This is a genomic window from Cellulomonas fimi ATCC 484 (assembly GCF_000212695.1).
In the GTDB taxonomy this organism is placed as follows: domain Bacteria; phylum Actinomycetota; class Actinomycetes; order Actinomycetales; family Cellulomonadaceae; genus Cellulomonas; species Cellulomonas fimi.
In genome coordinates this window covers 1-230686 of the sequence record NC_015514.1, presented here as the reverse complement: position 1 = coordinate 230686, position 230686 = coordinate 1, and the positions used below count along the sequence as shown (strand labels likewise).

At 74.4% G+C, this 230686-nt stretch carries 203 protein-coding genes, 3 tRNA genes and 3 pseudogenes (1 of these 209 cut by a window edge); 96 read left to right on the top strand and 113 right to left on the bottom strand.

Going from position 1 to position 230686, the window contains the following annotated elements:
- Both CELF_RS01025 and CELF_RS01020 read left to right on the top strand, forming a co-directional pair.
- Window positions 1-431 carry the end of a DUF475 domain-containing protein gene (locus CELF_RS01025; RefSeq protein ID WP_013769382.1) on the top strand. 703 nt of this gene lie to the left of the window's left edge, so 431 of the gene's 1134 nt are visible here — the last part of the coding sequence; its start codon lies off the left edge, out of view; its stop codon occupies window positions 429-431.
- A gap of 69 nt (window positions 432-500) precedes the next feature.
- Window positions 501-1079 (top strand): TerD family protein, encoded by a 579-nt coding sequence (locus tag CELF_RS01020; RefSeq protein ID WP_013769381.1) that lies wholly within the window; start codon window positions 501-503, stop codon window positions 1077-1079.
- Here the strand turns inward: CELF_RS01020 and CELF_RS01015 are convergent.
- Both CELF_RS01015 and CELF_RS01010 read right to left on the bottom strand, forming a co-directional pair.
- Window positions 1063-2454, bottom strand: coding sequence for an NAD(P)/FAD-dependent oxidoreductase (locus tag CELF_RS01015; protein ID WP_013769380.1), 1392 nt, complete (start codon window positions 2452-2454; stop codon window positions 1063-1065). The genes CELF_RS01020 and CELF_RS01015 overlap by 17 nt on opposite strands.
- Entirely contained in the window at window positions 2451-3635 is a 1185-nt protein-coding gene (locus CELF_RS01010) for a Semialdehyde dehydrogenase NAD - binding protein (protein WP_013769379.1), read from the bottom strand. The genes CELF_RS01015 and CELF_RS01010 overlap by 4 nt, the downstream gene beginning before the upstream one ends.
- Window positions 3636-3868: 233 nt before the next feature.
- Between CELF_RS01010 and CELF_RS01005 the strand changes: the two genes are divergently transcribed.
- Entirely contained in the window at window positions 3869-5134 is a 1266-nt protein-coding gene (locus CELF_RS01005) for a DUF418 domain-containing protein (protein ID WP_013769378.1), read from the top strand.
- A 39-nt stretch (window positions 5135-5173) separates the two neighbouring features.
- On the opposite strand, the gene CELF_RS01000 is transcribed toward CELF_RS01005, so the two are convergent.
- The 6 genes from CELF_RS01000 to CELF_RS20280 form a co-directional block, all read right to left on the bottom strand.
- Entirely contained in the window at window positions 5174-7552 is a 2379-nt protein-coding gene (locus CELF_RS01000; protein WP_013769377.1) for an MMPL family transporter, read from the bottom strand.
- A complete protein-coding gene (locus CELF_RS00995) occupies window positions 7543-8286 on the bottom strand; it encodes a hypothetical protein (protein ID WP_013769376.1) in 744 nt (247 codons plus the stop codon). Before CELF_RS00995 ends, CELF_RS01000 begins: the two co-directional genes overlap by 10 nt.
- 141 nt (window positions 8287-8427) lie before the next feature.
- Window positions 8428-9969 carry a sensor histidine kinase gene (locus CELF_RS00990; RefSeq protein WP_013769375.1) on the bottom strand — a complete coding sequence of 514 codons (1542 nt, stop codon included), beginning with the start codon at window positions 9967-9969 and terminating at the stop codon, window positions 8428-8430.
- Window positions 9966-10724, bottom strand: a complete 759-nt coding sequence (locus tag CELF_RS00985) for a response regulator transcription factor (RefSeq protein WP_013769374.1) — start codon at window positions 10722-10724, stop codon at window positions 9966-9968. Before CELF_RS00985 ends, CELF_RS00990 begins: the two co-directional genes overlap by 4 nt.
- 55 nt (window positions 10725-10779) lie before the next feature.
- A complete protein-coding gene (locus CELF_RS00980) occupies window positions 10780-11646 on the bottom strand; it encodes an NAD-dependent epimerase/dehydratase family protein (RefSeq protein ID WP_013769373.1) in 867 nt (288 codons plus the stop codon).
- A gap of 57 nt (window positions 11647-11703) precedes the next feature.
- Window positions 11704-11922, bottom strand: coding sequence for a hypothetical protein (locus CELF_RS20280; protein WP_126297633.1), 219 nt, complete (start codon window positions 11920-11922; stop codon window positions 11704-11706).
- Window positions 11923-12761: 839 nt separating this feature from the next.
- On the opposite strand from CELF_RS20280, the gene CELF_RS00970 reads away from it, so the two are divergent.
- Window positions 12762-13256, top strand: coding sequence for a 2'-5' RNA ligase family protein (locus CELF_RS00970; RefSeq protein ID WP_232014283.1), 495 nt, complete (start codon window positions 12762-12764; stop codon window positions 13254-13256).
- A gap of 236 nt (window positions 13257-13492) precedes the next feature.
- On the opposite strand, the gene CELF_RS00965 is transcribed toward CELF_RS00970, so the two are convergent.
- The 4 genes from CELF_RS00965 to CELF_RS00950 form a co-directional block, all read right to left on the bottom strand.
- On the bottom strand, window positions 13493-14149 hold the full coding sequence (locus tag CELF_RS00965) for a hypothetical protein (protein WP_013769370.1): 657 nt from the start codon (window positions 14147-14149) through the stop codon (window positions 13493-13495).
- Window positions 14146-15114, bottom strand: coding sequence for an aldo/keto reductase (locus CELF_RS00960; RefSeq protein ID WP_013769369.1), 969 nt, complete (start codon window positions 15112-15114; stop codon window positions 14146-14148). Before CELF_RS00960 ends, CELF_RS00965 begins: the two co-directional genes overlap by 4 nt.
- 154 nt (window positions 15115-15268) lie before the next feature.
- On the bottom strand, window positions 15269-16471 hold the full coding sequence (locus tag CELF_RS00955; protein ID WP_157457155.1) for an MFS transporter: 1203 nt from the start codon (window positions 16469-16471) through the stop codon (window positions 15269-15271).
- A 28-nt stretch (window positions 16472-16499) separates the two neighbouring features.
- Window positions 16500-17450 carry an LLM class flavin-dependent oxidoreductase gene (locus tag CELF_RS00950; RefSeq protein WP_013769367.1) on the bottom strand — a complete coding sequence of 317 codons (951 nt, stop codon included), beginning with the start codon at window positions 17448-17450 and terminating at the stop codon, window positions 16500-16502.
- Between the two features lie 180 nt (window positions 17451-17630).
- Between CELF_RS00950 and CELF_RS00945 the strand changes: the two genes are divergently transcribed.
- On the top strand, window positions 17631-19031 hold the full coding sequence (locus tag CELF_RS00945) for a WD40 repeat domain-containing protein (protein ID WP_013769366.1): 1401 nt from the start codon (window positions 17631-17633) through the stop codon (window positions 19029-19031).
- A gap of 61 nt (window positions 19032-19092) precedes the next feature.
- On the opposite strand, the gene CELF_RS00940 is transcribed toward CELF_RS00945, so the two are convergent.
- From CELF_RS00940 to CELF_RS00925, 4 genes are all read right to left on the bottom strand, one after another.
- Complete coding sequence (locus tag CELF_RS00940; protein ID WP_013769365.1) at window positions 19093-21123, bottom strand: penicillin-binding transpeptidase domain-containing protein; 2031 nt, start codon at window positions 21121-21123, stop codon at window positions 19093-19095.
- A 170-nt stretch (window positions 21124-21293) separates the two neighbouring features.
- Window positions 21294-22640, bottom strand: coding sequence for an FAD-binding oxidoreductase (locus tag CELF_RS00935; protein WP_013769364.1), 1347 nt, complete (start codon window positions 22638-22640; stop codon window positions 21294-21296).
- A gap of 137 nt (window positions 22641-22777) precedes the next feature.
- Window positions 22778-23095 (bottom strand): PAAR domain-containing protein, encoded by a 318-nt coding sequence (locus CELF_RS00930; protein ID WP_013769363.1) that lies wholly within the window; start codon window positions 23093-23095, stop codon window positions 22778-22780.
- Window positions 23095-24429, bottom strand: coding sequence for a COG1470 family protein (locus CELF_RS00925; RefSeq protein WP_013769362.1), 1335 nt, complete (start codon window positions 24427-24429; stop codon window positions 23095-23097). The genes CELF_RS00930 and CELF_RS00925 overlap by 1 nt, the downstream gene beginning before the upstream one ends.
- Window positions 24430-24595: 166 nt before the next feature.
- Between CELF_RS00925 and CELF_RS00920 the strand changes: the two genes are divergently transcribed.
- The 5 genes from CELF_RS00920 to CELF_RS19285 all read left to right on the top strand — a co-directional run bounded on the left by CELF_RS00920 (window position 24596) and on the right by CELF_RS19285 (window position 32609).
- Window positions 24596-25219 (top strand): response regulator transcription factor, encoded by a 624-nt coding sequence (locus CELF_RS00920; protein WP_013769361.1) that lies wholly within the window; start codon window positions 24596-24598, stop codon window positions 25217-25219.
- A gap of 118 nt (window positions 25220-25337) precedes the next feature.
- Window positions 25338-28733 carry a DUF11 domain-containing protein gene (locus tag CELF_RS00915; protein ID WP_013769360.1) on the top strand — a complete coding sequence of 1132 codons (3396 nt, stop codon included), beginning with the start codon at window positions 25338-25340 and terminating at the stop codon, window positions 28731-28733.
- A 113-nt stretch (window positions 28734-28846) separates the two neighbouring features.
- Entirely contained in the window at window positions 28847-29527 is a 681-nt protein-coding gene (locus tag CELF_RS00910; RefSeq protein WP_013769359.1) for a Pvc16 family protein, read from the top strand.
- Between the two features lie 5 nt (window positions 29528-29532).
- The gene (locus tag CELF_RS21330; protein WP_126297632.1) at window positions 29533-31584 is read left to right on the top strand and encodes an ATP-binding protein; all 2052 of its coding nucleotides are present in this window, start codon (window positions 29533-29535) and stop codon (window positions 31582-31584) included.
- Window positions 31585-31691: 107 nt separating this feature from the next.
- Window positions 31692-32609, top strand: a complete 918-nt coding sequence (locus CELF_RS19285; RefSeq protein ID WP_013769357.1) for an alpha/beta hydrolase — start codon at window positions 31692-31694, stop codon at window positions 32607-32609.
- Here the strand turns inward: CELF_RS19285 and CELF_RS00895 are convergent.
- Window positions 32581-33204: a MerR family transcriptional regulator gene (locus CELF_RS00895; protein ID WP_041553661.1), complete on the bottom strand. Its 624-nt coding sequence runs from the start codon at window positions 33202-33204 to the stop codon at window positions 32581-32583. The two genes, CELF_RS19285 and CELF_RS00895, sit on opposite strands and share 29 nt — an antisense overlap.
- A gap of 148 nt (window positions 33205-33352) precedes the next feature.
- Between CELF_RS00895 and CELF_RS00890 the strand changes: the two genes are divergently transcribed.
- A complete protein-coding gene (locus tag CELF_RS00890; RefSeq protein WP_013769355.1) occupies window positions 33353-34072 on the top strand; it encodes an eCIS core domain-containing protein in 720 nt (239 codons plus the stop codon).
- A gap of 13 nt (window positions 34073-34085) precedes the next feature.
- Here the strand turns inward: CELF_RS00890 and CELF_RS00885 are convergent, their stop codons facing one another.
- The gene (locus CELF_RS00885; RefSeq protein ID WP_083835766.1) at window positions 34086-35048 is read right to left on the bottom strand and encodes an IS481 family transposase; all 963 of its coding nucleotides are present in this window, start codon (window positions 35046-35048) and stop codon (window positions 34086-34088) included.
- A gap of 467 nt (window positions 35049-35515) precedes the next feature.
- On the opposite strand from CELF_RS00885, the gene CELF_RS00880 reads away from it, so the two are divergent.
- The 6 genes from CELF_RS00880 to CELF_RS00855 all read left to right on the top strand — a co-directional run bounded on the left by CELF_RS00880 (window position 35516) and on the right by CELF_RS00855 (window position 40426).
- Window positions 35516-35761, top strand: coding sequence for a hypothetical protein (locus CELF_RS00880; RefSeq protein WP_126297631.1), 246 nt, complete (start codon window positions 35516-35518; stop codon window positions 35759-35761).
- Between the two features lie 782 nt (window positions 35762-36543).
- A complete protein-coding gene (locus CELF_RS00875) occupies window positions 36544-36924 on the top strand; it encodes a CPCC family cysteine-rich protein (protein ID WP_013769352.1) in 381 nt (126 codons plus the stop codon).
- A 104-nt stretch (window positions 36925-37028) separates the two neighbouring features.
- The gene (locus CELF_RS00870; RefSeq protein ID WP_013769351.1) at window positions 37029-37691 is read left to right on the top strand and encodes a hypothetical protein; all 663 of its coding nucleotides are present in this window, start codon (window positions 37029-37031) and stop codon (window positions 37689-37691) included.
- A gap of 77 nt (window positions 37692-37768) precedes the next feature.
- Complete coding sequence (locus tag CELF_RS00865; RefSeq protein ID WP_013769350.1) at window positions 37769-38227, top strand: hypothetical protein; 459 nt, start codon at window positions 37769-37771, stop codon at window positions 38225-38227.
- 497 nt (window positions 38228-38724) lie between these two features.
- Window positions 38725-39120 (top strand): hypothetical protein, encoded by a 396-nt coding sequence (locus CELF_RS00860; RefSeq protein ID WP_126297630.1) that lies wholly within the window; start codon window positions 38725-38727, stop codon window positions 39118-39120.
- Between the two features lie 535 nt (window positions 39121-39655).
- Complete coding sequence (locus CELF_RS00855; protein WP_041553294.1) at window positions 39656-40426, top strand: RHS repeat-associated core domain-containing protein; 771 nt, start codon at window positions 39656-39658, stop codon at window positions 40424-40426.
- A 7-nt stretch (window positions 40427-40433) separates the two neighbouring features.
- On the opposite strand, the gene CELF_RS00850 is transcribed toward CELF_RS00855, so the two are convergent.
- The 3 genes and pseudogenes from CELF_RS00850 to CELF_RS21325 all read right to left on the bottom strand — a co-directional run bounded on the left by CELF_RS00850 (window position 40434) and on the right by CELF_RS21325 (window position 43101).
- Window positions 40434-41596, bottom strand: a protein-coding gene (locus CELF_RS00850; protein WP_232014282.1) for an IS3 family transposase whose coding sequence is annotated in 2 segments (ribosomal slippage) — window positions 40434-41335 and window positions 41335-41596 — 1164 coding nt in all. Because the reading frame shifts where the segments join, the coding sequence is not laid out codon by codon here.
- A 48-nt stretch (window positions 41597-41644) separates the two neighbouring features.
- Window positions 41645-42523 (bottom strand): annotated as a pseudogene (locus CELF_RS00840) (IS481 family transposase); the annotation flags it as partial.
- Between the two features lie 125 nt (window positions 42524-42648).
- On the bottom strand, window positions 42649-43101 hold the full coding sequence (locus CELF_RS21325) for a DUF4913 domain-containing protein (protein ID WP_083835662.1): 453 nt from the start codon (window positions 43099-43101) through the stop codon (window positions 42649-42651).
- Between CELF_RS21325 and CELF_RS00835 the strand changes: the two genes are divergently transcribed.
- The 12 genes from CELF_RS00835 to CELF_RS00785 are packed head-to-tail and all read left to right on the top strand — an operon-like array spanning window position 43100 to window position 56596.
- Entirely contained in the window at window positions 43100-44671 is a 1572-nt protein-coding gene (locus tag CELF_RS00835; RefSeq protein ID WP_013769345.1) for a phage tail sheath family protein, read from the top strand. The genes CELF_RS21325 and CELF_RS00835 overlap by 2 nt on opposite strands.
- A gap of 29 nt (window positions 44672-44700) precedes the next feature.
- On the top strand, window positions 44701-45150 hold the full coding sequence (locus CELF_RS00830; RefSeq protein WP_013769344.1) for a phage tail protein: 450 nt from the start codon (window positions 44701-44703) through the stop codon (window positions 45148-45150).
- Window positions 45150-45611: a hypothetical protein gene (locus tag CELF_RS00825; protein WP_013769343.1), complete on the top strand. Its 462-nt coding sequence runs from the start codon at window positions 45150-45152 to the stop codon at window positions 45609-45611. The genes CELF_RS00830 and CELF_RS00825 overlap by 1 nt, the downstream gene beginning before the upstream one ends.
- Window positions 45608-45766, top strand: coding sequence for a DUF6760 family protein (locus CELF_RS20580; RefSeq protein WP_013769342.1), 159 nt, complete (start codon window positions 45608-45610; stop codon window positions 45764-45766). The genes CELF_RS00825 and CELF_RS20580 overlap by 4 nt, the downstream gene beginning before the upstream one ends.
- 1 nt (window position 45767) lies before the next feature.
- Complete coding sequence (locus tag CELF_RS00820) at window positions 45768-48914, top strand: hypothetical protein (protein WP_013769341.1); 3147 nt, start codon at window positions 45768-45770, stop codon at window positions 48912-48914.
- 43 nt (window positions 48915-48957) lie between these two features.
- Window positions 48958-49413 carry a phage tail protein gene (locus CELF_RS00815; protein WP_049791410.1) on the top strand — a complete coding sequence of 152 codons (456 nt, stop codon included), beginning with the start codon at window positions 48958-48960 and terminating at the stop codon, window positions 49411-49413.
- A gap of 1 nt (window position 49414) precedes the next feature.
- Window positions 49415-50242, top strand: a complete 828-nt coding sequence (locus CELF_RS00810) for a CIS tube protein (protein ID WP_013769339.1) — start codon at window positions 49415-49417, stop codon at window positions 50240-50242.
- Window positions 50229-52097 carry a VgrG-related protein gene (locus CELF_RS00805; protein ID WP_013769338.1) on the top strand — a complete coding sequence of 623 codons (1869 nt, stop codon included), beginning with the start codon at window positions 50229-50231 and terminating at the stop codon, window positions 52095-52097. The genes CELF_RS00810 and CELF_RS00805 overlap by 14 nt, the downstream gene beginning before the upstream one ends.
- A gap of 13 nt (window positions 52098-52110) precedes the next feature.
- A complete protein-coding gene (locus CELF_RS00800) occupies window positions 52111-52560 on the top strand; it encodes a GPW/gp25 family protein (RefSeq protein ID WP_013769337.1) in 450 nt (149 codons plus the stop codon).
- A gap of 1 nt (window position 52561) precedes the next feature.
- Window positions 52562-54505 carry a putative baseplate assembly protein gene (locus tag CELF_RS00795; RefSeq protein WP_013769336.1) on the top strand — a complete coding sequence of 648 codons (1944 nt, stop codon included), beginning with the start codon at window positions 52562-52564 and terminating at the stop codon, window positions 54503-54505.
- Window positions 54506-54515: 10 nt separating this feature from the next.
- Window positions 54516-55046, top strand: coding sequence for a phage tail protein (locus CELF_RS00790; protein WP_041553658.1), 531 nt, complete (start codon window positions 54516-54518; stop codon window positions 55044-55046).
- Complete coding sequence (locus tag CELF_RS00785) at window positions 55043-56596, top strand: zinc ribbon domain-containing protein (protein WP_013769334.1); 1554 nt, start codon at window positions 55043-55045, stop codon at window positions 56594-56596. The genes CELF_RS00790 and CELF_RS00785 overlap by 4 nt, the downstream gene beginning before the upstream one ends.
- Here CELF_RS00785 and CELF_RS00780 read toward each other — a convergent pair.
- Window positions 56526-59354, bottom strand: coding sequence for an AfsR/SARP family transcriptional regulator (locus tag CELF_RS00780; RefSeq protein ID WP_013769333.1), 2829 nt, complete (start codon window positions 59352-59354; stop codon window positions 56526-56528). The two genes, CELF_RS00785 and CELF_RS00780, sit on opposite strands and share 71 nt — an antisense overlap.
- Before the next feature lie 165 nt (window positions 59355-59519).
- On the opposite strand from CELF_RS00780, the gene CELF_RS00775 reads away from it, so the two are divergent.
- On the top strand, window positions 59520-59900 hold the full coding sequence (locus CELF_RS00775; RefSeq protein ID WP_013769332.1) for a DUF5655 domain-containing protein: 381 nt from the start codon (window positions 59520-59522) through the stop codon (window positions 59898-59900).
- Window positions 59901-60014: 114 nt separating this feature from the next.
- On the opposite strand, the gene CELF_RS00770 is transcribed toward CELF_RS00775, so the two are convergent.
- From CELF_RS00770 to CELF_RS00755, 4 genes are all read right to left on the bottom strand, one after another.
- Window positions 60015-61277, bottom strand: coding sequence for an RNA polymerase sigma factor (locus CELF_RS00770; RefSeq protein ID WP_013769331.1), 1263 nt, complete (start codon window positions 61275-61277; stop codon window positions 60015-60017).
- Between the two features lie 35 nt (window positions 61278-61312).
- Window positions 61313-61744, bottom strand: a complete 432-nt coding sequence (locus CELF_RS00765) for a YciI family protein (protein ID WP_013769330.1) — start codon at window positions 61742-61744, stop codon at window positions 61313-61315.
- A 51-nt stretch (window positions 61745-61795) separates the two neighbouring features.
- A complete protein-coding gene (locus CELF_RS19280) occupies window positions 61796-62536 on the bottom strand; it encodes a rhomboid family intramembrane serine protease (RefSeq protein ID WP_169317628.1) in 741 nt (246 codons plus the stop codon).
- A 76-nt stretch (window positions 62537-62612) separates the two neighbouring features.
- Complete coding sequence (locus tag CELF_RS00755) at window positions 62613-63452, bottom strand: LLM class flavin-dependent oxidoreductase (protein WP_013769329.1); 840 nt, start codon at window positions 63450-63452, stop codon at window positions 62613-62615.
- Window positions 63453-63576: 124 nt separating this feature from the next.
- Here CELF_RS00755 and CELF_RS00750 point away from each other — a divergent pair, with 124 nt between their 5' ends.
- Window positions 63577-64947, top strand: a complete 1371-nt coding sequence (locus CELF_RS00750; RefSeq protein WP_013769328.1) for an MFS transporter — start codon at window positions 63577-63579, stop codon at window positions 64945-64947.
- A 36-nt stretch (window positions 64948-64983) separates the two neighbouring features.
- Here the strand turns inward: CELF_RS00750 and CELF_RS00745 are convergent, their stop codons facing one another.
- Window positions 64984-65601, bottom strand: coding sequence for a GyrI-like domain-containing protein (locus tag CELF_RS00745; RefSeq protein WP_013769327.1), 618 nt, complete (start codon window positions 65599-65601; stop codon window positions 64984-64986).
- Window positions 65602-65676: 75 nt separating this feature from the next.
- On the opposite strand from CELF_RS00745, the gene CELF_RS00740 reads away from it, so the two are divergent.
- From CELF_RS00740 to CELF_RS00720, 5 genes are all read left to right on the top strand, one after another.
- Window positions 65677-66033, top strand: a complete 357-nt coding sequence (locus CELF_RS00740; protein ID WP_041553656.1) for an ArsR/SmtB family transcription factor — start codon at window positions 65677-65679, stop codon at window positions 66031-66033.
- Entirely contained in the window at window positions 66030-66488 is a 459-nt protein-coding gene (locus tag CELF_RS00735; RefSeq protein ID WP_013769325.1) for an SRPBCC family protein, read from the top strand. Before CELF_RS00740 ends, CELF_RS00735 begins: the two co-directional genes overlap by 4 nt.
- A gap of 80 nt (window positions 66489-66568) precedes the next feature.
- Window positions 66569-68191 carry a RecQ family ATP-dependent DNA helicase gene (locus tag CELF_RS00730; protein ID WP_013769324.1) on the top strand — a complete coding sequence of 541 codons (1623 nt, stop codon included), beginning with the start codon at window positions 66569-66571 and terminating at the stop codon, window positions 68189-68191.
- A gap of 154 nt (window positions 68192-68345) precedes the next feature.
- Window positions 68346-69164, top strand: a complete 819-nt coding sequence (locus tag CELF_RS00725) for an alpha/beta hydrolase (protein WP_013769323.1) — start codon at window positions 68346-68348, stop codon at window positions 69162-69164.
- 79 nt (window positions 69165-69243) lie between these two features.
- Window positions 69244-70764, top strand: coding sequence for an outer membrane protein assembly factor BamB family protein (locus CELF_RS00720; protein WP_013769322.1), 1521 nt, complete (start codon window positions 69244-69246; stop codon window positions 70762-70764).
- A 28-nt stretch (window positions 70765-70792) separates the two neighbouring features.
- Here CELF_RS00720 and CELF_RS00715 read toward each other — a convergent pair whose 3' ends face one another.
- Window positions 70793-71965, bottom strand: coding sequence for a winged helix DNA-binding domain-containing protein (locus tag CELF_RS00715; RefSeq protein ID WP_013769321.1), 1173 nt, complete (start codon window positions 71963-71965; stop codon window positions 70793-70795).
- Window positions 71966-72075: 110 nt separating this feature from the next.
- On the bottom strand, window positions 72076-72489 hold the full coding sequence (locus CELF_RS00710; protein ID WP_013769320.1) for a VOC family protein: 414 nt from the start codon (window positions 72487-72489) through the stop codon (window positions 72076-72078).
- A gap of 237 nt (window positions 72490-72726) precedes the next feature.
- Between CELF_RS00710 and CELF_RS00705 the strand changes: the two genes are divergently transcribed.
- Both CELF_RS00705 and CELF_RS00700 read left to right on the top strand, forming a co-directional pair.
- Window positions 72727-75003: an exo-beta-d-1,3/1,6-glucosidase gene (locus CELF_RS00705; RefSeq protein WP_013769319.1), complete on the top strand. Its 2277-nt coding sequence runs from the start codon at window positions 72727-72729 to the stop codon at window positions 75001-75003.
- 166 nt (window positions 75004-75169) lie between these two features.
- Window positions 75170-75418 carry a PspC domain-containing protein gene (locus CELF_RS00700; protein ID WP_013769318.1) on the top strand — a complete coding sequence of 83 codons (249 nt, stop codon included), beginning with the start codon at window positions 75170-75172 and terminating at the stop codon, window positions 75416-75418.
- Between the two features lie 126 nt (window positions 75419-75544).
- Here the strand turns inward: CELF_RS00700 and CELF_RS00695 are convergent, their stop codons facing one another.
- The 5 genes from CELF_RS00695 to CELF_RS00675 form a co-directional block, all read right to left on the bottom strand.
- Window positions 75545-76834 (bottom strand): cytochrome P450, encoded by a 1290-nt coding sequence (locus tag CELF_RS00695; RefSeq protein WP_013769317.1) that lies wholly within the window; start codon window positions 76832-76834, stop codon window positions 75545-75547.
- Between the two features lie 144 nt (window positions 76835-76978).
- Window positions 76979-77161 carry an antitoxin gene (locus CELF_RS00690; RefSeq protein WP_013769316.1) on the bottom strand — a complete coding sequence of 61 codons (183 nt, stop codon included), beginning with the start codon at window positions 77159-77161 and terminating at the stop codon, window positions 76979-76981.
- Window positions 77162-77344: 183 nt separating this feature from the next.
- On the bottom strand, window positions 77345-78559 hold the full coding sequence (locus tag CELF_RS00685) for an RNA polymerase sigma factor (RefSeq protein WP_013769315.1): 1215 nt from the start codon (window positions 78557-78559) through the stop codon (window positions 77345-77347).
- 17 nt (window positions 78560-78576) lie between these two features.
- Entirely contained in the window at window positions 78577-79023 is a 447-nt protein-coding gene (locus CELF_RS00680; protein ID WP_013769314.1) for a YciI family protein, read from the bottom strand.
- A 36-nt stretch (window positions 79024-79059) separates the two neighbouring features.
- Window positions 79060-80316, bottom strand: coding sequence for an MFS transporter (locus CELF_RS00675; RefSeq protein ID WP_232014281.1), 1257 nt, complete (start codon window positions 80314-80316; stop codon window positions 79060-79062).
- A 59-nt stretch (window positions 80317-80375) separates the two neighbouring features.
- Here CELF_RS00675 and CELF_RS00670 point away from each other — a divergent pair, with 59 nt between their 5' ends.
- Both CELF_RS00670 and CELF_RS00665 read left to right on the top strand, forming a co-directional pair.
- The gene (locus CELF_RS00670) at window positions 80376-80768 is read left to right on the top strand and encodes a MerR family transcriptional regulator (RefSeq protein WP_013769312.1); all 393 of its coding nucleotides are present in this window, start codon (window positions 80376-80378) and stop codon (window positions 80766-80768) included.
- Between the two features lie 171 nt (window positions 80769-80939).
- Window positions 80940-82493 carry a M20/M25/M40 family metallo-hydrolase gene (locus CELF_RS00665; protein WP_013769311.1) on the top strand — a complete coding sequence of 518 codons (1554 nt, stop codon included), beginning with the start codon at window positions 80940-80942 and terminating at the stop codon, window positions 82491-82493.
- Window positions 82494-82631: 138 nt separating this feature from the next.
- On the opposite strand, the gene CELF_RS00660 is transcribed toward CELF_RS00665, so the two are convergent.
- Window positions 82632-82922 (bottom strand): DUF4287 domain-containing protein, encoded by a 291-nt coding sequence (locus CELF_RS00660; RefSeq protein ID WP_013769310.1) that lies wholly within the window; start codon window positions 82920-82922, stop codon window positions 82632-82634.
- 210 nt (window positions 82923-83132) lie between these two features.
- On the opposite strand from CELF_RS00660, the gene CELF_RS00655 reads away from it, so the two are divergent.
- The 3 genes from CELF_RS00655 (at window position 83133) to CELF_RS00650 (ending at window position 85445) form a co-directional block, all read left to right on the top strand.
- Entirely contained in the window at window positions 83133-84050 is a 918-nt protein-coding gene (locus CELF_RS00655; RefSeq protein WP_013769309.1) for a cation diffusion facilitator family transporter, read from the top strand.
- A gap of 112 nt (window positions 84051-84162) precedes the next feature.
- Window positions 84163-84600, top strand: coding sequence for a hypothetical protein (locus CELF_RS21010; protein ID WP_232014280.1), 438 nt, complete (start codon window positions 84163-84165; stop codon window positions 84598-84600).
- The gene (locus tag CELF_RS00650) at window positions 84549-85445 is read left to right on the top strand and encodes an LCP family protein (RefSeq protein WP_232014279.1); all 897 of its coding nucleotides are present in this window, start codon (window positions 84549-84551) and stop codon (window positions 85443-85445) included. The genes CELF_RS21010 and CELF_RS00650 overlap by 52 nt, the downstream gene beginning before the upstream one ends.
- Window positions 85446-85452: 7 nt before the next feature.
- On the opposite strand, the gene CELF_RS00645 is transcribed toward CELF_RS00650, so the two are convergent.
- The 4 genes from CELF_RS00645 to CELF_RS00630 all read right to left on the bottom strand — a co-directional run bounded on the left by CELF_RS00645 (window position 85453) and on the right by CELF_RS00630 (window position 90610).
- Window positions 85453-86820, bottom strand: coding sequence for an ABC transporter substrate-binding protein (locus CELF_RS00645; protein ID WP_013769308.1), 1368 nt, complete (start codon window positions 86818-86820; stop codon window positions 85453-85455).
- Window positions 86821-86872: 52 nt separating this feature from the next.
- Window positions 86873-87823 (bottom strand): carbohydrate ABC transporter permease, encoded by a 951-nt coding sequence (locus CELF_RS00640; RefSeq protein ID WP_013769307.1) that lies wholly within the window; start codon window positions 87821-87823, stop codon window positions 86873-86875.
- Complete coding sequence (locus tag CELF_RS00635) at window positions 87820-88776, bottom strand: carbohydrate ABC transporter permease (RefSeq protein ID WP_013769306.1); 957 nt, start codon at window positions 88774-88776, stop codon at window positions 87820-87822. The genes CELF_RS00640 and CELF_RS00635 overlap by 4 nt, the downstream gene beginning before the upstream one ends.
- A 355-nt stretch (window positions 88777-89131) precedes the next feature.
- Window positions 89132-90610 (bottom strand): helix-turn-helix transcriptional regulator, encoded by a 1479-nt coding sequence (locus CELF_RS00630; RefSeq protein WP_041553652.1) that lies wholly within the window; start codon window positions 90608-90610, stop codon window positions 89132-89134.
- 164 nt (window positions 90611-90774) lie between these two features.
- On the opposite strand from CELF_RS00630, the gene CELF_RS00625 reads away from it, so the two are divergent.
- A complete protein-coding gene (locus tag CELF_RS00625; protein ID WP_013769304.1) occupies window positions 90775-92652 on the top strand; it encodes a phosphoenolpyruvate carboxykinase (GTP) in 1878 nt (625 codons plus the stop codon).
- 151 nt (window positions 92653-92803) lie between these two features.
- Here CELF_RS00625 and CELF_RS00620 read toward each other — a convergent pair whose 3' ends face one another.
- On the bottom strand, window positions 92804-93361 hold the full coding sequence (locus CELF_RS00620) for a mycothiol transferase (RefSeq protein ID WP_013769303.1): 558 nt from the start codon (window positions 93359-93361) through the stop codon (window positions 92804-92806).
- A gap of 149 nt (window positions 93362-93510) precedes the next feature.
- Here CELF_RS00620 and CELF_RS00615 point away from each other — a divergent pair, with 149 nt between their 5' ends.
- From CELF_RS00615 to CELF_RS00595, 5 genes are all read left to right on the top strand, one after another.
- Window positions 93511-94458, top strand: a complete 948-nt coding sequence (locus tag CELF_RS00615; protein ID WP_013769302.1) for a helix-turn-helix transcriptional regulator — start codon at window positions 93511-93513, stop codon at window positions 94456-94458.
- 163 nt (window positions 94459-94621) lie between these two features.
- Window positions 94622-95665 carry a hypothetical protein gene (locus CELF_RS00610; RefSeq protein WP_013769301.1) on the top strand — a complete coding sequence of 348 codons (1044 nt, stop codon included), beginning with the start codon at window positions 94622-94624 and terminating at the stop codon, window positions 95663-95665.
- A gap of 14 nt (window positions 95666-95679) precedes the next feature.
- On the top strand, window positions 95680-96114 hold the full coding sequence (locus CELF_RS00605; protein WP_013769300.1) for a hypothetical protein: 435 nt from the start codon (window positions 95680-95682) through the stop codon (window positions 96112-96114).
- An 80-nt stretch (window positions 96115-96194) separates the two neighbouring features.
- Window positions 96195-97049 (top strand): tryptophan-rich sensory protein, encoded by an 855-nt coding sequence (locus tag CELF_RS00600; protein WP_013769299.1) that lies wholly within the window; start codon window positions 96195-96197, stop codon window positions 97047-97049.
- A 65-nt stretch (window positions 97050-97114) separates the two neighbouring features.
- A complete protein-coding gene (locus CELF_RS00595) occupies window positions 97115-97735 on the top strand; it encodes a TetR/AcrR family transcriptional regulator (RefSeq protein ID WP_013769298.1) in 621 nt (206 codons plus the stop codon).
- Window positions 97736-97847: 112 nt separating this feature from the next.
- Here the strand turns inward: CELF_RS00595 and CELF_RS00590 are convergent, their stop codons facing one another.
- Window positions 97848-98408 (bottom strand): DUF805 domain-containing protein, encoded by a 561-nt coding sequence (locus CELF_RS00590; protein WP_013769297.1) that lies wholly within the window; start codon window positions 98406-98408, stop codon window positions 97848-97850.
- Window positions 98409-98548: 140 nt separating this feature from the next.
- Window positions 98549-99139, bottom strand: coding sequence for a dienelactone hydrolase family protein (locus tag CELF_RS00585; protein ID WP_013769296.1), 591 nt, complete (start codon window positions 99137-99139; stop codon window positions 98549-98551).
- A gap of 223 nt (window positions 99140-99362) precedes the next feature.
- Here CELF_RS00585 and CELF_RS00580 point away from each other — a divergent pair, with 223 nt between their 5' ends.
- Entirely contained in the window at window positions 99363-100202 is an 840-nt protein-coding gene (locus tag CELF_RS00580; protein ID WP_013769295.1) for an aldo/keto reductase, read from the top strand.
- Between the two features lie 16 nt (window positions 100203-100218).
- On the opposite strand, the gene CELF_RS00575 is transcribed toward CELF_RS00580, so the two are convergent.
- Together CELF_RS00575 and CELF_RS00570 are read right to left on the bottom strand one after the other, a co-directional pair.
- Window positions 100219-100725, bottom strand: a complete 507-nt coding sequence (locus CELF_RS00575) for a GyrI-like domain-containing protein (protein ID WP_249363407.1) — start codon at window positions 100723-100725, stop codon at window positions 100219-100221.
- A 40-nt stretch (window positions 100726-100765) separates the two neighbouring features.
- Entirely contained in the window at window positions 100766-101260 is a 495-nt protein-coding gene (locus tag CELF_RS00570; protein WP_013769293.1) for an FBP domain-containing protein, read from the bottom strand.
- A 452-nt stretch (window positions 101261-101712) separates the two neighbouring features.
- Between CELF_RS00570 and CELF_RS00565 the strand changes: the two genes are divergently transcribed.
- Complete coding sequence (locus CELF_RS00565; RefSeq protein ID WP_013769292.1) at window positions 101713-102063, top strand: hypothetical protein; 351 nt, start codon at window positions 101713-101715, stop codon at window positions 102061-102063.
- Window positions 102064-102091: 28 nt separating this feature from the next.
- Here CELF_RS00565 and CELF_RS00560 read toward each other — a convergent pair whose 3' ends face one another.
- The 5 genes from CELF_RS00560 to CELF_RS00540 form a co-directional block, all read right to left on the bottom strand.
- The gene (locus CELF_RS00560; protein WP_013769291.1) at window positions 102092-102733 is read right to left on the bottom strand and encodes an NADPH-dependent F420 reductase; all 642 of its coding nucleotides are present in this window, start codon (window positions 102731-102733) and stop codon (window positions 102092-102094) included.
- A 96-nt stretch (window positions 102734-102829) separates the two neighbouring features.
- A complete protein-coding gene (locus tag CELF_RS19270) occupies window positions 102830-106570 on the bottom strand; it encodes a tetratricopeptide repeat protein (protein WP_013769290.1) in 3741 nt (1246 codons plus the stop codon).
- A gap of 291 nt (window positions 106571-106861) precedes the next feature.
- On the bottom strand, window positions 106862-108829 hold the full coding sequence (locus CELF_RS00550) for a hypothetical protein (protein ID WP_013769289.1): 1968 nt from the start codon (window positions 108827-108829) through the stop codon (window positions 106862-106864).
- Complete coding sequence (locus CELF_RS00545) at window positions 108826-110673, bottom strand: HSP90 family protein (RefSeq protein WP_013769288.1); 1848 nt, start codon at window positions 110671-110673, stop codon at window positions 108826-108828. The genes CELF_RS00550 and CELF_RS00545 overlap by 4 nt, the downstream gene beginning before the upstream one ends.
- Before the next feature lies 1 nt (window position 110674).
- A complete protein-coding gene (locus CELF_RS00540) occupies window positions 110675-111160 on the bottom strand; it encodes a type III secretion system chaperone family protein (RefSeq protein WP_013769287.1) in 486 nt (161 codons plus the stop codon).
- A gap of 149 nt (window positions 111161-111309) precedes the next feature.
- On the opposite strand from CELF_RS00540, the gene CELF_RS00535 reads away from it, so the two are divergent.
- The gene (locus CELF_RS00535) at window positions 111310-111768 is read left to right on the top strand and encodes a ScoMcrA-related endonuclease (RefSeq protein ID WP_041553293.1); all 459 of its coding nucleotides are present in this window, start codon (window positions 111310-111312) and stop codon (window positions 111766-111768) included.
- Window positions 111769-111796: 28 nt separating this feature from the next.
- Here CELF_RS00535 and CELF_RS00530 read toward each other — a convergent pair whose 3' ends face one another.
- From CELF_RS00530 to CELF_RS00460, 15 genes are all read right to left on the bottom strand, one after another.
- Complete coding sequence (locus CELF_RS00530; protein ID WP_013769285.1) at window positions 111797-112960, bottom strand: FtsX-like permease family protein; 1164 nt, start codon at window positions 112958-112960, stop codon at window positions 111797-111799.
- Window positions 112957-113595 carry an ABC transporter ATP-binding protein gene (locus tag CELF_RS00525; protein WP_013769284.1) on the bottom strand — a complete coding sequence of 213 codons (639 nt, stop codon included), beginning with the start codon at window positions 113593-113595 and terminating at the stop codon, window positions 112957-112959. Before CELF_RS00525 ends, CELF_RS00530 begins: the two co-directional genes overlap by 4 nt.
- 31 nt (window positions 113596-113626) lie before the next feature.
- Window positions 113627-114733 (bottom strand): peptidoglycan-binding domain-containing protein, encoded by a 1107-nt coding sequence (locus CELF_RS19265; RefSeq protein WP_013769283.1) that lies wholly within the window; start codon window positions 114731-114733, stop codon window positions 113627-113629.
- Complete coding sequence (locus tag CELF_RS00515; RefSeq protein WP_013769282.1) at window positions 114733-115299, bottom strand: hypothetical protein; 567 nt, start codon at window positions 115297-115299, stop codon at window positions 114733-114735. Before CELF_RS00515 ends, CELF_RS19265 begins: the two co-directional genes overlap by 1 nt.
- Before the next feature lie 228 nt (window positions 115300-115527).
- A complete protein-coding gene (locus CELF_RS00510) occupies window positions 115528-115809 on the bottom strand; it encodes an isoamylase early set domain-containing protein (protein ID WP_013769281.1) in 282 nt (93 codons plus the stop codon).
- A gap of 125 nt (window positions 115810-115934) precedes the next feature.
- Complete coding sequence (locus tag CELF_RS00505) at window positions 115935-116336, bottom strand: SRPBCC family protein (RefSeq protein ID WP_013769280.1); 402 nt, start codon at window positions 116334-116336, stop codon at window positions 115935-115937.
- A gap of 35 nt (window positions 116337-116371) precedes the next feature.
- A complete protein-coding gene (locus tag CELF_RS00500) occupies window positions 116372-116611 on the bottom strand; it encodes a type II toxin-antitoxin system antitoxin (RefSeq protein WP_041553291.1) in 240 nt (79 codons plus the stop codon).
- Window positions 116608-117570: an SPFH domain-containing protein gene (locus tag CELF_RS00495; RefSeq protein WP_013769278.1), complete on the bottom strand. Its 963-nt coding sequence runs from the start codon at window positions 117568-117570 to the stop codon at window positions 116608-116610. Before CELF_RS00495 ends, CELF_RS00500 begins: the two co-directional genes overlap by 4 nt.
- Window positions 117571-117674: 104 nt before the next feature.
- Window positions 117675-118616, bottom strand: coding sequence for a hypothetical protein (locus CELF_RS00490; RefSeq protein ID WP_126297629.1), 942 nt, complete (start codon window positions 118614-118616; stop codon window positions 117675-117677).
- Between the two features lie 38 nt (window positions 118617-118654).
- Window positions 118655-119689, bottom strand: a complete 1035-nt coding sequence (locus CELF_RS20115; RefSeq protein ID WP_013769276.1) for a hypothetical protein — start codon at window positions 119687-119689, stop codon at window positions 118655-118657.
- On the bottom strand, window positions 119686-120891 hold the full coding sequence (locus CELF_RS00480) for an FtsX-like permease family protein (protein WP_013769275.1): 1206 nt from the start codon (window positions 120889-120891) through the stop codon (window positions 119686-119688). Before CELF_RS00480 ends, CELF_RS20115 begins: the two co-directional genes overlap by 4 nt.
- Complete coding sequence (locus CELF_RS00475; protein WP_013769274.1) at window positions 120888-121547, bottom strand: ABC transporter ATP-binding protein; 660 nt, start codon at window positions 121545-121547, stop codon at window positions 120888-120890. The genes CELF_RS00480 and CELF_RS00475 overlap by 4 nt, the downstream gene beginning before the upstream one ends.
- Entirely contained in the window at window positions 121544-123163 is a 1620-nt protein-coding gene (locus tag CELF_RS00470; RefSeq protein ID WP_126297628.1) for a hypothetical protein, read from the bottom strand. The genes CELF_RS00475 and CELF_RS00470 overlap by 4 nt, the downstream gene beginning before the upstream one ends.
- Window positions 123154-123639, bottom strand: coding sequence for a hypothetical protein (locus tag CELF_RS00465; RefSeq protein WP_013769272.1), 486 nt, complete (start codon window positions 123637-123639; stop codon window positions 123154-123156). Before CELF_RS00465 ends, CELF_RS00470 begins: the two co-directional genes overlap by 10 nt.
- 240 nt (window positions 123640-123879) lie before the next feature.
- A complete protein-coding gene (locus tag CELF_RS00460; protein WP_013769271.1) occupies window positions 123880-124191 on the bottom strand; it encodes a DUF5808 domain-containing protein in 312 nt (103 codons plus the stop codon).
- 143 nt (window positions 124192-124334) lie between these two features.
- On the opposite strand from CELF_RS00460, the gene CELF_RS00455 reads away from it, so the two are divergent.
- Complete coding sequence (locus CELF_RS00455) at window positions 124335-124865, top strand: YqeB family protein (RefSeq protein WP_126297626.1); 531 nt, start codon at window positions 124335-124337, stop codon at window positions 124863-124865.
- Between the two features lie 35 nt (window positions 124866-124900).
- On the opposite strand, the gene CELF_RS00450 is transcribed toward CELF_RS00455, so the two are convergent.
- The 9 genes from CELF_RS00450 to CELF_RS00410 form a co-directional block, all read right to left on the bottom strand.
- Window positions 124901-125635, bottom strand: coding sequence for a glycoside hydrolase family 16 protein (locus CELF_RS00450; RefSeq protein ID WP_157457154.1), 735 nt, complete (start codon window positions 125633-125635; stop codon window positions 124901-124903).
- Between the two features lie 132 nt (window positions 125636-125767).
- Entirely contained in the window at window positions 125768-127162 is a 1395-nt protein-coding gene (locus CELF_RS00445) for a glycoside hydrolase family 10 protein (protein WP_013769268.1), read from the bottom strand.
- 289 nt (window positions 127163-127451) lie between these two features.
- The gene (locus CELF_RS00440) at window positions 127452-127889 is read right to left on the bottom strand and encodes a DUF3237 family protein (RefSeq protein ID WP_013769267.1); all 438 of its coding nucleotides are present in this window, start codon (window positions 127887-127889) and stop codon (window positions 127452-127454) included.
- Between the two features lie 31 nt (window positions 127890-127920).
- Window positions 127921-128814 carry a carbohydrate ABC transporter permease gene (locus CELF_RS00435; protein ID WP_013769266.1) on the bottom strand — a complete coding sequence of 298 codons (894 nt, stop codon included), beginning with the start codon at window positions 128812-128814 and terminating at the stop codon, window positions 127921-127923.
- Window positions 128814-129827, bottom strand: coding sequence for a carbohydrate ABC transporter permease (locus CELF_RS00430; RefSeq protein WP_041553287.1), 1014 nt, complete (start codon window positions 129825-129827; stop codon window positions 128814-128816). Before CELF_RS00430 ends, CELF_RS00435 begins: the two co-directional genes overlap by 1 nt.
- Before the next feature lie 14 nt (window positions 129828-129841).
- Window positions 129842-131137, bottom strand: coding sequence for an ABC transporter substrate-binding protein (locus tag CELF_RS00425; RefSeq protein ID WP_013769264.1), 1296 nt, complete (start codon window positions 131135-131137; stop codon window positions 129842-129844).
- 213 nt (window positions 131138-131350) lie between these two features.
- Window positions 131351-132370: a LacI family DNA-binding transcriptional regulator gene (locus tag CELF_RS00420; RefSeq protein WP_013769263.1), complete on the bottom strand. Its 1020-nt coding sequence runs from the start codon at window positions 132368-132370 to the stop codon at window positions 131351-131353.
- A gap of 144 nt (window positions 132371-132514) precedes the next feature.
- Window positions 132515-132874, bottom strand: coding sequence for a RidA family protein (locus CELF_RS00415; RefSeq protein WP_013769262.1), 360 nt, complete (start codon window positions 132872-132874; stop codon window positions 132515-132517).
- 123 nt (window positions 132875-132997) lie between these two features.
- On the bottom strand, window positions 132998-134323 hold the full coding sequence (locus CELF_RS00410; protein WP_157457153.1) for a glycoside hydrolase family 3 N-terminal domain-containing protein: 1326 nt from the start codon (window positions 134321-134323) through the stop codon (window positions 132998-133000).
- 151 nt (window positions 134324-134474) lie between these two features.
- Here CELF_RS00410 and CELF_RS00405 point away from each other — a divergent pair, with 151 nt between their 5' ends.
- The gene (locus CELF_RS00405; protein ID WP_013769259.1) at window positions 134475-136193 is read left to right on the top strand and encodes an FAD-dependent oxidoreductase; all 1719 of its coding nucleotides are present in this window, start codon (window positions 134475-134477) and stop codon (window positions 136191-136193) included.
- A 7-nt stretch (window positions 136194-136200) separates the two neighbouring features.
- On the opposite strand, the gene CELF_RS00400 is transcribed toward CELF_RS00405, so the two are convergent.
- A complete protein-coding gene (locus tag CELF_RS00400; RefSeq protein WP_013769258.1) occupies window positions 136201-137349 on the bottom strand; it encodes an ROK family transcriptional regulator in 1149 nt (382 codons plus the stop codon).
- A 38-nt stretch (window positions 137350-137387) separates the two neighbouring features.
- Here CELF_RS00400 and CELF_RS00395 point away from each other — a divergent pair.
- A pseudogene (locus tag CELF_RS00395) lies at window positions 137388-138533 on the top strand (MFS transporter); the annotation flags it as partial.
- Between the two features lie 41 nt (window positions 138534-138574).
- Here the strand turns inward: CELF_RS00395 and CELF_RS21005 are convergent.
- Window positions 138575-139639: a serine hydrolase domain-containing protein gene (locus CELF_RS21005; RefSeq protein WP_041553286.1), complete on the bottom strand. Its 1065-nt coding sequence runs from the start codon at window positions 139637-139639 to the stop codon at window positions 138575-138577.
- A 65-nt stretch (window positions 139640-139704) separates the two neighbouring features.
- Window positions 139705-140487 (bottom strand): IclR family transcriptional regulator, encoded by a 783-nt coding sequence (locus CELF_RS00385; protein WP_013769256.1) that lies wholly within the window; start codon window positions 140485-140487, stop codon window positions 139705-139707.
- Window positions 140488-140558: 71 nt separating this feature from the next.
- Here CELF_RS00385 and hutH point away from each other — a divergent pair, with 71 nt between their 5' ends.
- The 12 genes from hutH to CELF_RS00325 all read left to right on the top strand — a co-directional run bounded on the left by hutH (window position 140559) and on the right by CELF_RS00325 (window position 155233).
- Window positions 140559-142190, top strand: coding sequence for a histidine ammonia-lyase (hutH, locus tag CELF_RS00380; protein ID WP_013769255.1), 1632 nt, complete (start codon window positions 140559-140561; stop codon window positions 142188-142190).
- Complete coding sequence (hutU, locus tag CELF_RS00375; RefSeq protein WP_013769254.1) at window positions 142187-143851, top strand: urocanate hydratase; 1665 nt, start codon at window positions 142187-142189, stop codon at window positions 143849-143851. The genes hutH and hutU overlap by 4 nt, the downstream gene beginning before the upstream one ends.
- A complete protein-coding gene (locus CELF_RS00370) occupies window positions 143848-145077 on the top strand; it encodes an allantoate amidohydrolase (protein WP_013769253.1) in 1230 nt (409 codons plus the stop codon). The genes hutU and CELF_RS00370 overlap by 4 nt, the downstream gene beginning before the upstream one ends.
- On the top strand, window positions 145074-146411 hold the full coding sequence (locus tag CELF_RS00365) for a formimidoylglutamate deiminase (RefSeq protein ID WP_013769252.1): 1338 nt from the start codon (window positions 145074-145076) through the stop codon (window positions 146409-146411). The genes CELF_RS00370 and CELF_RS00365 overlap by 4 nt, the downstream gene beginning before the upstream one ends.
- Entirely contained in the window at window positions 146408-147574 is a 1167-nt protein-coding gene (gene hutI / locus CELF_RS00360) for an imidazolonepropionase (RefSeq protein ID WP_013769251.1), read from the top strand. The genes CELF_RS00365 and hutI overlap by 4 nt, the downstream gene beginning before the upstream one ends.
- A 321-nt stretch (window positions 147575-147895) precedes the next feature.
- Complete coding sequence (locus CELF_RS00355; RefSeq protein WP_013769250.1) at window positions 147896-148777, top strand: glycosyltransferase; 882 nt, start codon at window positions 147896-147898, stop codon at window positions 148775-148777.
- Window positions 148774-150189, top strand: coding sequence for an NAD(P)/FAD-dependent oxidoreductase (locus CELF_RS00350; protein WP_013769249.1), 1416 nt, complete (start codon window positions 148774-148776; stop codon window positions 150187-150189). Before CELF_RS00355 ends, CELF_RS00350 begins: the two co-directional genes overlap by 4 nt.
- 11 nt (window positions 150190-150200) lie before the next feature.
- Window positions 150201-151022, top strand: a complete 822-nt coding sequence (locus CELF_RS00345) for a glycosyltransferase family 2 protein (protein WP_013769248.1) — start codon at window positions 150201-150203, stop codon at window positions 151020-151022.
- Window positions 151019-152680, top strand: coding sequence for an FAD/NAD(P)-binding protein (locus CELF_RS00340; protein WP_013769247.1), 1662 nt, complete (start codon window positions 151019-151021; stop codon window positions 152678-152680). The genes CELF_RS00345 and CELF_RS00340 overlap by 4 nt, the downstream gene beginning before the upstream one ends.
- Complete coding sequence (locus CELF_RS00335; RefSeq protein ID WP_013769246.1) at window positions 152677-153543, top strand: polysaccharide deacetylase family protein; 867 nt, start codon at window positions 152677-152679, stop codon at window positions 153541-153543. Before CELF_RS00340 ends, CELF_RS00335 begins: the two co-directional genes overlap by 4 nt.
- Before the next feature lie 5 nt (window positions 153544-153548).
- Window positions 153549-154751 (top strand): MFS transporter, encoded by a 1203-nt coding sequence (locus CELF_RS00330; protein WP_049791403.1) that lies wholly within the window; start codon window positions 153549-153551, stop codon window positions 154749-154751.
- A complete protein-coding gene (locus CELF_RS00325) occupies window positions 154748-155233 on the top strand; it encodes a RidA family protein (protein WP_013769244.1) in 486 nt (161 codons plus the stop codon). Before CELF_RS00330 ends, CELF_RS00325 begins: the two co-directional genes overlap by 4 nt.
- A gap of 121 nt (window positions 155234-155354) precedes the next feature.
- On the opposite strand, the gene CELF_RS00320 is transcribed toward CELF_RS00325, so the two are convergent.
- Complete coding sequence (locus CELF_RS00320) at window positions 155355-156080, bottom strand: dienelactone hydrolase family protein (RefSeq protein WP_013769243.1); 726 nt, start codon at window positions 156078-156080, stop codon at window positions 155355-155357.
- A gap of 311 nt (window positions 156081-156391) precedes the next feature.
- Between CELF_RS00320 and CELF_RS00315 the strand changes: the two genes are divergently transcribed.
- A complete protein-coding gene (locus tag CELF_RS00315) occupies window positions 156392-156871 on the top strand; it encodes a pyridoxamine 5'-phosphate oxidase family protein (RefSeq protein WP_013769242.1) in 480 nt (159 codons plus the stop codon).
- 189 nt (window positions 156872-157060) lie between these two features.
- On the opposite strand, the gene CELF_RS00310 is transcribed toward CELF_RS00315, so the two are convergent.
- The 3 genes from CELF_RS00310 to CELF_RS00300 form a co-directional block, all read right to left on the bottom strand.
- A complete protein-coding gene (locus tag CELF_RS00310; protein WP_126297624.1) occupies window positions 157061-158077 on the bottom strand; it encodes an ALF repeat-containing protein in 1017 nt (338 codons plus the stop codon).
- Window positions 158078-158288: 211 nt separating this feature from the next.
- Window positions 158289-159185, bottom strand: coding sequence for an SDR family oxidoreductase (locus CELF_RS00305; RefSeq protein WP_013769240.1), 897 nt, complete (start codon window positions 159183-159185; stop codon window positions 158289-158291).
- A gap of 339 nt (window positions 159186-159524) precedes the next feature.
- The gene (locus CELF_RS00300; RefSeq protein ID WP_013769239.1) at window positions 159525-160817 is read right to left on the bottom strand and encodes a cation:proton antiporter; all 1293 of its coding nucleotides are present in this window, start codon (window positions 160815-160817) and stop codon (window positions 159525-159527) included.
- Between the two features lie 200 nt (window positions 160818-161017).
- Here CELF_RS00300 and CELF_RS00295 point away from each other — a divergent pair, with 200 nt between their 5' ends.
- Both CELF_RS00295 and CELF_RS21320 read left to right on the top strand, forming a co-directional pair.
- Complete coding sequence (locus CELF_RS00295) at window positions 161018-161398, top strand: VOC family protein (protein ID WP_013769238.1); 381 nt, start codon at window positions 161018-161020, stop codon at window positions 161396-161398.
- Window positions 161289-161531 (top strand): annotated as a pseudogene (locus tag CELF_RS21320) (DUF2332 family protein); the annotation flags it as partial. The gene CELF_RS00295 and the pseudogene CELF_RS21320, both read left to right, overlap by 110 nt.
- 11 nt (window positions 161532-161542) lie before the next feature.
- Here CELF_RS21320 and CELF_RS00290 read toward each other — a convergent pair.
- Both CELF_RS00290 and CELF_RS00285 read right to left on the bottom strand, forming a co-directional pair.
- Complete coding sequence (locus tag CELF_RS00290) at window positions 161543-162538, bottom strand: zinc-binding dehydrogenase (RefSeq protein WP_013769237.1); 996 nt, start codon at window positions 162536-162538, stop codon at window positions 161543-161545.
- 46 nt (window positions 162539-162584) lie between these two features.
- The gene (locus tag CELF_RS00285; protein WP_013769236.1) at window positions 162585-163328 is read right to left on the bottom strand and encodes an NADPH-dependent F420 reductase; all 744 of its coding nucleotides are present in this window, start codon (window positions 163326-163328) and stop codon (window positions 162585-162587) included.
- 111 nt (window positions 163329-163439) lie between these two features.
- Between CELF_RS00285 and CELF_RS00280 the strand changes: the two genes are divergently transcribed.
- A complete protein-coding gene (locus CELF_RS00280) occupies window positions 163440-164021 on the top strand; it encodes a TetR/AcrR family transcriptional regulator (RefSeq protein ID WP_013769235.1) in 582 nt (193 codons plus the stop codon).
- Window positions 164022-164117: 96 nt separating this feature from the next.
- On the opposite strand, the gene dnaB is transcribed toward CELF_RS00280, so the two are convergent.
- Window positions 164118-165497 carry a replicative DNA helicase gene (gene dnaB, locus CELF_RS00275; protein WP_013769234.1) on the bottom strand — a complete coding sequence of 460 codons (1380 nt, stop codon included), beginning with the start codon at window positions 165495-165497 and terminating at the stop codon, window positions 164118-164120.
- A 275-nt stretch (window positions 165498-165772) separates the two neighbouring features.
- On the opposite strand from dnaB, the gene CELF_RS00270 reads away from it, so the two are divergent.
- Both CELF_RS00270 and CELF_RS21480 read left to right on the top strand, forming a co-directional pair.
- Complete coding sequence (locus tag CELF_RS00270; RefSeq protein ID WP_013769233.1) at window positions 165773-167134, top strand: MATE family efflux transporter; 1362 nt, start codon at window positions 165773-165775, stop codon at window positions 167132-167134.
- Between the two features lie 218 nt (window positions 167135-167352).
- Entirely contained in the window at window positions 167353-167883 is a 531-nt protein-coding gene (locus tag CELF_RS21480) for a helix-turn-helix domain-containing protein (RefSeq protein ID WP_013769232.1), read from the top strand.
- Between the two features lie 114 nt (window positions 167884-167997).
- On the opposite strand, the gene CELF_RS00260 is transcribed toward CELF_RS21480, so the two are convergent.
- Entirely contained in the window at window positions 167998-168789 is a 792-nt protein-coding gene (locus CELF_RS00260) for a glycosyl hydrolase family 28-related protein (protein WP_013769231.1), read from the bottom strand.
- A gap of 334 nt (window positions 168790-169123) precedes the next feature.
- On the opposite strand from CELF_RS00260, the gene CELF_RS00255 reads away from it, so the two are divergent.
- Both CELF_RS00255 and CELF_RS20995 read left to right on the top strand, forming a co-directional pair.
- Window positions 169124-169771: a hypothetical protein gene (locus tag CELF_RS00255; protein ID WP_013769230.1), complete on the top strand. Its 648-nt coding sequence runs from the start codon at window positions 169124-169126 to the stop codon at window positions 169769-169771.
- Window position 169772: 1 nt separating this feature from the next.
- Complete coding sequence (locus CELF_RS20995; protein ID WP_013769229.1) at window positions 169773-172091, top strand: hypothetical protein; 2319 nt, start codon at window positions 169773-169775, stop codon at window positions 172089-172091.
- Between the two features lie 101 nt (window positions 172092-172192).
- Here the strand turns inward: CELF_RS20995 and CELF_RS20990 are convergent, their stop codons facing one another.
- Together CELF_RS20990 and CELF_RS00240 are read right to left on the bottom strand one after the other, a co-directional pair.
- Entirely contained in the window at window positions 172193-173866 is a 1674-nt protein-coding gene (locus CELF_RS20990; protein ID WP_013769228.1) for a leucine-rich repeat domain-containing protein, read from the bottom strand.
- A 195-nt stretch (window positions 173867-174061) separates the two neighbouring features.
- Window positions 174062-175681, bottom strand: a complete 1620-nt coding sequence (locus CELF_RS00240) for an SMI1/KNR4 family protein (protein WP_013769227.1) — start codon at window positions 175679-175681, stop codon at window positions 174062-174064.
- Between the two features lie 244 nt (window positions 175682-175925).
- Here CELF_RS00240 and CELF_RS20850 point away from each other — a divergent pair, with 244 nt between their 5' ends.
- Window positions 175926-178664: a glycoside hydrolase family 9 protein gene (locus CELF_RS20850; protein ID WP_013769226.1), complete on the top strand. Its 2739-nt coding sequence runs from the start codon at window positions 175926-175928 to the stop codon at window positions 178662-178664.
- Between the two features lie 100 nt (window positions 178665-178764).
- Here CELF_RS20850 and CELF_RS00230 read toward each other — a convergent pair whose 3' ends face one another.
- Window positions 178765-179541 (bottom strand): SRPBCC family protein, encoded by a 777-nt coding sequence (locus CELF_RS00230; protein ID WP_013769225.1) that lies wholly within the window; start codon window positions 179539-179541, stop codon window positions 178765-178767.
- 455 nt (window positions 179542-179996) lie between these two features.
- Between CELF_RS00230 and CELF_RS00225 the strand changes: the two genes are divergently transcribed.
- Window positions 179997-180431, top strand: a complete 435-nt coding sequence (locus tag CELF_RS00225; protein ID WP_126297623.1) for a hypothetical protein — start codon at window positions 179997-179999, stop codon at window positions 180429-180431.
- A gap of 204 nt (window positions 180432-180635) precedes the next feature.
- On the opposite strand, the gene CELF_RS00220 is transcribed toward CELF_RS00225, so the two are convergent.
- The 4 genes from CELF_RS00220 to CELF_RS00205 all read right to left on the bottom strand — a co-directional run bounded on the left by CELF_RS00220 (window position 180636) and on the right by CELF_RS00205 (window position 187108).
- A complete protein-coding gene (locus CELF_RS00220; RefSeq protein WP_232014278.1) occupies window positions 180636-181673 on the bottom strand; it encodes an endonuclease NucS domain-containing protein in 1038 nt (345 codons plus the stop codon).
- A gap of 335 nt (window positions 181674-182008) precedes the next feature.
- On the bottom strand, window positions 182009-183061 hold the full coding sequence (locus CELF_RS00215) for an Eco57I restriction-modification methylase domain-containing protein (protein ID WP_013769222.1): 1053 nt from the start codon (window positions 183059-183061) through the stop codon (window positions 182009-182011).
- Between the two features lies 1 nt (window position 183062).
- On the bottom strand, window positions 183063-186419 hold the full coding sequence (locus CELF_RS00210; RefSeq protein ID WP_013769221.1) for a DEAD/DEAH box helicase: 3357 nt from the start codon (window positions 186417-186419) through the stop codon (window positions 183063-183065).
- Window positions 186416-187108, bottom strand: a complete 693-nt coding sequence (locus CELF_RS00205; protein WP_049791402.1) for a DNA methyltransferase family protein — start codon at window positions 187106-187108, stop codon at window positions 186416-186418. The genes CELF_RS00210 and CELF_RS00205 overlap by 4 nt, the downstream gene beginning before the upstream one ends.
- Window positions 187109-187555: 447 nt before the next feature.
- On the opposite strand from CELF_RS00205, the gene CELF_RS00200 reads away from it, so the two are divergent.
- The 3 genes from CELF_RS00200 (at window position 187556) to CELF_RS00190 (ending at window position 190514) form a co-directional block, all read left to right on the top strand.
- Complete coding sequence (locus CELF_RS00200) at window positions 187556-187789, top strand: hypothetical protein (protein WP_013769220.1); 234 nt, start codon at window positions 187556-187558, stop codon at window positions 187787-187789.
- Between the two features lie 248 nt (window positions 187790-188037).
- Entirely contained in the window at window positions 188038-188880 is an 843-nt protein-coding gene (locus tag CELF_RS00195) for a site-specific integrase (RefSeq protein WP_232014277.1), read from the top strand.
- Window positions 188881-188909: 29 nt separating this feature from the next.
- Window positions 188910-190514, top strand: a complete 1605-nt coding sequence (locus CELF_RS00190; RefSeq protein WP_013769218.1) for a hypothetical protein — start codon at window positions 188910-188912, stop codon at window positions 190512-190514.
- A 271-nt stretch (window positions 190515-190785) separates the two neighbouring features.
- Here the strand turns inward: CELF_RS00190 and CELF_RS00185 are convergent.
- Window positions 190786-190868 (bottom strand) — tRNA-Leu (locus CELF_RS00185).
- A gap of 258 nt (window positions 190869-191126) precedes the next feature.
- On the opposite strand from CELF_RS00185, the gene CELF_RS20575 reads away from it, so the two are divergent.
- Genes CELF_RS20575 through pknB form a run of 7 tightly spaced genes read left to right on the top strand, consistent with a single transcriptional unit; the run spans window position 191127 to window position 200010 of the window.
- A complete protein-coding gene (locus CELF_RS20575) occupies window positions 191127-191837 on the top strand; it encodes an FHA domain-containing protein (protein ID WP_013769217.1) in 711 nt (236 codons plus the stop codon).
- Window positions 191838-191846: 9 nt separating this feature from the next.
- The gene (locus CELF_RS00175) at window positions 191847-192392 is read left to right on the top strand and encodes an FHA domain-containing protein FhaB/FipA (protein ID WP_013769216.1); all 546 of its coding nucleotides are present in this window, start codon (window positions 191847-191849) and stop codon (window positions 192390-192392) included.
- 3 nt (window positions 192393-192395) lie between these two features.
- Window positions 192396-193784: a PP2C family protein-serine/threonine phosphatase gene (locus tag CELF_RS00170; RefSeq protein ID WP_013769215.1), complete on the top strand. Its 1389-nt coding sequence runs from the start codon at window positions 192396-192398 to the stop codon at window positions 193782-193784.
- 10 nt (window positions 193785-193794) lie between these two features.
- The gene (locus CELF_RS00165) at window positions 193795-195267 is read left to right on the top strand and encodes an FtsW/RodA/SpoVE family cell cycle protein (RefSeq protein ID WP_013769214.1); all 1473 of its coding nucleotides are present in this window, start codon (window positions 193795-193797) and stop codon (window positions 195265-195267) included.
- The gene (locus tag CELF_RS00160; protein ID WP_013769213.1) at window positions 195264-196715 is read left to right on the top strand and encodes a peptidoglycan D,D-transpeptidase FtsI family protein; all 1452 of its coding nucleotides are present in this window, start codon (window positions 195264-195266) and stop codon (window positions 196713-196715) included. The genes CELF_RS00165 and CELF_RS00160 overlap by 4 nt, the downstream gene beginning before the upstream one ends.
- Window positions 196712-198001 (top strand): serine/threonine-protein kinase, encoded by a 1290-nt coding sequence (locus tag CELF_RS19260; RefSeq protein ID WP_013769212.1) that lies wholly within the window; start codon window positions 196712-196714, stop codon window positions 197999-198001. Before CELF_RS00160 ends, CELF_RS19260 begins: the two co-directional genes overlap by 4 nt.
- A complete protein-coding gene (gene pknB, locus CELF_RS00150; RefSeq protein ID WP_013769211.1) occupies window positions 198001-200010 on the top strand; it encodes a Stk1 family PASTA domain-containing Ser/Thr kinase in 2010 nt (669 codons plus the stop codon). Before CELF_RS19260 ends, pknB begins: the two co-directional genes overlap by 1 nt.
- A 178-nt stretch (window positions 200011-200188) precedes the next feature.
- Here pknB and CELF_RS00145 read toward each other — a convergent pair whose 3' ends face one another.
- Genes CELF_RS00145 through CELF_RS00130 form a run of 4 tightly spaced genes read right to left on the bottom strand, consistent with a single transcriptional unit; the run spans window position 200189 to window position 202702 of the window.
- A complete protein-coding gene (locus CELF_RS00145; RefSeq protein ID WP_013769210.1) occupies window positions 200189-200812 on the bottom strand; it encodes an aminodeoxychorismate/anthranilate synthase component II in 624 nt (207 codons plus the stop codon).
- Window position 200813: 1 nt separating this feature from the next.
- Complete coding sequence (locus CELF_RS20570; protein WP_013769209.1) at window positions 200814-200972, bottom strand: hypothetical protein; 159 nt, start codon at window positions 200970-200972, stop codon at window positions 200814-200816.
- Window positions 200973-201021: 49 nt separating this feature from the next.
- The gene (locus CELF_RS00135) at window positions 201022-201843 is read right to left on the bottom strand and encodes a class E sortase (RefSeq protein WP_013769208.1); all 822 of its coding nucleotides are present in this window, start codon (window positions 201841-201843) and stop codon (window positions 201022-201024) included.
- Entirely contained in the window at window positions 201836-202702 is an 867-nt protein-coding gene (locus CELF_RS00130; RefSeq protein WP_013769207.1) for a DUF881 domain-containing protein, read from the bottom strand. The genes CELF_RS00135 and CELF_RS00130 overlap by 8 nt, the downstream gene beginning before the upstream one ends.
- Before the next feature lie 177 nt (window positions 202703-202879).
- On the opposite strand from CELF_RS00130, the gene CELF_RS00125 reads away from it, so the two are divergent.
- The gene (locus CELF_RS00125; protein WP_013769206.1) at window positions 202880-203128 is read left to right on the top strand and encodes a cell division protein CrgA; all 249 of its coding nucleotides are present in this window, start codon (window positions 202880-202882) and stop codon (window positions 203126-203128) included.
- 289 nt (window positions 203129-203417) lie between these two features.
- Here CELF_RS00125 and CELF_RS00120 read toward each other — a convergent pair whose 3' ends face one another.
- A complete protein-coding gene (locus tag CELF_RS00120) occupies window positions 203418-204278 on the bottom strand; it encodes a rhomboid family intramembrane serine protease (RefSeq protein ID WP_013769205.1) in 861 nt (286 codons plus the stop codon).
- Window positions 204279-204287: 9 nt separating this feature from the next.
- The gene (locus CELF_RS00115) at window positions 204288-204827 is read right to left on the bottom strand and encodes a peptidylprolyl isomerase (RefSeq protein WP_013769204.1); all 540 of its coding nucleotides are present in this window, start codon (window positions 204825-204827) and stop codon (window positions 204288-204290) included.
- A gap of 166 nt (window positions 204828-204993) precedes the next feature.
- Between CELF_RS00115 and CELF_RS00110 the strand changes: the two genes are divergently transcribed.
- From CELF_RS00110 to CELF_RS00100, 3 genes are all read left to right on the top strand, one after another.
- Complete coding sequence (locus CELF_RS00110) at window positions 204994-206022, top strand: hypothetical protein (protein ID WP_013769203.1); 1029 nt, start codon at window positions 204994-204996, stop codon at window positions 206020-206022.
- Window positions 206023-206281: 259 nt separating this feature from the next.
- Window positions 206282-207604 carry an acyltransferase family protein gene (locus CELF_RS00105; RefSeq protein WP_013769202.1) on the top strand — a complete coding sequence of 441 codons (1323 nt, stop codon included), beginning with the start codon at window positions 206282-206284 and terminating at the stop codon, window positions 207602-207604.
- Between the two features lie 123 nt (window positions 207605-207727).
- Window positions 207728-210865 (top strand): glycoside hydrolase family 9 protein, encoded by a 3138-nt coding sequence (locus tag CELF_RS00100; RefSeq protein WP_013769201.1) that lies wholly within the window; start codon window positions 207728-207730, stop codon window positions 210863-210865.
- An 83-nt stretch (window positions 210866-210948) separates the two neighbouring features.
- Here CELF_RS00100 and CELF_RS00095 read toward each other — a convergent pair whose 3' ends face one another.
- The 4 genes from CELF_RS00095 to CELF_RS00080 form a co-directional block, all read right to left on the bottom strand.
- A complete protein-coding gene (locus CELF_RS00095) occupies window positions 210949-211779 on the bottom strand; it encodes an ABC transporter permease (RefSeq protein WP_013769200.1) in 831 nt (276 codons plus the stop codon).
- On the bottom strand, window positions 211776-212624 hold the full coding sequence (locus CELF_RS00090) for an ABC transporter permease (protein WP_013769199.1): 849 nt from the start codon (window positions 212622-212624) through the stop codon (window positions 211776-211778). The genes CELF_RS00095 and CELF_RS00090 overlap by 4 nt, the downstream gene beginning before the upstream one ends.
- Entirely contained in the window at window positions 212621-213544 is a 924-nt protein-coding gene (locus tag CELF_RS00085; protein WP_013769198.1) for an ABC transporter ATP-binding protein, read from the bottom strand. Before CELF_RS00085 ends, CELF_RS00090 begins: the two co-directional genes overlap by 4 nt.
- A 120-nt stretch (window positions 213545-213664) precedes the next feature.
- A complete protein-coding gene (locus CELF_RS00080) occupies window positions 213665-214390 on the bottom strand; it encodes an AfsR/SARP family transcriptional regulator (RefSeq protein WP_013769197.1) in 726 nt (241 codons plus the stop codon).
- Between the two features lie 246 nt (window positions 214391-214636).
- On the opposite strand from CELF_RS00080, the gene CELF_RS00075 reads away from it, so the two are divergent.
- The 5 genes from CELF_RS00075 (at window position 214637) to CELF_RS00055 (ending at window position 217788) form a co-directional block, all read left to right on the top strand.
- Window positions 214637-215425, top strand: coding sequence for a hypothetical protein (locus CELF_RS00075; protein ID WP_013769196.1), 789 nt, complete (start codon window positions 214637-214639; stop codon window positions 215423-215425).
- The gene (locus CELF_RS00070; RefSeq protein WP_013769195.1) at window positions 215422-216027 is read left to right on the top strand and encodes a hypothetical protein; all 606 of its coding nucleotides are present in this window, start codon (window positions 215422-215424) and stop codon (window positions 216025-216027) included. Before CELF_RS00075 ends, CELF_RS00070 begins: the two co-directional genes overlap by 4 nt.
- A 9-nt stretch (window positions 216028-216036) precedes the next feature.
- On the top strand, window positions 216037-216327 hold the full coding sequence (locus CELF_RS00065) for a hypothetical protein (protein ID WP_013769194.1): 291 nt from the start codon (window positions 216037-216039) through the stop codon (window positions 216325-216327).
- Between the two features lie 166 nt (window positions 216328-216493).
- On the top strand, window positions 216494-217057 hold the full coding sequence (locus CELF_RS00060; protein ID WP_013769193.1) for a hypothetical protein: 564 nt from the start codon (window positions 216494-216496) through the stop codon (window positions 217055-217057).
- A 50-nt stretch (window positions 217058-217107) separates the two neighbouring features.
- A complete protein-coding gene (locus CELF_RS00055; protein WP_013769192.1) occupies window positions 217108-217788 on the top strand; it encodes a GNAT family N-acetyltransferase in 681 nt (226 codons plus the stop codon).
- A gap of 157 nt (window positions 217789-217945) precedes the next feature.
- On the opposite strand, the gene CELF_RS00050 is transcribed toward CELF_RS00055, so the two are convergent.
- The 11 genes from CELF_RS00050 to dnaA all read right to left on the bottom strand — a co-directional run bounded on the left by CELF_RS00050 (window position 217946) and on the right by dnaA (window position 230618).
- A tRNA-Ala gene (locus CELF_RS00050) sits at window positions 217946-218021 on the bottom strand.
- 39 nt (window positions 218022-218060) lie between these two features.
- Window positions 218061-218180 (bottom strand): DLW-39 family protein, encoded by a 120-nt coding sequence (locus CELF_RS20845; RefSeq protein ID WP_013769191.1) that lies wholly within the window; start codon window positions 218178-218180, stop codon window positions 218061-218063.
- A 23-nt stretch (window positions 218181-218203) separates the two neighbouring features.
- A tRNA-Ile gene (locus tag CELF_RS00045) sits at window positions 218204-218277 on the bottom strand.
- Between the two features lie 97 nt (window positions 218278-218374).
- Window positions 218375-219211: a DUF3566 domain-containing protein gene (locus CELF_RS00040; RefSeq protein WP_013769190.1), complete on the bottom strand. Its 837-nt coding sequence runs from the start codon at window positions 219209-219211 to the stop codon at window positions 218375-218377.
- A complete protein-coding gene (gyrA, locus tag CELF_RS00035) occupies window positions 219208-221820 on the bottom strand; it encodes a DNA gyrase subunit A (protein ID WP_013769189.1) in 2613 nt (870 codons plus the stop codon). The genes CELF_RS00040 and gyrA overlap by 4 nt, the downstream gene beginning before the upstream one ends.
- 66 nt (window positions 221821-221886) lie before the next feature.
- A complete protein-coding gene (gene gyrB, locus CELF_RS00030; protein WP_013769188.1) occupies window positions 221887-223935 on the bottom strand; it encodes a DNA topoisomerase (ATP-hydrolyzing) subunit B in 2049 nt (682 codons plus the stop codon).
- A gap of 215 nt (window positions 223936-224150) precedes the next feature.
- Complete coding sequence (locus tag CELF_RS00025) at window positions 224151-224738, bottom strand: DciA family protein (RefSeq protein ID WP_013769187.1); 588 nt, start codon at window positions 224736-224738, stop codon at window positions 224151-224153.
- Complete coding sequence (recF, locus tag CELF_RS00020) at window positions 224728-225999, bottom strand: DNA replication/repair protein RecF (RefSeq protein WP_013769186.1); 1272 nt, start codon at window positions 225997-225999, stop codon at window positions 224728-224730. The genes CELF_RS00025 and recF overlap by 11 nt, the downstream gene beginning before the upstream one ends.
- Window positions 226000-226108: 109 nt before the next feature.
- Window positions 226109-227056: a phosphogluconate dehydrogenase (NAD(+)-dependent, decarboxylating) gene (gnd, locus tag CELF_RS00015; protein WP_013769185.1), complete on the bottom strand. Its 948-nt coding sequence runs from the start codon at window positions 227054-227056 to the stop codon at window positions 226109-226111.
- Window positions 227057-227155: 99 nt separating this feature from the next.
- Complete coding sequence (gene dnaN / locus CELF_RS00010) at window positions 227156-228286, bottom strand: DNA polymerase III subunit beta (RefSeq protein ID WP_013769184.1); 1131 nt, start codon at window positions 228284-228286, stop codon at window positions 227156-227158.
- A gap of 829 nt (window positions 228287-229115) precedes the next feature.
- Window positions 229116-230618, bottom strand: coding sequence for a chromosomal replication initiator protein DnaA (gene dnaA / locus CELF_RS00005; RefSeq protein WP_013769183.1), 1503 nt, complete (start codon window positions 230616-230618; stop codon window positions 229116-229118).
- Between the last annotated feature and the right edge of the window lie 68 nt (window positions 230619-230686).

Below are 230686 nucleotides of genomic sequence, written 5' to 3'. Positions count from 1 at the left end.
CGACCGAGCTCGCGAAGGCCACCGGCAAGGCCGGCTTCTTCCTGTTCCTCTACCTCGAGGTGCTCGACGCGTCGTTCTCGTTCGACGGCGTCATCGGCGCGTTCGCGATCACGCCGGACCCGATCATCATCGCCCTGGGCCTCGGCTTCATCGGCGCGATGTTCGTCCGGTCGATCACCGTGTTCCTCGTCCGCAAGGGCACCCTGAGCGAGTACGTCTACCTCGAGCACGGCGCGCACTGGGCGATCGGCGCCCTGGCCGCGATCCTGCTCGTCAGCATCGGCTTCCACGTCGACGAGATCATCACGGGCCTCGTGGGCGTCGCGTTCATCGGTGCGGCCTTCGCCGCGTCGGTGGTCCGCAACCGCCGCGAGCGCGCCGAGGGCAGCGCGGACGGCGACCGCAAGCCGGAGCTCACGACCGCCTCCTGACCACCGGGCCGCCCGGTCCCACCCGGGGCCGGGCGGCCCGCCCCGTTCCACCCGACGAAAGGGCCGCACGTGTCCGTCAACCTCACCAAGGGCCAGACCGTCTCGCTGACCAAGTCCGACGGTGGAAGCCTCACGCAGGTCCGCATGGGCCTCGGCTGGGACGCCATCAAGGTCAAGGGGCTGTTCGGCCGGGCGAAGGAGAAGGCCGTCGACCTCGACGCGTCCGCCCTGCTCTACGACGCGTCCGGCGTGCTGGTGGACCAGGTCTGGTTCAGCCAGCTCACGAGCAAGGACGGCGCCGTGCAGCACACCGGCGACAACCGCACCGGCGCGGGCGACGGCGACGACGAGTCGATCCGCGTCGCCCTGACCGCCGTGAACCCGGCCGTGCACACCCTGGTGTTCGTCGTGAACAGCTACACCGGTGAGACGTTCTCCTCGATCGAGAACGCGTTCTGCCGCCTCATCGACGAGACCACGGGCCAGGAGGTCGCGCGCTACGACCTGTCCGGCTCGGGCCCGCACACCGCGCAGATCATGGCGAAGGTGTCCCGCGTCGGCTCGGGGTGGGCGATGACGGCCCTCGGGGTGCGCGCGAACGGCCGCACCATCAAGGACATGTCGGCGGCGGTCACGCAGGTGCTGTGACGACCTCGTCCGTCGACGGCTGCCCGGTACGCCCCTCGGCGTGCCGGGCAGCGTCGTCTGCGGGGGCGGTCGGCCCCGCGACGACCGGTACCGGCGCCTCGGGGCGCGCGACACCGGTGAGGTGCGCTGCGCCGACGCGCGTGGCGTGGCGGCGTGCGGTGTGGCGGCGTGCGGCGTGGCGGCGGGCGGCGTGGCGGCGGGCGATCTCGCGTGGGACGGCGAGCGCGCGTCGGCGGGACGGCAGGAAGCGGAGGAAGAAGACCAGGCGCAGCGCCCACGCGAGCGGGCCGACGACGCCGACACCCCACACCTCGGCGATGCCGTGGCCGACGCCGAACGCCGCGCCCTGACCCAGCCCGAGGTAGCGGAAGGCGGCGCCCGGACGCCCCTGGAGCGCGCGGGCGACGTTGCGGCCCACCTGGTCGCCGGCCTTGATCGCCCACAGCGCGTTCGCCGGGACCGGCCGGTGCGTGCGCGGGTGCACGACGCGCGCGGCGTCGCCCGCGGCCCACACGCCGTCGCGGACGGAGAGGTCGGGCAGGGTGCGCAGCCGACCGCGCTCGTCGCGGGACAGCGGCTCGGTGCCGGGCAGACGGACGGGCCGCTGGCCGGTCGTGGCGAGCACCGTGCGCGCGGTGACGCGCGTCCCGTCGGACAGGTCCGCGCCCGTGCCGTCGACGGCGAGCACCTCGACACCCGTGCGGACGTCGACGCCGAGCCGCGCGAGCTCGTCCTCGCACCGGCGCGCGAGCCGCGGGCGGTGCGCGTGCAGGTCGGGCACGACGCGCTCGGCGCGCTGGACGAGCACGACGCGTCCGGGGCGGCCGCCCACGCGGTCGGCGAGCGCGGCCGCGAGCTCGACGCCGGCGAGTCCACCGCCCACCACGAGGACAGGCTCCGGGTCGCCCGGCGCCGCCTCAGCCGCCGCGGCGAGATCCTCCAGGCCGCCGGGGCGGCGCAGCGTCAGGCCGTGACCGTCGAGGCCGTCGACCTCGTCCACCGGCTCGCCCGCGCCCGTGCCGATGACGAGCGCGTCGTAGGCCGTGGTGCCGGGCTCGCCACCGTCGACCGGTCGGAACGTGACCGTGCGGGCCGCGAGGTCCACGCGCTCGACGCGCGCGTGCAGCACCGTCGCGCGGGGCATGGCCTCGACGAGCGGCGTCTGCGTGAGGTGCGCCGGGAGCAGCCCGGCGGCGACCTCGCCGGTGAACCCGTGGAAGTGGTGCACCGGGCTGTCCGCGACCACGACGATCTCGAGCGTCCCGTCGCGCAGCATCCCGCGCACCCGCCGCACGAGCGCGGTGTAGGCGTGCAGCGTCACGTAGCCACCGCCGAGCAGCACGACGCGGCGCGGGCGCCCGACCGGCGCGGTCATCGGACGGCCCCGACGGCCGCCAGGGCCGCGTCGGCGTCGGGCCGGTCGGTCTGCGCGTGCGAGCCCGGAACAGCCGCCGCGCGCGTCGAGGCGGCCGAGCCGGCGCCGCCGGTGTCGCGCGTGCGGAGGTCCGCCGGTGTGCTCGTCGCGATCGGGACCGGGCGGCCGAAGGTCGTCGGCGGCGCGGGTCGGAAGCCGACGTCGGCGAACCTGCGCGCGAGCCCGCGCACGTGGTCGACCTGCTCGAGCGTCGGCACCCCGAGCGCGAAGTGCCCCTCGTGGCCCGCGAGCCCCAGCAGCACCGTCTCGGCGAAGCACGCGTAGGACCGCCCCGGCGGCAGGCCGATGTCGCCGCCGCGCAGGCGCAGGCCCGGCACGTCGACGACCCCGCCGTCGAGGACCGTCACGTCGGGCCGGTCGACGAGCAGGTCGGGCGAGGTGTTCCGCGGCTGCGTCGCGTCGAGGACGACCACGCCCGGCGCGAGGTGCTCGGCGCGCAGCAGCGCGTCGGCGGACGCCGTGAGCAGGACGACGACGTCGCAGGTCCGGATGTCGCGCAGGTCGGTCGAGACCGTCGTCGGGACGCGGCGGCACACCTCGCCCGCGAGCGTCCCGAGGCGACCGCCCGCGCGGGCGACGAGAGTCAGGTGCTCGACGGCACGGTCGCGCGCGAGGAGCCGGACGAGGGTCGTGCCGACGCTTCCCGTGGCACCGACGACGGCGACGCGGCGCGGGCGGTCGGGCGCGGCGGCCAGGACGGACCGGAGCTGGTCGTCGACGACCGCGGCCGTGAAGGCGTTCCCGTTGGTCACGCCCACGTCCGTGCGGGTCGCCAGGGTCGTTCCGCCAGCCGTCACGGTCGCCGTCAGCGCCCCGAGGCCGACGACGGACGCACCGCGGCGCACCGCGAGGTCCACCGCGGCGCCCACGCGGTCGCGGGCGGCGTGCGGGGACTCGAGCATGTGCCGCGCGCCGAGCGGCACGAGCACGACGCGGCCGACCGGGTCCGGTGCCCCGGTCAGGTGGACGCGGGCCATGGTCACGGGCGGCAGCGGGAGCCGGCGCACGGCGCGGTCCGCCAGGCGCTCGGGGACGCGGCCGAGCGGCGGCCAGACCCGGGCCAGGTCGTCGGAGAGGCGCGCCCGCGGGTGGACGAGGAACGCGAACGGGACGGCTGTCATGTCGGTGCTCCTGAGGACGGTGGCGGACTGCCGGGCGGGCACGGCGCGGCGCTGCCGCACGTGAGAGGAGGGGCTGTGCGCAGGGTGGCTGATACCTGCGGCGCGGGACGTCCCCCGGACGACGGACCGTCGCGTCCACCGTCCGGGGGGCCGGACCCGGGGGCGACCCTGAGGGGACATCCGGGGGGATACCGGATGTCCCGGCAGGTCGGGGGCTCCCTAGGTTCGGGGGCATGACGTCCGACCAGCCGATCGGCACCCTGACCGCACCGCCGCCACCCGCCGCCGCACCGGCGCCCGACCGACGCTCGCTCGCGCCCGACCTGGCGCGCGGGATGCTCCTGCTGTTCATCGCCCTCGCGAACGTCTGGGGCTACCTGTGGTCGACGGGCGACAGCGACGCCGTCGGTGCGCGGCCCGCGGGTGGGTCGGACGTGGACCACCTCGTCGACGGACTGACGGCGTTCTTCGTCGACGACCGCTCCCGGCCCATGTTCGCGATCCTCTACGGGTTCGGCCTGGCGACGATGGCCTCGCGGCTCGCCGCCCGCGGTGCGGAACGGAAGGGCGTGCGGCGGGTGCTCGCGCGGCGCAGCTGGTGGCTGCTCGCGTTCGGGCTCGTGCACTCCGCGCTGCTGTTCGGCGGCGACATCCTCGCCCCCTACGGCGTGACCGGCCTGATCGCCCTGGCGTTCCTGCACCGCTCGCGCGTGACGCTGTGGATCTGGTTCGCGGCCGGCACCGTGCTGTCGACGGCCGCCGGGCTCGCGGTCCTGCTGCTGTTCGAGGACGGCCTCGCGCTCGGGGGTGAGCCCGCGCAGGGCTACGTCGCGTCGATGGGCGAGCGGCTCATGTCGTCCGGGTTCACCGTCGTGCTCGCCGTCGCGCTGCTGTTCTTCGTGCCGCAGGTCGTGCTCGGCATCCTGCTGGCCCGCGCGGGCTGGCTGACCCGGCCGTGGGACCACCGTCGGCGGCTCGGGCAGGTCGCCGTCGTCGCGGTCGTCGTCAACGTCTTCGCGAACCTGCCGTGGGCGCTGGCCGTCGGGCACCTGTGGGAGCCGACCGACCGGCTCGGCGGCGTGCTCGAGATCGTGCACATCGCCTCCGGTGTCGTCATGGGGCTCGGGTACGTGTGCCTGTTCGGCTGGCTCGCCGCGGTGTGGCACGACCGGCGTGACCACCCGGCGGTGCGCGCGGTCACGGCCGTCGGCGAGCGCTCGCTCACCAGCTACCTGCTGCAGTCCGTGATGTTCGCGCCGCTGCTCAGCGCGTGGGGCCTCGGCCTCGGCGGCCGCATCGGCACCGCGCAGGCGGCGCTGCTGGCGATCGGGGTGTGGCTGACGACGGTCGCCGTCGCCGTCGCGCTCGACCGCGCCGGGCGACGCGGGCCGTTCGAGGTGCTGCTGCGGCGCCTCACCTACGGGCGCCGCATGGCGTACACCGCGACCCCGACCTCCCCCGCGCCCGCGGCGTCGCCCGCACCCGCCCCGGTGGGCTGACGTCGGCGTCCGCGGCGGCTCCTCCACGACCGTCGGCCCTCAGAGGCTGACGTGCGGCAGGACCCGGTCGAGCCGCCGCGGCAGCCACCAGCTCCACCGGCCCGTCAGCGCCATGACGGCAGGCCCGAGCACGCACCGCACGAGCGTCGCGTCGACGGCCACCGCCACCGCGAGGCCGACCCCGAAGACCTTGATCGTCGGGTCGTCGACGCGTACGAACGAGCCGAACACCGCGAGCATGATCGCCGCCGCCGCCGTGATGACGCGGCCCGTCGAGGCAAGCCCGCGGTGGATCGCGAGGTCCGCGTCGCCCGTCGCGTGCCAGTGCTCCCGGACCGACGACAGCAGGAACACCTCGTAGTCCATCGACAGCCCGAACAGCACCGCGAACAGCATCATCGGCACGTACGCGTCGATCGCGACCGGCCCGTCGAGGCCCAGCAGCGTCGCGCCCCACCCCCACGAGAACACCGCCGTCACCACCCCGTAGGCCGCGACGACCGACAGCAGGTCCATGAGCGCCGCCTTGAGCGGCAGGACGAGCGAGCGGAACGCCACGACGAGCAGCAGCGCGGCGAGACCCACGGCCGCCGCGATGAGCCAGGGCAGGCGTTCGGAGATCCGGTCCGAGAGGTCGAGGCGCACCGCCGTCTGCCCGCCGACGTGCACGTCCGCCCCCTCGGCCCCGGGCAGCGCGCGCAGCTCCTCGACGACCTGCGCCGTCGCACCGTCCGCCGGGCCCGCCTCGGGCGTGAGACGCAGCGTCGCCGCGGTGCCGTCGGCGGCGAGCTGCGGCGGGGCGACCGCGACGACGCCGTCGACGTCGCGCGCCTGGGTGGCGACCGCCGTGAGACGCGGGTCGTCCGGGGCGGTCGCGGCCGGGTCCAGCGCGACCGCGACCAGCAGCGTCGCGTTGGCACCCTCGCCGAGGTGCGCCGAGGTCAGGTCGTACGTCGTGCGGCGCTCGGAGCCGACCGGGCGGTCGCCGTCGCTGCTCTGACCGAGCTCCATGGTCGCGGCCGGCGCGGCGAGCACGCCAAGAACGAGCAGGCCCGCGACGACCGACCACCACGGGCGGCGCGTGACGAGGCGGGCGAATGCCGACCAGCGCGACGCGTCGAGCGCGGTGCCGTCGTCCGGCGGCGCCTGGTGGGTCCGGCCGTCGCCGGGCGGGACCGGGCCGCTGCCGCTGCCGTCGGACGGCGTCCCGCCCCCCAGAGACGGCGCGGAACCGGCGCGTCCCTCGACGGCCACGGCCGCAGCCCTCGCGCGGGACCGGTGGGCACGGAGCGCCGCGCGGTCACGGCGACGCACCACGCCCGGACCGGCCGCCGCCAGGAGCGCGGGCGTGAACGTCAGCGCGCACAGCAGCACCACCGCCACGACGACAGCCGTGCCGAACCCCAGCCACGACATGAAGTCGACGCCCGTGACCGCGAGCGCAGAGATCGCGACCGCGACCGTGACCCCCGCGAACGCGACCGCCGAGCCCGACGTCGCCGCCGTGACGGCCGCCGCCTCGACCCGGTCGGGCGTGCCGCGCAGCGCGTCGCGGTGCCGCACCACCTGGAACAGCGCGTAGTCGATACCCACGCCGAGCCCGATCATCGTCGCGAGCGTCGGCACCACCGTCGGGACGGAGACCGCCTGCCCGAGCAGCTGCAGCGTGCCGAGGCCCGCCGCGACCCCGACCAGCGCGCTCACGACCGGCACGCCCATCGCGAGCGCCGAGCCCAGCGCGACGAGCAGGATCACCACGGCGGCGACGATCCCGACGACCTCGCTGGTCCGCGACTCCATCCCCGGCTCCAGGTCGCGCAGCAGCGGGTAGCCGACCCCGACGTCGAGCCCGTCGGCGCGCGCCTCGTCGACCGCGTCCGCCAGCGCGTCCCGGTCGACGTCCTCGGTGCTGCGGACCCGCAGCGTCACGGCCCGCGTGTCCGCGCCGACCGCCGTCGCACCCGCGGGTCGCCCTGCGCCCGCCTCGGGCGGAGTCGCCGGGGTCGGGCCGGTGACCTCCTCGACGCCGTCGACGGCACGCAGCGCCGCTGCCAGGTCGTCGACAGCCTGCTGGTGGCCCGCGACCGGGTCGGTGCTCGCGACGAGGACGCTCGACGCGACGACGTCGGAGTCGCCCGCCGCGGGTCGGTCGGAGGCGGCCTCGTCCGCGGCGGGCTCGTCCGCGGCGGGCTGGTCCGCGGCGGGCTGGTCCTCAGCGGGCTGGTCCGAACCGGCGGCGACCGTCTCGGCGACGGCTGTCGCCTGCGCGCTGTCGCTGCCGGGCACCGACACGTCGTCGGCGAGCGACGGGCCGAGCACGCGGCTCGCGGCCAGCAGCGCGACGGCGACCAGCGTCCAGGCGGCGAGGACGAGCCAGCGGTGACGGGCGCTGAAGCGGGCGAGGGCGATCACGGGCACGACGAGGCCTTCCGGTCGGGAGCGGTAGAGGCGGACGCGGCCGGGGCGGCGACGTCCTGGGTGACGAGCGAGAACGCGAGGCCGTCGTCCTGCACCGCCACGGAGGTCAGGCGTGCCGTCGCGAGCGCACCGGCCCACCCCGACCCGTCGCCGTCGTGGTCGGGGTCGGGCAGGAGCTGCTGTACGTCGACACGCCGCGGCACGAGCAGGTCCCCCGACGAGGCGGGCAGGAGCTGCGCCGCACGGTCGGCGGGGAGCCGCAGGCCCGCGACCTCGACGGTCTGCGGCGTCACGAGCAGGTCGCCGTCGTCGGCGTCGACCTGGAGCGCGACCGCGAGCGGGACGGTGCGTACCCGCCGCCGGAGCTCGGTGGTCGCGACGAGCAGCCCGTCCTGCGCGGACCACGACACGTCGCCCAGGGCCGCCCCGGACCCGTCCCCCGGGGACCACGCCCGGTCGCCGAGCACGGAGAACGGCAGCACCGCGGCGACCTCGACCCGCTCCGCGCGGCGGGTCAGGAGCGTCACGAGCGCGGGTCCCCCGCCGACGGTGACCCGCACGTCGCGCACGCCCCGGCCGTCGAGCGCGCACGCGGCACGTGCCGTGAGGCGGTGGTCGACCTGTGCGCGCACCACCGTGTCGGCCACGACGAGCAGCAGCACGACGACGGCGGCGACGGCTCCGCCGAGGAGCACACGCCGGTGCCGTCGGAGTCGTGGGACGTGGGGACTCATGCGCTCGCCTGCCGGCCGGGAACGGGACGAGCACCACGTCACCAGCCGTTCCTGCGGGCCTCCTCCCACGCACCTGACGGCAGGCTGACATCCCGCCACCGACGCCCGTGCAGCGGGTGCGGCCGCGACGACCGCGGTGCGTCAGCGGGTCGGCAGCTCGACCGTGACCGTCGTCCCCGCACCCGGGGCCGAGTCGAGCCGGACGGTGCCGTCGTGCGCGCGGACGACGGCCGCGACGATCGCGAGGCCGAGCCCGGAGCCCTCGCGCAACGCTCCCCCGTCGGAGGTGTCGGCACCCGCCGACGAGGCGCCCGACGTGTCCCGTGCCTCCCGCACGAACCGCTCGAACACGCGCGGCGCGAGGTCGGGCGGGACGCCCGGTCCGTCGTCGGCGACGACGAGCACCGCAGTCCGTGCCGTCGGTCGGTTGCGCACCGTGCGCCCGCCGCCCGGGTCGCTGTCCGACGTGTCGCCGGCGCCGCTGGCCGACCCGCCGGCCGTGCCGGCGCCCGGGCCGCCGTCCCGGACGTCGAGCCGCACGGTCAGGCCGGCGCTCGACGGGGTGTGCCGCAGGACGTTGCCGACGAGGTTCTGCACCACCTGGACGAGTCGTTCGCGGTCCCCCACGACGACGACGGGTGCGGACGGCCGGCCCCAGCGGACCTCGCGGTCGGGGGCGAGCACGTCGAGGTCGGTCACGACGTCGTCGACGAGCGCGCGCAGGTCGACGTCGTCGCGCGCGAGCGGCACGTCGGCGTCGAGCCGGGCGAGCAGCGCGAGCTGGTCGACGAGGTGCCGCATGCGGGTCGTCTCGCGCACCACGCGCTCCATGGCGCGGTCGAGCGCGTCGCCCGCGAGCCCGCCCTGCAGGTAGAGGTCCGCCCAGCCGTGCACGCTGGTCAGCGGCGTGCGCAGCTCGTGCGCGGCGTCGGCGGTGAACTCCCGCATGCGGCGTTCGGCGCGCTCCCGCTCCGCGAGTGCGTCGTCGAGCGCGGCCGCGAGCGCGCGGGTCTCCGCGAGCGGCTCGCGCGGCAGCCGCTCCGACCGGTCCCCCGCAGCGATCCGCTCCGCGGAGCGGGCCATGCGGCGCAGGGGCGCGAGGCCGACCCCGACGGTCCACCACGCGAGCATCAGCGTCCCGCCGGCCGCAAGCGCCCCGGCCGCGGCCTCGATGCCGACCAGGCGCGCGACCGTCCGCTGGTCGTCCGCGGTGTCCGCGACGAGCACCACGGTGTCGACCGCGACCCGGTCACCGTCGACGGACTCGACCGTGAGGCCCGGGGTGTCCGTCGCGTACGCGCGCCGGGTGCCGCCCGGGAGCCAGCCCGGGGCTTCGTGCAGCGCGTCGACCGCCGCCGCCTCGAGCCGGGGCACGGCGACCCCGCCGGTGGCGATCGTCTCGACCACGCGGCCCTCCGAGACGAGGTGCACCGCCACGTCGGTCGCGGCGCCCTCGACGACGAGCCGCAGCCGCGGCTCGCGCACGACCGTCGGCCCGCGGACGGCCAGCGCCGACGAGACGGTCTGCGCCGCCTCGCGCAGGCGGTCGTCCGTGCGGTCGAGCAGGTAGTCGCGCAGCGCGACGACGCTGGCCAGCCCCGCGCCGAGCAGACCTACGAGGACCACCGCGGTGACGGCCGCGACGACGCGCCCCCGGATCGACCGCGGCCGGCGCGTCGTCACGCGCCCGGCAGCCCGTCGCGCTCGGCGGCCGTGCGTGCACCCGCGTCCGGGGCGTCGGCGCGCAGCGTGTACCCGAACCCGCGGACGGTCCGCACGAGCGGCACCTCGCCGTCGGGGTCGACCTTGCGGCGCAGGCGGGACACGAGCTTCTCGACCACCGACGCGTCGCCGCCGAAGTCGTAGGCCCACACCCGGTCGAGGAGCTGCGCCTTGGACAGCACGCGCTCGGCGGCCCCGGCGAGCGCCGCGAGCAGCCGGAACTCGGTCGGGGTCAGGTCGAGGTCCCGGTCGCCGCGACGGGCGGTCATGCGGGCGGTGTCGACGCGCAGGTCGCGGTAGCGCAGCACGTCGTCGTCGCCCGCGTCGGCGGTCACGCGGTCGGTGCGCGCGCGGCGCAGCACCGCCTCGACGCGGGCGACCACCTCGCTGATGTCGAACGGCTTGGTGAGGTAGTCGTCGCCCCCGACGGTCAGCCCGGCGACGCGGTCGGCCACCGTGTCGCGCGCGCTGAGGAACAGCACCGGGGTCCGGTCGCCGGCCCGCCGGACGACGCGCACCATGTCGATCCCGTCGGCGTCGGGCAGCATCACGTCGAGCACGACGACATCGGGCCGCCACGCGCGCAGCGCCGTCAGCCCGGCACCGACCGTCGCCGCGGTCTGCACGTCGAACCCGGAGAACCCGAGCACGGACGTGAGCAGCTCCCGGATGCCGAGGTCGTCGTCCACGACGAGGACGCGCGCGCCGGGGGTCACGGGCCCGATCCTGCCAGCCGTCCCGCGTCCCGGGGACGCCCTGCGGCGCCGCGCGTCAGGCCTGCGCGCCGGGGAGCCGCGACCGCCACGTGTGCGTCGGCTCGTACCCCAGCAGGCGGCGGGCCTTGTCGATGGACAGCAGCGTCTCGCGGCCCTCGACGGGGCGCGCCAGCGGCACGTCCGGGAAGTGCTCCGCGAGCAGGTCCGCCGACGGGGCGTCGAGAACCGTGTCCGGCGCCGCGATGATGAACGCCTCGAAGCCCGTCAGGTCGCTCTCCAGCGCGAGCCGGACCGCCTGCGCGCCGTCGCGCGCGTCGATGTAGCCCCACAGGTTCCAGCGCCGACCCTCGGCAGTGAAGCGCGGGAACTCGCGGTAGTCCTCGTCGACCATGACGTTGGAGAACCGCAGGCCGATCAGCTTCGCCTGCGGGTCCCAGCGCGTGAAGTGCCGCGCCATCTCCTCCTCGACGGCCTTGCCGAGCGAGTACGTGCTCTCCGGGCGGACCGGGTACTCCTCGTCGACGGGCGCGTACGGCGGCGGGGTGTCGAACGGGAGCCCGAGGACGGTCTCGCTCGACGCCCACACGACGTTCCGGATGCCCGCGCGGCGCGCGGCGGAGAAGACGTGGTGCGTCGCCACGACGTTGTTCGCGAACGTCGCGCCGCTGGGGATCAGGCCGGGGGCGGGGATCGCCGCGAGGTGCACGACGGCGTCGACGCCCTGGTAGCGGTCGTCGATGCCCGTCAGCGCCTCGGTCACCTGCCCGAGGTCGGTGAGGTCGACGCGCGTGAAGAGCGCCGGCTGACCCGGGGGCGGCGGCGCGACGTCGACGTTCACGACCTCGTACCCGTGAGCGGCGAGGTCCGCGACGACCGCCCGCCCGAGCTTCCCGCTGCCACCTGTCACCACGACGCGCGTCATGCCACGACCGTAACCCGACGCCCGCACGGCCGGAGCGCTACCGCCCGTCGTCCCGCGTCAGGCGTACGGCTCGGCCCACGACGTCCACTCGACCGGACGGACGGCGCCGCGGGACCGCCACGCGGCGTAGAGGTCGGGGTCTTCGACGAGCCGACCGTCCTCGAGCGAGGCCCGGCAGTACCGCCCGCACGCGTGGGTCAACCTGCCACCGTGGTCCTCCTCGCGCGCGCCGACCTGGACCCGGCCGGCCACAGCGGCCTCGACCACCTGCCGCACGGACGCGACAGCCTGGTCGTCGCGCGGGAGCAACCATCGGAGACGGTGGGCCCCCACGCTGACGTTCACCTGCACGTTCCGGCGGCCCTGGCTCCACGAGACGTACGCAGCGCCGGGTGTCCGCGGGACGACGGAGACGTCGTCCGGGTCCCAGTCCGCGCCGGCGCGACCGCTCGCCGGAGGTCCAGGTGACCGGACCGTCGCCCGCTCGGAGAGCTCAGTCCCGAGGTCGTCCCTCAGCTGCCGGAGCGCCGCCCTGATCTCGTCCTCAGGCGCGCGCCAGTCGACATCGGCGCCCGATGCCCCACCGTCGGTCACGGTGGCAGGGACGCGGCCGGCGGACGTGGGGCGGCGGCGGGGCCCGGAGGGCGGGCCGACCCACGAGACGTGGCGGCTGACCGTCGGGGGGCGTCCCGCTCGACCAGCGTTCCGCCTGCGCGCGACCAGCAGGCCGAGGACGACGACGAGCAGCAGCACGCCTGCCCCGACCGGGCTCAGCATGTCCCCGAAGAGGGTGGACAGGAGATGCACACCACTCCATCGGCTGCGTGGTCGCTCGGCACGAGGGATACCCGAACGTCTACCTTCGGGGCCCCAGGCTCCGACGATCCGCTCGTACCTCGTGGTCGACCACCTCGCCGACACGCTCTGCGCGACCCAGGCGCTGGACGGGACGGACGGCGACCGACCGCCGAGTCGGGTGCGCGACCTCGTGATCTCGTCGCGCTCGCCCGCTCCCAGGACGTCGAGGGCGGCGAGCTCATCAGCGCCATCCGCGGCGGACAAGCACCGTTCGGGTCAGACTGCTCGGTGTGGGGCACACAGTGATACAAGTTCCCGTGCAAGCGCTCGACGCGATCACTCATCGCCTCAGCGCCCCAACCGTGTGTCCGCACATCACGCTGCTTGGCCCGTTCGTCGACCGGGGCGACGTCGACGACGAGCTCGTCGGCACCATCCGTGAGGTGCTCGAGCCGGTGCGAGCCTTCGACTTCGAGCTGTCCGCGCTGGGTCAGTTCATGGGCGGGCTCACCTATCTGACGCCCGACCCCGCTGAGCCCTTCATCCAGCTCACCGAGATGTTCGCCGCTGCCTTTCCGCAGTGGCCACCCTACGGCGGGGCGTTCGACGAAGTGGTTCCTCACCTGTCGATCGGAGAGGCGCTTCTCCAGTCTGACGTCGCCGTGCTGCGGGAGCTCCTTCCGGTCGGTGCGACAGCGGAGGAGGTGACGCTCACGTGGTGGTCGGAGCACGTCGCCGAGGTGCTTGTTCGCTTTCCCCTCCGCCCTCAGCGCAGCCACGTGACGATGGCGGCGACGACGGCGCCGCGATAGGTGACGGCGCAGGGGCGACTCTGGCATCTGCCCATCCCTGCCGCGCTGCGGTCGGGCCAACACCTAGAGGAGCCGTCATGCCCAGGCTCACGCCCGGACGCAAGGCGGCCCTCGTCACGTGTTCCTCTCTCGCGCTGGTCGACGGCGCGTCGGTCGCGGTGCTCAAGGACCAGCCGCTGCCCGCTCCCGTGCAGGAGGCGGTTCCACGTCGGCCGCCCCTGCTGTCGTGTCGGCGCCTACGCGTACCGGCGGTGCGCAAGAGGCAGGAAGCGGTCGACGGAGTGGCGCAGGCTGAACGGCGGCTTCCGCAGCCGCACGTCGACGGAGTAGTAGTCGGCCCACTTCCGGAACGCCTCGTAGCCGCGCCAGTCGAGGTCCAGGCCCTCGGCGACCTCGACCGCGCGCGCCGCCAGGTCCGGCCAGGTGAACCGCCGCGCCGCCTCGTACGGGTCGGTCACGCGCGCCAGCAGCGGGTCGCGACCGTCCGACGGCGGGACCTCGCCGGCGAGCACGAGCTCGCAGATCGCCCGGACGCTCGTCGCCCGGTCGACGAACGGCAGCGTGAGGCGCTCGAAGTCGTCGACGACCACCTGCGGGAAGCCGGGCGTCTGCGCGGTGTACTCGCCGCGCCACCCGAACGCCGTCGCGGCCTGGTTGAACTGGTGCACGAACCGCTCCGCGGCGGTCTGCGGTCCCTCGGCGGGCGTGCACTCGACGACGATCGTGCGGACCCGGTCGATCCGGGCCTGCGGCTCGCACCGCACGACCATCGCGACGTCGCCCGAACGCCCCCGGAACACCGGTCCGCCGCGCGTGAAGCCGCGCTCCGCGAGGAGCGGCTCGAGCGCGCCCGGCAGGTCGAACGCCGCGCCGGCGGTCGCGTCGGCGCTCACTCGGCGTCGAGCCAGGTGCGGGCGGGCGGCAAGAGCGCCTCGAGCTCGGGCCACAGCGCGTCCGGCAGCTCGGCCTGCGCCGCCGCGACGGTCTGCGCCACGCGTCCGGGCCGGCTCATCCCGACGATCGTCGCCGCGACCCGCGGGTCGCGCAGCGAGAACTGCAACGCAGCCGTCGCGATGTCCGTGCCGTGCTCGGCGCAGACGCGCCGCATGGCCTCGGCGGCCTCCAGCACCTCCGGCGGCGCCTCGCGGTAGCCGTACGTCGTCGGGCCGCCCTCCTGCTTCGCGAGGATCCCGCCGCCGTGCACGGCGGCGTTGAGGATGCCCATGCCCTGCCGTTCCGCCTCGTCGAGCAGCGGTCCGGCGGACCGGTCGAGCAGCGTCCAGCGGTTGTGCACGAGCAGCACGTCGAACACCCCGAGCGCGAGGTAGCGCGCGATCTCCTGCACGCGGCCACCCGCGAGCCCGATCGCGCCGACCTCCCCGGACTCGCGCAGCGCCACGAGCGCGTCGACCGCACCGCCGGGCGCCGTGAGCTCGTCGAAGGACCAGAACTCCGGGTCGTGCAGGTGCACGAGCGGCAGGTGGTCGAGACCGAGCCGCTCCCGGCTCTCCGCGACCGACGCACGCACGCGATCGCCCGAGTAGTCGCCGTCGCGCGGGTCGACCTTCGTCGCGACCGTCACGCCCTGCGGGAGCCCGCCGACGCGGCGCAGCGCCTCGCCGATCCGCCGCTCGCTCTCGCCGTCGCTGTACCCGTTGGACGTGTCGACGAACCGGATCGGGCTGTCGAGCGCGGCGAGCACCGTCTCGACGCCCTGGTCCGCGGGGACGTCACGCCCGAACAGGTCCGGCATGCTGCCGAGCGGTCCCCCGCCCAGGCACACGGCGGACACCTCCAGGCCCGTCCGGCCGAGGGGGCGGATCCAGCCGGGGCGTCCGGGGGCGGTGGTCGGCGTCATCGCCGGTCTCCTCACGTGGTCGTCGGCGCGGACGACGCGCCGGAGTGGCGGCCCATTGCACCACGGCTCCGCGGCGCGCGTCCGGACGGCGGGGACGCCCGGCGGGCGCCGGCACGCCGACGAGGGCTGTGGACGACGGGGGGCGCACGGGTGGTCAGTGCGGAGGGCCGTCGGCGCCGATCCGCGTCCGCAGACGCAGGACGACGACGGTCGCGGCGAGGGACAGGACGGCCGACGCGACCAGCCCCCCGCGGGCGCCCACCGCTCCCGCCGCACCGCCGAGCGCGTTCCCGACGGGGCTGCCCGCGAACGCGACGGACCGGTAGGTCGACATGACCTGGCCCCGGCCGGGCGCGGGGACCTCGGCCATGAGCACGGTCGACGAGACGACGTTCCACGCACCGCTCGCGAGCCCGACCACGGCGGCCCCGACCAGCAGAGGCACGGGTCCGCCGCTCGAGGCGAGGACGACGAGGCCCGCCGTCTGCACGGCGCGCGCGACACCGAGCGCGGCCGCGCGCGGCACCCGGGTCAGGCGCGACGCCACGAGGCTGCCGAGCACGCCGGTCACGGCCATGACGCTCGCCGCCGTGCCGTAGGTGGCGGCCGGGATGCCGAGATCCCGCACCGCGAACAGCGGCAGGACCGACGCCATCGCGCCGAGCGCGACGTTGGCGAGCGTGACGCCCACCAGGAGCGCCAGGACCTGCGGCGACGTCGCGATCCACCGCAGTCCGTCGAGCACCCCGGGCCGCGTGCCCGTCCGGTCGACCGCGACCGCAGGCGTCACCCCGCGCAGGGCCACGAGCGCGACGACGGTCAGAGCCGTCCAGCAGGCGAACGTCAGCACCGGTGACCACACGACGAGCACGCCGAACGCGGCCGGACCGGCGACGCGCGCGGCGGTCTGACCGGTCGTCATCGACCCGTTCACCGCCGTGAGCCGGTCGGGCCCGACCAGCTCGGGGACGAGCGCGTTGAGCGCGTTGTCGGTCACGGCCTGGCAGACCCCGAGAGCGAGCGCGCACCCCACGAGCAGCGGCACGCCCGCCCCGCCGACGAGGACGACGAGGGTCGTCACACCGAGGATCCCGGCCTGCACGACGAGCGCCCCGACGGACGCGCGCCGCGGCGAGCGCCGGTCGATGAGCATCCCCACGTGCGGGCCGAGCAGGACGACGGGCACGGTCGCGCACATCGCCAGCACCGCGACCGTGACGCCCGGCGCGTCGAGCCCGAGCGCGAGCACCGCGAACGTGCTCGCCTTCGCGCCGTCGACGAGCCGGGCCGCGGCGGCAGCAGTGACGAGCCGCCGGACCGCGGGCGCACGAGGGGCCGACGCGACCGGCGTCGTCACGGCCGACCGCGCCGGGCGCTCGTCCCGGTCAGAGGACGCGCGCGAGCGCATCGAGCGCCCGCACCGGGTCCGGGCCCAGCGGGAACAGCACGGTCACCGTCACGCCCGCCGACCACAGCGCCTCCATCCGCGCGCGGGCCGCGTCCGGCGTCCCGACGACCGCGAGGTCGTCCACCCACGCGTCGGGCAGCACCTGCGCGAACTCGTCCGGGGAGCCGACGCCCGCGCGCAGCTCGGCGAACTCCTGCGCGTACGGCAGGGGCGCGATGTGCGGCGCCCAGTCCGGCTCTCCGACCCAGGCGAGCGCGGGCCGGGCCAGGCGGCGCGCAGAATCGGCGTCGTCGTCGACCGCCGCGACGCAGTACGCGACGACGCGGTGCTCACGGGTCGGCGCGATGTGGCGGAGCGCCTCCGCGACGTACTCGGGCGTGACGGGCTCGGCGAGGACCGTGCCGTCGGCGGCCCGCCCCGACGCGGCCAGCGACTTCGGCCCGCGCACCCCGGCGAGGATGCGCGGCGGGTGCGCCGGCGGGTACTCGAGCTGCACGCCGTCGAGCTGCACGTACCGGCCGTCGACGTCGACGCGCTCCCCGTGCACGATCGCGCGCACCGCCCGCAGGTGCTCCTCGAGCAGCGTCAGGGGGCTCGACGGCCACGCGCCGACCTGCCGCATCCACGCCGGCATGCCGTGCCCGATGCCGACGTCGACGCGCCCCGGGAACAGCTCGGCGAGCGTCGCCGCCTCCATCGCCGTGAACGCGGCGTCCCGCACCGCCGCGGGGAGGATGCCGATGCCGACCCGGATCCGCTCGGTCCACGCCAGCACCGCCGCAGCCTGCGCGATCCCGCCGCGGAAGAAGCAGTCCTCGACGACCCACAGCTCGTCGAAGCCCAGCTCCTCCGCGCGCCGGGCGAACTCCCGCACGCGCTCCACGGGCAGGTCCCGCGGCAGCAGCACCCCCACGGCCCGATCCGTCATCGTCGACTCCTTCCCGCAGCCACCGGCCGCCCGCGGCGCACCGTGCCCGCGCCTCCATCCTGCGGGAACGCCCCACGGGGACGCGCCGCGACGAGTTCCGTGGAATCGCTCCCGGGCACCGGCGGCGCGCCCCTAGCATGCGGTTCGAGAGGTATGTCCGTATCGCACGGGGGCGCGACGATGACCATCACCGAGTCACTGAGGCTGTGGCTGCGCCGGGCACCCGGCCACCTGCTGCGGCGAGGCATCCTCGGGGTCGCCCCCGTCGTCGTCCTGGCGCGGGTCACCTCGGACCAGCCCGGGCTCGCCGACACCCCCGTCGCGGCGCTGTTCGTCCTCCTCGTCACCGTCGGGTGGCTCGTCACCGACCTCGCGGCCGTCCGGCTGTGGCAGGCGCTCGTCCCGCTCGCACCCACCGCGGCCGTCGTGCTGCGCGGGGTCCTGGTGCTGGGTGGCCCCGTCGGCGCGTACCTGCTGGCGCGCGCGGTCCTGCCCACGGCCGTGCCCGGCGACGTGTGGCCGCTGCTCGTCCTGCCCGTCGTGAGCGCCGCCGTCCACCTCGCCGACCTGGGCCGCGTGAACCCGCCGCACCACTTCGCGGTCCGCGTCGTGCCGGACGAGGAGGGCGAGCCGTGGGTCGCCGTGGCCGGCCGGCGGGTGACGCTGACCAACCGGGCCGGCGTGGCCCGTCGCGTCGCCACCAAGGGCAGCGCGCTCTCCCTCGCACCCGTCACCGGCTTCCCGGGCTCTCCGTTGCTGGCTGCCGGCGGTGGGGGTGGCGTCGTCGCGCTGCTGCGGGTCCCCCGGGGCGACGTCGTGGCGACCCAGCCGGTGGGCGTCGGGCCCGTGCGTCACCTGCGCTCCGCCGTGGTCGGTGGCCGACCGGTGGTCGCCGCCGCCGGCGAGAAGGGGCCCGTGGCGATCTGGCGCCCGCCCGCACCGGTCGGCGGCGGCTCCACCGACGGCACGGTCCTCTGCGACGGGCACGTCGGCGGCGTGAGCGGGCTCGAGTGGTTCGGCACCTCCGGCGGCGACGACGTGCTGCTGTCCGTCGGCGCCGACCACGTGCTGCGCGGCTGGGACCCGGCGACGGGCGCGCAGGTCGTCGAGCACCCCGTCCCCGACGTCCGGACGGGCCTCCCCCGCGCCCTGTGCCGCGTGCGCCGCGACCGCCGCCACCTCGTCGCCGTCGGTGCCGACGACGGCGCGATCCGGCTCCTCGACCCCGCGACCGGCGAGCTCGTGCAGCGCCTGGAGGTGCCGCAGGACGCCCGCTGGCTCCCCGTGCTGTCGTCCGGCGGCGGCGCGATCCACGCGCTGTGCGCCATCACCACCCCCGACGGCACCTACCTCGCCGCGGGCGGCGACTTCCCCGGCGTGCAGCTCTGGGACCTCGGCACCGGGACGCTGCACCAGTGGGTCGGCTGGAACGGCGTCCTCGACACCAAGGCCGCGTGCGGGTGGATCCGCAGCCTCGCCGTCCGCGACGGTGCCACCGGCCCGGAGCTCCTCACCGCCGGCTACGACGAGCGCGTCACGATCCTCCCGCTCTCGCTCGCCGCGGCGGACCGGGCGCGCTGATGCGGCGCCGGGCCGACCGTCGCGATCTGGTGACGGTCGAACCGGGCGTGGGTGCGGCGCCTCAGCCCGCGGCGTAGCGGAGGAAGTCCTCCAGGAGGGGGCCTGCGGTGGTGGAGCCGTACTCGCCGACGTCGACGAACACGGCGACGGCCAGGTCGCCCTGGATCGCGATCATCCACACGTGGTTCTGCAGGTTGGCGGCGTCGCCGAACTGGGCGGTGCCCGTCTTGGCGGCGACCTCACCCCCGGGCACGTCCTGCAGGAAGGTCCCGCCGCCCTCGGTCACGACGCCGCGCATGAGCTGGCGCAGGGCCTGCGCCTCCTCGGTGGTGAGCGGGACCTGCGGGCGGGCGGTCGCGTCGGCGCTGGGCGCGGCCGGCGTCGCCGTGGTCTCGGCGGACTCCTCGGCGGGGACGTCGACGAGGCGCGGGGTGACGGTCTGGCCGGCGGCGACGGACGCGGCGACGGTCGCCATGCCGAGCGGTGAGGCGAGCACGCGCCCCTGGCCGATCATCGACGCGGCGTGGTCGGTGCCGGTCGACTCCGACGGCACGGCGCCGAGGAACGCGGCGAACGCCAGGTCGGCGTCGGGCACGAGCCCGAGGGACCCGGCGGCGTCGACGAGCGCGGTCTGGGGGGCGGAGTCGCGGGCCGAGATGAAGGCCGTGTTGCAGGACTGCGCGAACGCGGTGCTCAGCGGCACGTCGCCGAGCGCGCTGGACGGGTAGTCCGGGTAGTTGGAGAACTCGCGCCCGTCCACGGCGACCGTGGGCGGGCAGGAGAACGTCGTCGCGGGCGTCGCGCCGGAGCGCAGCAGAGCGAGCGCCGAGGCGACCTTGAACGTCGACCCGGGCGCGTACTGGCCGAGGGTCGCGGTGGACATGCCCTCACCGCCCGGACCACTCGCGGCGGCGAGCACGTCGCCGGTCGACGGGCGGATCGCGACGATCGCGCTCGCCGGGCCGACGCCCGCGAGGATCTCCTCGGCGCCGTCCTGCAGGCGCGGGTCGAGGGTCGTGACGAGGTCGGCGCCGGGCGTCGGCTCGGTCTGGAACAGCGGGCGGACGGCGGCACCGTCAGGCGACACGGCCTCGACGGTGAGGGCGGGGTTGCCGCGCAGCAGCGCGTCGTACTGGCGCTGCAGGCCGCTCAGCCCGGTGAGGTCGCCGGCCGCGATCTGGCCCTGCGACTTCTCGACGATCTCGGCGGTCGCGGCACCGACGGTCCCGAGGATCGGCCGGGCGAACCGGCGCGTGGGCGCGAGCGGCAGCGTGTCGGGGACGGCGCGCACGCCGGGGATCGCGGTGAGCGTCGCGAGGTTGTAGGCGGGGTCGCCCTCGCGCACGACGATCGCCTCGACGAACGCCTTCTCCCCGGCACCCGCGACGCGCTGCGCGTACGCCTCGGCGTCCATCGCCAGCTGGGCGGCGAGCTCGCGCGCCGCCGCCCCCTGACCGGCGGCGTCGGTCAGCGTCTTGTCGACGCCGACGCGGGACACGTTCCTGGGCTCGACGATGACCGCGCCGCCCGCCCCGAGCACGCGTCCGCGGGGGGCCTGCTCGCGCGTGACCCGCAGGATCTCGGCGTCCGTGAGGTCGGGGACGAGCGCGCTGCGCTTCCAGGTGACCCGCCACACGTCCGGGTCCTTCTCGTCGCGGGCCAGCGCGGCGTGCGTGGTGTACGTCCAGTCGGCGTCCCGGTCGTCGACGTCCCACGTGAACGTGTAAGAGGCGGTCGCGACGTCCGGGTCGTCGTCGGGCGACGTGACCCCGTCGAACGCGACGTCGGGCTTCCAGGGTGTGAGACCCTCGAACGCGGTGGCGCGGCTCTCGACGACGGCCGCGGCGTCGGTGCCCGCCGCCAGCTCGACCCCGGAGAAGTCGCCGGACTCGAGCGCGGCGCCGAACGCCTTGGCCGCCGCCTCCGGGCTGGCGGGCTGCGGCGAGCACGCGGCGGTCCCGGCCCCGACGAGCGCGAGCACCACCGCCGAGGTCGCGACGCGCGCCCAGGTCCCGCTGCCGCCGACCGGCCGGGGGGTCGTCGGGTCGGCGGCGTCCCGCCGCGCCGCGTCGCGCGCGCTGTCGAGCGTCATGAGTCTCCCTGCCGGCGGGCGGCGGCGTCGCCTGCCCGTCTCCGTGTCGTCCGAGCCGTCATCCTGGCAAGCCACGACGGCGCGCGGCCAGCGAGTTCGGGGTGCCGGACGTCACCCCTCGGGCAGCCTGGCACCCGCCCCCGCGGCCCGGGGGCGGAACGCCGAACCCTTCACCCTTCCTCCCCAGCGGGGGGTGCCAGGACGCCGTCCGGGTCGTGCCGCCGGCGCAGCTCGTCGAGACGTGCGCTCGTGCCCGGGTGCCAGCGCGGTGTCAGGGCACCCGCGAGGTTCGGGTTCACCTCGTCCGCGAGCCACGGGCGCAGCGCGTCCTGCAGCCCGTCGAGCGCCGCGGGGACGCCCGGGAAGGACCGCGGGTCGGCCGCGACCACGTCCGCCGCAAACGTGGCGCCTCGCCCGGCGACGGCGGACCCGCCCGGGACGTCGGTCGTGGTCGCGCCGCCGACGTGCCGCAGCTCGACCGCGACGAACGGGTGCTCGACGAGCGGCCCGACGGCGGCGAGCCACGCCGTGGCCAGGTCGTCGTCGGCGTGCGTGAGCAGCAGGCCGGCGACCATGCTCGCGCCCGGCTCGGTCGGGTCGGCGTGGATGCGCGCCGTGTCGGTGAGCGGCATCGGACCGAGCTCGTCGGCCAGGACCGGGGCGAGGGCGCGCAGCGGTGCGGCGGCCGCCTCCCCGTCGGCCGCCGAGCCGGGGCGCGCGAACCGCAGGTGCACGTGGGTCTGCCCGCGCAGGTGCTCGGGCAGGACGTCGAGGTCGGGGAACCGCACGACCGCCAGGCTGGTCGTCGTCGCGTCGTCCGCGCCCGCCGTCCACGCGAGCCAGCCGCGCAGCACCTGCTCGACGTGCTCGCCCGCGAACGTCAGGGAGCCCGCGTACAGCTCGGGGACGGCGGCCAGCCCGATGCGGACCTGCGTGACGACGCCGAGGCCGTGCTTGCCGCCGCGCAGCGCCCACAGCAGCTCGGGGTGGGTGTCCGCGTCGACCTCCAGCACCTCGCCCGTCCCCGTGACGACCGTGGCCGCCACGAGGTGGTCGGAGCTGAAGCCGTGGCTGCGCGCGAGCGGGCCGAGCCCGCCGCCGAGCAGGTAGCCGACGACGCCGACGTTGGTCGAGGAGCCGGCGACGGGCGCGAGCCCGTGCGCGGCGGCGGCCGTGACGACCTCCTCCCAGCGCACACCGGCCCCGACGGTGGCCGTCCGCGCAGCCGGGTCGACCTGCACCCCGTCGAGGCGGCGGGTCGTGACGAGGACGCCCGACGTGAGCGACCGCTCGGCGCCGTGCCCGGTGGCCTGCACCGAGACGCGGTGGCCGTGCTCGCGCGCGAGCTGCACCGCCGCGACGACGTCCGCCGTGCTGGTCGCTCCGACGACGACGTCGGGCCGGATCGTGGCGGCACGGTTGAACGGGGCGACCTCTTCCTCGAAGCCCGGGGCGCCCGGGACGAGCACGGGGCCCTGGACGCGGTCGGAGAGCGGGTCGGCGAGCGTGCGGGACATGCGCTGGTCTCCTCGGGCGGGTCGGGTGGCAGCGCAGCGGCGGGACGCGGGGGCCGACGTGCGCGGTGCCGACGGACGAACCCGACCATTCCACCCACCACCGACACGCCACCGGCACGGCCTCGGCCGGCCGCGGGTCAGCCGCCGATGATCACGGTCGGGCACCCCGGGCCGGGTACGACGGGCGTGCCGTGCAGCGACTGGTCCGCGAGGCGCGCGGCGGGGAAGTTCCCGATGAGCACGGTCATCGACCCCATCGCGATGCCGTTCGGCGCGGGCGAGACGCACGGGATCGACCCCGGCACGGCGTTCGCGACCGCGGCGGGCTGGCCGCCGATGAGGACGGTCATCACCGCGGCCGCGGGCGTGATCGGCCCACCGACGTGCGGCTTCGGGCCGTCGAACAGCGGGCACAGGGCCGTGTCGCCGACCCGCAGCGCCGGTCCGGTGGGCATCAGGGCGCCGGGGGCGGGACGGGCATCGCGAGCTGCCCGCTGAAGACGAGCGCGTCGTCGCACTGCGACGGGGGCGGCGTCTGGTTCGGGGGCGCGCCCGCGGCCCGGCACACGACGCCCATGGTCAGCTCGGCGCCCGCGGGCAGGACGATCGGCGTCTGGAAGTGGAAGTCGTTGTCGCGGAAGTTCTCCAGCGCGACGTCGAGCAGCACGACGGACGTGCCGCCGGGCGGGGTCTGCGTGATCACGAGCCGGCCGAAGTCGCCCTGCGGGTTGCTCAGGACGAGGTCGGTCAGCCGGAACGAGCCGCCCTCGGGCACGACGAACGGGTCGGCCGTGACGGGCGTCGTGCTCGCCGTGGGCGGGGTCTGCACGGTCATGCGCTGCGTCGTCGGCGTGAGGATCTCCGTCGGCGGCAGGAAGTTCTGCGTGAGGTTCTCCATCTCCGCGACCTGTCCCTGTGCGGCCGCGGCCGCCTGGCCCGCACCGGCAGACGCCTGCTGCGCGGCCGACGCGGCCTCCTGCGCCTGCTGCGCGGCCTCCTGCGCCTGCGCGACCTCGTCCTCGACGGACGACCGCGCGGCCGACTCGACGACGGGCTTGAGCAGCAGGAACCACAGCGCGGCGAGCAGCAGGAGCAGGGCGAGCAGGGCCAGCAGGGCCTTGCCGGCCCACTTCGGGATGGTCGCGGTCTGCACGTGCGCGCCGTCGAGCAGCACGGGCGTGGTGTTCTCCGCCGCGGCGGTCACGGTGAACGGCATCGTCACGTCGGGGCCGCGCCACAGGCGCTTCTCGGGGACGACCCGTACCTCGGAGAACTCGACGGTCCCGGGGGCGACGGCGACGATCTGCGGCCGGACCCGGAACGCGAGGGCGCCGGTGTCGTCGGCGGCGGTGAGCGACACCGTGACGGGGACGTTGCCGCGGTTGTCGAGCGCGACGCGGTGCCGGCTGCTCCCGCGCCCGTGCGACGTGCGCGGCAGGAGCTCGGCGGTCGTGTCGAGGAACGGCAGGACCTCGACGACGCCCTCGGGCGTGACGGCCTCGTCGACGTGCTCGAACGGCACGACGCGGATGCCGAAGTCGAGCTGCCCCGCCGGCACGGCCGCGGACCGCGGGGGTGCGAACCGGACCGTCGCGGTCGTCGTCGTGCCCGGGTACAGGCCCTCGATGACCGCCGGCTCGACGGTCGTCCACGCCGCGGGCGCGCCCAGCACCTCGATGCGGTAGCCCTCCACCACGTCCCCGGTGTTGCGGATCTGCAGCGGGACGACCGCCTCGGTGCCGGGGCTGAGCTCCACGCGCGCCGAGTCCAGCTTCGCCGTCGTCGTCATGCTGCGGACGCTAGGAGCGGCCACCCGCGCGCGGAACGACCGCGGGCCCGGCCTTCCGGGCACCCGCGCGTGCCCGTTGAGTCGTTGTTGACTGCACGATCAGTGCGCGGGAGCACGCTGGGCCCCTCGCACCCGAGCGACGGGTGCCGGGACGCAGGGGGCGACCATGGAGAGGGTGTCGGTCTGGGTCAGCGCACGTGACCCGATCTCGGAGGCGGGCGTCGTGAGCGCGCTGCGGCCGCGGCCGGAGGTGCGCGTCGTGCCGCTCGAGGAGGCGGCGTCGGCGCAGGTGGCGGTCGTGGTCGCGGACGCCGTCGACGACGACGCGCTGCGGCTCGTGCGGATGGTGCGGCGGCAGAGCCCCGCGCAGGCGGTGCTCGTGGCGGGACGGCTCGAGGACGGCGACGTGGTGACGGCCGTCGAGGCGGGCGTGCTCGGCCTCGTGCGCCGCGCGGAGGCGACGCCGGACCGCCTGGTCCGCGTGATCTGCGGGGCCGCGACGGGCGAGGGCAGCGTGCCGCCCGACCTGCTGGGGCGGCTGCTCGACCAGGTGGGGACGCTGCAGCGGCAGGTGCTGCGGCCGCGCGGCCTGACCTTCACGGGCCTGGCGTCGCGGGAGATCGAGGTGCTCAAGCTCGTCGCGGACGGGTACGACACCGCGGAGATCGCGCAGCACCTGTCCTACTCGGAGCGGACCGTGAAGAACGTGCTGCACGACGTCACGACCCGGCTGCAGCTGCGGAACCGCTCGCACGCCGTCGCGTACGCGCTGCGCGAAGGGCTCATCTGACGCGTGCCCGTTGGGGCGGTGACGGCTGCCCGATCGGCGGCCGCAACCGCCTGCCGGGCACGCCGGACCGGCTGCGAGCGTGGACGGACGTCCGTCGCGCCCGGGAAGGAGTGCTGCCGTGGCTCGACCACGCCGCGCGCTCGCGCTGGCCGTCGGCACGCTGCTCGTGCTGCCGCCCGCGGCGGCGGTCGTGCTCGCGCCCCCGGCGCCGGCGGCCCTGCCCGTGCCCGCCGCGACGGCTCCGCGCCTCGCGCTGACCGACACGACGACGAGCACCGTCCGCGCCGGTGTCCTGCACGACGACGGCACGACGGGCGTCGCGCCGGACTGGCCGCAGCCCGCGGCCGGGCCCGGTGACCTGACGCCCGGGCAGTGGACCAGCCAGCCGGACGCCGAGTACGTGTGGGCCGAGGAGTGGGGCTGGACGTGGGTGCTCGTCTCGAACGGGCCGGAGGGCGAGCGGCACGACGCGGGCGACGTGTGGGCGGTCCGCGACTCGGGCGAGGGCTGGGAGTGGCGGCGCCTCACGTGCGACGACGCGCGCGAGTCGCACCCCGTCGTCGCGCCGGACGGCCGCGTCGCGTACGCGACCGACGTCGGCGGACAGTGGGACCTCGCGTTCACGGAGGTGTTCGTCGACGACGCGTGCGCGCAGGAGCCCGTCGAGCCCGTTCGCGCACCCGGCGACGACCTGTGGCCCGCGTGGGTGCCGCAGTCCACGCTCGTCGTGTTCTCCAGCACGCGCGACGACCCGCTCGCGGAGCTGTACCTGCTCGACGCGGAGGCACCCGGCACGACCGTGCGGCGCCTGACGCGGTCGCCAGAGGCCGAGACGCAGCCCACGGTGTCGGACGTGTCGAGCGACGGGGAGAGCGGCGTCGCCGCGCTCGCGTACGTGCGAGGTGCGGCCGACGAGCCGTCCGGGACGCTCAACGTCATCGACCTCGTCGACCCGTCCCAGGGCAAGGGCGACTTCGACCCCGAGCTGCCCCCGGACCCCGAGGTGCTCCCGCCGTACAAGATCTGGGGCGGCTGGCAGGCGTCCGAGCCGTCGTTCGGCCCGTGGGTCGACCCGACGGACGACCCCGACGCGTTCGACGACGGGTACCTGCTCGCCTGGACGTCCACGGTCGACGACGCCGCCGGGGACGTGCGCGGGACGGTCGCCGTCCGGACCGCGCTGGACCAGAGGCTGTCGCTCGGCACGCCCGTGCCGCTCCTCGCGACCCCCGGGCTCGCGGAGTCGCACCCGACGTGGTCGAGCTGGGTCGACTCCGAGGGCGAGGGTCCCGAGCGCGTGGAGCTGACCGCGCAGGTCGCGACCGTGGACGCCGACGTCGTGGACGTGCGCGCCGACGACGGCACGGACCTGCGTGTGCTCGCGTCCAGCGTGTGGCCGCCCGCGACGGGCGAGACGCCGGGCCCGCGCCCGCCCGCCCTGGGCGACGTCGACCCCGCGTGGTCGCCCACCGGTGACCTCGTCGTGCACTCCGGCGAGCGGCAGGCGGTCGACGGGTCCGAGGACCTGACGACCGGCTGGGCGCTCGAGCTCGTCGACGGCCTGACCGGCGCGGCGCTGCCGTTCACCTACCCGCGGCAGCCGACCGACGTGGACGTCGACCCGGCCTGGTCGCCCGACGGGACGCGGATCGCGTTCGTCCGGCACCGGCGGGTCGACCCCGAGGGGCCGCTCGTCCCCACGCTCCAGGTCCTCACGCTCGTGCCACCGGGACCGACGCCGACCCCGACACCCACGCCCAGCGCGACCGTGACGCCGACGCCGACCCCGACGTGGTGGGCCGCGCTCGCGGCTCCGCCCACCACCGCGACGCTCACGCAGGTGCCCCTGCCCGGCGACGGCACCCGCACCGTCACGGGGCTGCGCGACCCGTCGTGGTCCCCCGACGGCACCCGTCTCGTCGTCTCCCGCTCCTTCGAGGAGGAGATCATCATCGGCGTCGCGGCCGCGGTCGTCCCCGACGACCAGGGCGACACGTCCGAGCTCTGGGTGACCGACCTCGCGGGCGACGCCCGCCCGCTGCTGACGCTCGCGAACGACCCCACGTGCCCGCCCGCGGTGTGCGCCGGCGGCTTCCGGGTCGGGGGACGGTCACCCGCGTGGGGGCCGGACGGCGTCTCGATCGCGGCCGCGGGGCTCGCGGTCCGCGGTCCCGACGTGCCGGAGAGGTGGACCGAGATGCGTGCGCAGGTCGGGGTCGTCACGCTCGCCGCGCCGGCGTCGACCGACGTCGTGGCCCTGCGCCCGCTCACGGGTTTCGCGCTCGACGGGACGCCCCTGCCGACGCGTGCGCAGCTCGTCGAGGCGGACGACCCGGCGTGGTCGCCGGACGGGACCGCGCTCGCCGTCACCGGTCTGCGCGCGGGGCGGGAACGTGACCCCGACGTGTGGGTGCTCGCCGCCGACGGCAGCACGGCGGCGCCGCTGGTCGCGACCCCGGTCCGTGAGACGCAGCCCGCGCACCAGCCGTGGGCGGACCTCGTCCTCACGCTCACGGCCACGCCCGTCGCGCCGGACCGGTCGTCGACGCTCACGGCGACCCTGAGCAACGCGGGGCCGAGCCGCGTCGGCGGCGCGTCGGTCACGCTCGCGCTGCCGCCGGGCGTGACGACGGCCGGCGCCCCGGGCTGCACCGTGGCGGGTGCGGAGGTGACGTGCCCGGCGCCTGCGGACCTGCCGCCGGGTGCCGCCGTCGCGCTGACCGTCCCGGTGTCCGTCGCGACGGACGCGACCGACCGCACCGTGCGGGGCGCCGCCGTCGCGCGCACCCCCGAGCGGGTCGTCACGAACAACACCGCGACCGTCGACGTGGGCACCCCGGGCGGGGTCGGCGTGCAGGTCACGCTGTCGTCGCCGGTGGCGTGGGTGGGCGGGCGGCCTGTCGACGCGACCGTCACGGTCCGCAACGCCGGCGACACGGCCGCGCAGGACGTGCGGCTCACGCTCACCTACCCCGGCACGGTCGTGCCGTCGGGCCTGGCGCCGTGCGCGGCCCCGACGGGCGCGTGCGACCTGGGCACCCTGCCCGGGGGCGGCTCGGTCGTCCTGACGGCTGCGCTCGACCCCGCCGTCGTGTTCGAGGGTCCGCCGCAGGTGGGTCCGGTCGTCGCCGTCGTGTCGACGGCGTCGCCCGACCCGCAGCCCGCCGACGACCGCTCGGAGGCGACGCTGGAGGTCCGGCGCCCGCACGTCACGCTGAGCCACGGGGTCGCGCGGGCCGGGGAGGTCGTCTTCGCGACGGGGACCGACTTCCCGCCCGGTGAGCCCGTGACGCTGACCTGGTCGACCGGGATCACGAGCGTCGGCGCGCCCCCCGCCGCGTCGGGCGACGGCCGGTGGCTGGTCCCGCTCGTCCTGATCCGCGACGGCCTGACGACGACGCGTGACCTGGTCGCGACGTCCGGGCAGCCCGTGCCCGCGTTCGGCGAGGTCACGGCACCGCTGCTCGTCGTGCCCGCGACGGTCGACGCCCCCGCGTTCCTGTTCCGTGGCTGATCCGGGCGGGCGGGTGCCCTTTCGGGCGCGGACGGCTGCCTGATCGCCTGACCGGTGCCCCGTCGCCGCGAGGGGTGCCGCGGCGGGACGGTGTCCCGGGAGGTCGAGAGCGCATGATCGGACAGGTCGACGAGGCGCTGCGGACGCTCGTGCGCGAGGCCGTGGACAGCTCGGACGTGGAGGTCGTGCTCGACGCACCCACGAAGGACTGGGCGGCACGTCGCAACGCCCCGACGATCGACGTCTACCTCTACGACCTGCGCGAGGACCTGCGCCGCCGCAGCCGCGGGTTCCTCGAGAACCGCCGCGAGGGCGAGGTCACCGCGCGGTTCCTGCCGCCGCGGCACTTCCGTCTGTCCTACCTGGTGACGGCGTGGACGCAGCGGCCCGAGGACGAGCACCGGCTGCTCGACGCGACGCTCGCGTACCTGCTGCGGTTCGACGCGCTGCCCGGGCGCGTGCTCGACCCGCAGCTCGCGGACCACGGGGCGCGCGTGCCGCTGTTCGTCGGGCTGCCGCCGCCCGAGGACCGCGGCTTCGCGGACGTGTGGACGGCGCTCGGCGGGGAGCTGAAGCCGTCGATCGACGTCGTGGTCGACGTGCCGGTGCTGACGCCGGTGAGCGTCCCGTTCGGCCCGCCAGTCGAGGAGGGGCTGCGGATCGACCTGCACGACACGGACGGCGGCGGGCAGGACCTCGGCGCGCACGCGCACGTCCCGCCCGCCCCGACGCCCCGGCCCGCGCCCGGCGGGTCGACCTCGTCGCCCCGGGCCCGCGCCCGCAAGCGGCGATGACGGCGATGACGACCGACGCCGAGGTCCGGTCGGACCCCAGCACGGCGCACCTGCTCGGCCGGCTCGCGGCGGTCGAGGAGCGGGTGCGGGTGCTCGTCGCGCGCCGCCGCTCCGACGACCCGCAGCCGGACGACCCGTTCCGCGGCCTGTACCTGAGCGACGAGGCGGTGGACCGGCTGCTCGCGGGCCCGGGCGTGCAGCCGCTGTCCGAGGCGGTCACGGCGCGCACGCGGGACGTCGAGGCGGCCGCGGACGCGGCGGAGGCGGCCGGCGCCCGGCTGCGGCTGCGGTGGCTGGCCCGCACGTTCGCGCTCGAGCCGCTGGACGTCGAGCTGCTGCTGGTCGCGCTCGCGTGCGAGGTCGACACGCGGTTCGAGCAGCTGTTCGGCTACCTGAACGACGACGTCACGAGGCGGCGGCCGTCGGCGGGCGTCGCGCTCGCTCTGTGCGGCGTGCCGCTCGCGTCGGCCGCGGGGCGGGCGCGGCTGGAGCACGGGCCACTCGTGGAGGGCGGGCTGCTGGTCGTGGAGGACGCGGACCGGCCGCTGCCGAGCCGCCCGCTGCGCGTCCCGGACCGCGTCGTGGGGCACCTCCTGGGCGACGACTCCCCCGACCCGGCCGTGCTCGGGGTGCTCGCGGACGTCCCGGACGTCGCGTGGGGCGACCCGGCGCGCGTCGTCACGGCCCTCACGTCGGGGGCGCGGCTCGTGTACCTGCGGGAGTCCCCGACGGGGTCGGGGCGCGTGCTCGCGGTGCGGGCCCTGCGCGCGGCAGGACGGGCGGCGGTCGTCGCCGACGGGCCCGCGGTCGCGGCGTCGGCGGACCCGGAGACGGCGGCGGGGCTCGTCGCGCGCGAGGCGATGCTCGTCGACGGCGGCGTGGTGCTCGGCGACGTCGAGGCGCTCACGGAGCGCCGGCCGGCGCTGCGGCGGCTGCTCGCGTCGCGCGCGCCCGTGCTCGTGGTCGGCGCGACGACGTGGGACCCGGCGTGGTCGGAGTGGCCGCCCGTCGTCGTGGACGTGCCCGCCTCGACGGTGGCCGAGCGGACCGACCTGTGGACCCGGTCGCTCGGCGCGGACCTCGACACGACCGCGACGACGGCGCCGTTCCGGCTGCGGCCCGAGCAGGTGGCCCGGGCGGCGCAGGCGGCGCGGCAGCAGGCGACGCTCGACGGCGCGCTGACCGAGGAGCACGTCCGCGTCGGCGCGCGCGGCGAGAACGGGACGGCCCTGGAGCGGCTCGCGCGCCGCGTCGACCCGGCCGTCGGGTGGGACGACCTGGTCCTGCCTACGCCGGTGCTGACGTCGCTGCACGAGATCGCGACCCGGGCCCGGTTCCGTGAGCAGGTGCTGGGCGACTGGCGGATGCGGCCCGGCGGCGGGCGCGGGCACGGCGTCGGCGCGCTGTTCGCGGGCGACTCGGGGACCGGCAAGACGATGTCCGCCGAGGTCGTCGCGCACGAGCTCGGCCTCGACCTGTACGTCGTCGACCTCGCGACCGTCGTCGACAAGTACATCGGCGAGACGGAGAAGAACCTCGAACGCATCTTCGCGGGGGCGGCCGGGGTCAACGCGGTCCTGCTGTTCGACGAGGCCGATGCGGTGTTCGGGCGGCGCAGCGAGGTCAAGGACGCGCACGACCGGTACGCCAACATCGAGTCCGCCTACCTCCTGCAGCGCATGGAGACGTTCGACGGGCTCGTCGTCCTCGCGACGAACCTGCGCGCCAACATCGACGAGGCGTTCATCCGCCGCCTCGACGTCGTCGTCGACTTCCCCCTGCCCGACGCGGGCCAGCGCCTCGCGCTGTGGGACCGGTGCCTGGGGCGACGCGTGCCGCGGGCCGACGACGTGGACCTCGCGTTCTGCGCCGACACGTTCGAGCTCGCGGGCGGCGCGATCCGGTCGGCTGCGGTCACCGCCGCCTACCTCGCGGCGGCCGACGGCGGGACGGTCGCGATGCGGCACGTCGTCACGGCCGTGCACCGCGAGTACCGCAAGCTCGGGCGGCTGACCCTGGAGAGCGAGTTCGGGCGGTACTGGGACCTGCTCGTCTGACGGCTCCGGCCACGGGCGGCACGCGCTCCGGCGTCGCCTCGTGAACACCCTCTTGGCACGAATGGATAGTTCCACTATCCATGAGTCATCCGATCGAGGAGGATCCGATGACCGCCACCGTCGTCACCCGCACCGCCGCCCGCGTCCCCGCGCACCTGCGCCGGACCCCGCGCCGCGTCGCCGCCGCTCTCGCCGCAGCCGCGCTCACCCTGCCGCTCGCCGCGTTCGCGGCACCCGCGGCACAGGCCCACGGCACCCGCCCGCAGCCGCCCGCACCCGTCACGTCGGAGTACCTGCCCGGCGTCGAGGCGGACCTGCACCTGCCCGCACGCCCCGCGCGCGGCCGCGTGCCCGTCGTCGTCATGATCCCCGGAGGAGGGTGGCAGACCGCCGACCGCTCCGGCCTCGGGCAGCTCGCCGAGGCCCTCGCCGCCCGTGGCGTCGCGGTCTCCAACGCGACCTACCGGATCAGCGGCGAGGGCACGCGGTTCCCCGTCCCGGCGCAGGACGTCCGGTGCGCGGTCGACGCGGGCGTCGACGCCGTGCGCCGCGCCGGGTACCGCCCGGGCCCGGTCGTCGTGCTCGGACACTCCGCCGGCGCGCACCTCAGCTCGCTCGCCGCGTTCGGCGACGACGCGTTCCGCACCGACGCGTGCCCGTACCGGCCCGTCGAGATCGACGGCTGGGTCGGCCTGTCCGGCATCTACGACCTGCGCGTCGTCGGGCAGTGGGCGTGGCCGATGATGGGCGCCACGGCCGAGGAGGCGCCCGAGCTGTACGCGGCCGCCGCGACCGAGACGTACCTCGTGGACCGTCCCCGCCAGCACCTCGACGCGCTCGTCGTCCAGGGCGACGCCGACGAGCTGCTGCTCGACACCGCGGTCGCCGAGGACTTCGCGGCGCTGCTGCGCGACCACGGGTACGACACGCGGCTGCGCATCGTCCCCGGCGACCACAACGCGACGTTCCAGGCGCCCGTCGTGGCCGACCACGTGCTCAGCTGGCTGTGCCGGGTCCGCGACTGAACCGCTCGCCGTAGACGTGGCTCTGCGCGAGCCGGCGCAGGGCCAGCAGCACCGGCTCGTACAGGACCGTGCCCAGGACGACGTACGTCACCGCGTCGACCGCACCCTGGGCACGGTCCTGCGCCGCCGAGCCGACGTCGTACCGGGCGACCGCGAGCGCCGCCGACGCGTACGCGCCCAGCAGCTCGTCGTCCAGCGGCAGCCCGACCGACTCGACGGCCGCGAGCGCCTGCTCCAGGCGACCCATCGCCGCGCTCGACTCGTCGACCGCCCAGCCGAGGTCCCGCACGACGCGGCTCGCCCGCGCGAACGGCCCCGGCCCCGGCACCCCCGGCGGGAGCGCCGCGTGGGCCGTGCCGACCGCCTCGTCGACCCCCACCTGAGTCGCCGCCAGCACCTCCTTCACCGCAGCGACCGACAGCCCGCCCACGTCGATCAGCGCCCGGACCAGCCGCAGCCGCTCGACGTGGGACTCGTCGTACTCCGCCTGCCGCGCCGACACCGTGCGACCCGGCGGGAGCAGCCCCTCGCGCAGGTAGAACTTGATGGTCGGGATGCTGGCGCCGGAGGTCGCGGCGAGCTCGGACAGGCGCACCCGCACTTGGTAGCACGACGACCGGCGCGGGGCTGCCCGATCGGGCCACGAGTCGTGCCCGCGGGGGCGGACCACCGGGCCTGCCCGCACGAGCGGTCACGTGGCAGCGTCGGCACGGTCGAGCGGACCGCGCCGAGAGGGGTCGACGATGCACAGCCACGACCACCAGGACCTGCCCGGCGAGGCACGCCCCCGGTCCAGCCGGGTCGACGAGCGCGACCAGGCGCCCGTCGTCGCCCGCGCGCTGTCCGCAGGGCGGCCCGACCGGCTCGACGCCGGCGGCCTCGCGCACCTGCAGCGCACGGCCGGCAACGCGGCGACCTCGGGGCTCGTCGAGGAGGAGCGCTCGCCCGTCCTCGACGTGGTCGGCTCGGGCGGCGGACGCCCGCTCGACCCGGACGTGCGCACCGACATGGAGGGCCGCCTCGGCGCCGACTTCGGCGACGTGCGGGTCCACACCGACGGTGCCGCCGCCGACTCCGCGCACGCCGTCAACGCGCACGCCTACACGGTGGGGTCGAACATCGTCTTCCAGCGCGACGCCTACGACCCGTCGAGCCAGGCCGGCCGCACCACGCTCGCGCACGAGCTGACGCACGTCGTCCAGCAGCGCAGCGGCGCCGTCGACGGCACCCCGACCGGTGGCGGCATCAGCGTCTCCGACCCCGGCGACCGCTTCGAGACCGCGGCCGCCGCGAACGCCGAGCGCGCCATGGCCGCCCCCGCCCCGACGCAGCGCAGCGCCGACCCCGCCGCCGGTGCGGTCGTGCAGCGCGAGGAGATCGGCGTCGTCCAGCGGGACGAGAGCGACGACGCCCCCGTGCAGCGCGAGGCGCCCGAGGAAGAGGCCGAGGAAGAGCCCGCCTAGGTGTACTCGGCCGTCAGGTTGGTGACAGTCGGCTGACGGGTGGGAGTCCGCCCAGGGCGTTGTGGCGTCGTCGAGTGTTGTAGTGCTCGAGCCAGGGGGCAAGGGCGGCGGCTCGTTCGTCGTTGGTGGTGAAGACCTGCCGGTAGGCCCACTCAGTCTGCAGAGTGCGGTTCAGTCGCTCGACCTTGCCGTTCTGCCAGGGGCAGTGCGGGCGGATGAAGACCTGCTTCGCGCCGAGGTCGGCGGCGACGTCGCGCAGTGACCAGCGGTAGGCCCAGGCGTTGTCGGTCATGATCCGCTCGATCCGGGTGATGCCGTGAGCGGCGAAGTAGGCCGCGGCGCGCGTCACGAACCCCGCGCAGGTGGCGCCTTTCTCGTCCGCGAGGATCTCGGAGTAGGCGAGCCGGGAATGGTCGTCGACCATGGAATGGACGTAGTCGAAGCCGATGGGGTCGTCCCGGTGCCGGTCGGCGACGTCGCGGCCCAGGGCGCGCCAGCCGCCGCCGTCGGGGATGCGCCCGAGCTTCTTGACGTCGACGTGGACCAGCTCGCCGGGCCGGTCGCGTTCGTAGCGGACCGCGGTGGCCTTGCTGGCCCGGACGACCTGGCCGGTCAGCGGGTCCAGGTCGCGCAGCAACGGCATCCCGCGCCGGCGCAGCACCCTGGTGATCGTGCGCGCCGGGACACCCAGGGCCGCGCCCAGCACGTCCGGCCCTGACCGGTCACGTGCTCGCGCCGCGCAGATCGCGTCCTCCAGGGCGGCCGGTGTCCTGCTCGGGCTCGTCCGCGGCCGTGACGACCTGTCCACGAGACCGTCGGCCCCCTCGGCGCGCCAGCGCCGGACCCATCGGTAACCGGTCTGGCGGGCGATCCCGAGCTCGTGGGCGACGTGAGCGACCGGTCGACCCTGATGCACGACGCGGTCGATCAGCAGCTGGCGGCCACGCAGATTCAGTCGGGCGTTAGCGTGAGGCACGAGAACCTCCGGGTGGGTGTGGGCCTTCGACAAGCCACAGCCCAACCGGAGGTTCTCCTGTCGTCAACGGCCCCCGACGTCACCAACGTCCCGGCCGAGTACACCTAGGCGTGACGGCCGCGCTACGGTCAGGCGTCCCTCGACGACTGGACGGTGGCGCAGACGATGCTCGACACGGTGCTGCTCGTCGCGGTGCTGCTCGTCGCGGCGCTGCCCGGTGCGCTCGTGGTCCTCGCGACCGGCGCGGCCTACCACAAGCTCGTGTCCGGCCGGCACTGGGGACCCGGGCGGCTGCCGCTCGCGCTCGCCTGCGTTCGTCCTCGGTGCCGGGGCCGTGATCCTCGTGGTGGAGCGCACCCTCGGCGGCGACCTGCGAGCCGTGCCGGCGCTCGTCGTGGGCACCCTCTGCCTCGTGTCGGGCTTTACCGCGCTCGCGGGCGTCGCCACCTCAACCATCAGGGTCACCAGTGAACGACATGGAATTCGGCGAGATGTATGTCGCGGCGAGGTCGAACGTCATCACGTGGGACGGCCTCGACGTGCACGCCACCTATGAAGCCCCTGGGTCTCCGACCCTGATCACGGTGGAGGTCCAGCAGTTCAAGGCCCCCGGTGAGGTAACGCAAGGACTTCGCCTCTCCGTCAGAGACGGCGAGTTCGTGGACCCAGACGGTGACCGCGGCACGGAGGTCAACCTCTGGATCGGCGATTGAAGCGATGCCTGGAACATCTCGTTCCAGGTTGAAGCCACGCATCGAACTCGTCGACCGAACGTCGCCGTCTGGAATGAGTGGCGCGGCGCCAGCGGATTGATCCAGGCCTGGGTTGGAAATGCGGGCATGCTGGTTGAGTGTGACGGGAAGTCTGTGACGCTGCGCTGCAGCGATGGGCTCGGCGATCCCTCCTTCGACGATCTGCTGGTCGTTGTGCGAACGGAGGAGCGTTGAGCGTCACCGCGGATGGTGCCCCGCCCCGACGGGCGTGGCCGGCTGCGAAACATGACCTCGATCCGGACCCCGCGAGATGGCGCCGGCATCGACGGGTAGGCGGACCGCCCGCCGTTGCATGGCCCGACAAGAGCGCGCGATCGCCGAATGGCTTAGCGCTCGGGCCTAGGAGCGCGGTTGGCGAGAGGCGGGACCGCATCGCGCCTGGTCGAGCGCCTATGCAAACCCATGCAGGTAGCCGCAGTTTGCCGCCGTGGTGCCAGCGGTCCGGACCACCGACTTTGCGCCGTTGGGAGCCGGCGCGCGCGAATCTCGCGTCCAGCAGTACGACCATGCACGGTGGGGCATCGACGACCGTCGCGTCGAACAACGCCTACGACGTCGCGACCGGTTGAGGTCGCCATCAGTTTCGGCGCCCTGTGGGATCTCTACAATCGCGACGAGAGTTCCGTGAGGCGTCGAGGCGTGAGCCCCCGACGACGCCACGACCTGGGACATGTTCGCCACTCAGTGGACGAGCCGAAGCGGTATGTGGAGCCGGAGGCGTCGTGGACGAATCGGAGCAGGGCTATCCGTGCCCGTGCTGTGGGCACATCACGTTCGGCGAAGCGCCGGGTAGCTATGAGATCTGTGCCGTCTGCTTCTGGGAGGACGACGCTGTCCAGCTGCGATGGCCGAACTATCGCGGTGGCGCCAACACGCCGTCGCTGATCGAGGCACAGCGTGCCTATGTCGAACTCGGCGCGATGGAGCGTCGGTTCATCGGACACGTGCGCCCCGCTGACGAGTCCGAACCGCTGGACGATGGATGGCGACCGGTCGACCTAACGGTCGATCGCTTCGAGGGCCGAGGCGTCCAAGAGTCCCCCTGGCCGTCGGATCTCACAACCCTGTATTGGTGGCGACCGACGTTCTGGCGGCGCGCCTAGCGTCGCCCAGCTACGCCTGGGCCCACGCGCCCCGCCTCGCCCGTGTCACCGCGCGTCCCACCGTCTTTACCTGAGTCGGACGTCACCCCGAGTTCAATGTCCCTATGACCGCGCACGATGTCGCCCGCGCCCTGCCGCAGATCTCGCTGCTTCGTGACCGGTGTCGCGTGTTGGCGACCCTGGACGCTGTGATGAGCCCGGAGTGGGACGGGCGGTACTTCTCGTTCGACTCACACTGGGCGCCGGATGAGGACATGGCGTCCATGCGTAACGGGTCGGGCGACGAGTGGTCGATCGTCTTTGCCTCAGCCGGGGTGTTCGTCCGCGGGTTCGACCACGAATCGGACATGAGCCCGTACGTCAACAACGGGAGGTTGTGGCCCGGACTCGTCGAGAGCGTGCCGGCGGTCTTCGCCGACCATGTCACGGAGCCGGCGTTCAGTGACGGCGCGACCTTGCTGGCCACGGTATGCCTGTGGCGCCAGACCGAGGACGACGGCTGGCACGCCGGGGACATCGCCTTTCCCTCCGGCGACGATCCTGACGGGGCGAACTGGCTCTTCGCGATGCTGGTGGACTATTCCCCCGAGGCCTACGAGCGCTTCGTCGAGGACTACTACGAGTCGCAGGTCGACTCGAGCGCGGTCCGCGCGGTCTTCGCGCTCGAACCTCTGACGCAGGAGCTCGTGCAGCGCCTCAACCCCGAGACCGACATGGCGGCGTTGGCGGACGACCTTGACCAGATCGGGTACCGCCGGTGCGGCTAGGGCGCGTCTCCCAACCTGAAGGCTTGGGAGCCGGACGATTGAAGGGTGAGTCACTCGATTAAGGGAGTGCGCTAGGCATGAGCACGTCGATCCCGGAGGGCTCGACGTTCCTCCTCCCTCGACCTGGTCGCCCTGACGGCTTCGCGGTTGTCGCTCGACGAGTGCCGAGAGGTCGAATCGTCGCGGTCTACCTGTTCAGTCAAGCGCCTGACGGAGCAGAACCGGGGCACCCGTTCACCCTGCCCGAGCCTGGCCGCGCCGACGCGAGAGCCAAGCTGGTCGACTATGCGCTGCGTGACGGCACCTGGACCGCACTGGGCGTGCACCCGCAGTTCGTTCGTGACCAGTGGCCGTTCGCGGAGGTCGTTCACTACGAACGCGGGCGCGTCACGGTCCTGAGCGTCGACGACCGGAATCCCACCAGAGTGGTAACCGAACGACCCGGGTCCCTCGACGACCTCCAGCTCCTGCCCTCGCTCAACCTGTTGATACCAGAGGACACCGAGCGACTCCTTGACAAGGCGCCACGGGACTAGGGCCGCAGACCGCGCCGCAACAGCTCGGCCTCAGCCGACTGCAACTTCGCGCGCCACATCCGGCCCGCCTTCGGATTCCGACCCGTACCTGGAGCAACAGCGTCCGCGGCGTTCGCCCGAGCCATGCGCACGCGATCTCGCACGCCGTCGTCAGAAAGGCCGGGCAAGTCGTCTTCCCACTTGTCGATCAGTCGGCTCCGCGACATACCCACACTCGCCCTCGTGGATCCCACATCAACCGCGCTTCTTCGCCGGAAGCGCGTGCACACCCGAACTGTCCCGGCGAGCACGATCGGAACCGCAACTCGCGCCAGCCCGGCACACTGCCGTCCAGGCGCGACGGGCGCCGTGGTGCGTTGACCGGTTGAGACTGCCATCGTACTGAATGATTGCGCCCCCTTGTTGGAGTGCGCATGCTGGAGGAAGCAATGCAGGCTAAAAACGATCGGGTGACCCTACGGTCGCCCTGGCGTTGGCTTGTCTGGACACTCGGACTCGTGGCTTTCGTCACCGGTGCAGCGTCATCGCTCGATCCCGGAGCGGAACTCAGCACGATCCTCGTGACGACTGCCCTCATGGGCCTGCCAGGGCTGTACCTGCTTCTTCGCTGCCCCTTCGTTCGGGTCGTCGTCGATCACGTAGGCGTCCATTACTACGGGTACGTCAGCCAGCGGCACCGGCTGTGGTCGCAGATCGAAGCCACTCGAGTCGTGACTGCTGGGGGCATGATCGCGGAGTCGTATGTGCCCTCGCTCGTCCTCACGGGAAGGGACGACGAGGAGCCGCTGACGGCGTTAGCCGGGTACACCACGGATGACCGGCTCGAGAAGTCACGCATGGGCCGCCAGGAACGAGTGATCGCAAAGCGCCTGAGGCTCGCCCGGTCGCTGTGAGCGAGTCGACCGACAGGGTGCCCATGAGGCGCCGTTGGGCATCGGTCGCGGGTGACATCGTCCCGACCTGGGGCCCGGACGGGCAGCTGGAGTCCCAGACCCTGCCCGGCGGCGTCACGCTCACCATCGGTTACGACACCGCCCGTGTCCCGGTCGCCCGCACCTACACCCGCACCTCCGACGGCGAGACGATCGCAGCGGACTCGGTGGTGGAGAACCACCGCGGGCAGTGGATCACCCACACCACCACCGACGTCGGGAGCCAGGACTACACCTACGACCGGCTCGGGCGCCTGACCGCCGTCGACGACACCTCCACCACGACGGGCGCGTGCACGAGCCGGCTGTACGGGTTCGACACCCACACCAACCGCACGTCGTTCACCACCGCCACCGGGGCGGCGAACGGCCCGTGCCCCGGCATGACCGGTGCGAGCGTGACCACCTCGACCTACGACTCCGCCGACCGGCTCGTCACGACCAGCGGCAGCAACGGCTCGGCGTGGGCCTACGACCCGCTGGGCGGATCACCGCCATGCCCACCGCCGACAGCACCGCCGTGGCGACCACCGGGTACCACGTCAACGACCTGGTCGCCGCCCAGGAAGTCCCCGAGGTCGAGCGCACGACCTGGACCCTCGACCCGCTGCAGCGGTTCCACGAGCAGGACACCTTCGCCTGGGTCAACGGTGCCTGGGCGAACTCCACCGAGTCGCTCAACCACTACGACGGCGACGGAGACGAACCGTCCTGGATCGCCGAGGACCTCACCCAGCCCGACAAGGTCTCCCGCTACGTCGAAGGCGCCGACGGCAACATCGCCGTCCAGACCGCCAAGACCGGTGGCCGCGTCCTGCAGCTCGTCGACCTGCACGGCGACATCACCGCCACCCTCCCCATCCCCGACGACCAACCGAACGCCGACTACACCACCCTGACCCGCACCGCGTTCGACGAGTTCGGCGTCCCCCAACCCCTGACCTCCGGCGCCACTTCGAACGCACCCCCGGCCCGATACGGGTGGCTCGGTGCCGCACAACGCTCCGCCGACACCCCCACCGGCACCATCCTCATGGGCGTCCGCCTCTACACCCCCACCCTGGGCCGCTTCCTGCAAGTCGACCCCGTCCCCGGCGGCTCCGCCAACGCCTATGACTACTGCAACGCCGACCCCATCAACTGCACCGACCTAGGCGGCACCTTCTCGTGGAGAGGCCTGGTCAAGGCCGCCGCGGTTGTCGGCGAGATCGCGTCCTGGATACCAGGCCCGATTGGGACTGCTGCAGGGTCGGTTGACACGGCGTGAGTGGTGATCATGCCGCAAGGGCGGCGTTCTGGGCGGTGAAGGCGAGCTCGAACTCGACCGGGGTGAGCTTGCCGAGGGCGCGCTGGCGTCGACGGCGGTTGTAGGTCCGTTCGATCCAGAAGACGATCGCGTCGTGCAGGTCGTCGCGGGTGGCCCAGCGGCGACGGTTCAGGACGTTCTTCTGCAGCAGCGCGTTCCATGACTCCATCGCCGCGTTGTCCCCGGCGGAGGCGACGCGACCCATCGATCCCTGCAGACCTGCGGCGGCCAGGACCGCCCGGAAGCTCCGCGCTCGAAATTGCGCGCCGCGGTCCGAGTGGACCACCACGACGCCGCTCGGGGCACGTCTGGCGACGGCGGTGCGCAGCGCGGTGACGGCGAGCTGGGCGGTCATCCGTTCGTCGATCGCGTAGCCGACGATCCGGTTGCTGAACAGGTCCTTGATCGCGCAGCAGTAGACCTTGCCCTCGGCGGTGGGGTGCTCGGTGATGTCGGTGACCCACACCTGGTCCGGGCCGGCGGCGGTGAAGTCCCGACGGACGTGGTCGTCGTGGACCGCTGGCCCGGGGGACTTCCCGGCGCCGCGGCGCCCCTTGCGGACGGTGGTTGACCACAGCCGCTGCTGGGAGCACAGCCGCCAGACCCTGCGTTCGCCGACGCCGTGGCCGGCGCGCTCGAGCTCGTCGGCCAGGAAGCGGTAGCCGAACTCCGGGTCGTCGCCATGGGCGTCGATCAGGGCGTTGGTCAGGCAGGCGTCCTCGAGTTCGCGCTGGCCGACCGGCTCGGCGAGCCAGGCGTAGTACGCCTGCCTCGAGTGGCCGAGCACCCCGCAGGTCAACCGCACCGGGATGCCCTCGGCGGCCAGGTCACGGACCAGCGGGTAGCTCATTTTGGGAGCGAACCGGCGGCGAAGTAGGCCGCCGCGCGCCGCAGGATCTCGTTCTCCTGCTCCAGCCGGCGCTTCTCGCGGCGCAGCTGGACCAGCTCGTTCTGCTCGCTGGTGGTCTTGCCGTCCACGACGCCGTCGTCGATGTCGGCCTGGCGCACCCAGCGCCGCACCGACTCGATCGAGATGTCGAAGTCGGCGGCGACCTCGGCGTGCGTCAGATCGCCGCGGCGGGCGACCCGCACGACGTCACGCTTGAACTCGGGCGGGAACTTCTTGGGCACAGCGACATCCTTCCAGCGGGACCTCGTCCCACAGATGGAGTGTCAACCAGCCCTGCAGCAGTCCCGTTCGTCGTTGGTGGTGAAGACCTGCCGGTAGGCCCACTCAGTCTGCAGAGTGCGGTTCAGTCGCTCGACCTTGCCGTTCTGCCAGGGGCAGTGCGGGCGGATGAAGACCTGCTTCGCGCCGAGGTCGGCGGCGACGTCGCGCAGTGACCAGCGGTGGGCCCAGGCGTTGTCGGTCATGATCCGCTCGATCCAGGTGATGCCGCGAGCGGCGAAGTAGGCCGCGGCGCGCGTCACGAACCCCGCGCAGGTGGCGCCTTTCTCGTCCGCGAGGATCTCGGAGTAGGCGAGCCGGGAATGGTCGTCGACCATGGAATGGACGTAGTCGAAGCCGATGGGGTCGTCCCGGTGCCGGTCGGCGACGTCGCGGCCCAGGGCGCGCCAGCCGCCGCCGTCGGGGATGCGCCCGAGCTTCTTGACGTCGACGTGGACCAGCTCGCCGGGCCGGTCGCGTTCGTAGCGGACCGCGGTGGCCTTGCTGGCCCGGACGACCTGGCCGGTCAGCGGGTCCAGGTCGCGCAGCAACGGCATCCCGCGCCGGCGCAGCACCCTGGTGATCGTGCGCGCCGGGACACCCAGGGCCGCGCCCAGCACGTCCGGCCCTGACCGGTCACGTGCTCGCGCCGCGCAGATCGCGTCCTCCAGGGCGGCCGGTGTCCTGCTCGGGCTCGTCCGCGGCCGTGACGACCTGTCCACGAGACCGTCGGCCCCCTCGGCGCGCCAGCGCCGGACCCATCGGTAACCGGTCTGGCGGGCGATCCCGAGCTCGTGGGCGACGTGAGCGACCGGTCGACCCTGATGCACGACGCGGTCGATCAGCAGCTGGCGGCCACGCAGATTCAGTCGGGCGTTAGCGTGAGGCACGAGAACCTCCGGGTGGGTGTGGGCCTTCGACAAGCCACAGCCCAACCGGAGGTTCTCCTGTCGTCAACGGCCCCCGACGTCACCAACGTCCCGGCCGAGTACAGCTAGTCGGCGGCGAGCTGATCTCACGCGGCCGCGACTGCGCCGCCCACTCCAAGTGGCACGGCCGGTGGCGGCCACGACACGTACCCACCGAAGGGCTTACGCGCGTCAGCGGACCTTCGCGAACACTCATGCTGGCGGTAGGACGTGGGGCAGCGGTTCGCCGCGCCCGCAGGTGTTCGCCTCGCCTCCGGTGGCGCGGGGAACGGGCCGTCGGGATCCATGAGGACGACCATGTGATGGTCGGCGTGGTCACGCCACCACTCGCTCACGCCGGGGCGGGGGTTGTGGCGCGGGTGTTCCGAGGCTCGTGACAGTGCCTCCAGGCGGACCACAGACGTCGTCGTCCCGACCGGGGCATCGCGGCCCGATCGGGCAACACCTGTTCCCTTCCGAGCGTCCGGGCGGACGGGACCGTCGGCGGGTCCCGTCCCAGGCTGGGGGTCACGACTCCCTGTGCCCGAAGGAGGGGACATGCCGACCTACCTGTCGCCCGGCGTCTACGTCGAGGAGGTGGAGGCGGGCACCCGGCCCATCGAGGGGGTCGGGACGTCCGTCGCCGCCTTCGTCGGCATGGCGGCCAAGGGCCCGTTCAACACGCCGACGCTCGTCTCGAACTGGACGCAGTACGCGGAGACGTTCGGTGACTTCCTGCCCGGCTCGTACCTCGCGCACTCGGTGTACGGGTACTTCCTCAACGGCGGCTCGAACGCGTACGTCGTGCGCATCGGCACCGATGGTGCGGCGGACGACGCGGCGAACCAGCCGCGCACGGCCGCGTCGCCGAAGGCGCTCCCCGCGGTGCCGCAGGCGGTGCTGGGCGCGTACCGGATCTCGGCCGGCGAGCGGGCTCCGAAGACGAAGAAGCTGAGCGTCGAGGTCGCGGAGGCGGGCGGCGAGAACGCGCCCGACGACCAGTTCAAGCTCGTCGTCCTGCTCGACGGCAAGGCTGCGGAGACGTACGACAACGTCACGACCAAGCGCGGCGACGACAACGTCGCGACCAAGGTCAACCAGCAGTCCAAGCTCATCACGATCGAGGAGCTCGCGAGCGGCAGCGCGCTCGTCAAGCCCGACAAGGGCGTCGCGGACCTCATCGAGCCGGAGCCCGAGCCGGAGCCGCCCGCGACGGGCGACCTGGGAGCGGACGACTACATCGGCGACGCCGCGGACCGCACGGGCTTCTCGGGGCTCGAGGCGATCGACGAGGTGACGATCGTCGCGGTGCCGGACCTCGTGGCCGCGCTGGAGCAGGGGGCGATCGACCTGGAGACGTTCCAGGCGGTGCAGCTCGCGATGATCGCGCACTGCGAGCTCATGGGCGACCGCATGGCGATCCTCGACCCGCCGCCCGGGCTCGGCCCGCAGCAGATCAAGGACTGGCGCGTCGACCAGGCCGGGTACGACTCGAAGTACGCGGCGCTGTACTGGCCGTACGTGAAGGTGTTCGACCCGGCGTCCGGCACCAACCGGTTCGTGCCGCCGAGCGGTCACGTCGCCGGCATCTGGGCGCGCAACGACGACACCCGCGGCGTGCACAAGGCGCCCGCGAACGAGGTCATCCGCGGCGCGATCACGCTGGCCACGCAGATCACGCGCGCCGAGCACAACCTGCTCAACCCGGTCGGCGTCAACGCGATCCGCACGTTCCCCGGCCGCGGCGTGCGCGTCTGGGGCGCGCGCACCCTGTCGTCCGACCCGGCGTGGCGGTACGTCAACGTGCGGCGGCTCTTCAACTACCTGGAGGAGTCGATCCTCGTCGGCACCCAGTGGGTCGTGTTCGAGCCGAACGACGACGCCCTGTGGGCGCGGATCCGGCGCACCATCGCGTCGTTCCTCGTCAACGAGTGGCGCAAGGGCGCCCTGTTCGGGCTCAGCCCCGAGGAGGCCTTCTTCGTCCAGTGCGACCGGGAGACCAACCCCGCCGAGGCCATCGACGCCGGGCAGGTCACGTGCCGCATCGGGATCGCACCGGTCAAGCCGGCCGAGTTCGTGATCTTCCAGCTCTCGCAGTTCTCCGGCGGCACGAGCCTCGTCGCCGAGTGACCGGACGACCCGTAAAGGAACGGTGACCCATGGCGCTCCCCGACACCTTCGACCTCGCCACCGCGTACGCGTTCTCCGTGAAGATCGACGGGATCCAGGTCCCGCACGTCATGGAGGTCAGCGGCCTGAAGGCCGAGGTCGACAAGGTGACCTACCAGCAGCAGGGCGCGGACGGGAAGTTCGTCACCCGGCAGATGATGGGCCGGCAGAAGGCCGGCGAGTTCAAGGTCAAGCGCGGCCTCACGGACTCGACGACCGTCACGGACTGGCTCAAGGCGGTCTTCGAGGGCAAGCTCGCCGACGCCCGCAAGACGGCCGAGGTCGCGATCTACACGTCCGACAACCAGCTGCTCAAGCGGATGAACTTCCGCAACGTGTGGGTCAAGGACGTCGAGCTCGGCGGAACCCTCAAGGCCGGGTCCACCGAGCCGCTGACCGAGACGTTCACGGTGTGCTGGGACGAGATGGAGTTCGCGTGATGCGACGCTCCCTGCCGGTCCCTCTGGACGAGCCCGAGGTCGACGACGCGCCCGACGGTGCGTCGCCGGCCCGGGCCGCCCGGCGGGACACGCTGCGCACCGAGTTCGACTTCCAGCTGCCCCGCGGGTACCTGGACGGCGACGGCGTGCTGCACCGGCACGGCACGATGCGGCTCGCGACGGCGCGCGACGAGCTGCTGCCCCTGTACGACGCGCGCGTGCAGGAGAACCCCGCCTACACGACGGTCGTGCTGCTGAGCCGCGTCATCACGTCGCTCGGCACCCTCGGCGCCGTGACGCAGAGCGTCGTCGAGAACATGTTCGCGTCCGACGTCGCGTTCCTGCAGGACCTGTACCGGCGCATCAACGCCGAGGGCCACACGCGCGCCGCCGTGGCGTGCCCCGCGTGCCAGCACCGGTTCGACGTCGACGTCTCCGGCGGGCGCCTGGGGGAATCGTGACGTACGCGCCGGCCCGCATCCGCGAGGAGGTCGCGTACGTCGCCTACCACTTCCACTGGTCGCACGACGAGATCCTCGACCTGGAGCACCCGCAGCGGCTCGCGTACGTCCAGGAGATCGCGGCGATCAACCGCCGCATGAGCGAGGAGCGCTGACGTGCGCTGGCCGTGGCAGCGGGACCGGGGCGTCCCGCCGGTCGCCGACCCCGCACCGCGGGCCGACGCCGCCGCACGGCACGACGCCGCACCGCGCGCCGTCGTGCAGCGGGCTGCCGGCCCCGCGGGTGCCGACCCCGCGGGTGCCGCCGCTCCCGGAGCACCCGCCGAGTCGACCGCCGGGTGGGCGTTCCTGCCGCCGCTGCAGCGCGTCGTGCAGCCGGTCGCGCTGACGAGCCGCCCCGTCGCGTTCCTGGCCGACCTGCCGACGCGGGCGCCCGTGCGGTTCACCGGGGCGATGTCGCACGTCGTCGACGCGCGCGCCCCGTCCGGCCTCGTGGACCCCGACCCCGGCGGCCCGCCCGTGCAGCGCAGCGTCGACCTCGACCTGCCGCTCCTGCCGCCCGCGCCGCGCGCCGACGCGCCCGTGCAGCGCCGCGCGACCGGCGGACTCGTCGGGCTCGACGCGCCACCCGCGGGTGTGCCCCGGCTCCGTGCGGTGCCCGTCGAGCCGCCCGTGCCGCCCGTGCGGCCCACCCCGCCGTCCGACGCGCCCCTGCCGGCGGCGACGGTGCCGACGACCGATGGCCTTCCCGACGCCTCGGGGTGGACCGCCGACGGCTGGGCCGCCCCCGACCTCGCGTCGGACGCCGGCGGCTCCGGTGCGACGACGGTCGCGGTCGCATCGCTCCCGGTGCCGCCGACCGCCGGGGCGCCCGTCGTGCAGCGGCGCGTGGGGCTCGGCGCTCCCCTCCCGACCGGGCAGCGGACCGCCGACGTGCGCCAGTCGCCGCCCGACGCCGCCGCACGGACCGGCGCTGCCGTCACCCCCGAGCCACCGCGTCTCGCCGCCGGTGCGCCGCTCGACGTCGTGCGGGGCGCGGACCCCGACGCTCCCGTGCAGCGCGTCGTCGGACCCGCCTCGTCCGCGGCACCGCCGGCGGGCTCCCCCGCCCGGCCGACGAGCGTGCAGCGTGCGGTGGCGCCCTCGTCCGGCGCCCCTGCCGCCGCGGGTCAGCACGAGGCTGTCGCCCCGGCCGCTCTCGGGCTCCCGTCCATGCCCGACCTCGTGCTGCCCCCGACCGGGCCGAGCCAGGCTCCCGAGGGCCCGCAGCTCCCCGACGCCGGCGCCACACCGGTCGCGCAGCGGGCGGTGCCGATCGACGCGCCCGCCGCGCCGCGCACCGCACCGGCGGACGCGCCCGTCGTGCAGCGCTCGGCGACGGCGACGCCGTCGTCTGCCGCAGCCCCGACCGCAGCCCCGACCGACCGCACGGGCGACTCCACACCGTCGGCCGCCGGGGACGGGCTGCGCACGACGCCGACGCTCGCGGATGCGACCCCGCTGACGGCACCGCCCGCCCCCGGGACCGACGGCCCGGTCGCAGCGGCGGCGTCGGGCGTGGACCTGCCGCTCGCCGCACCGGCCGTCTCCCAGCCGTCGGGGCCGTCCGACGGGGCTGCCGACCGTGCCGAGCCCGGCCCGTCCGCCCGCGAGCCGCTCGCCGCCCCGGTCCCGGCGCCCGAGGTCGCCGTCGCCCCTGCCCTGAACGGCGGTCCGGTCGTCTCCCGGCTGACGGACGGCGCGCCGGCACCGGCCGCACCTACCGCGCCCGTCCCCCTGGTGCTGCGCGACGGCCCCCTGCTCGGCGGGCCGCGCGTGCCTCTGACGGTCGCCTCGACGGCCTCGCCCGCGGTGCTGCGCGCGCCCGCGGGTGCGGCACGTCCCGCCGTCGCGCTGCAGCGGGCGGTCCCGGACGCGCCCGCGGTCGCGACGTCGCGGTCGCTGCCGAGCACGGTGAGCGCGCGGCCCCTCACGGGCGCCGCGGCGCCTGCCGGCACCTCCTCACCCGGTGGGGCTCCCGCCGTGAGCGTGTCACGGTTGGTGGCCGCTCCCGCGGGCCTCCCGACGGGAGCACCGGTGACGCCGGTACCCGTCGCGGGAGCGGTCGAGGCGGACGCCGTGCCGTCGCTCGACCTCGCGCCCGGTGCGCTGCACGAGGCCCCCGGGTCCGCGGACGCCGTGGCGTCGCCGGACCTGCCCGCACCGGACGCAGCGACGGCAGACGCCCCGGGTACCGACGACGGCACCCCGTCCGTCGCGCTCGACTCCCCGGAGGCCCCGCCCGCCGCGTCGCTCGACGTGGTCCCCCGCACCGCGCCGGTAGAGACCGGCACGCCCGCGGGCGCGAGCGCACCCGCAGTCCCGCTCGCGCACCCGGCCGCGCCGGCCCCGGCGACGCCGCTCGTCGTCTCCCGCACGACCTCCCCGGCACCGGCCACGACCCGCGACGACGCCGCGGGCCCCGCGTCCGCCGTGGCGGGACGCCCGCGTGGAGCGGCCGCGCCGGATCTCGGCGCGGGCGCACCTCCCCTGGTCCTCGCACAACGCACCACCACGGCTCCCTCCACGCCGACCGACCCCGCCGCGGTCCCCGTCGCCCCGCCGCTTCCCGCCGCACCGCTCGCGCTCGCCGCACCGGCCGCGCCGGCCCGGCCGGTCGGGCTCGCAGCACCGGTCGCGTCGGCCCCGCCGGTCGGGCTCGCGCCCCCCGCGCCGCCCGCACCCGTCCAGCTCACGCCCACCCAGCTCACGCCGGCCCAGCCAGCGCCCGTCCCGCTCACCGCGCCCGGCTCCCTCGCCGCGCCGGCCGCACTGCCCGCACCCGTCCAGCGTCTGACCGCACCCACCTGGACGAGCCCGACGGTGCCGACGACGGCACCGGGCACGACTCCCCGCACCGCCGCGCCCGCAGCCGGCCCGCCCCTGCCCCTCCCGCCCCCCGTCCCGTCCCCCGCCGCCGGGCTCGCGCTCGTCCAGCGCAGCACCGCGACCACCGGCCCGGTGAGCGGCGAGTCGGTGGCGTCCGGCGTCGACGGGACCGCCGTCGTGCAGCGCGCCGACGCCGCCGCCACCCCCGCCCTCCCGGCCGAGGCCCCGCCCCCACCGACGACGACGGCCGCGGGAGTCGCGGGCCCCACCGGCGACGCGGCAGGTGTCGCGGGCGCGGGCACGTCGCCGTTCGCCGCCGCCACGCCCGCCGACCTCGACGAGCTCGCGCGCCGGCTCATGACCCCGCTGATGCGCCGCGTGCGCGGCCAGCTCCTCGTCGACCGCGAGCGCCGCGGCACCCGCACGGACCGCTGAGCGGCCCACCCACAGGATCAGGGAAGGAGGCGACGACATGCCGATGAGCACGCCACCGCAGAAGGTGCTCCTGGAGGACACCGCCACGGCCGTCGGGCTGCAGTATGTCGTCACGGTGGACGACCACCAGCTCGGGCGGTTCGCGTCGTGCGAGGGGCTGGGGCTGGAGGTCGTGCTGGAGACGCGCGAGGAGGGCGGCTTCAACACGGGCGTCTGGCAGCTCCCGACGCGGGTCAAGTACCCGAACGTCAAGCTGAGCCGGCCGCTGGGCGCCCAGACGGAGAGCGTCATGCGCTGGCTGTCGACGGTGAGCCAGGGCCTGGTGGCGACGACGGCGAGCATCGAGGCGCGCACGACGGACGGCACGAAGGTCGTCACGTGGACGCTGCGGGGCGTCGTCCCGGTCCGCTGGACGGGCCCGCAGCTCACGTCGGACCAGACGAAGATCGCCACCGAGACGCTCGAGCTCGCGCACCACGGCTTCACGGCGGGGGTGTGACGTGGCCAAGCCCGCGACGGGGATGAACGCGAGCGCCGCGACCGCGGCGCCAGAGGCGGCGGCGACCCTCACGCACGCGAAGCTCGACCTGCACGAGCCGTCGAAGGACGGCGCGCTGGACAAGCCGGGCCCGTTCCTGGAGTCGATCGAGTTCCAGTTCAACCCCAAGGAGCTGACGCTCGCGAAGTCGGCCAAGTGGACGCGCCCGACGACGAAGGGCAGCACCCGGTCGAGCCCGCCGCAGTACCAGGGGCCGCAGCCGTCGAAGCTGACGCTGGAGATGTTCCTCGACGAGTCGGTGTTCTTCGACCCGGCGAAGAAGCAGGACGGCACGGTCGCGAAGACGGTCGAGAAGCTGTTCCGGTGCTGCGTGCCGACGGACGCGTCGCACGGGCAGAAGAAGGACTCGCCGCCGTGGGTCAAGTTCTCCTGGGGCGGCCTGACGGGCTTCCTCGCGTACATCGAGTCGGTGCAGGTGAAGTACACGCTGTTCACGCCGGCGGGGCTCCCGGTGCGGGCGGTGTGCACGGTCACGCTCCAGGAGCTCGCGGGCGAGCCGCCGGGGACGAACCCCACGTCGGGCGGGCGGGTGCCGCACCGCGAGCACGTCGTCGTGCAGGGCGACACGCTGCCGGGCATCGCGTACGCGGAGTACGGCGACGCGTCGATGTGGCGCGCGGTCGCCGACGTGAACGGCGTCGACGACCCCGCGCGGCTGCGGCCGGGCCGGCGGCTGCTGCTCCCGACCGCGGACGAGCTGCAGCGGGTGGAGCCCTCGCGGCCGGTCGCGGGCGGGGCACGACGGGAGGTGGCCGGTGCCGTTCGGTGAGGAGCACAGCGCGACGCTGCTGGTCGAGGTCGACGGGACGCCGCTGCCCGCGGACGTCGCGCCGCTGCTCGTGTCGGGGTACGTCGACAGCGCGCGCAGCGTGCCGGACGTGTTCGTGCTGCGGTTCAGCGACGAGCACGGCACGGTCCTCGCGAAGGGGAAGTTCACCATCGGCGCCAAGGTGAAGCTCCAGGTGCAGGCCAGCGGCCCGGGCGGCCCGAAGCCGCTGCTGGAGGCGGAGGTCACGGCCGTCGAGGCGGAGGTCGACGCGGAGGGCGTGCACACGACCGTGCGCGGCTACGACGTGTCGCACCGCCTGTTCCGCGGCCGCCGCGTCGAGGCGTACCGGAAGATGACGGGCGGCGAGATCGCGCGCAAGGTCGCGCAGCGCGCGGGCCTGGCCGTCGGCTCGGTGCCGTCGGGCGGGGCGCAGGTCGAGCACGTCATGCAGGACGACGTGGACGACTGGACGTTCCTCGCGTCGCTCGCGGAGCAGCACGGGTGGGTGCTGCGCGTCGTCGACGGCAAGCTCGACCTGGCGGAGCCGGGGAAGGCCGCGCAGGCGCCGAGCGGCGGCGACGAGGCGCGCAAGAACCCGCTCGTGCTGGAGAAGGGCGTGAACCTGCAGTGGCTGCGGGCCACCGTGACCGCGGCCGGGCAGGTGCCCGAGGTCGAGGTCCGCAGCTGGGACGTGCAGGCGAAGAAGGCGCTCGTCGCGAAGGTGCCCGCCGCGACGGTCAGCGCGCAGCTCGCCGACGCGGACCCTGCGAAGCTCGCGAAGACGTTCCAGGGACCGCTGCTCGTGCAGCCCGCCCCCGGGCTGGAGACGCAGGCCGCGGTGCAGGCGCGCGCGAAGGCTCTCGCGGACCGGCTCGCGGGCGGCTTCGCGGAGCTCGAGGGCGCGGCGCACGGCAACCCGGCCATGAAGGCCGGCGAGGCGGTCGCGGTGCGCGGGCTCGGCAGCCCGTTCGACGGCCGGTACGTGCTCACGGCGGTGCGGCACGACTTCGACGCCGAGCACGGGTACGTCACGTCGTTCACCGTCGCGGGCGCCTCCGAGCGGTCGCTGCTCGGCACCGTGCTCGGCACGTCGGGCGGCGCGTTCTCGTCCGGCGGCGGGCCCACGGGCCGCACCCCGACCCTGGGCGTCCTCACGGCGATCGTCACCGACGCGAAGGACCCGCTGGGTCTCGGCCGCGTGCGGCTGCAGTTCCCCGTGCACTCCGACCAGTACGAGAGCGGGTGGGCGCGCGTCGTGCAGCTCGGCGCGGGTGCGTCGCGCGGCACAGGGCTGCTGCCGGAGGTCGGCGACGAGGTGCTCGTCGCGTTCTCCGAGGGCGACCTGGGCCAGCCGTACGTCCTGGGCGGGCTCTACAACGGCAAGGACAAGCCCGAGCCGGACCAGGTCGGCGGCACCGACGGCAAGATCCAGCGGCGTGTCTTCGTCAGCCGCACGGGGATGCGCGTCGAGCACCTGGAGAAGCCGGGCGGTGAGGAGCTCGTGCTGTCGACCAACGGCGGCGCGCAGAAGATCCGCCTCGTGCAGAAGCCCGACGCGTCGATCGAGATCGTCTCCGAGGGTCCGGTGACCGTGACGGCGAAGAAGGAGGTGCAGGTCACCGCGCAGAAGGACGTGTCGGTGACGACCCAGACCGGCGCGGTGACGGTCAAGGGCGCGGACGTCACGCTCGAGGGGTCGAAGTCGGTCGTCGTGAAGAGCCCGAAGCTCACGCTCGAGGGCACCGCGACCACCGAGGTCAAGGGCGCGTCGGTCAAGGTCGCCGCGACCGGCACCGCCGAGCTGTCCGCGAGCGGCGTCACCACGGTCCGCGGCTCGCTCGTGAAGATCAACTGACGGGGGCGGTGACGTGGGCCAGGAGTTCATCGGCGCCGGGTGGGCGTTCCCCGTGCGCACCGACCCGACCGGACGCATCGCGCTGTCCCGCGAGGGCCGCGAGATCGAGGAGAGCATCCGGCTGATCCTCGCGACCGCCCCCGGCGAACGCCCCATGCGGCCCGAGTTCGGGTGCGCCGTGCACGACTACGTGTTCGCGCCCGCCGACGCGACCACCGCGGGCGCGATCGCCGACGCCGTGCGCGTCGCGCTCGACCGGTGGGAGCCGCGCATCGACCTGCGGGACGTCCTCGTCCGGTACGACGGCGTCGACCGCGGGCTGCTGTACATCGACGTCCAGTACGCGCTGCGCGGCACCAACGACCCGCGCAACCTCGTCTTCCCCTTCTACACGATCCCCGACGAGCGCCCCGGCACCCCGCCCGGCACGGGCGCCTCCGGGCAGACCAGCGCAGGAGGCTGACGTGCTGCCGACCCCGAACCTCGACGACCGCCGGTTCCAGGACCTCGTCGACGACGCGAAGCGCATGGTGCAGCGGCGCTGCCCCGAGTGGACCGACCACAACGTCTCCGACCCGGGCGTCACGCTCATCGAGACGGTCGCGTTCATGGCCGACGAGCTGTTCTACCGGCTCAACCGCGTGCCGGACCGGCTGTACGTCGCGTTCCTCGACCTGCTGGGCGTGCGGCTGCACCCCGCGGGTGCCGCGACCGTCGACCTGACCATGTGGCTGTCCGCCCCGCAGCCCGAGACGGTGCTCGTCCCCGAGGGCACCGAGGCCGCGACCGCGCGCGGCGAGGCCGACGAGCCCGTCGTGTTCGCGACCACCGCACCCCTGCGGGTCCCGCCGCGCCGGCTCGCGCACGTCCTCACGCAGCGCCCCGGCGGGGAGGCCGTGCCGCACGACGAGCAGCTGTCGTTCCGCGAGCCGTTCCCGGTGTTCGCGGACGTCCCGCAGCTCGACGACGTGCTGCTGCTCGGGCTCGACGACTCGGCGCCGTCGTGCGTCGTCGTGCTGCGCTTCGACTCCGACGTGCAGGGCGTCGGCGTCGACCCTCGCCACCCGCCCATCGTGTGGGAGGCCTGGGACGGGCGGGGATGGGTCTCGTGCGACGTCGACAGCGACGGCACGGGCGGCCTCAACCGCCCCGGCGACGTCGTGCTGCACGTGCCGCCGACGCACACCGCGTCCGTGCTGGCCGACCGGCGCGCGGGGTGGCTGCGGTGCCGCGTCGTGCCGCCCGACGCCGACTACACGACGTACTCCGCGTCCCCGACCGTGCGCGAGGCCAGCGCGTTCACCATCGGCGGCACCGTCCCCGCGGTGCACGCCACGACCGTGACCGACGAGGTCGTCGGGCTGTCCGAGGGCACGTACGGGCAGGTGTTCCCGCTCGAGCACCGGCCCGTCGTCGCGGGCCCGGCGCTCACCCTGGAGGTCGCGGCCGGACCCGGCTGGGACACCTGGGAGGAGGTCGAGTCGTTCGCCGGCCACGAGCCCGAGGACCAGGTGTTCGTCGTCGACCGCGCCGCCGGGGAGCTCCAGCTCGCACCCGCGGTCCGCGAGCCCGACGGCACCCTGCGCGCGTACGGCGCGCTGCCGCCCAAGGGCGCACCGCTGCGCGTGCCCCGGTACCGCACGGGCGGCGGGCCCGACGGGAACGTCGCCCCCGGGGCCGTGCAGGTGCTGCGCGGCGCCGTGCCGTTCGTCGACCGCGTGTCCAACCGGCGCGCGGCCGTCGGGGGCGTCGCCGCCGAGACCGTCGACGAGGCGAAGGAGCGCGGCCCGCTCGCGCTTCGCGTCCGCGACCGGGCCGTTACGACCGAGGACTACGAGGAGCTCGCGCGCGCCGCCACCACCGGGGTCGCGCGGGTGCGGTGCGTCGCCGCCGGCGACGGCGCCGACGCGGGGGCCGTGCGCGTCCTCGTCGTGCCGACGGCCGTGCCCGACGCCGCGGGCGTCCTGCGGTTCGAGGACCTCGTCCCGACGCCCGACACGCTCGCGGCCATCGCGACCTACCTCGACGAGCGACGGCCCGTCGGCGCGCGCGTCCTGGTCGAGCCGCCCTTCTACCAGGGGGTCACGGTCGTCGCCCGCCTCTCGCCCCGGCCCCGGGCCGACGTCGCGCTGCTCGCCACCGACGCGGAACGCGCGCTGCACCGCTACTTCGACCCGCTCGTCGGCGGGCCCGACGGCGACGGCTGGCCCTTCGGCAGGCCCGTGCAGGCCGGCGAGGTGTACGCCGTCCTCCAGCAGCTCGCGGGCACCGAGATCGTCGAGGACGTCAAGGTGTTCGCCGCCGACCCCATCACCGGCCGCCGCGGCGAGGCCGTGCAGCGCATCGACATCGACAAGCACGCGCTGGTGTTCTCCTTCCGGCACCAGGTCCGGGTCACGAGGCGCTGACGTGCGCGGCATGGTCGACGGCCTCACGACGCCGGTGCCGATCGGCACCCGGCTCCCCGCGGTGCTGCAGGAGGACGACCTGCTGCTGCGGTTCGCCGCCGCGATCGACGACACGTTCGCACCCGTCCACCTCACGCTCGACGCGCTCGCCTGCTACGTCGACCCGCACCTCGCACCCGCCGACTTCCTCGAGTGGCTGTGCGCGTGGGTCGGCGTCGAGCCCGACCAGACGTGGAGCACCGAGCGGCGCCGCGAGGTCGTCGCGCACGCCGCCGCCGTGCACCGGTGGCGCGGGACGCGCCGGGGCGTCGCCGAGGCCGTGCGGCTCGTCGTCGACGGCGACGTCGAGGTCACCGACAGCGGCGGCTCGACGTGGTCGTCCACCCCCGGCGCCGCGCCGCCCGGCGGCGCCGTCCCGTCCCTGCGGGTCCACGTGCGCGCGCACGGGCCCGTCGACCGGCGGCGGGTGGAGCGCGTCGTCGCCGCGGTCACCGCCGCGCACGTGCCCGTGACGATCGACATCGAGGAGGAGTCGACATGATCGTGTGCCCGTCCTGCGGCACCCGGAACGAGGACGACGAGCAGTTCTGCGGCGGGTGCGGCTCCTACCTCTGGGACGAGCCCGAGGTCGTCGACGTCCCCGCGGCCACGCACGCCGACCCCGCCGACGCGACCGCGTCCGACACCGCCGCCGCTGCCGGTCCCGGCGCGCACGGGACCGACGCCACGACGACGGCCGTCCTGCCCCGCCCCGAGCCCGCACCGCCCGTGCTCCCGGACCCCGTCACCCCGACCGGCGCGCAGGACGCCGCACGACCCACCGCCGGACCGCCGCCGGCCGCGTCGACCGCACCGCCGGCTACCGGCGGCGCATCCGCGACGAGCGCCTCGAACGCGGCACCGCCCGCCGCGGTCCCGCCGACCGGGAGCACGTCGCCGGCTGTCGCGTCGACCGCCGGGCAGCGCGTCGCCCCCGCCGGCCCCGACGTCACCACGCCCGGCCCCGCAACCCGCACCGCGCGGGACGCAGGAGAGGCGGGGACCGCCCAGCGCTCCGACGACGCACCCGCCGCGCCGGCGGCCGGCCCCGGAACCGAGCAGGACGCCGACGGCCCCGACCGGACCCGCCGCGAGCGCGAGGCGGTCGAGCGCGAGTCCGCGCAGCGGGCCGAGCGGGAGGCGGCCGAGCGTGCGGCCGCACGGACCGCCGCCGCGGCGGCCCTGGTCGCACCGCCGCCGCCCGCCCGCCCGACCGCCCCGGCCGCGTCGACGCAGCCCGCCCCCGTCCGCCCCGGCGCGACGCAGACCCCCCGCCCACCCCGACGCCCGGCGCCCGCCGACGAGCAGCCGCCGTCCCCGGGCGACCTCGTGTGCGGTTCGTGCGGCGCGGGCAACACGCCCACCCGCAAGTTCTGCCGCCGCTGCGGCGCGAGCCTCGCCGACGCGCCCGTCGCGCAGCGGCGCTCGTGGTGGAGCCGGCTGTGGCGCCCGGACCCGCGACGCGCGCGGTCCGCGGGCTTCCGGCCGCCGCGCCGTCGCCGGTTCCCCACGCGCCCGGTCGTGGCGCTCCTGGTCGTCGGCGCGCTCGTCGCGGCGGTGCTCGCCTTCCGGCCCGAGATCGAGAAGGCGCGCATCGCCGTCGTCGACCGCATCCAGGGGAACGCCGCCGTGAACCCCGTGCAGGTCGTGGCGTCGAGCGAGCTCCCCGAGCGTCCGGCCGCGCAGATCCGCGACGGCGCGACGAACCTCGCGTGGTCCCCCGCGGCGCCCGGCGACGGCGTCGGTCAGTTCGTCGACTTCACGTTCGGCGAGCCGTTCCGGCTCACGCGCGTGCTCGTGACGCCCGGTGCGTCCGACGTCGAGACCGACTTCCTCGCGAACGCCAGCCCCGAGGTGCTCACGCTCACGGCGACGACGTCCGCGGGCACGCAGCAGACCGTCGAGGTGCCGCTCGCGGACCGGGTCGGCCTGCAGGACGTGGCGACGGGCATCGACGACGTCGTGGCGATCCGGTTGACGATCAGCTCCACGTACCGGGCGACCCCGACGACGCACGTGGCGGTCGCGGAGGTGGAGTTCCGCGGTCGCTGACCCGCCGTCCCGCCTGGTCCCGTGAGCGGGGCACCACCGGCCCCGGCAGCGGCACGGGCAGCCGCACCGCCCGGCCCGCCGGCAGCCGCCCTCGTGGCGGGACGTCCACGCGCACCGGCGAGGGCACGTCGGGGACCGCGATGCCGAGCGTGCCGAGCATCGCGCGGTAGTCCTGACGTGCCCGGTGCGCGGCGGCCGCGTCGCCCGCGGCGGTGAACGCGGCGACGAGCACCCGCCACGCGTGGTCGCGGCACTCGTCGAGCCGGATCCCGCGGGTCGCGGCGGCGACCGCCCGGTCGTACCGCCCGGCCGCGAGCTCCAGCTCGGCGAGCTCGACGGCCGCGTCGGCCGCGGTCAGGCGCAGCCGCTCGCGCTCCCCGACGACCCACTCGGCAGGCCCGTCCTCCGGCAGCAGGTCACCGCCGTAGAGGTCGACCGCGCGCCGCAGCTCCGCGCACGCCGCGACGTCGTCGCCCGCGGCCCGCAGGCGTGTCGCGTCGCGGACGGCCCGGTCGAGCTGTGCGACGTCGCTCGTCGAGCCCGGGCGGAGCACCAGCGTGTACGTCTCGCCGTCGCGCACCACGAGCCGGCTGCTGCGCGTCGGCACCCCCGGCTCGAGGGCGCGCCGCACCGACGACAGGCTGACGTGCAGGTTGTGCAGCGCGGCGCGCGGGTCGAGGTCGCCCCACAGCGCCCCGGCGAGCTGCTCGCGGTGCACCGGGCGCCCGGCGTGCAGGGCGAGCAGGCGCAGCGCCGCCCGGGCCCGCGGGCGGACGCCGGACAGGTCCGCGTCGACCCCGTCGACCCGCAGCCGGAACTCCCCGAGGCAGCGGACGTCGACGAGCGGCACCCCGCCCCACACCGGGTCGTCGACGGCCCGCGGCCGCCGGACCACCGCGACCGGCGCGGCGAGCACCGCCCAGGGCCGCACGTCGACGCCGTGCTCGTCGGCGGTCGCCGCCGTGAACGCCGCGAGCTCGGCGCCGCCGTCGGGGTCGGTCGCGGCGAGCGCCGCGTAGGCGTACGCGAGCGCCCCCGGCGACCCGGCCGCCCGCGCCACGGCCTCCGCGGTGCGGGCGTCCTCGCGCGCGTCGGGCAGCTGCTGCGCGGCGGCGGCGAGCGCGCGGCAGGCGGTCGCCCACGCGGCGGGCACGGGCGCGTCGAGCGCACGCCACCGGCGCTCGAGGTCCTCCCACGCGCCGGCGTCCGCGGACCCGGCGGCCATCGCGGCGAGCGCCGACCACGACAGCACGAGCGCCGCTCCCCACCGGTCGCCGTCGCGGTCGGCGCTCGCCGCGAGCGCGGCCGCCTCGGCACGGGCCGCGCGCGTCCCGTCGGCGCCCGCGACCAGCCCGTGCGCGAGGCGGGCGAGCCACCGCAGACCCAGCCGGGAGGCGGCGGCGTGCACCTGGTCGAAGGTGAGCAGCGCGCGGCCGAGCGGCCCGCGCCGCAGCGCCGCATCGGCGAGCGAGGCACCCAGCGCCAGTGCCGGCGCTGCGTCCGGGTCGGCGGACGCACGGCGCAGCACGTCGCACGCGGCGCGCTGGTCGCCCGCGAGCAGGAGGCACAGCCCTTCCGCGAGCGCACCGTCCGCGCCCGCCAGCGCCCGGGCGGCGGGCACCTGTCCGGCCGGGTCGCGGCGCACGGCCGCGCGCACGGGGACGGCCCACGACCCGGGGCGGCCCGTCCAGTCGGAGGTGCCGTCCGCCGGGGCGGGCGCGACCGGCGCGTCGAGCCGGGCGACCTCCGCGGCACGCGCGCGCCACGACTGCGCCGCGGCCGGGCCGAGCCGCTCCTCGTGCGCCGCGAGCAGGTGGCGGCGGAGCACCTGCGGCAGCCGGTACCGCACGCCGTCGTCCGTCGTGGCCAGGGACCACTCGCGGTCCAGCGTGCGCAGCAGCGTCGCCGCGTCCCGGTCGTGGTCGTCGCGGCCGGCCGCGGAGCGATCCTCGACGAGCGCCTCCCAGCGACGGGCGGTGAGCTCGTCGAGCGCCGCACCGCGGTGCAGCAGGTCCAGCAGCGGGCGGTCGAGCGGCGCGAGCACCTCGTCGACGAGGTAGTCGCGGACGTACCCGGTGCTCGTGTCCAGGTCCCGGACGGCGCGACGACGGTCGGCGGGGAGCAGGTCCGCCGTCGACCGGTGGAACAGGTGCACGGCGGCCGCCCAGCCCTCGGTACGGGCCGTGAGCGCCTCGACGTCGTCCAGGGACAGCGGGTGCCCGTACACGTCACGGAACAGGCGGTCGACCTCCCACACGCGCAGGCGCAGGTCCGACCCGGTGACCACGGTCGGCGGGGGGAACTCCGAGCGCGCCAGGCTGAACACGGGCCGCCGGACCGTGCCGAGCAGCACGTGCACGTCCGGCGTCGACGCCGCGAGGACGTGCACGAGCTCGTCCTCGACGCGCCGGACCAGCAGCTCGTGCGCATCGTCCAGCACGAGCAGCGTCGGCTCGCGCCGCTCGAGCACCGCACGCCCGAGGACGTCCGGCGGAAGGAGGGTCGGCCGTCCGCCCGACGGCACGACGATGCCCCCGGGCGTGCACCGGCCCCACACGACCGGCAGGCGGCAGGTGCGCGCCCACTGCCGCATGAGAGTCGTCTTGCCGGACCCGCGCGGGCCGACCACCAGACCGCAGCGGCTCGTCAGCACGTCGTCGAGACGGTGCAGCAGCGCGCGGCGAAGCACACCGCGCCCGGCGGCAGGGACGCACGCGTCCACCGCCGGGACGGCGACGGCATCGCGCCCTCGCGACATCGAGCCCCCCGGACCCCCTGTGGGTGCCGGGCAGCCCCCGTCGCCGGCACTCCTCCCGCGATCCTCGCAAAGTCGGCGGCGGACCGACAGGCCCATACCGGGCGAAAAGACGCGCGACCGCGCCGTTGTCCTGCGGGTGCGGTCGCCTGCCGCCAGGATCGGGGGGTGACCGACGAGCAGCGCGCCTGGACCGTCGACGACCACCTCCGTGACGCCGACCCGGCGCACGTCGAGCTGTGGCGGCAGGTCGTCGCGCTCGTCGAGGCGTGCGGGCCCGTGGAGGTGCACGCGCACAAGACGACCGTGACGTTCGCGGGGACACGTCGCGGGTTCGCCGGTGCGCGCCCGACGCGGCACGGAGTCGACGGGTTCCTCGACCTCCAGCGCGAGGTGGGCCCGGACCCGCGGATCGTGCACGTGTCGCCGTACACGAAACGCCTGTTCGTGCACCGTTTCCGCATCACGTCGGCCGCCGACCTCGACGACGAGTTCGCCGGCTGGGTCCGCGAGGCCTACGCGGTGGGCGCCGGCGCTCACCTGTCCTGAGCGGACCGGCACCGGGCCTCGCCCGTGGCTCGACGCCCGGCCCGGCGGCACGCGCACGCGACGCCGCCCGTCTCGCGGCATCCCCACGAGCCTCGCCCCAGGTCGAGTCCGCTCTCAGCCGGGCGGTGCGGCGGGCCGAGCGGCGGCGGCAGCGGCACGCTCGGTGAGCAGCCGGCGCTCGCGCGGGGTCGGGGCGAGCGCGGCGGCACGCTCGAGCTCCTCGGCGGCCTCCGCGTGCCGGCCGAGGCGCTGCAGCACGTCGCCGCGGACCGCGCCGAGCAGGTGGTAGCGGGCCAGCCGCGGGTCGTCGCGCAGGGCGTCGACCGCCTCCAGGGCCGCGGCGGGCCCGTCGGCGTGCAGGACGGCGACGGCCCGGTTGAGGTCGACCACCGGCGAGGGGGCGAGCTGCGCGAGCGCGTCGTACAGCGCGACGACGGCCTCCCAGTCGGTGTCCTCGAACCGGGCGGCCCGGCTGTGGCACGCGGCGATCGCGGCCTGCACCGTGTACGGGCCGAGCGGTCGGCCGAGGCTCGTGGCCCGGTCGAGCGCGGCGAGGCCGTGCATGACGAGCGTGCGGTCCCACCGGCTGCGGTCCTGGTCGGCGAGCAGCACGGGTGCTCCCGTGGCGTCCGTCCGGGCGTCGAACCGGGACGCCTGCAGCTCCATGAGCGCCACCAACCCGTGCACCTCCGGCTCGCGCGGCAGCAGACCGGTCAGGACGCGTCCGAGCCGCATGGCCTCGCCGGCCAGGTCGCGCCGCACCCAGTCGTCGCCGCTCGTGGCGGCGTGCCCCTCGGTGAACAGCGCGTAGACGACCTCGAGGGCGGAGGCGAGGCGGCCCGGCAGCTCGTCGGCCTGCGGCACCTCGAACGGCACGTGCGCCTCGGCCAGGGTCCGCTTGGCCCGGGAGATGCGCTGCCCGACGGTCGCCGACGGCACGAGGAACGCGCGCGCGATCTCGTCCGTCGTCATCCCGCAGAACAGGCGCAGCGTCAGGGCCACCCGGGACTCGCGCGGCAGCACGGGGTGGCACGTGAGCAGCACGAGCGACAGCAGGTCGTCGCCCACCGGGTCGTCGACCACGGAGTCCGCGGGCGCGGCGTCCTGCACCCCCGCGGCGGTGAGCTGGTACTTCACGTCCCGGTTCTGCTCGCGCCGGATCAGGTCGACGGCCCGCCGACGCGCGGTCGTCAGGAGCCACGCGCCGGGCCGGTCGGGCACGCCGTCGCGCGGCCACTGCTCGAGCGCGGCCACGAACGCGTCCTGCGCGAGCTCCTCCGCGAGCCCGACGTCGCGGACCAGGCGCGTGAGCGAGGCGACGAGCTGCGCCGACTCGATGCGCCAGACGGCCTCGACGGTCCGTCGGGGGTCGGTCATCGTCGTCGCGCCCGTCGCCTCGCTCCCGCGCCGGCTCAGCCGTGCTGCTTCGCGATCTCGTCGGCCAGGCGTGCCTCCTGCGCGGCGACCTCCGGGGTGTACGCGTCGCCGAAGTCCTCGACCGTCGCGATGGGCCGGATCTCCAGGACCGCGCGCGGACCACCCGCGTCGGCCGGGCACCGCTTCGCCCACTCCACGGCCTCCTCCAGCGAGGACACCTCCCAGATCCAGTAGCCCGCGATCAGCTCCTTGGCCTCCGCGAACGGGCCGTCGACGACCGTCGTCGTGCCGCCCTCGAAGACGACGCGCGCGCCGCGTGCGCTCGGCAGCAGACCCTCGCCGCCGAGCATGACGCCCGCGCGGACCAGCTCCTCGTTGTAGCGGCCCATCGCCTCGAACATCTCCGTCGTCGGCGCGATGGCCTCCTCGTCGGCGCCGGCACCCTCGATCATGACCAGGACCTTCATGGCGATCTCCTTCTCGTCCGGACCGTCCGGCGCTGCTGCCGTGGCGGTTCCTCACCCGTCCGTCGAACGGCGCCCGTCGTCTTCGACACGCCTCACGAACTTTCTCCGGCGACCCCGTCCGGGCGCCACCCCTGCACGCGGCGACGCGTCCGGGGCGCCGCCCGCGAGCAGGCCGACCACGAGCCCCACGGCGAGGCCGATGCCGTGCCCGTCGGCGAGCGGGACGAGGGTGACGGCGGTCAGGCCGGCCAGCCCCGCCGCGGCCGGGAGCGCGAGCCGGCCACCGGTCCGGCGCACGTCGCCGACGAGGACGGCGACGACCACGCTCGCCGCCGGGCCCGCGAGGACGTACCCCGCGCCGAGGCCGCCGAGCAGCAGGTACGGCACCCAGAAGACGGCGTAGACGAACGGCACGACCGGTGGGACGGCGTGCTCGCGCCACGCACGCAGCAGCAGGAACCCGACGAGCCCGCCGACGACGTCCGACGTGCCGGACTCGACGGTCGCCGGGTCCACCAGCGTCAGCGCCGTCCCCGCGACCAGGCCGCCGCCGAGCCCCGCGGCGAGCCACCAGCCCGTGCCCCAGCGCCGCTCGACGGCCCACCCGACGAGCACGAGCCCGGCCAGGTTGAACGCGTACTGCCCCCACCACGCCTGCACGAGCAGGGACGACGGCACGCGCCACCACTCGCCTGCCGCGACGGCGGCGGGGTCGCGCTCGAGCGCGTCCAGCACGGACGGCACGAGCAGGCCGACGACCCCGAGAACGGCGACGACGGCCCCACCGGCCACGGTCGCGACCGGACGCCTGCTCCCCCACGCCTGCGTCGCCGTCACCGCCGTGGCGCACCCCCTGCGCGGACGGCGGTCACAGGGTCGGGACGCCCCGGTGGATGCGGTCGGTGAGTGCCTCGTACGTCGACCCCGGGCCCTCCCACCGCGACTCGACGAACCACGTGGCACCCGCCTCGGCGAGTGCCGCGGCGTGGTCGTGCGCCTCGGCGGGGTCGTCGGGGAGCACGCCCTGCAGCACGATCTCGAACGGTCCGGCGTCGGGTGCGCGGTGCTCGCGGACCCAGGCGGCGACCTCGGCGACCTCGGCGGGCCCGAGGTTCTCCATCGCACGGTCGCCGCGCAGCTGCGGCACGACGCCGTCGTAACGGGCCGCGCGGCCCATGGACCGCTCGCTCGGGAACGCGCCGACCACCCAGATCGGCACGCGCGGCCGCTGCACGGGGCGGGGCCGGATCGTGAGGTCGGTGACGGTGTGGTGCGCGCCCGCGTACGAGAACGTCTCGCCGCGGAACGCGAGGTCGAGGATCGCCAGGTGGTCGTCGAGCAGCTCGGCGCGCTCGCGCGTGCCCGTGAGCTCCCCGGAGACGCCGACGAACCCGCGGTCCGTCGGCACGCCGATCCCGGCCGGGATGACGAGCCGGCCGCCCGAGAGGTGGTCGACGGTGACGGCCTGCCGCGCCACGACCCATGGCCGCCGACGGGGCAGCGCGAAGACGAGCGCGCCGAGCGTGAGGCGCTGCGTGCGCACCGCGGCCGCCGCGAGCACGGCCCACGGGTCCCACACGTCGCCGTCGAGGCCGAGGTCGACCGCGTCCCACGTGAAGAAGCCGTCCCAGCCGGCCTCCTCCGCGTCGACGGCCATGCGGACCACCTGGTCCACCGTGCCGAACGTGCCGACGATCCCGAACTTCATCGCACCCCTCCGCCGCTGCTCCGTCGCTGCGCTGCCCCTGCCCGTCGACCGTAGCGACAAGGTCCGACACGAACCGTGCGCGAAAGGTCTGGGCCGTGCGGGTGGCGCCCGCCACGATGGGACGGTGACCGACGACGCCCATGCCCCGACGAGCCCGGACCGCTCGCCCGACCCCACGGGGACGCAGACCGGCGCACGACCGCCGGCCGGCGCTCCCGTCGGCGGCGAGGACACGGCGGGCGACCGGCCCGGCTGGGTCCGCGACACCGTCGTGTTCCTCGGCGGCCAGACGGTGTCGCTGTTCGGCTCGATGCTCGTGCAGTACGCCGTCCTGTGGCACCTGACGCTGCAGACCCGCTCGGGCGCGGTGCTCGCGCTGTCGTCGGTGTTCGGCTTCCTCCCGCAGGCCGTGGTCTCGATCTTCGGCGGCGTGTGGGCGGACCGGCACAACCGCAAGCTGCTCGTGATCGCGGCCGACGCGACCATCGCGGTCACGACGCTCACCCTGGCGCTGCTCATGCTCGGCGGCGCGGACGACCTCTGGCTGATCTACGCCGCGCTCGCGATCCGGTCTGCGGGCGCGGGGATTCAGACGCCGGCCGTCTCGGCGCTCGTCCCGCAGATCGTGCCGACGCGCCACCTCATGCGCGTCAACGGCATCAACGCCACGATCCAGTCGGCCATGATGCTCGTCGCGCCCGCGGTCGCCGCCGCGGTGTACGCGAGCGCGGACATCGTCGCGGTGTTCTTCGTCGACGTCGTCACGGCGGTGATCGGCATCGGGCTGCTGCTCCTCGTGCCCGTCGCGACGGTGGTCCGGACCGCCACGGACGGGCCGGTGAGCTACTTCGGGGACCTCGTCGGCGGCCTGCGGTACCTCGCGGGCCACGCGTTCGTGCGCTGGGTGCTCGTGCTGTTCGCGGTGGTGTTCGTGCTGATCGTCGCGCCGTCGTACCTGACGCCGCTCATGGTCGCGCGGACCTTCGGGCCCGAGGTCTGGAAGCTCACGGCGAACGAGCTCGCGTTCAGCATCGGGATGCTCGTCGGCGGCGGGGTGGTCGCGGCGTGGGCGGGCAGCCGCAGCCGGATCGCGCTCATCGTCGGGTCGACGGTCGCGTTCGGCGGCATCTCGATCGCGCTCGGGCTCTCGACGAACCTGTGGGTGTTCCTCGGGTTCATGCTGCTGCTGGGCCTCGCGGTGCCGTTCTTCTCGACGCCGTCGACGACGGTCCTGCAGGAGACGGTCGAGCCCGAGATGCAGGGGCGGGTGTTCGGGTTCGTCGGCATCGTCATGGCGGTCGCGATGCCGCTGGGCATGGCGATCTTCGGGCCGCTCGCCGACGTGGTGAGCGTGGAGCTGCTGCTGGTCCTCGCGGGTGTGGCGCTGTTCGTGGTCGTCGGTGTCGCCCTGGCGATGCCGTCGGGGCGGCGCGCGGTCGAGGCGGCGCGCCGCTCGGCGACGCCCGAGGCGGCGGCGGTCCCGTCGGACGGCTGAGGCGACGCGGCCCGGCGGGCGGCGCGCGCGGACCCGTCAGGCGACCCGCTCGACCGGCTGGCGCAGGATCGTGCGGAGCTTCTCGGGGGCGGTGCGGCGCGCGTCGCTGAGGTAGACCTCGTGGTGCTTGCCCGTACGGCGCAGGCCGTGCGCGGGGAGGAACTCGTGGTGCAGCGCGTCGAGCACGGGTGCCTCGTCGTCGTAGGGGCCGACGTGCAGGGTCTGGACGCACAGGCCCTCGTCGTACCGCTCGAGCCGGAGGTCGTCGAGCCGCGGCGCGCCGCCCTTGCGCAGGACGGTCGCGCGGGCCTGCGCGACGTGCTCGGCCGTGATCCAGCCGGGGACGACGTTGAGCAGGGTCCAGTCCCAGCGCGACTTGTCGCGTGCCGTCGTGAAGGCGTCCATGTCGTCGGCCCACCAGAGCGCCTCGAGCGGCATGACGGTGTAGTCGCGGTCGAGGGCGTCCTTCGACAGGAACTTGAGCGCGTAGGCGAGCGGGTAGAGCGACGCGAGCGCGTCGGCGTAGGCAGGGGCCGTGTTGGGGTCGCCGTGCCCGTCGACCATGAGGTACTGCAGGGGCGGCACCTCGACGACGTCGACCCGTCCGTGCCGGGCCGCGTAGGTCGGGATCTCCTTCTTCAGGTCGGTCTTCACCGGTGCGCTCCTCCGCCTCGTCGCGTCGCCGCCACCATATTGCACCTTCCGGTTCAGTGTCCTATGGTGAACCACATGGTTCAGCAAGAGGTGCTCGACCGGAGGTTCTCCGCCCTCGCGGACTCCACCCGTCGGGCGGTGCTCGAACGGCTCGGCCAGGGACCCGCGACGATCGGGGAGCTCGCCGAGCCGCACGCGATGACGTTGACCGGCATGAAGAAGCACGTCCAGGTGCTCGAGGACGCCGGGCTCGTCGTCACCGAGAAGGTCGGCCGCTCCCGGCAGTGCCGGCTGGGGACCGAGCGACTGGACGACGTCATGGCGTGGATCAGCTTCTACCAGCGGCTCTGGGAGCGTCGGCTCGACGGTCTCGACGCCTACGTCACGATGCGTCCGCCCGCGGACGCGCCACCGAGAGGACCGGACACATGAGCACCACCGACACCACCGGCATCGAGCTGCGCACGTCCCGCGTCATCCGCGCGACCCCCGAGGACGTCTGGGACGCCTACACCGACGCCGAGAAGCAGACGGCCTGGTTCTCGATCCTCGACGAGGAGCCCGGCGTCGTCCGCATCGAGACGGACCTGCGCGTCGGCGGGACGCAGACCGCCGTCTGGGGGCCGAGCGAGGACCAGCTCTTCACCGAGGTGCAGACGTTCCTCGTCATCGAGCCGCCGCACCGGCTCGTCACCGACTCGACGGGCAGCAGCCCCGACGGGCAGACGATGACGACCCGCATCGAGGTCACGTTCACCGCGGTCGAGGGCGGCACGCGCGTCGACGTCGTCCAGACCGGCTTCCCCGTCCCCGAGCTGCGCGACTTCTTCCTCACGGAGTCGTGGCCGGGCGCGTTCGACCGCATCGAGGCGTATCTCACGCGCTGACGCCTCGGGATGCGACGCGGGGGCGGCGGGCGCAGGCTGAGGCCCCGCCCGCTGCCCCTCCCGTCGCCCCGGAGCCGCCCGTGCCCTCGACCCTCCCGCCCGTGCGCGGCGTCGCCCTCGACGACGCCGTCGCGCAGGTGCTCGGACCCGACGCGACCCTCCGGGAGGCGCAGCGCGACGCGCTCGCCGGCCTGGCCGACCACGACACGCTGCTCGTCGCCCGCACCGGCGCGGGGAAGTCGGCGGTGTACGCGATCGCGACGCTCGTCGCCCGGCGGCTCACGCTCGTCGTGTCACCCCTCGTCGCGCTCCAGCGGGACCAGGCGCAGTCGCTGCGCGAGGTCGGGCTCCGGGCCGCGACGGTCAGCTCGGCGGTCAGCACGGCGCGGCAGAAGCAGGCGCTCGACGACGCCGCCGCGCGCCGGCTCGACGTCCTGCTCCTCGCCCCCGAGCAGCTGCAGCGGACCGTCGTGCTCGACGCGCTGCGCGTCGCTGACGTGGGCCTGGTCGTCGTCGACGAGGCGCACTGCGTCAGCGAGTGGGGCCACGACTTCCGGCCCGACTACCTGCACGTCGGGTCGGCCGTGCGCGCCCTGGGCCGGCCCCGGGTGCTCGCCATGACCGCCACCGCGTCGGCGCACGCGCGCGACGAGGTCGTCGAGCGCCTCGGCCTCGACCGCCCGCGCGTGCTCGTGCACGACGCCGACCGGCCCAACATCTGGCTCGGCGCGCACCCGACCGCGACCGAGGGCGACCAGGACGCGCGCGTCGTCGAGGAGGTGCTCGCGACCGAGGGCGCCGCGATCGTCTACGCCCGCACGCGGGCGCGCACCGAGGAGGTCGCCGCGCTGCTCGACCGCGGCGGGCGGCCGGCGCTCGTCTACCACGCAGGGCTTCCCGCCAAGGAGCGGGCGCGGGTCCAGGACGCGTTCCTGCACGGACGCCACGACACCGTCGTCGCGACCAGCGCGTTCGGCATGGGTGTCGACCGGGCGGACGTGCGGCTCGTCGTGCACGTCGGGCCGCCGCCGTCGCTCGACGCCTACTACCAGGAGGTCGGGCGCGCGGGACGCGACGGCGAGCCCGCGCGCGCCGTCGTCGTGCACCGGCCCGCGGACACCGCGCTCAACCGCTACCTGCGCAGCGGCGGCGGACCCAGGCCCGCGACGCTGCAGACCGTCCTGGTCTCCCTCGCCGACGGTCCGCTCGACCGCGCCGCGCTGGTGGACCGGTCCGGTCTCGGCGCCCGCACGGTCGCACGCGCGCTCGCCGAGCTGCAGCAGGTCGGTGCGGTCCGCGACGACGACGGCCGCTGGGCCGGCACGGACGAGGTCACCGGACGCGAGGCCCTGGCCGCGGTCCGCGCCGCCCGCGAGCGCCGCGCCGCCCTCGACGAGTCACGCGTCGAGCTCGTCCGCACCTACACCGACACCACCGACTGCCGCCGCCGGCTGCTGCTCGAGCTGCTCGGGGAGCACCACCCCGACCCGTGCGGGCGGTGCGACTCGTGCGACCGCGGCACGAGCACGCCGGTCCAGGACGCGGCCGCGCGGCCCGGGCAGCCCGTGCGGCACGAGCAGTTCGGCGACGGCACGGTGTCCGTCGTCGAGGCGGACCGGCTCACCGTGCTGTTCGACGAGCACGGCTACGTGACGCTCGACGCCGCCGTCGCCCTCGACTCGGCCCTGCTCACCCCGCGCTGACCCTGCTCGCCCCGCGCTGACCAGCCCCTTCCGCCCGGGCACCCGGGCGCGCCATGATCGGCGCGGGTGCCCGGTCCGTCCGGTGCGCCCCGCACGTCCCGTCGTACGACGACGCTCCACGTTCCCGCACCGGACGCACGAGAAGAGGACGAACATGACCGCGACCCCTGACACCGCGGTGCTGGTCCACGGGCTCTGGATGACCCCGCGCAGCTGGGAGCGCTGGGTCGAGCACTACGAGGCGAAGGGGTACCGGGTGCTGACCCCCGGCTACCCGGGCTTCGAGATCGAGGTCGAGGGGCTGCGCGAGCACCCGGAGATCATCGCCACGCTCACCGTGCCGGAGGTCGTCGCGCACCTCGCCGCGGTGGTCGAGGGCCTCGACGCACCGCCCGTCATCATCGGCCACTCGTTCGGCGGGACGCTCACGCAGCTGCTGCTCGCGCGCGGGCTCGGCGCCGCGGGCGTCGTCATCGACTCGGCGCCGACGGAGGGGGTGCGCGTCACACCCCTGTCCCAGCTCAAGTCCCTCAAGCCGGCGTTCACGAGCCTCGACCGCCGCCACGAGGCCGTCGCGTTCACGCCCGAGCAGTTCCACTACGCGTTCGCCAACACGCTCAGCCGGGAGGACTCCGACGCGGCGCACGAGCGGTACGCGATCGCCGCACCCGGCTCCTGGATCTGGGCGTACGGGCTCATCGCCAACTACAAGCCCGGCCACCAGGAGACGTGGGTCGACTACACGCAGGACCGAGCACCGCTGCTGTTCGTCGCCGGCGAGAAGGACCACATCATGCCGCCGTCGGTGAACCGCTCGAACGCGAAGCACTGGGGCCGCTCCCCCGCCCTCACCGACTACGTCGAGCTGCCCGGCCGGGACCACTGGACGTGCGCCGCACCCGGCTGGGAGGCGGTCGCCGACCTGGCGATCGACTGGGCCGTCGAGCACGCGCGCACGCCCGCGGAGACCTGACCGGGTGCCGGTGGGACGGGGCAGGCGGGCACCCGCCCGGCCGCAGCGACCGGCGGCGGTCGGCGGGTAGCCTCCGCCCATGCGCCGGCGCGGAGACCTGACCCACGTCGAGCTCGTCGAGGACGACGACCCGACGGGGCGGGGCGCTGCCCGCACGCCGTCCGCGACGGCCGGTCCCGGCGGGCCGGACGACGCCTCGGGGACCGGGCGCGAGGACGCCCCGCGCTCGTCGGGGCGCCGCCGCGGCCTGCTCGTCGCCGCGGGGGTCGTCGTGCTCGCGCTCGTGACGCTCGCCGCCGTGCAGGTGGTCGTCGACCGCCGTGCGTCCGCCGTCGACGACCGGATCGCCGCGCTGCCCGGCGCGAGCGTCGACCTGGGTACGGAGCTCACGACCCTGTGGGCCCTCGACGAGGAGATCCTCTGGTTCCCCGCGGTGTTCCAGGGGCGGGTCGGCGTCGGCCCCGCGGTGCTCGACGACGGCGCGCACGGCGTCCAGGCCCGCGACGTGAGCACGGGCGAGGTCGTCTGGTCGGTCGCGGTCGGGCCACCCGTGCCGCGGACCGACGACGAGGCCGACCCGTGGGGCGGCGCCCTCTCCTGCGCCCCTCCGCCCACGGGGACCGCCGACCCGAACACCGTCCCCGAGGTGATGGTGTGCCACACCAGCGACCAGCGGGAGCCCGGCGAGGACGGGCCACGGCTGACCCCGACCTGGTCGCGGGTCGTGGTCGTCGACCTCGCGACGGGGTCCGTCCGCTCGTCGGTCGACGTCCCCCGTGCGACGTCGGCCGCGGTGCTCGACGGGAGCGTCGCGCTCGGCCGCCTCGACGACGAGCGGCACGCGGAGGTCGTCGCCGTCGACACCGTGACGGGCGAGGAGCGCTGGCGGTACCGCGACCCGGCCGACCTGCCCGAGGGGACGGTCGACCTCTGGATGTCCGTGCAGCAGGTGGGCGGGCACGTCGCGGTGTTCGACCCCAGCGGCGACGTGACCCTGCTGAGCCCCGACGGCGAGCGCGTGGACGACACCGGATGGGACATGAGCGCCATGGCCGAGCTCGGCCTCGCGCTGCCCGCCGACGGGCCGTTCACGCGCGTCGTCCGGCCCGGCCTGCCTGACCTCGAGGTCATCGGCACCCTCGCCCGGCGCGTGCTCGACGACGGCTCCGCACCCGGGCTGGAGGTCTCGTCGTCGGGGTCGATCTCCTGGGGCTGGGACGCGACCACCGGCGAGGAGCGCTGGGAGTCGGAGGACGGGCTCGCGCCGCAGGGGCAGGCGGCGGTGGTCGTGGCCGAGGGCCGGGTCCACGCCGCGTCCACCACGGGGGTCCGCACGCTCGACGCCCGCACGGGCGAGGTGGTGTGGACGTACGACGTCCCCGAGGGCACGGTGCAGGGCCCGCTGATGTGCGACGGGCCGCACGTCGCGGTGCTGCGCGGGCGGGACGACGGCTCCGGGATGGAGTCCGTGATCGTGCTCGACCGGCGCACGGGCGAGCTCGTGCGTGAGCTGGCGCTGCCCGAGGGCACGCAGTGGGCGACGCCGCTGGGTCCGTACCTCGTCGCCTACGGGCAGGCGGGGTCGGCGGTGGTCGGCTGACCCGCGCGGGGCCCCGTGAGGCGCGGGCTCAGCGGCCGCCGACGAGCGGGGCAGGGAAGCGGGGCAGCACGGGCGTCCCCGCGAGCCACCGCGTGAGCCGGTCCGCCTCGGCGTCGACCGCCGCGGCCCTCTCCCGGCCCAGGTCCTCCAGCGGGTAGAGCTGGACCTGCCCGCCGCCGTCCACGGTCCACGCGCCCACGATGCGGCCGTCCGCCCAGATCGCCGCGGCGCCGTTGCCGACGGAGTCGTAGACCTGCGCGCGGTGCGCGCCCACGTACCAGTCGCGGTCCGTCCAGCCCATGGTCGCCGGGTCCAGCCACGGCAGGAGCGCGACCCACGGCTCGACCGGACCGACGGGGTCGACGTCGTCGGGCAGGACCCAGCCCGTCAGGCCGCCGTCGAGCGAGACCTCCACCGCGGCGACGTCCTGCAGCGCCTGCCGCACGTCGCGCAGCGTCGACCCGAGCCACCACCGCACGTCGGCCGTCGTGCCGGGCCCGAACCGGGCCAGCCAGTGCCGGACGAGCGTCGCGCGAGCGTCGCGCTCCGGCAGCGGCTCCGGGTCCGTGCCGAGCCAGTCGCGCGCGAGCGCCCACGTCGGGCGCGACGCGGTCCACCGCCCGAGGTTCCCGGCCCGCACGACGACCCCCGCGGCCTGCAGGCAGGTCAGCACGCGGGACGCGACCGAGGAGCGCCCCGCCCAGGGCTTGTCGCCGCCGTGGTGGATGTGCCCGTCGACCTCCGCGAGCCGCTGCCGCAGCTGCGTCGACGTGAGCGGCACGCCCCCGGCGAGCTCGGCGACGGTCGCGGCGGCCGCGGCGTCGAACCACGCCGCGCCGTCCGTGGCGAGCCCGGCGCCGACGACCTCCTTCTCCAGGCGGCGGCGCTCGGTGGCGGCGACCTTCGCCGAGCTGGCCGCCAGCACGACGGGCAGCAGGTCGCGTGGGACGGCGAACAGCGTGCGGCGCATCGCGAGCTGCTTGACGAGCGTGCGGTCGGCGAAGAACGCGCGGTCGAGGTCGTCGACGGCGAAGGTGTCGGTGCGCGCCCACGCGGACAGGTACAGCCCGGCGGGGTCGGTGGCGTGCAGCGCGACGACCGCGCGGGCGGCGCTCTCGACGTCCGGGACCCGGTGGGCGGGGTGGACGGCGTGCCGGCGCGCGAGCCGGGCGCGGCGCTCGGCGGTGTCGAGGTGCGGCATGGGGTGATCGTGTCGGACGCGGCGGTGCTGCCGCCACGGCCGCCGCACGGTGGAGCGGCGCCGGGACACGCCCGGTCGGGCGACGCGGTGCCGGGGGGCGGGCGGCGGGGTCAGCCGACGAAGAGGCAGAACGGGTGGCCGCTCGGGTCGGCGTAGACGCGCAGGGGCTCCTCGGGGTCGTCGCTGCGGTCGTGCAGCAGCCGCGCCCCGAGAGCGAGCGCGCGCTCGTGCTGTGCGTCGAGCGTCGCCTTGTCGGGCACCGTGCAGTCCAGGTGCAGCTGCTGGGGCACGCCCGGGTCGGGCCACGTGGACGCGGGCAGCGCGTCGACCTGCTGGAAGGCCAGCGGCACGTCGCCGCGCAGCACGAGCCAGTCCGCGCCGTTCGGGTCCGGCTCCCCCGCGGGCGGCGGCTCGTCGCCGTGCCGGTACTCGAGGCCGAACAGCTCGCGGTAGAACTCCGCGAGCCCGCGGGCGTCGGTCGTGTCGAGGACGACCTGGCGGATGACGGGACGGACGTCGGGCACGGGGACCACCTCCGCGGGCCAGACTGTCCCCGGGCCGGCGGCCCCGCCACCGGAACCCGCCGTGTCCGGACCGCGTTTACTTACTGACCAGTTGGTAACACCTGGCTACACTCGGCGCGGTCGAATCGATTCGGTGTCGAACCGGCGTCGTCTCGCCCGTCGCAGGGCCGACGCCGCAGCCCGAACCGCCGCGCCGCCCGCACCACCCCGCCACCGCCGCCGTGAGAGGACCCGTCCGTGCCGCACCCGTACCAGGACCCCGCGCTCCCCGTCGCCGAGCGCGTCGCCGACCTCGTCGGGCGCATGACCCTGCCCGAGAAGGTCGGCCAGATGATGCAGCTCGACGCCCGCGGCGACGTGCGCGGACTCGTCGAGGACATGCACGTCGGCTCGATCCTGCACGCGTCCCCCGAGCACCTCGCCGAGGCCCACGACCTCGTCGCCCGGACCCGCCTGCAGATCCCGCTGCTCGTCGGCGAGGACTGCATCCACGGCCACTCGTTCTTCCACGGCGCGACCATCTACCCGACGCAGCTCGGCATGGCCGCGTCCTGGGACCGCACGCTCGCCGAGCGCGTCGCCCGCGCGACCGCCGTCGAGGTCGCCGCGACCGGCATCCACTGGACCTTCTCGCCCGTCCTGTGCATCACGCGCGACCTGCGCTGGGGCCGCGTCGACGAGACGTTCGGGGAGGACCCGTTCCTCATCGGGGAGCTCGCGTCCGCCATGGTCGCCGGCTACCAGGGCCAGGGGCTGCACGACCCGACGGCGATCCTCGCGACCGCCAAGCACTTCGCCGGGTACTCCGAGACGCAGGGCGGGCGCGACGCGTCCGAGGCGGACATCAGCCACCGCAAGCTCCGGTCCTGGTTCCTCCCGCCGTTCGAGCGCGTCGCCCGCGAGGGGTGCCGCACGTTCATGCTCGGCTACCAGTCGACCGACGGCGTGCCCGTCACCATCAACGAGTGGCTGCTGTCCGACGTCCTGCGCGGCGAGTGGGGCTACACCGGCACGCTCATCACCGACTGGGACAACGTCGGCCGCATGGTGTGGGAGCAGCACATCCAGCCCGACCACGCGCACGCCGCCGCGGCCGCCGTCACCGCCGGCAACGACATGGTCATGACGACGCCGCAGTTCTTCGCGGGCGCGCAGGAGGCCGTCGCCGCCGGGATGCTCGACGAGGCCGCGATCGACGCCGCCGTCGCCCGCGTCCTGGCGCTCAAGTTCGAGCTCGGGCTGTTCGAGGACCCGCGGCGCCCCGACCCCGCCCGCCAGGCCGTCGTCGTCGCGTCACCCGAGCACACCGCGCTCAACGTCGAGGTCGCGCGCCGGTCCCTCGTCCTGCTCACGAACGACGGGACGCTCCCGCTCGCGGGCGGGCTCACGGCCGACACCTCCGGCCGCGCGCTGCCCGCCGACCGCCCGCGTCGCGTCGCCGTCGTCGGACCCAACGCCGACGACCCCGACACCACGCTCGGCGACTGGGCCGGCAACTCGGGCCAGGCCGACTGGCTGCCCGACGGCCACCCGCGCGACATGGTCTCCACCGTCCTCGACGGCCTGCGCACCCACGTCCCCGCCGACTGGACCGTCACGCACGCACGCGGTGCCGAGATCCTCACGCTCGAGCCCGACCCCGCGGGCGCGTTCTTCCCCGACGGCCAGCCGCGCCCGCCCGTCGTCGTGCCCGCCGAGGTCGACGACGCGCAGATCGCCGAGGCCGTCGCCGCCGCGCAGGACGCCGACTACGTCGTCGCCGTCGTCGGGGACCGCATCGAGCTCGTCGGCGAGGGCCGCTCCACCGCGACCCTCGACCTGCTCGGCGGGCAGGTCGCGCTCCTCGACGCGCTCGAGGCCACCGGCACGCCCCTCGTCGTGGTCGTCGTCGCCTCGAAGCCGCTCGTCCTCCCGCCGTCCGCGCACCGCGCCGCCGCGATCCTCTGGGCCGCGAACCCCGGCATGCGCGGCGGGCAGGCCGTCGCCGAGGTGCTGCTCGGGCTCGTCGAGCCCACCGGCCGGCTCCCGATCTCGTTCGCCGCGCACGTCGGCCAGCAGCCCACGTACTACAACCAGATCCCCGGCCAGCACGGCGACCGGTACGCCGACCTCACCCAGCGACAGCCGTTCGCCTTCGGCGAGGGCCTGTCGTACACGACCGTCGAGTACCGCGACCTGCGCGTCCTGACGCCCGCCCTCGACGCGTCCGGCACCGTCCGTGCGCAGGTCACGGTGCAGAACACCGGCGACCGCCCCACGCGCGAGACCGTCCAGGTGTACCTGCACGACGTCGTCACCTCGGCCACCTGGGCCGAGAAGGAGCTCAAGGCGTACCGGCTGGTCGACCTCGCCCCCGGCGAGAGCGTCGTCGTCGACCTGACGCTGCCCGTCGCGGACTGCACCATCGTCGACCGGCACGGGCGGCGCGTCGTCGAGCCCGGCGACTTCGACCTGCTCGTCGGGCCGTCGTCGCGCGACGAGGTCCTGCTCCGCGGCCGGTTCACCGTCGCCTGACGCCCGTCCGTCCCCCCGCAGTCGCACGGGCGGACCCTGAGACCCGCACCCCCGGTCCCAGGGTCCGCTCCGGGACGGTCCCCGATGTGGGCGTGCCCCTGCCCGGCGGATGCTGGACGCAGAGCCGAGGCACGACCGTCGGGCCCGGCTCCCCCAGGAGGGAACCGTGAGCATCCACGACCAGATGAGCCGTCAGGGACTGGTCCGCCCCGTCCACGGCCGCGTCCTCGCCGGCGTCTGCGCCGGCCTCGCGGACCGGTTCGGCATCTCGCCGTGGGCGGCCCGGCTGCTGTTCGTCCTCGTCCTCATGCTGCTGCCCGGGAGCCAGATCCTCGTCTACCCGATCCTCTGGATCCTCATGCCGTCGCAGGCGCTCGCGCCGCAGCCGTACGAGCCGTACGCCGCGAAGGCCTGACCCACCCGTCGGCGCCGTCAACGACCGCGCCGACGCACCGACCCGGAACGGCGGCCGCGACCTTGGAGGGGGTCCGGCCGCCGCGCCGCGTCCCGGTGCCCTCGCCCGCCGACCACCGTGCCGAGGTCACGCCGCCCGGCGACGGACCCGCAGGTCCGCCAGGTCGTACCCGGCGCTCACCTCGTTCCAGCGCACGCGCGGCGGTCCCGCGAGCTCCAGGTCCAGGTCGAGCAGCGCGGACACGAGCACCTCCGTCTCGAGCATCGCGAGCGGCGCCCCGGGGCACCTGTGGTGCCCGTCCCCGAACGACAGCAGCGTCGGCAGGACCGTGCGCGGCAGCGTCCGGCCCGGGCACAGGCGCTCCCCGTCGCGGCCCGCCGCGCGCGGGTCGGCGTTCACCGCGCGCACGTCCACGTCGACCACCGACCCCGGCGGCACCACCACCGGGCCGTCCGGGCCGTCGAGCGTCAGCGGTGCCGTCGTCTCCCGCAGCAGGTGCCCGACGACCGGCTCGAGCCGCAGCACCTCCTCCAGCAGCTCGACCCGGCCCGCGGCGTCCGACGACCGGTACCGGGCCCGCAGGCCCGCGTCGTCGAGCAGGTGCCACACCGCGACCGTGATGAGCTCGCGCGTCGTGACCATGCCCGCCGCCGCGTAGGTCACGCACTCCGTCAGCACGTCGACGTCGCTGAACCCGTCGTCGAGCAGGCGGCTGATGAGGTCGTCCCGTCGCCGGCGCCGGCGGGCGCGGATCGCCGGCCGCACGTCGAGCAGGTAGAACCGGAGCATCGCCGCGTCGCGCCACGCCGCCCGGGCACGCGTCACGGGGCCTGCGGCGGCCGGCGGGTCCGGCGCGAAGAACGTGTCCAGCCGCCGGTGCATCCCCGGCGACGACGCCCGGTCGATCCCGATGACGCGCGACGCCGCGCGCACCGCCATCTGCATCGCCAGCCGCGACACGTCCGTCCACCGGTCCGTGCCGACCGTCGCGACGAGCTCGTCCGCGGCCTCCTGCATCCACGGCCGGTACCCCTCGACCGTCCGCGGCGCGAACAACCGGGCGGCCGCCCGCCGCTGCGCGTGGTGCTGCTCGCCCTCCAGGTACAGGATCGGGGGCCGGATCCGCGGCCCGCCCGGGCCGTGGAAGCTCTGCGCGTTGAAGCCGGCCTGCCGGGTGCCCTCCGGGTGACGCAGCACCGCACGCGCGAGCGCGAACGACCGGACCCGCCAGCGACCGTCGTCCACGCGCTCCAGGTCGGGCCCCGGGCCGTCGTCCGGCCGCGTCAACCTCCGGGCGGGGCAGCCGCTGGCGGTCTCGGCGTCGCTCGCGGTCCCGGGCTGGCGCGTCGTCGCGGCCTGGGCGTCGCCGGGCGGGGGCGCGCTCGCGGAGGGCTGGCCGTGCAGCGGGGCCGTCACCCCGCCGACCCTAGGTCCGCCCCGACGGCCCGGCCACACGGTCGCCGCCCGCCCGTCGACCGCCGGCCCAGCGGCGGGGCCGTGACGAGGCCGACCGGGGCGCGGGGAGCCGGCGGGCGGCGTCGGTGCCGCCCGCCGGGGTCCTCACTGGTCGCCGACGCGCTCGTCGGCGGCGGACTGCGCCTTGTCGATCTGCTCGTCGTGGCCGCCGCCGGTCGCCGACGACGCCGCGTCCGCGCCCTTGTCGAGGGCGGCGTCGCTGGCCTTCTCGCCCTTCTCGCTGCCGAGCGCGTCCGAGGCCTTGTCCTGCAGGTCGTCGATCCCCATGGTGCTGCTCCTGCCCTCTCGAGCCGCCACGCCACACCTCCGGAGCGCCCCTCCATGCTCCGCCCGCCCCCCACGGCCCGCACCTCCACGCCCCTCCCCCGCAGCCCGGACGCGAGACCGACGTCGTCGCCGTTCGGGGGACCTGGACGACGACGTCGGCCTCGTCGACGGACGGTGGGCCGGTCAGGAGGGTGGGGTGGTGAGACGGGAGGCGCGGACGGTGAGGTAGCGCTTCTCAGGCACGGACGTGGCCCGGGCTGCCGCCCGACGGTAGGCGTCGGCGGCCGCGCGCAGGTCGCCCGCGGACTCCAGCAGGTGCGCCCGCACGGCGTCGAGGCGGTGGCCCGGCAGGTCGACTCCGTCGAGCAGCCGCAGGCCCGCCTCGGGCCCGTCGACCATCGCGACGGCGACGGCCCGGTTGACGGCGACGACGGGGCTGCGGGTCATGCGCTCGAGCAGCCCGTACAGCGCGACGACCTGCGGCCAGTCGGTGTCGGCGGCGGTCGGGGCTCGGTCGTGCACCGCCGCGACGGCGGCCTGCAGCTGGTACTCGCCGACGGACCTCGCGGCCAGCGCCCGGTCCAGCAGCGCGAGCCCCTCGGCGACGAGCGCGGCGTCCCACAGCGCACGGTCCTGCTCGGGCAGCGGAACGAGGTCGCCGGCGGCGTCGGTGCGGGCCGCGCGCCGTGCGTCGGTGAGCAGCATGAGCGCGAGCAGCCCGGCGACCTCGGGGTCGTCCGGCTCGAGCGCGTGCAGCCAGCGCGTGAGGCGGATGGCCTCGTCGGAGAGGTCGACGCGGTGCAGGGCGGCGCCGCGCGTGCTCGTCGACCCCTCGGTGAACATCACGTAGAGCACGTGCTGGACGCTGCGCAGCCGGTCGGCACGCTGGTCGGGCGAGGGCAGGGCGAACGTCGACCCGGCCTCGGCGACGCGACGCTTCGCGCGGCTGATGCGCTGCGCCATGGTCGGCTCGGGCACGAGGAACGCGCGGGCGACCTCCGCGGTCGTGAGCCCGCCGACCGCGCGCAGCGTCAGGGGCACGGCCGAGGCGGGTGTGAGGACCGGGTGGCAGCACAGGAAGAGCAGCGTGAGGGAGTCGTCGCGGGCGACGGGAGTCGTGCCCACCGCCGCGTCGGTCGCCCACCGCTCCTCGCGCGCCCGCCGCGCCCGGTCGCTGCGGACCGCGTCGAGCAGCCGGCGGGTGGCCGTCTGGAGCAGCCACCCGAAGGGCCGGTCGGGCACGCCGTCGCGCGGCCAGTGCGTCGCGGCCACGAGCAGCGCCTCCTGGACCGCGTCCTCCGCGGCGCCGAAGTCGTGGGTGCGGCGGCCGAGCACCGCGAGGACCTGCGGCGCGAGCGTGCGCAGCAGGTCCTCGTCGGCACCGGTCAGCGCGCGCACCGGCCGGTCGGGTCCCGTCAGGGCAGCCCGTCCGCGGTGCGCAGGTAGTCGAGCATCTCGTCGGCGCCGGACGGGCCGCCGTCGTCCATGATCCGGCGGACGTGGACGCGCTGCTGCGTCGGGCGGCCGCCGCGGCCGGGAACCGCCGACACGCACGCGGCGATCTCGACGGCCCGCTCCTCGGTCTCGACGTCGACGACCTGGAAGCCCGCGAGCCACTCCTTGAACTCGGGGAACGGGCCGTCGGTGACGACGGGCGCGCCCGCGCCGTCGGACCGGACGATCTTGGCGAGGTCGGGGCCGGTGAGGATGGTCGACCCGACGAGCTCGCCGCTCGCCTCGAGCTCGCGGTTCAGGGCGCCGTAGTACTCGAGGTGCGCGGTGATCTCCTCGGGGGCCCACCGGTCCATCGGTGTCGGGTCGGCGCCCTCGTCGAAGTCCACGCCGATCAGGTAGCGGGGCATCGTCGTCCTCCTTCGCTCGTGCCCAGGGTGGCACTCTCACCGGGTGGACGGAGCCGTCCGCGCGTCCTCGACGTCGGTGGCGCGAGCGCCTCGCTGCACCGACGCCCCGGACGTCCGGCGAGCCGACCGCGCGACCCCCGCGAGCCCGGCTGCGGCGACGAGCACGACCGCGGCGGCGGGTAGCGGCAGCGCGTCCGGGCCGGCCCGCTCGACGATCCCGGAGCCGAGCGCGGCGCCCACCGCGATGCCCAGGTTGAACACGACCGGGATGAGGGTGCCCGCCGTCGTGCGGTGCGCGGGGCCGGCGAGTCCGAGGATCGCGGCCTGCGCGAGCGGCGGCAGCGCCCCGGTGGTGAGTCCCCAGGCGACGACGACGAGAGTCGCGAGCGCGGGGTCGCCGCCGACGCCGAGGAGCGCGGCGAGCGACCCGGCGACGAGCACGGTCGTGACCACGAGCGTCGTGTCGAGGCGCCGGTCGCCGATGCGGCCGACGACCGCGACGCCGACGGCGGAGGCGACGCCGAACAGCAGCAGCAGGCCGCTGACGCCGCCGGGGAGCCGCGCGGCGGGCTGCTCGACGAGGCGCGTGACGAACGTGAACGCCGCGAAGTGCCCCACGAGCACGAGCCCGACGAGCGCCGTCACCGCGAGGACGGGCCGCAGCGCGCCGCGCCCGCTGGCGGCCGCCGGACCGTCGGGGGCCCCGACCGCCGTCCCGGGTGCACCCGCGCGCGGCGCGCCGACCACCAGCGCCCGCACGAGGACGGCCGCGACGACCGCGAGGGCCGCGAGCGCGCCGAACGCCCCGCGCCAGTCCCAGACCCGCGCGACGACGCTGGCCAGCGGCGTGCCGAGCACCATGCCGATCGTGGCGCCACCGAGCACGACGGCGATCGCGCGTGCGAGCCGGGTGGGGTGCACGACGTCGGCGGTGTGGGCGTTGACGCTCGCCCACAGCAGCCCGGTGGCGGCGGCGCCGACGACGCGCGCGCCGGCGGCGACCTCGTAGGTGGGGGCGAGCGCCGTGCCGGCCGAGGAGGCGGCGAAGACGGCGAGGGCGCCGACGACGACGGTCCGCCGGTCGAGGCGCGCGGTGAGCCGGACGAGGGGGAAGGTCGCGACGACGACGGTCGCGGCCCACAGGGAGACGAGCAGGCCGGTGCGGGACTCGGCGACGCCCAGGTCGTGGCTCATCTCGGGCAGGACGGCCGTCGGCAGCATCTCGCCGGTGACCATGACGAACGTGGCTCCGCCGAGCACCAGGAGGCTCGGCCAGGGGAGGCGTGTGTCCATGCCTACGACGCTAGAGTTTGACATCAGTGTGAAGGTCAAGCATCGGGCTGGAGGTCGTCGTGCGGATCGGTGAGCTGTCCCGGCGGACCGGGGTCTCGACGCGCCTGCTCCGCTACTACGAGGAGCAGGGGCTCATCGCACCGGCGCGGTCGGCCAACACCTACCGCGAGTACGACGAGGCCGCGGTCGCCCAGGTGGAGCGGGCCGTCGGCCTCGTCCGGGCAGGCCTCCCGACGCGGCTGGCCAAGGTCGTGCTCGACCTGGAGCGCACGCAGGACGAGGACCTCGCGGCATCCTGCCCGCGCACGGTCGCGCAGATGCTCGCGGAGGAGCTCGCGGGGCTCGACGCGCGCATCGCGTGCCTCACGACGAGCCGCACCACGATCCACGACTTCCTCCTGCGCACCGAGCACGCGGCGCAGGTGCTGGAGGCGGCGGACCGTCCCGCCTGACGGCCCCCCTGCGCCCGGGTCGGACGACCCGCGCCGCGCCGCGTGGCCTCGCCGGCCCACCCCGGCTCGGAGCGCTCGTCCGTCGGCGTCCGCACGCGTGACCCTTCCTTATGACTGCGGTCATGGCTACCATGCACAGCGTCCCGCCCGCTCGATCGACGGAGGTCCGCCGTGCCGCACCGCAGCAAGCTCGCCGTCCTCGTCGCCACGCTCGCGCTCGCGGGCACGGCCGTCGCGACGCCTGCCGTCGCCCTCGACGGGCCGTCGCACGGCCCCCGCCCCACGACGCCCGAGAAGTTCGCCGGCAAGGTCTCCGAGCGGGCCGTCTGGCGGCACCTGCAGGAGCTGCAGCGCATCGCCGACCGGAACGACGGCAACCGCGCGGCCCTGACCGACGGCTACGAGGCCAGCGCCCGGTACGTCGAGAAGACGCTCCGCAAGGCCGGCTACACCACGACGCGCGACCCCTTCACGTTCGACCTCGAGGTCGTCGACGCAGCGACGCTCACCGTCGCGGGCGGCGCGACGTACGAGGTCGACCAGATGACCTTCGCACCCAACACGCCCGACACCGGCGTCACCGCGCCGCTGGTCACCCCCGCCGACCCCTTCGGCTGCACCGCCGCCGCGTGGGACGGCGTCGACGCCACCGGCCAGGTCGCGCTCGTCAGCCGCGGCGGCAACTGCTCGTTCGCAGCCAAGGCCACGACCGCCCAGGCGGAGGGCGCCGTCGCGGTCCTCGTCTACAACAACGTGCCCGACGTGCTGCTCAACGGCACGCTCGGGGCCGAGGGCGTCGCCACGGTTCCCGTCGCGGGGCTGCGGCAGGCCGACGGGCAGGCCCTCGTCGCGGCGGGACCGGTCACGGTCACGCTCGACACGCGGGCGCACCCCGAGCAGCGCGAGAGCTTCAACGTGATCGCGCAGACACGTGCGGGCCGGGCTGACAACGTCGTCATGCTCGGCGCGCACCTCGACGGCGTCGAGGACGGCCCCGGCATCAACGACAACGGCACCGGCTCCGCGGTCCTGCTCGAGACCGCCGTCCAGCTCGGCCGCGACAAGAAGATCCCGAACGCCGTGCGGTTCGCGTGGTGGGGAGCCGAGGAGCTCGGCCTCGTCGGGTCGACCGAGTACGTCGAGGAGCTCGCGACCCAGCCCGGGGAGCTCGACGCGATCGCGACCTACCTGAACTTCGACATGGTCGGCTCGCCGAACTACGTGATCGGCGTGTACGACGCCGACCAGTCGACGTACCCCGCGCCCGTGCCCGTGCCCGAGGGCTCCGCCGCCACGGAGGACGTCTTCACCGACTGGTTCGACTCGATCGGCCAGCCGTGGGTCGACACGCAGTTCTCGGGCCGGTCCGACTACCAGGCCTTCATCCTCAACGGCGTCCCGGCGTCGGGCCTGTTCACGGGTGCGGACGGCCGCAAGACGGAGGCGGAGGTCGCCCTGTTCGGCGGCCAGGCCGGCGTCGCGTACGACCCGAACTACCACTCGCCGGGCGACGACCTGGCCAACGTGAACCGCGAGGCGCTGCGGATCATGACGGCCGCGGTCGCGTTCGCGACGTACAGCCTCGCGCTCGACACGTCCGCCGTGAACGGCGTGGCGAGCCCCACCGACCCGCGTCCCGGCCACGGTCACGGTCACGGCCACGGCCACGGACGCAGCGACGTCGGGCGGAACGGTCACCAGGAGGGGTGGGACCGGGCCGCCTGACACCGGCTCGCACCCGCGCCGGCCCGGAGGAGGGACCGGTCGGCGCGGGTGCGGACGCCGGCGCCGCCGCGGGGGTGCGCGCCGGGCGGTGACCGCCGCAGGGGCGCGGCGACCACCGGGCGGGAGGTGACGCGGCCGTCAGGGGGCCGGCCGCGTCGCCTTCCCGTCGAGCCAGAGCGTGTCCGACTCGTCGCGGTGGGTGCCGTCGGTGCCGACGTGCTTGCCGCTGATCGACGGGCCCTTCGTGATGACGTGCACGAGCGCCATGCCGTGCCCGCGGCCGAGGTCGTAGTCCTCCTTGAGCCAGGCCAGGATCTCCCCCGCCTTGGTGCCCGGTCCGTAGCCGCGGGCGGTCGCGAGGTCGACGAGCTGGCGCGGGGTGAGTCCCGTCTTGTCCTCGATCGTGTCGAGGTAGGCCTGGAAGGACATGCGTGCTCCTGGGTGCGTCGGTGCTGGGTCGGTCGTGTGCAGGTCGGTGCGTCGGTGCGTCCGGTGCGTCGGTGCGTCGGTGCAGGTGGCGGCGCGTGGAGCGCCGCCGGGCGTTCGTGCACGATCATTGCGGGGGCCTCCGACACACGCCAGGCTCGGACGCAGGACCCGCACGACCCCGCCCGAGGGCGGCCGCACGACGAGGCAGGCATGGGACACGACCACGGGCACGCGCACGGCGCGGCCGACCACCGCGGACGGCTCGCGGCGGCGTTCGGCGTCTCCGTCGTCGTCCTGCTCGCGCAGGCCGTCGGCGCCGTCGTCACGGGAAGCCTCGCGCTCCTCGTCGACACCGCCCACCTGCTGACCGACACCGGCGGGCTCGCGCTCGCGCTCGTCGCCGCGCACCTGTCCCGCCGCCCCCCGTCCCCCGCGCGCACCTGGGGGTACCGGCGCGCGGAGGTGCTCGCCGCGCTCGGGCAGGCGGCCGTCCTGCTCGCGGTCGGCGTGTACGTGCTCGTCGAGGCCGTGCAGCGGCTCGTGACGCCGCCCGAGATCCCGTCGTCGACGCTCGTGGTGTTCGGCCTCGTCGGACTCGTCGGGAACCTCGTCGCACTGGCGGTCCTCGCCGGCGGGCGGTCCGCGAACCTCAACCTGCGCGCCGCGTTCCTCGAGGTCGCGAACGACGCGCTCGGCTCGCTCGGGGTCGTCGTCGCGGCGGTCGTCATCGCGACGACCGGCTGGCTGCGGGCCGACGCCGTCGCGGCGCTGCTCATCGGCGCGCTGATCCTCCCGCGCGCGCTGCGGCTCCTGCGGGAGACGACGGCGGTCCTGCTGGAGTCCACGCCGCCCGGGCTCGACCTCGACGAGGTGCGGACGCACCTGCTGCGCGTGCAGCACGTCCGCGAGGTGCACGACCTGCACGCGTCGCTCATCGCGACAGGGCTGCCGGTCATCAGCGCACACGTCGTCGTGGACGACGGCTGCTTCTCGGACGGGCACGCGGGGCGCATCCTCGACGAGCTGCAGGAGTGCGTGGCGCGGCACTTCGACGTCTCGGTCGAGCACTCGACGTTCCAGGTGGAGACGGCCTCGCACCGCGCCCACGAGCACTCCGGCCACGCCTGACGACACGCCGGAGCCCGGCGCGCACGCGCCGCCCGCGCCATCCGCACAGCCCCTGCACAGCACCTCCGCGGGACCGCGCCCGCGCCGTGACCTGCGTTCCTACGCTCGAACGGTGCCCCGCTCACACGCCGCCGTGGACCGCCCCCGACCCGTCCGCCACGCACGCCGGCTGCGCCGTCGCCGCGTCGTGCGCGCCGTCGCCCTGACCGCCGTCGCCGTGGTCGCGTTCGGCGGGACGGCGGTCGCCGTGACGCTGCGCAACCTCGTCGGCAACATGGAGACGGTCGACATGGCGGGCCTCGTCGACGACATCCCGCAGCCGACGGCGACCGAGCCGCCGGACCCGGACGACGCCGCGAGCGGGCGGCCCGTGAACCTGCTCGTGCTGGGGTCGGACCAGCGCGACGGGCGCAACGCGGAGATCGGCGGTGCGAACCGGGCCGGCGCTCGGACACGACGCTCCTCGTGCACGTGTCGGCCGACCGGGAGCGCGTCGAGGTGGTCTCCATCCCCCGGGACTCGCTCGTCGACATCCCCGCGTGCCCGGTGACCGGCGGCGGGACCACCCGGGCGTCGGAGCACACGATGTTCAACGAGGCGTTCTCCCGCGGGTGGGACGCCGGGCAGGACCTCGCGTCGGCGGCGGCGTGCACGGTGCGCACGGTGCACGCCAGCACGGGGGTCCTGGCGGACCATGCGGTCGTCGTCGACTTCGCCGGGTTCGAGGACATGGTCGAGGCGATCGGCGGCGTGCCGATCTGCGTCCCGCAGCACATGCGCGCGACCGAGGCGGGGCTCGACCTGCCCGCCGGCCGGCACGTGCTCGACGGCCCGACGGCCCTGGCGTTCGCCCGCGCCCGCGACGGCGAGGAGGGCCTCGGCGACGGGTCCGACATCAACCGGATCGGCAACCAGCAGCGGCTCGTCGCCGCGATCGTCCAGGAGGTGCTCGCGAAGAACGTCCTGACCGACGTCCCGCAGCTCACGCGGTTCCTCAGCGCGGGGACGAGCTCGCTCACCGTCGACGAGGGGCTCAAGGGCGACGCCCTCGGGCTGGTCTACAGCCTGCGGTCGCTGCGGGCGGAGGACATCACGTTCGTGACGGTGCCGTGGACCCCGGCGCGCACCAACAAGAACAAGGTCGACTGGACCGCCGAGGCGGACGAGCTGTGGGCGAACGTGGCTGCGGACCGTCCCGCGCTCGGCACGCCCGGGACGCCCGCCGGGGAGCCTGCGCCCGGGGGCACCGCGCCCGACGCGACGGCACCGGGACCCGGCGAGAGCACCGCGACGCCGGGCGCGGCGACGCCCCCGGACGCCCCCGCGCCGTCGCAGACGCGCAGGGCCGGCCGGGAGCCGTTCACCGCGAACGACACGACCGCGGTGTGCGGGTGAGGCCCGCTCAGCCGCCCGTCACGTTGTCGTAGGCACGCTGCGCGGCCGCCTGCGCCTCGTCGAGCGCCTCCTGCGCGCTCTTGTCGCCGAGGAGCGTCGCCGTCACGGCGTTGTTGAGCTCACCCTCGATGTCCTGCCCGGCGGGCGAGGCCCCGAACGTCTGCCCGTAGCCGAGCACGTCGTAGTACGTCGCGATCACCTGGTCGAAGCCGGCGTCGCCCGTCGGCACGACGTACGCGTCGCGCAGCACCTGGTCCGCCTCGGGCGAGCCCGTGAACAGGCCCGTGTTGATGCCGCCGTCGGCCTCGCGGGTCGCGGCACGCGCCTCCCCGGCGGCCTCCCACGCCTCGAGGGTCGTGAGCTCGAGCATCCACGCGCACGCCGCGCCGGGGTTCTGCGCACCGGCCGGGATCACGAACGCGGTGCCGGACGCCACGGAGAACGGCTCGCCGTCGGCGCCGCGCAGCGGGACCGCCCCGAGCTCGACATCGCCGACGTACGGCGAGAGCACGTTCGGGTACCACTGCGCGTTGACCTGCGCGCCGACCTGGTCGGCGACGAACTGGTTGTTGTCGCCGAAGGTGTCGAACGAGTCGGTTAAGCTCTTGACCTTCGCGTACCCGCCCTGCGCGTCCATGATCTGCTTGAGCAGGTCGAGCGCCGCGGTGTTCGCCGGGTCGTCGAGCGTCGGGCGGCCCTCCTCGTCGATGAGCGTGCCGCCCTGCGACAGCACCCACAGCCCCGCCTGGCCGGTGGCGACGGGGTCGAAGCCGAGCGTCGTCGGCACCCCGCCGGACTCCCGGTACATCGCGGCGACCGCGGCCAGCAGCACGTCGGGCTTCGACGGGTCGATCTGGTCGGGCGTCACGCCCGCGGCGTTCATGACCCGCATGTTCAGCAGGATCGCGGGCGGCTGGTAGAACTGCGGCACCGCCCACACCTGGTCCTCGTAGGTGACGTCGTCGACGACGAACGGGTACCAGCGCTCGTCGGGGTCCACGTCGTGCGCGGCGAGGCACTCGTCGAGCGGCAGGATCAGGTCCTGCGCCGCGTAGGTGGCGACGAACCGCCGGTCCATCTGCACGACGTCGGGCACCTCGCCGCCGGCGACGCGGGTCGTGAACTTCTGCGCGTCGAACGCGGTCTGGTCGAGGTCGATCTCGACGTCCCCGAGCTGCTCGGCGGCGTGGTCCATGCGGGCCTCGCCGACGTCGTCGGCGTTGTCGAACGCCCAGCCCTTCATGGTGCCGGTCGGGGCGGCGGAGAAGTCGACCTCGGCGGCGACGTCCTGCGCGTCGCCCCCTCCCCCGCACGCGGCGAGCGCGAGCACGGTGGCGGGCACGAGCGCGGTGAGTGTGCGGCGTCTGGTGGTCATCTCGGTCCCCTTGTCGTCGGTGCCGTCGCGCCGGGGTCGCCGGCGGCCGGCGTCAGCCCTTGCGTCCCGTGGTCGCGACGCCCTCGATGAAGTAGCGCTGGCCGAACGCGAACAGCGCGAGCATCGGCAGCGTCACGAGCAGCGACGCGACCATCACGTACTGGTAGTCGCCCTGGCCGCCGGCCGTCGGGCTGTACTTCGTCATCGCGTAGGCGATGCCGAGCGGCGCGGTGAAGTCCTCCGGCGAGCCGGCGTTGAGGTAGATGAGCGCGGCCTGCAGGTTGTTCCAGGACGCCTGGAACTCGAACAGCAGGACGATGACGAACGACGGCACGGACAGCGGCATCGCGATGCGCCAGAACATCGACCAGTACGACGCACCGTCGATCCGGGCGGCCTCGAACAGCTCCCGCGGGAGCCCGAGGAAGAACTGCCGCTGCAGGAAGATGTAGAACGCGGACCCGAACAGGTTGGCCCCGAACAGCGGGATCCACGTGCCGAGCGCCCCGAGCTCCTTCCAGACGAGGTAGACGGGGATCATCGTCACCGCTCCGGGCAGCATCATCGTCGCGAGCACGAGCCCGAACAGCAGGCCGCGCAGCGGGAACCGGAAGTACGCGAACCCGAAGGCGACGAGCGACGACGAGACGGCGACGAGGACGGCGGCGAGCAGCGCGATCGCGACGCTGTTGACCATCCAGTGCACGAGCGGCAGCTCGGACCAGACGGTGACGTAGTTGTCCCAGCGCGGCGAGTCGGGCCACAGCGCGTTGTCGAACACCTGCCCGCGGCCCTTGAGCGACGCCGACAGCAGCCAGACGAACGGGTAGAGGAACATCGCGGCGAACGCGATCAGGAGCACCCACAGCAGCACCCGGACCGCGGGGCGGCGCGGTCCTCGCGGCGGCTCGGGGGCGGCGGGACGCGCGACGGTCGCGCCGGCCAGCGCGACGGGTGCGGCCTGCGCGGTGGCGGCCGGACGGGGGGCTCCGACGGTGGTCACGAGCGGTCCCCCTCGTAGTAGACGAACCGGTTGCCGAACGTCGTCTGCACGAGCGTGACCAGCAGGATGATGACGAACAGCAGCCACGCCATGGCCGCCGCGAACCCGAAGTCGAACTGCCGGAACGCCTTCTGGAACAGGTAGACGGCGTAGAACAGGGACGCCTCCGGCGAGGCGTTCGTCTGGTCGCGCCAGAACAGCAGGTACGCCTGGTCGAACACCTGGAACGCCGCGATCGTCAGGACGATGACGTTGAAGAACATGGCGCCGGAGATCATCGGCAGCGTGATGGACCAGAACTGCCGGAACCGGCCCGCACCGTCGAGGGACGCGACCTCGTAGAGCTCGCGCGGGACGTTCTTCAGCGCGGCCAGGAAGATCACCATGGTCCCGCTCACGGCCCACAGCTGCATGAGCACGATCGACGGCTTGATCCACGCCGGGTCGACGAGCCACTGCGGCCCCTCGATCCCGAATACGGCCAGGAAGTCGTTGACCGCGCCCGTGTTGCCGTTGAGCAGCAGGAAGAACACCGCGGCGGTCGCGACGACAGGCGTCATCCTTGGCAGGTAGAACAGCGTGCGGAAGACGCCCGCGCCGCGGCCGACGTTGGCCAGCAACGAGGCGAGGAACAGCGCGAACGCGATCTCCAGCGGGACGGCGAGCAGCGCGTAGAACAGCGTGTTGCCCAGCGCGGTCGCGACACGGGGATCCTCGAGCAGCCCCGTGTAGTTGTCGACGCCGGCGGGCCGGGCGGTGTTCGTCGCCAGGTTGTAGCTGCTGAACGAGATGACGAGGCTCGCGATCATCGCCCCGGCGGTGAAGACGAGGAACCCGACGATCCACGGCGAGATGAAGAGGTAGCCCGCGAGCGCCTCGCGCCGGTTGTAGCGGACCTTGCGCAGCGGCGGCCGCTGGACGCGCTCGGCGGCGGGGGCGACGACCTGCGTCATGTCTGCCTGCTCCCCGGCGACGCGTCACCCCGCCGGTCGCGGGCCGGCCGGCGGTGCTCTGCACCGGCTCCCACGTCCCTCGTCGAGATGCGGCGTCGACCGCCACGCCGCGAACGTAGGCCCGCTTCTCCACCCCTGCAACACGAAGCGCTTCTCGATTTGTCAAGCGCCGAACGGGTGTCATCTCACATTCCGACCCACTCCCCCCGCCCGCTCGACACCTGCCCGCGAGAACGACGACGAGGCGAGAGCGCGACGTGCAGGTCCCGTTCGCGGCGGGACGTCTCCGTCGCGGCGGGGCGGGAGGGTGGGGCCGGCTGCGCATGGCGCCCGCCGGGTTCGGGGCCTGTCGGGGTCAGGCGTCCGTCGGGTCCTCCGGGGCCGCGTGGCGGTCGAGGAAGGCGTAGACCTCGGTCGCGTCGACGCCCGGGAACGCGCCCGTCGGCAGGGCGGAGAAGACCTGCTGGTGGATGCGCGCGCTGGGCCAGGACGCGTCGGCCCAGCGGGCGGCCGCGTCGGCGGGCGGGCGACGGCAGCACGCCTCGTCGGGGCAGGTCGAGCGGCGTCGCGTCGTGGTGTCCCGGCCGCGGAACCACTTCGCCGACGCGAACGGCACGCCCACGGCGAGCGCGACCTTGCCGGTCGTGGCCCACCCCGTCTGCGTCGAGCACCAGAACGTGCCGGCGGGGGTGTCGGTGTACTGGTAGGACTCGGTGGCCTGGTCGCGGCGGGCGAGCGCGCGGCGCACGGCCCAGCGGCGGCACACCATCTGGCCCTCGATCGCCCCCGTCACGTCGGTCGGCAGCACGAGGCCGTCGTTCGCGTACGCACGGAAGATCGCGCCGTCGTCGCCGATGCGCAGGAAGTGCACACGGATGCCGAGGTGGTGCGTCGCGAGGCTCGTGAACCGTTGCGCCGCGGCCTCGTGGGTCACGCCGAACGCGTCACGGAAGTCCTCGATCGCCAGGTCCTTGGCGCGCTTGCGCTCGTCGAGGAACGCGACGGCGGCGGACTGCGGCATGAGGCAGCACGACGCGAAGTACGTGATCTCGAGGCGCTGGCGCAGGAAGTCCTCGTACGACGTGGGGCGCTGGTGGCCGAGCACGCGGTGCGCGATCGCCTGCAGCGCGAGCGAGCGCAGGCCGTGCCCGCCGGGCGTCGACGCGGGCGGCAGGTAGATCCGCCCGTTCGCGAGGTCGGTCACGGTGCGGGTGGAGTGCGGCAGGTCGTCGACGTGCCGGATCTCCAGGCCGAGCTGCTCCGCCATCCGGGAGACGGCGCGGTGGGTGAGCGCCCCCGACGTGTAGCCGGCGCGGCGGGCCATGTCCTCGGCGAGCGCCTCGAGCTCGGGCAGGTGGTTGTCGCGGGCCTGCCGCTCGAGCCGCAGCTGCGTGTTGACGCGGCGGGCCTCCTCGGGGGTCGCGACCGCCTCGGTGGCACGCCGCGCGAGCTCGCCGTGCAGGCCGACGAGCTGCTCGAGCACGGGCAGCGGCAGCGAGCGCCCCGGGCGGACCGTGGGCAGCCCGAGCTGGGCGAACACGGGGGTCTGCTGGGCCCGGTCGAGGGCGATCTCGAGGGCGGCGCGGCGCGTCGGCGGCTCGTCGTCGAGGAGGTCGGGGACGGTGACGCCGAGCGCGTCGGCCAGGTCCCGCAGCAGGGCCAGGCGAGGTTCACGACGGCCGTTCTCGACGAGCGACAGCAGGCTGGGCGTGACGCCGACGGCCTTGCCGAGCTGGTCGAGGGTCAGGCCACGGGCCGCGCGGGCGTGCCGGAGGCGACGCCCGAGGGTGAGCGCGTCGGCGGCACGCGGCGACGCGGCGGGTGGGCCGGTCACGACGGGCGGTGCGGGCGGGTCCGCGCGTACGTTGCTCACCGCTTCACCCTATGTCAAGAACGTCGAAACTTGACAGCCCAGCCAGCCAGCGGGACCCACCAGGTTGACCGGAGGATCGAAGGGAGCCGTTCCTTCGCACACCGTCCCTCGCCTGGAGGCACTCCATGACCGTCACGACGCTGCCGCCCGCCGTCGACCGCACCCCCGCCCGCACCGGCGCTGCGACCGTCCGACGGGACCTGCGCGCGTGGGTCGCCGACGTCGCCGACCTCACCGAGCCCGACGCCGTCGTCTGGTGCGACGGGTCGCCGGCCGAGCGGCAGGCGCTCCTCGACGGGATGGTCGCGGCAGGGACCCTGATCCCCCTCGACCCCGTGCTGCGCCCGGGGAGCTACCTCGCCCGGTCCGACCCGTCCGACGTCGCACGCGTCGAGTCGCGCACCTTCATCTGCTCGCGTGCGCAGGCCGACGCGGGCCCGACCAACAACTGGCGCGACCCCGACGCCATGCGGGCCGAGCTCGCCGGCGTCTTCGAGGGCTCGATGCGGGGCCGCACGATGTACGTCGTCCCGTTCTCGATGGGGCCGCTCGGCGGCCCGATCTCGCAGCTCGGCGTGCAGCTCACCGACTCGCCGTACGTCGTCGTCGGGATGCAGACGATGACGCGGGTCAGCCGCCGCGTCGTCGCGATGATCGACGCGGGCGCGTCGTTCGTGCCCGCCGTGCACTCCGTCGGCGCCCCGCTGCGGACCGTGTCCGGCACCGCGGTCGCCGACGTGCCGTGGCCCTGCAACGACACGAAGTACATCGCGCACTTCCCCGAGACGCGGGAGATCTGGTCGTTCGGCTCCGGGTACGGAGGCAACGCGCTGCTCGGCAAGAAGTGCTTCGCCCTGCGCATCGCGTCCGTCATGGGGCGCGACGAGGGCTGGCTCGCCGAGCACATGCTGCTGGTCCGGCTCACGTCGCCGCAGGGCCGCCGCTACCACGTGGCCGCCGCGTTCCCGTCGGCCTGCGGCAAGACGAACCTCGCGATGCTCACGCCGTCGCTCCCGGGGTGGCGCGTCGAGACGCTCGGCGACGACATCGCGTGGCTGCGGGCCGGCCCGGACGGCACGCTGCGGGCCATCAACCCCGAGGCGGGCTTCTTCGGCGTCGCCCCCGGCACGAGCGTCGCCACCAACCCGGCTGCGATCGCCACGCTCGACCACGACACGGTCTTCACCAACGTCGCGCTCACGCCGGACGGCGACGTCTGGTGGGAGGGCCTGACGCCCGAGCCGCCCGAGGGCCTCGTCGACTGGACCGGCCAGCCGTGGGAGCCGGGGTGCGGCCGCCCCGCCGCGCACCCCAACTCGCGCTTCACGGTCGCCGCGGCGCAGTGCCCGACGATCGCGGACTCGTGGGAGGACCCCGACGGGGTGCCGCTCGACGCGATCGTCTTCGGCGGTCGCCGGGCCACCAACGTGCCGCTGGTCGCGCAGGCGCACTCGTGGGAGCACGGGGTGTTCCTCGGCGCGACGGTGTCGTCCGAGCAGACGGCCGCCGCGGAGGGGACCGTCGGGGAGCTGCGCCGCGACCCGTTCGCGATGCTGCCCTTCTGCGGGTACGACATGGCCGACCACTGGGCGCACTGGCTGCGCGTGGGCGCGACGCTCGACCCGGCGACCCGGCCGCTCGTGTTCCAGGTGAACTGGTTCCGCAAGGACGCCGCCGGCCGCTACCTGTGGCCCGGGTTCGGGGAGAACGTCCGCGTGCTCGCGTGGATCGTCGAGCAGGTGGACCGGGCGCGCGGCGAGCGCACCGACGTCGGCGCCGTGCCGAGCCCCGTCGGGCTGCTGCCCGCCCCGGGCGCGCTCGACACCTCCGGCCTGGACGTGACCGACGAGGACCTGCGCGCGCTGCTGGACGTCGACCCGCGGACGTGGGCCGTCGAGGCGGACCTCACGGAGGACTTCTTCGCCGGGTTCGGCGACCGCGTCCCCGCGGCCCTGCACCACCAGCTCGCCCTCCTCCGCGAGCGCCTCTCGGGCACCCCCTGACCCCCGCCCGCACGCGCGGGTGCGTCGACACCGACCTGGTGGGCGTCGTCAGCCCCCGGCACGCCCACCAGGTCGGTGTCACCCAGCACGCCCGGGCGCGGCGGGCGCGGGGGGCGCGGGCGGGCGCGGCGGGCGCGGGCCGGCCGGCGGGTCAGGGCTGCGGCGGGTCCTCACCGACGAGGCCGTCGACGGCCTCGCGGAACAGGTCCGCGTGGCCGACGTGGCGGGCGTCCTCGTCGTGCGTGTCGACGAGGACGCGGCGCAGGTTCGGCGACGTGCCGTCGGGCAGCGTGCAGAGCGAGGGCTGGTCGAGCCCTCCGCGGGCGAGGGCCGCCGCCCAGCCGGCGCGGGAGCGGGCGACCGCCCGCTCCCACAGCGCGTAGAGCTCCTCGGGCGTGTCGTCGGCGGCGGAGTGCCAGTCCCAGTCGGGGTCGGCCTCGAACCTCTCCCGACGCCACGGCTCCTCGAGGTGGCGGCCGTCCACGAACTCGGCCATCTGCCGCTCCTCGACGAGTGCGAGGTGCTTGACGAGCCCCCCGAGCGTCATGCCGGATGGCGGGAAGGGGCGGCGCAGCGCCTCGGCGTCGAGGCCGCCGACCTTCCACGCGAGCTGGGCCCGCGAGCGCTCCAGGGCGAACAGGAGCGTCTCCGCCTCGTCGGCGGTGATCGAGGGCTCCGCGATGGTCGTGCTGAGCGTGTTCGTCGTCATGCCGGCGACGCTAGGGTCGATGCCGGACGATGTGCTTCCGGATGCGCACGCCGGCCCGGATCCGACGCCGCGCCTCCGGGTCCCGGGACGCCGCCGGCGCGCCGACCGGCAGGCGACGGGACGCCGAGCCGCGACGAGAGGGGACCGACGTGCCGGAGACGAGCCCCACCGCCCGGGCGCTGCTCGCCCTGGAGGCCATCCAGTCCCACCCCGGCATCACCGCCGACCGGCTCGGCGAGCGGCTCGGCGTGTCCGAGCGGGCCGCCCGACGCTACGTCGGCATGCTGCGCGAGGCGGACATCCCCGTCGAGTCGCTGCGCGGCCGCTACGGCGGCTACCGCCTGGGGCGCGGCGTGCGGCTGCCGCCGGTCGTGTTCAGCGCGGCGGAGGCGCTCGCGCTGGTCATGGCGACGCTCGACGGGCACCACGACGCGAGCGACCCGGCCGACCCCGTGGGGGCCGCGCTCGGCAAGCTCGTGCGCGCACTGCCCGCGGGCGTCGCCGCGCAGGCCGAGGTCGTCCGCCGCACCGCCGCGCCCGCACCGGACCGCGGCGCCGCACGCCCCGCCCCCGCGACGACCGCCGTCCTCGTCGGGGCCTGCGCCGAGCAGCGCCAGGTCCGGATCACCTACCGCTCCGAGGCCGGCTCGCAGTGGGAGTCGGACGTCGACCCGTGGTCCGTCGTGGTCCGGCACGGCCGCTGGTACCTGCTGTGCCGGACGCCCCGCGACGAGGTCCGCGCCTACCGCGTCGACCGCGTGCAGCACGCCGAGGTCCTCGACACCCCGGGCGCACCCGCGCCGGACGTGGACCCCGTCGCGCTGCTGGAGGAGCACCTCGCCGTGGGCTGGGAGTACGACACCGAGGTCGTGGTCGACGCGCCCGTCGAGAAGGCCGCGGCGTGGGTCAGCCCCGCACTGGGCCGGCTCACGGCGGTGGACGACGGCTCGACGCGTCTGGTCGGCAGCACGAGCAACCCGTGGTGGTACGCCGAGCAGCTCGTCCGCCTGCCCGCCCCGTTCCGCGTCGTCGGGTGCCCGGAGCTGCGCGAGACGGCTGCGGCGCTCGGGCGACGCCTGCTCGACGCGACGCGCTGACCGCCCACCCCGCACCGGCCCCTGCTCCGACGCCGCCCCGGGTCGGTCGTCCGGCGCGTGATGGCGCGCACATCCCGGCGATTCCTCGCCCGGACGGGTGACACTGGAGTCATACCCCCTCTTTCCGCAGCGCTCGCGCGCGTTCACTGCCGATGGGAGACCCATGAGGACTCAGCTGCGCCGCACCCTGACCACCGTCGCCACCCTCGTCGTGACGGCGACCCTCGGCATCGTGGCCCCCTCCCTCGCCGCGGCCTCCGACGTCGACCCGGCTGCGACCACGACCGCCGACGGGCAGGCTGGGACGACCGCGACCGCGGGGACCAGCGCCGAGGAGAGCGACGTGACCGACCCGACGACCGAGCCCGCCGAGCCGACCGCGGTCTCCGCCATCACCGCGATGTGGCTGTGGGACAACTCGGTCGACCCGTCGGTCGACGGCCGCGGCACCGGCTACGCGTTCGCCACCCCCGAGCAGCTCGTCGCGTTCGCCGCCGAGCACGGCCTGCAGACCGTCCACGTGTCCGCCCCCTGGGCGTCCGACGAGGGCCCGGTGGCCACCTGGATGACGGACGCGCTCGTCGCGCTCGACGCCGCCGGGGTCGACGCGGGCGTGCTCGGCGGTGACGCCCCCTGGCTCGCGAACCCCGCGCTCGCCGTGCAGTGGATGACCGCCGCGACGCACGACCGGCCGGTCACGCACGTGCAGCTCGACGTCGAGCCGTGGACCCTGCCGTCGTGGCAGGCGGACACGCACGCGGCGAGCCTGCAGTGGCTGCACATGCTCGACGTCGTGCGCGCCGCCATGCCCGCCGGCGTCGACCTGTCCGTCGACGCGCCGTGGTGGCTCACCACGGTCGCGAACCCGGAGGGCCCCGGCACTCTGTTCGACGCCGTGCTCGCGCGCGTCGACCGCATCGGCATCGTGACGTTCATCGACCACGCCCAGGGCGAGACGGGCATCCTCGCGAAGTCCGCCGCAGGGGTCGCCGCCGCGGAGGCCGCCGCGACGCCGTACACGATCGGCCTGGAGACGGACGCGCCCGCCGTGGCGGGCGGCGCCGAGTTCACGTTCTACGACGACGGGGCCGCGGTGCTCGAGGCCGAGGCGCAGGAGGTGGCCGTCGCCCTCGCGGGCCACGCCTGGTTCCGCGGCATCGCCGTCCAGCACTACGAGGCCTGGCGCGACCTGATCGACCGCGGCTGAGCGGCGGCGACGCCGTGCAGAGCGACGACCTGCCCGACGACGCCCGCCGCCCGCTCGCGGCGCACACCTGGGAGCGGACGCCGGTCTACGCACGCGCGCTGACCGCGGACCGGGTGCGCCACCGCCGTCTGCTCCGGACGGCCTGGCTCGTGACCGCCGGGGTGCTCTGGCACCAGGGGGTGCTCGTGGCGGACCTCGTGCGACGCGCGACGTCCGACGACCCGTTCCTGCACAGGTCCGCCGCGTTCGCACTCCTCGTGCTCGCGCTCACGTCCGCCGGGCTGGGGCTGGTGGTCGTGTGGGTGTGGCGGCGGGAGGCGGCGGCACGACCCGTCGTCACCGGGCTCGACGCGACCCCCGGCGAGGCCGCGGGTGTCCCCGAGCTCGACGCCCCGCCGCGCGACCACCTGGGCCTGCACGGGCACGTGGAGCCGCCGCGCCGCTGGTGAGCCGAGCCGGCGCCACGTCGGCGCACCCGCCCGCGACGCCTCGGGATGCCGCCGCGCCCGCGGGTCGGCAGGGTGGGGTCATGACGTCTGCCACCGCCGGCCCGCTGCCGCTCGCCCCGTCGTCGTCGGACCGGGTCCGGCAGGTCGTCGTCGTGGTCGGCTCGCTCGTCGCCGTGGTCGCGGCGGCGTTCGGGGCGGGGGCGTTCGGGGGCCGGTCGGTCGAGGACGCGGCGGGCGGTGCGCTGTCCGCCGACGCGACGCCGCTCGCGCCCGACACCCCCGCGTTCCGGATCTGGTCCGTCATCTACCTGGGGCTGCTCGTGTACGCCGTCTACCACGCCCTGCCGCGGAACGCCGCGGTCCCCCGGCTGCGGGCGACCGGCTGGTGGGTCCTCGCGTCGATGGTGCTCAACGCGCTGTGGATCGGCGTCGTGCAGCAGGGCTGGATCGTCGCCTCCGTCGCGGTCATCGCGACGCTGCTCGTCGTCCTGTCGGTGCTGCTCGTGCGGCTCGTCGCGACGCCGCCCGACGGGGCCGCGCAGGCGGTCGTCGTCGACGGCACGGTCGGCCTCTACCTGGGCTGGGTGAGCGTCGCGACGCTCGCGAACATCGCGGCGACGCTCGTGGCGGCCGACGTCGGCGGGCTCGGGCTGGGCGCCACCACCTGGTCGGTCGTCGTCCTCGCGCTGGCCGCCGCACTGGCCGTCACCTACGCCGTGTACGCGCGGCACCGCGCGGTGCTGGCGGTCGCGATCGGGCTCGCGCTCGCGTGGGGGCTCGCGTGGATCGCCGTGGGCCGCTCGACGGGGTCGCCGCGGGACGACGTCGTCGCGGTCGCGGCGGGCGTCGCGTCGGCGGTCGCCCTGCTCGCGCCGGTCGTGACGACGACCCTCAGCCGGTCCCGGAGACAGCCCCGGGACCGCACCGCGCGCTGACGACCGTCGGCGCGCACGTCGCACTACGCTGCCGACGAGCGAGGTCATCGGGGCGGGAGGGGTCCATGGCCGCAGTGCTTCGCGCCGACGCACGGCGCAACCGGGACCGCATCGTCGCGGCCGCGACCACCCTGCTGCTCGACGTCGGTCCCGACGTGGCCCTGGAGACGGTCGCGCGGACCGCGGGCGTCGGCATCGGCACGCTCTACCGCCGGTTCGCGGACCGGGACGCGCTCGTGCGGGCGGTCGTCGTGGACGCGCTGGGCGTGGTGCGCGAGGACGTGCGGGCCGCGCACGGGGCGGGCGAGCGACCGTGGGACGCCCTCGTGCGCGTCCTCGCGTGGTCGCCGCACCTGCGGGTCGTGCTGCGCCTGGTCGACGCGGTGCCACCGGCCGAGGCCGCCGCCCTGGGCAGCGACCCCGACGTGCGGGCGTTGCGCGACGAGATCGTCGGCATGGTCGACGACCTGGTCCGCGCGGCGCAGGAGGAGGGCACCCTGCGCGCCGACGTGGCGACCGGCGACGTCGTCCTCCTCGTCTCGGCCGTGAGCCGCGCGCTGCCGCCCGGTGCGGGCGCCGAGAACGCCTATGCGCGGGCGCACGCCCTCGTCCTGGACGGGCTGCACACGCCTGCGGGCCACCCGCTGCCGGGCGCCCCGGTGCGCGTCGACGACCTGTACGCCTGACGCACCGGCACTCCCGGCCGTGCGAGCGGCGAGTCGACCGCACAGGTCGGGGCCGCCGCTCCCCGGCTGTCCGCGCGGACGCGCGAGCCCGTGCGCGTCGGCGCGACGGTCATCAGCGCTGCGGCGGCACCGGGGGCTCGTACGGCGGCAGGCCCGGGGGCGGCGTGGCCGGCAGGTCGGGAGGCGCGGAGAACGGGTCGGGCGCAGCGCCGTAGGAGAACCGCGGGTCGGGCGCCCCGAACCGCAGGTCGGGCGACGCAGGCCCTGCGAACCGCGGGTCGGGGGACGCCGGCGCCGAGAACCGCGGGTCAGGTGCGGAGAACCGCGGGTCCGGTGCGGAGAACCGTGGGTCGGGTGCCCCGAAGGTGCGGCCCACGCCGCGGTCCGCCGCTCCTCCCCCTCCGGCGTGCGCCATGAGCAGCTGCCCGCGGACGCGTCGGAGCTCGGCCTCGACCGGCCACTCCTTCGCGGCGAACAGCACCAGCCCGATGAGGTTCCCGACGGGGACGACGATCAGCAGCATCCACCAGGCGCTGTACCCGGCCTTGTTGAGGATGCGCTTGTACACCCAGATGCCGAGCGCGATCGCGGCCGCGTAGAGCACGACCATCACGACGAGGACGGCGGTGGGGGGCGCGGACGAGCACGTCCCGTAGTACTCGCACTCCGACACCGCTCACCCCTCACCCGCCGCGGGCAGCGCGGCGCGCACCCGTCGCGGGCGGCATCGGCACCTCGGCCGGCGGACCCGACCGTCGCCGGGCGCGGTCACCCGCCCGGGAGGGCCGTGTCACCCGCGCGGGCGTCGGTCGGTCACCCGAGCGGGCGCCCGAGGCGGCCGAGGAGGTCGAGCACCCGCTCCCGGAGCAGGGCGGCGGCGTCCTCGTCGTAGGCGGACAGGCTCGCGTCCATGAACAGGTGCTGGTCGCCGGGGTAGAGGAACAGCTCGCCGTCGGGAACGGCCGCCACGAGCTCGCGTGCGGCGTCGACGTCGCCCTCGCCCACAAACACCGGGTCGCCGTCCATGCCGTGCACCTGGACCGGCACGTGGTCCGGCCAGGGACTGCCGAGGGCCTCGGGCGGCACGCACGAGCCGACGAGCACCGCGCCCAGGACGCCGGGGCGACGCTGCGCGACCGTCTGCGCGGGCATGACGCCCAGCGAGAACCCGACGACGGCCAGCGCCGACGGCAGCCCCTCGACGGCACGCACACCCCGGTCCACGACCTCCTGGAACCCGACCTGCTCGGCGTACGCGACGCCCGCCTCCAGGTCGTCGAACGTCCGCCCGTCGTAGAGGTCGGGCACGTGCACGGTGTGCCCCGCCGCGCGCAGCACCTCCGCGAACGTCTGCACGCCGGGCGTGAGCCCCTGGGCGTGGTGGAACAGCACCACCTCGGTCACGTCGCACCCCTCTCCGTCGGCCGCCTCCCGCCGGACCTGTGCCCGGCCACGGACCCGGCACGACCCTCGCACCGACCGCCCACACCGACCGGCACACCGACCACCGACCCCGGCCGCCGGTACCGGCCCGGCGTGCGGCCCGCCGCCGCGCGCGTTCTGATGGACCGCGACACCGACGCCCGTACGGCAGCCGCGGGCGGCGACCCGCACGACAGGAGCCACCATGACGACGGTCCCCACCCGCACGCTCAACAACGGCGTCGAGATCCCGCAGCTCGGCTTCGGGGTGTTCCAGGTGCCGCCGGAGGACACCAAGGGCGTCGTGCTCGAGGCGTTCGAGGTGGGCTACCGGCACATCGACACCGCGCAGATGTACGGCAACGAGGAGGGCGTCGGTGCGGCGCTCGCCGAGTCGGGCCTCGCCCGCTCCGACGTCTTCGTCACGACGAAGCTCAACAACGGGTACCTGGAGCACGACGCCGCGCTCGACGCGTTCCAGCGTTCGCTCGACGCGCTCGGCACCGACCACGTCGACCTGTTCCTCATCCACTGGCCGCTGCCCACGGTCGCGGACTACGTCGCGCGCTGGCGCACGCTCGAGGAGATCTACGCCTCGGGCCGCGCCCGGTCGATCGGCGTCTCGAACTTCCAGCCGGCGCACCTGCACCGCCTGCGCGACGAGACCACGGTGACGCCCGCCGTGAACCAGATCGAGGTGCACCCGTACCTGCGCAACGACGCGGCCCGCGCCGCCGACGCCGAGCTGGGGATCGTCACCGAGGCGTGGTCGCCCATCGCGCAGGGCAAGGTGCTCGACGACCCCACGCTGCTCCGCATCGCCGAGGCGCACGGCCGCACGCCCGCGCAGGTCACGCTGCGCTGGCACGTGCAGCGCGGCGACGTGGTCTTCCCGAAGTCGGTGACGCGCAGCCGCATGGAGGAGAACTTCGCGCTGTTCGACTTCGAGCTGTCGACGACCGACATGGCGGACATCGACGCCCTCGACCGGGGCGAGCGCACGGGCCCGGACCCCGACACGTTCGCGTACGTGCCGTCGGCCTGACGCCCCGGCCCGGCGGTCAGCGCAGCGGCAGGACGAGCAGCGTCTCGTTGGCCGCCGGGTCGCCGTCCGGGTCGGGGTCGGTCACGTACTCCTCCCAGAAGTCGCCCCGGCCGTCGGTGCCGTCCTGCGCCCGCCGCTCCTCGACCTCCTGCCACGCGGCGCCCAGCCCGTCGTACGGGCCGACGTACAGCGCGACGAGCGCGCGACCGCCCGGCATCTCGACGACCTCGACGCGCCCGGCGAGCGGCCCGGCGTCCAGACCCTCGACGGGGAAGCCCGCGGCGACGTCGACCATGTCGGTCGGCATGCCGTGGTACCAGCCGACCGCCGTCCCGACGACCTGCCCGCCGGCCTCCGCGACCGCCCGCTCCACCTCGCCGTAGGCGGTGTCGTAGAACGCGGAGAGCTCGTCCATCCGCACCTCGCGGCGGACCACCGCGACGGTCCTGGTCGGCTGCTCGCGGACGTCGATCTGCATCGTGACCTCCTGGTCGACCCGCCCCGCGGCGGGCACGGGCCACATCCTGCACCCGTGCCCGCCCGGGGCGGAATCCCGCTCCCGGTCAGGCGTCGCGCAGGATCTCGCGCACGAAGCGCTGCGAGCGCTCGCGCAGCCCCGCGACGCGCCGCTCGACGACACCCGCGGGGTCCTCGCCCGCCTCGACGAGGGTCGGTCGGCGCCGGACGTTGCGGGAGCAGTCGAACCGGGTGCACAGCAGCGTGCCGATCGTGTCGCCCTTGCGCCCGGCGGCGCCGCCGCGTCGCGCGGCGTACAGGGAGACGTCGTCGGTGGCGATGACGTCCTCGCACCACGCGCACACGGCGCGGCGCTGCCGGCCGCCCGTGTCGGGGGCGCGCAGCGCGACGCCGACGGGGGTGCCGTCGACGGGGACGACGACGTAGGCGCGCAGCGGTGCCTTGCGGTCGACCCAGCCGAGGTAGTCGAGCCGGTCCCACGGCTGGGTGTCGAGGTCGGCGGGCAGGGTCAGGCTGGACGCCTCGCGGCGCGAGCAGTTGGCGAAGGACGTACGGATGACGGTCTCGGTCAGGGGGTGCATGAGGGTTCTCGCTCTCGGGACGACGGGGACCGCCCGGACGGCACGCCGCGGGGCGCGCGCGAGGGCGGTGGGGGAAGCGGGTCACCCGGCCGAGGGTGTGCAGCGTCGACGGCGGTGCCGTCGGACGGCCCGTCGGGGGGCCGTCGAGGTGGTGCGGTGCTCGGGCGGGTGTCAGCCGGTGGCTGAGCAGGCCAGGGCGGCCGCCTCGCTTCCTCGCTGCATCGGGTGCGCTCCGTCGTCGGTCGCCGCGCTCCGTCGTGCGCGGCAGGTCGCCGTCGATGGTACGCCGCGCGCGTCACCCGTCGGTGTCGACGTGCCCGGAACCGGCGCGGCCGCGTCGTGCGTCGCGATACCCTCCCGACGCGCGGTACCCGGCGCGGCACGTGCCGCCCGCCGCGCCGACCGGGGTCGCCCGCCCCGGGTGCCGACCGGTGCCGCAGGACAGGAGCCGCATGGCCGAGGCCCAGACCGTCGCCCCGACCGCGGGCTACCCGTGGGTGCGCGTCACCGGCTGGACGGCGCTGCTGCTCGCCGCCGTCTCGGGCGTCGGGGTCCTGGCCGCGGGCGCGTACGTGCTCGACGGCCTCGCCGACCCGTCGTCCTGGGGGCCCCTCGTCGCCGCGTTCCTGCTCCTGTGGTCGTGCGTGCCCGCCGTCCTCGCGCTCCCCGTGGGGATCTGGCAGGCCCGGCGCCGGCTCGGGCCGGCGTGGCGGTCGCGGGCGACGGTGGCGCTCGCCGCACCGGCCCTGCTCGCGGCGCTGGCCGTGCTGGTCGCCGGGGCGGTGCAGAGCCTGCTGCCCTGACCGCACCCGGCGACCGCCCGTCGCGAGGTCAGAGCGTGCGCGTCCCGAGCGCGAGGTTGGCGACGAGCTGCTCGCGGTCCTGCTTCACCCCGTACGCGGGACGGTCTCGCTCGACGCGCCAGGACTCGCTGAGCGGCGAGACGTCGACGGTGTCGAACCCGAGCGCGTCGTACAGGGCGGTCACCAGCTCGACGGCCTCGGGGTGGTCGCTCGACGTCGCGAGCGCGCGCCGGCCGGGGGAGCCCGCCGGGAGTCCGTCCGTCGTGATCTCCGCGGCGACGATGTGGTTGAACGCCTTGACGACCTTCGAGGTCGGCAGGTGCTCCTGCAGCAGGCCCGAGGTCGTCGCCTCGCCACGGTCGAGGGCGTTGATCCGCCCGTCCCGCTCCCAGTAGTAGTTGTTGGTGTCGAGCACGACCTTCCCGGCGAGCGGCTCGACGGGCACGGCGCGCAGCGCGTGCAGCGGCACCGTGACGACGGCGACCTCCGCGGCCGCGGCGGCGTCCGGGGCCGTCGCCGCCCGGGCGCGCGGCCCCAGCTCCTCGACGAGCGACGCGAGCGTCTCCGGTCCGCGCGAGTTCGCGATGACGACGTCGTGGCCCAGCCCGACGAACGCGCGCGCGAGCTGGCTGCCGATGTGTCCTGCTCCGATGATCCCGTAGGTGGTCATGGCCGTACCAAGCGGGTGTCCCGCGGTCGCATTCCCCGCCGGGCGTGCTGTCCAGGTGCTGGTCACGGTCGTCTGCGGCGGTCGCGGCGTCACCGGTCAGGCCGAGCGACGGCGTGGGCGGGCGCCGCGGCGGCGGGCGACGTCCACCGGCTCCCCCGCCTCGAGCGCGTCGGCGGCCTCGTCCCGGCCCGCCTCCCGGTACGCGTCGACGAGGGTCACGCGGCTGCCGGACGTCTGCGGGTCGGCTGGGCCGAGCAGCCGCTCGTCGTCCCGCAGGGCCCGCTCGAGGACGGCGAGCGCGTCGTCCCAGCGGCCCACCTCACGGTAGGCGTCGACGAGCACGACGCGGCTCGCGACGGTGTCCGCGTGGTCCGGCCCGAGCATCCGCTGCCGGTCGACGAACGTCCGCTCCAGCAGGACGACGGCCTCCTCGGTCCGCTCGGCCTCGCGGTACGCGACCGCGAGGTTGCTGCGGCTCGTCAGCGTGTCGGGATGCCCGGGCCCGAGGACCCGCTGCCGGTCCTCGAGCGTGCCCTCGAGGAGCGCGATCGCGTGGTCCAGCCGCCCCGCGTCGTGGTGCACCAGGGCGAGGTCGCCGCGCGTCGCGAGCGTGTCCGGGTGGTCCGTGCCGAGCACGCGCTGCCGGTCGGCGAGCGTGCGCTCGAGCAGGCGCACCGCGTCGCCGTAGCGCTCCGCGTCGCGGTACGCGAGGGCGAGGTAGTTGGCGCTCGTCAGCGCGTCCGGGTGGTCGGGCCCGAGCGCGCGCTGCCGGTCGGCGTGCGTGCTCTCCAGCAGCGGGATCGCCCGGTCCAGCCGCCCGGCGTCCTGGTACGCGAGCGCCAGGACGCCGCGGCAGGCCAGCGTGTCGGCGTGCTGGTAGCCGTGCGTGCGCTCCGCGTCGGCGAGCATCCGCTCCAGCAGCGGCAGCGCCAGGTCGGGCCGGCGCGCGTCGCGGTACGCGAGCGCGAGGTTGCCGCGGCTCGTCAGCGTCACCGGGTGGTCGGGTCCCAGCGCGCGCTCGGCGGTCGCGAGGGTGTCCTCCAGCAGCGGCAGCGTGCGGTCCGGGCGGCGGACGTCGCGGTACGCGGGCGCGAGGTCGTTGCGGCTCGTCAGCGTGTCGGGGTGGTCGGGGCCGAGCACGCGCTCGCGGTCCGCGAGGGCGCGCTCGAGCAGCGGCAGCGCACGGTCCGCGCGCCGGTCCAGCCAGTGCGTCAGGCCGAGGTCGCGGCAGGCCGCGAGCGTCGCCGGGTGGTCCGGGCCCAGCACCCGCTCGGCGTCGTCCAGACCGCGCACCAGCAGGGGAAGGGCCTCGTCGAGCAGCCCCGCGTCGCGGTACGCGAGCGCGAGGTTGCTGCGGCTCGTCAACGTGTCGGGGTGGTCGGCGCCCAGGCGACGGCGCGACGCGGACAGGTTGCGCTGCAGCATCTCCAGCGCACGCTCGACGAGACCCGCGTCCCGGTACGCCATCGCCAGGTTGTTGCGGCTCGTGAGCGTCGCCGGGTGCGCGGCGCCCAGCACCCGCTCGGCGTCCTCGAGCGTGCCGACCAGCAGCGGCACCGCGCGGTCGAGCCGCCCGTCCTCACGGTGCGCGAGCGCGAGGTTGTTCCGCGCCGTGAGCGTGTCGAGGTGCTCCGCGCCCAGCGTGCGCGTCGCGTCCTCGACCAGCCGCTCCCAGTGCACGACCGCCTCGTGCGGCAGGCCGGCGCGGGACAGGCTCGCGCCGACCTCCCAGAGCACCGGGTGGCCCTCGGGGTCCCACAGCGCACCCCGCACGTCGAGGGCCGCGACCGTCGACGCGCACGTCCGGAACACCGGCTCCGCGGTGGCGCCGGGCCCCCCGTCGCGCGGCCAGGCCTCCGCGAGCGCCTCCGCGGCCGTCCGCAGCGCGGTGTCGAGCGTCGCCGCGTCGAGCTGCGCGCGCACCACCTCCTGCACGAGCGGGTGGACCCGGGCGAGCGTCGCACCGTCGACGGAGTCGTCGGCCAGCGACGCCAGACCGACCCGGCACAGGTGCGCGAGCGCCTCGCGCAGCTCCGCGGGCGTGATGCCGTGCCCGGGCGTGATCCACCGCCGCCACGAGCGCGGGCGCACGAGGGACTCGACCCCCTCCCCCACCGCGGCCGTCGCGAGCACCGCGAGCGGGAACGTCGGGCCGAGCACGCTCACGAGGATGAGGACGAGCTGCGCTAGTCCCTGCGGGTGCCGGGCGTCGGCGTCGTCCACCGCCAGCGTCGTCACCGCGAGGACCGTCGCCGCCACGTCGGCGCCCGCGTCGTCGGGCAGCGCGAGCTCCTGGCGCCGCTCCGCGAGCCGCTCCGCGTACTCGCCCGCACCGCCCCCGGTGTCCCGCAGGTCGGCGACGGCGACCGCGAGCGCGAGCGGCAGCCGCCCCAGGTCGTCCGCGAGGCGCGCCACGTCGGCGGGCGGCGTGCCCGGGAGCCGGGCCTCCACGTAGGCCTCCGCCTGCGAGCTCGACAGCCGGTCGACGGCGACGACGCGACCGCCCGTGCGCGGCAGCACGTCGTTGCGCTCGCTCGTGACCACGACCTGCCCCGTCGCTCCGCGCGGCCACAGCTCGTGCACGAGGCTCGGGTCGGGGACGGCGTCGAGCACGACGAGCCACCGCCGTCGCGTCGACGCGAGCCAGGCGAGGAACGCCTGCGCGGCCTCCGCGTCGGCGCCGCCCACGGTCGTCGGGTGGACCACCCGGTCCGCCGCTGCGAGGCCGGCCAGGACGTCCGAACGGCTGCCGCCCTCCACCCAGACGAGCAGGTCGAGCGCGCCCGCGGTCCACGCCGCGTGCGCGTGCGCCGCCGCCGCCGCGGTCGTGCCGTACCCCGGCGGCCCGCACAGCAGGGTCGTCGTCGCGACGTGCAGCGCCTCGCCCGCCGGCCCCCCGAGTGCCGCGGCGACCTCCGCCCGCACCGCGTGCCCGTCCCCGGCCGCCGGCACCGGTCCGACCCGCACCGGCCACCGGACGTCGGCGCGCGCGTCCTGCTCGCGGCGCCGCCTCAGCTGGCCCGGGGTCGCGGCGGCGCGCGCCCACGCGCCCGGTCCCGCGTCGGCCGTGACCCACGCGACGAGGTCCGCCTGGTCGGCGAAGCGCCGCGCGGGCACCACCTGCAGCCCCGGGCCCTGCGGCCGGGTGGCCGCCTCGTCGTTGCTCAGCAGCCCGACCAGCACGTCCTCGGCGACGAGCGCCCCGCCCGTGCACCCCGCCCACGACCCCCCGGGCGGCCCACCGGGCGGTGCCGTCGCGAGCTCGACCGACCAGGCGCGCGCCCGGGAGCGGGCACCGGGGCGCACGACGATGCCGATCTCGACCGGCGCACCCCGGCCCTCGGCGTCGTCGAGCGGTCGCGCCGCCCCCGCGGCGAACCCCACGGCCGCGCACTCCGTCGCCTCGTCCGGCTCGGCCCACTCGGTGCGCAGGTCCGTCGCGTCGGAGAGCGGTTCGGCGTCCGTGCACAGCAGCAGCGCCGCATCGGCCTGCGGGTGCGTCCAGACGACCGCGAGGCTGCGCACCGTCCCGGCGCCGTCCCCGCCGGTCGCGTCGTCGCCCGCGGGGAGGGTGCGGGCGCGCACGCGTGCCGGGAGGCTCTGCGCCGCCAGCCACTCGGGCGTCACCGGGCCCGCGGGCGGGCGGACGCGGGCCACGGGCAGCGTGCGCCCCAGCACCCGGCGCGTCGTGAGCACCAGGCGCGGTCCCACGACCAGACCCGTGGCGACCGACGTCCCGTCGTCCGACTCGAGGCGCACCACGCGGGCACGCGGGAACGCGGAGGGTCCCGGGACGTCCGGCAGGACGCCCCGCACGGCGACCTCGACGTCCGGCATCACGAGCTCCTCACGCCACCCGCGAGCGGGGGACGGGCCCGCGGCTGTCCGCGGCGGTCGGGGCCGGTGCGGCCCGCGCCCCGTCGCCGCGTCGGGCGAGTGTGGCACGCCGCAACGCCCCGGCACCGCAGCCGCACCCCGACCGGCGCACGGTCGTGGGCCGAACGGGTGCAGCGCGGCCGGGGCGCGTCGGGCATGCCTCGCGAAGCGGTCAGCGGCTCGACGGCTCAGCGGCTCGACGGCTCAGCGGATCGACCGCTCACCGGCTCGACGGCTCGGCGGCTCGACGGGTCAGCGGCTCAGCGCCGCCAGCACCTCCTCGGCGCGCGCGTCCTGACCCGTGCGGCGCAGCAGGGCGACGAGGTCGTCCGCCGCCCGCGCGCGCGTCTGCCGGTCGTGCGCCAGCCCGAACCCCTCGACGGCCGACTCCAGGTGCCACACCGCGTCCTGCGTGCGCCCCTGGCCGTCGAGCAGCCGGCCCGCGAGCCAGAACGCGTGCGCCGCGTCGCCGAGCGCGCCCACGGACGCGTACGCCTCGGCCGCCCGGGCCGCCCGCGTGACCGCCCGCTCGACGAGCGACCCGTCCTCGGCCACGGCGCGGTCGGCCGGGCCGGCGGCGTCCGCGACCGAGGCGAGGACGCGCGCTGCGGCGTCGTCGAGGTCCGCGGCGGCACGGCGCCGCTCGGTCTCCTTGCGCTGCGCGAGCGCGACCCCCTCCGGGGCCACGTCGTCGCCCGCCGCACCGGTCAGCGCCTCGACGAGCGCGTCCGCGGTCTCGACGAGCGCGTCGGCGTGCCCGGACGTCGCCGCCGCCGGGGCCCACGCGACGACCACCGGCGCGACGTCCTGCGGCTCGACGCCCCCGGCGCGCAGCAACGCGACGGACCGCGCGTACAGCACGTGCGCCGTGGCGTCGTCGGCCAGGACCTGAGCGCAGCGCGCCGACTCGGCCCATGCGTAGCCGGCGTCGACGATCCGCCCGGCGTCCTGCGCGCCGGCGGCCGCACGCGCGTACGCCTGTGCGGCCTCCTCGGTCCGGCCGGCCGCGAGCGCCGACTCGGCCGCTGCCAGGTCGTCCACCGGGGCGTCGTCGACCGTGGGGGCACCCGTCGCCGCCGCGTCGGCAGCACCCCCGGCCGGGGCGCGCGTCGGGTCGAGCAGCCCCAGGTCGAGGTCGAGCGGCGTGGGCGCGGGTCGTGCTGCCCGGGCGATCGCGAGCAGGTCCGACTCGCGCGTGGTGCCGTTGCGCCGGTCGAACGCCGCCGCGAGCGGCGCGGCCTCGGCGACCGCCCACGCGTGCAGCTCGGCGACCGTGGCCGCCGGAACGCCTGCGGCCCGCACCGGCAGGTCGCCGTGCGTGGGCAGCATCGCCGCGGTCGCCTCGACGACGTCGACGAGCAGACCCAGCCGCGCCGCGGGGGTCTCGGCCGCGAGGAGCAGCCGCGCGTCCTCCTCGATCGCACGGACCGCGCGCTCCGGCTGCCCGCCACGGCCCAGCAGGACGATCCGCCGCCCCCGGGCGCCCGCCATCTCGCCCTTCGACTCGGCGAGGGTCGCGACGGCGCGCCGGTGCGCGCGGGCGGCGTCCTGCGGCCGGCCGAGGTCGAGGTACGCCAGGGCCAGGTGGGAGAGCATGTCGGCCGGCTCGGTCGCGCACGTCGCGCCCTCCGCGAGGGTCTGCTCGACGAGCCGGACCGTCTCCTCCAGGCGGCCCGTGGCGCGCAGGTGCGACGCGCGGTCGCCCGGGTCGCAGACCTCGCACTGGGAGAACTCGTCGCGCGGGGTCGCGACCCACTCCTGGAAGAGCCGCTCGACGTCGTCGGCGCCGCGGGCGGCGGCCCAGCAGAACCGGCTGTACGCGACCGCGTCGCGGCCGTGCCCGGCGAGCGCGTACCGGCGCTCCATGTCGTCGAGCGTCGCCTCGATCTGCGCCACGGGGACCGTCGGGTAGTCCGCGAGGTCGTTGACCATCCACTTGAAGTACCAGAACAGCGAGTGGCGGTCGATCTCGTCGAACAGCTCGGGGTGCTCGTCCCACCAGCGCACCAGCAGCGTGAACGGCAGGTACGACTTCTCGACCTCGCCCGCCCAGTACATCGAGTCGACCAGCACCGACAGCGCGAACGCCCGCGCGGCGTCGGGCCCCTCCGCCTCGACGAGGCGCACCTGACGCTCGGCGGCCTGCGTGCGGGCCAGGCCGTACGGCATCTCGCGGATGCGCATGAGCTCGCAGTTCACCTCGTCGAGCGTGCGGCTCACCGGGTCTCCTCCTCGTCGTCGCCCGCGCGCAGCCCCGCGTCGAGCAGCACCGTCATGGCGTCGGTCATGGTCGTCGCGTCGCGGGTGCGCAGCGGCTCGCCGGCGAGCAGCACCGCGGTGACGTACAGCGAGCGCACGCCCGCGGCGAACACCTCGGGCCGCGGGCCTCCCGCGAGCAGCCGGCGCACCGTCGCGTTGGCGTCGTTGAGCACGAGCCGCCGTGCGGGCGCGGGCTGCGTCGAGAACCCGGCGAGCACACCACCCCACAGGTCGTCGGCCGCGTCGACGGCCCGCGCGACGTCCCGGCGGTGCTCGTCGTCGCGGTCGTCGAGCAGGACGGCCGGCAGGTCCTGCGGCGCGAACCGCCGCACGACGACCTCCGCGTCGAGGTCGCGGACCGCGGCCGACGCGGCGGTCACCGCGTCGAGCAGCTCGAGCTCCCGCTCGGGCGCGAGCTCGTCGAGCACCTGCGCGACGTCCCGGGCGCGCAGCGGCCGCACGTCCCAGCCCGAGCGCCCGGTCAGCCGCGCCAGCAGGTCGGCGTCGTAGACGTAGCCGGCGTTGACGACGAGGAGCCCCTGGGCGCGCGCGATCGGCGCGACCCGGCGGTACTCCTCCAGGCTCGTGGTGTGCACGACGGCACCCTCGGCGGCGACCTCGGCGAGCGTGCGGGTGCCGTCGCTCGTCTCGAACGGCAGCACCTGCGCGGCGAGGTCGAGCATCTCGTCGTCGACGAGCGCGAGCGACCGGACCGCGAGGTGGTGCGTCGCGACGAGGTCCCGGGACAGGCGCGACGGCGTGCGCAGCGTCCGCACGGTCCAGTCCCGCACCTGCGCCGCGAGCGCGTCGCGGGTCACGAGCAGCGCCTCGTCGTCGTACAGCGCCTCGCGCGACGCCGTGGGCCGCAGCCCGTCCGCGTCGACGACGCAGCGCACGTAGAAGGCCCAGTCCGGCAGCAGGCCGTCGACGCGCTGGCCGACGAGCATCCGCTTGAGGTGCACCCGGTGCCGGCCGTTGCCCGGCGGCACCGCGGCGGGCAGCACGAACGCGACCCCCGTGAGTCCCGTGAGCGGGACGTCGAGGTCGATGCAGGCCAGCGGCGTGAACCCGAGCGCACGCTCGCAGTACGCCACGAGCGCCTGGTCCCGGGCCGCGGCGTCCGGGTACGTGGCCCGCCACGGCAGGTCCGGCTCGGTCACCCGCCGCCAGGCGACGCCCCCGCCGTCGAGCGGCACCTCGACCTGCACGTCCAGGGGCAGGAGCGAGCCGAACTCCGCCGCGAGCGCCGCGACCGTCTCGGGCGCGAGCCAGTGCTCCAGGTCGCGGCGCGGGTGCAGGCGCACGGTCGAGCCGGGCTCGTCCTGCGCTGCACGGTCGGCCGTCGTCAGGTCGTAGGTGCCGTCCGAGTGGCCCACCCAGCGCACGACGGGCGCGTCCGGGTCGGCCGCCGACCGGGACACGAGCTCGATCCGGTCCGACACCATGAACGCGGACAGCAGGCCGATGCCGAACTGCCCGAGGAACTCCGCCCGCCCGACGCCGAGCTCGAGGTCGCGCTTGGAGCTGCGGCCGACGGTCGCGAGCAGCTCGCGCGCCTCGTCCGCGGTCAGCCCGACGCCCGTGTCGGTGACCTCCAGCACCCCACCCTCGACGGCGCGCAGCCGGACCGTGCCCGGCGCCGCGGGGTCCAGCGCGCGCCGCGCGGTCACCGCGTCCACGGCGTTCTGGAGCAGCTCGCGCACGTACACGCGCGGGCCCGAGTACAGGTGGCGGGCCAGCAGGTCGACCACGCCGCGCAGGTCGACCTGGAACGCCTGCGCGGCGTCGTCGGCGGGGTGCGTCACGTCACTCCTGGTCGAACGCGGCCTTGGCGGCGGCGGCCTGCTCCGGGTACGCCTCGTCGAGCCGCTCGAAGAACGCGAGCGCGGTCGAGAACGTCGCCGTCACGTGCAGGTCGATCTGCTCGTCGGTGACCCCGTGCCGGTAGTCCACCGTGTGCTCCGCGTACACGCCGAGCACGTCCTCCTCGACGCGGACGTAGAGCTTGGGCCACAGCCGGTCCGCGTTCCAGTCGTTCACGAGGCGCAGCATCGCGTCGAGCTCCGACACCTCGACGCGGCGGTTCCAGCGGCCCCGGATCTGCAGGAGCTCCTCGCCCTCGCCGAGCCGGAAGAAGAAGAACAGGTGACCGTCCCAGTACCCGCCGATGTCGCCGTCGTCGTCGACGCCGTACCGCATCCCGTTGGCGTCCAGGTAGCCGGTGATGCGCTCGGCGGACAGCGGGGCGAGCACCCCGGCCGGGCCGGAGGCCGGCTTGTTGAAGAATCCCATGGGTCCTCATCGGTCGTGCGGGCAGGTGCCGGACGAGGCTAGCCGAGTCCGATGTGTCCCGTCTGTGCCCTCGTCCGACGCTCACCTGTCCGGCCGCCAGGGACCGCCGTCACCGGGTGCGGGTCGCGGCGCGGCTTAGGCTCGTCGTCGTGGCCACGTTCTCCGCCGTCACCCGCCAGCACGTGCTCCAGGCGATCGCCGAGCACGACTCGCGGGGACCCGACGACTTCCTCGGCGTCTACGGTTTCACCCCGTCGACCAGCACCTTCGAGCACGAGGGACGCACCTACGACGCGCCCGCGGTCGTCGGCGTCGCGCACCGCTACGCGACCGGCCGGCTCGCGACCGCCGACGAGGTGACGACCGGCACGGACGCGATCCTCGCGCTGCTGGTGCGGCGCGGGTTCGACGTCCCGCAGCTCGCCGCTGCGCCCGCGGCCGCCCCCGCCGCCCGCACGCGCGCGCCCCGCGCCGCCAAGCCCGCGACCGCGCGGCCGGCCGCCGCCCGGCGCACACCCGCGCCGGCCGTCCCGGAGCGTGTCGCGCCCGTCTGCCCGACGTGCTCCATGACGCTGCCCGCGACGGGCGTCTGCGACTACTGCAGCTGAGCCCGACGGCCCCGGCCCGCGCGGCAGGTCAGGGCACCCGCAGGATCCGCACCGGGTCCCGGAACGCCGCGAGCAGCGCGGGCGGGACGGCACCGACGAGGCCCATGAGCACGGCGGTCGTCCCGACGCCGGCGGCGAAGGTCCACGGCGGCGTCGCGCCCGTCCACGCCGAGGCGGCTGCGAGACCCGCGACCGTGCCCAGGAGCGCACCGAGGCAGCCGGCCCCGAGCGTCTGCAGGAGCACCAGCGCGACGATCGCGGACCTGCTGGCACCGAGGGCCCGCCGCCGCCCGAGGTCCCGTCGCCGCCCCTGGACGGCACCGAGGACGGTGACGGTGACGAGCACCAGCCCACCCCCGAGCACGCCGAGCATGAGCTGGCGCGACGTCGCCCCGAGCGTCCCCGCGACGGCCTCGCGCAGCCGCAGGGCCCCCTCGGACGACTCGACCTCCACGCGGGACGGGTCACGGACGCGGAGCACGGCGCGCACGTGCTCCGTCACCTCGGGGACGAGCGACGCGTCCGAGACCAGCACGTGCACCTGGCGAAGCGTGCGCGCGTCGGTCGCGTCGGGGGCGGGCCGGTAGAGCACCAGGTCGTCGAGGGACGCGAGCGAGCCCACCGCCTCGAACCGCCCGACGACGCCGACGGTCGCGCGCCCGTCGGTCACGCCGCCCGCGACGTCACCGAGGTGCAGCGCCGCCGCAGCGCCGCGGCCCACCACGGCCTCCCCCGGCGCCGCCGGCGCTCGCCCGTCCGCGAGCCGCACGTCGTCGGGCAGGTCGCCGACGAGCGGGCGCAGCGCCGCGACGCCGGTCCGGCCCGGCAGCGCCGCGTTCGTGCCGTCCGACGCGGGTCCGAGCCCGAACACCCACTCCACGCCGTCGAGCCGTGCGATCTCCGCGACGGAGGACGCGTCGAGGCCCGCCTGCCCCTGCCCGTCGCTGACGGTCACCAGACGCGTCCCGACCGCGTCGATCGACGCGACGACCGCACGCTCCGACGCGGCCGCGCGGCCCGTGGTCAGCAGGACGACGACGCACACGAGGGCGACGACGAGGGCCGTGGTCGCCGTCGTGAGGGGCTGGGCGCGCACGCTGCGCGCCGCGTCGGCGACGACCTGCCCCGCGCGGGGTCGGCCGGGCGGCCGGGCGAGCCGCACCGCACGGACGTCGCGCACGTCGGCGGTCATGCGAGCACCACGCGTGCACCGGCCCGCGCGACGAGGTCCAGGTCGTGCGTCGCGACGACGACGGTCGCGCCCCGGTCGGCGCACGCCCCGAGCGCGGCCCACACCACCTCCGTCGCGTCCCGGTCGAGGTTGCCGGTCGGCTCGTCGCAGAACAGCACGGGCGGGTCGGTGACGAGTGCGCGGCACAGCGCGACGCGCTGCGCCTGGCCGCCCGAGACCTCCCCGGGACGGTGGTCGGCGCGATGACCCACGCCGAGCTCGTCGAGCAGGTCACGCGCCCGGCGCCCCGCGGCGCGCCGGTCGAGGCCCGCGTACAGGGCGGGCTCGAGCACGTTGTCGAGCACGGTGCGCGACGGGTCGAGCATCGCGTCCTGGAAGACGAAGCCGGACAGCGACGCCCGCAGCCGCGCCCGCTCGCCGTCCGCGGCGCGCCCCACGGGCCGCCCGTCCCACACGACGTCGCCCGACGCCGGCCGCAGCAGCAGCGCGAGCAGGTACAGGAGGGTCGACTTGCCGGAGCCGGACGGGCCGCTCAGCGTCGTGACCGCGCCGGGCTCGAGCGCGACGTCGACGTCGGCCAGCACGGGCACCTTCCCGTAGGTGAAGCCGAGACGCTGCGCCCCCACGCGCGTCATCGCACGACCGCCTGACGGGGCGTGCACCCGCTCATCCGGTCGCCCGCGGGGCCGGAGCGGTCGGCTCGTCGTCGCTCGCAGCCGCCGGGTGACCCTCCGCGAACAGGCGGACCTCGTCGCCGACCCGGAGCCCGTCGACGACCGCGCGCGAGCCGTCGGACGCCACCACCTGCACGGAGGCACGCGTCCCGTCCGCCCGGGTCACGAACGTCGAGCCGTCGGCGGCGGACCCGAGCGCGGCGAGCGGCACGGTCGGCCCCGTGCGGGCGGGGGCGACCTCGACCTCGGCGGGGAAGCGCTGCGCCTGCGCCGCGTACGGCACCGCGCACGGCTCGGGGCACGCCGGCCCGCCGTCGGAGCCGCGCAGGTCCAGCACCAGGGTCCCGTCGTCCTCGACCCGCGGCTCCTGCGTGACGGCCACGACCGTCCGGCCGTCGCCCAGGTCGACGGTGACGGGCGTGCCGGGGGCGGGGACACGGCTGCGCTGGTCGGCGGCCAGCCGGACCGTGAGCGTGGGGGTGGGCTCGACGGCCGAGACGGCCGCGTCGCCGGCGCCGACGGACCGGCCGACCGCGACGCCGTCGGCGAGGACCACGCGCGCGGGCAGGCCCGGGACGAACACGACGTCACCGAGCGGGACCTCGCCGGTCACGGGGCGGCCGCTCGCCTTCTGCCACGAGCGGACCGCGGCGGTGGTCGATGCCCGGAACCGCCCGTCCGGCGCCGACCGCAGGTGGCCGAGGTCGGCGAGCAGCTGCTGCAGCTGCCGCACGTCGGGTCCCTCGAGGCCGGACGTGAGCGCCCGGAACGCGGGGACGTCGCCCGCCGCGACCGTGACCGGCACGAGGTCCACGGTGAGCAGCACGTCCCCCTGCTCGAGCACGTCGCCGGGGGCGACGTCGACCGACGTCACCTTGCCCGCCCGGTCGAGCGCGGCGACCGGGTGAGCGGCCCAGACCGCCTCGGCGGAGACGTCGAGGGTCTCCCCCACGGTCCCCTCCACGACCGCGTACGTCGCGGGGGGCAGCTCCCGGTCGGCGACCTGCGGGGGTCGCAGCGTCGCATCCGCCGCCCACCACCCGGCCGCGAGCGCGACGGCCACCGAGAGCACCCACACCCCGACGACGCGTGCCCTCATCAGCGGACCCAGTACTGCGGGCACGCCGCCTGGGCGGCCGCGGACGCGGCGGCGTCGATCGTGCGGTTCTCCTCCATCGTGTACAGGTCGGCGTACGGCTCCCACCAGGTGGCGCTCTCGTCGCCGCCGAGGAACCGCGACGTCTGCTCGACGTACGTCTCGCGCGTCGGTGCGTCCGGCAGCTCCACGCCCTCGCGGCGCAGGCACTCGAGCGTCTCGAGCTGGCGGTCGTACAGCTCCTCGATCTCGTCCGTGGAGAGGGCCACCTCGCTCTCGAGGCCCGACTCGGCGAGGCACGCCCGCGAGTCCTCCATGAAGCGGTTCGCCTCGGTCTCGTCCGTGAAGCCCGTGGTCGTGCCGCCGTCCTCGGTCATGGGTACGGCCCAGCCGCGACCGTCCATGCAGCCCTGCAGCGCGCTGCGCGCCTCTTCCCGCTCACGGTCCTGCTCGGCGAACCACGCCGGCTCCTCCCACGCGGTGTCCGTCGGCTCGGACGACGGCTCCGAGCACCCTCCGAGCACCGCCACGAGCGCGGTCGCCGCGACCACGGTCCTGCGCACCCTCATCGCACCTCCTGCGGACCGATCGGTCAGCCCGTGCAGCAGCAGGTGTCGTAGCGGTAGCCGGAGGTCGTGGAGTGCGCCATGCGTTCTCGGCTCTGCATCTCGTCTCTGAGTGCACGGGAACAGGCGGAAGGGGAGCGCTCCCATGCGCTGCCCCCCGGCTCCCTGCGCGACCGAAGGTAGCGGCGCAGGGGGCCGGTGACAAGAGCGTCGCCGCAGGCCAGCGGCCGATCAGGCGAGGACGACACCGCCGTCCGCGGTGATCTCGTCGGCGTCGGCGTCGTCGAACCAGTGGCCGTGGGCCCCGAGGTAGCGGAAGCGGACGGCGGTGCCCGCCGGCACGGTCACCGACGTGCTCGCCGTGCCGTTCGAGCGGCGGCGCAGGGGGTGCGTGCCCGGCGTCCAGTCGTTGAACGTGCCGACGACGCTGACCGGCCCGTCGAGCGAGGCGGTCGGCAGCGCGAACGTGATCGTGCAGGTGGCGGACGCGACGGAGCGGGACTTCTTCAGCACGGGCGGGACCAGACCTTCCCTCGGGCGACGCGGACGAGCGCATCGTGGCCTGCTGATGTTTCCGGGAGGCGCACCGTCCGGTGAGCAGGACGTGACGCGCGCGTGTCGCCGCGGGCGTCGTGCCGTCAGGAGCGCCCCTCGACGACCTCCTTGAGCCGCGCGAGGTCCGCGCGCACCAGCGCCTCGTCGCGGTCCAGCTCCTCGTCGGTCATGCCCGGCGCCCGCCGCAGCGTGAAGACGACCTCGCACGCGTCGCCGTCGGGGATCGCGCGCAGCGGGACGTGCACCGTCTCCCCCGCCGGCGTCAGCACCTCGTGGTCGAGGACGCCGAGGTCGTTCGGGGGTGCGAACCGCACGCGCGCCCGCCCTCCGGGCGTCTCGACGAACCAGTCGTCGCCCTCGTGCACGACGTCGCTGCCGAGCCCGGAGGCCCACCGCGGCAGGTTCGACGGCTGCGACGCGAACGCGTAGACCTCCGCCGCCGCCCGCTCGACGTGGACGCTGAGGTGCCGCGACTCCCGCTCCATGCCGCCGAGGCTGCCACACGCCGGCGACGCCCGCCCTACGCCGGGTCGTCGCGGGGCGGCCGGCCCGGGCGGCGGGGCGGGGCAGTGCCGCGCGGGAGGCGGCCGGCGTCGTCGAGCGCGCGGCGCAGGAGCAGGTCGACCTGGGCGTTGAGGCTGCGCAGGTCGTCGGCGGCCCACCGGGCGAGCGCGTCGTGCACGGCGGGGTCGAGCCGGAGCAGCACCTGCCGACGCTCCCGCCGCGGGGGCGGGGCGTCGGCAGGCGGCGTGGTGCTCACGCGTACAGGCTGCCGGTGTTGATGACGGGCGTCGCACGGCTCTCGCCGCACAGGACGACGAGCAGGTTGGAGACCATCGCCGCACGCCGCTCCTCGTCGAGGGTGACGATCCCGTCGCGCTCCAGCCGGGCGAGCGCGTCCTCGACCATGGACACCGCACCCTCGACGATCCGCTCGCGCGCCGCGATGATCGCGCCCGCCTGCTGCCGCTGGAGCATCGCCTGGGCGATCTCGGGCGCGTACGCGAGGTTGGAGATGCGGGCCTCGATGACCTCGACGCCGGCGATGACGACGCGCGCGGCGACCTCGGTCGCGATCTCGGCGGAGACGACGTCGGTCGCGCCGCGCAGGGACCGCTCGCCGGCCTCGGCGTCGTCGTAGGGGTGGGACATCGCGACGTGCCGCAGCGCGGACTCCGACTGCACGCGCACGAAGCCCTCGTAGTCCTCGACGGCGAACGTGGCGCGCGCGGTGTCGGTGACCTGCCAGACGACGATGCACGCGATGTTGACGGGGTTGCCGTCGGCGTCGTTGACCTTGAGCTCGCTGGTCTCGAAGTTGCGGACGCGGACGGAGACCTTCTTCTTGGTGGTCAGCGGCACGGTGGCGACGAGGCCGGTGCGCCGGATGGTGCCGAGGTAGCGGCCGAAGAGCTGCACGACCTTGGTCTGCCCGGGGCTGATGACGGTGACGCCGGACGGCAGGAGGACCGCGGCGAGCATGAGCAGGATGCCGATGGCGCCGAGGCCGGGGGCGTCGTCGGCGTCGGCGAGCGCGACGGCGACGACGCCGAGCACGGCGAGCGCGAGGGCGAGGAGCAGGACGAGCAGGGCCAGGGCCGTGCCGCCGGACGGCGCGGCACGCTCCACCACCTCGACGCGTGCCCCCGCGTGGCCGACGGGACGGCCGCTCGGGTCACCGCCGACGGAGTCCTGCGGGGGCGTGGTGGTGTCGGGCATGGGGCTCAGCTCCTCGGGTCGATGCAGCGCCGTCGGCGCGTGCTAGCAATGTGATATCACATTGCACGCACCGCAGGCCAGGCCGTGTCGCACGCACCGGCACGTCAGCCGTCCGACGCCACCCGCTCGCGCGCCGCCCACCACTGCTCGAGGTCCGACCCGTGCTGGTCCCAGAACCGCTGCTCCAGGTCTGCCCGGGTGTCGCGACGGACCTCGTCGAGCCGGCCGGACTCGCGGCAGGAGGCGTCGTCCGTGGCCATCGTGACCTCCTGCTGCGCCAGCGCGTCGAGCGCCGCCGGGTCGACGACGACCGAGCCGTCGTCACGCAGCTCGCCCCCGGCGCGCAGCTGCGTCACGGCGTCGTACGCCGCGGCCTCGGCGTCCTGCGGCGTCGCGACGTCGTACCCGCGCAGCGCCATGCACCTCGACCACGCGTCGAGGGCGGACAGCACGCGCGCGTCGAGCTCCACGGCGAGGTCGATCTCCTCGGCCGCCCGCACCACCTCGGCGAGGTCCGGGTCGTCCTCGACCGCCGTGCGCGCGTCCGACTCGTGCTCCGCCCACCCCGTGCACCCGGCCGTCGTCCAGTCGTAGGCCTGACCGTCCGCACCGGCCGACACGTCCTGACGCCCCAGCAGCGCGGTCCAGTACGCGTCCTGCCCCTCCGGCGAGAGCGCCTGCACGGTCGCCAGGTTCGGGTCGGGTGCCGCCGACGGCTCGTCGCCCCCCTGCGCCGCCAGCAGCACCGACTCGGTGGCAGCCCCGTAGCCGAACCGCTCCGCGAACTCGCGCGAGCCCCACGCCGGGATGCCGTCCGCCGCGCGTTCCCGCACCTCCACGGGGCGCGGGACGTAGTCGAAACCCTCCCGTCGCATGCACGACGCGACGAGCTCCTCGGTCGCGCGGAGCCGCGATGCCGTGTCGCTCTCCGTCCCGTGCAGACGCTCGAGGAACGCCGTCACCGGAGCGGTACCGTCCGACGTCCGCGGCGCCGGCACCTCGTCCGCGTCGGGTGCGCAGGCGGCGAGCAGCAGCACGACGGCCACGACGGGAACCGGCGACGGCACCCTGCGCCGGCGCGCCGTCACCGGCTGCCCCACGCCGTCGACGACGGACCGGGCAGCCGCACGGAGGCGACCTCCCCGCTGCCGGGGTCACGCACCAGCACGGTCGTCGTCCCGAGCACCGCGACGAACCCGTCGGCGGTCAGCGCCAGACCGGCCACCGACTCGTCGCGCAGGGACGGGAAGGTCACCTCGTGCCCCGTGGAACGGTCGCGCACCGCCACGCCGGGCCCCCCGTCGATCGTGACGTCGTACGCGATCGCGTCCGGTGTGACGCTCACGAACGCGGTCGCGGGTCCGACCCGCTCGACACGCACGTCCACCGACCCGCCGTCCGGGAGCGCGATCGGGGCCGGCTCGGGCAGCGGCCCCTGCGCCGCCGCGGCCACGACCACCCCGTCCTGCGCCCAGGTGACCGCGCGGACGTCGACCGGTCCGAGGTCACGCCGCTCCACGGGGCCGGCGGTCCCGTCGAGCCCGACCGTCTGCAGGGCCAGCCGGCCCCCGCTCCACGAGGCGACGAGGAACCCGGCCCCGGGGCGGCCCGTCAGGGCTTGCGGAACCAGGCCGACCTCGACGTCGCCGAGGTCCTCGCCGTCGGCGAGCGATGCCCGCCGCAGGCGCGCACCGTCGCCGCCCAGCACGGGCAGCAGCGCCAGCACCGTGTCGCCCAGGCTCGCCGCCAACCCCGTGTCGATGCCCACCCCGGTCTCGCGCACGTCCGTCCCCGCCGCACCGACGGTGACGAAGGACGTCGTGGCGCCGGACCCGGACCAGCTCAGCACGGCGCCGCCGTCGGGCCCGACGCCGACGACCGACGATGCGTGCACGTCGCCGCGCCCCCGCAGCACCCGAGCCGTCGCCACCGCGGTGGGCTCGTCGACGTCGATGCCGACGACGACGGGCACCCCGTCCACGTCGGACACCGCAAACAGGTCCGCGCCCGGCAACGGCGTGAGCGGGACGTCCAGGGGCCTGCTGCATGCCGTGAGGGCGGCCACCAGGCCGAGGACCGCCGCACCACCGCGCCGCACGACACCGCCGCGGCGCCTCATGACAGCGACCTCAGGACCGAGACCACGTCGCGCGCCGCGGACCGGGTGATCGCGAGCGACGCGGCGAGCACGGTGAGGACGAGGAACACCAGCGGCACGAGCAGGTGCTGCGGCGCGATCTCCACCGGGCCCAGCTGGCCGTCGGCGATCCCCTCCCGGAGCGCGCCGCCCAGCAGCAGCCCCGCGCCGGCACCGACGACCGAACCGACCACCACGGCGCTCGTCACGACGATCCCGAGCTCCCCGAGCCACAGCCCGAGCACCCGCGCGGGTGACCAGCCGACCGAGCGCAGCACGCCGAGCTCGGACGTGCGCTGCCGCGCGAGCGAGGTCACGAGAACCCCGGCGCTCACCGCGCTGATCACCAGGAGCAGCCCGACGACGACGCCGCCAGCGGTGCGGATGAGGACGATGATGCCGGGCAGCGTCGCGAGCTCCTGGCTGCGCGAGACCGCCTGGAACCCCTGGCCCTGCAACGTGCGGGTGAGCTCCTCGACGTCCGTCCCCGCCGCCGCGACGACCGTCGCCTTGTCGTACCCCCCGACGGCCTCCACCCCGTCCTCCCCGACGCCCAGCCGGTCGAGGTAGAGGGGCTCGACGACCTCGAACGCGGCGTACGCGGCATCCGGTGCGTCCACCTGGTAGGTCGGGTCGCTCACCCCCGTCACGTGGAACGTGAGGTCCCGCGTCGTGCCGATGCCCTCGTCCAGCGCGACGGTGACCGTCAGGTCGACGTCGCGGCCGACGAGCGTCCGCAGGTCGAGCGAGCCGATCGTCGCCGGCAGCACCACGCCGGGCACTCCACGGTCGTCCTCTGCAGGCTCGAACGAGCCCGCCACGAGGGGCGGCCGGATCGCCGGGGTCAGCGCCACGAGGCTGAGGTCGCTGCCCGTGGTCCGCATCCCGGCGGTGACGCGCAGGAACGGTGACACGGACTCGACGCCGTCCTCGCCGCGCACCCCGTCGAGCGTGGCGGGCGTCAGGAGGGTCTGGGACGGGTAGAGCGTGATCTCCCGCAGCACGGCCGTCGCGTCGGCGTCCTGCGCGGTCTGGCGGTCCGCGTAGGACCCGAGCAGCAGCGCGAAGAGGCTGCCGGCACAGCTGATCGAGACGACGACGGCGAGGCTCACGTACCGCCCGCGCAGGCGTCGCACGCCCCCCACGACGAGATCCGTCCACGTGACGGTGTCCCGTGCGCTCACGGCGCTCCTTCCCCGGCGTCCATGCGGACGACCTCGTCGGCCCACGCCCAGGTGGCGGCGTCGTGCGTCGCGACGACGACGGACGCTCCCGCCTCGGCGAGCCCTCGCAGCGCGGCGCGGACGTGCCCTGCGGAGTCCTCGTCGAGGCTCGACGTCGGCTCGTCCGCCACGACGAGGGACGGACGCCGCACGACGGCCCGGCACACGGCGACCCGCTGCGCCTCGCCGCCGGACAGCGCACCGGGCAGCTTGTCCTGGTGCTCGGCGAGTCCCATGTCGGCGAGCAACCGGGTCGCGGTGCTGCGGGCGGTCCGCCGCCGGTCCGCCAGGAGCGGCAGCGCCACGTTCTCCACCGCCGTCAGGTGCTCGACGAGCACTCCCCGCTGGAACACCATGCCCACCTCCTGGCGTCCGACCCGTCCTCGCTCGCGCTCGGAGGTGCGGGCGAGGTCGCGGCCCCCGAACCACACGTGGCCCGAGGTCGGTCGCTGCAGCAGCGCGAGCACGGACAGGACGGTGGTCTTGCCGCTTCCCGACGGCCCGACGAGGGCCACGACCTTCCCGGGCTCGGTGGTGAGGTCCACGTCGCGGCAGGCGTCCACGCCACCCTGGGGTGTCGGGTACGTCACCGTCACCTGCTCGAGCCGCACGGTCATCGCGCCGGCTCCTCGGCGTCGGCGGCGCACACCCAGTACGTCGCGTACACGTCCACGACCCCGTCGCCAGGGGTGGTCGTGTAGAGGCCGGACAGGTCCGCCTCGGCACGGGCGCGCTCGATCGCGTCGACGAGCGGCGCCTCGTCCGTCAGGGTGCCGGGGAACCGGCGGGCGACCAGAAGGGCCTGCGCCACGGTCTGGGTCCCGTGCCGGCCGGGCTCGGACGCGACGGTGGTGATCGCGGACCGGACCTCCGCGGGGAGGTCGGTCGGCTCGAGCACGGCCGCGGCCTCGACCGCCGCAGCCGGTTCGAGCCCGCGGTAGAACGCGGGACCCACGTCCGCGTCCGCCACGTCGACGCCGAGGGCGTCGGCTGCGAGCTCGCAGACCCAGTGCCGACGCAGCGAGCCGAGGTCGACGGTGTCCTGCGCGCACCGGCGGACGGGCTCGGCGGACCGCTCGCTCTCCTCCTGCGTGAGCTCGACGCCCTGCAGGTACGCCGAGAGCGTCCACGTCGCGTGCCGCTCGTCGGGCCACTGCGCGACGTCGGCCGCCGTCGCCCGGAGCGTCTGCGCCGGCAGGCCGGACCACTCGACACCGACGCGGTGCGCGATCATCGCGGCGAACATGTCCTGCTCGGGGTTCGGCTGGTCGATCATCAGGACCGGCATCGTCCCGTCCTCGTCGAGGTGCTCCACCCACTCCCGGGCCACCGGCGCGTACGCGACCGGGTCGCCCCCCGCCGCGACGAACCCGCGCAGGCTGAAGGCCGACCACCACGGGTCGGACCACGACCAGGGCTGGGGCGCGAGCGCGGCGGCGTAGGCGTCACGCGGCACGTCCGCGGGCCATCCGACCTCGTCGAAGGCGAGCGCCTCACCGACTGTCGCCAGCAGCTCCTCCTCGTGCCGGGGCACCTGGGGCGCGGTCACGCCGGCACCGGACTCGGCGAGGCAGCCGCGCAGGGCGACCACCAGCGGCTCCTCCTGCTCGCCCGTCGCGGTCAGCGCCTGGACGGTGTGCACGAGCGTGTAGGCGTTCCCGTGGCACTCCTGCACCTGGTCGCGGGCCCAGGCGAGCGCGGCCGGAGGCAGGGCGTCCCCGAGCCCCGCCTGCTGGGCCGCCCACATCGACATCATCACGTCGGCAGCCGCACGGTCGTCCGGGGCGACGGCCAGGGCCGCCACGGCCTCCTCGGCCGCGGTGCGCTGGTCGGACGGCACCGGCAGCCCCGCGAGCACCGCGAAGTACGTGCTCCAGACGGGGGAGTACCGGGCGGACTCCGCGTCGAACGCCTCGGGGGCGGGGCTCAGCTCCGGAGCAGGCAGCCCGACCCGACGCAGGACGTCGCGCGTCCACGCGGTCATCTCGAGCGAGGTCTCGCCCTCGCGCACCGGGAGCTGCAGGCGGCCCTCCGGGTTGGTCAGGAGGGTGAGGCCCTGCTCCACGGCGGCGTCGTCGACGAAGCCGTCGTGCGCGTGCACCGACCGCTGCCACAGCAGGCCTGCGGCAGCGGCCGTCATGAGGAGCACCGCCCCCGCCCCCAGGAGCGCGAGGCGCCTCCTGGGGGCGGGGACGTTCACCCGCGAGGGTGCCGTGGTGGTGCTCAGAGCCACTTAGTCACGGTCGCGGTCGTGGACTTCGGCGTGCCGAAGTACGGGATGCTCGCGATCGCGAAGCTCGACCCGTTGATGTTCAGGTACAGCAGGTTCGTCACGGAGTTCGACCCGGCCAGGTCGCTGATCCACGTGTTCGTGTTCGTCCACTTGAGGCCGAAGTCCTTGTCGCTGGTCGTGGCGCCCGACGCGTTGCCCAGGCTCACGCCGACCCCGTTGACCCAGATCTTCACCTCGTTCGTGATCGACGAGGCCGTGCTCGGTCCGGAGCCGGAGCCGAGATACTTGGAGCTCGACGTCCAGTTGAAGTTGCGGCCGCTCTGGTTCTCGAGCCAGACGTTCGCCTGGAGGTAGCGCCCCCCAGGGTACGAGTAGCTGTTCGTCGCGGACACGGCCTGCGCCGGGATCGCCGCGGCCGCGAGGCCGACCGCGAGCACTGCCGCGGTGACGGCTGAGATGACACGCCTTTGCGTCACGAGTTTCCTCCACATGTCGAGGGAGACACCTGCGTCGTCCGGGCAGAGCTCCGCCCTCGCACTTTTCCCCCTGCAAGCCCGGGATCCCGGGTCGCGAGCACGCTACCAGCGACGACGCGGTAGTCATGCCTGTTTCTGACACGAGTATTGCCGTGATTGAGAATGCCATGACGCAGGCCGCACGACCGCGCCGAACCGGGCCCCGGCGCTCCGCCGACGCCCCCGCCTCGGGCGCACGGGTCAGTCGCCGGAGGCGACCCGCTCCCGCCCGAGGGCCACCACACGGCCGACGTTGACGGTCCAGCCGACGCCGAACACCTTCGGGCCGAGGACGTGCTCCGCCTCCGGGTCCCACAGGCGCGCGCGCACGCGCTCGAACGTCGGCAGCCGGAACTCGTACGGCACGAAGCCGACGACCTTCCCGTGCCACTGCCGCTCGTCCGCCGGCGTCCGCAGCTCCTTGACGAGCGCGGTCACCGCCAGCGCGATCGTGACGACCCGGACGATGCTCGGCAGGTCCGGCCGCCGCCGGCCCTCTCGTTCGTGGGACACCTGCGCCTCCTCACGTCGTGGTGAGGCCCATGATCCACCCGGCGACGCACCCGCGGGAGGGGGCCGTGAGGACGACCCGGCACCGGGCAGGATCCGCCGGAAGGGGGAGCCGTCGCTCCGCGGTCGCGACAATCATGGCGGCCGTGGACAAGTACTCCCGCGACCGCGACGCGACCCCACCCGCCGACGTCACGGTGCTGCGCGTGCCCAGCGACGACGTCGCGGTCACGTGGCTCCTGCTCGCAGGCGGCGGCGCCGGCCTCGGTGTGGCCGTCTACCTCTTGCGGGACTGGGCCCTGTCCCTGGCGTGGCTGCCGTTCCGGCCCGTCCTGGTCACGCTCGACGAGATCGCCGACTCCTGGGGGGCGTGGGGCCTCGTCGCGCTCGTCGCGCTCGGAGCGGGGGTCGGGGCCGCCTTCGCCTCCGACTGGCAGTCGAAGCAGCCGCGGCTCGAGGTCACGCGGGACGAGGTCGTCGTCGCGTACGCCAAGGGCGTGCGCCGCTACCGACGCGCGGACGTCCGCGAGGCGCTGCACGAGGGCGGCGCGCTCGTGCTGCTGGCCGCCGACGGGACCGACCTCGCACGCGTGTCGACCGAGGTCGCCGCGCGCGACCTCGCGGCGGCGTTCCGGGCGCACGGCTACGTGTGGACGGAGACGAGCCCGGGCGCCTGAGCCGCGCCCGTGACGTCACCCCGGGGCTCCCCGCCTCACGCGCGCAGCGTGACGGAACCCCCGCCACCGACGTCCAGCACACGCACGCGGTCGACCAGGAGCGTCGCCGGCAGCCGCAGCGCCGTCGCGTCGTTGCCGGGCCAGCGCCCGCCGACGGCGAGGTTGAGCAGCAGGTGGAAGCCGTGCCGGAACGGCCACGGGCCGGGGACGTCGTCGGGCGTGACGCGGTGGAAGACGACGCCGTCGAGGTCCCAGCGGATCTCGTCGTCGGACCACGTGACGGCGGAGGTGTGGAACGCGTCGGCCAGCGGGACGGACGCCTCGTGCGACGCGCCGACGCCACCGCCGACGCCCGCGTAGCCCGGCCCGTGGACCGTGCCGTGCACGGTGCGCGGCTGCGCGCCGACGTGCTCCACGACGTCGATCTCGCCGCACGCCGGCCACCCGACCTCGTCGAGGTCGTCGCCCAGCATCCAGAACGCGGACCACGTGCCGGCGCCGCGCGGCTGCCGCAGGCGCGCCTCGACGCGGCCGTTCCGCACGCTCAGCCGGTGGTGCGTGGTGAGCCGGGCGGACGTGATCTCGCCGTCGGGCTCACGGTGCGCGGTGATCGCCAGCCGGTGCTCGGGCGTGACGTGCGCGTTGCGCGGCGACGTCGTGTAGCGCTGCACCTGCTCGTCGCCCCAGCCGCCCGCGCCGGTCTCGTGCCGCCACACCTGCGGGTCGGGCGGCGACCCGGGCGGTCCGGCGAACTCGTCGGTCCACAGCACGCGAGGCTCCTGCGGCACGGCCCACCTCCCCGGTCGTGGACCGATGCTCGCGGCACGCCGGCCGGACGGCAAGACGTCGACGGGCGCGGCACCCCGAGGGAGGGTGCCGCGCCCGTCGCGCGCGTCAGCGGGTCAGGATGCCGCGCACGTGACGCTCGGCCACGTCCAGTTGCCGTTGTGCTGGACGGTGAAGCCGAACGACGTCGACTGCCCGGCCGCGAGCGCACCGCTGCCGCTGGGTCGCATCGTCATGACGTTGCCGCTCGAGTCCCACGTCGGGGAGCCGTTCCACGTCGCGATGATCTTCTGCGGCGACCGGACGGTCACGGTCGACTGCCAGCTGCTGATGTTCGTGGTGGCGCGGATGGTGACCGTGCCGTTGAACCGGTCGCCCCACTTCTGGCCCTCCGAGTAGGTGGCGGTGCAGCTCGGGCTGCCGCCGCCCGGGTTGGTCGGCGTGGGCGTCGGGGTCGGGTTGGTCGGGTTCGGCGTCGGGGTCGTCGTGCCGCCCGCGTTCAGCGCGTTGAGGACGCTCGTGTAGGCGGCCTTCTTGTTGCCCGAGCCGTCGAACAGCAGCGGGGTGCCCGAGGCGCGCCAGGAGTCGGTGTCACGCACGCCCCAGACGGTGATGCCGGTGCAGCGGGAGACCGCGAGGCAGGCCTGGACGACGCCCTGGTACTGCTGCGCCTGCGAGCTGCCGGAGCCCTCGATGTCGAGCTCGGTGATCTGCACGTCGACCCCGAGGTCGGCGAAGTTCTGCAGGGTCGTGTGGTAGTTCGACGGCACGGGGTTGCCGGAGTTGAAGTGCGCCTGGAAGCCGACGCAGTCGATCGGGACGCCGCGCGCCTTGAAGTCCTTGACCATGTTGTAGACGCCCTGCGTCTTGGCGTGGGACCAGTTGTCGGTGTTGTAGTCGTTGTAGCAGAGCTTCGCGTTCGGGTCGGCGGCGCGGGCGGCGCGGAACGCGGCCTCGATCCAGTCGTTGCCGGTGCGCTGCAGGTTGGAGTCGCGGCGGGCGCCCGAGGAGCCGTCGGCGTACGCCTCGTTGACGACGTCCCACGCGTAGATCTTGCCCCGGTAGTACGTGGCGACCTGGGTCACGTGGTTGAGCATCGCGTTGCGCAGGTCGGTGCCCGAGAGGTTCTGCATCCAGCCGGGCTGCTGCGAGTGCCACGCGAGCGCGTGGCCGCGGACCTGCTTGCCGTTCTGGCGGGCCCAGTTCACGATCCGGTCGCCGTTGGAGTAGCTGAACTGGCCACGGTTGGGCTCCGTGGCGTCCATCTTCATCTCGTTCTCGGCCGTGATCATGTTGAACTCGCGGTTCGCGATGCCGGTGTAGGTGCCGTCGCTCAGCCGGCTCGCGGCGATCGCGGTGCCGAAGTACCGGCCGCTCTCGGCGGCGGCGGCCTGCAGGGTGCTCCCCGCGGCGGCGGCCGGGACGGCGAGCGCCACTGCCAGCGTGGCGGCGGCGAGGCCTCCGACGGCGGCGGCGAGCCGGCCCCGGCGGTGGAGACGTGGGGTCGTCATCGAACCCTCCTTGGTGAGTGGGTGCATGTCGGCGGTGAACGCCGGGATGACACCCTCCCCGGCCCCCGGACGGCGATCAAGCAGTGGACCGGTCCAGAAAGTTGCGAAAGTCAATCCGAAACGATTAGGAACCCGTTTGGGTGACCTCCACCGATGGAGAGACGCGCGAACCGGCCCCTCCGCGCGCTCACAGGCAGGGTGGAGCCCTCCGTCGGACGGTCAGGACTCCGACAGTTTCGGACGCGAGAAGGGCGGCCCGCACCGTCGCGGACCGCCCTCCCCCACGTCGTCAGGCCTGCGCCACCCCGACGCGCAGCACCTCCACGCGCACCGACCGCAGCCGCCCGTGCTCGTCGGTCCGCGGCACGAGAAGACCCACGTGCACGCCCGTCCGCAGCTCCACGGGGCCGCCGTCGGCCAGGTCGAAGCGCGGCGTCGTGAGGATCGGCAGCCGCGGTGACGGCTCGTGCACCGCGGTGTTGACGACCGACACGACCGCCCCGTCCGACAGCCGCAGCTCGTAGCGCGCCCACAGCTCCGTCGAGCCGTCGCGCCGCTCGAGGTTCCAGTCGGCGCCGCCGGGCAGCACCTCGCCGGTCACGGTCCCGGAGACCGTGCCGCCCACCACGGGGATGACCCGCCGGTGGCCCGTCGGCGTCTCGCCCACGTCGACGACGTCGCCCAGCAGCGCGTCCACCGTCAGGACGTGCTCGCCCGTCAGCCGCACGGGTCCGCGCCCCGCCCCGCCACGCGCCGGGTCATCCCTTGACCGCCCCGGTCAGGCCGCCGACGATCCGCCGCTCGAACAGGCTGAAGAACACGAGCGCGGGCAGCATCGCCAGCGACGTGAACGCGAGCACCTTGGCGGTGTCGACCGAGTACTCGGACGCGAACGCCTGCACGCCGAGGGGCAGGGTGAACGTCTCCGCGTCGTTGAGGATGAACAGCGGCAGGAGATAGCTGTTCCAGCTGCCGATGAACGCCAGGATGCCGACCGTGATGACGCCGGGCAGCGACAGCGGCAGGACCATCCGCCAGAAGAACCCGAGCCGGCTGCACCCGTCGATCGCCGCCGCCTCCTGCAGCTCCGACGGGATCGCCCGCAGGAACGGCACGAGGATGATGACGGTCGTCGGCAGCGCGAACGCGATCTGCGGCAGGATCACGCCGCCGAGGTTGTTCATGAGCCCGAGCGTCCGGACCATGATGTACAGCGGCGTGATCGCGACCGTCATCGGGAACATCAGCCCCGCGGCGAACAGCGCGTACATCGCCCCGCGGCCGCGGAACGGGTACCGCGCGATCGCGAAGCTCGCCATGAGCCCCAGGGCGACGACACCGGCCGTCGTGACGCCCGCGGCGATCGCGGAGTTGAGGACCTGCTGCCAGAAGACGCTGCCCGTGAGCACGCCCACGTAGTTGTCGAGCAGCCACGGGTCGGGCAGCGCCGACGGGTCGGACGTGATCTGCGCGTTCGTCCGGAAGCCGCCGACGACGATGAACGCGACGGGCGCGAGCATCGCGACGACCAGCAGCGCCGCGAAGCCGTACACGGGCGGGCTGCCCCACGGCAGGCGCTGGCCGGCGCGACGGTTGCGGGTCCCGTCGCGCGGGACGACGACGCGCGTGGCGGCGAGGGTCGGGACGGCCATCAGCGCACACCTCCGGTCAGGGCGCCCTCGGTGTCGCGGCGCAGCACGTACCGCTGGTAGACGAGGGCCACGACGAGCGAGATGAGGAAGAGCACGACCGCGACGGCGTTGCCGAAGCCGTAGCTGCCGGCGTTGCGGCCGAACGAGACCATGTACGTCGCCATGGTCGAGGTGCCGGCGGTCGACGCGATGTACTGGCCCCAGATGATGTAGACGAGGTCGAACAGCTGCAGCGCGCCGATGATCGACAGGAACGCCCAGATGCGCATCGTCGGGCCCAGCAGCGGCAGCGTGATCCTCCGCTGCACCTGCCAGTACGACGCCCCGTCGATGGCCGCCGCCTCGTGCAGCTCCTCGGGGATGCCCTGGAGCCCCGCGAGGAAGAGGATCACGGCGAAGCCGATGTACTTCCACGTGATGATGCCCATGAGGGTCCAGATGGCGATGTCCGGGTCGGACAGCCACTCGTTCTGCAGACCCCCGAGCCCGACCTTCTCGAGCAGGTCATTGAGCGCGCCCGTGCTCTGCAGCATGAGGCTCCACCCGGTGCCGACGACGACCTCGGAGATGACGTACGGGACGAAGATCAGGACGCGGATGAGCGACTGCCCCCGCATCCGGCGGTTGAGCAGCAACGCGATGAGGATCGCCGCCGGCCCCTGCAGGACCAGGGAGAACACCACGATGAACGCGTTGTGCCGCAGGGCGTCGTGGAACAGCGGGTCGGCCAGGATCGTCCGGTAGTTCTGCAGCCCGACGAAGTCCGTCGGCGGCCCGTACCCCTCCCAGCGGAAGAACCCGTAGTAGCCCGCCATGAGCACGGGCACGATCACGAACGTCAGGAACACCACGAGCGCGGGGCCCGTGAGCACCGCGACCTCGAACCGCTCGCGCCACGTGCTGCCGCGGCGCCGCCGGCGCGGCGGGGACGACACGGTCGTGCCGTCCCCGCCGGCGCGCGAGCCCGCCGCCGAGGTCGTCGTGGGACGCGAGCTCTCGCGCATGTCGGTCATCCGCCCGACTGCCCCTACGCCTTCGCGGCGGCCGCGTTCACGGACTCGACGAGCCCCGCGGCGTCGCTCTTGCCCGCGAGCAGGTCGACGACCGCCACGTTGAGCGCGTTGCCGACGTTCTGGCCGTACACGGTGTCGAGCCACTGGGACACGTACGGCGCCGCGTTGTACGCCTCGAGCACGCTCTGCAGGTACGGCTCGGTGATGACGGCCTGCGCCTCGGTGTTCACCGGCGGCGCGTTGAACGCCTTGTAGTAGGCCTCCTGCACGTCCGTCTTCGCGATGAAGTTGAGGAAGTCCGCGCACTCCTGCTTCGGCGCCTTCGCGGAGCACGAGTACCCGTCGACGCCGCCGAGGATCGAGCCCGGCTCACCCTCGCCGCCCGGCACCTCCGGGAACGCGAACCAGTCGAGGTCGGGCAGCGGCTTCTCGTCCGGCGTGAGCGAGCCGATGACACCCGGGTTCCAGGCGCCCATGAGCTCCATCGCCGCCTGGTGGTTCGCCAGCAGGCCCGCCGACGAGCCCGCGCCCTGCTGGGCCGACGTCGTGAGGAAGCCCTCGTTGAACGGCTCCGTCGCCGCGAGCGCCTCGAGGTTCTCGGCCGCCTCGACCCAGCACGGGTCGTCGAACGTCATCGACTCGGCGGTGGCCTCGAGCGTGTCGGGGCTGCACGCGCGCAGCGCGAAGAAGTAGTACCAGTGGGCGGCGGGCCAGGCGTCCTTGGCGCCGAGCGCGATGGGCGCGACACCCGTGGACTTGAGCGCCTCGACGGCCGCGTCGAGGTCCTCGATCGTGGCGGGCGTCTGCGTGATGCCCGCGGCCGCGAACAGGTCCTTGCTGTACCAGATGCCGCCGGGGAGCACGGCGATCGGCATCGCGTACGTCTTGCCCTCGATCTGGTTCGCCTTGAAGGAGCCCTCGGGGATGAGGCCCTTCGTCTCGTCCGTGACCAGGTCGGTCAGGTCGAGCAGCTGCCCCGCGCGGACCATCGCGGCCATCTTGCCGCCGCCGCGCTGCAGGAAGACGTCCGGCGCGTCGCCCGAGTTGAGGGCCGTCTGCAGCTTGCCGTCGAGGTCCTCGTTCTGGATCGACTGCACCTTCACCGTGACGTCGGGGTTCTCCGCCATGAAGTCCGCGACCGTGTCGTCCCAGAACTGCTTGCCTGCGCCGGTCGACGCGTTGTGCCAGAACGTCAGCGTGACGCCCTCGCCCTCGTCGCCGCCGCCACCGTCGTCGTTGCTGCACGCCGCGAGTCCCGCCGCGCACACGAGCATCGCGGTCGACGCCGCGAGCACCGCCCTCATCTTCATCCGAGCTGCCTTCCTACTCGTCGTCGAGTGATGCAGCCGCGTCGCCGGGGACGACGCTGCGCGGACGCGCCCAGGGGCTCTTCGCCGATGAAGAATCCGCCTTCTTCACCGATGAAGGCCGACGTCCGGGCTACACCGTCGCAACGGTTTCGAGCCCTGTCAATCGTTCTCGACAACGTTTTAGCAACGGTCCCGGGGGCGCCGTCGCGGACGTCACGAGCGGCGCGGCGTGCTCTCGCGCTCGATCACGCGCATGTCCGCGACGTGCAGCACCGGCGCGCCCGGCGCCTCCCCGCGCGCCGCCGCCGCGAGCCGGCGGTCCAGCAGCGCGACCGCGTACTCCGCGATGTCGCGGCGGCCCGGGTCCACCGTCGTCAGGGCCGGCCGCGAGTACCGCGCGTCCTCGATGTCGTCGAACCCGACCACCGCCACGTCCCGCGGGATCGCCCGGCCACGCACCTGCAGCTCGTACATCGCGCCCAGCGCGAGCGCGTCGTTGAACGCGACGACGCCGTCCACCTCGACGCCCGTCTCCAGCACGTCCGCCATCGCCCGGGCACCGTTGCCGCGGTGCCAGCCGTCGTCCGCCCAGCCGAGCAGCCGCTCGTCGACCGCGAGGCCGCGGGCCGCGAGCGCCTCGGTGTACCCACGGAAGCGCAGCGTCGCCGAGCCCGCCGTCGGCGCGTGCAGCATCCCGATCACCGCGATGCTGCGCCGGCCCGCGTCGAGCAGCAGGTCCGTCGCGGCGCGCGCGCCCTCGACGTTGCGCATCGTCACGTGGTCGACCTTGTCGGAGAACATCTGCTCGCCCAGCAGCACGAGCGGGTAGCCGAGGTCCTCGAGCAGCCCCGCGTCGTCCTGCACGAGCGCCGCCGGGCTGAACAGCAGGCCGTCGACCAGCCGCCGCCGCGGCTCGCGCAGCGCGGCCAGCTCGCCCTCGCGCGTGAAGCCCGTCGGCGAGACGACGACCTGCAGGTCCCGCGCCCGCGCGGCGGCGAGGATCTCGTCCGCGAGCTCGCCGAAGTACGGCTGGCCCAGCTCCGGCACCGCGAGGCCCACGACCCCCGTGCGGCCGGACCGGAAGTTGCGGGCCGTCACGTTGATCTCGTACCCGAGCTCGTCGACCGCCGCCAGCACGCGCTCGCGCGTCGAGGGGCGGATGTACGGGTAGCCGCTCAGGACGTTCGAGACCGTCTTCGCCGAGACGCCCGCGCGCGCCGCGACGTCGGCCATCGTCGCCACCGCCACCCCCTCACGTCGTCGCCCCCGGGCCCACCGGACCGCGCGGACGGCCGCAATCTACCCCGGCCCGCCGCGTGCGACGGGGGCACGTCGGACCTGGCGCGGCCCGTCCTTGTCCCGGTGCCGCCCGGGTCGTCAGTCGCCCACGTACGCGACCGCGTCGACCATGACGAGGCACGCGGGGTCGAAGAAGTCGGTCGTCGCCGTCATGCGCGCCGGCGGCGCGTCGCCGAAGACCTCCCCGAACACGTCCCACGCGGCGCGGGTCTCGTCGGAGTACTCGCGCAGCCAGAGCGTCACCTGCACCACGTGCTCGAACCCGGCACCGGCGGCGCGGAGCGTCTCCCCCAGGGCGTGGAGCGTCGCGCGCGTCTGGTGCGCGTAGTCGCGGCGCTCGAACCCGCCGGCGTGGTGCGCGAGGAACAGGAAGCCACCGGCCCGCACCACGCTCGCGCAGGTGGGGTCGCCGACGTGGGAGGGCAGTCGCGTGATCACGCCCCCACGGTAGGACCGGGCACCCACAGCCGACGCGCGTCCGCCCAGGTCAGGTCTCCGAACGGGCCGGTCTGAGGCGCCCGGCCGGCCGGGCTCGCGGGGAGCATGGGCCCCCTGGGGGGCTCAGGGGGCGGCGGGGGTGACGGTCGGGGACGGCGCGGGGTCCGGCGGCGCGAACGCCGGCAGGGCCACCTCCCGGCACGACATCGCGACCGGGTCGCCGCCCGCGAGCGCCGTCACGCGGGCGGCCGCCTCCGCCAGCCGCTCGGACGGGAGCCGGCCCGAGCGCACCGCCTCCACGAGCGCGTCGCGCATCCGGACCGCCTGCGCGCCGTCCGTCGCGAGCACCGCGTCCGCCCCGGCGCCGACCGCGCGCACGGCAGCCTCCGGGAAGTCCCAGCGCAGGTTGACCGCGCCCATGCCCACGGAGTCGGTGATCGCGACCCCCTCGAAGCCCATGTCCCGCAGCAGCGCGTACGCGCGCGGGCTCAGGGACGCGGGCAGGTCCGGGTCGAGCGCCGCGTACTGCAGGTGGTTGAGCATCACGACGGGCGCGCCCGCGTCGACGGCCCGCTGGAACGGCAGCAGGTCGGTCGCCGTGAGGTGCTCGAGGGTCGCGTCGACGACGGACGAGCGCGTGTGGGAGTCGACCGTCGAGCGGCCGTGCCCCGGGAAGTGCTTGACGGTCGGGACGACGCCCGCGTCGTCGAGACCCGCGGCGAACGCGAGCCCGTACCGCGCGGCGCGCTCCGGGTCGGCGCTGAACGACCGGTCCCCGATCACCCCGGCCCACGGGCCGTCGTCGAGGTCGAGCACCGGCGCGAGGTCCACGTCGACGCCGATCTCGGCGAGCCGCTCACCGGTCGCCGCGGCCCGGGCCCGGACCTGCTCGGGCGTCTCCCGCGCGGCCATCCGCCGGGGCGACGGCCCCGGGCCGACGATCTCGCGCACGAGCGCGACCCGGCCCGACTCCTCGTCCGTCGTCACCAGCAGCGGCCGCGCCGACCGGGACCGCAGACCCTGCGTCAGCGCCGAGACCTGGTCGGCGGACGCGACGTTGCCCTCCGCCAGGAACACGCCCCCGACACCCAGCCCAGTCACCTCGACGGCCAGCGGGTCGTCCGCACGCGTCACCCCCGGCAGCCCGACGACGAGCACCGCGGCCGCCTGCTGCTCGACCGGTGCGGGGGTGCACGACGGCGTGGGGCTCGGCGTGGGTCGCGGGGCCGCGGCGCGCGCGTCGTCCGCAGCCGGGGTCGCCGGCGCGGCCTCCGGCGGGGCGTCGTCGCCGACGCTCACCGCGACCGCCGAGCCCGCGCCCAGGCACAGCACCGCGCTCACCGCAAGCGCGGCCGCACGCCCCCGGGCGCGCCACGGTGCCGGGCGCCCGTGCTGCGGCACGCGGTCCCCGGTCGGCGGTGCGTCGTCCCACGGAGCCGGCCTCGTCACCGGCGCAGGGTAGGTCGGCGTGCGCCGGTCGGCACGCCGGGCCGGCGGACGGCACCGACGCCCGCCGCGGGTGGGCCTGCCGCGCCGGGCGGGCCGCGGCCTAGGATCGCCCGCGTCGGCAGGGCTGCCGGCGCGACACCGGAGGTGCTCGATGACGAGCTCGGCGGACGGCCGCGACGTGCTCGTCGTGGGCTCCGGGTTCGGCGGTGCCGTCGCGGCCCTGCGGCTGTCCGAGAAGGGGTACCGCGTCACGGTCCTGGAGGCCGGGCGCCGGTTCACGCCCGAGACGCTGCCGCGTACCTCGTGGGACGTGCGGCGTTTCCTGTGGGCGCCGCGGCTCGGCTGCCACGGCATCCAGCGGATCCACGTGCTGCGCGACGTCGTCGTGCTCGCCGGGGCGGGCGTCGGCGGCGGCTCGCTCGTCTACGCCAACACGCTCTACGAGCCGCGGTCCGACGCGTTCTTCGAGGATCCGCAGTGGGCGTCGATCACGCGCTGGCGCGAGGAGCTCGCGCCGCACTACGACCAGGCGCGACGCATGCTCGGCGTCGTCGAGAACCCCGTCGACTCCCCCGCGGACGCCGTCGTGCGCGCGGCTGCGCGGGACCTGGGCGTCGCGCACACCTACCGGCGCGCGCCCGTCGGGGTGGTGTTCGGCGCGCCGGGCGCACGCGTGCCGGACCCGTTCTTCGGCGGCGTCGGCCCCGAGCGGCACGCGTGCACCCAGTGCGGCGAGTGCATGACCGGCTGCCGGCACGGCGCCAAGAACACGCTCGAGACCAACTACCTGTGGCTCGCGGAGCGTGCCGGCGCGCGGGTCGTCCCGGACACGACCGTCGACGCGCTGCGGCCGCGCCCCGGCGGCGGGTACGACGTCGACGTGCACCGCACCGGCCGGCCCGGCGGGCACCGCACGCTGCGCGCGGACCAGGTCGTCGTCGCCGCGGGTGCATGGGGCACGCAGGTGCTGCTGCACCGGATGAAGGCCGACGGCGTCCTGCCGCACCTGTCCGACCGGCTCGGGACCCTCACGCGCACCAACTCCGAGGCTCTCGGCGGGGCCGTCCGCCGGCTGCGCGGCGCGCGTCGTCGCACGCCGCTCAACAGCGGCGTCGCCATCACGTCGTCCGTCTGGCTCGACGACCGCACGCACCTGGAGCCCGTGCGGTACGGCCGCGGCTCGAACCTCATGGGGCTGCTCGGCACCGTGCTCACCGACGGCGGCGGGCGCGTGCCGCGGCCGCTGCGGTGGGCCGGGCAGGTGCTGCGGCACCCCGGGCAGGTCGCCTCGGTGCTGCTCGGGATCCGCTCGTGGTCCGAGCGCACCGTCATCGGGCTCGTCATGCAGACGGGCGACTCCTCGATCACCGTCCGGCCGCGGCGCACGTGGCGTGGTCGCTGGCGTCTCACGTCCACGCCGGGGGCGGGCGAGCCGAACCCGACGTGGCTCCCGCAGGCGAACGCGGCCTACCGCGCGATGGCCCGGCACGTCGACGGTGCCGCCATGGGCAGCCTGGGCGAGGTCGTGGACGTCCCGATGACCGCGCACTTCATCGGCGGGTGCACGATCGGGGAGACCGCCGCGACGGGCGTCGTGGACGCGTACCACCGCGCCTTCGGCCACCCCGGGCTGCACGTCATGGACGGCTCGACCATCTCGGCGAACCTCGGCGTCAACCCGTCGCTCACCATCACCGCGCAGGCCGAGCGCGCGTGCGCGCTGTGGCCGAACGCGGGCGACCCCGACCCCCGCCCGCCGCTCGGGTCGCGCTACGTCCGGCTCGACCCGGTCGCCCCGCGGCACCCGGCGGTGCCTCCCGGGGCACGGGCGGCGCTGCACCTGACCGTGGTGCGCCGCTCGCCCGCGTGACGCAGCGCTACCCGGTCTGCCAGAGCCGGTCCCAGACCAGCTCGGCGGCGCCGACGAGCGGGGCGGCGTCTCCCAGGCCGGCGGTACGGAGCGGGGGCGGGTCCGCCCGCCGGTACGACATGAGCCCGCTGCGGTAGGCGGCACGCACGGCGTCGGGCGCCACGGCCAGCAGGCGCGGCGCCAGGCCGCCCAGGGTCACGAGGGTCGGGTCGAGCGCGTTGACGAGCCCGGCGGCGCCCCGCCCCAACGACCGGGCCTGCGCCTGCACGGCCGCAGCAGCCGCCACGTCACCCGCCGCCGCGCGGTCGAGGACCCGTTCGCTGTACGCCAGCGGGTCTGCCGGCGTCGGGTCGCCGAGCGCACGGGCGAGGTCCTCGCCGTCCATCGTCCTGCCCCAGCACCCGTGGGCCCCGCACGGGCACGCGCGCTCGGGATCGCCGAAGGGCATGTGACCGAACTCGCCTGCGGCTCCGTGGTCGCCGTCGAGCGCCTCCCCGCCCGCCGTGACCGCCCCGCCCATGCCGATGCCCAGGTGCAGGTGCAGGTGGGTGTGCGACCCGCGCGCCGCGCCACGGCGGGCCTCGCCGACGGCGGCGAGCGTCGCGTCGTTCCCGACGACGACGAGCGGGACGTCGGTCGGCCGGTCCACCGCGCCCCAGAGCGCCGGGACGTCCTGGTCCGACCAGTCGAGCAGGGTGGCCTTGACCCAGCGGTTGTCCCGCACGGGACCCGGCACGGCGATCCCAGCGGCCCGCACCCGCCCGTCCAGGCGGGCGTCGAGGTCGTCGACGGCCCGGCGCAGGTCGCGGACCACGGCGTCACCGTCCGTCGCGCCGAGGATCCCGCCGGTCGTCTCGGCGACGACGGCCCCGCCGACCTCGACCACCCGGACCACCCAGCTGCGGTGCGTCACGAGTCCCACGCCGACGAGCGGGCCGTCCGGGTGCGGCACGAGGGCCGTCGTCGGGCGACCACGTGAGCCCGTCGGGGCGGCCGCGGCCTGCGCGACCATGCGGGCGTCCTGCAACCGGTTGACCAGGGTCGTCAGGGCTCCGGTGCCGAGGTCGAGCGTCTTGGCGGCCTCGGCGCGCGTGAGTCCCGGACGCTCGTGGACGGCGCGCAGGAGCTCGACGGCGCGGGGCGGCAAGGTGGACACCTGGCTCCTTTTGCTTTTCGAGAGAGTATAAATATCCCGTGACCCCACGACCCGAGCGCGCCGACCGGCTCCCCGTCCCGGCGCTGGTCGTCCTCGGGGCGTCGATCTTCGCAGCCGTCACGACCGAGATGCTCCCCGTCGGCCTCATGCCCCAGCTCGCGACGTCCTTCGGCGTCGACGAGAGCCGCATCGGCTGGTGGATGTCCGCGTACGCAGGCGTCGTCGCCGCCGCTGCGCTGCCGATCGCCGGCGTCCTGCGCCGCGTCGCCCGACGCCGGGCGCTCGTCGCCCTGCTCGCCCTCTACGCGCTCAGCAACGGCGGGATCCTCCTGGCCGGCGCGCTCGGCAGCTTCCCCGTCGCGCTCGTCGCCCGGCTCGTCGGCGGCCTCGCGCACGCCGGGCTGTTCACGGTGGTCATCTCGACCGCCGTCGCCGTGTCCCCCGCGCACCGCCAGGGACGCGCCGTCGCCGCGGTCAACCTCGGCCTCACCGCGGCCCTCACGCTCGGAGTCCCCCTCGGCACCGCCGTCGGCGCCACCCGGACCTGGCAGGTCGCGTTCGTCGCGACCGCGGCCGGCCTCGTCGCGCTCGCGGTCCTCGCACGCGTGATCCTCCCGCCGGGCGCACGCACCGACGCGGCCGCCCCCGCGACGACGCCCCGAGCCGCGGCCGGTGCACGCGGCGCCCTCGTCCGCGCCGCCCTCGTCACCGTCGTCTTCGCCCTCGGCCACTACACCACCTACACGTACGTCGCCCCGCTCCTGCTGCACGCCGGGACGAGCGACGCGGGCGTGGGCGCGGCGCTGCTCGGCCACGGCCTCGCCTGCCTCCCCGGCGTGCTCCTCGCGGGTGCGTTCGCCGACCGGCACCCGCGCGCCACGCTGCGCGTCGCGTTCGCGCTGGCAGCCGCGTGCCTCGTCGTCCTCGCAGCCCTGCCGCACAGCGTCGTCGCCGGGTTCGCCGCGGTCGCGCTCTGGGGAGCCGCGTTCGGCGCCGCTCCTCCGCTCCTGCAGACCGTCGCGGTCCGCACGTCGCACGGCTCCGACCTCGCCCCCGCCACCGTCAACGCGATGTTCAACGTCGGCATCGCCGCGGGCGCCTGGTCCGGCGGCCTCGTGCTCGACCGCAGCATCGACGCGCTCCCCGCCGTCAGCGCGGTGGTCGTCCTCGCCGCCCTCGCGCTCACCGGCGCCCTGGCACCCGGCACCGCACCGACCGCGCCGGGTCAGACGCCCCGCATCCCGAGCACCGTCCGCACGGCCCGCTCCACCGGCCACGCCGCGCCCGCCGTCGTCCCGGCGACCGTCGCCGTCACCTCGGGCGCCCCGCCGGGGACCGCGGCCCGGTGCGCCGACCAGAACGACACACCCGCGTCCTCCCCCTCGAGCTGCACGACGCCCGGCGCCCACGGCGGCAGCCACAGCCCCAGGCCGTACGCGTACGCGCCGTCGGCCGTCGTCGCGTGCGGCGTCGTGGCCTCGGCGACCAGCGCGGGCGGGACGACGCGACCGGCCAGCAGCGCGTCCCAGAACCGCTCCATGTCGGCCGCCGTCGTGTACGCGCCGCCGTCGCCGCCGCCGACGACCGGCAGGTGCAGGACGTGCGAGCGCCACGCGTCACCCACCCGCACGTAGCCGACCGCCGCGTCGGGCGGCAGCTCGTCCGAGCGCAGGAAGTCGGTCCGGGTCATGCCCGCGGGCCGCAGCACGCGCTCGCGCACGAGGTCGTGGAACCGGACGCCCGACGCGCGCTGCGCGAGCAGCGACAGCAGCACGAACGCCGCGTTGCGGTACTCCAGCGGCGGTCCCGGCGGGCGCTGCGGGACGCACGCCTCGAGCACGCCCAGGTAGTCCTCGGGCGAGACGAGCGAGTGGACCGGCACGTCCAGCAGGTAGGCGTCCTCGTCCGCGTCGTCGTCGATCGCGTCCGCGAGGCCCGACGTGTGCGTGAGCAGGTGCTCGACGGTCACGTCCTCGGGGACCGCCGGCAGGTCGTCGCCCAGCAGCGAGCGCGCCGTCGTCGCGAGCGTGAGCGTCCCGTCCGCGACGAGCGACAGCACCGCGAGCGCCGTGAACCCCTTGCTGCCGGACGCCATCGGCAGACGGTCGTCGAGCGTGAGCGGACGCTGCCAGCGCCGGTCGACGACACCCCACGCCCGCTCCAGCAGCACCGCTCCACCGACACGCACGCGCACGACCCCGGCCGCGTCACGCGGCCCCTCCTCGGTCAGCGCCGCGTCGACGGCCTCGCAGAGCTCGCCGGCCGTCGGCTGCGGTGTCGTGACGCCCATGGCCCGAGCCTAGGGAGCCCGCCGCCGCGGAGGAACCGCACCCGCGGGCCGCCTGCTCGGTGGGGTCAGTCCGCACCACCCACGCGCCGGCTGAGGTCGGCCGCGGCCCGGTGGGCGGCCTGCGCGAGCGTCCCGGCCGCCGCGTCGTCCACGTCGGCCCGGGCGAACGTCACGGCGAGTCCCGCGATCGGGTGCCCCGTGTGGTCGCGCACCGCGACGCCGACCGACGCGAAACCGGGCGTCACGTCACCGTCCTCCGCCGCCCACCCCCGCCGCCGGACCTCGACGAGCAGGTCCCGGAGCTCGGCAGGCCGGGTCGGGCCCAGCCCCGTGCGGTCGACGAACGCGGCGCGGTCCGGGAACAGCGCACGGACCTGCGGGCGGGGCAGCGCGGCGAGCATCGCCCGGCCGCTCGCGGTGAGGTGCGCCGGGAGGCGGACGCCGACGTCGGTCACGAGCGGCGGGCGCCGCAGGGCGCGCTCCTCCACGACGTAGAGGACCTCGCGCCCGTGCAGCACCGCGAGGTGCGCGCTCTCCCCCACCTGGTCGACGAGCCGGGCCAGCACCGGCCGGGCCGCGCGCGCCAGCGGCGCCTGGCGGGAGTATGCCGAGCCGAGCTCGAACGCCCCGAGGCCGAGCCCGTACCTGCGCTCCTCGGGCAGGTGCGCGACGAGCCCGTGCTCCCGCAGGACCGCGAGCAGGTGGTACGTCGTCGAGCGTGGCAGGCCGACGGCGCGCGCGAGTGCCGTCGCAGGTGTCGGACCGGTCCGGGACAGGTGCCGCAGGATCCGCAGCGTGGCGTCGGCGGCGGGGACGTCGCTGCTCGGCACCTCGACCACCCCGTTCATCGTCTGGTATCCCAGACGGTAACCCCGTCCGGCCCGGCGACCGAGGGCTGCGCGCGGCGGTGTCATGAGGCATGAGCACCGTCGCCCCGCCGCCCCGGCCCGCGGCACCCGCACCGCCCGGCACCGCCCCCGCGCGCGCGTCCGGACCCGCCGCGACGCGCGTGGTCGTGGGCGTCGGGCCCGTGAGCGCGCGGGACGTCGTCGCCGTCGCACGGCACGGCGCCCGCGTCTCCCTCGCCCCCGAGGCCCTCTGTGCGGTCGCCGCCGGGCGCACGGTGGTCGAGGCGCTCGCCGACGACGCCACACCCCACTACGGCGTCTCGACCGGGTTCGGGGCCCTGGCGACGCGGTGGATCCCCGTCGAGCGACGCGCGGACCTGCAGCGCAGCCTCGTCCGCTCGCACGCCGCCGGGACGGGTGCCGAGGTCGAGCGCGAGGTGGTGCGTGCGCTCATGCTGCTGCGCCTGTCGACGCTCGCGACCGGCCGCACCGGGGTCCGCCCGTCCACCGCGCAGGCCTACGCCGCGCTGCTCGACGCGGGGATCACGCCGGTCGTGCGGGAGTTCGGCTCGCTCGGCTGCTCGGGCGACCTCGCACCCCTCGCCCACTGCGCGCTCGCGCTGATCGGCGAGGGCGACGTGCGGGACGCGGCGGGCGAGCTGCTGCCCGCCGCCGACGCCCTCGCGCGCGCCGGGCTGGCGCCCGTCGTGCTGGCCGAGAAGGAAGGGCTCGCCCTGGTCAACGGCACCGACGGGATGCTCGGCCAGCTCGTCCTCGCGCTGCACGACCTCGACGTCCTGCTCGCGACCGCGGACGTCGCCGCCGCCCTGTCGGTCGAGAGCCTGCTCGGGACCGACGCCGTGTTCGCCGCCGACCTGCAGGCCCTGCGCCCCCACCCCGGTCAGGCCGCCTCGGCCGCCCACCTGCGCGCGCTGCTGCACGGCTCCGGGGTCATGGCCGGCCACCGCGGCCCGGGGTGCACGCGCGTGCAGGACGCGTACTCCCTGCGGTGCGCCCCGCAGGTGCACGGCGCCGCCCGGGACACCGTCGCGCACGCCCGGGCCGTCGCGGAGCGCGAGCTCGCCGCGGCCATCGACAACCCCGTCGTGACCGTCGACGGGCGCGTCGAGTCCAACGGGAGCTTTCACGGCGCGCCGCTCGCGTACGTGCTCGACTTCCTCGCGATCGCCGCCGCCGACGTCGCGTCGATGTCCGAGCGGCGCACGGACCGGTTCCTCGACGTCGCCCGCAACCACGGCCTGCCGGCGTTCCTCGCGCACGAGCCCGGCGTCGACTCCGGCCTGATGATCGCGCAGTACACGGCAGCGGGGCTGGTCAGCGAGCTCAAGCGCCTCGCGGTGCCGGCCAGCGTCGACTCGATCCCGTCGTCGGCGATGCAGGAGGACCACGTGTCGATGGGGTGGCACGCGGCGCGCAAGCTGCGCCGGGCGGTCGACGCGCTCGGGCGCGTGCTCGCGATCGAGGTGCTCACGGCGACACGTGCGCTCGACCTGCGCGGCCCCGCGGTCCCCGCCCCCGCGACGGGTGCCGTCCGCGACCTGCTCCGCGCGCGCGGCGTCGCGGGTCCCGGGCCGGACACGCACCTGTCGCCCGACGTGGAGACGGTCGCCGCGCTCGTGGCCGCGGGCACGGTGCTCGCGGTGGCGGACGCCGCCGCTCCCCCGACCGAGGAGGCACCATGACCGCCGGACCCCGCCCCGTGCGCGCCCCGCGCGGCACGACCCTCACCGCCCGCTCGTGGCAGACCGAGGCGCCGCTGCGGATGCTCATGAACAACCTCGACCCCGAGGTCGCGGAACGGCCCGACGACCTCGTCGTCTATGGCGGGACCGGCCGCGCGGCCCGCTCCTGGGACGCGTACGACGCGATCGTGCGGACGCTCACGACGCTCGGGGACGACGAGACGCTGCTCGTGCAGTCCGGCAAGCCCGTCGGCGTCCTGACGACGCACGAGTGGGCGCCCCGCGTCCTCATCGCGAACGCGAACCTCGTCGGCGACTGGGCCACGTGGCCCGAGTTCCGCCGCCTCGAGCACCTCGGGCTCACGATGTACGGGCAGATGACGGCCGGCTCGTGGATCTACATCGGCACGCAGGGGATCCTCCAGGGCACCTTCGAGACGCTGGCCGCGGTCGCGGCCCGGCGCTTCGGCGGCACGCTCGCCGGGACGCTCACGGTGACCGGCGGGTGCGGCGGCATGGGGGGCGCGCAGCCGCTCGCGGTCACGCTCAACGGGGGCGCGTGCCTCGTCGTCGACGTCGACGCCGCCCGCCTGCACCGCCGCGTGCACGAGCGCTACCTCGACCAGGTCGCGGACTCGCTCGACGAGGCGCTCGCGCTCGTCCTCGACGCGCGGCGCTCCCGCACGGCGTTGTCCGTCGGCGTCGTCGGCAACTGCGCGGCCGTGCTGCCCGAGCTGCTGCGCCGCGGCGTCGACGTCGACGTCGTGACCGACCAGACGTCCGCGCACGACCCGCTGTCGTACCTGCCGCTGGGGGTCGACCTCGCCGACTGGGCCCACTACGCCGCCGCGAAGCCCGACGAGCTCACCGAGCGCGCCCGCGAGTCCATGGCGCGGCACGTGGACGCGATGGTCGGGTTCCTCGACGCGGGCGCCGCCGTGTTCGACTACGGCAACTCGATCCGCGACGAGGCGCGCCGCGGGGGGTGCGAGCGCGCGTTCGACGTGCCCGGCTTCGTCCCCGAGTACATCCGGCCGCTGTTCGCCGAGGGCAAGGGGCCGTTCCGCTGGGCCGCGCTGTCCGGCGACCCGCGCGACATCGCGACCACCGACGAGGCCGTCCTCGACCTCTTCCCGGACGACGACCACCTGCACCGCTGGATCCGGGCCGCGCAGGAACGCGTCGCGTTCCAGGGCCTGCCGGCGCGGATCTGCTGGCTCGGGCACGGCGAGCGGGACCGCGCCGGGCTGCGGTTCAACGAGCTCGTGGCGTCCGGCGACGTCGCCGCGCCCGTCGTCATCGGTCGCGACCACCTCGACGCGGGGTCGGTCGCGTCGCCGTACCGGGAGACCGAGGCGATGGCCGACGGGTCCGACGCGATCGCGGACTGGCCGCTGCTCAACGCGCTCGTCGCCGCGTCGTCGGGCGCGACGTGGGTGTCGGTGCACCACGGCGGCGGCGTCGGCATGGGCCGCTCGATCCACGCGGGCCAGGTGTCCGTCGCCGACGGCACGGAGCTCGCCGCCCGCAAGCTCGCGCGCGTGCTGTCGAACGACCCCGCGACGGGCGTGCTGCGGCACGTCGACGCCGGGTACGCGCGGGCCGAGCAGGTGGCCGACGCGCACGGCGTCCGCGTCCCCATGCGGGAGGGCGACGCGTGAGCACCCCGGCGGGCGTCACGACCTTCCGGCGGGCGTGGGACGACCTCGCACCCGTCGGGCGCGACGGGTGCGGCGCTGGGTACCGGCGGTTCGCGTGGACGCGGACCGACCACACGCTGCGCCAGTGGTTCGCGGGCGAGGCGGCGGCCCGCGGGCTCGACCTCGTCGTCGACCGGGCCGGGAACCAGTGGGCGTGGTGGGGCGACCCCGACGCCCGGCCCGGCGTCGTCACCGGCAGCCACCTCGACTCCGTGCCGGGCGGCGGCGCGTTCGACGGACCGCTCGGCGTCGTGAGCGCCTTCGCGGCGCTCGACGTCCTGCGCGAGCGCGGGGTGCGGCCCGCGCGGCCGCTCGGCCTCGCGTGCTTCGCCGACGAGGAGGGCGCGCGGTTCGGGGTCGCGTGCGCAGGGTCGCGGCTGCTCACGGGCGTCCTCGACGCGGACCGGGCGCGCGCGCTGCGGGACGCCGACGGCACGACGCTCGCCGACGCCCTGCGCACCGCCGGGCGGGACCCGTCGACGCTCGGGCCCGACCGGGAGGCGCTGGCCCGCGTCGGTGCGTTCGTGGAGCTGCACGTCGAGCAAGGTCGCGGGCTCGTGCACGCGGGCGTCCCCGTCGGCGTCGGCCGGATGGTCTGGCCGCACGGCCGCTGGCGCGTGGACCTGCGCGGCGAGGCGAACCACGCGGGCACCACCCCGCTCGCCGACCGGCACGACCCGATGCTCGACCTCGCAGCGTTCGTCCGTCAGGTCCGCGACGTGGCCGTGGCGGCGGGGGCGCTCGCGACCGTCGGGAAGGTGCGGGTCGAGCCGAACGGCGTCAACGCGATCCCGTCGCAGGTCACTGCCTGGCTGGACGTGCGCGCCGAGGACGAGCGGCGCGTGCGCGAGGCGCTCACGGCCCTGGCCGCGTGGGCGCCGGTCGAGGAGTCGTGGACGCCCGTGACGTGGTTCGACGCCGACCTGGCCGACGAGGTCGCGTCGACGCTCGGCGGCCCGGGCCTCCCCGCGCGGGGCACCGGGCGGGTGCCGCTGCTCGGCACGGGTGCGGGCCACGACGCGGGGATCCTGGCCGCGGCAGGAGTGCCGACCGCGATGCTGTTCGTCCGGAACCCGACCGGCGTCTCGCACGCCCCGGCCGAGTCCGCCGACGAGGCCGACTGCCTCGCGGGCGTCGACGCGCTCGCGACGACCCTCGCGCACCTCCTCACGCGGGACGCGACGTGACGGACCCCCGTGCGTTCTGGGCCGCGGCCGCCTGGCTCCCGGACGGCCTCGCGCACGGGGTCCGTCTCACCGTCGCGGACGGTCGTCTCGCGTCGGTCACCACGGGCGTCCCCGCCGAGACCGGTGACCACCACCTGCCGGGCGTCGTCCTGCCCGGGTTCGCGAACGCCCACTCGCACGCGTTCCACCGTGCCCTGCGCGGCCGCACGCACGGCGACGGCGGCACGTTCTGGACGTGGCGCGAGCGCATGTACGCCCTCGCCGCGACGCTCACGCCCGACACGTACCTCGACCTCGCGCGCGCGACGTTCGCCGAGATGGTCCTCGCGGGCGTGACGGCCGTCGGCGAGCTCCACTACCTGCACCACGCGCCGGGCGGCGTGCGCTACGACGACGCGAACGTCATGGCGGAGGCCCTGCGGACGGCCGCCGCGGACGCCGGCCTGCGGCTGACCCTGCTCGACACCGCCTACCTCGCGGGCGGGATCGGGCGACCCGTGACCGGCCCGCAGCAGCGCTTCGCCGACACCGACGCCGAGGCGTGGGCCGCCCGCGTCGACGCGCTGCGCCCGGACGCGACGCTGACCGTGGGCGCGGCGATCCACTCCGTCCGCGCCGTCCCGCGCGACGCCGTCGCCGCGGTCGCCGCGCACGCCCGCCGCCGGGCGCTCCCCCTGCACGTGCACGTGTCGGAGCAGCGTGCGGAGAACGAGGACTGCCTCGCGGCCTACGGGGCGACGCCGACGCGCGTGCTCGCCGACGCCGGGGCCCTCGGCCCGTCGACGACCGCCGTGCACGCCGTCCACGTCACGCCCGCCGACGTGGCGCTGCTCGGGTCCACCGGGACGGGCGTGTGCCTGTGCCCGTCGACCGAGCGGGACCTCGGCGACGGCCTCGCCCCGGGCGCCGGGCTGCGCGCCGCCGGCTGCCGGCTGGCGGTCGGGTCCGACCAGCACGTCCGCACCGACCTGCTCGCGGAGGCGCGGGACGTCGAGATGCACGAGCGCGTCGCACGCGAGGCCCGGGGCGTCCTCGACCCCGCCGGGCTCGTCGACCTGCTGACCACGGGCGGGCACACGGCGCTCGGCGACCCGACGGGTGGGCGCCTGGCCGTCGGCGCCCCCGCGGACCTCGTGGCCGTCCGGACCGACACCCCGCGCACGGCCGGGGCCGACCCCGCGCAGCTCGTCCTCGTCGCGGGCAGCACCGACGTGGACACGGTCGTCGTCGGCGGCCGGGTCCGCGTCTCCGGCGGCCGGCACGCGCTCGGCGACGTCGGCGTGCTGCTGGCCCGGGCGGTCGACGCCGCGTGGCGTGAGGCGGACCTCCGATGACGTCGCACCTGGTCACGGGGATCGCGGAGCTCGTCACGCACGACGAGCGGTTCGCCGGCCCGCTCGGCACCGTCCGCGGCGCCGCGCTCGTGGTCGAGGACGGCCGCGTCGCGTGGGTCGGACCGGCCGGGTCCGCCCCGGCCGCGGACCGCCGCACGGACGTCGACGGCCGCGCCGTGCTGCCGGGCTTCGTCGACTCCCACACCCACCTCGTCTTCGCGGGCGACCGCGCGGACGAGTTCGCGCAGCGCATGGCCGGCGCCCCGTACACCGGGGGCGGCATCACGCGCACCGTCACCGCCACGCGCGCCGCGACCGACGACGACCTGCGCGGCCGGCTCGGGGCGCTCGTCGCCGAGGCCCGCGCGCAGGGCACCACGACGCTCGAGGTCAAGAGCGGGTACGGCCTCGACGTGCCGCACGAGGAGCGACTCCTGCGGCTCGCGCGCGAGGTCACGCCCGAGACGACCTTCCTCGGCGCGCACGTCGTGCCGCCCGGCACCGACCGGTCCGCCTACGTCGACCTCGTCACCGGTCCCATGCTCGCCGCGTGCGCTCCGCACGCCCGCTGGGCCGACGTGTTCTGCGAGCCCGGCTCACCCCACGCCTTCGACGGTGACGAGTCCCGCGCCGTCCTCACCGCCGCCGCGTCCGCGGGACTCGGCCTGCGCGTGCACGGGAACCAGCTCGGCCCCGGTCCGGGCGCGCGGCTGGCCGTCGAGCTCGGCGCCGCGAGCCTCGACCACGCCACGCACCTCGACGACACCGACGTCGCCGCGCTCGCCGACGCCGCCCGCCACGGCGGCCCGGTCGTCACGCTCCTGCCCGGCGTCGAGCTGTCCACCCGCTCCCCGTTCCCCGACGCCCGGCGGCTCGTCGACGCGGGCGTCGAGGTCGCCCTCGCGACCGACTGCAACCCCGGCACCTGCTTCACCACGTCGATGCCGCTCATGGTCGCGCTCGGCGTCGCGCACCTGCGGATGACCGTCGAGCAGGCGGTGCGCGCCGCCACCCTCGGCGGTGCACGTGCCCTGCGTCGGGACGACGTCGGCCACCTGCGCGTCGGCGCTCGGGCCGACCTGTGCGTCGTCGACGCCCCGACCGTCACGCACCTCGCCTACCGCCCCGGCGTCCCGCTCGCCCGGACCCTCGAGCTCCGCTGAGCGCACCGCCGCGGGGACCTGTGACGCCGCGCGCCGCACCGCGTCAAGCCGGCCGGGCGCGCTCTCACTCCCTGGACAGCCCGAGCGGCCGCTTCGTGACTGCTGGCAGCATCCCTCGCCCAGGGGGCTCGGTCACGACCAGGGACGCGGCGCAGCGCGTCGCACAGCGCAGGGACGCGCTGGTGCACGGTCGTGCCGTGGGTAGTCCTCCCCCTCGCCGAGAGCGCTCTCACGAGGAGCGGTCGAGGTGGCGCGGACAGCGCAGCCCACGCACCGACAGCACCGTCGAGCACCGGCGGCCGACACCGGAACCGTGATCACATGCCGCACCGCAGGGGGCCGTGCGCCACCGTCGTCGTGCCCACGTACAACCGGGCCGACCTGCTCCGCCTCACGCTCGAGTCGCTCCGAGGGCAGTCGCGCGACGACTTCGACGTCGTCGTCGTCGACGACGGCTCGACGGACGGCACCCGGGCCGTCGTCGACGAGTTCGCCCGCACGCTGCGCCTCGTCTACGTGTTCCAGCCCGACGAGGGCTTCCGCGCCGCACGCGCGCGCAACCTCGGGGTGCGGCTCGCCGAGGCGCCCGTCTGCGTGCTCGTCGACTGCGGCGTGGTCCTGCACCGCGAGGCGGTCGACCGGCACGTCGCGGCGCAGGCCGTCGGCGACGTCGTGGTCGGCCGGCTCCTGGGGTTCGACCAGGACGACGCCCACCGGGACACGCTCGTGCACCTCTGGACGTCCAGCGCCCCCGACGAGGGCTTCGCCCGCCTCGCCGGGCGGCCCGACCTGGCCGACCCGCGGGAGCACTGCCTCGCGGCCGTCCCCGGTCCGCTCGCGTCGTGGCCCGCGCCGTGGGCCCTCTTCTGGACGGCCAACGTGTCCGTCGCCACCGAGCTCCTCGTGCAGGTCGGCGGGTTCGACGAGGCGTTCCGGTCCTGGGGCGTCGAGGACACCGACCTCGGCTACCGCCTGCACCGGGCGGGCGGCCGGTACCACTGGGCGGACGACGCGGTCGGGTTCCACCACCCGCACGACAAGCCGCAGGCCGGCCGGCGGGCCTCCGCGGAGGCCAACCGCCGGTACCTCGCGACCAAGTTCGCCGACGACCAGGCCGTGCTGCTGCTGACGACGCACCGCGCGGTCTACCTGAACCAGGTGCTGCTGGGCCTACTTCCGACGACGCAGGGGATCCGCACATGACTCGACAGCCCGACCACCGGTACGACCACGCAGGGGTGGTGCTCGTCGGCGCGGGGGCGGTGAACCTCGTGACCGCCCTGCGCCTCGCCGAGCTCGGCGTGCCGCTCCTCGTGATGGACGCAGGACCCGACCCGCGGGGCGCGGGAGGAGGGGAGCCGGGCTGCACCCTCAGCGGGTGCGACGCGCGGATCGTCTCGCTCAACGAGTCGCGGCACCACTTCCTGTCCCCGTCGCTCGACGAGGAGTGCACGCAGTTCGACCGGACGATCGCCGACGGCGGCTGGCTGGGCGTGCCGCCGGCGGACCTGCGCGACAGCGACCACGAGTGGATCGAGCGGTTCCGGCAGGTCCCGACGCACACGTACCGCGAGCTCAACGACGTCCTCGTCGCGTGCAACCGGCGAGGGCTGGAGCGCTGGAACGACCTCGCCGACCGGCTCCCGGCGCTCTTCCGGGGCATCACCACCGACGGCCTCCTGCGGATCTACCTCACCCCGGAGTCGCACGAGGCGGGCCGGCGCGGCGAACGTGCCATCGGCGCGCTGATCGACGAGCTCTCGCCCGCGCACGTGGACGCCGAGCTCGGCGCGATGGCCGAGTACCGGTCGGCCGACTACCTCGGGGTGCTCCGCGTGCGGGGCTTCGGCATCAACGTGCACGAGTTCGTGCGCCGCGCCGTGTCCCACCTGGAGGCCGCCGGCGCACGGTTCCTGTGGCGGACCGAGGTGGCCGAGGTCTCGCTCACGGACGGCGGGGAGCTCACCGGCGTCGTCACGGGCGACGGGCTGCGGGTCACCGGGACGCACGTCGTGGTCTCGCCGGGGGTGCCCCGGCCGGGCACGCTGCGAGGCATGCCCGGCCGCGAGCTGCTCGCCGGGGTCGCCGGCGGGTGGCTCACGCTGCCCGACGACGGCGTCCGTCTCGGGGCGCCCCTCAAGGTGGCGCGCTCGGGCTTCGCGTCCGACCAGTCCAGCGCCGGGGCCAACGTCATCCCCGGTCGCGCCCCGGACGGCCGGCCCGTGATCCACCTCAGCTCTGGGCACGCGTACGTCGGAGCCGACCGGCCGACGACCGACCCGGCGTGGACCGTCGACCTGGCGCGCGTCCTGCACGAGACCGCCGAGCAGCTGTTCCCCCGCCAGTACCGCGCGGGCGTCGCCCAGGGCGTCGTGGTGCCCGGACGGCTCGGGCGTGTGTGCGTCCGGCCGTGGACCCCCTCGTGCCACGGCCTGTTCGACGACTCCGTCGAAGGCCCCGGAGGCCGCCTGCTCGTCACGGGCGGCCACAACACGGGCGGTTTCGCGCAGGCCCCGGTCGTGGCCGACGCGGTGGCCGAGTGGTTCACGGGCCGGTCGACCACCATCCGCGACACGTACTTCCCGCCGGCGCGGGTCACCGCCGGCGCCCGCTGAAGGAGCGACAGATGCCCCGGGTCTCCACCGTCGTCGTGAACTACAACAACGGCGACTTCGTGCGCCGCTGCGTCGAGAGCTTCCTCGCGCAGACCCGCCCGCCGGACGAGGTCGTCGTCGTGGACGACGCGTCCACCGACGGCTCGCTCGACGAGCTCGCCGCGCTCGAGCGCGAGCACCGGGAGGTCCGGGTCGTGCGCCACCCCACCAACCTGGGCGTCGCCCGGACCCGGATCGACGGCGTCGCCGCGTCGACCGGTGACCTGCTCAACTACATCGACAGCGACGACTTCCTCCAGGACGACGGCAAGCTGCAGGCGGAGCTCGAGCTGCGCGACCACTACGTCACGCGTCTCGGGCGTGAGGTCGTCGCGTTCTCCGACGTCCACATCGCCGACGGCGAGGGCACCGTCGTGGCGCGGTTCCGGGACATCCGGCCGGTCCGGGAGGGACGGGTCCTCGACGGCCTGATCACCCGCACCTGCCTCGTGCCGCAGAACTTCCTCGTCAGCCGGCGCGTGTACGACTCCGTCGGGGGGCACGACCCCGCGCTGTCGTTCTACGAGAACTGGGACCTCAAGCTCCGGCTGAGCGCCGCGGTGGACCTCGCGTTCACCGGCTCACCCGGGTTCGTCTACCGCCGCCACGGGCACGGGCTGTCCAACGCGGCGGTCGAGCAGCACCAGCGATGGGTCGCGGAGATCGCCCGACGCAACCTCCCCCTCGTCCCGCCCGCGCAGCGCGCGTACGTCGAGCAGGACGTGCAGCGGATGGTCGCGGAGCTGCCGCTCGAGCTCGCCTTCATCAACCGCCACCTCCTGGCGGCGACGTGACGCCGCTGCGCGTCGCGGTCGTGGGGTGCGGGCCCTGGGGCCTCGTCGTCCTCGACACGCTGCTCGGGCGGTGGCGCCGCACCGGGTCGTCGCTGCCGCCGCTCGAGGTCACGGTCGTGGACCCCGCGGCCGACCCCGGCGGCGGGCTCTACGCGCAGACGCCCGAGCACCTTCTCCTCAACACCCCGGCGGGGGACGTCGACATCTTCGGCCGGCCGGGGCCTCGCCCGGCCCGCGCCCGCACGTTCCTGGAGTTCGTCCGCGCCCGGGGCTACCGGGTCGACGAGCCCGACGGCCCGCGCAGCCCGGGCCCGGACGACTACCTGCCCCGGGCGTGGCTCGGGGACTACCTGGGCTGGGCGTGCACCACGCTCACGTCGGACCTTCCCGACCGCGTCCGCGTGACCCACGCGCGGACGCACGTCACGCGGCTCGACCCGGGACGCGACGGCGTCGAGCTGACCTGCTCCGACGGCGAGCGGCGCCGCGCCGACTTCGCCTTCGTGACCGTCGGCGTCCCGGCACCACGGCCGCAGGAGGTCCGGCCCGGTCCCGGCGAGACCGTCGTCGTCGCGGGCATGGGGCTCACGGCGATCGACGCGGTCGTCTCCCTGACCGTCGGCCGTGGTGGGCGGTTCGAGCCCGCCGGCGAACCGGGGCGGCTCGTGTACCGCCCCAGCGGTGACGAGCCCGTCATCCACCAGTTCTCCCGCAGCGGCTTCTTCCCGCTGGGCCGACCGGCGGCACGGCTCGACACGCTCGCCGGGTGGGACGCGACGCTGCCCCTCGCCGCCGCGCCGGAGGGCAGCCGCTCGGTCGACTTCCGGGCCACGGTCCTGCCCGCGCTCCTCGCGAAGATGGCCGAGGCCGAGCTGTGGCCCGACCGCACCCGCGCCGTCCAGCACGCCGCGTCGCCCGCGGTCCTCAGCGCCGCGGTCGACGCACCTCGCGCGACGTTCGCGTCCGCGCAGCAGTACGGGTCCGCCGTCCACGACGCGCTCGCGGCCGACGTCGACGAGTGCGCCCACCCGACCCTGCCCGCCCGCCGGCGGGGCGTCGAGAGCCTCAAGCTGCTGCGAGACGACGTGCGCCGGCTGTGCGACTTCGACCGGCTCACGCCCGAGAGCCACGCCTGGTTCCTGCGGTCCGTCCTCCCGCTGTTCTACCGGTTCACCGTCGGACCGCCCGCGTCGCGGGGTCGCGAGCTGCTCGCTCTGCGGGAGGCGGGCGTCCTGCGGCACGACCTCGGGCCCGCCCCGGCGGTGACGGCCGCAGGCGCCGGTGCCGTCGTGACCTCGACGTCCCTGCACACCCCGACGACCGTGGTCACCGACCACTGCGTCCCGGGCCACCTGCCCGCGCCCACCGTGGACACCCTGCCGGCGTTCCTGGCCGACGGGGTCCGCTCCGGCCACGTCGTCCTGCGGCGTGCCGGCGGGCGAGAGGTCGGCATCGCCGTCGACTCGCGGTTCCACCCGATCGGTCCGGCGGGGCCGCTCACCACGAAGGTCGCGTACCTCGGCGCCCTCACCGAGGGGTCGCGCCACTTCAACTTCTACGTCCCCTCACCGGGTGTCCGGGCGCGCGCGTACCTCGACGCGGAGCGGTGCGTCGACGTGCTGCTCGACGGCCTCCTCGTGCAGGCGGCGGGAGCATGAGCGACGCCCGGCGCGCCGTCGTCATGCTGCACAGCGTCGTCCCCGACCGGGAGCTCGACGCACGGCTCGTGCCCCGCCCGCGGCAGGAGCTCGGCACCGAGGAGCTCCGCCGGTTCGTGCACGACGCGCGAGCCGCGGGCTGGAGCATCGTCGGGCTGTCAGAGCTGCTCGACACGTCCGGGTCGGGCGGGCACCGGCTCGCCGTCACGTTCGACGACGGCTACCGGGACTTCGCCGACCACGCGCTGCCCGTCCTGCGGGCGCTCGACGTCCCTGCCACGCTGTTCGTCACGACCGGCTACCCCGACCGCACGCTCCTGCACGTCAGCCTGGTCGTCGAGGACCTCGTGCGGAGCCGGGCCGCCCTGCGGCTGCGCACCCCCGACGGCCCCCGGACCGTCGAGTGCCACGACCCCGTGGACGCGGCGACGCAGGTCAACCGCATCATCTGGGAGGCAGGGCTGGACACCGCGACCGAGATCCTGGGCGACTACCGGGAGGAGTGGGTCGACTACGGGCTGACCTGGGAGCAGCTCCACGAGATCGCCCGTGACCCGCTCACGACGATCGGCGGCCACACCACGTCCCACCCGTTCCTGCCGGCGCTCGACCCGCAGGCGTGCGCCGCCGAGATCGACGGCAACCGGCGCCGGCTGCGCACCGAGCTCGGCGTGCCGGTGGAGCACTTCGCCTACCCCTTCGGGCGGCACTCCGACACGGTCGTGCAGGCCGTCCGCCGCGCCGGGTACGCCGCGGCGGTGACGACCGAGCCGCGGGACGTCGACGCGCGCGACGCGCTGCACGTCCTGCCCCGCTTCTGCGCGGAGTCGGGCCGTCCGTTCGCCGCGACCGTGGACGGATGACACCGGTGGCGAGCCTGACGGACGACACCCGCCGGTCCACGGGCCTGGGACGCCTCGTCCTGCCCGTCTACCTGCCGGCGGCGCTCGCGATGGCGAGCCTCGGGATCGTCACGCCGATCCTCGCCCTGCTCGCGATCGACCGCGGCGCCGCGCCCGCCGACGCGGCTCTCGTCGTCGCGATGCTCAGCGTCGGCGGGTTCGTCGGCGCGCTGCCGAGCGCAGTGGTCATCTGGCGCCTCGGCGACCGCTGGTCGCTCGCGCTGGCCCTCGCCGTCGAGACGGTCGGGATCGTCGTGATCGCCGCCGTGCCGTCACCCGGGGCCATGCTCGCGGCCGCCTTCGTCATGGGTCTCGCCGGTGCCGTCGTCGCGGTGGCCCGGCAGGGGTTCCTCGCCACGGCGGTCCGGCCCGACGTCCGCGGGCGGGCGATGTCCGTGCTCGGCGGCGTGTTCCGCGCCGGGTCGCTCGTCGGGGCGCTCGTGTCCGCCGGCATCCTCGCGGTGGCGCCGATGGAGTGGGCGCTGGCGACGGCCGCGACGCTGTCGGCGTCGGCGGCCGTCGCGACGTGCGTCTTCCGCCTGCCCGACGAGCCCGACGCCGACACCGTCCGCAGCGGTCTCACCCTGTGGCAGCGGGGGTTCGGGCGGGCCTTCCTGACGCTCGGGGTGGGCGGCGCGCTCGTCATGCTCGTGCGCGCGTCGCGGGACGCGCTCCTCCCCCTGTGGGGCCACGAGCTGGGCATCACCGAGAGCCAGGTCAGCCTCCTGTTCGCCGTGTCCTCCGCGGTGGACCTCTGCCTGTTCTACGTGGCGGGCGTCGTGATGGACCGGTTCGGCCGCCGAGCGGCCGTCGTCCCGGCGATGCTCGTCATGGGCACCGCGCTGCTCGTCCTGCCCGCCGGGTCGGGGCTGCCGTGGGCCCTCGTCGTCGGGGTGCTGCTCGGCCTGGGCAACGGACTGTCGTCCGGGGCCGTCATGACGATGGGCGTCGACGCGGCGCCCGAGGGCGCCCGACCGGCGTTCCTCGCGGGGTGGCGGCTCGTCACCGGCATCGGGCAGTCCGCCGGTCCGGTGGCGGTGGCCGGCATCGTCGGCCTCGCGTCCGTCGGCGCGGCGGCGGTGTCGATCGGCACCCTCGGGCTCGTCGGCGCCGGCTGGCTCTGGTACTGGTTGTCGACGCGACGGACGACGAAGGGAGACGCACCGTGACGTGGTCCGCCGAGCGGCGACTCGACGAGCTCGGGATCGTGCTGCCCGCACCGAGCTCTCCGCGCGGCGCGTACACGAGCTGCGTGCAGGTCGGGGCGCTGCTGTTCGTCGCCGGGAAGGGTCCGTCGGACCCGGCCACCGCCGGGAAGCTGGGGCGCGACCTGACCACCGCGCAGGGCGCCGCCGTCGCGCGCACCGTGGGGCTGGAGGTCCTCGCCTCGGTGCGGGAGTTCCTCGGCTCGCTCGACGCCGTCCGGCGCGTCGTCCGCGTCCAGGCGTTCGTGCACGCGACCGCGGAGTACGAGGAGCACCACCTGACCGCCGACGGGCTCTCGGAGCTCTTCGTCGACGTCTTCGGGGACGCCGGGATCCACACGCGGTCGGTCCTCGGGGCCGTCTCGCTGCGCGGCGGCCTGCCGGTGGTCGCGGAGTGCCTCTTCGAGGTCGCACCCCCGCCGGCCCCTGCCCCGCCGGGCGCCTGACGAGCCGCCCGTCCGGACGCTCGGGCTCGGCTGAGCGCGAGGGTCCGGACGGGCGCCGCGGAGGGCGGGCCGGCGCAGCGACCGCGGTCCGCTCGTCAGCGCGGGTGCCGCGGTGGGCGGGTCAGCGCAGGTGCCGCACGAAGAAGTCCCCCGCCTGCGCCAGCTCGTACGCGGGGACCCCCGTGTGCCCGCCGAGGTTGGCGTGCAGCGTCTTCTCCGCCGAGCCGATCGCGTCGAACACGTCGAGGGCCGCCTGCCGGTCGTTCCACTCGTCGTCCCACTGCAGCAGGAGCTGCACCGGCACGGTGAGCCGACGGCACTCCTCGACGACCTGCCGCGGCACGAAGCTCCCCGCGAACAGCACCGCCGCCCGCACGCGCGGGTCGACGAGCGCCAGCCGCAGCCCGATCGCGAGGACCCCGCCGTCGCACCCGACGCGCCCCTCCATCTCGGGCAGCGCGAGCAGCTCGTCGAGCGCCGCGCGCGCCTCGGGGACCGCCTCGTCCACCAGCGGCAGGACGAGCCGGTCGACGATCTCGTCCACGGGCTCCCGGGCCTCCAGCGCGCGGCGCAGGTCCGCCCGGGCCTCGTCGGCGCCGGGTCGCGGCGGCCGGTCGCCCGCGCCCGGCAGCTCGAGCGCGGCCGCGTGGAAGCCGTGCTCCCGGGCGTAGTACCGGGCCCGTCCCGCGACGCGCGGGTACATCGTGCGCAGCCCGCCCGGATGACCCACGAGGATCAGCGGGGCGGGTGCGGCACCGGCGGTCCACAGGAGGCCGGTGGTCCCACCGAGGGTGAGGTCGCGCTCGACGACACCGTCGTCGAGCAGTCGTTCCGAGGTGATGTGCATGGTCGTCCCTCTCGAGAGCGTGCTGCGTGTCAGCGCTCCCGGACGACCGTCCGTCCGACCATGACCACGGGGAGCGCCCCTGTCCTCACTGCGTCCACAGGGCTCACCTCCTCGGCTCGGCACGGTGTGCCGGACGCTACCTCCGGCCGCGACGCGCCCCGCACGTTTTTCCGCACGGCCACGCGGGCACCCCGGCCGGTCGCACGCGCTGCGCTGCTCGTAGCCCGACGACGCCGGGGTGCGGGTGCCGAGGCGGCGACCTACCGTGGCCGGGCGTCGTGCGACGCGTCGACACGTCGAGGGGGACGGCCATGGCACAGGACGAGATCGCGAAGGTCACCGAGCTCATCCGGGACGCGAAGGTCGCGATGCTCACGACCGTCGCCGCCGACGGGCGCCTCGTCAGCCGCCCGATGGGGATCCAGGAGGCCGAGTTCAGCGGCGACCTGTGGTTCTTCGCCGACGCCGACAGCCACAAGGTCGACGAGATCGCGCACGGCAGCCCCGTCAACGCCGCGTTCGTCGACAGCACCTCGTGGGTGTCGGTCTCCGGCACCGCGGAGGTCGTGCGCGACGTCGCCAAGGCGCGCGAGCTGTGGAACCCCGTCGCGGAGGCCTGGTACCCCGACGGCCCCGAGACGCCGGGTCTCGTGCTGCTCGTCGTGCACGGCGAGACGGCCGAGTACTGGGACGCACCGGGCAACCGGCTGACGACCGCGATCAGCCTCGTGAAGTCGAAGCTGACCGGTGAGCGCTACGACGGCGGGGAGAACGAGACCGTCCACCTCTGACCCCACGACCAGCAGTCGCGCCGGGTCCAGGTCGGCCTGATCGGGGCGAGCGTGCCGTCGCATTCGGCCTGGAGCCGCCCGGGGCTGGACCCGTGACGCCTCTCCCCCGCCCCCGGACGCCGCGGACCGGCCCGCGCGCCAGCACGCGCACGGACCGGTCCGGTCGAGGGCGGGGCTCCGCCGTGTCCGTCAGAAGGCCTGACCGCGCCGCCGCGCGAGGACGACGAGACCCGCACCCGCGACGAGCGCGCCGGCAGCCACCGCGGCACCCTCCAGCGACGTCCCCGTCGCGGCGAGCACACGGGTGGCCGGACGCGTGGGCGTCGCGGCCCGGGGCGAGGCGGCCCGGGGCGAGGCGGCCCGGACCGGCTGCTTGACCGCGGTCGCGGCCGCAGCGGGAGCCGCGGGCGCAGCCGGCACGGGAGCAGCCGGTGCAGGGGCGGCCGGTGCGGGAACGGCCGGGACCGCCGCCACGTCGATGGCGCGGGCCACGTGCTGCCCGTTGAGGATGAACTCCCGCAGCTCGGCGGGGGTCCCCGCGAGCGCCGCCTGGGCGGCGGCGTCGAGCGCCGGACCGCTGTTGTTCGCGCCGCCGGTCAGCATCGTCGCGGCCATCAGCCGGTCGTCGGCGTACTGCGCGTTCGCGAACCCGGTCGCCAGGAACTCGGCCACGACCTGCGGGTCGTTGCTCGCGAGCGCCGCCTGCGCCGCGGCCTCCACGGCAGGACCGTGGGGAGCGGCGAGCACGCGCGCCACCTCCACGCGGTCGTCGGCGGCCTTCGCCTGCGGCAGGCCGACGGAGAGGAAGTGCGACAGCGCCTTCGGGTCGCTGTCCGCGAGCGCCGCCTGCGCGCCCGCCTCGACCGCGGGGCCGTGCGGCGCCGCGAGCACCCTCGCGACACGCAGACGCTCGTCGGCGTACCAGGCGCGCAGGTACGCACCACCGTCGACGAACTCCCGCACCTGCTCGTCCGAGCCCGCGAGCGCCTCGGCGGCGGCGCGCGGCATCGCCGGACCGTCGGTGCTCGCGGCGAGGACCCCGACCCAGGCCCGGTACTCCTCGGCGCTGGTTCCGTGGAACCCCGCCTCGACGAACGCCCGCACGTCCGCGACCGGGTCGGCGGCAGACGCCGGAGCCCCGCTCGCCCCCAGTCCCACGACCGCCAGCACCACGGCGACCCCGAGCGACCTCCAGAGCCTTCTCACCAGCGCGTACCCCCACGTCAGCACGGTCAGGCTCGCCGCGCGCCGCGCGCGCAGATCCCCCCGACCCGGGCCAGACGCTACCGGCCCGAGAGCGCGCGCGGGCCGGTTCCGGAGGTCCGCGCAGGACGCACGCGGGATCTCCTCAACCGGACGCCGGCACGACCTCCGGCGGGCGACCTCGTCCGCGCAACGCCGTGGCCCCGCACCGACGTCAGGGCACGTTCGCGCCGCCGTTGACGTTGATGACCTCGCCCACCACGAAGCTCGACTCCGGCGACGCGAGGAACACGTACGCGGGCGCCTGCTCGACCGGCTGGCTCGTCCGCCCGAGCCACGACGACTCCCCGAACCCGTCGAGCTTCTCCGCCGGCTGCCCGTCGCTGACCTGCAGCGGTGTCCACACCGGTCCGGGCGCGACGGCGTTCACGCGAATGCCACGCGGCGCGAGGTCAGCCGCGAGGGCCTTGGTGAACCCGATGATCGCGAACTTCGTCGACGCGTAGTTGATGATCATCGGTGACGGGTTGTAGCCCTGCACGGACGTGCTGTTGATGATCGTGGCGCCCGGCGGGAGGTGCGGCAGGGCGTCGCGCGTGATCCAGAACATCGCGTACAGGTTCGTCTGGATGGTGCGGTCGAGGTCGGCCTCGTCGAGCTCGTCGAACGACGGGTGGTAGACCTGGTGGGCCGCGTTGTTGACGAGGATGTCGAGCCCACCGAGCCCGGCCACGGCGTCGGCGACCATGGTGCGGCAGAGCTCGCGGTCGCGGATGTCGCCCGGCAGCAGCACGCACGTCCGGCCCGCGGCTCGTACGTGCTCCGCGATCGCCTCGGCGTCCACCTGCTCCTCGGGGAGGTAGCTGAGCGCCACGTCGGCGCCCTCGCGCGCGAACGCGATCGCGACTGCGGCACCGATGCCCGAGTCGCCGCCCGTGATCAGCGCCTTGCGTCCGGGCAGCCGACCCGTCCCGCGGTACGACGTCTCGCCGTGGTCGGCCTTCGGGTCGAGCTCCGCGTCGAGCCCGGGGAGCGGCTGCCACGACGCGTGCGGCTTGATGTGGGCGTGGCGCTCGACGGGGTTGTCGAACGTGAGCTGGTCGGACGTCATCGTCATCTCCTTCACGGGCGGCAGGACCCCGGGGTGGCGTGGAGCGGCGGCGGTCCTGCCGACCGACCCTAACCGCGGACGACCGGGGTCGACATCGTTGTCGACGACGACGCACGACAGCCGGTCACGCCTCGACCGACGGGTCCCGCGGCTGCACCACTCGCAGGGACGCCACGACAGGAGAGTCCGCACAGGACGTCCTTGACGCCCAGGTCACCGCCCGCGCCCGGGCACCGGGAGACGTCGACGGCCCACAGCCCGTCGGCGGTGAGGCTGCGTGCGCCGTGCGTCGGAGCCGGGTCTCGCCGGGTCGAGGCGCGCGGCGACGACGATGGAGACCTAGACCGGGGTCTCGGCGGGGTTCTCCCCCACCACGCGGGCCCGGCGGTCACGCCTGCGGTCGAGCGCGCGCATGACGGGCGTGGCGGACGCGCCGTGGATCAGCACCGACCCGACGACGACCAGGGCCACGATCCCCCAGAGCCGGTCGGCGTCGGCGAACCCACCCTCCTGCGCGGCGTAGGCGATGTAGAAGAGGGATCCGACGCCGCGCACGCCGAAGAACGCGACGACCGCCCGCTCGCGCGGTCCCGTGCGGCCCCCTCGGAGCGCCACGAAACCGGTCACGGGACGCACCACCAGGAGGAACACCAGGACGAGGCCCACCTCGGCCCAGCCGAACGCGGGGAACACGCCGCGCACGAGCGCCCCTCCCAGGAGCACGATGACCGCCACGGTGAGGAGTCGCTCGATCTGCTCGACGAAGCCGTGCAGCACCTTGTGGTACTGGTGCTCGCGCTCGGTTCCGCGCAGGGCGACCGCGCACACGAACACCGCGACGAACCCGTACCCCTCCGCCACCTCGGCCACGCCGTACGCCAGGAAGGTGGCGGCGAGCGCGACGAAGCCCTGGGTGTGCTCGGTCATCCGAAGCCGCTCTGCGAGGGAGGAGAAGAACAGCCGCCCCAGCAGCCATCCCACGACGTACCCGACGGCGACCCCCACGCCGAGCCGCCACACGACGTCGACCAGGACCCAACGACCCAGCCATCCCCCCGGTGCCAGACCCGCGATGCTCACGGCGATCGCCGCGTACGTGAAGGGGAAGGCCAGACCGTCGTTGAGCCCGGCCTCGGAGGTCAGCGCGAAGCGCGCCTCGTCGTCCTGCGTCCCGGGCTCGTCGACCGGCTCGCTCACCTGCACCTCGGTCGCCAGCACCGGGTCGGTCGGGGCGAGCGCCGCGGCGAGCAGGATCGCGCTCGCCGCACCCAGACCGAGCGCGGCCCAGCCCAGCACCCCGACGGCGACCATCGACAACGGCATGGTGATGCCGAGCAGACGCCACGTGGTGCCCCACGTCCGCCACGCGAACGGACGGTTGATGGCGAGTCCGGCGCCCATCAAGGACACGATCACGCAGACCTCGGTCAGGTGGAGCGCGATCTCCGGGTGCTCGATCGGGCTCGGGTCCGGCAGCTGCGGGAGGAGCCAGAAGCCGAGTGCACCCATGCCGAGGAAGACGGTCGGCATCGAGATCGGCGCACGGTGCAGCAGCCGTGGCAGGACCGCCGCGGCCAGGGTGGCCAGTCCGAGGGCCAGGAAGACCGAAGCGGCACCGTCGACGGGGAGCACGTGGACACGCTACGGGCGGCGGCTGGAACCGGCCCGGCGACGGATCCGCGGCCCACCGGCCGAGCGGTGGTCGCACGGGCGTCGAGACGGGTCGAGCGTGACGCACGGTGCTCGCGATCGGAAGACTCCGGGGGCGCGTCCTGCTGCCTGCAGGAGTGCCCACCGGGTGCCGGTCCCCCCCATCCCCGTAGGCTCGCGCGATGATCCGACTGCGCGACGTGACGTACCTCGTCCGAGACCACGCCGAGGCGCTGGCGTTCTTCGTCGACGCGCTCGGATTCACCGTGCGTCAGGACGAGACGTTCGACGGCGGGTGGCGACGCGTCGTGGTCGGACCACCCGACGGCGGGACGGGGCTCGTCCTCGCGCTGGCTCCCGACGACGCACCGGTCGGGCGACAGGCCGGCGCCGACGTCGCGTTCTTCCTGGAGACCGACGACTTCGCAGCTCAGCACGAGCGGATGGTCCGGCATGGGGTGCGCTTCCGGGAGGAGCCCCGTCGGGAGCCGTACGGCACGGTGGCGGTCTTCGAGGACCCGTACGGCGGCGCCTGGGACCTCATCGAGCCGCCGAGCGCCTGATCGGCCGCGGTCGCACGACCCGTGCCCAGACCTCGCGCCGGTCGACGTGTTCGACGTCGACGCGTGCAGCGGGCTGGAGGCCCTGGTCTGGCCGGAGCACGACGATCGCCGCGCACGCCTGCGAGCGGCCTCCAGTGTCGTGGGCTACGCGGATGCCTGCGCGCGGGCGGGCTGGGTCAGGGTCACCACGGTCTGGCCGGAGGCGTCTGCGGCACGTCGGGCCAGTGCCTCGGGGACGTCCGCGAACGCGTGCACGGCGTTCACAGGCGGGTCGATCTGGCCGGTGGCCACCATGGCGGCGAGAGCCTCGAGGGTGTCGGTTCGTTCGGCGTCGTTGCGGAAGGAGGACAGGGTGCCGATGACGGCGTAGTCCCGGGACAGCAGGTCCTGCCCGTCGGGGCGGGCCGGCGTCCCGCTCGCGAACCCCACGATCAGGACGCGCGCGCCCGAGCGAGCGAGGACCGTGGTCGCCTGGGTGTACGCGTCCCCGCCGACGGTGTCGTAGACGACGTCGACGCCGCGCCCGCCGGTCAGCTCTGCGATGGCGGCGGCCGTGGTGGGGTCGGCGAGATCGACGACGAGGTCCGCGCCCTGCTCCTCGCAGAACCGCGCCTTCGACTGCGTGCGGGCGGTCGCGATGACGGTCGCCCCGAGTGCCTTGCCGACCTGGATCGCGGCGGAGCCGGTGCGGCCGGCCCCACCGACGACCAGCAGCACCTCCCCTGCCCGCAGGTGGGCGCGGTGGTGCAGGCCGATGTGCGCGACGTGGAACGACCCGACGAACCCCACGGCCTGCTGGATGCTGAGCCCGTCCATGACGGGCATCGCGCTCCAGCCAGGAACGAGCGTGTACTCGGCCAGGCCGCCGGTCAGGGCGCCGCCGACGATCTGCGTCCCGGGCGCGTAGGGGAAGCCGTCGGCGGCCTGCTCGACGATGCCGACGACCTCCTGCCCGGGGGTGACGGGCGGTGCCGGGACCAGCGGGTACTCACCGCGGAGCATCATCAGGTCGGGCAGCGCGAGGCTCGCCGCGAGCACCCGGACCAACGCCTCCCCCGGGCCCGGCGTGGGTACGGGCACCTCCTCCAGCCGGAGCACCTGCTCGACCTCTCCGAACTCCGCTGCCTGCCACCGCTTCATCCCACGACCGCCTTCGTCTCGTTCATCGTGCGCACGTCCCCGCGTCTCAGAAGAGCAGCCGGTTGAGGGCGAGCTGGAAGTCCGAGCCGGGCAAGGTGCCGTCGGGCTCGGCCCGCTCGATGAGGATCTCCATCATCAGGTCGCGCCGGCGGGCCGCGCGGGCCGCGTCGGCCGCCGCGAGGGCTGCGGGCAGCTGCTCGGCGGTCAGGTCCGTCGTGTATGCCGGGGTGCCCGGCTGCTGGCGCCAGGACTCCGCGATCACGCCGGCGTCGAACGCGTCGAACCCGGTCTGCTCCACGAGCTCCATCCCGATCTTGCGCTGCGCGTCGTCGTCGGCCGCCACCGGCAGGCCGATGCGCCCTGGGGTGCCCGCCGGCGTGGCCTTGTCGGCGAACGACGCGGTGGTGATGGTGTTCCACACCTTGACGAGCGGGCGCCGGTACTGCGCCTGCACCCACGCGCTCTCGTTCTGCCCGGCGCCCAGGCCCTCGATGACCCCGTCGCGGCGCGGGAAGTAGTTCGAGGTGTCCAAGATGACCGCCCCCGACGGTGCCTTCGCCACGAGGTCGGCCACGGTGGGGATCTGCCCGAGGTTGACCGAGACGATCACCACGTCCGCGCCCGCGGTCGCGTCGGCCGCCCACACAGCCCGGGCTCCCGAGCTCAGAGCTGCTGCTGGGACGGTCTCGGGCGCGCGGGAGTTCGCGATCGAGACGTCGTGGCCGACGCGGGCCAGCCGCCGGGCGAGGATCGTCCCGATGTTGCCCGCTCCGATGATGCCGATCCGCATGAGAGCCCTTCGTGGTGTGTCGCGTGTGACGTACGAAGACAAGAGGAGATAGTCTCCTCTTGTCTCCCACGTTAGGGAGACACTCTCCGGTTGTCAAAGGAAGCCCGCGTGATGACGAGCACGACCGGCGGCGCCCGCCCTCCGCGCGCGGACGCGCGGCGCAACCGCGACCGGATCCTGCAGGTCGCTGAGCAGCACTTCAGCGAGCACGGGGTCACCGGGTCCCTCGACCAGATCGCCAAGAGCGCGGGCATCGGGCCCGGCACGCTCTACCGCCACTTCCCCAACCGTGCAGCCCTCCTGGCCGCCCTCCTCGCCGAGCGCGAGGATCACCTCACCCGCGAGCTCGACGACATCGCCGCGACCTCGACCGACGCGGCCACCTCGCTGCAGCGATGGCTCACCGCCCTGGTCGAGTGGGCCAGCGCCTTCGACGGCCTGCCCGACCCCCTGCGCGACGCCGTCTCCGAGGAAGCCTCACCCCTCGCCCTGACCTGCCAGGGCTACATCACCACCACCGACACATTCCTGGCCGCCGCCCAGCGCGAGGGCAGCGCCCGCAGCGACGTACGCGCACGCGACCTCTTCCTGGCCACGCTCGCGATCGCCTGGGTCGGCAAGGCCGCCATGGCCGACGAGTCCTCGCGCCCAGGGATCAACGCCCTGATCCGCACCGGGTGGGCGACCCTGTAGCCCCACGCCGCACACGGCGCCGGTACCCGCAGTGTCGGAGCCCGGACGTCGAGGTCTCTCGCACGGCGGCGTTCTACGGATGCACCCGAGCAGTTGTCACGCCTGCATGTCGACGAAGCGCGAATAGTGACCCTGGAACGCCACGGTGATGGTGTCGGTCGGACCATTTCTGTGCTTCGCAACGATGAGGTCCGCCTCGCCCGCACGGGGCGATTCTTTTTCGTAGGCGTCTTCGCGATGCAGAAGGATGACCATGTCAGCATCCTGCTCGATGCTGCCACTTTCGCGAAGGTCGCTCATCTGCGGTTTCTTGTCCGTTCGCTGTTCGGGTCCGCGGTTGAGCTGGGAGATGGCGATGACCGGAACCTCGAGCTCCTTGGCGAGGAGCTTGAGTGCGCGGGAGAACTCCGAGACCTCCTGCTGGCGGGACTCGACACGCTTGCCGGACGTCATCAGCTGGAGGTAGTCGATGATGACGAGCTTGAGGTCGTGCCGCTGCTTGAGCCGGCGCGACTTGGCGCGGATCTCCATGAGCGACATGTTCGGCGAGTCGTCGATGAACAGCGGCGCCTCGGAGATCTTGCCCATGGTCGCGGCGACCTTGGCCCAGTCGTCCTCGCCCATCTGGCCGGTGCGCATCTTCTGCAGGTGCACGCGCGCCTCGGCCGACAGCAGACGCATCGTGATCTCGTTGCGGCTCATCTCGAGCGAGAACACGACGGACGTCATCCCGTGCTTGATCGACGCCGACCGGACGATGTCAATTCCCAGGGTCGACTTGCCAATTGCAGGCCTCGCTGCGACGACAATCATCTGTCCGGGGTGCAGCCCATTTGTCAGGCGGTCGAGGTCGGAGAAGCCCGTGGGGACGCCGATCATGCCCTCGCCGCGGTGGCCGGCGGCCTCGATCTCGTCGACCGTGCCGCCGATGATCTCGCCGAGCGGCAGGTAGTCCTCGGACGCGCGGCGCTCGGTGACGGCGTAGACCTCGGCCTGCGCGTTGTTGACGATCTCGTCGACGTCACCGCCGTCGGTGCCGTACCCGAGCTGCACGATGCGCGTGCCGGCCTCGACGAGCTTGCGCAGGATGGCGCGCTCGCGCACGATCCGCGCGTAGTAGCCGGCGTTGGCCGCGGTGGGCACGGACGAGATGAGCGTGTGGAGGTAGGGGGCGCCGCCGATGCGGCCGATCTCGCCGCGCTTGGTCAGCTCGTCGGCGACGGTGATCGCGTCGGCGGGCTCGCCGCGCCCGTACAGGTCGAGGATCGCGTCGTAGACGGCCTCGTGCGCCGGGCGGTAGAAGTCGGTGCCCTTGATCTGCTCGATGACGTCGGCGATGGCGTCCTTCGAGATCATCATGCCGCCGAGGACGGACCGCTCGGCCTCGAGGTCCTGCGGCGGGGTGCGGTCGAAGCCGCCGTTGCCCCCGCGTCCGGAGTCCGGCGGCGCGCCGTACTCGAGCTCCTCGATCGTCACTGGCCGCCCATCCCCGTCATCCGTTACCGTCGAACAGCTGTTCTAGCAGCCGCCGCCGACAACTCCGTCCGCGCCACCGCACTCGCGTCCGGTCCTGCCTACGCACGCGAGGTTAGGCGCGTCCGGACCGGCCTCCAAACCGGCCTGTGGACAACCCTGTGGGGCACGTGTGGACGGTGTCCGAAGCACTGTGCACAGCCCGTGGACAGTCCTGTGGATACCGTGGGAATCTCCCCCGCAGAAGGTCGCTGACCGGCGGGAACGCTGTGCACCGCATGTGGACGCGAGAAAGGTTGGCCGAGATTTCACCTGACGGACGTCGTGCTCCCTCCGTGGACCGCCAGATACTCGCCCTCGCCGTTCCGGCTCTCGGGGCGCTGGTCGCCGAACCGCTCTTCGTCCTCGTCGACTCGGCCGTCGTCGGGCACCTCGGGACAGCCTCGCTGGCCGGTCTGGCCCTCGCGTCGACGGTCCTCGTCACCGTCGTCGGGCTGTGCGTCTTCCTCGCCTACGCCACGACGGCGGCCGTCGCCCGGCGGCTCGGGGCGGGCGACCGGGGCGGCGCGCTGCAGGTCGGCGTCGACGGGATGTGGCTCGCGCTGGGGCTCGGGATCGTCCTCGCGGCGCTCACGTGGGCGACCGCGCCGTGGGTCGTCGGCGCACTCGGTGCCGCCGGCGCCACGGCGACGGAGGCCGTCGTCTACCTGCGCTGGTCGGCGCCCGGACTGCCGGGCATGCTGCTGGTCCTCGCCTCCACCGGGGCGCTGCGCGGCCTGCAGGACACGCGCACGCCCCTCGTCGTCGCGACCGCCGGTGCGGTCGTCAACGCCGCGCTCAACGTCGCGCTCGTCTACGGAGCGGGAATGGGGATCGCCGGCTCCGGCCTGGGGACGGCGCTGACGCAGCTCGCGATGGGCGCTGTGCTCGCCGCCGTCCTCGTCCGCGGCGCTCGCGCCGCCGGGTCGCGCCTCGGGCCGCACGCCGCCGGTCTGTGGGCGAACGCGCGCGCCGGTGCGCCGCTGCTGGTCCGCACCCTCACGCTGCGGGCCGCGATCCTGCTGACCGTGTGGGTCGCGACAGGCCTCGGCGCGACGGCGCTCGCCGGGCACCAGGTGGTCAACGCCGTGTGGGGCCTCGCCGCGTTCGCGCTCGACGCGCTGGCCATCGCTGCGCAGGCGCTCGTCGGGCACGCCCTCGGCGCCGCGGACGTCCCTCGCACCCGCGCGCTCCTGCGCCGCACCCTGCAGTGGGGCGTCGGCGCCGGCGCCGTGCTCGGCCTCGTGCTCGGAGGCGCGTCGTGGCTGTACGTGCGCCTGTTCACGACCGATCCCGACGTCCGCCACGCCGCCGTGGTCGCCCTCGTGGTGGCCGCGGTCACGATGCCGATGGCCGGGTGGGTGTTCGTGCTCGACGGGGTGCTCATCGGCGCCGGTGACGGGCGCTTCCTCGCGTGGGCCGGGGTCGCGACCCTCGTCGCCTATGTGCCCGTCGCCCTCGGGGTCCGCGCGCTCGCCCCCGACGGCGCCCCCGGGCTCGCGTGGCTGTGGGCCGCGTTCGCGGGCGTCTTCATGCTGGCCCGCGCCGTCACGACGGGCTGGCGCGCCCGCGGCACGGCCTGGATGGTCACGGGCGCCTGAGCGCCGGCACCGCCACCCGGTCCCCACCTCGGGGCCGTTCCCAGCGCCGTGCGACCCCCGGCGTGTCCGCTCAGAGCAGACGCGCGGCGGCCTCCCGGCGGCCGGACCCGGGTCTACCGTGGCGGACAGGCGCATGACGGGATCACCCGCCCGGAGTGGCGGCGCGCACCCGCGGCGCCACTCCGCACGACGAGCACGCCCGACGACGGGAGACGGCGATGACGCAGGACCTCGCGGGCCCGGTCACGACGCAGCACACCCTCGAGCACCGCACCGAGCCGCTGCTGCGCCGCCTGGTCGGTGCCGTCCTGCGCGAGCGCCGTGAGGACCAGGGCCGCACGCTGCGGGACGTCGCGCTCGACGCCCGCGTCTCGGTCGCCTACCTCTCGGAGATCGAGCGCGGTCGCAAGGAGGCCTCGTCGGAGGTGCTCGTGGCCGTCTGCCGCGCCCTCGGCATGCGGCTCGTCGACCTCGTCGGCGCCGCCCATGCCGAGCTCGCCCGCCTCGACGGCCGCGTGGTCGTCGACCTGACCGCTCCCCCGCGCCGCCCCGACGTCGAGCTGCCGGACGACGTGGCGCGCGGACCGCAGGTGCGCGGGCGGACGGGGCGTGGACCCGCCGACGGCACCGGGAGCGACCGCGCGCTGGTCGTCGTGGACCTCGTCGCCACGGACCACGAGCTCGCCGTCCCGCCCGCGACGCTCACCCCCCGACCGACCGGACCCACCGGCCTGCTGCTCGCCGCCTGACCCCCCGCCGCAGAGCCGCCGAGACCACCACGGCGTCCGGGTGGCGGGCGCCAACCGTGCGCCATGGCGGTCTCGCCCGCGAGGGTGGCCTGCCCGGCCCCGACGGGCCGCGCGTCAGGCCGCGGCCGGGACGTCCTTGAGGGTCGTGACGACGCGGTCCGCGAGTCCGTAGTCGACGGCCTGCTGCGCCGTGAAGGACCAGCTGCGGACCTCGCTGTTGCGCGTCAGCCACTGCTGCTGCGAGCCGTTGACGACGTCACCGAACCGCGAGTCGGCGATGAACCCGCCAGACGCGTACTGCGGGCCCGCGGTGCAGTAGTCCATGAGCGAGAAGCCGGGGTCGCCCTCGCCGGCGAGCACGTTCAGCCGGCGCAGCGAGACGGCCTGCGACACGGCCCAGAAGTTCGCCGACGCGCGGCAGCCGTCCTGGCCGGCGGCCTCGATGTCGAGCGTGAGGTTGGACAGCGTGCGCCAGAAGTTCACGAGCGCCAGGCAGTTGGGGTTGGCGGGGTCGCTCGACAGGCAGCGGTTGTAGGTCTCGATCTTGCCGTGCACGGTGACGTCGGTCGGGGACGCCCCGAGGCCGGCGACCTCGGTGTAGTAGCCGACCTTGAGCTGCAGGGGCTGCTCGGCGGAGCCGTACTCGCCGGGCAGGAACAGCAGGCTGTAGCGGGCGGTGCCCATCTCGGCGTCGACCTGCTGCGCGTGGATCGCGTCGACCTTCGCCTGGATCTCGGCGACGGGGGTCGAGGGGCTGAAGACGACGACGTTCGGGCCGAGGTCGGGGGCGCTGCGGGGCGGGCCTGCCGTCGCGGTCGACGCGACGGCGGTCGCGGCGAGCGCGAGGCCGAGGACGGCGGCGGCGCGCCGTCGTGCCCTCGAGGGTGGGGCGGTGCGGTGGTGCATGTGCGCGGTTCCTCTCCGTTGAGATCCGGCATCGGACGAAACGGAGCCAACCACACTTACCGACCTGTTAGTAAGTGCTCGTCCGTCGGACTGCCCGACGCACCCGTCGACGTGACGCAGATCACGGCCGCATAACGATGTACCTGATACCGCCGACATTTACCTAGTACCGCGTGGCTCAGGTGCCGGGGGCGCTGGTAGACAGTCGCCAGCCCGACCGAGGGCCCGCCGAGCAGCCGTCAACGGCGACGACACCGCTCCGCCTGACCCCGGCGAGGCACCCCTGCTCGGCACCGCGCCCTCGCCACGGGCCGGTCACCACGACGAGGTGGTCATGACTCGACACGCCCTCGCGGGGCTCGTCCTCGCGCTCCTCACCACGACCCTCGTGCTGCTCTCCGGCCCCGACCTGCACGGGGTCGCCCTGCTCGGAGCCGCGCTCGGAGGGGCGCTCGGCCTCGTGCCCGACCGCTCCCCCGGCCAGCGCGCCGCCGCGTTCGGCGCCGGGTTCGTCGCCGCCTGGACCGGCTACGTGCTGCGCGCCGCCGCCCTGCCCGACGCGGCCGCCGGCCGGGCCGTCGCCGTCCTCGTCGTGCTCGGCCTGTGCCTGGCCGTGGCCGTGGCCTCCCGCGGCCGGCTCCCCCTGTGGGCCACGCTCCTGGGGACCGCGGCCATGGCGGGCGCGTACGAGGCGACCTACACCGCCGACCCGTCGGCGTTCGTCACGTCGTCCGCCACGACCGCGACGACGATCCTGCTCACCGTGGGGGCCGGGTTCCTCGCGACGTCGCTGCTCGGCGCCGTCGTCGAGCAGGACCGTGACCGCGAGCGCACGCCGGCCCCCCCGCCGCACCCGCAGCCGGCGCCCGTCGACGACACCCCGGTGGCCCCCGCCTACGCGCCGAACCACGCCGACCCCGCGGCCCCGACCCGCCGCGGCCTGGCCGCGACCCGCCCCCTCGACGCCCAGCCGGAGGCCTGACGTGCACCGCACCACCACCGCGGCCGCCGCGGCCCTCGTTCTCGTGCCGCTGCTCGTCACCGCCGGTTCCCCGGCGCTGGCCACGCAGGGCGACGGGGACGTCGTCGTCACCAACACCGAGTCGGTCCAGGCGCAGCTCTCCGCCACCGGCGCCTTCCAGGGTGCCCGCGTGTACGAGCAGCTCGCGCTCACCGGGCACGGCAGCGCGACCGTCGAGAACCCCGTCTCGACGAAGGGCCTGCGCAACCTCGACGGGTTCGGCGGGTTCGAGGTCGTCGACGGGCGCACCGTCGCGACGCTGGACGTCGACGGCGAGCGCCGTGAGCGGACCGTCAGCACGTACGACCAGGAGCTGCCGCTGACGGTCGACGTCGTCTACGAGCTCGACGGGGAGCGCGTTCAGCCCGGTGCCGTCGTCGGGCGGTCCGGCACCCTCGAGGTCCGCTACACCGTGACCAACACGACCGGCCGGACGCAGGACGTCACGTACGACGACGGCACGGGAGCCACCGCCACGGCGTCCGCCGAGACCGTCGTCCCGATGATCGGCCAGCTCGTCACCGTGCTCCCGTCGTCCTTCACCGACGTCCGCTCCGACGAGGCAGGGCTGGCCGGCGACGGCCGTGGCGGCACGCGGCTGCAGTTCCAGATGACGCTGTTCCCGCCGATCGGCTCGGCCACCGCCGAGTTCGGCTGGACCGCGCAGGTCCGTGACGGCGTCGTCCCGCCCGCGACGCTCACCGCCATGCCCGTGTCCCCGCTCGACCACCCGTCGTTCAAGGGCGGCGCCGGCAGCTACCAGGCCGGGGCCGACAAGGGCGTCGCGCTGACCCAGGCCGGGCTCCAGCTCGACGACGGCGTCCTGCAGCTCCACGACGGCGCCGCCCAGCTCCTCGCCGGGCTGCTCCTGCTCCGCGACGGCGCGACAGAGCTCTCCGCCGGCCTGAACGACGAGGCCGCACCCGGCGCCGACCAGCTCGCCGACGGCGCCCGGCAGCTCGACGACGGGCTCGCGCAGGCACAGGCCAAGGCGCCGCAGCTCCTCGACGGTCTCGCGCAGGTCGACGCGGGGCTCGCGCAGGTCGACGCCGGGCTCTCGACGATGTACGGCTCCGTCGGCGCGCTGCCCACGCGGGCCGAGGAGCTGCACGACGGCATCGCCCGGCTCCGGGCAGGCATCGGCTCGACCACGACGCCCGACACCCTGCTCGCGGGCGTCGACCAGCTCCGCCAGCAGGTCGGGGTCGCCGCCCCGTCCGCACTGGCCAGCATGGCGAAGGGCGTCTACAACGTCAGCGCGACGGAGCCGGGCGCGTACCAGAAGCTCGGCTGCGCGATCGCCGTCGTCGGGCACGTCCGCGACGGTGCGGCCGCCGGTGCCGACCCCTGCTACCCGGGCGGGGCGCGTCCCCCGCTGGCCCCGACGCTCGACCCGGTCAAGCTCGTCGTCCTCGACGCGCTCGCCACGCAGCTCGAGGCCGGCCGGGCACGGCTCGCGAACCCGGCCGCGCTCGGCGACCCGACCTCCCCCGCGTTCTACGGCGCCCCGCCCGCCGCCGACCCGACGCTCCAGCAGGGCCTGACCTACCTGCAGGGCCGGCTCGCCAACATCGCGAACCCCGGCCTGGTCAAGGTCGAGTGCGGCCTGAGCTCGGCCGCCCTCCCCGGCGTGTGCGACGCGGCCCGGCCCGGCCTGCTCGAAGGTCTCGCCCAGGTCGACGCCGGCGTCACGACGCTCGTCTCGGGCGTCGTCGGCGCGGTGCAGGGCGCCGTGGGCGACGCCGACGATACGAAGGCAGACGGCACGCTGCGCGGCGGCATCCACGCCCTGCAGGACGGGACGTCCCGGCTCAGCGCGGGAGGGGACACCCTGGTCTCGGGCCTGTCCCGGCTCGGCGCCGGGGCGACCCGACTGGAGGACGGTGCGTCCGAGCTCGCCGCGGGCCTGACGCGGGCCGCCGACGGGTCCACGCAGCTCGCCGACGGCCTGCAGACCGCCGCGGACGGCGCCCCGGCGCTCGTCGACGGCGCCGAGCGGCTCTCCGTCGAGGGCACGTCGCAGCTCGCCGCGACCGGCCAGGGCACCGCCGCGGACTTCGGCATCGGGTACGCCGTCCTCGCCGCCGGCGCCGAGCGTGCCCAGACCGAGGGCATGGCCTACGGCGCCCCCGAGGGTGCCGCCGGGACCACCGCGTACTCGCTCCAGATCGCGGGCGCCGACGGGTCGGGGGTCGGCTCGGTCGGCCGCCTCGTCGCCGCGCTCGCCCTGTTCGCCGGGGCCGTCGGCCTCGGCACCCTCGCCCGCCGCCGTCTCACCTGACGCCGGCGCTCCCGCGGGAGGCGTGCGGCCCCTACCCCGGTCGCACGCCTCCCGTCCGTCGGGCGGAGGGTGCGGCGGTCCACCCGCGGTCGGCGTCCCCGTCAGGCCAGCCCGCCGATGTAGACGCCCTTCGCGCGCAGCTCGTCGATGCCCGGCGTGCTGCTGTCCAGACCTTCGACGTCGACGCCCAGGAGCGCCGGCGCGTCGAGCAGCGGCCGCAGGTCGTGGACCGGGTTGCCGCCGATCCACAGCTCGTCGAGCGCCGCCATCCCCGCCAGCGGCGTCACGTCCTCGACGCGGTTGCCCCGCGCGTCGAGCCTGGTCAGCGCGTGCAGGTTCGCCAGGGGCGTCAGGTCGGCGACGGCGGCCTCGTACACGTCGAGCTCGACGAGCCCCGACGACGCGGCGAGCGGGCCGAGGTCCGTGACGTCCGTCGCGGCCAGCCCGACGAACTGCAGCGTCGGCGTGGACGCGAGCGGGAACAGGTCGTGCACGCCCGTGCCGGACAGCCCCAGGTTCTCGATCGGCAGGCCGGTGAGCGGCGTCAGATCCGTGACCTCGGTGTTCCCCGTCAGGCGCAGCGACTGGAGCCCGGTGAGTGCGGACAGCGGCGCCAGGGAGTGCACGGACTGGTCGGTCAGGTCGACGACCTGCACCGACGTGAGTCGCTCGACGCCTTCGAGCGACGTGATCTTCGGCCCGGACCCGCGCCACGGGCAGTCGATCCGGTACACCTCGTCGAGCCGCTCGGGCGGGATCCCGGACCCCTCCGCCACGCCGATCGACCGCTCGACGCACCGCGTCAGGGTCGCGTCCGCGAGCGCGACGGACGGCGAGCGCCGCTCGACCTCCTGCACCGCGGCGACGACGAGGACCACCACGAGGACGATCGCCGCAGGCACGCCCCACGCCGCGACCAGCCGACGCCCCGCGACCCGGGGGCGCCCCGCCGCCATCGGCGCAGGTACAGGCGGTCCCGGCACGCTCGTCCCGGGCGCGCGGGGGTCCGTCGACGCGACACTCCGCGGCGGCACGGCGGGGGCCGGCAGCGACGACCACGCGGCGACCGCGCACCACACCGCGACGAGCAGCGCCACGACCGCGACCAGGCCCGCCGCCGGCGTCCCGTCGCCGAGCACCACGACCGGGGAGATCGGCGCCCCCCGGTACCGCCGGAGCAGCGCGAGCAGCAGCACCGTCCAGCCCGCCGCGGTCGCCGCCGTGACCCACGCGCCGACGGCCACGACCACCGCCCCCACCGCGACGACGCCCCGGCGACGCCCCAGCACCCCTGCACCCGCGACGAGCACCCCCACGGCCACGAGCGCGAGCCACAGCCCCACGTGCCCGCGCCCCTGCTCGAGCAGGCTCAGCCAGGAGACGGGGGCCACGTCGGCCACCACCGGGTCGGCCGCCGGCACCAGCAGCCCGACGCCCAGCGCGACGACCGCACCGACCGCCACGACGACCGTCCCGACCAGCCCGCGCAGACCTTCCAGCTGCGGCGCGCCCTGACGCCACGCGGATGCGGCCCCGGAGAGGACCAGCGCGGCCACGGGGACCAGCCCGAGTGCGAGCGCCAGCACCGGGAGCAGGTCGCCCCTCGTCGCGGCGAACGCGTCACCGAACGTCGCCTGCCCTTGCCCGAGCAGCCCCCACAGCGCGTCGCCGAACAGGCCTCGTGCCGTGTCGTCGAGCAGCACCACCGCGGTCCATGCCCCGACGACGGCCACCGCGGCCGCCCCGGCCCGTCGCGCCGCACCCGTCCCCGGCATCCCGCGCCCCCCGTCCGTCCCCCCAGGTCAGCGCGGGTCCGCCCGACGCCGCGCCGACCGTACCGACCCGCGGGCGCAGACCTCGGTCCTTCCACGTCAAGGACTCGTGAAGACTCCGCGCACCTCACCGCCGGCCCCTCTCGACCGCCCGGGCGGACATCGCTCGGACCGACCGACGCGTCGGCGGCACCCGGGTCAGAGAGGCCCGGTGGTCAGCGGTCCCGGGGCGAAGACGGTCGGCGGCAGTGACAACGACGCGGCCACGGCGACGCACCCGTGGCACGGGTCCAGCGGGCCCTCCGGCAGGTACTTCCCGCCGCCGCTGAGTCGTAGACCGCCGTCACGCATCTGACCCGCGAGCGAGTCCGGCTCCGGCTCGCCGGCGGCCGACGCACGCTCGGAGGCGGCGGTGAGCAGCTGCGACATCACGCTGACGGACGCGCACGCGCGCACGTCGTACTGCAGCCACGGCCCGCGGTCGCGGACGGCCGCGTCCAGCCAGGCCGTGAACCACTCGGTGAACGACGACGCGACCTGCGTGGTCGTCTCGTCGGACCCCGGTGCGTCCATCCACACCGTGCCGCGCGACGGACCGTCGAGCATGAGCACCCAGGCGTTGCCGCACCCGGCGTGCGCGAGGGGGACGACCCCGCCGAGGCGTCGCAGCGGCAGCAGGCCGTAGCCGGGTCCCGCACCGGGGCCGGCGACCTGCGTCAGGAACAGGCGCACGTCGTCGGGCAGCGGTCCGGTCCCGGCCTCCACCTCCGCGAGCTGCGCGTCGCTCAGCACGGGCCCCAGGACGCCGCCGTGCGCGCCCCACCCCTGCCAGCCGGCGGCCTGACGCGGTTCCTGCCGCTCCGCCAGGCCGTCGAGCGTGCGCTGCACCGCGGGCCGTTCCGGCATGCCCGGCGGGTCGAGCGGGACGAGCAGCGCCAGCTCGCGCAGCATCGCGCCGACGAGCCCGTCCGGCCGCTCGACCGCCTCCTCGAGCACCCCCGCCGTCGTCCAGTCCGCACCGTTCACCTTGAGCTCGACGGTGTGCAGGTCGGGCCACTCGGCCACCAGCAGGCTGACCAGAGCAGCGTCGTCGCCGCCGAGCCACGGGAGCCGGCCATCCTCGACGAGGCGAGGGAGCAGCCACGGGGAGCCCCCGAGCCGGCGTCGCAGCTCGCGGAGACCACCCCGGACGCCGTCGGCCGAGCCGTCGGTGAAGCCGCGGTCGATCCCGTTCACCGCGAGCAGGAAGCGCCGCCCGTCCAGCACCACCTCGAACCGCTCGACGTCACCCTCCGGCTCGGCGTCGCGCTCCGACCCGGCGTCGGGCTCCGACCCGGCGTCGGGAGCCGGCCCGGCGTCGGGAGCCGGCTCGACGTCCGGCTCCGGCTCGGCGTCACCCTTCGGCCCCGCGTCGTCGACGGCCCGCAGCAGCGACGAGACGAGACCGACCCACGCGTGCCCCCCGTCGGCGACGGCCTCCTGCGGCGTCCCGCCGTACCCGCTGACGGACGCGAACACGGGCGTGGCCCCGAGGGGTCCGCCCGAGACGTCGAAGAAGCACGCCGCCGTCTGGTGCGGCCCGAACGCGTGCAGCTGGTCGACGTGGCACTGCACCGTCAGCGCGGCGGAGACGACGCGGGCGGTGCCCTCCTCGACGACCGCACCGTCGAGATGGCGCGCGACGATCGCGGCCAGCAGCGCGTCCGCAGGGTCCGGTCCGGCGACGGGCCGCTCGTCCGCGGGCGAGCCGCTCGACTGCTCGTCCTGCGGGGCGGCCTCGGCAGGCGCGGGGTCACGGCGTCGACGGCGTCCGAACATGCGCCCATCATCGCGGGCGCCGACCACGCAGGACGCCGCTCGTCACCGCCGGTCCGCCGGCGTTCGACCCGCCCTGCGCCAGGCGCCCCGTCGCGCGCCACTGCCTAATCGATTCCGCTGGCGGAGCGCCCCTGACCGGGACCGGGTGCGCCCTAGCGTGGACGGCGCGCGTCTGCGGCGACCGCCTGGCCGGCCGGTCCCCGCGGCCGACCACCCACCCGTCGTCCGTCAGCAGAGGACCGCCATGTCACGGAACACCCACCACCGAGGGCCGCGCGGGGGTCGCGTCGCCGCCCTCACGATCGCCGCCGCCCTGGCCGTGTGCGGCGTCGTCGCCCCCCAGGCGGCGTTCGCCGCCCCCGACCCGGGCTCGCAGGTCAAGGTCAACCAGGTCGCCTACGTGCCGGGCGTCGCCAAGGTCGCGACCCTGGTCAGCACCTCGACGACACCGGTGGCGTGGACGCTGCGGAACGCCGCGGGGACGACCGTCGCGTCGGGGCAGTCGACCGTGCGGGGTGCGGACGCACTCTCCGGCGACTGGACCCACCTCATCGACTTCTCGACGTTCGACACCGCGGGATCGGGTTACGTGCTGTCCGCCGGCGGCGCGAGCAGCCTGCCCTTCGACATCTCCGCGGACCCGGTCAAGAAGCTGCGGTACGACGCGCTCGCGTTCTTCTACCACCAGCGCAGCGGCATCACGATCGAGCAGCAGTACGTCGGCAGCACGTACGCGCGTGCCGCCGGGCACCTGGGCGTGGCACCGAACCAGGGGGACACGAGCGTGCCCTGCCGGCAGTCGTGCGGGTACAGCCTGGACGTGCGCGGCGGCTGGTACGACGCGGGTGACCAGGGCAAGTACGTCGTCAACGGCGGGATCGCGACGTGGCAGCTGCAGAACGCGTACGAGCGGACGCTCCACGTCGCGGGCGCCGACGCCACGGCGCTCGCCGACGGCACGATGGCGATCCCCGAGCGCGCGAACGGTGCGCCGGACGTGCTCGACGAGGCGCGCTGGGAGGTCGAGTTCCTGCTCCGCATGCAGGTCCCCGCGGGCCGCGCGGACGCCGGGATGGTGCACCACAAGATCCACGACGAGAGCTGGACGGCGCTCCCGACGATCCCGGCACGGGACAGCCAGCGCCGGCTCCTGTCGCCCGTGAGCACCGCGGCGACGCTCAACATGGCCGCCGTCGCCGCGCAGGCGTCGCGGCTGTGGAAGACGTACGACCCCGCGTTCTCCGCGAGGGCCCTGGCGGCGGCGCAGACCGCGTACGCGGCGGCCAAGGCGAACCCGAACCGGATCGCCTCGAACAGCGACAGCACGGGCGGTGGCGCCTACGGTGACGCGTCGGTCACCGACGAGCTCTACTGGGCCGCCGCCGAGCTCTACGCGACGACCGGCTCCGACACGTACCGTGCCGACGTCACCGGCTCGTCGCTGTACCGGGGCGGGAGCTTCGCGCAGCGCGGGTACGACTGGGGCTGGACGGGCGGGCTCGGCGACACGACGCTCGCGCTGGTCCCGACCGGGCTCCCCGCCGGCGACGTCGCCGCGACGCGCGCCGCGATCGTCGCGTTCGCCGACGCCGCGCTGGCCCGAGCGAACGCCCAGGCCTACCCCGCGCCGAACAACGCCGGGGCGGTCTACTACTGGGGCTCGAACGGCCAGGTGGCCAACAACGCGAACACGCTCGCGCTGGCGTACGACTTCACCGGCCAGGCGAAGTACCGCACGGGTGTCTACGCGGCGCTCGACTACTTCCAGGGCCGCAACCCGCTGAACCAGTCGTACATCGCGGGCTACGGCGAGCGTGCGGTGCAGAACGTGCACCACCGGTTCTGGGCGCACCAGGCCGACGCGTCGCTGCCGATCGCCCCGCCGGGCTCGTTCTCGGGCGGCCCGAACAGCGAGCTGCAGGACCCGATCGCCGCCGCCCAGCTTGCCGGCTGCGCGCCCCAGAAGTGCTTCGTCGACCACATCGAGGCGTACTCGGTGAACGAGGTCGCGATCAACTGGAACTCGGCGCTGGCCTGGCTCGCCACCTGGGCCGCCGAGCACGCGGGCACGGCGCCGGCCGTCGACACCACGCCGCCGACCGCGCCGGGCACGCCGACCGCGAGCGCCGTCACCGACACGTCGGTCACCCTCAGCTGGACGGCGTCGAGCGACCCCGAGAGCGGCGTCCTCGGCTACGACGTGATCCGCGTCGCAGGCGACGCGCTCCAGGTCGTCGCGTCGACGACGACGACCTCCGCGACGGTGACGGGCCTGACGCCCAGCACCGCGTACACGTTCGTCGTCCGCGCCCGCAACAACGCGCGGCTGTCCTCGGACTCGGCATCCGTCGCGGTGCGGACCACCGGGACCACGGCCGACCTGCCGCCCACCGCGCCGGGCGTCCCGGTGGCCTCGGCGATCACGCAGACGGGCGCGACGCTCACGTGGACGGCCTCGACCGACGACAAGGGCGTCACCGGGTACGACGTCCTGCGGGCGCAGGACGGCACGGTCGTGGCGACGTCGAGCACGCCCTCGGTGACGCTGACCGGTCTGACTCCCGCGACCGACTACGTCCTGACGGTCCGGGCCAAGGACACCGCGGGCCAGCTCTCCGCCCTCTCGCCCACCGTGGCCTTCCGGACCCTCCCCGCGGTCACGACCCCGCCGGGCGCCTGCCGCGTCACCTACACGGCGAACTCCTGGGGCAACGGCTTCACCGCCTCGATCACGGTCACCAACACCGGGTCGACGCCGTGGACGTCCTGGGCGCTCGGCTTCACCTTCCCCGGCGACCAGAAGGTCACCCAGGGGTGGAGCGCCACCTACAGCCAGACGGGGTCGGCCGTGACCGTGACGAACGCACCGTGGAACGGCAGCGTTCCCGCCGGCGGCTCGACGAGCATCGGCTTCAACGGCTCGTACAGCGGGACCAACACCGCCCCGACGGCCTTCACCGTCAACGGGTCGCCCTGCGCCTGACCCGCACGGCACGCTCGTCGGCAGGGGCATGACGCGCGACGACGGCCGCCGGTCCACGTCACCGGCGGCCGTCGTGCTGGTCCGGACCCGGTGGTCCCGGTCAGATGCGGGTTCCGGGGTCGGTCCCGTCCTCGGTCGCGGGCAGGGTCCCGGCGGGCCGCACGTCCGTGACGACGACCTCCCCGTCCTCGTCGACGACGGGCGTGACCCCGACGTCCGGGGCGACGACGGGCGTGACGTCGTCGTACTCGGTCACGACGACGTCGTCGGTCGAGCCGCTCTTCCGGGTCGCAGCGGCCGCAGCCGCCCCGGCGGCGGCGAGACCCACCCCGGCTGCGACGGCCTTGGCCGAGACCCCGGCCTTGCCCGAGTCACCGCGCGACGCCGCCGCGTCCTGGACGCCCGGCGTCCCGACGGCGGCACCCTCGCCGACCGACCCGCGCCAGGCACCGGTCGCGTACCCCTCGGCCTCGATGAACGCCTTGAACCGCTCGAGGTCCTTCTCCGCCTGGTTCTCGACGACGTTCAGCTTGTCGCCGACCTTCTCGACCAGTCCTTCCGGCTCGTACTCGAGCGACAGGTGGACCGAGGTCTGCCCGCCCCCCACGTCCTCGAACGTCACCGCACCGGCGTTGGTCGCCCCCTCGGTGGCCGCCCACGCGACCTTCCGGTCGGGGACCTGCTCGAGGATCCGCGCCTCCCACTGGCGCTTCACGCCGGCGATCTCGGCGACCCACTGCAGCCGGTCGTCGCTCAGCTGCGTCACGGACTTCACGCCGCCCATGAACTGCGGGAAGTCCTCGAACTGCGTCCACTGGTTGTACGCCACGGCCACCGGCACGTTCACCAGGACCGACTTCTCGACTTTCGTGGTCATCGACTTTCCTCACGTCGAGCACGCGCGACGGGCCGTTGTGCTCCAGCCCGGAACGTCCAGCATGCGCGCCGGTCGGGTCGAGCGCTCGTGGGGGCCGGAGGCCCGCGACCACGGGCAGCCGGTTACGCTGGCGATGTCGAGCAGGAGCGCCCCACGTCAAGAGAGTGGTCGCCATGGTCCGGACCGGGTTCCAGGACGCGCGGGTAGGCGAATGACCGGGACGTGCAGCACCGCCGACGCGCTCACATCCCGAGCGTGACGTCTCGAGAGCGGTCGCAACGGGACCGGCCCTCGCCCGCTCCCTCGGTGCAGCCGAGATGCTGCTCGTCCAGCGGACAGCCGGCAACCGGGCGGCGACCCGCCTCCTCGATCCGCGCGTCCGACAGGTGTCCGTCCAGCGTGGTCTCGAGGGCGGTGACCCGGCCGCCACCGCCCAGCCGGGAGCGGTCGGGAACGTGCCCGCGACGCTGAAGCGCTTCAGCGGCGCGCTGCTGGAGAAGACCGTGGGGCCGAAGGTCGAAGGGACCGTCACCAGGATCCTGCTCTGGAAGACGGACGGCGTGATCGCCCACAAGCAGCACTGGTGGCTCATCCTCGAGGCCACGTCCGCTCAGGGCGACAAGGGCTGGTTCCAGCTCGACCTGACCCTCGCCGACGGACCCCGCGTGCTCTGGGGTGCGGTCCCGCACAAGGACAACTCGGTCGTCCAGCCGGTCGCCGTGCCCGACGGCCTGACATCGAGCACGGTGGTCGATGCCGCGCGCGGTGTCGCCACGGGCGCGTACCACTACAACCCCGCGGCCCTGCCGCAGGCGACGGACTACCCGCGATACAGCTGCCAGAGCTTCGTCCGGGACATCGCGAGCCAGGCGGGCATCACGCTGCCCTGACGGCCACCACGCGCGACCGCACCCGCGACCACCTAGCCCAACAACACGAACAGGCCGGACCCTGAGGGTCCGGCCTGTTGCCGATGTCCTGCGACATCACACTGTGGGTGGTTCCCGAAACGCGCTGACCTCCAGTTCCGCAGCCGCGGTCGATGCCCCAGGCACACCCCGAGGCGCGGTCCAGGCACACCTCCTCGGGCGCGCCTACTCGCTCTGGCCGCCGTCCGGAAAGCGCTCGGCGAGGCGTTCGAGCGTGAACTCCTGCCGGAGCTTGCAGGCGGAGTTCTGGTTCGCGAACATGCCGCTCTGCCAAAACGCGTCGGCCTTGTCGAGGGTGACGTCCCAGCGGACCGGCACAACCCACTCGTCGATGTCCTCGTCGTCCGTGACGGGCCGGCCGGGGTTACCGTGCCGATATGCGGCAGTGAGCTGCTGGTCAGCGAGCCGGAGCCACTGCCCGTCAACCTGCACCTCGGCTTCGTCGAACCGGACCGCTTCGCCCAGCGTGGTGCCGACGCCGACATATCCGGTGTTCGCGATGTGCACCCACACTCTGGCGCCGACGGGGAGGTTCCGAAGGGTCCGGGAGTACCACGAGCCACCACCGGCTGAGACGAAGCCGTAGCTACGGGCGTCCTGCCAGGAGCGGCCTCCGCCGTCGCCGAACGAGACGAACCAGTCCTTGCCGTTCCACTCGGCTCGCTTGCCCCTCTTCTGGGCCGGCGCGGACGGCGCTTGCTCCGTGGACTCGACGAGCCAGGACCGCGCAAGGTACTGGCGGTCGCCGTCGTCGAGGTAGGTGAAGAAGACCGCGTTGACGGGGACGCCGAACTCGCGCAGGTAGTTGACGATCCGCTCTGAGGAGGAGTCGAGCTCGGTCGCGACGATGGTCAGGCGCAGCCCGGTGTTGAGCTCATCCGGTGGCGGTGTGCCGAATACCTCCTCGAACGCTGCCTCGAACGGGACGTTCAGGTGGGTGTTCGCGATGTCGATGACGCTGTCCCGGTCGAGGCGAGACACCCACCACCCGTAGTCGAGGATCTGTGCGACGACATCACGAGGAGTGCGGTCCTTCTTGAGCTCCAAGACGACGAGGTTGCCGTCCCCGTTCATCGCGAGCAGGTCGATGCGCTTGCCGTGTGGGGTCTGGACCTGCCGGCCGATGACGAGCAGCCGCTCGCCCAGCAAGGACGGGTCGCGTTCGAGGAGCGACTCCAGCGCCGCCTCGGTCGGGACGGTCATTGGCGGCAGCCTGCGCGGCTCACCGTTCTCGATGCGCCAAACGCCCATTTCGAGCGGCATGGGTGTTCGCCTCCCGGTGAGTGCGGTGTGCTGCCGAGCGTCAGGCTAGTGCGCCGCAGGAACGGCACCACCGGGCTACGGCTGCTGTCATGCCAACGCGGTGTACGCGCGGGGCCGGTCACCGGAAGGGCGTGTGCTCTGCTCCGACGCACTGCCTGACCCGCTCCGGGACCCCGAGCCGCCCAAGACTGTCGACAGCGCCACCGATAAGGCTCGCGCACGCTGGCACTTCGACGATCGGGACGCCTACCGGTTCACTAGCATTCGTCCCGCCGTCACTCCATCGGCCTTACGTTCGCCTCGATGAACGCGATCTCGTCGTCGGCCAGCCCGTACTTGGCGTAGAGCTGAGCGTCGATGCCTGGAATATCCTGCTGCCAGTCAATGTCCGATTCAGGCGTGAAGTCCTGGACCGGAACGAACTTCCACGTTGCGCGCGGGTTGTGCTGCGTCACCTTGAGGATACCGAGCATTGCGCGGGCGAACTTGGACTTTATATACCGCAGGCATGCCTCACCTTCGGTCTCGGTATCGAAGGAGCCGATGGTGACGAACGTTTGAGTGACGCCAGTCGACGGGCCGAGCACCGTCGGCTTGTTCAGGGCCACGCCGAAGAAATCGGTCGTCGAACCCGACCCGTTCGCCGCCGGGATCGCGACCTTATACCTGTCGGAACTCCTAGGGGTGGTGAGGTACTCTCTGCGAATCCAACGGATCACCCGCCTGTTCTTGTGCACGCCAAGGATGCGCATGTACTCGCCGCCGTCTTCGGGGCGGTTCTCGTGGAACAGGAACGCGAGTTGGTCGAACGCGTTCGTGCTGACGCGGAACTTCGCGTCCTTCGACATAACGCTCGAAGCCTCCGGGTGCTGGTCGTGCATCGCCTTTGTGAACGCATAAGCACGACCGCTCGACACTTCCGCGTCGATGAACGTCGCTCCGCACTCCAGAACCTTGTGCAGGACAGTGTTCAGCTCGGGGGACTTCGTGAAGAATCCGATGGGTCCGAGCTTGCGCTCCGAGTCGCGATGGGTGACGGCGATGCCACCCTTGATGGGGTCCGTGAGACCCGGGAACAACCGGTTCGAGTCCGGCTCAAAGTGCGCCACCGTCAGGTGCTCGTCTGCGAGCATCTTCGCGTTCCACGCCTTCGGCGTGAAGCCAGCATCGGACAAGAACCGTGCGGGAGTGATGATGACAGCCTGCTTCGCCACCTCGTACGCGGCATCCATGAACTCGTGATAAATCGGGGTGTCGCGCGTGCCTTCCCCTTGCGCCTCGGCCTGATACGGCGGGTTGCCGATGACGACGTCGAACTTCTTGGCCATCTCAGGCGTCTCCCAGCATCTCGTCAACCAACGCCTCGCGCTCCTGGCTGCTCAACTTGGAAATGTCGGCTACGCGAAAGTGCCCGGAGTCTTCCAACCATGCTCGCCGCTCGGGCACGCCGCCGCTGACAGCCTCCAGTGTGATGTCATGAAGAATCTTATTGGGGCTCATCTCAAAAACCTGCCTGGTGAAAATGTGCTCCAGGCGCTCGGCGGGGTCGGGAATCGCCTCGGTCAGGCCCACATCGAGCCGGCGGACGAGCTCCATGCAGAACAGCCCGGCGGTCGAGAACGGATCCGCGAAGGTCTTCTTTGCATCCGAGAAGATGCCAGGATTTCCCGCTTCCAAGGCGTCGCACATCATTTGAACAACCGGCTTTGGCGTGAACACGAGGCTGGTATTCTGCTGTGGAATGTAGGCGAAAATGTCCTCGGTCAGCGCCGGGTCGAAGTAGTCGGCGAGCTCCTCCTTCTTGGTGAGGAACTCCTGCATCGCCTGGTCGAAAACTGCCTGATCGAATAGGCCGGGAACACGTGTGACCTCTCCGGTGGTCGGGTCCGTGATCTCCCTTCCGTCGCGCAGCTTGCGGAAGTCTTCCTCGGTGATGCCGGTGACCTCGGCGAACACGTCGCTCGGGGTGTAGTCGTCGAAGTTGGCAAGCGTGATATCGCGGTCACCGTACGCCATGACGAACATTGGGATGGTCCGAGCGAACCCGCGCAGGTGGTCGCGTGCAGCATCGAGAGTCTTATTAACGCTCGCCTGCGCCTTCCTAGTCTCTTCGCGCTTTACGATGGTCTCGGTGATGGTGTCCAGGGTTTCGTGGACGATCGCGCGCACTTGTGCGTCAAGGTCGGCCTTCGCCTCGGCCTTCTTCATTTCCAGGACTTTCAACTCGACCTCGGTCGCGGCGTGCTTTGCTTCGGCCTCGATGTGATTGAGCGCGATCTGATGGTCGATGAAGGCGCGTTCCACCTTCGAACCCACCTGCGCCTCAGTCGCCTTCTCGTCGGCGATGACTCGCGTGGCCTTCATCTTGTACTCGGCGGCTAGTTTCTCGCGGGTCTCGCGGGATTTCTCGCTGACCACGGCGGCGATCTGCTTAGCAGCCTGCTCCGCCTTGACGATCGCCGGGTCGAGCGAGGGAACGTCCTCGTTCGAGTAGATCGGCTTACCGATCTCGGCAACCTTTGGGTTGATGACGGTCTCGAAGTCGAGCTGCACGTTGCCTTCGGCATCCGTGGTTGGCGGTGGGACCGGCACGTCGACGGGCGTCCCCTTCTCGACCTTCTTCTCCTTGGCTACCGGCAGTCGGTTGAGGATGTCCTCGAAGTGCTCCACGGCCCGGAAGATGCCGGAGACGTTTGCGAACAGCAGGTTGGATAGGAAACCGCGTCGCACGACCTCGCGCGCCTTGAAGACCTGCGGGAAAGTGAGCACCTTCTCCGCATCGAGCTCGATCATCTGGCCTTCGGTATCCTCGCCCAGGATCGGGAAGAAGTTGAGCAGCCGTCGGATGTTGCCGCGCCGCTCAACGCCGTCGACGGGCGGGCGGGCGGCGAGGTTATTGGCGAACTGGTCAAAGATCGTCAGGGTGCGCTCAGGCGCGAAGTCGAAGATGTAGGCGTTCTTCTTCTGCAACACCTTATCGCCACGGACGAATGTGTGCGGGTTCTGCGCGCGGAACGCGGCCTGCATGTACAGGGCGGGCGAAGACAGGTTGGAGAGCATGATAACCGCCGTCCACTCCGGCACCGTCACGCCCGTTGTGAGCTGGCCGACAGACAGTGTGATGGTTCTGCCGCCTGAGCCATCCGCTCTCGCGATGGCCTCACGAACCTTATCGAACGACTTTCCTGCGGTTGCCAGGTCGTCAACGGCCTCGTCGAGCCCGTCTCCATCCTCGGCGCTGGGCCTGCCGTCGCCGGCCGCCAGGATCACTGTGTAATCTCGGAACACTGGGTGCGCCTTGAGCAGCCGTTCCAGTGCCTTCGCCGAGGCGACGCGGTTGAGAAGCCAGAACGAGTGCCTGACTTCGTCCCGCAGTTCGGAGGTGGAGAACGGGTACTTTTCCTGGGTCGTCAGCGCGTCCAGGAATCGTCGAACGTCGGATTCGTAGATGAAGTAGCCGTTGTCCTTGGTGGCAAAAAACTCAGCCAGGTCGAACGTGTAGTCGACATTCCCGGACTCCTCGTCCAGTGCGACACCCTCGGCAAGACGGTCGGTTACCATGCGCGAGAGTTGATAGGTGAACAGGTTGAGCTTCGGGAGTTGGGCGTACGGGTTGTCCTGCGTCTCGTCGGACCAGTCAGCCTTGGCCGCCTGCTCGTCCTCGTAGGTCCAGTTGAAAATCTGGTCCTGGCTGAACCGCCCCTTGGCGAGGGCCTTGAACGGGGTGCCCGACAGATGCAGCGTGTGGGTCCGCTTGATCTTGTCGAAGGCGATGTCTGTCTTTGTGGTGTCGATGCCTTCGTGCGCCTCGTCGATGACGAGCAGGTCCCACTGCGTGTCAGCGATGTACTTGAGTTTGTCGAACGACCCGCCGAAGTATAGCGACCCCTTGAGGTCCTGGAGCGAGACGAACTCGATGAGGCGGGGGTCGCGATCCTGGTGCTCCAGGGAATATGCCTTCCACTGGTCGCGGGTCATCGGACGGCGCTTGTCGAGCGACGGCGAGTCGGACACGAACTGGTAGGTCGTGCGGTGGGCGACGAATTTCTGATAGTCGTCGAACCAGGAGTTCGCGATGGCCGGCCTATTGGTCACGATAAGTGCACGCTTGACATCCATCCTTTGCATGAGGTCGTACGTCGTCAGCGTCTTGCCAAACCGAGGCTTGGCGTTCCACAGCGCCTCTTTGCCCTCGACGGTAGTCCCGAACGCGGTTAGGGCCTGCTCGACCGCCTGCCGCTGCTCGGGGCGCAACTTATAGTCCTGCGGCTCCACCGTCTGGGCGACGGCAAAGTCTTGCATGATGAACGCCGAGAAATACTCCCGCGAGGTCTTCGGCATCCCAGCGAACTGGTGCCATTCAGTCTTGCCCTGATCCTCGAACCGCTTGACGCCCTGCTGGCGCAGGTAGCTGTGGAAATCGTGGTCGGTGAACCACCTGCCGCCTTCGGTGATGAAGCGCGCCTTGTACGCCCAGAGTCTGCGCTTTTGAACCATTCCACCCATCTGCGACGCCTGCTGAGCGATACGGGCATCGACGTCGCCCTCGGTGTACCCGACCTTCTCCCAGCCGGCGGCTTCGAGGAATGTCGTGCCGTCGGGCGATAGGACGCTGGGGGTCGTCCAGGAGTAGACCATCGGGACGACCTCGTCGAAGGTCCGTATCTTGGGGGTGTAGGAACTCACTTGGCTTCCTTGTTGAAGACGGTGTTAATACGGCACGGCGCGTAGACGACCCGTTCTTCGAGGGCGGCGAACAGGTCCACTGCAGGGGTATCGGCACGCAGGGAGTTGAACTTGAACGACTCGCGGACCACGAGATTGCCCAACGTGCGGTGCCACCACGAGAACTCGATCTCAGACCCGTCCGGCGCCGCGCCGGTCAAGGTGTTGCCGCGCCGAATGTTTGTCGCGATGAGGAACTTCGCCGCGCGGTAGAGATTTGTGCGCCGACTGACGCCCGTGCCGTGACGGTTGTGCCAGGAGAGGAACACGTCGAGCATGGCGCCTTGCGCGTCGGAGTGGTTGTCTTCCAGCAACTCAATGCCGTAGATCGACGCGAGGGCGAACAACGACTCGCGCTCCCATACCCGCGGTGACAGGCGCGTCTCGATCGCAGCGAGCTTGCGACCCAGAATGGCGACGAGGAAGTTTCCGTCTCCAGCGGCCGGCTCGAGGAACGTCGCGTCGACGAAGCCCGGCCCCGTCTCCAGCTCCTCGGAGACGACGTCGAGCATCAAGTTGACCATGTGGGCAGGTGTGAATACCTCGCCATGCGCCTTGACACGCGCCTTCGACTTGATGAGCCCCTCCCACCCGTCGCTTCGCTCGCCGTCTCCCGCTAGGTCAGGGAGGAGGGCGGTGGTAGCGGTCACGATGGCAGCGTATCCGCGGTGTGAGGCGCTACACGTGATGGCACACCAGCGAGGGGCGGGGGTGCTCAGCGTGCTGCGACGCGTCTGCCAGTCGATCGAGTTCCCGGCAGCGCTCCGGTCCTAGGTCGGGTGGGGTGGGGTGGGGTGGCTGGCGGTGCCATCGTCGAGGAGGCTGCAGAGGGACTCTCCGGGGTCGGTCGACAGGGTGACTGAGCCGTCCAGGCGCGGCGTGTCGCCACCCCAGGAGCTCCGTGGCGGAGATAGCGTGCGAGCACGGCCCCTTACCGCGGTGCGGCAAGCCGGGTCACTTCTCAGGCGATCTCGCCTGTGGCGCAGAGCGACAACTTCATCGATCCACCTCTTGACGGTCTGACCAGCCGTGCGACGCCTCGTGAGAGGCACAGATCTGCATCGCACAGCTGGCCGTCGAGACAGGAGGTGGGTGACGTGAAGGAGCCGGGCAGTTCGATCCACGTGCCCGCGGCGCGCGCCGGCCGGCCGCCGTCGCGCGCTCGCGAGCTGAACCCCCACGAGCTCGTGCGGGTGGAGATCCGCATGCCCGCGGCCGTCGCCGGGCCGTTGTTCGCGCGCGCTCGCGCCGCCGGCCGTCCTGTCAGCGCCGTCGCGTCTGACCTCTTGGCGGCCGCCCTCGCCGACGACGCCGGAGACGCCATGGCCTGAGCTGCTCGGCGCGGGCCGCCGATCCCCTGACATGCGAGAGGCCGGGACTGGCATCCCGGCCCGATCGCCTTCACAGCGGTTACCGCCGCTGCTCGAAAGAGAACCCCGCCTCGTGAGGAGCTTTCGTGCGCCCATCTTCAGATTCCAGAACTGCCCTCGTCAACCGACACGCCCGAGAACCGCTGACCGCCGCCCGCGCCGTCGCTCAGTACGTCCCGAAGGCGCTGCCCCCTGAGGACTGGGCGCCCGTGGCCGACTTCGCCCGAGCAGTGGCCGTCGACGTGCACCCGTCAGACGACCGCCGGGCTGTCGAGGCGATGCGGACCCTGTCGCAGTTCCTGGTGTGGGTGCACCGTGAGGGGCTCCCGCTTGACCGCGAGCAGGTGTTCACCCCCGACGTGGTGAGCCGGTACATCCAGGTCGGCTGTGCCCATCTGGCCGAGGCCTCGCGTGCCACGCGCCGCTCGGATCTTCGCCGCTTCGGCACGGCCGTGACCTCGAAGGCTCCGTGGGAGCCGCCCGAGGAGCGCCTGCGCGCGAACCAGCGGATCGTTCCCTACAGCGCGGACGAGGTGGCCCGGCTCCTCGAAGTGTCCACGCTTCAGCGCACGCCCCTGCAGCGCCGCAGGATGCAGTCGCTGCTGGCTCTCGGCCTCGGCGCCGGGCTGTACCCGCGCGAGATCTGGCACGTCACGACCGACAGCCTCGTCGAGCGGCACGGCCACCTCTGCCTGGCGACGCCGGGCAGGCAGGCCCGCACGATCCCGATCAGCCCACCGCACGACCGGACGCTGCAGCACATCCGCGAGGCCGACCCTGGGTCGATGCTCCTGGGCTTCGTCGCCGCCGATTGGGACCGCTCGCGCCTGTCCAGGCTCATGCAGAACATCGAGCTCCCGCCCGACTGCCCGGCGCTGCGCCCGAGCAGGCTCCGCGTCACCTGGGTCAAGGAGCATCTCGAGCACGGCGTCCACCTCGGGGCGCTCGCCCAGATCGCCGGCGTCGCCTCCTGGAAGATCTTTGGCCACGTCATGCCGTTCATGGCCCCGCGGCCCGAGGACGAGGTGTTCGCCTCAATGGTGCGGAGGTGAGCCGGCCCCGCGCCCGACGGACGCCGCATATGACGTCGTCCACCGGGCGCAGCCGCGTCATCTACACGCCCGCCCCGCTGACCACCGCGGAGAAGGTCCGGCGCGCCCGAGCGTGGGCGGATCACGAGGTCATCACTCGACTGGTCGCCGCTCGCATCCGCACGACAGGTCGCCGCCGCGCGCTCCCGCTGGACGCCGTCGCCGCCGGGATCATGCTGCACGCGCTCGGTCGCCCCACCGCGATGACGATCTCCGGTGTCACGCGCACGATTCGGGCGGTGTCACCCAGCGAGCGATTCGCGCTCGGCTTCCCGCCCGGCGCCGTGATCCGGTACCGACCAGTCCTCTCCGGGTTCCACGCTCTCAGGGAGGCCATGGGGACGGGATGCCTCGTCGACCACGACCACGACCTCACCGCCGACGAGCAGACCGGCGAGGTCGACGATTGCCCGGACGGCTGCCCCTTCACTCCCGCGAGCCTCGACGACGTCGCCACAGGCCTCGTGCAGGCCAGCATCCCCACCACCTGGACACCGCCGAGCGTCGTCGCCATCGACGGCACCGACGTCGAGTCCGCCTACCGGGCGCGCACATCCAGCGCGAGGGCCGACGACGACGCCCTCCGTTCGCCTGACGGCGACGCGCGGTGGGCCAAACGCACCGGCACCGATCGACGGCCCTCCGAGCTGTACTTCGGCTACGAAGCGCACATCGCCACCTTCGCCCCCGAGCCACAAGGGGAATCGCTCCCGCAACTGGCGGCCGGCCTCGCCCTGCGTCCCGGGGTCGGGGATCGCGCCGGTGCCGCGCTCGGCATCATCGACGCGCTTCGGCACGTCACCGAGGTGCTGCTCGACCGCGGCTACACCACCTCACGCGCTGTGAACCTCGCTCGCCCGCTCCGTGAACGCGGGATCACGGTCACCATGGACCTGCACTCCACCCAGCGTGGCGTGCGCCCCGGCCCGATCCCTGGGTCCCTGTGGATCGACGGCGCCCTGTACTCCGACGCGCTCCCCGAACCCCTGCGCCACCTCGAGCCGCCGAAGATCGGCGACACCGCCACCGAGAAGGCCCGCGCCCGTGAGCTGTTCGACAAGCGCGAGGCCTACCGCTTCACCCCACTGGCCCGCCGCCACGACGAGCGGGGCACCCAACGGTGGAAGGGACCAGCCCTCGCCGGGCACCTGCGCTGCCCGAACACCCCGGCGTCGATGCGGCTGGGACGCCACCTGCCCACCGCAGGGTGCGCCAGGGGCGGCGCGTGTGCGTGCGGCAAGACCGTCACCGTGCGCGATACCGACCTTGAGCGCGACCGCCAGCCCTTCGCCTGGCAGTCCACCCGGTGGGCGCTGTCCTTCAACCGCCGCAGCCTCATCGAAGGACTCAACGCGCAACTCCGCTACCAGGTCCGCAACGTCAATCGCGGCTACTTCCGCATCCCCGGCCTCCTCGCCACCACCCTGCTGATGGCCGTGACCCTCGCCGCGCACAACATCGAACGCCTCCGCGACTGGCACCTCGGCCGGCACCAACCCGACCCCTGGCAGGTCGAGCTCGGCGAAGAACCGTCAACTGAACCGATGGACCGCCACACGTGGACCAGAGGGCGGCGCCGTCCGTACCGCGGGTAGACGCCTGAACCCCGACGCCTGATCACCGCGGCCGCAGGCCGGCGCGCACGACCGCACCGACGAGTCGGCGTCAGCCTGCCCGCGAACAGGCCCACGGACGCCTGATCAACCCGAGAAGCCCTGCCGAGACCCGCTCGGCAGGGCTTCTCAGCGCCCGCGAGCGCCTCCAGACGCGCCGAGGCACCCCGAGAACCACAAAACTCCCGGCCAGAGAACTCTAACCGGGAGTTTCGGTACTACTCGGCGGCCCCCATCGGGAACCACCCCACTGTGCGCGAGGGGGGATTTGAACCCCCACGCCCTTTCGGACACTGGCACCTGAAGCCAGCGCGTCTGCCGTTCCGCCACTCGCGCGCGCCGAGAACACTAGCACGGCGCGAGGGAGGCTCCCGACCCGGCCCCGCACACCCCTCGCCCGGGAGGGTCCGGCGCCTGCCTCCACCCGTCCCCGGCACGGGATCTGCGCGACGTCCACGCACCACAAGGTCCCCGTCACCCGACCGTGACGGTCGCCGCACGGATACCATCGACGCTCAGGACCGGGCGGCGACCGCCGTCCCGGCGGCACCGACCGGCACGCCGGCCGCGCGGCACGAGGACAAGGAGGTGGGCGTGGGCTTCCTCGACAAGTTCGAGAACGGCGTGGAGCGCGTCGTGAACAACGCCTTCGCCAAGGCCTTCCGCAGCGAGCTGAAGCCGGTCGAGCTGACGAGCGCGTTGCGCCGCGAGCTGGACGACCGGGCGGCCGTCGTGGGGCGCGACCGGACGGTCGTGCCGAACGAGTTCACGATCGAGCTGTCGAGTGCCGACTACGACCACGTGGAGCAGTGGGGCGCGGAGGCGATGGCGGACGAGTTCGCCGCTGCCGTGACCGACCACGCCGCGGGTCAGCGGTACGCGTTCGTGGGGCCGGTGACGGTGTCCTTCGGCGAGGACGCGGCGCTCGAGACGGGCCGGTTCCGGGTGCACAGCGCGACGGTGCGCGGTGCGGTGGCCCCGGCGGCGTCGACGACGGCCCCGACGTCGCGGCACCCGCTGCTCATCGTCGACGACCAGCGCTACATCCTCACGGGCCCGGTGACGGTGATCGGCCGGGGCTCGGAGGCGGACATCATCGTCGACGACCCGGGGGTGTCGCGTCGGCACCTGGAGATCCGGGTGACGCCGGACGGCGTCATCGCCTCGGACATGGGGTCGACGAACGGCCTGTACGTCGAGGGGCACCACGTGCCGGCGGCGACGCTGGTGGACGGGAACACCCTCATGATCGGCCGGACCCGGATCCAGTTCTGGACCGGTGGCGAGCCGGACCTGGACGAGTGACGCCCGCGCATGAGTGAGGTCACGATCACCCTGCTGCGGCTGGGGTACCTGGCGCTGCTGTGGGTGCTGGTGCTGTCGGCGATCGGCGTGCTGCGCCGCGACCTGTACGGCACGCGCATCACCGACCGCCGCCGGGCGGGCCGTGGCACGCCGTCAGCACCTGCCACGCGCCCCCAGCCGGCAGAGGCCGCCGCGGCGCCCACGCCTGCACCCGCCCCGCCGTCGGCCCCGGTGCGCACGCCACGGTCGGCCCGCAGCGGCTCCGGGCCGCGCCGGCTGGTCGTCACCGAAGGCCCGCTGCGCGGCACGATCGTCCCGCTCGGCACGTCGCCGGTGCTGATCGGTCGGGCGCCGAGCTGCACGCTGGTGCTGGACGACGACTACTCGTCGTCGCGGCACGCGCGCGTCTTCCCGCAGGACGGCCAGTGGTACGTCGAGGACCTGGGGTCGACGAACGGGACGTTCCTGGCCGACCAGCGCGTCGACGGACCGATCCCCCTGCCGACCGGTACACCGGTCCGCGTGGGACAGAGCGTGCTCGAGCTGCAGAGGTAACCGGTGACCGTCGCCCTCAGGTACGCGGCCCGGTCCGACGTCGGACTCGTGCGCACCAACAACCAGGACTCCGCCTACGCGGGCCCGCACCTGCTCATGGTCGCCGACGGCATGGGCGGCCACGCGGGCGGTGACGTCGCGTCCTCGCTGGCGGTCGCGGCGTTCGCCCCGCTCGACGGCGAGTCGCACGGGCCGGACGACGCGCTCGACCAGCTGGAGGCGGCGCTCGAGCAGGCCCGGGACGAGCTGCTGGCGCGCGTGGACGCGGACCCCGAGCTCGCGGGCATGGGCACGACGGTCATCGCGATCCTGCGGGCGGGCAACAAGCTCGCGATGGTGCACCTGGGCGACTCGCGCGGGTACCTGTTCCGCGACGGCGTCCTGACGCAGGTCACGACGGACCACACGTTCGTGCAGCACCTGGTGGACATCGGCCGGATCACGCCCGAGGAGGCCGAGCACCACCCGCAGCGGTCCGTCGTGATGCGCGTGCTGGGCGACTTCGACGCCGAGGCGACGCCCGACCTGTCGGTCCGTGAGGCGCGACCGGGCGACCGGTGGCTGCTGTGCTCCGACGGCCTGTCGGGCTTCGTGAGCGCGGAGACGATCGAGGAGACGCTGCGCACGGTCGCGGACGTCGACGTGTGCGCGGACCGGCTGGTGCAGCTCGCGCTGCGCGCGGGCGGCGGCGACAACGTGACGGTTGTGCTCGCGGACGTCATCGAGCTGGACGACGTGGCCGACGGCGCGGGGCCGACGACGGCCGCGGCGGTCGTCGGGGCGGCGGCCACGACGCGGCACGAGCCGACGTCGGCGGTGGACGGGCCCGCGGCGCGCGCCGCGTCGCTCGCGCAGTCGGCAGCCCGGGCCGCGGCTGCCGCGCCCGCGGAGGACGGGTCGGATGGCGAGGACGCCCCGCCGCCCGCGGACCCGGACGACGACGACCCGGCGCCGCGCCGCCGGCTGCGGCCGGCCGTGGTCTGGACGCTCGCGGCGGTCGCGACGGTCGCGGTGCTCGCGCTGGGCTACCTGTGGACGCAGACGCAGTACTTCGTGGCGGACGACGACGGCGAGGTCGTCGTCCTGCGCGGCCTGCCGCAGACGCTCGGGCCGGTCGCGCTGTCGACGGTCGTCGAGCGGTCCGGCACGCAGGTCGAGGACCTCGCGTCCGCCTACCTGCGCGAACGCGTCGAGCAGACCATCCACGCGACGTCGCTGGAGGACGCGCGGGACGTGGTCCGCCGCCTCGAGGACGACTCCGAGCCGGAGCCCACGCCGACCCCCACACCCAGCCCGACCGCCACGCCCACGCCGACTCCCCCGGTGACGGACCCCGCCGCACCGCCGGTCGACCCTGCCGCGGACCCCGCAGCCGGGGTGACGAGCCCGTGAGGGGTGTCTGATGGCGACCGTGCAGCCGCACCCGGTGCGGGCGGGCCGGGGCGTCGAGCTCGGCCTGCTCCTGCTCGCGCTCGCGCTGTCGATCGCGGGCTACGCGCTCGTCGGTCTCGGCACCGAGGGTCGGGTCCCGGCGGACGTGCTCGGCTACGGCGCGGGCCTGACGGCGCTGGCCGTCGCGATGCACCTCGTCCTGCGCTGGCGCGCGCCGTTCGCGGACCCGGTGATCCTGCCGGTGGCGGTCGCGCTCAACGGCATCGGCCTGGCGATGATCTACCGGATCGACATCGCGTACGAGGCGCGCGAGAAGGCGGCGGGCTTCGCCGAGCGGCAGCTCGGGTGGACGGCGATCTCGGTGGTCCTGGCCGCGCTGGTGCTCGTGCTGCTGCGCGACCACCGCACGCTGCGGCGGTACACGTACACGGCGATGGTCGTCGCGCTCGTGCTGGTCGCGCTGCCGCTGGTCCCCGTGATCGGGCAGCAGATCAACGGCGCCCGGATCTGGGTGCGCGTCGGCGGCGTCGGCATGCAGCCCGCGGAGTTCGCCAAGATCGTCCTGGCCGTGTTCTTCGCCGGGTACCTGGTGACGCACCGCGACACCCTCGCGCTGGCGGGACCGAAGGTGCTGGGCCTGCAGCTGCCGCGTCTGCGCGACCTGGGCCCGATCCTCATCGTGTGGGCCGTCTCGCTCGCCGTCCTCGTGCTCGAGCGGGACCTCGGGACGTCGCTTCTGCTGTTCGGCCTGTTCGTCGCGATGCTCTACATCGCGACCGAGCGGCTGAGCTGGATCGTCATCGGCATGGCCCTGTTCGTGGGCGGTGCCGCGATGGCGGCGACCGCGTTCCCGCACGTGGGGGCCCGGTTCGACGTGTGGCTGCACCCGTTCGACCAGGAGATCTTCGACCGCTCCCCCGGCGGGTCGGGCCAGCTGGTCCGCGGCCTGTTCGGCCTCGCGAACGGCGGGCTGTTCGGCACGGGCTGGGGCTCGGGGCGGCCCGACCTCGTGCCGTTCGCGGAGTCGGACTTCATCGTCGCGTCCCTCGGCGAGGAGCTGGGCCTGACCGGCCTGCTCGCGCTCCTGCTCTGCTACACGATCCTCACGGAGCGCGGCCTGCGCACCGCGATCGGCGTGCGCGACGGGTTCGGCAAGCTGCTCGCGGGCGGCCTGGCGTTCGTCGTCGCGTTCCAGACGTTCGTCGTGGTCGGGGGCGTCACGCGGATCATCCCGCTCACGGGCCTGACGACCCCGTTCCTGGCCTACGGGGGCTCGTCGCTGCTCGCGAACTGGGTGATCGTGGCCCTCCTCCTGCGCATCTCCGACGAGGCCCGCCGGCCCGCCCCCGTGGTGCGCGCGGTGCCGACGCCGGAGATCGGCACGCCGGTCACCGCCGGCACGCGCAGCCCCGCCGCGGGCACCCCCGCGGTCCCGTCGCCGGGCGACGACCAGCCGACGCAGCGCATCGGGGGCCTGTCGTGAACACACCCCTGCGCCGCCTCGCGACGGTCGTCCTCGCGATGTTCGTCGTCCTCATGGCCGGCACGACGTGGGTCCAGTACGTGCAGGCCGACAGCCTCAACAACGACCCCCGCAACGTGCGCACGCTCTACCGCGAGTTCGGGAACGCGCGCGGCCCGATCCTCGTGGCGGGCGAGGCGGTCGCGTCGTCGGCGCCGGTCGACGACGCGTTCGGCTACCAGCGCTCGTACACGGGCGGCGACCTGTGGTCGACGGTCACGGGCTACTACTCGGTCGTCAACGGCCGCTCGGAGCTCGAGCTCGCGGCCAACGACGCGCTCACCGGCCGCGGGGACCAGCTGTTCTTCACGCGCGCCCGCGACCTGCTCACCGGCCGCCGTCCGGAGGGTGCCGCGGTCGAGACGACGCTGCTGCCCGCCGCGCAGCAGGCGGCGCGCGACGGCCTCGGCGGCCAGGAGGGTGCGGTCGTCGCGATCGAGCCGTCGACGGGCAAGATCCTCGCGCTCGTCTCGACGCCGGGGTTCGACCCGAACACCCTCGCGACGCACGACACGGCCGCCGCCGGTGCCGCCTTCAGCGAGCTCGACGCGGCCGAGGGCAACCCGCTGCGCAGCAACGCGACGCGCGAGACGTACCCGCCGGGCTCGACGTTCAAGCTGGTCACGGCCGCCGCGGCGCTGGAGAGCGGCGCGTACACCCCGCAGACGCCGCTGCCGGCGCCGGTCACCCTCGACCTGCCGCAGACGACGTCGACGATCGGCAACTTCGGCGGCGGAGGCTGCGGCGCCGACCCGATCACGCTGGCCGACGCGCTGCGCGTCTCCTGCAACACCACGTTCGCCCAGCTCGGCATGGACCTGGGCGACGACGCGCTGCGCACGCAGGCCGAGCGGTTCGGGTTCAACGACCCGTCCCTGACCATCCCGATGGAGGTCGACGCGTCGGTGTTCCCCGAGGACCTCGACGCCCCGACGACGGCCGGGTCGGCGATCGGCCAGCGCGACGTGCGCGCCACGCCCCTGCAGATGGCCATGGTCTCCGCCGCGATCGCGAACGGCGGCCAGCTGATGAAGCCCTACGTGGTGCAGACGGTCCGCTCGGCCGACCTGCACACGGTCGACGAGACGGAGCCCGAGCTGCTGTCCACCGCCGTGTCCCCCGGTACCGCCGCCGCGCTGCGCGACATGATGGTGGGCGTGGTGGCCGACGGCTCGGGCACCGCGGCGCAGATCCCCGGCGTCCAGGTGGCCGGCAAGACCGGCACCGCGCAGACCGGTGACGACGAGGCACCGCACGCGTGGTTCACGGCCTTCGCGCCCGCCGACGCCCCGCGGGTCGCCGTCGCGGTCATCGTCGAGCACGGCGGGAGCGCGGGCAACGAGGCGACGGGCGGCCGTGTCGCGGCGCCCATCGCGAAGTCCGTGATCCAGGCGGTGCTGGGCTCATGAGGACGGCATCGGGCGTGGCCCTGGACGGGCGGTACCGCCTCATCAAGCCCATCGCGACGGGCGGCATGGGCGAGGTGTGGGAGGCGCACGACGACGCGCTGGCCCGCCAGGTCGCGGTCAAGGTGCTCAAGGAGGAGTTCGCGGGCGACCCGGGGTTCCTCGAGCGGTTCCGCACCGAGGCCCGCAACTCGGCGTCGCTGTCGCACCCGAGCATCGCGCAGCTGTTCGACTACGGCGAGCAGGACGGGTCCGCGTACCTGGTCATGGAGCTCGTCGTCGGCGAGCCGCTGTCCGACCTGCTCGAGCGCGAGCCCGTGCTCGCCCCGCGTCGGCTGCTGCCGATCCTCGCCCAGACGGCCCGCGCTCTGCACGCCGCGCACGCGGCGGGCGTCGTGCACCGCGACGTGAAGCCCGGCAACATCCTCCTGGGCCGCGGCGGGCGCGTGAAGATCACCGACTTCGGCGTCTCGCTCGCGCAGAACCAGATCACCATGACGGCGACCGGCATGGTCATGGGCACGGCCCAGTACCTGTCGCCGGAGCAGGCGGTCGGCAAGGCCGCGACCCCGCTGTCGGACCTGTACTCGCTCGGCGTGGTCGCGTACGAGGCGATCGTCGGGCACCGGCCGTTCACGGGGCCGACGGCGGTCGACATCGCCGTCGCCCACGTGAACAACGCCGTCCCGCCGCTGCCCTCGAGCGTCGACAAGGCCCTCGCGGCCCTGGTCATGCGCCTGCTCTCCAAGGACCCGGCCCAGCGGCCGCAGTCCGGCGAGGAGCTCGCGCGCCTGCTGGACCGCATGGTCCCGCGCACCCCGCCGAGCGGCGTCCCGGTCCTCGTGTCGAAGATCTCGCGGCCCGCCGACACGTTCGCGACCGCGAAGGTGAGGCCCTCGACCGCCGAGTCGGCGCCACCGACCTACCCGCCGCGTCGCACCCGGCGCGACGAGCCGGCCCGCGGCCGGTCGGGCGGGACCCCGCGGCACGTCAACGTCCAGTCGCTGCGCACGACCGGTCCGCGCCTCGGCCGCTACACCCGGTTCCGCTGGCCGCTGCTCGCTCTCGCGCTGCTGCTCGTCGCGGCGCTCGGCGCGGCGGTCGCCAACGGCCTGACCCGCGGCGCACCCGCGCCGGACACCCCCGGGGTGCTCGTCGCGCACAGCCCGTCCCCGCAGGGCGACGGCAGTCAGTACCCTCATCGCGGCAGTCCCGATGGGATGATCTCGGTGGACGGGCGCGGTGACGCCTCCGCGCGCCCGCTGACGACGGAAGTGAAGGACGCCTAGTGGTGGACGACGGATCCCGGATCCTCGCCGGACGGTACGAGGTCGGCGAGCTCATCGGGCGCGGTGGCATGGCCGAGGTGCACATCGGCCACGACACCCGGCTCGGCCGCACGGTCGCGATCAAGATCCTGCGCTCCGACCTGGCACGCGACCCCTCCTTCCAGAACCGGTTCCGGCGCGAGGCGCAGGCCGCCGCGGCCCTCAACCACCCGGCGATCGTCGCGGTCTACGACACCGGCGAGGACGTGTTCACCGAGCCGACGGGCGTCGTCGCGCACGTGCCGTTCATCGTCATGGAGTACGTCGAGGGCCACACCGTCCGCGGCATCCTGCGCGACGGGCACGCGGTCCCGATCGAGGAGGCCGTGGAGATCACGGCCGGCGTGCTGTCGGCCCTCGAGTACTCGCACCACGCGGGCATCGTGCACCGCGACATCAAGCCCGCGAACGTCATGCTGACCCCCACGGGCGCGGTCAAGGTCATGGACTTCGGCATCGCGCGCGCGGTCGCCGACTCGGCCGCCACGATGACGCAGACGCAGGCGGTGATCGGCACCGCGCAGTACCTGTCGCCCGAGCAGGCGCGCGGCGAGCAGGTCGACACGCGCTCCGACCTGTACTCGACGGGCTGCCTGCTCTTCGAGCTCCTGACGGGTCGCCCGCCGTTCACCGGCGACTCCCCCGTCGCCGTCGCCTACCAGCACGTCCGTGAGACGGCGCCCACGCCGTCGCAGTTCGCGTCCGACGTGCCCGAGTCGCTCGACCGCATCACCGCGAAGGCGCTCGCCAAGGAGCGCGACGCCCGCTACTCGACGGCGGCCGAGTTCCGCGCCGACCTGGAGGCGGTGCTGCGCGGCGGTGTCGTGAGCGCTCCTGCGGTGGGTGCGGCCGCCGCGGGTGCGGTGCTGGCCGCCGGCGACACGACGCAGGTCATGGCGCCCCCCGCGGCCGTCGCGGCCACGCAGGCCCTGTCCCCCACCACCCCGTGGGGTGCGACGGGCCTCCAGCCGACCACGCCGGCGGACCTGCCCGAGCCCGAGGAGGAGCGCAAGCGGCCCTGGCTGCTGTGGACGCTCATCGGCATCGCCGTCCTCGCGGTCGCGGGCATCGTCGCGCTGCTCATCGCGAACGCCGCGAACGACGAGCCCGACGTCCTGAAGGTCCCGGACGTCATCGGGCTCGACGAGGCCGCCGCCGAGAAGGCGATCACGGACGCGAACCTGCTGTTCACGGCCGCGCAGGAGGCCAACGACACCGTGCCGGCCGGAGAGGCCTTCAAGACCGACCCCGCGGTCGGTACCGAGGTCGACGCCGAGTCGAACGTCACGGTGACCTTCTCGACGGGTCCGGCCAGCACGACGATCCCGACGGGCCTCGCCGGCATGACCGAGCAGGAGGCCGTCGCCGCCCTGGAGGCCGCCGGGCTCGTCGTCGACCCGAACCGCCAGCAGGAGGACGTCGCGACGCAGGAGGCGGGTCGCGTGACCCGTACCGAGCCGCCCGAGGGCACGTCGGTGACGTCGGGCAGCACCGTGAAGCTGTTCGTGTCGAGCGGCAACGTCGAGATGCCGGACGTCACGGGCAAGCCGCGCGCCGAGGCCCAGCAGATCCTCAACGACCTCAAGCTCCTGCTCAACACCGAGTCGGTCGAGACGACCGAGGCCGCGCCCGACACCGTGCTGTCGCAGGACAAGTCGGTCGGTTCGCTCGTGCGGCAGGGCACGACGGTCAACCTGGAGATCGCCGTCGCGCCCGAGAACCCGGTCGTCCCCGACAACCTCGAGGGCACCCAGTACGACCAGGCCGTCAACGCGCTGCGCCAGGCCGGCCTGACGAACGTGCGTCGCATCGACGAGCAGTCCGACCGGCCCGTGGGCGAGGTCATCCGCGTCGAGCCCGACGCCGGCTCCGAGGTCGAGCCGGACCAGCAGATCGACCTCTACGTGTCGAAGGGCCCGGGCGGCAACAACAACGGCGGCGCAACACCCAACCCCACGTCAAAGCCGTAGGGCGCGCCCGCGCAGACGACAGGGCCCGCACCGTCCGAGGACGGGGCGGGCCCTGTGTCGTCGAGCGGCACCGTCGAGAGGTGCTGCCCGGCCGGGTCGTCGCGCGTGCCGTTCGGGCCGTGGCGTCGCGACGTGGCGTCGAGCCGCGGTGTGGCCCCCGGACGGCCCCGGAGGGGTCTCAGAGGCGCACGAGCGGGTGCAGGCCCTCCGAGCGCGCCACGGCCTCGTCGTCGCCGCAGACGGCCAGCCAGTTGGCCAGGAGACGGTGCCCGCCCTCGGTCAGGACGGACTCCGGGTGGAACTGGACGCCGTGCAGGGGCAGCGTGCGGTGCTGCAGGCCCATGATGACGCCGTGCGTCGTGGCCGTGACCTCGAGCTCGTCGGACACCGTCCCGTCGACGACCGCCAGGGAGTGGTAGCGCGTCGCGGTGAACGGCGTCGGCAGCCCGGCCAGCACACCCTCCCCGTCGTGCTCGATCTGGCTGGTCTTGCCGTGCATGAGCTCGGGCGCGTGCGTCACGGTGCCGCCGAACACCTCACCGAGCGCCTGGTGCCCCAGGCACACGCCGAGCATCGGCGTCCCGCTCGCGGCGCAGTCCCGGATGACCTGCATGCTCGCGCCGGCCTCCGCGGGCGTGCCCGGCCCGGGCGAGACGAGCACGCCGTCGAAACCGGCGCGCTCCTCGACGGGGGGCACGGCGTCGTTGCGCACGACGACCGTCTCGGCACCGAGCTGGTCGAGGTAGCCCACGATCGTGTAGACGAACGAGTCGTAGTTGTCGACCACCAGGATCCGCGTCACGTCACTCCCCCACCGTGGTCTCGTTGAACGGCATGAACGGTGCGACCGCGGGGAACACCCACAGGAAGCACGCGGCGAGCACGGCCACGGCCGCGACCGCCAGGGTCAGGGCGCGCACGGCGGCCGGTCCCGGCAGGTGTCGCCAGAGCCACCCGTACATCATCGCCCTCCCCTGGTCCGTGGTCGCCGCGCGTGTGTGCGCCGCACCATCATGCGCCAGGCAGGAGCTCGGCGGGGGTGCCGTCCGTGACGGGCGCCCAGTAGTCGAGCGTCCCGTGCACGATGAACCGCTCACGGGCCGAGAACATCGGGTGGCACGTGGTCAGCGTGATGAGGCGCTCGGTCGGCTCGGCGCCGGGCTGGTCCGGGACGGGCGCGATGACCTCGACCTGCGACGGCAGCACGACCTGCGTCGAGGTGACGCGGTAGACGTACCAGGTGTCCGGGGTCCGGACGACGATCGGGTCGCCGACCTGCAGCTCCTCGACGCGGTGGAACGGGCGGCCGAACGTGGTCCGGTGCCCGGCGAGCGCGAAGTTGCCGACGTCGCCGGGCATCGCGGTGCCCGGGTAGTGGCCGATCCCGAGGACGTCGAGCACCGTCGGCCGGTCGACGCCCTGGGACACGGGCCGCTCCGGCTCCCCCGCCCACCGCGGGACCTGCAGCGTCGCGAAGGTCGTCCCGTGCGGGGGCTCCTCGATCACGGGGGGCGCCTCGTCGCGGCGCGGCTGCGCGACGAGCGGGCCGCTCGCCGTCGCGGTCGGCTCGGGCGTCGGCACGGGCTGCCAGTCCAGGTCGCGGACGATCTCCGCCTGCGCCCGGTTGCCTTCGACGTCGGTCCACCACAGCTGCCACGCGAGGAACGCGAACAGCAGCACGCCGAACGTGATGAGCAGCTCGCCGAGCACCCCGACGACGCCGTAGGCGCGGCTGCGCGCGCGTGACGGGCCGCGCTGCGGCCTGCTGCTGCGCGCCGGGCGGTCGCTGCGAGGCCCGGGGGTGGTCGCCGTGCCGGTGCCGCCCTCAGTCATCCGCTGCTCCCCCACCGGTGGGGGACGTCGGCGCCTGCGGCGTGCGGGACTGCGTCGCGGCGGCGTCACGCCGGGCGTCCCGGAGCGCCTCCTCGAGGCCGGGCAGGATCTCGACGTCGTCGGGCACCCGTGCCTCGTCCAGCTCGGTCGCGCCCGAGTACGCCGGCAGCTCGAGGGTGTCGACGGTCTCGACCGACCAGCCGAGTCCGACGTCCTTCGCGTCGCGCACGTAGCCGGCGACGGCGGTCGAGTCGTCGAGCGCGTCGCGCAGCTCCTCGGGGTCGCCGATCGCGTGGATGACGAACGGGGGCGAGTAGGAGCGGCTGTGCAGGTGCAGGACGTTGCCGACGCAGCGGAACGCGCTCGTCGAGATGACCCGCTGGTCCATGAGCCCCATGGCCTCAGCCCCGCCGGCCCACAGGGCGTTCACGACGGCCTGCACGTCCTGCTGGTGCACGACCAGGACGTCCGGGTCGATGCTTGTGCCGCGCAGCGGCGAGTCGACGGGGGCGTCGTCGAGACGGATCGTGAGGCCGCGCCCGACGACGGGCGTCGAGCCGCCCTCGACGAGGTACCCGAGGCTCGGCGTGCCGATCTGCCCGTCGAGGTCGGCGTTCGTCTCGTCCGCGAGGGCCTCGACGTCGGCGCGCAGGTCGTCGACCTCGGCCGCGAGCTGCTGCACCCGGTCGGTCCGGACCGTCGCGAGCTCGGCGAGGTCCTGGGGGTGGCGCTGGTCGTCCGCCGCGCGGGCGAACTTGGCGTTGGCGGCGAACAGGGCCCCGGACAGGGCCAGCACGACCGCGACCGAGAGCGTCCCGCGCGCGAGGAGCCGACGCGCACGGTGCGAGTGGTCGGTCACGGGCGTCCTCTCGGGCTCGTCGGGGGCTGCCGCCCACTACGCTAGGTCACGTTGCGCGGAGCCCGTGACGTCGCGGGGCCCTCCACGCACATCGTTGTCGCTCGGTGACGCGCCGTCACCGTCGTTCCGCGTGGCGCCCGGGTGTCACGCACCGCCGCTGGACAGGAGCAACCGGACGTGCCTGAGTCGAGGTCGCGCAAGAAGGCCGCGTACATCCCGCCGCCCGAGAAGTCGGCCGGCAAGAAGCCGAACCCGCCGTGGTTCGTGCCCGTCATGCTCGGGCTGATGCTGCTCGGCCTGGTGTGGATCGTGGTGACGTACCTGTCGTCGTCGCGCTACCCGATCCCGGAGATCGGCCAGTGGAACCTGGCGATCGGCTTCGTGCTGATCATCGCCGGTTTCGGGATGACGACCCGCTGGCGCTGACGCGCAGACGGGATCGACGGCGGGGTGGCTCGAGGAGGAGCCGCCCCGCCGTCGGCGTCTGAGCCGCCGTCTCATCCCCTGGTCCGCCGTCCCCAACGTCCCTCACACCTGTGGAACTACACGGCTGTAGTTATCCACAGTGTTGTGCACCGCTGGGGACGGAGGGAGCGTCAGCGCAGGTCAACAGCCTGTGGACGGAACCTGCGTCGTACACCGACAGCCGCGGCGGGCTGGGGACAACGCCCGTCGGCAGGCACCACGACCGTGCGGAGCGGGCAGGCGACAGCCGTCAGAGCATCCCCGCAGCCGCGTAGGCGACCAGCGTCGCGGCGAGCAGGACGGCACCCACGACCGCCGGGGCGACCCACGCCACCTCACGACGCCGGTCGGCGGGGGCGTACGCGTAGGCCGCGCCGAGCGCCACGCCCGTCAGGAGCCCACCCAGGTGCGCCTGCCACGCGATCCCGGCGAACACGAAGCCGATCACGACGTTCAGCGCGAGCACGACGAGGATGCCCCGCACGTCACCGCCCAGCCGTCGCATGACGACGAGCACGGCACCGAACAGCCCGAAGATCGCTCCCGACGCACCGACGACGCCCACGTCCCAGGCGTCGAGGGGCTCCGCGAGCACGACGACCGCGACCGAGCCGCCGAACGCGCTGAGCGCGTACAGCGTGAGGAAGCGCGCCCGGCCGAGCGCCTGCTCGAGGAACGGTCCCGTCATCCACAGCGCCAGCATGTTGACGCCGATGTGCACGTAGCTGCCGGGGGAGTGCAGGAACGACGCGGTGAGGAACCTCCACGGCTCCTCGAGCCCGCGCTCGGGGTCGAAGTACCAGCGGATCGTCCACATCGGGTCGACGAGCTGCAGCACGAAGCTCGCGACGCACAGCGCGATGATCGTCAGCGTGACGACCGGGCGCCCTTCACGGCGCCGCCCCCCGAGGGGAGTCCGCGCGTCCCGGGTGCCCCGCGCCGCCTCTGCGACGCAGTCGACGCACTGCACGCCGACGGCCGCCTGACGCTGGCAGTCGGGGCACGTCGGCCGGCCGCACCGCTGGCAGCGCACGTACGACACCCGGTCGGGGTGCCGCGGGCAGACCGGCGGCGCGACCGGCGCGTCGGACGTCGCGGGGTTCTCGGCGATGAGGGCCTCTCAGTCCTCGATCGACACCGACTGCAGCACGACGTCCTGCACGGGGCGGTCGCCGGGCCGCGTCGGCGTGGTGGCGATCGCGTCGACGACCGCGCGGCTCGCGTCGTCCGCGACCTTGCCGAAGATGGTGTGCTTGCCGTTGAGCCACGTCGTGGCCGCGACGGAGATGAAGAACTGCGAGCCGTTGGTGCCGCCGACCTTGCCCGTCGTCGGGTCGAGCCGCTTGCCGGCGTTCGCCATCGCGAGCAGGTAGGGCTCGGAGAACGTGAGCTCGGGGTGGATCTCGTCGTCGAACGTGTAGCCCGGGCCGCCACGGCCCGTGCCCAGCGGGTCGCCGCCCTGGATCATGAAGTCGGCGATGACGCGGTGGAACACGAGGTCGGAGTACAGCGCGTCGGTGCGCTGCTCGCCCGTCGCCGGGTCCGTCCAGGGCTTGCTGCCCGTGGCGAGGCCCACGAAGTTCTCGACGGTGCGCGGCGCGTGGTTCGGGAACAGCTCGATCCGGATGTCACCGGCGGACGTGTGCAGGGTCGCGAACATGCCGACAGTCTCGCACGCAGCGCCCGCCCGGCGCGGTCGACAGGGTGATGCCCGGGGTCACCGTCCTGCGTCTGAGCAGGTCCGGTGGCAGAGTGGGACTCCAGTGCCGCCGACCAGCGCGGACGGGTCATGCCACCCGCCGCACACCTGACCCCGGGAGTGGACGATGGGCTTCAGCAAGAGCCGCACGACGATCGACGTCGACAAGGAGCACCTCAAGGAGCAGGCCGCCGAGCTCGGGGCGCAGTTCGCCGACCGCGCAGCCAAGGCCAAGATCGCGGCCGCCGTCGGTGCGGGCAAGGCGTCCGACGCCGCCGTGCACGCGAAGGAGTGGACGACGCCACGCGTCGAGGCGTTCGTCGACTGGCTGATCCCGCGCGTCGAGCACGCGTACAAGGAGAGCCTCATCGCGGCCGCCCCCAAGGTCGAGCAGGCCGCCGCCAAGGCGTCCCCGGCGATCGACACCGCGCACGACAAGCTCGTCGACGACCTGCTGCCGCGGCTCGTCGCCGCGATGAACGAGGCGGCCGTCCGCGCGGGCGCCGCCGTCGAGAAGGCGGCGGACTCGTCGGCCGCGACGTCCAAGCGGGGCGCGCGCAAGGCGGCGAAGGCGGCTGCGGCCGCCGCAGCTGCTGCCGCGGCCGAGCAGCGGAACAAGCACACGGGCGCCAAGGTGTTCTGGGTGCTGGCGGGTGTCGCCGCCGCCGGTGCCGCAGCCGTCGCGTGGAGCCGGTCGCGGTCGCAGGTCGACCCGTGGGCCGAGCCGTGGGAGCCCGCCGAGTCGCTCGGCGGGCCGTCGCACGCCGATCTGCGAACGCGTGCGCACGAGGCCCGTCACGACCTGACGGACGCCGTGGGCGACGCGGCGGACGCCGTCGGCGAGGCGGCCGGCGCGGCCGTGGCCAAGGGCCGCGACGCGACCCGCAAGGCCGCCGAGAAGGTCGCCGAGGCCCGCGAGGAGCTCACGGAGAAGGTCGCCGACGCCCGCGAGGGTGCGACGGAGGCCGCCAAGCGCGTGCGCCGCTCGTCGCAGAAGACGGTCGACACCGGCACGACGACCGCAGGCACCACCGAGGAGTTCACGCCGGCCGCCCCGATCGCCGGCGGTGACGCCGCGGGCAGCCCGGCGGCGGACGTCGACCCGGTGACGCCCGGCGCGGACACCTCCGGCACGACGGACGAGCCGAAGGCCTGACACACCCGGCCCGCGCCGCGGGTCCGCAGTTCCCACGCCCCCCGCCGGCCTCGACGCCCGGGGGGCGTGGTGCGTCCCACCTGCGCCGCCGCGCCGGGGGGCGTCATGGCCGGCGGTCCGCCGTCGCGCGGCGCCCTCGAGGCGTCGTGAGAGTGCCTCGGGATACGACAGACTGTCGGACCATGTGGGGCATGTTCCAGGGCGACAAGGACGCCGCGGCCGCTTCCCGGGTACGTCCGGCGCGTGCCGGGGCACGCCGGTGACCGCCGCGACCGCGGTCGAGCAGCCGCTGGACACCCCGCGCCGGTTCCGGGCGCTGCGCGCGCACCAGCTCGACCCGCGGGACAACAGCCTCAACGCCGTCCGGCTCCTGCTCGCCCTCATGGTCCTCGGGACGCACTCGTTCACGCTGACGGGGTCGGGGGTGGGCCCGCAGCTGCACGGCAAGAACATGGGCTCGCTCGCGGTGTTCGGGTTCTTCGCCGTCAGCGGCTACCTGATCTCCGGCAGCCGGTTCACGAACTCGTTCGGCACGTACCTGCTGCACCGGCTCGCGCGCATCATGCCCGCCTACTGGGTGTGTCTCGTCGTCATCGCCGGCCTCTTCGCGCCGATCGGCTACTGGAAGGCGAACGGCACGCTCGACGGCTTCCTCACGGCGCCCCGGACGCCCCTCGACTTCGTCATCTCGAACTGGTTCCTGCGTGTGTCGACGTTCGAGGTCGCGGGGACACCCACGGGGGTCCCGTACCCGCTCGTGTGGGACGGCTCGCTGTGGAGCCTCTACGTCGAGTTCGTCTGCTACCTCGTCATCGGCGCGCTCGGCTTCGTCTCGATCGTGCGCCGGAGCGCCACGGCGATGGGCGTGCTGTTCGCGACGTCGGTGCTGCTGTGGGCCAACAACGCGGTCGTGCTGCCGTACATGGGCAACTCGTTCGACTCGGCCGTCGCCCTGGAGCACCTGCCCTTCTTCCTGGGTGGTGGGCTCGTGTACGCGCTGCGCAGACGTGTCCCGCTGCACTGGGCCGGGATGCTGCTCGCCGGGGCGGTCGGCACCTTCCTGCTCGTGCAGGTCGACCGGTGGGGGATGCAGGCCGCGGCGCCGTTCCTGACGTACGTGATCATGTGGGTGGCGTCGGTCGTCCCGATCCCGCGCCTCATGCACAAGCACGACATCTCCTACGGCTTCTACATCTACGCGTTCCCGGTGCAGCAGCTGTTCGTCATGTTCGGCCTGAACCGCTACGGGTTCCTGCCCTACGTCGTGCTGTGCGTCCTCGGGACCATCCCGCTGGCGCTGGCGAGCTGGCTGCTCGTGGAGCGTCCCGTCATGCGCCGCGCACGGCGGTCGACCGCGACCCGGGTGGACGCGCAGCAGCCGGCGGTGCCGCCGGTGGCGCTCGACGCCCCGTCCTCGGCCGGTCCGGCGGATCCCGCGCCCGGCGCCGAGCCCGCAACCCACGCGCCCACGGATCGGGCTCACGAGCCCGACGTGGCGGCCGGGCCGGGGGGCGACCTCGAGACCGAGGAGCCCCCGCGTGAGGCGGACGTGGCGCGCACCGCCGCTGGTGAGCGGGGCTGAATCGTTTAGGGCGTTGACCTGCGGAGCGACCCGTCTGGACGATGCGCCAGGCGCGTCGTGCGGGTGCGACTGCGGACAGCACGGGGTCGCCGACCACCACTCCCGTGCCCGGAAGAGGACCCCATGCTCCGCCAAGTCCCACGCACGCTCGTCGCGGGTGGCTCCGCCCTCGCCGTCGCCGTCGGGGTGCTCGTCGCCCCGCTCGCGACCGGCGCGGCCGCCGCGCCCACCTACAACTACGCCGAGGCCCTGCAGAAGTCGATGTTCTTCTACCAGGCGCAGCGCTCCGGCGACCTGCCCGCCGACTTCCCGGTCTCCTGGCGCGGCGACTCCGGCCTGACCGACGGCGCCGACGTCGGCAAGGACCTCACCGGCGGCTGGTACGACGCCGGCGACCACGTGAAGTTCGGCTTCCCGATGGCGTTCAGCGCCACGATGCTCGCGTGGGGCGCGATCGAGAGCCCCACGGGCTACTCGAAGGCCGGCTCGCTCGACGAGCTCAAGGACAACCTGCGGTTCGTCAGCGACTACTTCGTCAAGGCGCACACTGCCCCGAACGAGCTGTACGTGCAGGTCGGCGACGGCGAGGCGGACCACAAGTGGTGGGGACCCGCCGAGGTCATGACCATGGCGCGGCCGTCGCACAAGATCAGCGCGTCCTGCCCCGGCTCGGACGTGGCCGCGGAGACGGCCGCCGCGCTGGCGTCGTCGGCGATCGTCCTCAAGGGCGACGACCCGGCCTACGCGGCGACCCTCGTGTCGCACGCCAAGCAGCTCTACACGTTCGCGGACACCTACCGCGGCGCGTACTCCGACTGCGTCACGGCCGCCTCGGCGTACTACAAGTCCTGGTCCGGCTACCAGGACGAGCTCGTCTGGGGCGCGTACTGGCTCTACAAGGCCACCGGTGACGCGACGTACCTCGCCAAGGCCGAGGCCGAGTACGACAAGCTCGGCACGGAGAACCAGAGCACCACGCGCTCCTACAAGTGGACGATCGCGTGGGACAACAAGCAGTTCGGCACGTACGCGCTGCTCGCGATGGAGACCGGCAAGCAGAAGTACGTCGACGACGCGAACCGCTGGCTCGACTACTGGACCGTCGGCGTCAACGGCCAGAAGGTGCCGTACTCGCCGGGAGGCCAGGCCGTCCTCGACTCGTGGGGTGCGCTGCGGTACGCCGCCAACACCTCGTTCGTCGCGCTCGTCTACTCCGACTGGATGACCGACGCGACCCGCAAGGCCCGGTACCACGACTTCGGCGTGCGGCAGATCAACTACGCGCTCGGCGACAACCCGCGGTCGTCGTCGTACGTCGTCGGCTTCGGCGCGAACCCGCCGACCGCGCCCCACCACCGCACCGCGCACGGGTCGTGGCTCGACTCGATCACGACGCCCGCGCAGTCGCGGCACGTCCTGTACGGCGCCCTCGTCGGCGGTCCCGGCTCGCCCAACGACGCCTACACCGACAGCCGGCAGGACTACGTCGCCAACGAGGTCGCGACCGACTACAACGCGGGCTTCACCAGCGCCCTCGCTCGGCTCGTCGAGGAGTACGGCGGCACGCCGCTCGCGTCGTTCCCGACGCCCGAGCAGCCCGACGGCGACCAGCTGTTCGTCGAGGCGATGCTCAACCAGCCGCCCAGCGGCACGTTCACCGAGGTCAAGGCCATGATCCGCAACCAGTCGGCGTTCCCGGCGCGGTCGCTGAAGAACGCCAAGGTCCGGTACTGGTTCACGACCGACGGCTTCGCGGCCTCCGACGTCACGCTCTCCGCCAACTACAGCGAGTGCGGCGCGCAGTCCGGCAAGGGCGTCAGCGCGGGCGGCACGCTCGGCTACGTCGAGCTCTCGTGCGTCGGCCAGGACATCCACCCCGGCGGCCAGTCGCAGCACCGCCGCGAGATCCAGTTCCGGCTCACCGGCCCCGCCGGGTGGAACCCCGCGAACGACCCGTCGTACACGGGCCTGACGCAGACCGCGCTCGCCAAGGCGTCCGCGATCACGCTCTACGACGGCAGCACGCTCGTCTGGGGCAAGGAGCCGACCGGGACGACGACGGACACCACCCCGCCGACGACGCCGGGCACGCCCGTCGCCACCGGCGTCACGACCGTCGGCGCGTCGCTGTCGTGGGCCGCGTCCACCGACGCCGGGTCGGGCGTCGCCGGGTACGAGCTGTACCGGGTGCAGGGCACGACGCAGACGCTCGTCGGGACGACGACCGCCGCGGCGTACATCCTGCGCGACCTCACCCCGGGCACGGCGTACTCCTACGTCGTCAAGGCCAAGGACGTCGCCGGCAACGTGTCCGCCGCGTCCGCCGCCGTCACCTTCACGACCGACACGACCGGGGAGACCGAGCCGCCGACGACCCCGGGCACGCCCGTGGCGTCCGCGGTCACGTCGACGGGTGCGACGCTCGCGTGGGCGCCGTCGACCGGCGACCCGGCGGTGAGCGGCTACGACGTGCTGCGCGTCCAGGGCACGACGACGACGGTGGTCGCGCAGACGACCGTCCCGACCGTGACGCTGTCCGGCCTGACCCCGAGCACGGCGTACACCTACGCGGTGCGGGCGAAGAACGTCGCAGGTGACGTCTCGGCCCTCTCGGCGCCGGTCACGTTCACGACGGCCGCACCGCCGGTCGACACCGTCGCACCGACCGTCCCCGGCACGCCGGTCGCGTCGAACGTCGCCACGACGGGCGCCACGCTCACGTGGACCGCGTCGACCGACAGCGGCGGCAGCGGGCTGGCCGGCTACGAGGTGCTCCGGGTCAGCGGGACGACGCAGACCCTCGTCGCCTCGCCCACGACGGCGACCGTCGCCCTCGCCGGCCTCACGCCGGCCACCGCGTACAGCTACGTGGTGCGGGCCAAGGACGGCGCGGGGAACGTCTCCGCGGTGAGCAGCCCGGTGACGTTCACGACCCTGCCGGTGACGAGCACCCCGTCGTGCACGGTCGTGTACTCGACGAACAGCTGGAACGTCGGCTTCACGGGGTCGGTGAAGATCACCAACACGGGCACCACGCCGCTGACCTGGACCCTCGGGTTCGCCTTCCCCTCTGGCCAGCAGGTCACGCAGGGCTGGAGCGCCACGTGGTCGCAGACCGGGACGACGGTCACCGCGACCGGCCTGTCGTGGAACGCCACCCTGCAGCCGGGCCAGAGCACCGACATCGGGTTCAACGGGTCCCACCCCGGGACCAACACGAACCCGGCGTCGTTCACCGTGAACGGTGAGGTCTGCGGCTGAGCCGCTGATCTCAGGGCGACCGCCTCACGGTCGACGGGCCCCCGGCGCCACCTGGCGTCGGGGGCCCGTTCGTCTGACCGGTCTCAGCGCAGGAACAGGGCGCGCAGCCGGGTCGTCGTGAACGTCACGCCCAGCGCGATCATCCCGACGAAGTAGCCGACGTGCGACCACATCGCGGGGGAGAGGGCACCCGTCGTCAGGCCGCGGATCAGCTCGACGCCGTGCCACAGCGGCATCGCCTTGATGAACCACTGCACCGCCTCGGGGTACACCGACAGCGGGTAGAACGTGGCCGAGAACAGGAACATCGGCAGCAGGACGAAGTTGATCCAGTCCATCTGCTGGAAGGTCTTCATGTAGCTCGTGACGGCCATGCCGACGGCCGCGAAGCCGAACGCGATGAGCAGGACCGCGGGCACGGCGAGCACGGCCGTCCACGCCAGGTTGAGGCCCATGACCTGCATGACCGTGAGGAAGCCGAACGCGTAGACGCCCCCGCGGAGCAGCGCGTACGCGATCTCGCCGAGCGCGACGTCGAGCGGGCCCATCGACGTCGTGAGCATCGCGTCGTACAGCTTGCCGAAGTGCATCTTGAAGAAGACGTTCCACGTCGAGTCGTAGACCGCTCCGTTCATCGCCGAGACGGCCAGCAGCGCAGGCGCGACGAACGCGGCGTACGAGACGGCCTCGCCCGTGCCGAGCTCGACGTCGCCGATGTACGTGCCGAGCCCGTAGCCCATCGCCAGCAGGTAGAACACCGGCTCGAAGAACCCGGACAGCACGATCACCCAGTTGCCGGACCGCGTCGCGCGCAGCCCGCGCTCGACCACCGCACCGGCGTTCCCGGACGACAGCGCACGCACCCCGCCCGTGGTCAGCCAGCGGGGGGCGGCCGTCGTGGTCGTCGTCGTCATCCGCGCAGCCTCCTCGTGAAGATGCGCCCGGCGACGACCGCGCCCGCCCCCGCCATGACCAGCAGGACCGCGAGGTGCACCCCGACGGGCCAGGCACCGGGGGGCGACCCGTAGCTCAGCGAGCGGCCCACCTCGGACGCGTGCCAGACCGGCGACACCCACCCGATCCACTGCAGCGCGACCGGCACGGTCGTGAGCGGGTAGAACGTGCCGGAGAACAGGAAGAGCGGCGTGAAGACGAACCGCTGCACGAGCGCGATCTGCCCCCGGTCGTCCTTGAGCGACGCGGAGAACGCCATGACCGGCAGCCCGAACGCGAGCCCGGCGAGCACGCCGACGAGCGGGATCGCCAACCCGGCGAGCGGGTCCCCGACGGCCCCGAACGCGACCATGAGCACGTAGTACGCGACGGTCGTGAACAGCATCCGGCCCACGCACGCCACGACGACGCCCGTCGCGAGCTGCGCCGGCGAGATCGGCGTGGCGTTCGGCCCCCAGTACAGGCGCCGCCACTTGAACCCCGACATCACCGCGTACGTGAACTCGTCCATCGCGACGCCGACCGCAGCCGTCACGAGCAGCGCCGGGGCCACGAACGTCACGTAGTCGACCGGGCCGTCGGGCCCCTGCCCGATCGACACGTCGAGGAACGCCGCGAGACCCAGGCCGATGCCCAGCAGGTACAGCAGGGGCTGGCCCACGCCGCTCGCCACGATCGTCCAGCCGTACGCCTTCATGCTGCGCAGCTGCGCCTCGGCGACGTACCACCAGCCGAGCCGGCGGGGGAGGGCCGCCGCAGCCAGCGCGCGCTGCGCGGCGGGGCTCGGTGCGCTCGTCGTCGTCACTCGATCAGGCTCCGTCCGGTCAGCCGGAGGAACACGTCCTCGAGGCTGGAGCGGCGCACGAGGCTCGTCGTCGGCTCGAGCCCGAGGGCCAGGACCTTCTCGACGACCGCCTCGCCGTCGTCCGCGTACAGCAGCACCCGGTCCGGGAGCACCTCGACGCGCTCGGTCACGCCCGCCATGCGCTCCGCCGCCTCCGCGTTGCGCGACGAGCCGAACCGCAGCTCGACGACCTCGCGCGTCGAGTAGCGGCGGATCAGCTCCGCCGGGCTGCCCTCGGCCATGATCCGGCCGTGGTCGACGACGACCAGCCGGTCGCACAGCTGCTCGGCCTCGTCCATGTAGTGCGTCGTGACGACGAGCGTCGTGCCGCGCTCCTTGAGCCGGAACAACCGGTCCCACAGGACGTGCCGGGCCTGCGGGTCGAGGCCCGTCGTCGGCTCGTCGAGCATGAGGATCCGCGGGTCGTTGATGAGCGCACGGGCGATCGTCAGGCGCCGCTTCATGCCGCCCGACAGGTCGTCCGTCTTGACCTTGGCCTTCTCCGTGAGCTGCGCGAACTCCAGCAGCTCGTCGGCACGCTCGGCGCACACGCGGCGGGGGAGGCCGAAGTAGCGGCCGTAGACGAGCAGGTTGTCGCGGACGGTCAGCTCGGTGTCGAGGTTGTCCTCCTGCGGCACGACGCCGAGCTGCGAGCGGATCTCCGGGCCGTGCGTCTCGGGGTCGAGGTCGAGGACGCGCAGCTCGCCGCCCGATCGCGTCGACACCGCGCCGACCATCCGCATGGTCGTCGACTTGCCGGCGCCGTTCGGGCCGAGCAGGCCGAACGACTCGCCCGGGGCGACCTCGAAGTCGATGCCGTCGACGGCGACGAGCTCGCCGAAGCGCTTGGTGAGCCCGTGGGCCGCGATGACAGGTGTCACAGCCGTCCAACCTAGACCGCGCCGCCGACACACGGAACGGCGATCCACCGCGGATGCGACACGTCACCGTCACGGGGGACGCCGTCCGCGGAGCCCCGTCCCGTCGCGCACCAGGTCCCGCTACGCCGTCCGCTGCCCCGTGCGCCCGACGCCGAACGGGTAGAGCTGGCGGATGAGCGCCACGATGTCCGGAGCCGGCTGCACCCCGAGCTCGGCCCGCAGCACCCGGCTGAGCCGCTCGAACTGCCGCAGCGCCCCCGCGCCGTCGCCCCGTCGCGCGTGGATCTCGATGAGCACCCGGTTCGCGGACTCGGACCACGGCTCCGCCGCGACCGCCGCCAACCCGTACGGCAGCGCCGCCGCCGGACGACCCTGCGCCAGCAGCCGCGTCGCGGCGCTCTCCAACGCCTGGCTGACGAGCACCTGCCAGCGGTCCCGGTGGTCCCGCACCCACTCCTCGTCCCAGCCCGCGAGCAGCTCCCGGCCGACCTCCCGCGGCGGGCCCGCCGGGTCGTTCGGGGGCGCGTCGTCGTAGATCGTCGCGTTGACCCACGCCAGCATCCGGTCGGTGTCGACCGTGACGTCGTCCGCGAGCGCGAGCACCGTCCCGCGCGCGTCGACCAGCCCCGGGGTGAGGCGGCGCAGGCGTGACAGGGCCGTGCGGAGGTTGGACAGGGCCCTGCCGGTCGGCGCGTCCGGCCACAGCAGCGCCGCCGCCTGCTCGCGGGAGAGCGGCCCGACGAGGGCGAGCGCGGCCGTCAGCCGCGCGCACGCGTGGGGGAGGGGGACCCGTCGTCCGTCCGTGCGCAGCCGCACCGGTCCCAGCAGCTGGAGCACGTGGCTCATCCGACTCCCCTCGCCCCCCGCGTGAGTCGCGTGCCGCCAACGTAGCCGCGCGCGACGTGCGCGCTCGCGCAGGACACGAACGGGTCACGGCACGCGACGGACGGGAGGCGGCGACGTCACGGTGCGCACGCACGACGTCACGCCCGCGCACCGCGCGGTCGCGTCGGCGGGGCGGGCCGGAGGCGGGGTGCGCGCTGGCATGGGGTCGACCGGCACCACCGCCGGCCCACCACCGCAGGAGGCACCATGTCCGTCGCATCCGACCTCGCCGCCGCGTCCGTCGCGGCCGTCGACCTGTCCTCGCTTCCGCCGCAGGGCACGCTGCTCGGCGCCGTGCAGCCCACCGCACCCGCCGCGGCCGCCGCCCAGCAGGACGGCACCGAGAGCGCGACCGTCGTCGGCAACTCGCTGACGTCGTTCACCGCGTACGTCTCGGCGCAGCACAAGGACGACCTGAACAACTCCCTGGCCCTCGCGCAGCTCATGGCCGTGAAGGAGGGCCACGACCCGACCGCGGACCCGATCGGGTACTACACCTACGTCCAGACGTTCCTGCAGCAGATCGGCTACACCGGTCAGAACATCTCGTTCGGCGACTACACGGCGAGCACCGCGACCGTGCAGATCGACCAGGTCGTCCTCGAGATCCTCGGCGCGATCCTCGCGCCGGCCGAGCTCGGCATCGTCGAGGCGGCCGTCAAGGCGCTGCAGGGGTCGGCCGACTCCGGGGGCGCGCCGTGGTCGATCTACTCGTCGAGCTCGACGAGCAACAACGCCGGGACGTTCGCCGTCGGCCTCGCCAACGAGACGAACGGTTCCGTCGCCCTGCAGGTCGGCGCGTTCACGTTCAGCGGCACCGAGACGTCCACGAAGTTCCTGTGGATGTCGTACTCGGCGACGTCCGTGCACATCAAGAACGGCTCGACGCAGCTGTCGCTCAACGACGCCGTCTACGCGGGCGTCCGCGCGTCCGTGCAGCAGAAGATCGCGAGCCACGCCGCGTCGTACATCGCGAACCTCCCGGACCTGGGATGACGACGTTCATCGAGGTCAGCGGCGTGCTCGTCGGCATCGAGCCGTCGGTCGCGGCCGGCGACCAGGACCTCGTGCGCGACTGCCTGCTGCTCACCGTGGTGCCCGCCCTGGCGGGAAGCCCGGCGACGACGGCGACCGTGCTCGAGGCGGTCGTCACCGGGTTCACGCAGATGGGCTGGACGGCGTCCGCGTCGTCGGCACTGACGTCGACGGTGGCACGGCACCAGGTGCCCGCAGCGTTCGCGGCGCCGCACGGCCCGGGCACGGTCGTGCACGACGCGCTCACCGCCGTGCACCACGCGAACGCGGGTGCCGTCGCCGGGTTCGACGCGCTCAGCGCGTGCGCGCAGGACGGCCGCCAGGTGTTCGTCGTCCAGGCGACCGGCGAGGGCGGCCTCACGCTCGGGCTCGTGCACGTCGGGTTCCGGCCCGTCGTGCCCGCGGCCGGGTTCCCGTGGGCCGCTCTCACGCAGCCGTCGTCCATGACCGTCCACACCGCCACCCTGACCGCCAACCCGGCGGTCCTCACCCCGGCGCTGCGCGACCAGCTCAGCGCCAGGGCCGCGGCATCCGTCGCTGCCCACGTCCACCCCATCCCCTGAGGAGCCATCATGAACGGAGCACCGAGCGTCGACGTCGGCGGCGTCGTCTTCTCCTACGCGGAGATCCGCACCGGCACGCGCGCGATCCGCATCTGGACCGCCGGCCAGGGCGAGCGCACGTACAAGCTCGACCCCGACCCGCACCGCGACGGCGGCTACGAGGGCAACGAGCCGAAGTTCTACCAGCAGCTCGCGACCGCGATCGGCGAGGCGTTCGCGGCGGGCGGCGGGTGGCCCGCGTACGGCGCGCAGGTCTACGTGAAGCAGACGAAGACCGACTACACGCTCACCGAACGGTGAGCCCTGGCGACGTGGACCCGGTGGCACGGCCGGGTCCACGTCGTCGTCGAGCCGCAGGTCGGGACGCTCGACGACGCCGCACCCGGCTCCGCACGCGCGGCGCCCCGCAGGCGTCCCGGGCCCGTGGTCCCGGGAGAACGCACGAACCGGGCAGTAGCGTCCGCCCATGCTGCTCGCCGACCTGCAGTCCCGCGTCCGCATCGCGCTGACGAACACGCTCGTCGACCAGTGGACGCTGTTCGCGCCGTCCTCCGGGACGAGCCGCCCCAGCCCGCGCACCATCTCGTTCCACCTCGGCTGGGCCCTGCGCGGCATGATCGAGCGCACCTGGGACGTCGACGCGGAGTACGACCGGTCGGGCATGGTCCTCGAGTCGTCCGTGCGGCTGGACGAGGGCACGTCCCGCCCGCCGCACCTCATCGTGCACCGCCGCGGCCGCCTGGGTCCCGAGCACAACCTCCTGCTCGTCGAGCTGAGCGCCGACGCGTCCGGCGCCCCGGGCTCGCTCGATGTCGACACCGCGCACGCCGTGCAGCGCCGCTTCGGGTACCGCTACGGCGTTCTTCTCGACCTGCGGCTCGCCGAGGAGGGCACCACCGCCCGCGTCACCCCGCACTGGCGCTGGACCACCCTCGACGACGGTCCCGTCACGCACGCCCCCCAGCCCGTCTACTCCGCCGACGTGCTCGCCGGCATCACCGCCCGCGCGCGCGGCGGCGACGCCTGGTGACGTCGCTATCTCCCTTGCCCGGCGACCGCCCCGGCGACCAGGCTGCGCGCATGCCGGAGACCGAGACGCGCCCGACCACCCTCGTCGACCTGTGGCCCTTCGCCGGGCTCCGCGTCACCAGCGGCGACCTCGAGCTCCGCTACATCGACGACACGGTCGCCGAGCAGCTCGCGCTGACCGCCGCCGAGGGCGTGCACGACGAGGACTTCATGCCGTTCACGGTGCCGTGGACGCGCGGCACGCACGTCGAGGTCGGCCGCAGCGTCCTGCAGTACCAGTGGCGCATGCGCGCCGAGACGAAGCCCGACGACTGGCGCGTCGAGCTCGCCGTCGTCCGTGACGGCCAGGTCCTCGGCATCCAGGGCGCCTACGCCAAGGAGTTCCCCGTGCTGCGCACCGCCGAGACGGGCTCGTGGCTCGGCCGGCGCTTCCAGGGTGCCGGCGTCGGCACCCGCATGCGGCTCATGATGCTGCACCTGCTGTTCGAGGGCCTCGACGCCGAGCAGGCCACGAGCGGCGCGTTCACCGACAACGGCCCGTCGACCGGCGTCTCGCGCCGCATCGGCTACACCGACAACGGCCTGGAGCGCACGGTCCGCCTCGGCGAGACCGCCACGACGCGCCGCTTCCTCCTCACGCGTGACGCCTGGGACGCCCGCCCGGACCACCTGCGCCCGGACGTGACCATCGAGGGCCTCGCCCCCGTCCGCGGCTACCTCACCCTCGACTGACCGACGAGGCGCGCCCCAGCACGCCGAAGCCCACAGCTTGCCGCGACGGGGAGCGGCGGGGATCCCACGGCTCTGCGGCCCACGCTGGGTCACGGAAATCGACGACGCCCCACCCGGTCTTCCGGGCAGGGCGTACTCGCAGGTCGGATGCGTGCAGTGGTGGAGCCAAGGGGACTCGAACCCCTAACCCCCTGCTTGCAAAGCAGGTGCGCTACCAATTGCGCCATGGCCCCGGGCGAGGCCGCACCGCGGCGCTCAGGTGGGGGAGACGGTCACTCGAAGGTGTCGGTGACCTCGGACCACAGGTCCCGCTCGTCCTGGTCCTGCTGGTACTTCTGCCAGACGACGTAACCCACGGCGGCGACCGCCACCAGGAGCAGGAGCTTCTTCATCGGGGTCCCCCACGGGTCGGGAGTGGGCCTAACAGGACTTGAACCTGTGACCTCTTCCTTATCAGGGAAGCGCTCTAACCGTCTGAGCTATAGGCCCGTGCTGCTGACGCACGTGCGAACACGTGCGCTGCGCGCCGGACGAGACTACCCCAGCGGGGGTGCCGCGCCCAAACCGGCGGTCGTGGTCCGCCGGCTCACTCGTCCGTCATGGTGACGTGCACGCCGCCGACCAGCGCCGCCACGATGTTGTACAGGAACGCCCCGATCGTCGCGAGCGCCGTCATGAGGAACACGTCGACGACCGCGATGAGCGTCGCACCGGACACGACCCGCCGGAACTCGACGAACTCGAGGATGTTGACGTTGCCCTCGGAGCCCGTGATCTGCGTGACCAGGTCGTCGATCTTCGCGAAGACGTGCAGGCCGTCGAGGGTCAGCCAGATCACGGCCGCGGCCACGACGATCATGATGCCGATCGCGACGGAGAGCAGGAACGACAACTTCATGACCGACCAGGGGTCGACCCGCGAGATCGCGAGCCGCACGCGGCGCGGTCCGCCCACGGTCGGGATGCGGCCGGTCGCCGGCCGGGCGAGCGGCGTCGCGCCCGTCGCGGGACGGCTCGGGGGGCGGGTGGCGGTGGCCGCGGGGGCGGAGGCCGGGCTCGTCATGGTCGGGTCCTCGGTTCGGGGTCGGGTGACCGAGGCGAGCGCAGAGCTGGTCGCCCCCGCCGCCTTCTTGAACCACACGGTCGCGGTGTCGACCGCGACCATGAGGGGCGACGGCGGCTCCTGCTCGTCCGTCGAGCGCGGCACGCCGGTCGAGACGCGCACCGGCGCCTCCGGGCGGTCCGTCGCGTCACGTCGCGGCTCCGACGCGGTCGGGGCGGGACCGCGCGGGGGAGCCGTCTCCGTCCTGCCGCTGCCGTTCCGGGCGCCCGACGACCCGTTGCCGCTCGCCGACGGCCGTGCGGTCGTCGGGGTGGTCGGCTTCAGCCGCGGCGGGATCGTGGGCGGCGTCGGATCGGTCATGCGTCCTCCGAGGACTGGTCGGCGACGGCCTGCTCAGCGCTCGTGCCGTCCGCCGCGGGAGCCCCCGAGGCGTCCGGTAGGTCGGTTCCCTGGCCGTTCTCGCCGCCCACGGTACCGGCATCCTCACCGAGGTGTCGCTCAGTGTTGCGTGCGACCGCGATGATCCGGTCGCCGTTGTCGGGCTTGGCGAAGATGACGCCCTGCGTGGTGCGGCCCGTGGCGTTCACCTCGGTGGTCGCGGAGCGCACGATCTTGCCGCGCTCCATGATGACGAGCACCTCGTCGTCGGCGTCGGTCACGAGCGCACCCACGAGGTCGCCGTTCGCCTCCGGGAGGTTGGCGACCTTGATGCCGAGACCGCCGCGGCCCTGCTGCCGGTAGTTCTCGACGGTCAGCGCGGTGCGCTTCGCGATTCCGCCCTCGGTGACGGTGAACAGGAACGCGTCCTCGCGGACGACGTCCATCGCGAGCAGCTCGTCGTCGCCGCGGAACTTCATGCCGGTGACGCCGGACGTCGCGCGGCCCATCGGCCGCAGGGACTCGTCGGACGCCGTGAAGCGCACCGACTGGCCCTTGCGGGACACGAGGATGAGGTCCTGGTCGGAGTTCACGAGGCGGGCGCTCACGAGCTCGTCGGGCCGGCCCTCCTCGTCCTCGCGCAGGTTGATCGCGATGACGCCGCCCGAGCGGTTCGAGTCGTACTCCGTCAGGCGCGTCTTCTTCACGAGGCCGCGCTGCGTCGCGAGCACCAGGTGCTCCGCCTGCTCGTAGTTCCGCACGTCCAGGACCTGCGCGATCGTCTCGCCCGGCTGGAACGCCAGCAGGTTCGCGACGTGCTGGCCCTTGGCGTCCCGTCCGCCCTCGGGCAGCTCGTACGCCTTCGCGCGGTAGACGCGGCCGAGGTTCGTGAAGAACAGCAGCCAGTGGTGCGTCGTCGTGACGAAGAAGTGGTCGACGATGTCGTCCTCGCGCAGCTGCGCGCCCCGCACGCCCTTGCCGCCGCGACGCTGTGCCCGGTAGTTGTCCGAGCGCGTGCGCTTCGCGTAGCCGCCGCGGGTGATGGTGACGACCATCTCCTCCTCGGCGATGAGGTCCTCGACGGACACCTCGCCGTCGAACGGCAGGATCGTCGTGCGGCGCTCGTCGCCGTACTTGTCGACGATCTCGCGCAGCTCGTCGCTCACGATCGTGCGCTGCCGCTCGTCGGACGCGAGGATCGCGTTGAACTCCACGATCTGCGCCTGCAGCTCGTCGTGCCGCTGCGTGATCTCCTGGCGCTGCAGCGCGGCCAGGCGGCGCAGCTGCAGGTTGAGGATCGCGTTCGCCTGGACCTCGTCGACCCCGAGCAGCTCCATCAGGCCCGTGCGCGCCTCGTCGGCGTCGGGGGAGCGGCGGATGAGCGCGATGACCTCGTCGAGCGCGTCGAGCGCCTTGAGGTAGCCGCGGTAGATGTGGATCTGCTCCTCGGCCTTGCGGAGCCGGTAGCGGGTGCGGCGCTGGATGACCTCGAGCTGGTGCGCGGTCCAGTGCCGCACGAACGCGTCGATGCTGAGCGTGCGCGGCACGCCGTCGACGAGCGCCAGCATGTTCGCACCGAACGTGTCCTGCAGCTGCGTGTGCTTGTACAGGTTGTTGAGCACGACCTTCGCTACGGCGTCACGCTTGAGCACGATCACGAGGCGCTGGCCCGTGCGGCCCGAGGTCTCGTCGCGGATGTCCGCGATGCCCGTGACCCGGTTCTCCTTGACGAGGTCCGCGATCTTCTTCGCGAGCGTGTCGGGGTTCACCTGGTACGGCAGCTCGGTGACGACGAGGCAGATCCGGCCCTGGATCTCCTCGACGTTGACCACCGCGCGCATCGTGATCGAGCCGCGTCCCGTGCGGTACGCCTCGTCGATGCCACGGTGGCCGAGGATCGTCGCGCCCGTCGGGAAGTCCGGGCCCTTGATGCGGGTCAGGAGCGCCGCGAGCAGCTCCTCCTTCGTCGCCTCCGGGTGGTCCAGGTACCACTGGACGCCGTCGGCGACCTCGCGCAGGTTGTGCGGCGGGATGTTCGTCGCCATGCCGACCGCGATGCCCGCCGAGCCGTTGACCAGCAGGTTCGGGAAGCGTGCGGGCAGGACCAGCGGCTCCTGCGTGCGGCCGTCGTAGTTGTCGCCGAAGTCGACCGTGTCCTCGTCGATGTCCCGCACCATCTCCATCGAGAGGGGGGCCATCTTGCACTCGGTGTACCGCGGGGCCGCGGCCGGGTCGTCGCCGGGGGAGCCGAAGTTCCCCTGGCCGGCGACCAGCGGGTAGCGCAGAGACCAGTCCTGCACGAGGCGGACCAGGGCGTCGTAGATCGCCGAGTCGCCGTGGGGGTGGTACTTGCCCATGACGTCGCCGACGACGCGGCTGCACTTGGAGAACTGCCGGTCGGGGCGGTACCCGCCGTCGTACATCGCGTACAGCACGCGCCGGTGGACCGGCTTGAGGCCGTCGCGCACGTCGGGCAGCGCACGCCCGACGATGACGGACATCGCGTAGTCGAGGTACGACCGCTGCATCTCGAGCTGCAGGTCGACCTGCTCGATGCGGCCGTGCTCGATCTGGTCCGGGGTCTCGGTCACGAGGTTCCTTCGCTGGTGCTTCGGGGGAGGACGTGGGGCGCGCGCCCGGCGGGGCGCCGCGCCGGGTCAGATGTCGAGGAAGCGCACGTCCTTGGCGTTCCGCTGGATGAACGAGCGGCGGGACTCGACGTCCTCACCCATGAGCACCGAGAAGATCTCGTCCGCCGCGGCCGCCTCGTCGAGCGAGACCTGCAGCAGCGTGCGGTGCTCGGGCGACATGGTCGTCTCCCACAGCTCCGAGTAGTCCATCTCGCCCAGACCCTTGTACCGCTGGATCGCGTTGTCCTTGGGGAGCCGCTTGCCGTTGGCCTGCCCCTCCTTGATGTACGCATCACGCTCGCGGTCGGAGTACACGTAGTCGTGGTCCGCGTTCGACCACTTGATCCGGTACAGCGGCGGCTGCGCGAGGTACACGTGGCCCTGCGTGATGAGCTCCGGCATGTAGCGGAACAGCAGCGTCAGCAGCAGCGTGCAGATGTGCTTGCCGTCGACGTCGGCATCGGCCATGAGCACGATCTTGTGGTACCGCAGCTTCGCCAGGTCGAAGTCCTCGCCGATGCCCGTGCCGAACGCCGTGATGAGCGCCTGCACCTCCTGGTTGCCCAGGGCTCGGTCCAGACGGGCACGCTCGACGTTGAGGATCTTGCCGCGGATCGGCAGGATCGCCTGCGTCCGCGGGTTGCGGCCGCGCACCGCAGAGCCGCCGGCCGAGTCGCCCTCGACGATGAACACCTCGCACTCGGCGGGGTTGTTGCTCTGGCAGTCCTTGAGCTTGCCGGGCATGCCGCCCGACTCCAGCAGGCCCTTGCGCCGCGTCGCCTCGCGCGCCTTGCGGGCCGCCATGCGGGCCGCCGCCGCCTGGATCGACTTGCGGATGACGTCACGCGCCTCGTTCGGGTGCGAGTCCAGCCAGTCCGCGAGCCGCTCGTTGACGACCTTCTGCACGAACGTCTTCGCCTCGGTGTTGCCGAGCTTCGTCTTCGTCTGGCCCTCGAACTGCGGCTCACCGAGCTTCACGGAGATGACGGCCGTCAGGCCCTCGCGGATGTCGTCGCCCGTGAGGTTGTCGTCCTTCTCCTTGAGGAGGTTCTTGTCCTTGGCGTACCGGTTGATGAGCGACGTCATCGCCGCCCGGAAGCCCTCCTCGTGCGTGCCGCCCTCGGTCGTCGAGATCGTGTTCGCGAACGTGTGCACCGACTCGCTGTACGCGCTCGTCCACTGCAGCGCGATGTCGACCGAGATCCGGCGGTCCGTGTCCTCCGCGGTGATCTCGATGACCTCGGGGTGCACGAGCTCGACCTTCTTGGCCGCGTTCAGGTGCGTCACGTAGTCGACGAGGCCGCCGTCGTACTTGTAGCTGACCGTGCGGTGCTGCGGGGTGTCGACCGGCTCGTCGCCGTCGACCGTGCGGTCCGCGTCCGTGACCTCGTCCTCGGTGCCGGTGTGCTGCGGGCGCTCGTCGGTGAGCGTGATCCGCAGGCCCTTGTTGAGGAAGGCCGTCTGCTGGAAGCGCGAGCGCAGCGTCTCGAAGTCGTAGTCGATCGTCTCGAAGATCGTCGAGTCGGCCCAGAACGTCTGGCTCGTGCCCGTCTCCTGCGTCGCCTCGCCCTGGCGGATCGACCCGACCGGCTTGCCGCCGTCCTCGAAGTCCATCTGCCACGTGTAGCCGTCGCGCTTGACGACCGACTCGACGCGGCTGCTCAGCGCGTTGACGACCGAGATGCCGACGCCGTGCAGGCCGCCGGACACCGCGTAGCCCGCGCCGCCGAACTTGCCTCCCGCGTGCAGGATCGTCATGACGACCTCGAGGGTCGGCTTGCCCTCCGTCGGGTGCATCTCGACGGGGATGCCGCGCCCGTTGTCGGCGACGCGCACGCCGCCGTCCGCGAGGAGCGTCACCTCGATGGTGTCGCAGTACCCCGCGAGGGCCTCGTCGACGGAGTTGTCGACGACCTCGTAGACGAGGTGGTGCAGGCCGCGCTCACCGGTCGAGCCGATGTACATGCCGGGCCGCTTGCGCACGGCCTCGAGGCCTTCCAGGACCGTGATCGCGCTGGCGTCGTACCCGCCGGCGCCGTTCGGGGTGCTGGGCGGGGTCGTGCTCTCGTCGGCCACGGGCGGATGTACTCCTCAAGCTCTCACACGCGACAGAGCGCCCCGCCAAGGACCTCGGAGGGCGGATCACCCCAGGAGACTGGAGTTCTCGGCTCTGATACCGGCGCAATCGCGCCAGAATGACGTCCACAGTCTACCCGTCCCCCGGCCTCGAACCGGGGCGACAGGGCCCGGTGCGCCCGACGAGTCCCTCGACGCCTCGCCCAGGTCCCGGCTCACCCGAACGTGTCGCGCGGTCCCCGGCCCACGACCCGCTTGCGACCGCGTCCGAAACCCGGCCCCGCCGGACCCAGGACGGTGATCTGCGTGACGACCCCCTCGCCCAGCTCCTCCGCGAAGCGGCGCAGCATCGTCGGCACCGCCCACGTCAGGTTCGTCGCCCAGCTCGTCGAGCTCGCCTGCACCGTCAGCACGCCCGCCTCGAGCGACACGTACGCGCAGTGCTCCGCGACCTCGGCCCCGACCAGCTCCGCCCACCGGTGCTGCACCGTGCCCGACACCAGCCCCGAGCCCCAGCCGAACTGCCCGACCAGCGCCCCGAGGGTGTCCGCGACCGCCTGCGGGTCGCGCGCGCCGGGACCGGCCGTGCCGGGGTGCGCGTCGACGAGCGCCCGGCGGCGTGGCGCGTCGCCCGGCCGTAGTCCGCGCGCGCGGGCCGCCTCCTTCGCGCGGTTCAGCGCCGCCACCGCGACCTGGCGCTCCGGCAGCAGGTCGACGACCTGCCGCAGCGGGACGCCGTCGACGGGGGGCCGCCGCACCGGGGGGAGCAGGGCACCGTCGTCGGGCTCACGGTCAGAGGACACGCGCCACCTCACCACCCAGGACGTCGACGCGCGCGCCCGCGAGCGGCTCGGGCACGTCCTGCGCGACCGCCGCCGTGATGAGGACCTGCCGCGCCGGGGCGACGAGCTCCGCCAGGCGGTCGCGCCGCCGCGTGTCGAGCTCCGCGAAGACGTCGTCGAGGACGAGCACCGGCTCCGCGTCCGGGCCCCAGTCCGCCCCCCGGGCCAGCAGCTCGGCGGTCGGGTCCGCCCCGCCGTCGCCCGTCCCGTCGCCCGGCCGGCCGGCCGCACCCGAGAGCAGCGCGTACGACGCGAGGCGCAGCGCGAGCGCGAACGACCACGACTCGCCGTGGCTCGCGTACCCCTTCGCCGGCAGCCCGCCCAGCGTGAGGACCAGGTCGTCGCGGTGCGGGCCGACGAGGCAGACGCCGCGCTCGACCTCCTTCTGCCGCAGGCGCCCCATCGCCTCGAGCAGCTGCGTCTCGACGAGCCGCGGCGACGCAGGCACGTCGCCGGGCGCAGCCTGCGGGTCGGCCGCCGCCGCGTCCGCCAGCGCGGCGTCCAGGGACGCCCGGTACGTCAGGACGGCCTCGCCCTGACCGGAGCTGACCTGCTCGTACGCGCTCGTGACCTGCGGCGCGAGGGCAGCGACGAGCGCGCGCCGGGCGACGACCAGCTCCGCGCCCGTCTGCGCGAGCTTGGCGTCCCACACGTCGAGCGTCCGCAGGTCCGCCGCGCCGCGGCCGCCGCGCATCGCCGCGCCCGCCGTCTTGAGCAGCGCGGACCGCTGCCGGAGCACGCGCTCGTAGTCCTGCACCGTGCCTGCGTAGCGCGGAACCAGCTGGACGAGCAGGTCGTCCAGGAACCGCCGGCGGCCGTCCGGGTCCCCCTTGACGAGCGCCAGGTCCTCGGGCGCGAACAGCACCGTGCGCAGGATGCCGAGGACGTCACGCGCCCGGCCCGGCGAACCGCCGTTGACGCGTGCCCGGTTCGCCTTGCCGGGCGTGACCTCGACCTCCACGAGCGTGGTGCGGGGCCGCCCCGGCTCGAGCTCACGGACGACCCGTGTCCGCACGACCGCGCGGCTCGCCCCGGCCCGCACCAGCGCCGCGTCCGACGGGACCCGGTGGCTCCCGAGCGTCGCGACGTAGCCGACCGCCTCGACGAGGTTCGTCTTGCCCTGCCCGTTCGGCCCGACCAGCGCGGTGATGCCCGGGTCCAGGGGCAGCTCGACCTGCGCGTAGGAGCGGAAGTCCGTGAGCGACAGGTGGGCGACGTACATCAGGTCTCTTCGCGGTGGGCGGTGTGGTGGCGAACGTGCGGCAGGCGGGCGCGGGGGGCGTACGGCCGGGGTGCGGCGTCGTGCGACCCGCTCCCGGACCGGGTCCGCCTCAGGCCGAGGGCGGGACCGCGGCGTCGGGGACGGGCGTCGTGCTCGTGACCGGGCCGGTCGTCCCGGCGGGCTTCACGGCGTGGCCGCCGAACTGCTGGCGCAGCGCCGCCACGGCCTTCATGGCGGGCGACTCCTCCTGGCGCGACGCGAACCGCGCGAACAGGGCCGCCGAGATCACCGGCGCCGGCACCGCGAGCTCGATCGCCTCGTCGACGGTCCACCGGCCCTCGCCGGAGTCCTCGACCCAGTCGTCGATCTCGCCGAACGCCGGGTCCTGCTCGAGGGCCTCGACCAGCAGGTCGAGCAGCCAGGACCGCACGACCGTGCCGCGCTGCCACGCCTTGAACGTGCCGTGCACGTCCGTGACCAGGTCCTTCGCGGCCAGCAGCTCGTAGCCCTCGGCGTACGCCTGCATGAGCCCGTACTCGATGCCGTTGTGGACCATCTTCGCGTAGTGCCCCGCGCCGACCGAGCCCGCGTGCACGAAGCCCTCCTCGCGGGGCCCCTCGGGCCGCAGGGCGTCGAACACCGGCAGGACGCGCTCCACGAGCGCCGCGTCGCCGCCGACCATGAGGCCGTAGCCGTTCTTCAGGCCCCACACGCCACCCGAGACACCCACGTCCAGGAAGCCCACGCCACGCTCCGCCAGCAGGTCCGCATGTGGCTGGTCGTCCTGGTAGTACGAGTTCCCGCCGTCGATCACCACGTCGCCCTCGCCCAGCAGCCCCGCGAGCTCGCGGATGACGCCGTCGGTGATCGCGCCCGACGGCACCATCACCCACACGACCCGCTCACCGGCCGGCAGGGCCTCGACCAGCGCCTCGAGGCTCGGCACGTCCGTGACGTCGGGGTTGCGGTCGTACCCGGTGACCTCGATGCCCGCCGCGCGGATGCGCTCGCGCATGTTGGCGCCCATCTTGCCCAGACCCACCAGACCGACGTGCATGGCCCCTCACTCTCCCCGGGACGCGCCCGGCTCTCGTCGTGACCGGGGTGCACCGGTCACTCTGCCGCACCGGTGCGCGCGGCGCCGCGTCGAGCCGGATCAGCTCGCGAAGCGGATGGGGACGAGCAGGTAGCGGTACTCCTGCTTGTCGTCCCCCTCGAGCGACTCCTGGCCGGTGAACTCCACCGGCTTGTTCGGGTGGGTGAAGGACAGCCGCACGAACGTCGTGTCCAGCGCGCCCAGGCCGTCGAGCAGGAACTGCGGGTTGAACGCGACCGTGATGTCGTCGCCGACGAGCGTCGCCTCGAGCGCCTCGGAGGCCTGCGCGTCGTCGCCCTGGCCGGCGTCGAGGACGACCTGGCCCTGCGTGAACGCGAGCCGGATCGGCGTGTTGCGCTCGGCGACGAGGGCGACGCGCTTCGCGGCCTCGGCCAGCGCGTGCGTGGAGACGATCGCGTGGATCGGCGTCTCGTCGGGGAACAGCCGGCGCACGGCCGGGTAGTCGCCGTCGACCAGCAGGCTCGTCGTCTGGCGGCCGCCCGCCTCGAAGCCGATGAGGTCGACGCCCGCGCCCGTCGACAGCGCGACCGTCACGGACCCGGCGCTGCCGAGCGACTTGGCCGCGTCGGACAGCGTGCGGGCGCGCACGAGCGCGACCGTGGAGATGTCCGGCGCCGACGGCTTCCACGTGAGCTCGCGCAGCGCGAGCCGGTAGCGGTCGGTGGCGAGCAGCGTGACCTTCTCGCCCTCGATCTCGACGCGGACGCCGGTCAGCAGGGGGAGCGTGTCGTCGCGGCTCGCGGCGACGGACACCTGCGCGACCGCGTGCGTGAGCTCGTCACCGTCGACGGTGCCGGCCGTCGCGGGCATCACGGGCAGGCTCGGGTAGTCCTCGACCGGCATGGTCAGGAGCGTGAAGCGGCTCGCGCCGCACGTGACGACGACCTTGGTTCCGTCGAGCACGACGTCGACGGGCTTGTCCGGCAGCGCGCGGGAGATCTCCGCCAGCAGCCGCCCGGAGACCAGCACCGTGCCCGGCTCGGCGACGTCCGCCGGGATCTGGGAGCGCGCCGAGACCTCGTAGTCGAAGCTCGACAGCTGGATGGTGCCGGTCGAGTCCGCCTCGATCCGCACCCCGGCGAGCACCGGGACCGGCGGGCGGGTGGGAAGGCTGCGAGCCGTCCATGTGACCGCGTCGGCGAGGACGTCACGGTCGACCCGGAACCTCATGTGTCACCTCTTCGTCGTTCGAGTGCTGCCCGAGGACCGGCTCGTCCGGCCACCTGCGGCGACGAGTGCGCGGTGCGCCGGCGGCGGAAGGACGCGACTGTGCGCGCGCCCGGTCCTCGCCTCGGTCCTGGCATCACGCGAACACTACGCGAGAGGTCCCACGCTCGGTACACGGACGGCGAGGTCGGTGGACGACCGTCGTGACGCCTCTCCTGCGGCTCTGGCGCCCGGGCGTCCCGGAGTCGTCGCACGGCGGGCGCCGGGTGGGCCGGGCCGCCTCCGTTCCGCCGTCTCGACGGTGTGTGGATCCCTCAGACAGAGAAGTGTCGTCGTCGTCATCGGTGCTGTGCACAGTGTGGATCACGACCGTCTGTGCAGGTCAGGGGCCGATGGCGGTGTGGATGTGCTGTGCGTGGCGTGACGGGGTCCCCGTGGACGACGGTGGACGGCTCCGAGGACCTCCTGCGCCGTCCACGGTCGGCGGGCCTGTTCTCCACAGCGTCCCGGCGTGTCGTCCACCGTCGTCCACAGGTGTGTGCACAGGTGTGCACATTCGTCCCATGCATGCTTCACGGACCGCGTGAGGGTTGCGCAAGAGCGCGTCGGATCGATTCGAGGATGAGAGGCGTCTCATCGACGCCGACGCGTCCGGGGCTGGCGTCGAATCGTGCGTCGACGCGGAGCCGCAGGTCAGGACGCTTTGCCACCGGCTCGCGAGACCGCCTGGGCCATTCGAGTGAACGACGTCACAAACATCCCCAGGCCACCTGTGGAAACTGTGGAAAACCGTGAGGAGGAATCCGCCATCCAGCGGACAAGCAGGACAGGATCAGCCGCGACTCTGCTGCTTGATCCGGTTCGTCAGCTCGGTCACCTGGTTGTAGATCGACCGGCGCTCCGCCATGAGCTCGCGGATCTTGCGGTTCGCGTGCATGACCGTCGTGTGGTCACGCCCCCCGAACGCCTGGCCGATCTTCGGCAGCGACAGGTCCGTCAGCTCGCGGCACAGGTACATCGCGATCTGCCGCGCCGTCACCAGCACGCGCGAGCGGCTCGACCCGCACAGGTCGTCGATCGACAGCCCGAAGTACGCCGCCGTCTGCCCGATCACCTGCGTCGCCGTGATCTCCGCCGTCTGCTCGTCGGTGATGAGGTCCTTCAGCACGATCTCGGCGAGCGACAGGTCGACCTGCTGACGGTTGAGGTTCGCGAACGCCGTCACCCGGATCAGCGCGCCCTCGAGCTCGCGGATGTTCGTCGAGATCTTGCTCGCGATGTACTCCAGCACGTCCGGCGGTGCCTGCAGCCGCTCGCTGCCCGCCTTCTTGCGCAGGATCGCGATGCGCGTCTCCAGGTCCGGCGGCTGCACGTCGGTGATCAGTCCCCACTCGAACCGCGACCGCATACGGTCCTCGAAGCCGTTCAGCTGCTTGGGCGGCAGGTCGGACGTGATCACGACCTGCTTGTTCGCGTTGTGCAGCGTGTTGAACGTGTGGAAGAACTCCTCCATCGTCTGTTCCTTGCCCTGCAGGAACTGGATGTCGTCGATGAGGAGGACGTCGACCTCGCGGTAACGCCGCTGGAAAGCGCCGGCCTTGCCCTCGGAGATCGAGTTGATGAAGTCGTTCGTGAACTCCTCCGAGTTCACGTACCGCACCCGCACGCCCGGGTAGAGGTTGTACGCGTAGTGCCCGATGGCGTGCAGCAGGTGCGTCTTGCCCAGACCTGAGTCGCCGTAGATGAACAGCGGGTTGTACGCCTTCGCCGGCGCCTCGGCGACCGCGACCGCGGCCGCGTGCGCGAACCGGTTGGACGAGCCGATGACGAACGTCTCGAACTGGTACTTCGGGTTCAGCCGCGCCGGCTCCGCGGCCTGCTTGCGTCCGGGCGGGAGGGGACGGTCGTCGACCGCGGGGTCGCGCCGCCCGTCCTGCCGGCCGCGCTGGTCGTCGCCGTGCACGACCGACAGGTCGGGGCGCTCGGGCACGTCGTCGTCGTCGCCGGGGCGCAGGTCGGTCGCGGGCGGGGCCGGGGGCACGACCCGCAGGGCGGGCGTGGTGTCGGTCGCGACCTCCGGGTCCACGGTGATCGCGAAGCGCGCCTCACGGTCGAGCGCGTCGCTGAGCGCCTCGGTGACCTCGGCGCGCACGCGCGTCTCGAGGTAGTCCTTGGTCAGGTCGTTGCCCACCGCGAGCAGGAGCGTGCCGTCCAGCAGGCCGAGCGGACGGGCGAGCCGGACGAACGCGATCTGCCGCGGCGTGATGTCGGGACTCGCCTCGAGGGTCGCCACGACGTGGCCCCAGACCCGGGCGAGCTCTTCGTCCTGTGACAACGTCCTACCTCAGCTGATCGATCGCGTGGAGGGGTGAGTCTCGCACGGCCCCCGTTATCCACATAGTT

Excerpts from the sequence above, each read along its gene's own strand:
- CELF_RS01015 (WP_013769380.1), bottom strand. The coding sequence starts at position 2,454 with ATGACCGCGCCGGTCGGGCGCCCGCGCCGCGTCGTGCTGCTCGGCGGT.
- CELF_RS01010 (WP_013769379.1), bottom strand. The coding sequence starts at position 3,635 with ATGACAGCCGTCCCGTTCGCGTTCCTCGTCCACCCGCGGGCGCGCCTC.
- CELF_RS01005 (WP_013769378.1), top strand. The coding sequence starts at position 3,869 with ATGACGTCCGACCAGCCGATCGGCACCCTGACCGCACCGCCGCCACCC.
- CELF_RS00995 (WP_013769376.1), bottom strand. The coding sequence starts at position 8,286 with ATGAGTCCCCACGTCCCACGACTCCGACGGCACCGGCGTGTGCTCCTC.
- CELF_RS00980 (WP_013769373.1), bottom strand. The coding sequence starts at position 11,646 with ATGACGCGCGTCGTGGTGACAGGTGGCAGCGGGAAGCTCGGGCGGGCG.
- CELF_RS00960 (WP_013769369.1), bottom strand. The coding sequence starts at position 15,114 with ATGACGCCGACCACCGCCCCCGGACGCCCCGGCTGGATCCGCCCCCTC.
- CELF_RS00950 (WP_013769367.1), bottom strand. The coding sequence starts at position 17,450 with ATGACGGATCGGGCCGTGGGGGTGCTGCTGCCGCGGGACCTGCCCGTG.
- CELF_RS00945 (WP_013769366.1), top strand. The coding sequence starts at position 17,631 with ATGACCATCACCGAGTCACTGAGGCTGTGGCTGCGCCGGGCACCCGGC.
- CELF_RS00940 (WP_013769365.1), bottom strand. The coding sequence starts at position 21,123 with ATGACGCTCGACAGCGCGCGCGACGCGGCGCGGCGGGACGCCGCCGAC.
- CELF_RS00935 (WP_013769364.1), bottom strand. The coding sequence starts at position 22,640 with ATGTCCCGCACGCTCGCCGACCCGCTCTCCGACCGCGTCCAGGGCCCC.
- CELF_RS00930 (WP_013769363.1), bottom strand. The coding sequence starts at position 23,095 with ATGCCCACCGGACCGGCGCTGCGGGTCGGCGACACGGCCCTGTGCCCG.
- CELF_RS00925 (WP_013769362.1), bottom strand. The coding sequence starts at position 24,429 with ATGACGACGACGGCGAAGCTGGACTCGGCGCGCGTGGAGCTCAGCCCC.
- CELF_RS00920 (WP_013769361.1), top strand. The coding sequence starts at position 24,596 with ATGGAGAGGGTGTCGGTCTGGGTCAGCGCACGTGACCCGATCTCGGAG.
- CELF_RS00910 (WP_013769359.1), top strand. The coding sequence starts at position 28,847 with ATGATCGGACAGGTCGACGAGGCGCTGCGGACGCTCGTGCGCGAGGCC.
- CELF_RS21330 (WP_126297632.1), top strand. The coding sequence starts at position 29,533 with ATGACGACCGACGCCGAGGTCCGGTCGGACCCCAGCACGGCGCACCTG.
- CELF_RS19285 (WP_013769357.1), top strand. The coding sequence starts at position 31,692 with ATGACCGCCACCGTCGTCACCCGCACCGCCGCCCGCGTCCCCGCGCAC.
- CELF_RS00890 (WP_013769355.1), top strand. The coding sequence starts at position 33,353 with ATGCACAGCCACGACCACCAGGACCTGCCCGGCGAGGCACGCCCCCGG.
- CELF_RS00870 (WP_013769351.1), top strand. The coding sequence starts at position 37,029 with ATGACCGCGCACGATGTCGCCCGCGCCCTGCCGCAGATCTCGCTGCTT.
- CELF_RS00865 (WP_013769350.1), top strand. The coding sequence starts at position 37,769 with ATGAGCACGTCGATCCCGGAGGGCTCGACGTTCCTCCTCCCTCGACCT.
- CELF_RS00855 (WP_041553294.1), top strand. The coding sequence starts at position 39,656 with ATGCCCACCGCCGACAGCACCGCCGTGGCGACCACCGGGTACCACGTC.
- CELF_RS00835 (WP_013769345.1), top strand. The coding sequence starts at position 43,100 with ATGCCGACCTACCTGTCGCCCGGCGTCTACGTCGAGGAGGTGGAGGCG.
- CELF_RS21325 (WP_083835662.1), bottom strand. The coding sequence starts at position 43,101 with ATGTCCCCTCCTTCGGGCACAGGGAGTCGTGACCCCCAGCCTGGGACG.
- CELF_RS00830 (WP_013769344.1), top strand. The coding sequence starts at position 44,701 with ATGGCGCTCCCCGACACCTTCGACCTCGCCACCGCGTACGCGTTCTCC.
- CELF_RS00825 (WP_013769343.1), top strand. The coding sequence starts at position 45,150 with ATGCGACGCTCCCTGCCGGTCCCTCTGGACGAGCCCGAGGTCGACGAC.
- CELF_RS00815 (WP_049791410.1), top strand. The coding sequence starts at position 48,958 with ATGAGCACGCCACCGCAGAAGGTGCTCCTGGAGGACACCGCCACGGCC.
- CELF_RS00790 (WP_041553658.1), top strand. The coding sequence starts at position 54,516 with ATGGTCGACGGCCTCACGACGCCGGTGCCGATCGGCACCCGGCTCCCC.
- CELF_RS00785 (WP_013769334.1), top strand. The coding sequence starts at position 55,043 with ATGATCGTGTGCCCGTCCTGCGGCACCCGGAACGAGGACGACGAGCAG.
- CELF_RS00780 (WP_013769333.1), bottom strand. The coding sequence starts at position 59,354 with ATGTCGCGAGGGCGCGATGCCGTCGCCGTCCCGGCGGTGGACGCGTGC.
- CELF_RS00770 (WP_013769331.1), bottom strand. The coding sequence starts at position 61,277 with ATGACCGACCCCCGACGGACCGTCGAGGCCGTCTGGCGCATCGAGTCG.
- CELF_RS00765 (WP_013769330.1), bottom strand. The coding sequence starts at position 61,744 with ATGAAGGTCCTGGTCATGATCGAGGGTGCCGGCGCCGACGAGGAGGCC.
- CELF_RS00755 (WP_013769329.1), bottom strand. The coding sequence starts at position 63,452 with ATGAAGTTCGGGATCGTCGGCACGTTCGGCACGGTGGACCAGGTGGTC.
- CELF_RS00740 (WP_041553656.1), top strand. The coding sequence starts at position 65,677 with ATGGTTCAGCAAGAGGTGCTCGACCGGAGGTTCTCCGCCCTCGCGGAC.
- CELF_RS00735 (WP_013769325.1), top strand. The coding sequence starts at position 66,030 with ATGAGCACCACCGACACCACCGGCATCGAGCTGCGCACGTCCCGCGTC.
- CELF_RS00725 (WP_013769323.1), top strand. The coding sequence starts at position 68,346 with ATGACCGCGACCCCTGACACCGCGGTGCTGGTCCACGGGCTCTGGATG.
- CELF_RS00720 (WP_013769322.1), top strand. The coding sequence starts at position 69,244 with ATGCGCCGGCGCGGAGACCTGACCCACGTCGAGCTCGTCGAGGACGAC.
- CELF_RS00715 (WP_013769321.1), bottom strand. The coding sequence starts at position 71,965 with ATGCCGCACCTCGACACCGCCGAGCGCCGCGCCCGGCTCGCGCGCCGG.
- CELF_RS00690 (WP_013769316.1), bottom strand. The coding sequence starts at position 77,161 with ATGGGGATCGACGACCTGCAGGACAAGGCCTCGGACGCGCTCGGCAGC.
- CELF_RS00680 (WP_013769314.1), bottom strand. The coding sequence starts at position 79,023 with ATGCCCCGCTACCTGATCGGCGTGGACTTCGACGAGGGCGCCGACCCG.
- CELF_RS00675 (WP_232014281.1), bottom strand. The coding sequence starts at position 80,316 with ATGGACACACGCCTCCCCTGGCCGAGCCTCCTGGTGCTCGGCGGAGCC.
- CELF_RS00660 (WP_013769310.1), bottom strand. The coding sequence starts at position 82,922 with ATGTCCTTCCAGGCCTACCTCGACACGATCGAGGACAAGACGGGACTC.
- CELF_RS00655 (WP_013769309.1), top strand. The coding sequence starts at position 83,133 with ATGGGACACGACCACGGGCACGCGCACGGCGCGGCCGACCACCGCGGA.
- CELF_RS00645 (WP_013769308.1), bottom strand. The coding sequence starts at position 86,820 with ATGACCACCAGACGCCGCACACTCACCGCGCTCGTGCCCGCCACCGTG.
- CELF_RS00635 (WP_013769306.1), bottom strand. The coding sequence starts at position 88,776 with ATGACGCAGGTCGTCGCCCCCGCCGCCGAGCGCGTCCAGCGGCCGCCG.
- CELF_RS00625 (WP_013769304.1), top strand. The coding sequence starts at position 90,775 with ATGACCGTCACGACGCTGCCGCCCGCCGTCGACCGCACCCCCGCCCGC.
- CELF_RS00620 (WP_013769303.1), bottom strand. The coding sequence starts at position 93,361 with ATGACGACGAACACGCTCAGCACGACCATCGCGGAGCCCTCGATCACC.
- CELF_RS00610 (WP_013769301.1), top strand. The coding sequence starts at position 94,622 with ATGAGGACTCAGCTGCGCCGCACCCTGACCACCGTCGCCACCCTCGTC.
- CELF_RS00600 (WP_013769299.1), top strand. The coding sequence starts at position 96,195 with ATGACGTCTGCCACCGCCGGCCCGCTGCCGCTCGCCCCGTCGTCGTCG.
- CELF_RS00595 (WP_013769298.1), top strand. The coding sequence starts at position 97,115 with ATGGCCGCAGTGCTTCGCGCCGACGCACGGCGCAACCGGGACCGCATC.
- CELF_RS00580 (WP_013769295.1), top strand. The coding sequence starts at position 99,363 with ATGACGACGGTCCCCACCCGCACGCTCAACAACGGCGTCGAGATCCCG.
- CELF_RS00575 (WP_249363407.1), bottom strand. The coding sequence starts at position 100,725 with ATGTGGCCCGTGCCCGCCGCGGGGCGGGTCGACCAGGAGGTCACGATG.
- CELF_RS00570 (WP_013769293.1), bottom strand. The coding sequence starts at position 101,260 with ATGCACCCCCTGACCGAGACCGTCATCCGTACGTCCTTCGCCAACTGC.
- CELF_RS00565 (WP_013769292.1), top strand. The coding sequence starts at position 101,713 with ATGGCCGAGGCCCAGACCGTCGCCCCGACCGCGGGCTACCCGTGGGTG.
- CELF_RS00560 (WP_013769291.1), bottom strand. The coding sequence starts at position 102,733 with ATGACCACCTACGGGATCATCGGAGCAGGACACATCGGCAGCCAGCTC.
- CELF_RS19270 (WP_013769290.1), bottom strand. The coding sequence starts at position 106,570 with ATGCCGGACGTCGAGGTCGCCGTGCGGGGCGTCCTGCCGGACGTCCCG.
- CELF_RS00540 (WP_013769287.1), bottom strand. The coding sequence starts at position 111,160 with ATGGGATTCTTCAACAAGCCGGCCTCCGGCCCGGCCGGGGTGCTCGCC.
- CELF_RS00530 (WP_013769285.1), bottom strand. The coding sequence starts at position 112,960 with ATGACCGCCGACGTGCGCGACGTCCGTGCGGTGCGGCTCGCCCGGCCG.
- CELF_RS00525 (WP_013769284.1), bottom strand. The coding sequence starts at position 113,595 with ATGACGCGCGTGGGGGCGCAGCGTCTCGGCTTCACCTACGGGAAGGTG.
- CELF_RS19265 (WP_013769283.1), bottom strand. The coding sequence starts at position 114,733 with ATGAGGGCACGCGTCGTCGGGGTGTGGGTGCTCTCGGTGGCCGTCGCG.
- CELF_RS00515 (WP_013769282.1), bottom strand. The coding sequence starts at position 115,299 with ATGAGGGTGCGCAGGACCGTGGTCGCGGCGACCGCGCTCGTGGCGGTG.
- CELF_RS00505 (WP_013769280.1), bottom strand. The coding sequence starts at position 116,336 with ATGGAGCGGGAGTCGCGGCACCTCAGCGTCCACGTCGAGCGGGCGGCG.
- CELF_RS00495 (WP_013769278.1), bottom strand. The coding sequence starts at position 117,570 with ATGCCCGACACCACCACGCCCCCGCAGGACTCCGTCGGCGGTGACCCG.
- CELF_RS20115 (WP_013769276.1), bottom strand. The coding sequence starts at position 119,689 with ATGAGGCGCCGCGGCGGTGTCGTGCGGCGCGGTGGTGCGGCGGTCCTC.
- CELF_RS00475 (WP_013769274.1), bottom strand. The coding sequence starts at position 121,547 with ATGACCGTGCGGCTCGAGCAGGTGACGGTGACGTACCCGACACCCCAG.
- CELF_RS00445 (WP_013769268.1), bottom strand. The coding sequence starts at position 127,162 with ATGACGACCCCACGTCTCCACCGCCGGGGCCGGCTCGCCGCCGCCGTC.
- CELF_RS00435 (WP_013769266.1), bottom strand. The coding sequence starts at position 128,814 with ATGGCCGTCCCGACCCTCGCCGCCACGCGCGTCGTCGTCCCGCGCGAC.
- CELF_RS00430 (WP_041553287.1), bottom strand. The coding sequence starts at position 129,827 with ATGACCGACATGCGCGAGAGCTCGCGTCCCACGACGACCTCGGCGGCG.
- CELF_RS00425 (WP_013769264.1), bottom strand. The coding sequence starts at position 131,137 with ATGAAGATGAGGGCGGTGCTCGCGGCGTCGACCGCGATGCTCGTGTGC.
- CELF_RS00420 (WP_013769263.1), bottom strand. The coding sequence starts at position 132,370 with ATGGCCGACGTCGCGGCGCGCGCGGGCGTCTCGGCGAAGACGGTCTCG.
- CELF_RS00405 (WP_013769259.1), top strand. The coding sequence starts at position 134,475 with ATGACGAGCTCGGCGGACGGCCGCGACGTGCTCGTCGTGGGCTCCGGG.
- CELF_RS21005 (WP_041553286.1), bottom strand. The coding sequence starts at position 139,639 with ATGGGCGTCACGACACCGCAGCCGACGGCCGGCGAGCTCTGCGAGGCC.
- CELF_RS00385 (WP_013769256.1), bottom strand. The coding sequence starts at position 140,487 with ATGAACGGGGTGGTCGAGGTGCCGAGCAGCGACGTCCCCGCCGCCGAC.
- hutH (WP_013769255.1), top strand. The coding sequence starts at position 140,559 with ATGAGCACCGTCGCCCCGCCGCCCCGGCCCGCGGCACCCGCACCGCCC.
- hutU (WP_013769254.1), top strand. The coding sequence starts at position 142,187 with ATGACCGCCGGACCCCGCCCCGTGCGCGCCCCGCGCGGCACGACCCTC.
- hutI (WP_013769251.1), top strand. The coding sequence starts at position 146,408 with ATGACGTCGCACCTGGTCACGGGGATCGCGGAGCTCGTCACGCACGAC.
- CELF_RS00355 (WP_013769250.1), top strand. The coding sequence starts at position 147,896 with ATGCCGCACCGCAGGGGGCCGTGCGCCACCGTCGTCGTGCCCACGTAC.
- CELF_RS00350 (WP_013769249.1), top strand. The coding sequence starts at position 148,774 with ATGACTCGACAGCCCGACCACCGGTACGACCACGCAGGGGTGGTGCTC.
- CELF_RS00345 (WP_013769248.1), top strand. The coding sequence starts at position 150,201 with ATGCCCCGGGTCTCCACCGTCGTCGTGAACTACAACAACGGCGACTTC.
- CELF_RS00335 (WP_013769246.1), top strand. The coding sequence starts at position 152,677 with ATGAGCGACGCCCGGCGCGCCGTCGTCATGCTGCACAGCGTCGTCCCC.
- CELF_RS00320 (WP_013769243.1), bottom strand. The coding sequence starts at position 156,080 with ATGCACATCACCTCGGAACGACTGCTCGACGACGGTGTCGTCGAGCGC.
- CELF_RS00315 (WP_013769242.1), top strand. The coding sequence starts at position 156,392 with ATGGCACAGGACGAGATCGCGAAGGTCACCGAGCTCATCCGGGACGCG.
- CELF_RS00305 (WP_013769240.1), bottom strand. The coding sequence starts at position 159,185 with ATGACGTCCGACCAGCTCACGTTCGACAACCCCGTCGAGCGCCACGCC.
- CELF_RS00295 (WP_013769238.1), top strand. The coding sequence starts at position 161,018 with ATGATCCGACTGCGCGACGTGACGTACCTCGTCCGAGACCACGCCGAG.
- CELF_RS00290 (WP_013769237.1), bottom strand. The coding sequence starts at position 162,538 with ATGAAGCGGTGGCAGGCAGCGGAGTTCGGAGAGGTCGAGCAGGTGCTC.
- CELF_RS00285 (WP_013769236.1), bottom strand. The coding sequence starts at position 163,328 with ATGCGGATCGGCATCATCGGAGCGGGCAACATCGGGACGATCCTCGCC.
- CELF_RS00280 (WP_013769235.1), top strand. The coding sequence starts at position 163,440 with ATGACGAGCACGACCGGCGGCGCCCGCCCTCCGCGCGCGGACGCGCGG.
- CELF_RS00270 (WP_013769233.1), top strand. The coding sequence starts at position 165,773 with ATGTGGACGCGAGAAAGGTTGGCCGAGATTTCACCTGACGGACGTCGT.
- CELF_RS21480 (WP_013769232.1), top strand. The coding sequence starts at position 167,353 with ATGACGCAGGACCTCGCGGGCCCGGTCACGACGCAGCACACCCTCGAG.
- CELF_RS00260 (WP_013769231.1), bottom strand. The coding sequence starts at position 168,789 with ATGCACCACCGCACCGCCCCACCCTCGAGGGCACGACGGCGCGCCGCC.
- CELF_RS00255 (WP_013769230.1), top strand. The coding sequence starts at position 169,124 with ATGACTCGACACGCCCTCGCGGGGCTCGTCCTCGCGCTCCTCACCACG.
- CELF_RS20990 (WP_013769228.1), bottom strand. The coding sequence starts at position 173,866 with ATGCCGGGGACGGGTGCGGCGCGACGGGCCGGGGCGGCCGCGGTGGCC.
- CELF_RS00240 (WP_013769227.1), bottom strand. The coding sequence starts at position 175,681 with ATGTTCGGACGCCGTCGACGCCGTGACCCCGCGCCTGCCGAGGCCGCC.
- CELF_RS20850 (WP_013769226.1), top strand. The coding sequence starts at position 175,926 with ATGTCACGGAACACCCACCACCGAGGGCCGCGCGGGGGTCGCGTCGCC.
- CELF_RS00230 (WP_013769225.1), bottom strand. The coding sequence starts at position 179,541 with ATGACCACGAAAGTCGAGAAGTCGGTCCTGGTGAACGTGCCGGTGGCC.
- CELF_RS00220 (WP_232014278.1), bottom strand. The coding sequence starts at position 181,673 with ATGACCGTCCCGACCGAGGCGGCGCTGGAGTCGCTCCTCGAACGCGAC.
- CELF_RS00215 (WP_013769222.1), bottom strand. The coding sequence starts at position 183,061 with ATGGCCAAGAAGTTCGACGTCGTCATCGGCAACCCGCCGTATCAGGCC.
- CELF_RS00190 (WP_013769218.1), top strand. The coding sequence starts at position 188,910 with ATGACGTCGTCCACCGGGCGCAGCCGCGTCATCTACACGCCCGCCCCG.
- CELF_RS00175 (WP_013769216.1), top strand. The coding sequence starts at position 191,847 with ATGAGTGAGGTCACGATCACCCTGCTGCGGCTGGGGTACCTGGCGCTG.
- CELF_RS00165 (WP_013769214.1), top strand. The coding sequence starts at position 193,795 with ATGGCGACCGTGCAGCCGCACCCGGTGCGGGCGGGCCGGGGCGTCGAG.
- CELF_RS19260 (WP_013769212.1), top strand. The coding sequence starts at position 196,712 with ATGAGGACGGCATCGGGCGTGGCCCTGGACGGGCGGTACCGCCTCATC.
- CELF_RS20570 (WP_013769209.1), bottom strand. The coding sequence starts at position 200,972 with ATGTACGGGTGGCTCTGGCGACACCTGCCGGGACCGGCCGCCGTGCGC.
- CELF_RS00135 (WP_013769208.1), bottom strand. The coding sequence starts at position 201,843 with ATGACTGAGGGCGGCACCGGCACGGCGACCACCCCCGGGCCTCGCAGC.
- CELF_RS00115 (WP_013769204.1), bottom strand. The coding sequence starts at position 204,827 with ATGTTCGCGACCCTGCACACGTCCGCCGGTGACATCCGGATCGAGCTG.
- CELF_RS00110 (WP_013769203.1), top strand. The coding sequence starts at position 204,994 with ATGGGCTTCAGCAAGAGCCGCACGACGATCGACGTCGACAAGGAGCAC.
- CELF_RS00100 (WP_013769201.1), top strand. The coding sequence starts at position 207,728 with ATGCTCCGCCAAGTCCCACGCACGCTCGTCGCGGGTGGCTCCGCCCTC.
- CELF_RS00095 (WP_013769200.1), bottom strand. The coding sequence starts at position 211,779 with ATGACGACGACGACCACGACGGCCGCCCCCCGCTGGCTGACCACGGGC.
- CELF_RS00080 (WP_013769197.1), bottom strand. The coding sequence starts at position 214,390 with ATGAGCCACGTGCTCCAGCTGCTGGGACCGGTGCGGCTGCGCACGGAC.
- CELF_RS00075 (WP_013769196.1), top strand. The coding sequence starts at position 214,637 with ATGTCCGTCGCATCCGACCTCGCCGCCGCGTCCGTCGCGGCCGTCGAC.
- CELF_RS00070 (WP_013769195.1), top strand. The coding sequence starts at position 215,422 with ATGACGACGTTCATCGAGGTCAGCGGCGTGCTCGTCGGCATCGAGCCG.
- CELF_RS00065 (WP_013769194.1), top strand. The coding sequence starts at position 216,037 with ATGAACGGAGCACCGAGCGTCGACGTCGGCGGCGTCGTCTTCTCCTAC.
- CELF_RS00060 (WP_013769193.1), top strand. The coding sequence starts at position 216,494 with ATGCTGCTCGCCGACCTGCAGTCCCGCGTCCGCATCGCGCTGACGAAC.
- CELF_RS00055 (WP_013769192.1), top strand. The coding sequence starts at position 217,108 with ATGCCGGAGACCGAGACGCGCCCGACCACCCTCGTCGACCTGTGGCCC.
- CELF_RS20845 (WP_013769191.1), bottom strand. The coding sequence starts at position 218,180 with ATGAAGAAGCTCCTGCTCCTGGTGGCGGTCGCCGCCGTGGGTTACGTC.
- CELF_RS00040 (WP_013769190.1), bottom strand. The coding sequence starts at position 219,211 with ATGACCGATCCGACGCCGCCCACGATCCCGCCGCGGCTGAAGCCGACC.
- recF (WP_013769186.1), bottom strand. The coding sequence starts at position 225,999 with ATGTACGTCGCCCACCTGTCGCTCACGGACTTCCGCTCCTACGCGCAG.
- gnd (WP_013769185.1), bottom strand. The coding sequence starts at position 227,056 with ATGCACGTCGGTCTGGTGGGTCTGGGCAAGATGGGCGCCAACATGCGC.
- dnaN (WP_013769184.1), bottom strand. The coding sequence starts at position 228,286 with ATGAGGTTCCGGGTCGACCGTGACGTCCTCGCCGACGCGGTCACATGG.